Below are 230686 nucleotides of genomic sequence, written 5' to 3' on the forward strand. Positions count from 1 at the left end.
ATGCAGGAAATCCGCGCCTGGTTCGACGGACCGGTCGCGCTGTCGGGCTCGATCGCGCATGGTCGCTCGATCCTTGCGGCGCAGGCGATGGGCGCGGACTTCGCCTATATCGGCTCCGCCTTCATCGCCACGCGCGAAGCCAATGCGGCTGACGACTATAAACAGGGGATCGTCGACGGCGCCGCCGCCGATATCGTCTATTCCGATCTTTTCACGGGCGTGCATGGCAATTACCTGCGCTCATCGGTCGCCGCGTCGGGCCTCGATCCCGACAATCTGCCCAAGGGCGACCTGAAGACGATGGATTTCGGATCGGGCGGCAATCAGGCGAAGAAGGCATGGCGCGACATCTGGGGATCGGGCCAGGGCATCGGCGCGGTCAGCGCGGTCGAGTCGGTTGCCGATCGTGTCGATCGGCTCGAAGCCGAATATCGGGCTGCGAAGGCATCGCTCGACGCCGCTTACCGGGGATAGAGCTCAGTCGCCCGGAATCGATTTCGATCGAATCCGTTCCCGATTAGAACGCGGCCTCCAGCCGACGCATCAGGCTATGCGCGGGGCTCGATGGAATTTCGCTCGCGGTGAGCCCGCGATCGATCCGCTTCACCCGCTCATAAAGATCGACGCTCGCTTCGATCAATCCGCGCGCGTCGTCGGGCAGACGCGCGACAAGTTCGTCATCGCTCGCCGCCGCATGGCCGACGCGGCGCGAGGGATGGCGCCCCTGGATCGGGCTCAATTCGCCGGTGTCGATCGCGCGCTGGGTCAGCAGCCAGGCGATGACGTGCATCAGACGCGTCGTCACCTTCAGCGACTCGCATGAAAAACCGACCCGGAGCATGGGGTCGAGCGTCTCGCGATCGTCGCGGCCATTCTCGTCGAAATAAGCGCGCGCCTCGTCGGCGAGCAACATCGCCTCGGTGTAAAGCGCGTCGATCAGACGCGGCGTCAGGCGCGATTGGTTGTTCCCCCAGTCCATGTTCGAAGACTGACACAATCGGCGCGTTCGCGAAACGATAAATCGCCGGATCGTCACTCGAATCGTCGCGCTTCGCGAAGCTGTCCCGGAATGAATCAGGATGGCGCGGGGATCAGGCGATGATGTCGGGAATCAACTGATCCTCGAACAGAGCAATCTCGTCCTTCAAGCGCAGCTTGCGCTTCTTCAGCCGGGCCAGTTGGAGTTGATCGGGCGCCGCCGTCTCAGCGAGCGAGGCGATCGCGCTATCGAGGTCGCGATGCTCGATCCGCAGCATCTCTAGCCTTGCCCTGATCTCTTCCGGTTCCATGGCCAGCCCCCGATTTCCCAGCCCCGATTTGAGCGCCTCAGCGATAGGGCGAGCCGTCGTTCGGCTCAAGCGTGAAGCGTCATCGAATCGTCGCAATGCCAATTGCAACCATCGCGTTCACCGAGATTGGATGGAGACACGAAGGGAATTTGGTGCTTCAATCCATTCCGCGTTGACCACCAGAAGGAGACAGAAGGATGGAACAGGCACATTTCTCGGCACTCGAGACCAAGCATGCCGGTCTTGAAAATCGTATCGCCGAAGAAAACCGCCGCCCCAGTCCAGACCCCACCGTGATAGCGCAGCTCAAGAAAGAGAAATTGAAGATCAAGGACGCGCTTTCGTCACATTGACGCGCCCATGCTGAAGGGCGCGGAGATCACCGCGTCCTTCAGTCGATCTTCAGGCCGGGGCGCCGCACCTGCGATACCCTGATGTGCTGTGGCACATTCGATTCCGCCGTGCCGACCGGCTTGCGCGCGCGCTTCGGGTCAATCTGATTATCGAAGGTGATGCCGATCTTGTCGATCGATCGCCAGGCCACCCGGCCTCTCACCTCCCCGATACCACGCAGCGTGATCAAGATAGCCTCGTCGCGTGCGAAAACTTCCGTGCAATCGGCCATCATGCCGCCGGCGGAAAGGTTGCGCACGCGCACCGTGCGCTCGGATTGGTCCGAGACCCGTCTGACCATCGCGGTCAGAAAAAGGCTGTCGCGCGCCGCCTCGCGGTTCTGCGACTTGTCCGCTGCCTGGATCTTGATCGGCTGTTCCACCTGCCGGCCCTCCGGATGATCGCGGTTCCGGACGTGCGCGGAACCATGAGCGCCCGAATAGGCCAAAAAGGGTGTTTAAAGTTTTAAGCCGGATGGTTAGCGCGCATTCACTCGTCGCGCGAAATCTTCTCCTGGCGCTCGTGACGCTCCTGCGCCTCGACCGTCATCGTCGCGATCGGGCGGGCTTCGAGACGCGCCAGCGAGATCGGTTCACCCGTCACTTCGCAATAGCCATATTCGCCCTCGGCGATGCGGCGCAGCGCCGCATCGATCTTCGAGATCAACTTGCGCTGGCGATCGCGGGTGCGCAGTTCGATCGACCAGTCGGTCTCGCTCGACGCGCGATCGGTGACGTCGGGTTCGCGCAGCGAATCATTCTGGAGCTGGTTGAGCGTGTCGCGCGACTCGCGAAGGATATTCTCCTTCCACGCGTTGAGCTTCGCCTTGAAATAAGCAAGCTGGCGCTCGTTCATGAACTCTTCGTCGGGAGATGGCCGATAGTCGGTGTCCAGCACCGGCGGTTTCGACAAGGGATCTCGGTCTCCCTCGCTGGTCGTCAACGCCGTCGCCATGCCCGTCTCCAGTTACGATACCTGCTGGCCCCGCGCCCATTGACGCCCGTGCCAGACGCTCACTCCGGCGCGGCTATAGCCACGCCCAAAATGCCGCACAAGCCAACGAATCGATGAAGATGCGCATTCGGCGGCAATGCACGGAAAGCTTGTGCTCACATGCCCTTAGCGATGCGCCGATTGAGGGATGATGAACCGACATATGTCTTTCGATTCGGTCCGACTCGAAAGCGCGGTCACTGCCGCGTTAACCGTCTCTGCGCGGCGAAGGCTTAACCATCGGCCGTTAAAACGACCTGTAATGAGACATTAACCAATTCGTTTGCCGCCCCCACATCAAACAACCGGGTCGGCACGCGAAAAACATGGTTAATAAACTTGTTATTGGGCGGGCGATTGAGCCTTTTTAGGTGTGTGTCAGGTCGGGGGCGCGGTTCCGGAACATCATCCGGGCAGCCGCAACGGCCACAGAGGAAAGAGATTTGCGATGTCTGTTCGGATGGCCTTGGCGAAACTCTGCGCTTGCACCTGCGGCGGCGCAATCGTCGGTGGCGGCGCGATGCACATCGCCGATGCGCCCCGCCCCGCTCATGTAACCAGCGCGAAAAGCGCGAAGGCGGTGAAGCGGCCGGTGAAGCGCGTTCGTTACGCGAAGCGCCCCGTCAAGCGGATCAAGCGCGTGGTAACCACCACGACGCAGACTGCCTGCGCGATGCCCACGGTTGTAACGGTCGCACAAGCGCCGATGCCCCCCATTCCCTATGCAGGTGTCCCCTTCGAAGGCGGCGGCGGCGGTGGCGGCCCCGTGATGGTCGGCGGCAGTGGCGGCTTTGGCGGTGGCGGTTTCTTTGGCGGCGGCTTCTTCGGCGGCGGCAGTTCGGGCGGCAATATCGTCATCTCGTCAACGTCGAGCGGCGGGTCCACGTCCACCTCGAGCGGCGGTTCCGGCGGATCGAGCACCTCCACATCGAGCGGCGGTTCGAGCACGAGCACGTCCACAGGCGGGTCGAGCTCGTCCAGCAGCAGCTCAAGCTCGTCTTCGTCGAGCAGCTCCAGCTCGTCCAGCAGTTCCGGCGGATCGACGGGCGGCAAGCCACCCAAGCCGCCGCACGGATCGAGCGGACACCATGGCTCGAGCGGCCATCATGGTTCCAGCGGCAGCTCCGGCTCGTCCGGCAGCTCCGGTTCGTCCGGCAGCAGCGGATCCTCCGGCAGCAGCTCAAGCTCGTCCAGCACCAGCTCGGGCAGCAGCAGCACGAGCAGTTCCTCGGGCGGCAGCGGCGGATCCAGCAGCAGCACATCGACCGGCGGTTCCAGCACCAGCACCTCGACGGGTGGATCGAGCTCGTCGAGCTCGAGCAGCTCCAGTTCGTCTTCAAGCAGCTCCAGCTCGTCGAGCAGCTTCGGCGGGTCAAGCGGCTGGCACGGCTCCAGCAGCCACGGATCAAGCAGCCATGGCAGCTCGGGCAGCTCCGGATCGAGCGGCACGCCGGTCCCGGCACCGCCCGTCGTGCTGCTGTTCGGTGCGGCGGCAGCGGCGCTCGTCGCACGCAAGCGACTGGCCAAGCGCACGGCCTGAAGGAATTTGTAGAGCCCAACGCATGGGCGGCGCGTCCTCAACCCCGGACGCGCCGCCCCTTTTTTTCGCGGCTTCAGGCGGCGACGATGATCTTCTCGATCGCGTCCACCGGATGCCCGGTCAGATCCTTGGCGATTTCGCCGACCAGGCGGCTCTCCACCTCCTTGTGATAATGTTTACGCATCTCGCCCAACGTACGAGGTGGCGCGACGATGATCAGCGACTCGAAATCATTGGCCAAGGCGCGCTTGCGCAATAGCGCCGCAGCCTCGCTGGCGAAGCGATCTTCTTCCTGCTGGTGGAAATCGACTTCCGAATAGCTGTGACGGCTGAAGCCACCGCTTGAAAAGGACAGCCCCGGCGCATCGGACTTCTGATCGCGATCGGCGGGGTTTTCCTGTTCGCGGACGATGTCGACCGTCAGGTTTGGATGCAGGCCGTCACCCTCGTTGCGGAAGAACAGCATCTTCCGTCCATCGGCCACCACCACAAGACTCTTGTTCGCGATCCGCATCGACGCACTCCTTTCATCATGTCCTCTGGGGTAACGCGCGGCATCCGGCACGGTTGCGGCTTGCATGGCAGGAACGGCGCGGCCATAGCCGCCGCATGCACGACATACGCCTGATCCGCGAGGACGCCGCCGCCTTCGATACCGCGCTTGCCCGCCGGGGCGCAGCCGCCGCTTCGGCGGCGCTGATCGCGCTCGACGAGGAACGCCGTGCCGTCGTCACCGAAGCCCAGACCGCACAGGCCCGGCGCAACGAGGCATCGAAAGCCATCGGCGCGGCCAAGGCGCAAAAGCGCGACGAGGAAGCCGCGGCGCTGATGGCGGAAGTCGCGACGCTCAAGGAAAAGCTGCCCACGCTCGAAGCGCGCGAGCGCGAGTTGAACGACGCACTGCACGACGCGCTGGCCGCCCTTCCCAACCTGCCCGCCGGCGACGTCCCCGATGGCGCCGACGAGACCGAGAATGTCGAGGTCTCGCGTTGGGGCACGCCGCGCATCTTCGATTTCAAACCGCAGGAGCATGCCGATTTCGCGCCGGCGCTCGGCCTGGATTTCGAGGCCGCCGCGCGCATCTCCGGTTCGCGCTTCGCGGTGCTGCGCGGCGGCATCGCCCGGCTTCACCGTGCGCTCGGCCAGTTCATGCTCGATCGCCAGTCCGACGCCGGCTATGCGGAAACCGCGCCGCCGCTGCTGGTGCGCGACGACGCGGCATTCGGCACCGGCCAGCTTCCCAAATTCCACGACGACCTGTTCCAGACGACCGACGGCCGCTGGCTGATCCCGACCGCGGAAGTCAGCCTGACCAACCTCGTCCGCGAACAGATACTGGACGAAGCCGCGCTGCCGATCCGCCTGACCGCGCTCACCCCCTGCTTCCGTTCCGAGGCGGGCGCGGCGGGACGCGACACGCGCGGCATGATCCGCCAGCACCAGTTCGAAAAGGTCGAACTGGTGACCATCGCCACGCCCGAACAGTCCGAAGACGAACATCTCCGCATGACCGGCGCGGCGGAAGCGATCCTGCAGGCGCTGTCTCTGCCCTATCGCAAGATGCTGCTGTGTACCGGCGATATGGGCTTCGCCGCGCGCAAGACCTTCGACCTCGAAGTCTGGCTGCCCGGACAGAACAGCTATCGCGAGATCAGCAGCATCTCCAACTGCGGCGATTTCCAGGCGCGCCGCATGGCCGCGCGCTTCCGCGCCGCCGGCGATGCGAAGGGCACCCGCTTCCTCCACACGCTCAACGGATCGGGGTTGGCGGTCGGCCGCACGCTGGTCGCCGTGCTCGAAAACTACCAGGAAGCCGACGGCTCGGTCCGCGTGCCCAAGGCGCTGATCCCCTATATGGGCGGCATCGACACACTGGTGCCGGCCTGATGCGCATCCTCGTCACCAATGATGACGGCATTCACGCGCCGGGGCTGAAAGTGATGGAGAGCATCGCGCGCTCTCTCTCGGACGATGTGTGGGTTGTGGCGCCGTCGGAGGAACAGTCGGGCGCCGGCCATTCGCTGACGCTCAGCCGTCCGGTCCGCGTCCGCCGCCATGGCGAGCGCCGCTGGTCGGTCAGCGGTACGCCCACCGATTCCGTGCTGATGGCGCTGGGTCATCTGATCGAGGGCGAGAAGCCCGACCTTGTGCTTTCGGGCGTCAATCGCGGCGCCAATCTGGGCGAGGACGTCACCTATTCGGGCACGGTTTCGGCGGCGATGGAAGGCGCGCTCGCGGGTGTGCCGGCGATCGCGCTCAGCCAGGTCTATGCGCGCGAAGGCATGGGCGACAGCGTGCCCTTCGCCGTCGCGGAAGCCTGGGGAGAACGTGTGCTGCGTCCACTGATCGGCATGCAGATGCCGTTCCGCACGCTGATCAACGTCAATTTCCCCGCGACCACGCCCGATGCCGTGCGCGGCGTGAAGGCGGTGCGTCAGGGCTTCCACGATTATGGCCGCACCCGCATCGTCAAGGGCACCGATCCGCGCGGCTATCCCTATTACTGGTTCGGCCTTGGCACGACCGAGCATACGCCCGGCCATGCCACAGATCTGGAAGCGATCGCCGAAGACTGGATCACGGTGACGCCGCTGCATCTGGATCTGACGCACGACGAATCGATGGCCGCAGTCGAAGCGCTTTATCGATGAGGCTCCCTTCGAACGAGCGGGCCGGTGCCATCGGAAGGCGCTCCTTCACGCTTTGCCAAACAAGCATCACGGCGAATGCAAACCGCTGAAATCCATGCTAGTCTGAACCGCATGGGCGCGAAGGTGGGGACCAGAGGCATCATAGCGACGACGGCGCTGCTCGCGGCGGGCTGCGTTCCGCGCGCCGGCAACACGCCCCCCGCTCCGCCGCCACCTGTGCCGATGCTCGAAACCGAGATCGCCAATCTGCCTGAAACGCCGCCGGCCTGGGAGGCGAAACCCGCTTCCACCGGTGCGAAACAGATCGAAGGTTCGCTCTACCGCGTGCTCGACGGCGACACTCTGCGCGGCGTGGGCGACAAGACCGGCGCAGGATCCGAAGCGATCGCGCGCGCCAACAATCTGACCGCGCCCTACACCATCTTTCCCGGCCAGATGCTGCGCATTCCCGCCGGGCGCTATCACCGGGTCGGCCAGGGCGAGACCGGCATCGCCATCGCCCGCGCCTATGGCGTCGGCTGGTCGGACATCCTTGCACTCAACGGCCTGCAGGAACCGTTCGTGCTGCGCGTCGGCCAGCGCCTGGCGCTCCCCGATGCAGCGGCGCCGCCCGCACGCCAGACGATGGAGCAGCGCGCGGCCGCCTTCCGGCTCGATATCGCCTCGATCCTGAGCGGCGGCGAACCCGCCCTGCCCGAAGGCAAGCCGCCTGCCCGCCCCGCCGCCACCGCGGCACGCACCTTGCCGCCAAGCGCCGCAGTGGCGGCGCCGGCGAGTTTCCATGGCGGCTTCGGCTGGCCGGCAACCGGCAGGCTGCTTACGCGTTTCGGGCCGAGTGGAAAAGGCCAGGTCAATCAGGGCGTCAACATCGCACTGCCGCGCGGCACCGATATCAAGGCGGCGGCGGACGGCGTCGTCGCCTATGTCGGTGACGGCGTGAACGCCTATGGCGGGCTGATCCTGATCCGGCACGGCAGCGGCTGGGCGACGGCCTATGGCCATGCGCAGGAATTGCTGGTCTCGCGCGGGCAAGCCGTGAAGCGCGGCCAGGTGATCGGGCGCAGCGGCCAGTCGGGCTTCGCCGACCAGCCCCAGCTCCATTTCGAGATCCGGCAGGACAGCAAGCCGGTCGACCCGCTCAAGCACCTGCCGCCGGCCTGATGCCGATCCGGAAATCCCGTCTCGACCTGCGTTACGAGACGCTGCAGCGCAATTCGCGTACGCCGGTCTGGCTTTCGATCGGCTGGCGCGTGCTGTTCGTGCTCGCGCTGGTCGGCATCGCGGTGGGCGTCCATTGGATCGACCGGACCGGCCTGCGCGACAATTACGATGGGCATGTCAGCTTCATCGACGTGATCTATTTCACGATGATCTCGATCACGACGACCGGTTATGGCGATATCGCACCGGTTTCGGAGCGTGCACGCCTGTTCGACGCGCTGATCGTCACGCCGATCCGCGTGTTCGTCGTGCTCGTCTTCCTGGGCACGGCGTATAATTTCGTGTTCAAGCGAACCTGGGACAAATGGCGCATGAAGCTGATCCAGAAGAACCTCCACGATCACATCGTCGTCTGCGGCTTCGGCACCAGCGGATCCGAGTCGGTGCAGGAACTGCTCGCGCGCGGCACCGATGCGCGCGAGATCGTGGTGATCGACACTTCGCCCGTCGCGCTCGAACGCGCTGCCGCCTGCGGCTGCGCCGTGATCGAGGCGGATGCGACGCGCGACGAAACGCTGAAGGCGGTCAAGATCGACCGCGCCCGCAACGTCATCGTCTCGGCGGGACGCGACGATACCTCGATCCTGATCGTCCTCACCGTCCGCCACCTGGCCGATACGGTGCCGATCAGCGTGCTGGTCCGCGCCGAGGACAACGAAATCCTTGCGCGTCAGGCCGGCGCCACCACCGTGATCAATCCGGTGAGCTTCGCCGGGCTCCTGCTCGCCGGATCATGCCATGGGCCACATATCGCCGATTACATGGCCGATCTCGCGGCCACCGACGGCAGCGTGAAGCTGACCGAACGCCCGGTCTCGGCGGACGAGGTCGGCAAGCCCCTTGCCGCGATCGGCGATGGCATCGGCGTTCGCATCTATCGTGGCGGCGAACCGATCCCCTTCTGGCACCCCGACGCGCGGACCCTGCAGGCGGGCGACACGATCCTCGCGATCGTTCGTGGGGACGGCAGGCTAAAATAACCGGTCAGACGACGAATTTCGCTGCCTGATGACATTTGCGCCCATAACCACTATGTGGCGCGCTCCCATGGCACTCCAACTTCCCTCTCCGCCGAAGGTCGGCATGGTTTCGCTCGGCTGTCCCAAGAATCTTGTGGACAGCGAACGCATCCTGACCAAGCTGCGCTCCGACGGCTACAGCATGTCGCCCGACTATGCCGGTGCCGACGTCGTGCTCGTCAACACCTGCGGCTTCCTCGATTCGGCGAAGGAGGAAAGCCTGGAGGCGATCGGCGAAGCGATCGCGGAGAATGGCCGCGTCATCGTCACCGGCTGCATGGGCAAGGAAGCCGAGGCGATCCGCGCGCGCTTTCCCGGCGTGCTCGCGGTCACCGGCGCACATCAATATGAGGAGGTGGTCGGCGCGGTGCACGAAGCGGCGCCGATGCCGCCCTCCGCCTTCCTCAACCTGGTGCCCGAGCGCGACCTGAAGCTGACGCCGCGCCACTACAGCTATCTGAAGATCTCCGAGGGCTGCAATCACCGCTGCGCCTTCTGCATCATCCCGTCGCTGCGCGGCGATCTGGTCAGCCGGCGCCCCGATGCGATCCTGCGCGAAGCCGAGAAGCTGGTCGCCGCCGGCACCAGGGAATTGCTGGTGATCAGCCAGGACACCTCGGCTTACGGCGTCGATATCCGCCATCAGCCGCGCGAATGGCATGGCCGCGAGGTTCGCGCGCACATGACCGACCTGTCGCGCGAGCTGGGCAGCCTGGGCGCCTGGGTGCGGCTCCACTATGTCTATCCCTATCCGCATGTCGATCAGGTCATCCCGCTGATGGCCGAGGGATTGATCCTTCCCTATCTCGACATCCCGTTCCAGCATGCCAGCCGCAATGTACTGCGCGCGATGAAACGCCCGGCCAACGAAGCGAAGGTGCTCGAGCGCATCAAGAAGTGGCGCGACATCTGCCCGGACATCGCGGTCCGCTCGACCTTCGTCGTCGGCTTCCCCGGCGAGACCGAGGATGATTTCCGCTATCTGATGGACTGGCTGGAAGAAGCGCGACTCGACCGTGTCGGCGCATTCCGCTTCGAACCTGTAGAAGGTGCTGCCGCCAACGATCTGCCCGATCCGGTGCCCGAAGAGGTGAAGGAAGAGCGTTACGCCCGGCTGATGGAACTGACCGCGCGCATTTCGGCGGAGAAGCTGGAAGCCAAGATCGGCCGCACGCTCGACGTCATCATCGACGCAGCCGACGAAGAGGGCGGCGCCACCGGCCGGTCGAAGGCCGATGCGCCCGAGATCGACGGCGAAGTCCATCTACGCGATGCCAACGGCCTGAAACCCGGCGATATCGTTGCGGTCGAGATCGAGGATGCCGACGAGCACGACCTGTTCGGCGTGCCCGTCGCCCGCTGATCGCGTCTCAGCGCTTGCGATGCGTCCGGCCGGCTGCGATACGCACCGGGCGATGACCAAGTCCGTGGAAACAAACGCCGAAGCCGAAGCGAAACCCCGGCGACGCGTGCGCCGTCAGGCGCCGACCGTGCGTCGTCAGGATTTGCTTGCGGTCACCATCAGTTGTCTTGCCCGGCTGGGTGCGCGCGGCACCACGGGCCGCGAGATCTGCCGTCAGGCGGGCGTCTCGCACGGCCTGCTCCGCCATTATTTCAAGAATCCCGAAAACCTGCTCCTCGAGACCTATCAGGAGCTGTGCGACAGCGTGATCGTCCGTTTCGAGGCGGAGATGGCGTTGCCCCACGACGACCCCTGGGAAACGATCGACCGCTTCCTGGTCATGCTGTTCTCGGATGAATGGGCCAATCCCGACATATTGGGGGCCTGGATCGCCTTCTGGACGCTGGTACGCAGCAACGCGGAATTCGCGGCGGTCAGCGAGGATTACAACTACCGGCTGCGCGAGATGCTGGCTGAGGCGGTGCGACGCCTGCCACCCGGGCCGGTGCCGGCCGACGACCTCGCCGCGCTGCTTTCGGCGGTCACCGACGGACTCTGGATCGATTTCTGTCTGTCGCCCATGCGCATGCCGCGCGATCGCGCGCTTGAACTCTCGCGACTGACGCTGCGCCGGCTGGCGCCACGCCCCGGGGATTGACGATCAGGCGGGGACGCCCTGCGCCTCTTCGTCGATCCACGCCCTAAACCGTGCGAGCGGCGCATTCGCCGCAGCAGCCTCGGGATAGACGAGATAATAAGCCTCGTCGGTCGAAAGCGGGATCTCGATCGGACAGACCAGAGTGCCCGCCGACAGTTCGGGTTCAATCAGAAAGCTGGGGATCAGCGCCGCGCCCGCGCCCGCCGCCGCCGCCTGGGCGAGCATCAGGAAATGTTCGAACACCGTCCCGCCGGTCGCAAAGGCCTCAACCCCGGCTGCGCGGAACCAGCGATCCCATGCGGTACGGCGTGAGGTCTGGAACAACAGACTCTTGCCGATAAAGTCGGCGGGCTCACGGATCGGATTGGCTGCCAGCCAGTCGGGCGAGCACACCGGGATCGCGACTTCGCGGAACAGGAAATCATGCACGGCATCGGGCCAGTCAGTCCGGCCGAAATGAATCGCGGCATCGAACGGTTCATCGGCAAATGCGAAGGGGAAGGAACGCGCGGCGAAATTGACGACCAGTTCGGGGTGGCGCGCGGTCAGCCGCGGCAGCCTCGGCGCGAGCCAGCGCATGCCGAAGCTGGGCAACGTCGCGATGCTGAGCTCGTTGGTCGGCCGGCCGCCGGACAGTCGCGCCGTTGCCCGTCGGATGCGATCGAGCGCCGGCCCCACTTCCTCGGCATAAGCGCGCCCCTCCGCATTCAGGCTGACCCGGCGGCCCGCGCGCGTGAACAGGGGCGTCTGCAACCAGTCCTCGAGCAGCGCAACCTGCCGGCTGACCGCGCTCTGCGTCAGCCCCACTTCCTCACCGGCGCGCGAGAAGCTGCCGAGCCGAGCCGCCGCCGCGAAGCTGTTCAGTGCGCCCATGGGCGGCAGCAGTCTGCGCGCCCCTTCATTCCAATCTGTCATCAGCAGATGACCCCTTCGCGTTTGCGTCAACTTAGCATTTACACCAGAGGATCACCATATCGCGTTGGAGGTAATCATGCACAGCGGGAATGAAAGCACGATCGAACGGCTCGTTGTCGGAGTGCTGGGTGTAGCAGCAGGCAATACGGCGCTCGACGCGCTGGCGATCGATGCGCGCCTACGCGCCGAAACCGGCCCCAATGTCTCGCGCGCGGTCTTCGCGATGGCGCTGGGCGTGACATTGTTCGACGGGCTGCTGGCGCGCGTCCCGAGCGGAGCCGCCTATGGCGCCGAGCGCATGGCGCGCGGCGAGCGCATCCTGTTCGATCATGGCGCGCTGCGGACGATTCGCTTCCCCGTCGGCCCCACCGGCGGACTGCCCGCCGGCCATGAAGCCTTTGCGCGTATCCTCGCGCCGCTCGGCTATCATGTCGCGGGCGTCTATCCTCTGCCCGCGCTCAAGATGACCGGCCACGCCTATTGCCATCGCGACATGCCCGAGGCGATCCCGCAATATTTCGTGAGCGAACTGCATGTAGAACGCTTCGACGACGCCTTCGGCGCCGCGGCCCGGCGCGTGTTCGGCGGATCGCGCGATCCACTGGGGGCGGAAGAAGCCGCCCTGCTCCATGATTTCAGCCGGCACGGCTCCGTGCCGTTCGCGCAGGCGCTCGCCATGCTCCCCCGGATCGCCGCCGCATTCGAACGTCATCACGGCACTGTCCGCGTCTCCGACTATGAAACGCTGCTTGCCCGCTCCGCCGAGGCGGGCTGGATCGCGACCGAAGGCAATGCCTTCAACCATGCGACCGACCGGGTCGCGGATGTCGACGCGCTGGCCGATCGGCTGCGGGATGCCGAGTGGCCGATCAAGGATCGCGTCGAGGTGTCGGGCAGCGGCCGCGTCCGCCAGACCGCGTTCCGCGCCGATCCGGTCGAACGCGAGTTCCAGGGCGACGACGGCAAGCCGGTCCGCAGGATCGTGCCTGGATCCTTCTATGAATTCATCACGCGCGAAACCAATCCCGCCACGGGCACGCTCGACCTCGCGTTCGACAGCGGCAATGCGACGGGCATCTTCGCGATGACGCGGGCAGCGTGAGCGATCACGCCGCCCTGCTCCGCGCGCTGGCGGATGGTGTCGGCCCCGCCAATCTGCTGACCGAGGCCGGCGATCTGGCGGGCTATGCCAGCGATGGACGCGGCACGACCGGCGCTCCGCTCGCGGTGGTGCGCCCATCGAGCGCCGAGCAGATACTGGAGATCGTCCGCCGGACGACGGAAGCGAAAGTGCGGCTGGTGCCGCAAGGCGCGCGCACGGGCCTCGTCGCGGCGGGCATCGCCGGACCGGATGGCGACGCTGTCCTGCTCTCGCTCGAACGGCTTGCCCGTCCTCCGGTGATCGATCCGCTCAATCGCACCGCCGAAGTCGATGCCGGCGTACCCCTGTCGGCGATCAACGCGGCGGCGGCTGAGCACGGCCTGTTCTTCCCGATCGACCTGGGCGCCGACCCTTCGGTGGGCGGGATGATCGCCGCGAACACGGGCGGCGCGCGTTTTCTTCGTTATGGCGATGTGCGCCGCAACCTGCTGGGCATCGAACTGGTGACGGCCGACGCCCAGCCGCGTCTGATGACGCTCGGAGCCGCGCTGTGGAAGAATAATGTCGGGCTCGACCTGAAGCAGATTCTGGTCGGCAGTTCCGGTTCGCTCGGCATCGTGACGCGCGCGACGCTCGCGCTGTCGCCGAAACCGGTCGTGACGGTGACGGCGATGATCGCGCTCCACCGCGCGGAAACCGCGACCGAGCTGCTGACCGCGCTCGAAGGCGCGTTCGGCACTCTGCTGACCGCGTTCGAGGGGATTTCCGGCCCTGCGCTCGACGCCGCGCTGCACCATGTGCCACGATTGCGCGATCCCTTTGGCGGTGTCCGCCCCGATTATGCGGTGCTGGTCGAGCTTTCGGCCGGCGCGGCGTTCGATGTGGAATGGCTGGAAGACAAGCTCGGCGCGGCACTGATGCCCTGGTTCGAGCGCGGCGCGATCCGCGACACCGCCGTCGATCGCGGCGATGCGCTCTGGGCGATCCGCCATGCGGTTCCCGAGGGACTGCGCGCCGCCGGCAAGGTCGTCGCCTGCGATATCGCGCTCCGCCGGGGGGATGTTATGCGCTTTCGGCAGGATCTCGCGAAGCGGCTCTCGTCAATCGCGCCGCAGCTTCAGATCCTGGATTTCGGGCATATCGGCGACGGCGGACTGCACTTCAACATGGTCTGGCCAGCCGAAGCGGGACCGTTCGACCCGGAAATCGGCGAAGCGGCGCGCGCGGCGGTGTTCGTCGCGGTCGTCGAGGAGTATGGCGGCAGCTTCAGCGCGGAGCATGGCATCGGCCCCGGCAATGCGCACTGGTATCAGCGGCTGGTGCCGGAGGAGACGCGCAGGCTTTCGGGCGCGGTGCAGAGATTGATGGCCCCGGTGCCGATGGGGCGCGTGGAATTTGGACCTTTGGGAGCAACGACATGACCGATGCATTGATGGGAGTTTACAATCGGGCGCCGCTCGCGGTGTCGCACGGCAACGGCGCCTGGCTGCATGATGTCGAGGGCCGCGCCTATCTCGATTGCGTCGCCGGCATCGCGACCGACGCGCTGGGCCATGCCCATCCCGCGCTGATCGCCGCGCTGACCGAACAGGCCGGCAAGCTCTGGCACGTTTCCAACATCTTCCGCATTCCGGGCCAGGAAGAGCTCGCCAAGCGACTGACCAACGCCAGCTTCGCCGATGTCGTCTTCTTCGGCAATTCAGGATCCGAGGCGATCGAATGCGCGCTCAAGACCGCGCGCCGCTATCACTTCGTCAATGGCCAGCCCGAGCGGATCGATATCATCGGTTTCGCAGGATCCTTCCACGGCCGGACCTATGCCGCGATCAACGCAGCGGGCAATCCTTCCTATGTCGAGGGTTTCGGCCCCCGCCTGCCCGGCTATGTCCAGCTGACCATCGACGACGAAGCCGGCATCGCCGAAGCGATCGCGCGGCCGACCACGGCGGCGCTGATCGTCGAGCCAGTCCAGGGCGAAGGCGGTGCGCGCGCGCTGACCGGCGAATGGCTGAAGCGCGTTCGCGACCTGTGCACCGCGCATGGCGTGCTGCTGATCTATGACGAAGTGCAGAGCGGCATGGGCCGGACCGGCAAGCTGTTCGCGCACCAGTGGTTCGAAGGCGCCGAGCCGGACATCATGGGCATTGCCAAGGCGCTGGGCGGCGGATTCCCGGTCGGCGCGTGCCTTGCCACCAGCGAGGCGGCGAAGGGCATGACGGTCGGCGTGCACGGCTCCACCTTCGGCGGCAATCCACTGGCGATGGCGGTCGCGATCGCGGCATTCGACGAGATCGCCAAGGACGACACGCTGGCCCATGCCCGCGCGATCGCCGACGATCTCAAGACGCGGCTGACCGATCTGGCCGCCCGCTATCCCGACCTGATCGTCGATGTCCGCGGCAAGGGTCTGCTGATCGGCCTGAAGATGATCCCCAACAATCGCGAGTTCATGGCGCTGGCGCGTGATCATGGCGTGCTCGTCGCCGGTGGTGGCGAGAATTGCGTCCGCCTGCTGCCGCCGCTGATCCTGAGCCATGAGGAAGCAGCCGAAGCCGTGGCCCGGATCGAAGCCGCCTGCGAAGCCGCGCGCGCGCAGCTCGCAAAGGCCGCTTGATGCTGGTTGTGCGGCCCGCCGGACCGGCAGACCTGGATGCGTTGATGGAGCTTGCGGTCCTTTCGGGCCGCGGCTTCACCAGCCTGCCCGAGGATGAGGCCGTGCTGTCCGAACGGCTCTCGCTCTCGCAGCAGAGCTTCGCCGGCGCGATCGCACCGGCCGAGGCCTGGTATACGCTGATGCTGGAAGACGGCGAGACCGGCGTGGTCGCCGGCGTCGCGGGCGTACGCGCCGGGGTGGGCGTCGGCCGCCCCCATTTCTCGTTCCGGATCGTCACGCTGGCGCAGCATTCGCTGGCGACCAAGACGCGTTTCGATCATCAGGCGCTGGTGCTCGTCAACGAATGCGCGGGCTGGACCGAAGTCGGGTCGCTGTTCGTGCGCGCCGACCGGCGCAGCGGCGGCGCCGGCAGCCTGCTCGCGCGATCGCGCTATATGCTGATCGGCGCGGATCCGCTGCGCTTCTCCCACACCGTGATGTCGGAGCTGCGCGGCTGGTTCGACGAGGACGGCCGCTCCCCCTTCTGGGAAGGCGTGTCGCACAAATTCTACCGGATCCCGTTCGAGCAGGCCGACCATATGGTGACCGCCAGCGACGGACAATTCATTCTCGACCTGGCGCCGCGCCATCCCATTTATGTCGAGTTGATCGACCATAATGCCGCCGAGGCGATCGGTCGCGTCCATCGCGACGGAGAACCGGCGCTGGCATTGCTGGAACGCGAGGGTTTCGAGCGATCGGGCCTGGTCGATATCTTCGACGGCGGACCGACCATGACCTGCCAGCGCGACTCGTTGGCGACGGTACGCGGTAGCCGGACGTTGCGTCTGGCTATCGGGCACGACATCGAAGGCGCATCGCTGTTGCTTTCAAATACGACCATCCCCAGTTTCCGCGCGACCCATGCCGTCGCCGCGATCGGCGACGGCATACTGACCGTTGATCCGCAAACCGCAACCGCGCTAGGCCTCCGCGAAGGTGAGGCCGTTCGAGTGAATGGGTGATATCGATGCATGTGAACGGCCAATGGAAACAGGCGAGCGGTGAGAGCTTTCGCTCGATCGATCCCGCGACGGGAGAGATCGTGTGGGAAGGCGCGGCCGCGACGGCGGATGATATCGCACAAGCGGTCGCGGCGGCGCGCGCGGCGCTGCATGCATGGCGCGCGGCATCGCTCGACGATCGCATCGCGGCGGTGCGCCGCTTCGCCGCGGCACTCGAGGCCGATCGCGAAGGTTTCGCGGAACTGATTTCACGCGAGACCGGCAAGCTGCTATGGGAAACGCGCGCCGAGATCGGATCGATGATCGGCAAGGTTGCCGTCTCGATCGCCGCCAATGCCGAGCGGACGGGCGAGCGCGCGTCCGATACCGATTTCGGTCGCGCGGTGTTGCGCCATCGCGCACATGGTGTGATGGCGGTACTCGGGCCTTATAATTTCCCCGGCCATCTGCCCAACGGCCATATCGTGCCGGCGTTGCTGGCGGGCAACACGATCGTGTTCAAACCGTCCGAGATCACCCCCGCCACCGGCGAACGCATGGTCAAGACCTGGGAGCAGGCGGGCCTTCCCGCCGGCGTGCTCAATCTCGTTCAGGGCGCACGCGCGACGGGCGAAGCCTTGGTCGCCGCCGATATCGACGGTCTGCTCTTCACCGGTTCGGCCGGCGCCGGCGCCGCACTCAAGCGCGCGACGATCGACCGCCCGCACCTGATCCTGGCGCTCGAACTGGGCGGCAACAATCCGCTGATCGCCTGGGATTCACCGGAAGCCGCCGCGTCGATTATCGTCCAGTCCGCCTTCGTCACCACTGGCCAGCGCTGTTCGTGTGCCCGCCGGCTGATCGTTCCGCAGGGGCCGACGGGGGACGCGATCGTCGATGCCATCGATGCGATGGCCGGTCGGCTGCGCATCGGCGCCTGGAACGATTCCGAGGATGGCTTCATGGGTCCGCTGGTCTCCGATGCTGCGGCGGCTGGCTCACGTGCCGCCTTTGCCGGGCTGCAGGCGCGCGGCGCACGTACGATCCGCGATTTCGGCGGTATCGACGGCCGCTCGGCCGCTTTCGTGACGCCGGCAATCCTCGACGTGACGGGCATCGACGTGCCGGACTCGGAAATCTTCGCACCGGTGCTCCAGGTCACCCGGGCCTCTGATTTCGACGCCGCGATCGCAGCAGCCAACGCCACCGCCTTCGGCCTTTCCGCTGGCCTGATCAGCGCCGACGCCGCCTTGTGGGACCGTTTCCTGGAAGCAAGCCGCGCGGGCATCGTCAACCGCAATCGCCCGACCACCGGGGCGGCGGGCAACATGCCCTTTGGCGGGCTCGGCGCATCGGGCAATCATCGCCCCAGCGCCTATTATGCCGCGGATTATTGTGCCTATCCGATCGGCAGCTTCGAAGCTGATAATGTCAGTGCGGTCGCCGTGCCGGGGCTTGCCGCCTGATGAGTGAGCCGAGCTGGATCCTGACGCTGACCTGCAACGACCGGGTCGGCATTGTCGCGGGGGTCAGCGCGTTCCTGGCCGCGCGCAGCGGCTTCATCCTCGATAGCCAGCAATATGCCGATGTCGAGACGGCGCGCTTCTTCATGCGCGTCGTCTTCACCGCCGGCGGCCCCGACTTCCCGGGCGATACCGAGGAACTGCGCACCCAGTTCGCCCAAACGGCGACGTCCCTGGAACTCGACTGGTCGCTGACCGCCGCCGACGAACGCCCGCGCGCGCTGATAGCGGTCTCGAAGGGATCGCATTGCCTGAACGACCTGCTGCATCGTCGCCAGACCGGCGGACTTTCGGTCGATATCGTCGGTGTCGTCTCCAATCACGACGATCTGCGCGGACTCGTCGAATGGCATGGCCTGCCCTGGCATCATCTACCGGTGAACGCCGACAACCGCGACGCGCAGGAGCGCGCGATCGAAGCGCTGATGATCGATAGCGGCGCCGAACTACTGGTGCTAGCCCGCTATATGCAGGTGCTGACGCAGGATTTCTCGGCGCGGCTGAGCGGGCGCTGCATCAATATCCATCACAGCTTCCTGCCCGGTTTCAAGGGCGCGAAACCCTATCACCGCGCCCATGCGCGCGGCGTGAAGCTGATCGGCGCGACCGCCCATTTCGTGACCGCCGATCTCGACGAAGGTCCGATCGTCGAGCAGGCGGTGGAACGCGTCGATCACCGCGCATCGGTGGACGACATGATCCGCATCGGCCGCGATATCGAAGCGCAAGTGCTGGCCCGCGCCGTCAATGCGCTGGGGGAACGGCGGGTGTTCCTCAATGACGGGAAGAGCGTGGTTTTCCGGTAATGATGTTTGTCTCGCTGAGCCAATGACACCTCTTCGTCACGCTCAACTCGTTTCAGCGGCCATGTCGAATCCTGCACCATCGCGCCCGTTTTCACATCGACCCTGAAACGAGTTCAGGGTGATGCCAAGGCCGGCTCTGAAGCAATCCAGGGATGCTTCCGGCATTGGATTGCTTCGCTTCGCTCGCAATAATGAAGATGGACGGATCGAACGTAATCGGGAACTGAAACGATGGATTCATGCCGATCGATCTAGATCACCCCGCTCCCGCAAGCAGTGCTTTGCCCGATCTCCTGTCATGCATTATTTCCAGCTCGCCTCGAAACGCATCAAGAAGCACATATTCGGTCTCAAAACTGATCGCGAGACACTGCGATATATCGTTCAGGTCCGCGAGATTCACACGTGCTTCCAGTCGCCCGTTCGCCTTCGCCTGCATCACGTCGAGAGCCGCGACGAGGCCAGCGCCTCCGTCCATCCCCCATTGCCATCGGCAACTCGCCGTGCCGTCGAGCGGATATCGGCCAATCTGACCAATCAGGTCTGGCAACTCACCGAGGTTCGACCAGAAAAATGACGACCCCGAGAAAAGCGCCGTCCGGACGTCGAACCAGAGCCGGCCGACTTCATCGTCCGGATCGGGTTCGTAGCGGAGGATAAGATGGCTCATCGCGGTGTTTGTGCCCTATGCGCTCGCATCGGCACGCAGCGAACGTAGCTGTTCCATCGCCCAGTCGTACATGTCAGCCTCCGCCGCGCGCTGGGTGCGGTCGAGCCGTTTCATGCGCTGTTCCACTTCCTCCAGCACGCCACGGGCGCGGCGACGATCGCCGGCCTGGAGCAACAGGGCCGCATAGCGGCAGCGCGCTTCCTCGCCCGGATAGCGCGAGACCAGATCGGCATAGATTGCCATCGCCGGCGCGATCTTGCCCTGCGCCTCCAGAATGCGTGCGCGCAGCATCGCCAGCCGGTCCTGCTCGCCGATACCGGACGGCTGCGCGATCTCGTCGACCAGCCGTTCCGCTTCGGCGGCCTCGCCGATCTCGATCAACGCGCGGGCGAGCTTGGCCTTGACCCTGTCGTCACCGCCCGGTGAGCGCGCCAACGCCTCGCGATAATAGGATATCGCCTCTTCATGGCGGTCCAGCCCGGCAAGCGCATCGGCCATCGCGATCCTGTTGGCCACCGTATCCGCCAGCGACAGCGCCTCCTGCGCGGCGCGCAGGTCACGCTCGGGATCGAAATGCGCCACCGCCCTGGCATGCGCGGTGCGGACATGCCGATTGCCGCGCAGTCCCGGCAGAATCTCGAGGATGAAATAGGCGGCGGCGCCAGCCAACGGCAGGAACATGATCACCATGATCCAGGTCTGGTTACGCCCGTTGCGGATCACATGGATCGCGCAGGCGATCTGGATCAGAGCGGAGGCGATCAGCCAGGGCATCAGCTACCCGCCTCGGACTCCCTGGTTCCCGTACCCGGCTGCCGCACGGTTTCCACGACGAACCCCTTGCGCCACAATATCCACAACAGAACCATGCCCGGTATCGCCGCAACGATGGTGAACAGCCAGAAACCGGGCCACCCCAGCGTTTCCGCGAGATATCCCGACGGCGTGGACAGCCATGTCCGCCCCACGCCCGCCAGCGCGGACAACAGCGCGAATTGCGTCGCGGTATAGGCCACGCTCGACAGGCCGGAGAAATAGGTGACCATCACGGTCAGGCCGATGCCGCTGGTGATCTGCTCCACCGAGATCGCGATCGCGAGCCAGGTCACCGAATGCCCGGCCAGCGCCACGATCACGAAGAAGAAGTTGCTGACCATCATCATCAGGCCTGAGATGAACAGCGCCCGTCCCATGCCGAGCCACGCCATGAACGGTGCCGCGAGCGCGGTGCCGACGATCAGCCCCCAGAAACCGAGCACCTTGTTGATCGCGATGAACTCGGTGTCTGAAAAGCCGAGCTCGACGATCATCGGGTTGAGCATGCCCTGCCCCATCGCGTCGCCCACCTTGTAGAGCAGCACGAACAGCAGGATCAGCAGGGCGCCGCGCCGTTTCAGGAAATCGGCGAATGGCGAGACGACAGTGTCCTTGAGCCACTGCGTGCCGCTCGCGACCTGCTTCATGGCGCTGTCGTGCAATCCCGGCCCCGCCCAGAAGGCCGCGATGACGCCGGGGACGATGCACAGGCCCGTCAGCCCATAGGCCATCGCCCATCCCAGATTGAGCCCCTCCGCCGAGGCCAATGCGATCGTGCCGACACCCGCGATGAATGCGCCGATGCGATATCCGAGCTGGTTCGTCGCGGTGCCATGGGGCAGTTCGGCATCGGACAGGATCTCGATCCGATAGGCATCGATGACGATGTCCTGCGTCGCGCCAAGAAAGGCGGTCAGGATCGCCCAGAAGGCGAAGATCCCGAGATGTTTTTCCGGTTCGCTCGCGCCGAGCATCCAGACCGAGATGAAAAGCAACGCCTGGATGAAGAACAGCCAGGATCGCCGCTGGCCGAACAGCGGCGTCAGCACCGGCAGTTTGATCCGGTCGACCAGCGGCGCCCAGAGGAACTTGAGCGTATAGGGCGTCGTCAGGCCGATCGCGAAACCGATCGTCTTCTTGTCGATACCGACCTTGGACAACCAAAAGGTCATCGTGCCCAACAGCAGCGCGAGCGGAAATCCGCTCGATATGCCGAGCAGCAACGCGGCAATCGGACGCGGGCGCAGATAAGGCCGCATCGTTTCGAGGAAGCTCGCAACCCGCGATGCCGTAGCGTCAGCCATGAACCATATCCCGCCCCTGCAATTTCCGCGGGAAACTATAGAAATTCTGCGATATGCCTAGCCCCAGAACGACCGGAATACCGCGAACGGAGAGGAACGGCGGCATGAACGCGCTCACCCCCACACCGGGCCAGCTCGCGCTGGCGGACGCGATCGCGCATGGCTGCCCGCGCACCGGCGAAGCCATCACCAGCGTGCCCGCCTCCGCCTATACCGATCCCGTCCGCTTCGAGGCAGAGCAGGAGCATCTGTTCCGCAAGCTCCCCCAGGTGATCGCACCATCGGCGCTGCTGCCGCGCCCCAATATGGCGGTGCCGCATGACGGCTTCGGCACGCCTTTGCTGATCGCGCGCGATGGCAAGGGCGTGGCGCATGTGTTCCGCAATGTCTGCCGCCATCGCGGCACGCGGCTGGTGGAGGGCGGCGAAACCGTCTGCGCGCCACGGCTCGTCTGCCCCTATCATGCCTGGACCTATAAGCTCGACGGTTCGCTGGCCGGCATGCCCAGGCCAGACAGTTTCCCCGATCTCGACAAGCAGGATTTCGGCCTGATCGAACTCCCGACCTTCGAGGCGGGCGGGCTGATCTGGTTCTCCTTCGCCGAAGGGGCCGACTTCGCAGGCGCCGAAACGCTGTCGCACGATTTCGATGCCTTCGCGCTCGGCGGCCAGCACTTGTTCCGCAGGCGCACGCACGATGTGCCCGCCAACTGGAAGCTGATCATGGACGCATTCCTGGAAAGCTATCACGTCCAGCGGCTGCACGCGGACACGATCGGTCCCTTCTTTCAGGACGGCGTGACCAGCGGCGACACGATCGGGCCGCATCAGCGCTCCGCGGTCGGCCGCGAGGCGGCGGTCGCGGCACTCGACCTCGGCGACTGGCAATCGCTGCGCGCCAGCATCACCTTCGCCTATCAGCTCTTTCCCGCCACCGTCATCATCGTCAGCCCCGACTATGTGAACCTGATGGTGCTCATGCCGCGCGGCGTGGACCGCGTGCTGGTGGAGGATTTCATGCTGATCCCCGAGCCACCGGAGACCGACAAGGCGCTGGCGCATTGGGAGCGGAGTTGGACCTTGCTCGATGAAGGCGTTTTCGCAAACGAGGATTTCCGTGCGGCAGCACTGGGCCAGGAAGGGCTCACTTCCGGTGCGATCGATCGGCTGACGCTGGGCACGCTGGAAACCGGCATCCGGACCTTCCACGATACGGTGGACGCGCATCTGGGTTGATCCGACGCCTTCCTCTCCTGACGTCGCCCCAGCGAAAGCTGGGGCCCATGCGATCCATCGGCCACACAGAATCGGAAGGCATTGCATAGGCTCCAGCTTTCGCTGGAGCGACGGGTTGAAGGCCTGGAGTAAAGTCCCTTACACGGCGTAGAGGTTCAGCCCCGCCGGCAACCGCCTTGGCTTCTTCCCGCCGAGCCTCGCCTCGATCACCGAAAGCGCATCGAGCAGTTCGCGATGCCCATAGGGCTTGGCAAGACAACCGATCGACAGGTCCGGAGCATCGACGGGGCAGCTCGCGGTCACGAACATCAGCCTGATACCCCGCGGCTTCACGGCGCGGGCCAGATCGACGCCGTCGCGTTCGCCCGTCAGCCTTACATCGCTCAGGATCAGATCGAGCGGCTGCGCCTCGATCACCGCCATCGCATCGCGATAGCGATCGACCGTCGCGACCACATGATAATCGGCCTGAGTCAGCGCATGTTCCAGGTCGAACGCCACCAGCGGCTCATCCTCAACGATGAGCAGTCGATTGATCAGCCTTTGCTTGCGCCCAAACAGCATCTATGCGCTTGTCCTCTCGCGACACGCGTAGCGCATAGCCGCTCGCGCAAGAGCGCGCATTGATTCATTTTGTTCCGGAGTCCGCCTGTGCCCCCGCCGCCGCGCAATGCGAAGAACAGCCGCAAGGGCGGCCCGAAAACCGGATCCAGATCGGGTTTCAAGGGAGTCCCGCAGCCGGGCGCGAAGACCGGTGACGGGCGCAGCACCAAGCCGGGGCCGAAGCGCGATGTCGACGACGGCTCGAAGCTCTATTCGCGGGGTGAAGCGAAGCGCGGCGTGGCGCGAAATGCCAAGCCCCAGGCAAAAAGCGGTTCAGGGCGTGATGCCGAAGCTGGCGCGAAGCCATATGGCAAGACCGATGCGAGACGTGGCGCCGATGCAGGTGCGAAGGCCCATGGCCGGACCGATGCACGGCGAGACGCCGACGCAGGTACGAAGCGCAGCGGCAAACCGGATCCGCGGCGCAGCACCGGTGCCGATGCCCTACCCCATGGAACGTCGCATCGACGGCGCAGTATCAATATCGGCGCGAAACCCATTGGCAGATCCGAACCACGGCGAGATGCCGTCGCCCGGCCGAAACCATATCCCAAGCCCGTCGCGAGCGCGGGCCTGAATGCCGGTTCGCGCAGCGATTCCCAGGAAGCGTCAAAAGCCGGCCAGCGTATCGCCAAGCTGCTCGCCCGCGCGGGCGTCGCCTCGCGTCGCGAGATCGAGCGAATGATTGGCGAGGGCCGAATCGCCCTGAATGGCGTCCCGCTGGAAACCCCGGCGACGATACTGCCCAACCTGACCGGGATCACGGTGGACGGCACGCCGGTTCAGGCGGCCGCCCCGACGCGCTTGTTCCGTTATCACAAGCCCTCGGGCCTGCTGACCGCGGAACGCGATTTCACTGGCCGCCCGACGATCTATGACAAGCTGCCCGAGGGCTTGCCGCGCGTCATTCCCGTTGGCCGTCTCGATCTCAACACCGAAGGGCTGTTGCTGCTCACCACCGATGGCGAGCTCAAGCGTCAGCTCGAACTGCCGCGCACCGGCGTCGTCCGCAGCTATCGTGCCCGCGCCTATGGCCAGATCTCTCAGGCACAGCTTGAGGACCTGATCGAAGGCGTCGAGATCGAGGGCGTCCGCTACGGCTCGATCGACGCCAATCTCGAACGGCGGACCGGCGCCAATGTCTGGGTCGAGATGAGGTTGACCGAAGGCAAGAACCGAGAGGTTCGCCGCGTACTCGAGCATTTGGGCCTGCAGGTTTCGCGCCTGATCCGGACCTCCTATGGCACGCTGACGCTGGGCGACCTGCCGAGCGGCGCGGTCGACGAAGTGCCTCAGCACGAACTCGTCGCGTTCAGGAAGGCGCTGAAGTGATATGCGGATAATCGCAGGCGACTGGCGCGGACGGGTGTTGCGCGCGCCTGCCGGACAGGCAACCCGGCCGACCAGCGATCGCACGCGCGAGGCGCTGTTCTCGATGCTCGCGAGCCGGCTGGGCAGTTTCGAAGACCTGCGCGTCGCCGATCTGTTCGCGGGAACCGGCGCACTGGGCTTCGAAGCCCTGTCGCGCGGCGCCGCGCGCTGCACCTTCGTCGAGCAGGATCGCGCGGCGCTGGCGACGCTGCGCGCCAATGCCGATGTGCTGAAAGCCGGAGATCGTGCGGATATCCGTGCGCAATCGGCGCTGGCGCCGCTTGCCGGCCCCTTCGATCTCGTCATGCTCGATCCGCCCTATGAGACCGGGCTGGGCCAACAGGCGCTGGCGGGGCTTGCCGAGCGCGGCGCGATCGCGCCGGGCACGTGGGCCAGCCTGGAGACCGGCGTGCGCGAAACCGTCGGGATTCCCGGCTTCTCGATCGCGGTCGAACGCGTCCACGGCAAGGCGAAGCTGACGCTGCTGACGATGGATTGATGCATCGCTGGCTCGAGCGAGGAGCGCGATGACGAACAGCGATCGTCGGATGAGCACAGGCGACTGGATCATCCTGCAGGTGCTCACGATCCTGTGGAGCAACGCCTTCATCTTCATCGAGATCGCGCTATGCCGATTTCCGTCGATGACCCTGGCGTTTGTCCGCCTGACGCTCAGTCGCGGGCGCGCAGCACGAGCAGCGCAACCAGGCTGATCGTCGAAGCCCCCGCCAGATACAGGCCGACCCAGAGCAACCCGCCATATTCTGACAAGGCCTGTGCTGCGACCGGCGTCAGCCCGCCGCCGACGATGCCCGCCACGTTGAAGGCCAGCGACACGCCCGTATAGCGCACCCGCGCCGGGAACAGGCCGGGCAACCAGGCACCGAGCGGGCCATAGACGAAGCCCATGACGAGGAGCGCGACGCTGAGCCCGATGAAGATGACGACCAGCGATCCCGATTCGAGCGCCGGCGCGAGCAGCAAGCCGGTGATGATCGCCGCGACCGTGCCGTAGATCAGCACGCGCCCCGCGCCGATCCGATCGGACCACCAGCCGGCCAGGCAGATGCCGAGCCCCATGAACAGGATCGCCCCGATCTGCATCGACAGGAAGACCTGCCGGTCGATGCCGAGCGTCTTGGTCGCATAGCCGAGCGCGAAGGCGGTGGAGAGATAATAGACGGCGAAACAGGCGATCACGCCGAAGGTGCTGCCCAGCGTCACTTTCCAGTGATCACGCAGCAGTTCACCCAAGGGTACGGCGGGCGGCGGGCCTTCCTCCAGCACCGCCGCGAAGGCAGGTGTCTCTGTGATCTTCAGCCGCACCCACAGCCCCAGCCCGACCAGCACGATGCTGAGCAGGAACGGAAGCCGCCATCCCCAGGCCAGGAACTGATCGGTCGTCATCATCACGCCCAGGGCAAGGAACAGGCTGTTGGCGGCGATGAACCCCACCGGCGCCCCCAGTTGCGGCACCATGCCATAGCGCCCACGCCAGCCCGGCGGCGCATTCTCCACTGCGAGCAGCGCCGCTCCGCCCCATTCTCCGCCCAGTCCAAAGCCCTGGCCGAAACGCAGGATGTTGAGCATGATCGGCGCCCATATGCCCGCCGTCGCATAGGTCGGCAGGAAAGCGATCAGCAGCGTCGATCCGCCCATCAGCATCAGCGAGGCGACCAGCGTCGATTTTCGGCCGATACGGTCGCCATAATGGCCGAACACCCAGGCGCCGACGGGCCGCGCGATGAACGCGGTGCCCAGGCTGGCATAGGATAGCAGCATCTCCATGCCCGGATCGCTCGACGGGAAGAAGAGTTGGCCGAACACAAGCGCCGCCGCGGTCGCATAGATGTAGAAATCGTAGAATTCGACCGATGTACCGACCAGGCTCGCAAACAGGATGCGGCGATTGGACGGTGCGGATACGCTGTGTGTGGTCATGGCCCTCTCCCCGAAGGGGCCATAGCCGCATCCTCCACGACAGCGAAAGCGGGAATCAATCCGCTGGCGGAACCGGGTGCTCCCCGCCCCGTGCGGTCAGCGAAGCACCGACTGAAGCGGCGACGATCGCCCCGATCGCGAGCCATTGCAGCAGGGCAAGCTGTTCGCCGAGCAGGATCAGGCCGGACATCGCACCGATTGCCGGCTCAATGCTCATCAACGTGCCGAACAAATTGGTGGGCATGCGCGTCAAGGCCATCATCTCGAGCGTATAAGGCAATGCCGTCGACAGGACCGCGACGCCCAGCGCCATTGGCAGCACCGCGGGATTGAGCAATGCGGAACCGGCATCGGCCACGCCCACGGGCACCACCAGCAGCGCCGCGATGATCGTGCCCCAGGCGACACTGCCCGCGCCGAGATCGCCGCCCGCCTTCTTGCCGAACAGGATATAGCCGGCCCAGAAGGCGCCGGCCGCCAGGGCGAAGGCAGCGCCCACCGGATCGACGTCGCTGATCCCCGTCCCGATGGGCAGCAGCAGCAACAGGCCGGCAGCGGCAAGCGCCACCCAGAGGAAATCGATGGGCCGGCGCGATCCGAACAGCGCGACCGCCAGCGGCCCGACGAACTCCAGCGCCACCGCCACGCCGATAGGCACGGTTCGCAACGACATGTAGAAAAGCAGGTTCATGCAGCCCAGCGCCGTGCCATAGAGCAGCAACGCACGGCGTTCGCCGGGACGCGGCATGCTGCGCCACGGACGCATCGCCGCAATCAGGATCACCGCGCCCAGGCCAAGCCGCAGCGCACTCGCGCCCGGGGCTCCGACCAGCGGAAACATATGCTTGGCGATCGAGGCGCCGGTCTGGATCGACGCCATCGCGATGAGCAGCAACAGGATCGGATAAGCGAGGCCACGCCCGCCCGTTCCGGTCATGCTTCCGACCATGACTTGTCCCTTCGCAAATTGTGCAGCATAATGCACAACTCACTATGAGCAATATATTGCACAGTCAACCCCGCCCGCCCCTTCTCGCGCATGTCGCGAGCAATCTGCGCCGATATCGCGGTGCCCGCGCGATGAGCCAGGATGCGCTGGCGACCGCGTCTTCGGTCAGCCGCCGGATGATCGCCGCGATCGAGGCCGGAGACGCCAATGTCAGCCTGGCGACGCTCGACCGGCTTGCAGAGGCGCTCGATGTCCGCTTCTCCGATCTCGTTCAGGGGCCGGCGGGCGCCAATCCTGAACGGATCGAGGCGTTGGCCTGGGCCGGTGACGATCCAGCAAGCCAGGGGACGCTGTTGTCGAGTTTCACGGCCGCGAACGAGGTCGAGGTCTGGCGCTGGTCGCTCGGTGCGGGCCAGAGCTATCTGCCAGTCATCCACGGCCCCGCCTGGACCGAGACGGTATGCGTGACCGAAGGCGCACTGATCATTCATTTCATCGACGGCCCATTGACGATCGCCGCAGGCGATTTCCACGCCTATCGCTGCGACGACACGACCCGCCGGTACGAGAATCCGGGCCCGGAGATCGTCCGCTTCTTCCGCACGATCGCGCATTGATCGGCGCCCCTGACGATGCCGCAATCGACCGCGTCGCTGAATCTGGCGGCATTCGAACGCTTTGTCGCTGGATAAATGGAGAATTTCCGCAACTAAGGACTCGGCGGAAGGGCAAAGCGCCTTTAAGGGGGTGAGAGTTCGGACTTGAGTGGGGAGCGGTCCGGGTCGTCGCGGTGGGGACCGAAAGCGACGGCGCCCGGACCGATATCGGTATGAGCGAACATGAAAGCATAGCGAGGCGGATTGCCCGATGGGTCGGCGCCTCCGGTGAAAACGCAGAGGACGGGCAGCACGCCCAGGACGGATCGTTCACGCGCATCAGCGAGCAGCGCCGAAGGCTGTTCGACGAGATCGGCGACTTCCTGTTCGCGCACGACCTGGACCTGACGCCGCTCAATTTCAGCCTGGCGAGCGATTATCTGACCGGCAACAATCACCGGATCGCGACGGCTGTCGCGGCCCGGCTCGAATCCGCCGGCACGATCACCGACAGTTGGGCGGAGGCGCTGGTCGCTGCCGAGCAGAACACCGAACTGACGGCGGACGCGCTTCGCGCGATGATCGAACGCGTCGAGGGAAATCTGGGCGAAGCCGCTACAGTCATCGACCGTTCGCACATGTCGGCCAAGGACTATGGAAAGGCACTTGCCGGCGCGGCCGAGGACCTGAACGAGGACGGTGGCAATTCGGGCGTGTTCCTGAAATTGCTGAGCCTGACGGAATCGATGATCAAGGAAACCCGCGACATCGAAAAGGACCTGCGCGACCAGCAGAAGCAGGTTCAATTGCTGGAAAAGAGCCTGGCGAGCGCGCGCCACGCCGCCGAGCACGACCATCTGACCGGCCTGCCCAATCGCCGGGCCTTCGAGGCGCGGCTGACCGAGCAATCCAACGCCTCGCGCGCGGACGGCAAGCCGCTCACCATCGCCTTTTGCGACATCGACCATTTCAAGGCGGTCAACGATACGCATGGTCATGAAACCGGTGATCGCGTGCTGAAGCTGGTCGCCGACATCCTCTCGAACATCTCGGGAGAGGCCTGCCATGTCGCCCGCCATGGCGGCGAGGAATTTGTGATGCTGTTCCGCGACATGACCTGCGATCAGGCCTTCGACATCGTCGACGAAACACGCGCGAGCCTCGCCCAGCGTAGCCTTGTCAATCGAGATACGGGCAAGCGGTTGCCGACAGTGACTTTCTCTGCCGGAATCGCCGATGTGCTGCAGCACGAGGATCCGCGCAGCGCGCTCAAGGCGGCCGACCAGGCGCTGTATCTCGCCAAGAAATACGGCCGAAACCAGGTGAGGGTGGCGGAAGACCAGCAATAGTTTTTGCATCGGGTCACGTCGCAGGGCGCTTGCCCCCGCCGGCCATGTTCCCTAACTGTTCGCCGGTGACCGTTCCCGCCCCCTCCCCCGACGATCCGCCCTATCTGCGCGGACTGAACAGCCCGCAGCGCGAGGCCGTGCTGACCACCGAGGGTCCCGTGCTCGTCCTTGCCGGCGCCGGCACCGGCAAGACGGCGGCGCTGACCGCGCGGCTGGCGCACCTGCTCTACACGCGCAAGGCCTGGCCGTCGGAGATCCTGTCGGTCACCTTCACCAACAAGGCCGCGCGCGAGATGAAGGAGCGTGTCGGCCGGCTGGTGGGCGACGTGGTGGAGGGCATGCCCTGGCTCGGAACCTTCCACGCGATCGGCGCGAAGATGCTGCGCCGCCATGCCGAACTGGTGGGCCTGCAATCCAATTTCACCATTCTCGACACCGACGATCAGCTCCGTCTGCTCAAGCAGCTTATCGCCGCCGCCGATCTGGACGAGAAGCGCTGGCCCGCACGCCAACTCGCCGGGCTGATCGACGGGTGGAAGAACAAGGGGCTCACCCCCGACATGCTCGACGCAGGCGACAGCGAATTGTTCGCCAACGGCCGGGGCCAGGAGCTGTACCGCGCCTATCAGGACCGGCTGCGCGCGCTCAACGCCTGCGATTTCGGCGATCTGCTGCTCCACATGCTGACGATCCTGAAAGGGCATCGCGACGTGCTGGAACAATATCAGCAGCGCTTCAAATATATCATGGTGGACGAATATCAGGACACCAATTCCAGCCAGTATCTCTGGCTGCGCCTGCTCGCCCAGAGCCGCAAGAACATCTGCTGCGTCGGCGACGACGATCAGTCGATCTATTCGTGGCGCGGCGCACAGGTGGAGAATATCCTGAAGTTCGAAAAGGATTTTCCCGGCGCGGCGGTCATCCGGCTGGAACAGAATTACCGATCGACCTCGCATATCCTGGCCGCCGCTTCGGGCGTGATCGCCAACAATGCCGGGCGGCTGGGCAAGACGCTCTTCACCGACGCCGGCAGCGGTGAGAAGGTGGAAGTGATCGGCATATGGGACGGACCGGAGGAGGCCCGGCGTGTCGGCGACGAGATCGAGGCACATGTGCGCTCAGGCGGATCGCTCGACGACACCGCGATCCTCGTCCGCGCGCAGCACCAGACGCGCGAGTTCGAAGACCGGTTCATCGCGATCGGCCTCAATTACCGCATAGTCGGCGGCTTCCGCTTCTATGAACGGCAGGAAATCCGCGACGCGCTTGCCTATCTCCGTATCGTCCACCAGCCAGCCGACGATCTTGCCTTCGAACGCATCGTCAACGTGCCCAAGCGCGGCCTGGGCGACAAGGCGGTGATGAAGCTGCATATGCTCGCGCGCGCCGAAGGCATTCCGCTGACGCTCGCCGCGGCACGCATCCTCGACACTGACGAGATCACGCCCCAAGCGCGCCGCGCGCTCGGCAATTTCATCGGCGACGTCGCGCGCTGGCGCGACATGGCGAACACGCTGCCCCACCCCGAACTGGCGCGCCAGATCCTCGACGAAAGCGGTTATACCGCGATGTGGCAGGCCGAACGCTCGGTCGAGGCGTCGGGCCGGCTTGAGAACCTCAACGAACTCGTCCGCGCAATGGAGGAATATGAGACGCTGGGCGCGTTCCTCGAACATGTCAGCCTGGTAATGGACAATGAAGCCACGGCCGAGGATCCCAAGGTGACGGTGATGACGATCCACGCCGCCAAGGGGCTGGAATTCGACACCGTCTTCCTGGTCGGCTGGGAAGAAGGCGTCTTCCCGTCGCAGCGCGCGCTCGACGAAGGCGGGCTCGCCAGCCTGGAGGAGGAACGCCGGCTCGCCTATGTCGCGATCACACGGGCGCGCCGCCGCGCGGTGATCATGCACGCCGCCAATCGCCGCATCTACGGCCAATGGACCAGCAGCATCCCCAGCCGTTTCATCGGCGAGCTGCCTGGCGAGCATATCGTCGAGCAGAACAGCATGTCTGGCGGCGAAAGCCTGTGGCGCGCCAATTGGTCGGAACGAGCCGATCCCTTCGCCTCGATCGCGCGCGGCACGGGGCGAGGCCCCGGCTGGCAGCGCGCGGCCACCGCCGGCAGCTTTTCTGCCTCCCCAAAGCGCGTGACGGAGGCGCGCGCCAGCGCGGTCAGCCTGGGCAACAAGGGGCGTAGCGACATCAGCCTGGGCATGCGCGTGTTCCACCAGAAATTCGGCTATGGCACCGTCGCGGAGATCGAAGGCAACAAGCTGGAGATCGATTTCGAACAGGCGGGCCGAAAGCGGGTGATGGACAGCTTCGTGACGATCGGCTGAGCTTCGACGGAGAGATCAGCTGAAGAGTATCGCGGCAACGATGGTCGCGACAACACATTCGATCATCGCGAGCGATGCGTTCCACAATCCCAGCCAGCGCGAAACCTTCAGATTTCGCGCGAACCAGCCGATCTGAAGACCGCCATACCAGAGCAACGCCGCCGCCATCATCGCCAGGCCGAGCAGCGGCGCCCAGTGCCACCGAAGTTGGCAGACAATCGCCCCGATCCCGATCCCGAGCGCAAAGGGCGCCGCGATATAGCATTGGCTGTAAAAGGGCGCGCGCAAGGTCCTCCGTTCCAGCCCGATACGCTGCTTGCGAACGAGGCGCGTCGCCATGACCATGGGAAACAGGCTGAAGATCACGACGCGCAGCAGCACGAGATTGGTGTCGCTGTCGATCAGGCCGGCATTGTCCTTCACGATGCTGCTTTCGCCAACCACGGCCAGTTCGATCGCATGGCCAAGCATCAGGGTCAGCAATAGAAACAGGGGTGGGCTGAGCGTATCGGTATATTGCCGATCCTCCGAATCGCCGAGTTCGCTGTCCGAATAGTCCATCATCTCGCGGGGGTGCCGGAGCGTCCGCCACTACGTGACCGGATGGAACACCAGCCACGACATGACTTCGTAGAGCAGGTCATCAAGCGATTGCAGCAGGTTGAAGAAATTCATCGCCAGTATCGCCTCTGCATTTTCACCAGCATCGTCGTCAGAACCCTCGCCGTTTACCAGTTAACATCTTGGGACGGCTCCGTCCCGTCGCGGCACAGCGAAAATCCGCCCCTTCTTCTCGCCAGCCCTTTGGGTAAACAAAGCATGAATCAGGTTCCTGGAGATCGGCGGTGACGAGCAAGGCGGTGAAGAGCGCATTCGGCGCGGGCGTGAAGGCCTTTCTGGCAGTCGGCCTGCTTGGCGGCGCCGTCGCCGCCAGCGGATTGCCGACCAGGATGCTTCCGGCCAAGGCCACACCGGCAAAGACCGAGCCTGCCGCCAAGGCACCAGCCACTCCAAAGGCACAGGTCAAGCCGGTCGCGCAGGTCGCGCCCGCGAAACCGGCCGAGCCCGAACATTATGTCATCAAATCGGCGCTCCAGATCGATGGTCCACTGAAGCATGGCGACTATGTCTGGAACGACAAGGGCGTTCCGCAGGGGCCGATGCTGATCACCGTCGACCTCACCGCACAGACATTGTCGGTCTTTCGCGACGGCTATGAGATCGGCGTCGCCGTGATCCTCTACGGCGCCACTGACAAGCCCAGCCCGCTCGGCACTTTCCCGATCACCCAGAAGAAGAAGCACCATATCTCCAACCTCTACAACGCGCCGATGCCCTATATGCTGCGCCTCACCAATGACGGCGTCGCGATCCATGGCAGCGACGTGAAATGGGGTTCGGCCACGCATGGCTGCATCGGCGTGCCGACCGAATTCGCCAAGCTGCTGTTCGATCAGGTGAAGCTGGGCGATCGCGTGATCGTGACCGACGGACAGATGCTGCAGGTGGGCGCGAAACTGCCCGCGGCCTGACCCGGAAGAACCGGTCCTTCGCGTCGCCGACGATGCGCCCGGGACAAGCGCATTTTCCGTTGTGACAATTGCGTGACACTTACGCTACAGGCTTATGACAGAAGACCTTGATCGTTTCGGGCCGGACCGGCCCGAAATGCGAATCGGGGCCTCAACGATATGAAAAGAGCCTGACCATCCGGCAGATCGCCGCCCTTCCCTATTCGACCGACGAAACCGGCGCGATGCGCATCCTGCTGATCACATCGCGGGACACGCGGCGCTGGGTGATTCCCAAGGGAAATCGGATCAAGGGGCTCGCCGCGCACCGCGCCGCAGAGGTGGAGGCATTCGAGGAAGCGGGGATCGCCGGCGTCGCCTGCCCCGCGCCGCTCGGTCGTTATCGCTATCGCAAGAATCGGCGCGATGGTTCCGCGAAGACCGCCACGGTCGAGGTATTTCCGCTCGCCGTCACCGAACAATCGAGCCATTGGCCGGAGCGCGACGAGCGCGAAACGCGCTGGTTCTCCGTCACCGAAGCAGCCGAGGCGGTGGACGAACTCGATCTCAAGGCGATCATCGCGGCCTTCAGGGAGCCGCCACCGGCCCCCGGGCCGTTCTATCGCGCAATATTATGGCTCCGCGAACAGGGAGCGGAAAGGATACCCATGCTGCGCTGGTTCCAGGCGTTGATGCCCAAACAGGGCCGTTTCTTCGAACAGTTCGAGGATCATGCCGCGACGCTCGTCGCGGGCGCCGATGCGCTCGCCAGGCTGCTGAAGGGCGGCCCGGACATGGCGATCCATTGCCAGGAGATCATTGACCGCGAGCATGAAGCGGACGACATCATCCGCGACGTTCTGCAAGATGTACGGCGCACGTTCGTGACCCCGTTCGATCGCAGCGCCATCACCGACCTGATCGGCGTTATGGACGATGCCATCGACCAGATGAACCAGACCGCGAAGGCCGTTCAGCTTTTCGAGGTCACCGAATTCCCGCCACAGATGCAGGATATGAGCGCGATCATCGTCGAAGCCGCGCGGATCACCGCCGAGGCGATGCCGCTGCTGCGCTCGCTCAACATCAACGCGCCGCGCCTGCACGACCTGACCGAGCGTCTGGTGAAGCTGGAGGGTCATGCCGACGAGATCCACGAAGCCGGCCTCAAGGCGCTGTTCAAGGCTGGCAAGAAGGGCGACACCATGGCCTTCATCGTCGGGCGCGAACTCTACAGCCATCTGGAGAAGGTCACCGACCGGTTCGAAGACGTCGCGAACGAGATCCAGGGTCTCGTGATCGATCACGCCTGAGCCGCACGCCCACCATGGACGCCGCACAAATCGCCTTTCCCCTGCTGATCGCGCTGATCGGCGTCGCACTGGCATTCGATTTCCTCAACGGACTGCACGACGCCGCCAATTCGATCGCGACGATCGTCTCCACGCGCGTGCTGCGCCCGCAATATGCGGTCGCCTGGGCCGCTTTCTTCAACTTCATCGCCTTTCTGTTCTTCGGGCTGCATGTGGCGGAGACAGTCGGAAAGGGGATCGTCGAAGCCAATATCATCGATGCGCAGGTGATCTTCGGCGCACTGATGGGCGCGATAAGCTGGAATCTCATCACCTGGGCGCTCGGCATCCCGTCGAGCAGCAGCCACGCCTTGATCGGCGGCCTGCTGGGCGCCGGCACCGCCAAGGCCGGGCTATCGGCGGTCGTATGGAGCGGCGTGTTCAAGACCAGCGCGGCGATCGTGATGTCGCCGGCCGTGGGCCTGATCCTGGCGCTGCTGCTCGTGCTCATCATCTCCTGGCTGTTCGCGCGCTTCACGCCGCTTGCCGCCGATCGCTGGTTCCGCAAGATGCAGCTCGTCTCCGCATCGCTCTATTCGCTCGGCCATGGCGGCAATGACGCGCAAAAGACGATGGGGATCATCGCCGTGCTTCTCTATTCTCAGGGCATGCTGCAGGGTGATTTCCACGTGCCCTTCTGGGTCGTGATCTCGTGCCAGGCAGCGATGGGACTTGGCACGCTGTTCGGCGGCTGGAAGATCGTCCACACCATGGGATCGAAGATCACGCGATTGACGCCGGCCCAGGGTTTCTGCGCCGAAACGGGCGGCGCGATCACCTTGTTCGCCGCCACGCATTTCGGCATTCCGGTTTCGACGACGCACACCATCACCGGCGCGATCGTCGGCGTCGGCGCGTCACGGCGGCTGTCGGCGGTGCGCTGGAACATCGCGTCGAGCATCGTCGTCGCCTGGGTGGTCACCCTGCCGGCGGCAGCCGCGATCGGCGCTCTGTTCTACTGGTTGACGAGCTTCTTCGCCTGAACGGAACCGCTCGACCATACGGCTCGTTCGCGCTCCATCCTCGAGAATGGAGCGTATCATGCCAAATCCGCAGGAACTCGAAGCCCGTTTCTGGAAGGCCTTGAAATCCGATCGTACGATGATGCTCGGATTGGATGGCATTGCCGATGGCCACGCGCAGCCGATGACCGGGCTGACCGAAACGGATGCCGGACGCGGCCCGATCTGGTTCTTCACCACCAAGGATAACATGCTGGTCCGCGAGATGCGGCTGGGCCATCGCGCGATCGCGCATTTCACGTCCAAGGGTCATGACCTGTTCGCGACCCTGCACGGCGATCTCGTCGTCGAGGATGATCGGGGAATGATCGACAGATTGAGGAATCGCTGGGTGGCTGCCTGGTTTCCCAAAGGCAAGGATGATCCCCAACTCGAACTGATCCGGCTCGATCCGGAGCGTGCGCAGATCTGGCTCGATGAAAACAGCCTGTTCGCTGGCGCGAAGATGATGCTGGGCCTTGGCGATCCTAAGCAGGACTACAAGGACAAGGTAGCCGAGATCACATTGGGCTGACACCCGCCCCGATGCCGCTCGGAGCCTGATTCACGCTCCCGCCGGAATCGCAAAGCGCTTCCAACGGAACCGATCAGACCATTGGCTTCGAGCCTGATTCACGGTCCCGCCGGAATCGCAAAGCGCTTCCAACGGAACCGATCAGGCTCTAGGAGGCAAGCGTGGAGAAACCCGCGCATCCCTTCGCTTTCCGCGATTTCCGCGCCTATTTCGTGGCGCGGCTGACCTCTACGCTGGCGCAGATGGCGATGGTGATCGTCATCGGCTGGCAAGTCTATGATCTTTCGCGCAGCCAGTTGGGCATGACCACGAAGGAGGCCGCGCTCCAGCTCGGCCTGATCGGCGTCGCCCAGTTCCTGCCCCTGCTGATCCTGACCCCGGTGGTAGGCTGGGTCGCCGACAAGGTGGACCGGCGCTGGATCGCGCGCCTCTCGGTGGCACTGGAGGCATGCTGCGCGATCATGCTCGGCTGGCTGAGCTGGACGAATGCGATCGATCTGCCCGCGCTGTTCGCGGTCGCCGCACTGCTTGGCGTCGCCCGCGCCTTCGCCAGCCCGGCATTGCAGGCATTGGCGCCAAATCTCATTCCCCTCGCCTCGCTGCCCGCCGCGATCGCCATGAGTTCGCTCGCCTGGCAATCGGGCTCGGTCTTCGGCCCCGCCATCGGCGGCTATCTTTATGCCGGGCATCACGCGCTGCCCTATGCGGTGTGTGCCGGGCTGTTCGCGACGGCGCTCGTCGCGCTGATGACGATCCGCCCGATCCGTCGCAGCATGATCACAGGTGATGCACGCCCGTGGCAGCAGATGCTCGACGGGTTGCGCTATGTGCACCGCAATCGCCTGGTATTCGGCGCGATCTCGCTCGATCTCTTCGCCGTGCTGCTCGGTGGCGCGACCGCGATGCTGCCCGTCTATGCACGCGACATCCTGCATGTCGGCGCCGAAGGGCTCGGCCATCTGCGCGCCGCGCCGGCACTCGGCGCGGTCTTCGTCGCCTTGTGGTTCGCCTGGCGTCCGCTGCGCCAGGATGTGGGGACGAAATTGCTGATCGGCGTCGCCATATTCGGCGCGGCGACGATCGGATTCGGGGTCTCGCGCGACATGACCTTGTCGCTGGCGATGCTCGTCCTGCTCGGTGCCGCGGACATGCTGTCCGTCTATGTGCGGCAATCGCTGATACAGATCTACACGCCCGACGACATGCGCGGGCGCGTTGGCGCGGTTTCCACATTGTTCGTGTCCGGCTCCAACGAGCTGGGCGAAGCCGAGTCCGGATTCCTTGCCGCATTGATCGGGCCGGTCGCGGCGGTTGTCGCGGGCGGAATCGGTGCCATATTGGTGGCAGGGCTCTGGGCGCGCTGGTTTCCCGAACTGCGCGCCGCGCGGACCTTTGCCCCGCCTAAAACTCTCGAAGACATACCCCTGAAGGAGACTGCGACATGAAGGCCGCATCGATACTCGACACGATCGGAAACACCCCTCACATCCGTGCCAACCGGCTGTTCGGCGACGCCGAGGTGTGGATCAAGTCGGAGCGCGCGAATCCCGGCGGTTCGATCAAGGACCGGATCGCTCTGGCGATGATCGAGGCGGCGGAAGCCTCAGGAGACCTGACACCCGGCGGCACCATCGTCGAACCGACATCGGGCAATACCGGCGTGGGCCTGGCTATGGTCGCTGCGGTCAAGGGCTACAAGCTGATCCTGGTCATGCCGGAGAGCATGTCGCTTGAACGCCGCCGCCTGATGCTCGCCTATGGCGCCACCTTCGATCTGACCCCCAAGGAAAAGGGCATGAAGGGCGCGATCGAACGCGCGATGGAACTGGTCGACCAAACTCCGGGCGCGTGGATGCCGCAGCAGTTCGAGAATCCGGCCAATATCGACGTGCATGTCCGCACCACCGCGCGTGAGATCCTGCGCGATTTCGCCGATACGCCGATCGACGTGCTGGTCACCGGCGTCGGCACCGGCGGCCATATCACCGGCTGCGCCGAGGAACTGAAGCGGCATTGGCCGGCCCTCAAGGTCTATGCGGTCGAACCGACGCTCTCACCCGTGATTTCGGGTGGTCAGCCGGGTCCGCACCCGATCCAGGGCATCGGCGCGGGCTTCATTCCAGCCAATCTCCATACCCAGGCGATCGACGGCGTGATCCAGGTCGATCCTGCCGATGCCAAGGAGATGGCGCGCCGCGCCGCGCGTGACGAAGGCATGCTGGTCGGTATCTCTTCCGGTGCGACCCTCGCCGCGATCGCACAGAAGCTGGCGGAACTTCCCGCCGGAAGCCGCGTTCTGGGCTTCAACTACGACACCGGCGAGCGTTACCTCTCGGTGCCGGATTTCCTGCCCGAGAGCTGAGGCAAGGCGAAACCCCATATTGATGCAGACAACCATCGCTGACGCCCCGAAGCCCGTGGCGCCACCGGCCGATATTCTCGGCCGGGCGATGCTGCTCGTCATGTCGCTGGGCCTGCTGGCGGCTGCATGGATGGTGGCGCGAACCGATCCGGTCCTGCCACCACAGGCGATCGCCCAGCAGCGCCCGCCGACGCCACCGCCGGCGGTGGAACCGCTCGAACTCAAGGCCGTGGCGCCACAGGATGCGGTCGCGATCAACGCCGCCGTCCCCTTCTCCACCGCGCCTAATCCGGCGGCACGCCCATTCTTCCTGCCATCATCCTCTCCGGACTATGCGCGTTCGGCCGATTGCCTGGCTGCAGTGGGCCTCTATGAAGCCGGTTCCGGCGATGCCGATGGACAGCGCGCGGTGATCCAGGTGGTGCTCAACCGGCTGCGCCATCCCGCCTTCCCCAAGACGATCTGCGGCGTGGTGTTCCAGGGATCGGAACGCAGCACCGGCTGCCAGTTCACTTTCACATGCGATGGCGCGATGCGCCGCATCCCTTCCGCCGACGCCTGGGCCCGCGCCCGCGCCGTCGCGGAACAGATGCTCGGCGGCCATGTCTATACCGCCGTCGGCAACGCCACCCATTATCATACCGACTGGGTGGTCCCCTATTGGAGCGCGAGCCTCGACAAGGTGACGGCGGTCGGCACGCATCTGTTCTTCCGCTGGGCGGGCTGGTGGGGCACGCCGCCGGCGTTCCGGAACCATTATGCCGGCGGCGAACCCGCGATCGGAAAGCTCGCCGGCCTCTCCGAAGCACATCGCGGCGGCGCGGTGCAGTTGGCGGACGGCGCCGCGCCTCCCGTCGAGATGATCGCCAATCCGGTGCTGCTGGCGCGATACGACAAGACAATCGTGCGCGACGGCGACAGCTTCATCGTCCCCTTCGGTCGCAATGCCTCTCCCGACAGCTTCCCCAGCCTCGCGCTGGCGGCATGCGGCACGCTCGACCATTGCAAGGTGATGGGCTGGGCGGAAATCGCGGAGACCCCGCGCAGTTTTCCGATCGATCCCGGCGCGCTGGCGGGCATGTCGTTCAGCTATCTGCGCAACCGCAAGACCGGCTTCGAAAAGGCGCTGTGGAACTGTGACGAGTTCGATCGGGCCGACAAGCGCGACTGCATGAAGCCGCGGACGATCGCCGCGCAGGAAACGCGCACGCCGCGCACCGGCAAGGAACGTATCAGCCTCCAGGATCTACGCACCGCGCTGGTCAAGCCCGCACCGGAACCGGACACTCCGGTCGCGATGCCGCCGCGCCCGAAAGCGAAGCCGATCCCGATGGCGACCGACGAACCCTGACCCTTCCTATCTCAGGGTTTGCCGCCGCCAGCGCCTGAACAGGCCTCGCTTGGCGGGTGTTTCGAACATTTCTTCCGGCCGCTCGGGGTCGAGCAGTTCGTTTTCCGCGATGAAATCCTCCACCGCGTCCGGGTCCTCCAGGATCAAGGGAGCCAGCGTCTTGCCGCGCCCACGCAGCGCCTCGATCGTCTCGATGAGCGAGCCGGTTTCCTCCAGTTTCCCGGTCACCGCCGTCTCGGCGACACCCAGATGTTCGGCGAGCAGTCGGGTCCGCAATGCCGCGATCGTCGCGGTGCAGTCGGCATTGCCCGGCAGCCGGCAATCGAGCGCGAGATCGCATTCGCTGTCGAGACCCAGCGAACGATTGTTCATGTTCGAAGACCCGATACGCAATACGCGATCGTCCACGATCATCACCTTGGCGTGGACATAGATGTCGTCACCGCCGGTCGTCTTCGGGGTATAAATGCGGAAACGCTTGCTGCTGTCGATCGCCTCGATCGCGCGAACAAGCTTAACCCGCGCGCCATCCATCGCCTTCTGCTCCAGCCAGCCATCGGCGCGGATCGGATTGATCATCACGATTTCGGGTGGGTGAGGTTCCTGCATGCGCCGCGCTATGGCGGCCGCCAACTTGCCAGAGGTGAAATACTGGTTCTCAATATAAAGGAAGCGCTTGGCGTCGGCGATGAGGTCTAGCCACAGTGCCTCGATCTCCCGCACTTCGGCCACTTCCTGATAGGTGGCGCGTGTCCGTGCGACGGCGACCTCGACATCACGGAACTGCGGCTCGAGATCATCCGGCCAGGGATCATTATCCTGCGGGATCGGAGGAAGATCCTCACCGGTCGCGACCTGCCAGCGATCATGCCCCAATTGGGCGAGCGCCTTCGCCGCCGCGCCATCGACCACCATCGTCACATCGTGCCATGGCCCATAGGGCTGGCCCGCCGGCCTGCGGCGGCAGGGATCGTCGTCCTTATGCGCGCTGGTATCCCAGCGGTCGCCGGTCATATCGATACCGCCGCACACCGCGAAACTGTCGTCGATCACGACGATCTTCTGATGATGGCTGCACCCCGTCGGATGCGCGCTGTCGAACTTGAACGTGATCTGCCGGGTCATCGCCCACCGCCCGAGCATGAGCAGCGAAGCGCCCCGGCCAAGTTGCTTGAGCGCGCCGACATCCCATTTGAGGATATCGATCGCGATCTCCGGACGGCGGCGCGCGATATCGAGCAGGAAGGCGCCCAGTGTCTGCCCCTCCTTGCCCTTTTCGCGTTCAAGCTCGATGCGGGCGTCAAAATCCCATCCGATCAACAGGATACGGTGCCTGGCCTTTTCCATCGCTTGCCGCGCGACATGAAAATAATCACAGGCATCGACGATCACGGCCGCGCGATCCGCGCGCGCGACCTGCCAGCAATTCCTGCCGGGCTCGATGACCGACTGCTTTGGATCCCCGCCACTCATGCGCGTGAAACCCGTCCGTTACGGTTTCGTTCCGTCACGTCGAGAAGCAAGGTGCTCGCCAGATCGTTTCGCAGGTCGCGAATCTCAGCTCCGCCGCCGCTTGGGGCGCCCGCCGTATCGAAAACCAGCGTTGAGAGCCCCAGCCGGCGCTGCAGCCAGCTCTGCCGCGATGCCAGCGTCTGGATATTGGCGACCGGCAGGATCCAGAGCGCGCGCCGCCAAAAACCCATCTGAATAAACAGCAGGTCTCGATCGAGCGCATAGCGGTGGCTCCAGCGCTCGGCGAGCGTGAGCGCGAGAAGCGCCGGCACGGCCAGACCGGTGACAACCAGCCTGTGATCGAATGCCGTGGCAACCGCGACAAGGGCCGATGCGATGACTGCGGCGGGCAAAATCGCTTTCCACATATGTCGGCGGGACACTCGTGTGAGCGCGACATCGCCGGGCAAGCGCAGTCCGCCGGTCTCGGTGACGATCGTCGCGATCTCGTCCATGCGCGCAAAGGGGGCCGCATCCTGCAACCCGCCGCCTTCCTCTCTCTCGCTCACGCCCAAGGTCTGGAACGCCAATGCCTGAAAGCCGGCACCGCGCCGGATCGGGCCAGACCTGAGCAGGCCAAGCTGGATGCGCGCATACGGAATCAAGACGTCGCGGCGTGTCAGGAGACCGCGCTCGCAGCGGAAACCGGTCCGTTCGCGCGTCAACCGAAAGCCGAAATCGCGCATCAGTGTTTTCACGACACCACTTGCAAGCCCCAGCGCGATCGCGAGCAGCAGCACTCCGGCGATCGCACCAGGCGTCACCCGTCCCGCCAGATTGCGCTCGGCCAAGCCGATCCACACGCCGATGTCGCGCACGTCGATGGGCAGCCAATCGGAAAATGCCTGCAGGGCCGCAAAGATGCCCGCGATCCACAACAGCGAGAAATTGAACAATCCAGAGAGGATCACGCGAGAGGCCGGCATGAAGAAGAGCGGGGCCGCAGAAATATCGGGCTCGTCGGGATTCACCGAACATGGCGCGCCGCGCACCGCAGCGCGGATTCGCTCGGCTTCGGCAACCACCACACTGTCCAGAACGCCTTCATCTCGGCCCTGCCCGCCGGTCTCGAAACGCAGCCGGACCAAGCCGAAGACGCGGTGTAACGGCCCCTGCTCGAAATCGACATCCTGGATTCGATCGAAGGGAATTGTACGGCGGCTACGCTGGATCAGCCCCTGCTCAATGACGAGTTCGCCCGATCCGATGCCATAGCGGAAGCATCGCCAGGTGATCCAACGCAGCAGACCCGACACCGCAAGGCTGGCGACCGCGAGCGGCAGGAAATATCGCCACCCGATATCCGACGCCATGGTCAGGATCGCGGGAAAGACGAGCAATGTCTGCGGCAACGCCTTGAGCAGGCGCAGAAGCATCGTGCCTGGATGCAGTCGCCGGTCGGCTATAACGGGCTCGGTCACGCCGCGTCCGCGCGGATGCGGGCGCGGATATCGTCGCGCAGCCGTTCGGCAGTCTCGGTGCCCAGCCCGGGAAGAACCACCAGGCTGTGCGCCGTTCCCGCCGTATGCAGCATCAGCCGGCTGACGCCGAAAACACGCTCGATCGGCCCCTGCGCCACGTCGATATGCTGCACGCGGACGAAGGGCACGACGGTGGAGACGGTGGTCAGTACACCATGAGCAAGATGCAGTTCATCATCCTCCACGCGATAGCCCCAGGCACGATAACGGCGGCCGGGAGCGATCAGACAGGGATAGACGAGAGCGAGCACGACAAGGCTCGCGATCAGGCCGGATGGCGGCAGGCCTTCCGCCATCGTCGCGACGGCCAGTTCGGCGGCAAGGGCCAATATGATCAGAATGATCGCCGAAATGGCGCCATGGATGCGCATCACCCAGAGCTGGCCCGAATCCAAAGCTGTCACGAGTCACTCCCGGTCATGCGTTCCACCGGGATATCTACGCAAATGGTCGCGACGGGAATACGGGGGCGGCCGATACGCGCCGCCCCCGCCCCCTATTAAACCGACACGGCGGTGTCAGGCGCCGACCGGCTTGCCATCGGTGCGGCGGATGACGACGGTCGAGGAGCGCGGCTCCTTGCCCGCTTCCGGCCAGTTGCCCGTCGGATGCTGCACGTTGATGAAGAAGGTGGTGAGATCGGGCGAATAGGCGATGCCGGTGATCTCGTTGCCCGCCGGGCCGACCAGGAAGCGGCGCGAGCGCTTGCTGGTCTGATCGATGTAGAACATCGCATTATAGCCGAAGGTGCCGTCGATGGTCTTGCCCGCGACGCCCGAATTGCCGGGAACCGAGTGGTCGGTCTGCACCCAAAGGCGCCCCTGCGAGTCGACGCGGATGCCGTCCGGGCTGGAGAACGTGTCGCCGACGATGTTGCCGACCAGATTGTCTCCGCCGCTCGCCAGCGACGGATCGCCCGCCATCAGGAAAATGCTCCAGGTGAAGCTGGTCGCCAGCGGCGAATCCCCGTTTTCCTTCCACTTGACGATGTGGCCGTGGAGGTTGGTGACGCGCGGGTTGGCGGCGTCGACGACGCGGCGGCCCGAATTGTTGGTGAGCGTGCAGAAGATCGACTTGTCGGGCGCGACCGTAATCCACTCCGGACGGTCCATGACGGTGCCGCCGGCAACGCGCGCGGCCACCTTGGTGTTGATCAGCACGTCCGCCTGCGTGGCGAAATTCACGGTCGCCGGGGTCTGCGGCCCCTGCGACACGTTGCCCGGATCGACCGCGCCGACGACCAGGCCGTTCTTGCCCTGGGTCAGTTCGACCCAGTCACCGGTGCCATCCGCCTTGAAGCGCGCGACATAGAGCGTGCCGCTGTCGAGCAGATCGGTGTTGGCCGCGCGGTTGCTCGGCGAATAGGCGCGGCTCGGGATGAACTTGTAGATGCAGCCCGGCGTGCCGTCGTCACCCATGTAGAAGGCGACGCGATTGCCCGTATCGGTCAGATAGGCGACGTTCTCGTGATCGAAACGGCCCATCGCGGTGCGCTTGGTCGGTTCGGCCAGTTCGTTACGCGGATCGATCTCGACCACCCAGCCATAGCCGACGGCCGGACGGGTCGGATCGAGGTAATTATCCGTCGTTTCCTCGCAGGTGAGATAGGTGCCCCAGGGGGTTGCGCCGCTCGCGCAGTTGTTGAGCGTGCCGACGACGCTGGTGCCGACAATTCCAGCGGCCGGGCCGCCGACGCGGTAGATGCTGTTGCCGGTGTAGCGCTTGTTGTAGATCGAGCTCTTGTTGACCGACCATTTGCCGTCGCTGGCCTTGGTGACTTCGATCACCGAAACGCCGACCGCAGAAAGCGCGATCTTCTTCTGCTCGGCCGTCGCGGTCGATGCATTGTAGGACTTGCTGGCGAACAGGATGTTATAGTCGGGCAGTTCGTGATTGATCACGAGCAGGCCGCCCTGATTGGCCCCCAGCGTCGGGTGCTCGAAAAGATGCATGCCGTCGTGATTGCCGCCGGCAACCTTCTCGGCATCGGCAGAGGTGAGGAAAGTGCCCGGCGACCATGCCGTCGCGCCTGCGACGACAGCGTCGCCCGCCGAGAACAGCACTTCCGCGACATAGCCCGCCGGAACGGTGACCTTGTCGTCCTGATTGGCGGCGACCGCGGTGAAATCGACCGCGTAGCTGACCGGCGTCGGCGTGGGCGTCGGGGTCGGCGTGGGTGTCGGGGTTGGCGTGGGTGTCGGGGTATCGTCGTCCGAGCAGGCAGCAAGGCCACCGGCGAGGCCGAGCGCGGAGATCAGGCCGAAGCTCTTGAGGATGGAGCGGCGGGCGGGATTGGCGGCAACCAGTTCTTCGAGCGACTGGCCGGGAACGGTGATCGTGCCGTCAGCGTCGCGATAAGGCGCGCGCGCTTCGTCCGTGAGATGCGACATTTAGGATGTCCCCCTAATGTAAAGGCTATGAATCGAAAGCGCTGGGGCGCTGCGGCGTCGTTAGCGGCGGGGAATGACGGCGCGGCGTATCGTCCGTGACGGAAACGAGACAATCGCGTGACAATCCGGAAACATGACCGTCCGGCCTGTCCGATCTCGCGCCGTCACACCTTGTTCGCTAATCTTCGCCACCGACGAAATCACGAGGGAGAGCGATGTGACCGACCTGACATTCTACACCAACCCGATGTCGCGTGGGCGGATCGTTCGATGGATGCTGGAGGAGACCGGTGCGCCGTACGAGACGCAGGTGCTCGACTATGCGAGCACGATGAAGCAGCAGCCCTATCTGTCGATCAATCCGATGGGCAAGGTGCCGGCGATCCGGCACGGCGACAGGGTCGTCACCGAATGCGCGGCGATCTGCGCCTATCTGGCCGACGCTTTCCCCGATGCCGGGTTGGCGCCGGCGACCGACGATCGCGCCGATTATTATCGCTGGCTGTTCTACGCCGCAGGCCCGGTCGAGCAGGCGGTGACCAACAAGGCGATGGGCATGGCACCCACCGCCGAACAGGGCCGGATGGTCGGCTATGGCAGTTTCGACCAGATGGTCGATGTGCTGGAGAGGGCGGTATCGGATCGCGAATATGTCGCCGGGAGCAGCTTCAGCGCGGCCGACGTCTATGTCGGATCGCAGCTCGGCTGGGGCCTCCAGTTCGGCACCTTGCCCAAGCGCCCGGCTTTCGAGGCGTATGTCGGCCGGCTGTTCGCCCGTCCCGCCTATCGGCGCGGGAACGAAAAGGACGACGCATTGATGCCCAAGCAGGGTTGATCACCAGAGTCCGAAAAAGAAAGGGCCCGGCGGATCGCTCCGCCGGGCCCTTCTCCTTGGCCTGTGGCCGCCGCGATCAGTCGCGGCTGCCGAGCAGGTTGAGCAGGAAGGTAAACATGTTGACGAAGTCCAGATAGAGCGACAGCGCGCCCATGATCACGGTCTTGCCCATCATGTCCGTGCCCGCGACATAGGCATACATGCTCTTGATGCGCTGCGTGTCATAGGCGGTGAGGCCCGCGAACAGCAGCACGCCGACGACGCTGATCACCAACGACATCACGCTCGACTTCAGGAACAGGTTGATCAGCGATGCGACGAGGATACCCACGACGCCCATGATCAGGAAGGTGCCGAAGCCGCTCAGATCCTTCTTCGTCGTGTAACCGAACAGGCTAAGACCGGCGAAGGCGGCGGTGGTCGCGAAGAAGGTCGTCGCGATCGATTCACCCGTGAAGCGCAGGAAGATCGTGGACATCGAAAGGCCCATCACAACCGCGAACGCCCAGAACAGCGCCTGTGCCGCACCAGTCGAGAGGCGATTGATGCCGAAGCTCAGCACCATCACGAAGCCCAGAGGCGCAAGCATGATGATCCATGCCAGCAGACCGCCGGACATTATGATTGTCGCAGCCGGGGATTCGATACCACCGCGCGAAAACAGCAGCGCAACGATACCCGTCAGCAGGACGCCCGACGCCATATAGTTGTAAACGGAAAGCATGTACGACCGCAGACCCGCATCATATGCGGCATCGCGCGCACCCGCCTGTGCGGGGAAAGGCGCGGCGGTCGCCCGGGGATCAGACCAGTCAGCCATTGAAATACATCTCCTTTGACCGGCAATTTGCCGGATGGGAGGAATATCGTGGCAATCGGGGCGCGATTCAAGGAAAACCAGACAACCCAACCAATCCAGCAACATTTGGAAACAATTGACCGTGCACAGACTCTTCGCGGCACTTCGCCCACCCGCTGCGATCCGCGCTCAACTGCTTGGCGGCATGGGTGGCATTGCCGGCGCACGATGGCAGGACGACGACCAACTGCATTTGACATTGCGCTTCATCGGTGAGGTCGACCGCCACATTGCGGCCGATATCGCCGCCGCACTCGGCAGCGTGCGCCATCCACCGTTCGAACTCGCGATCTCGGGCATCGGCGCCTTCGATCGCAAAGGGCGGATCGACACGTTATGGGCCGATGTCCGTCCGCATGACGAGGTTTCAGCACTTCATCGTAAGATCGACCAGGCGGTGGTGCGCGCCGGGCTTCCCCCGGAGGGCCGTGCCTTTCAGCCGCATATCACACTGGCGCGCTTCACGCGTGGTGCCGGCGACCTGTCGGGCTTCGCAACCGCATATGGCGGTGTTTCGAGCGCGCCCTTCGCGGTCACGCATTTCGGGCTGTATGAATCGACATTGGGCAGCGAGGGCGCGCGCTACGATCTGGTCGAGCGTTATGCGTTGGGGTGAACTGGAGGCCCTTCTACTCCCCGTTCGGGCTGAGCCTGTCGAAGCCCTTGTCCTTTTCTTTCTGCATTGAAGTTGAAGAAAGGCAGGGCTTCGACAGGCTCAGCCCGAACGGTGGGAATTTACTCGCCCCGCACGACCTTCTCCGCCAGCCCCTTCGCGCCCGCCATCGCATCGGCCCAGGTGACATCGAACCCGGCATCGTCGCCATAATAGGGATCGGCCACCGCCTGCCCCTCGCGTCCCGGCACATGATCGAGCAACAGACTGAGCACGGCACGCGCGCCCGGCGGGCGCAGTCGCTCCAGATCGCGCAAATTCTGACCGTCAAGCGCGATCACATGATCGAAACGGTCGAAGTCGGCCGGATCGACCTGACGCGCGCGAAGGTGGGAGATATCGACACCGCCTCGCCGGGCGGCGGCCTGCGCACGCCGATCGGGCGGATGGCCGACATGCCAATCCCCCGTCCCCGCCGAATCAGCCTCGGCGTCGAGCCCGGTCCGCGCCACCTCGGCGCGAAAGGCGGCCTCGGCCAGCGGCGAACGGCAGATATTGCCGAGACAGACGAACAGCACGCGGACGGTCAAATGATTTCCCTTTCAATGTGGCTCTGCTAGCCCTCTGCAAAGACAAGAACAATCGGGGGATGGCCGTGACGGGGATCCAGGACGCGCAGGCCAACCAGCCCTCGCCGCCGAGCGAACGCTATGCCTGGTACATGCTCAGCGTCCTCGTTCTCGTCTACATGCTCAACTTCATCGATCGCCAGATCCTGAGCATCCTGGCCGAAGACATCAAGCGCGACCTCAATCTCACCGACGCCGATCTCGGTTTCCTTTACGGCACCGCGTTCGGCGTATTCTACTCGCTGTTCGGCATTCCGCTCGGGCGGCTCGCGGACAAATGGCATCGCGTCCGGTTGATGACCGCGGGGCTCGCATTATGGTCGACGATGACCGCGCTTTCGGGCTTCGCCCGCAACGGGCTCGAACTCGCCGCCGCCCGGATCGGCGTGGGCATCGGCGAAGCGACGGCCAGCCCGTCCGCCTATTCGCTGATCTCCGATTCCTTTCCACGCGAAAAGCGCGCGACCGCGCTCGCCATCTATTCAGCCGGCCTGTATCTGGGCGGCGGCCTGTCGCTGTTCATCGGCGGCCTCATCGTCAAGAACTGGAACCTGACCTATCCCGACGGCGGGCCGATGGGGCTCGTCGGCTGGCAGGCGGCCTTTCTGGCGGTGGGCCTGCCCGGTCTGCTCGTCGCACTGTGGGTTTCGACGCTGCGCGAGCCGGTGCGCGGCCTGATCGAAGGCGCGGCGACACCCGCCGCCGAACGCCCCTTCCGCGATTTTCTGATCGAATTGATGACAATCGTCCCGCCATTGACGATGGTTTACGCGGCTTCGCGCGGGATCAGGGCCTACGCGGTCAATCTGGCCGCCGCGATCCTGATCGGCGCGATTGCCTGGTGGCTGGCGGTGCTGACCGCCAGTTGGCAGCAATGGACAGCGATCGGGCTCGGCGTCTATGCCGTATTCAGTTGGGCGACGGCGCTTCGCGCCCGCGACTTGCCGACCTATCGTCTGATCATCGGCACGCCGGCCTTCGTGCTGACTGTTATCGCCTATGGTCTCAATGCATTCATCGCTTATGCGATGAGCTTCTGGGCAGCCCCCTACGCGATGCGCGTGCTCGGCGCCCCCGCCGACCAGGCCGGCTTCCTGATCGGCGGCTCCGGCGCGCTCGGTGGTTTCCTGGGCGTTGTCCTTGGCGGACGCATCGCTGACCGGCTGCGCCGGACCAATCCGGCCGGACGAATGGCCGTCGTGATCTTCAGCGCGGTCGCGCCCGTACCGTTGATGATCCTGGGGTTTACCGCCGAAAGCCTTCCGATCTTCTACGCGATCGTGCTGCCCACCCAGGCGCTTGCCAGCGCCGCGCTGGGTGCGGCGGCGGCAACCACGCAGGATCTGGTGCTGCCGCGCATGCGCGGCACCGCGACCGCGACTTTCTTCATCGGCACGACCTTGCTTGGCCTTGGGCTCGGCCCCTATCTTGCGGGCTATGTCTCGACGCTGACCGGCAACCTCGCGACGGGTATGCTTTCATTGATCGTCACTGTCCCGGTCGGACTGGGTGCCGCGATCGCGGCCTATCGCCTGCTGCCAGCCGCCGAAGCCAGCCGGACGGAGCGCGCACGTGCGGCGGGCGAGGTGATCTGAGGGAAGCTCGGCTCAGACCGAACGTGAATCAACGCCCGCTAACGGAACCGCGCTTAGGCAATCAGCCCATAGATCACGACGAATCCGGCGATGTAGGTCATGAGGAACAGCCGCAGATCGGCGCCGAGGCGCGACGGCGGGATGATCGCCGGCGGCGGAAAACCGCGGCGAACCGAGTGGCCGGCGGCATCATTGGCGAAGGCGATCGCAGGTTCCATGCGCCAAAAGTTAACGAAGTGTTTACCTTTGAAAAGCGCTAAAAAGGGTTAATCGGGCGACGTACCGCTTTGGGACGCAGACCCATGCCCAGGCGTCCATGGTCGAAGCGCTTGCCTTTCGTCGCGTATCGGCAAAGAACAGGGGCAAGATGCAGGGCGACACGCCCGCCTTGGGGGACAATTTCACCGCATGACCAGATTCCTGATCGGCCTTGCCGGCATTGCCGTCATTCTCGCCATCGCCGTCGCCCTGTCCTCGAACCGCCGCCATATCCGCCTGCGCGTCGTCGGCGCGGCGTTCGCGCTTCAGGCGACGATCGCGGTGCTCGTACTCTACGTGCCCGCCGGCCGTGCGCTGATCTCGGGCCTGTCGAACGGCGTCTCGCACCTGCTCGGCTATTCGAAGGAAGGCACCAATTTCATCTTCGGCCCGCTCGCCTCGCCAGACGTGGGCGGCAACAGCTTCGCGATCGCGGCGCTGCCGGTGATCATCTTCTTCGCGGCTTTGATCTCGATCCTCTATTATCTGAACGTCATGCAATTCGTCGTGAAGTGGATCGGCGGCGGCATCCGCAAGGTGATCGGCATCTCGAAGGTCGAATCGCTGTGCGCGGCGGCAAACATCTTCGTCGGCCAGAGCGAATCGCCACTCGTCATCCGGCCTTATCTGGCGAGCCTCACGCCCGCGCAGCTCTTCACCGTGATGGCGTCAGGCATGGCGGGCGTCGCGGGCACGATCCTGGCGGCCTATGCGGCGATGGGGATCAAGATCGACTATCTGCTCGCCGCCAGCTTCATGTCTGCGCCCGGCGGCATCCTGATGGCCAAGATCATCATGCCCGACAATCCGGCCGACGCCGATATCGAGCCGATCGACTTCGTCGATTCGATCCATGACGAGGAACGCCCCGCCAATATCATCATGGCGGCGGCCCAGGGCGCGCAGACCGGCGTGAAGCTGGCGGTCGCGGTCGGTGCGATGGTGCTCGCCTTCGTCGCGCTGGTCGCGCTCGCCAACGGCATATTGGGCGCCGTGGGCGGGCTGTTCGGCCATCCCGAGCTCAGCTTCCAGATGCTGCTCGGCTATATCTTCGCGCCCGTCATGTTCCTGCTCAACGTGCCGTGGCACGAAGCGCTGGCCGCCGGCGGGCTGTTCGGCGAGAAGATCGTGCTCAACGAATTCGTCTCGTTCATCCATCTCGGCGCGACTCAGTCCCAGCTTTCGCCCTTGACCGTCGCCATCGTCACATTTGCGCTCTGCGGCTTCGCCAATTTCAGCTCGATCGCGATCCAGATGGCGGTGACGGGCAATCTGGCGCCCAATCAGCGCCCTGTGATCGCGCGACTTGGCGTCAAGGCGCTGATCGCCGGCAGCCTCGCCAACCTCATGAGCGCGGCGCTGGCGGGCATGCTGATCACGCCGTGACCCGCAGGGCGCGGCCGTTCGACGCCGCCGCGGTCGCAGCGATCCAGATAGCGCCGGCCGATGTCGAAACAGCGGTCGCGGCGATCCGGCCCGTTCGCGAGGCCGATACCGATGCCGAGTTGCGCCTCGCCCTCGCCTGCATCGATCTCACCACATTGCGCGGCGACGACACCGAGCCGCGCGTGCGTGCCTTGTGCGAACGCGCCATCGCGACACGCGTCGCCGCCGTCTGCGTCCATCCTGTGATGGTGCCCACCGCCGTCGAAGCGCTTTCCGGCAGCGGTATCGCGGTGGCATCAGTCGCAGCGGGTTTTCCGCATGGCCTGTCGCCGCTGGCGACACGCATCGCCGAAATCGGGGCGGCGGTCGCGGCCGGCGCCACGGAAATCGATATTGTCATCCGGCGCGGTCACGCATTGTCCGGCGACTGGCAAGCGCTCCACGGAGAAGTCGCGGCGTTCCGCACGGCCTGTGGCCCGGCGCATCTGAAGGCGATCCTGGCGACCGGCGAACTCGCCGACGCGACGATGATCGCGCGCGCCGCCCATGTCTGCATCGCGGCGGGCGCAGACTTCATCAAGACCTCGACCGGCTTCGAAACGGTCAACGCCATGCTGCCGGCGGGCGCGGCGATGCTGCAGGTGATCCGCGACTGGCATCGCGAGACCGGCGAGCGGATCGGGTTCAAGGCCGCAGGCGGCATCGCCAGCGCATCCCAGGCGCTCGACTGGATCGCGCTCGTCCGTTTCATACTCGGCGAGGCGTGGCTCTCTCCCGCCCTGTTGCGCATCGGCGCCTCACGTCTGCTCGACGATATCACTGCCCGGCTCGGGGATTGACGCGGCCCGCGCGCCGACGGAGACTTCACGCCGGGCAGCAGGGAGATACGCGTGACGGTTGTCGAAACGGCCAGGCCGGGGGACGCCACGGCGCTCACCCTGCCAGCACGCCCCGAGGCGCTGCGCCTTTCGCCCACCGAAACCGCGGTCGTCGTCATCGACATGCAGAATGCCTATGCCTCGCCCGGCGGCTATGTCGACCTGGCGGGCTTCGACATTGCGGGCGCGGCCGGCGTGATCGGCAAGATCGCAACCGTGCTCGACACGGCCCGGAATGCCGGGGTGCAGGTGATCTTCCTCCAGAACGGCTGGGATCCCGATTATGCCGAGGCGGGTACGCCGGGTTCGCCCAACTGGCACAAATCCAACGCATTGAAGACGATGCGCGCGCGCCCCGAACTCGCCGGAAAGCTGCTTGCGCGCGGCGGCTGGGACTATGAACTCGTCGATGCGCTCAAGCCGCAGCCAGGCGACATCTCGCTGCAGAAGACGCGCTATTCCGCCTTTTTCAACTCGCAGCTCGATTCCACGCTACGCGCGCGCGGCATCCGCAACATCATATTCGTCGGAATCGCATCCAATGTCTGCGTCGAAAGCACGCTGCGCGACGGCTTCCACCTCGAATATTTCGGCGTGATGCTGGAGGATGCAACGCATCATCTCGGGCCGGAGGCGATGCACCAGGCCACTATCTACAATGTCGAGAAATTCTTCGGCTGGATCTCGACCGTCGCCGATTTCTGCGGCGCGTTCGGCCAAGCACCCAGCCAAGCACCCAGGGAGTAGAGCATGCCGTTCGAACCGATCAACCCGCCGCAATTCCCGAAGCCCATCGCGCCCTATTCGGCGGCGGCCAAGGCCGGAAACACCGTCTATGTCTCCGGCGTGCTTGCATTGGGCGAGGGCGGCACGGTGCTCCATGTCGGCGACGCGGCAGCACAGACGCGGCATGTGCTGGAAACGATCAAGACCACATTGGACGCCGCCGGCGCGACCATGGCGGATATCGCGATGAACCATATCTTCCTGAAGGATCTGGCCGATTATGCCGCCTTCAACACCGTCTATGCCGAGTATTTTCCAGGCGACAAGCCGGCGCGCTATTGTGTCAAATGCGAGCTGGTGAAACCTGATTGCCTGGTCGAGATCGCCAGCGTGGCGCATATCGGCCAATGACCGATGGCGTGACGGACACGCTGACGATCGCCGGCCTTCATGTCGAGCAGCATGGCCCGTCCGATGCGCCGCCGCTGCTGCTGTCACCGGGGCTGGGCGGATCGGGCGCCTATTGGGCGCCGCAACTCGACGCCTTCGCGAAGACGCGGCGCGTGATCCTCTACGACCATCGCGGCACAGGGCGGAGCGACCGTTTTTTGCCCGATGCGTCGGTGGAGGCGATGGCGGACGATATGGCGGCGGTGCTCGACGGGCTGGGCATCGCGCGCGCCGATGTGATCGGTCATGCCGCGGGCGGGATCGCCGGGCTGGCGATGGCGCTGAAGGCGCCCGAACGGATCGGCCGGCTGATCGTCGTCAATGGCTGGGCGAGCCCCAACCCGCATTTCCTGCGCTGCTTCGAAACCCGGCTGGCATTGCTCCGCGACAGCGGCGTCGCCGCCTATGTTCGCGCACAGCCGCTGTTCCTTTATCCCGCCCCTTGGATCAGCGCGCATCTTGCCCGGCTCGACGAAGAGGCCGCGCACCATATCGCGAGCTTTCCGGGGCGCGAGACAGTGGAGCGCCGCATCGCTGCGCTCGCCGCCTTCGATATCGCCGACCGGCTGGGCGCCATCCATGTGCCGCTGCTGGTGATCTCCGCCGAGGACGACATGCTGGTGCCGTTCCCCGCGGGTGCGCGGCTGGCTGCCGGCGTAAAAGGCGCCGCCTTCGCCGCGATGGCGCGCGGCGGCCATGCCTGCAATGTGACCGAACCGGATGCCTTTAACGATGTCGTGTCAGGCTTCCTCAATCAGATCATGGCGATATCGGCAGCCTGAACCTCGGGGGATGAGAAATGGAAATCGGCGTCTTCGTACCGATCAACAATAATGGCTGGCTGATCTCTGAAAACTCTCCACAATATATGCCGAGCTTCGATCTCAACAAAAAGATCGCGCTCAGCGCGGAGAAGCACGGGCTCGATTTCCTGCTGTCGATGATCAAGCTGCGCGGTTTCGGCGGCAAGACCGAATTCTGGGAATATGGGCTGGAAAGCTTCACCTTGATGGCGGGGCTCGCCGCCGTCACCGAGAAGATCAAGATCTATGCGACCTGCCCGACGCTGATCATCCCGCCCGCCTTCGCCGCGCGGATGTGCAACACCATCGATTCGATCAGCAACGGCCGCTTCGGGCTGAATCTGATCACCGGCTGGCAGCGCCCCGAATATAACCAGATGGGGCTGTGGCCAGGCGACGAGCATTTTCGCAATCGATACACGATGTTATCCGAATATGCGCGGATCCTGCGTGAACTTTGGGAAACCGGGCGGAGCGATTTCAAGGGCGATTATTACCAGATGGACGATTGCCTCGTGCGGCCGGTGCCGACGGGCGACATGAAGATCATCTGCGCCGGTTCGTCCGACGACGGCCTCGCCTTTTCGGCGCAATGGGCGGACTATGCCTTTTGCCTGGGCAAGGGCGTCAACACGCCGACCGCCTTCGCCTTCAACAATGATCGCCTTGCCGCCGCGACCGCGAAGACCGGACGCGACGTCAAGACCTTCGTGCTGATCATGATCATCGCCGACGAAACCGATGAAGCCGCGATGGAGAAGTGGATCCACTATCGCGAAGGCGTCGACGAGGATGCCGTCGCCTGGCTCGGCGAACAGGGCGCCGCCGACAAGACATCCTCCACCACCAATGTCCGCCAGCTCGCCGACCGCGAGTCTGCGGTCAATCTCAACATGGGAACGCTGGTCGGCTCCTATGCCAGCGTCGCGCGCATGCTCGACGAGATGGCGGCGGTGCCCAATACGGGCGGCGTGCTGCTGACCTTCGACGACTTTATCGAAGGGGTCGAGAATTTCGGTACGCGCATTCAGCCGCTGATGAAGAGTCGCGCGCATATCGGTTGAGATATAAGGAAAAATCCTCCCCATCGCAGATGGGGAGGATTGTAAAGTTCACCCCTTTTTCGGAATCTCCAAGCCGCGCTGGACCGCCGGCCGGGCAAGGCCGCGTTCGAGCCAGGCGGGGACCGCCTTGAGCGCCGCATAATCGACCAGTTCGCCCGCTTCGTAAAAGCCGATCAGGTTGCGCACCCAGCCCAGTGTCGTGACGTCCGCGATCGTATACTCATCGCCCATGATCCACGCCCGATCCCTGAGACGATCTTCAAGGACACCGAGTAAGCGCTTGGACTCATTCACATAACGCTCGAGCGGGCGTTTGTCGTCGATCGCACGGCCTGCGAATTTATGGAAGAAGCCGACCTGACCGAAGATCGGGCCGATCGCGGCATTCTGGAAAAATACCCACTGGATCGTCTCGTAACGCAAAGCCGGATCGGCCGGGATCAGTCGCCCGGTCTTTTCGGCGAGATAGACCAGGATCGCGCCGGATTCGAACAGCGCCAGCGGCTTTCCGCCCGGCCCGTTCGGATCGATGATCGCCGGGATCTTGCCGTTGGGATTGAGCGACAGGAATTCGGGCGTCCAGCTTTCGTTGGCGCCGATATCGACCAGATGCGCCTCATAGGGCAGTTCCAGTTCCTCGAGCGCGATCGAGACCTTCACGCCATTGGGCGTGTTGAGCGAATAAAGCTGGATCCGGTCGGGATGGCTGGCCGGCCAGCGGGTCGTGATCGGGAACTGCGACAGGTCTGACATCGGCGATCTCCGGTAGGAAGGGGTGCCGGAAAGATAGGATCGGCGCGACGCCCCGCAAGCATCATGCCGCCATGCAGAGATATTTGAGCTCCAGATACTCCTCCAGCCCCTGACGGCCCCCTTCCCGCCCCAGGCCCGATTGCTTGATGCCGCCGAACGGCGCCACCTCGGTCGAGATCAGCCCGGTGTTGATGCCGACCATGCCGGTCTCCATCGCCTCCGCCACGCGCCAAGCGCGCGCGAGATCGGTTGTGTAGAGATAGCCGGCCAGGCCGAAGACGCTGTCATTGGCGAGCGCCACCGCCTGTTCCTCGGTTTCGAACCGGGTGATCGCAGCGAGCGGACCGAAGGTCTCCTCCTCGCTCACCCGCATGTCGGCGGCCACTCCGGTCAGCAAGCTGGGTTCATAGGCATTGGCGATGGCGCCACGGCGCCCGCCAGTCACCAGGTGCGCGCCCTTGCCGAGCGCGTCGGCGACATGTCCCTCGACCTTCGCCAGTGCCGATGCATCGATCAGCGGCCCGATATCACTCAGCGGGTCCAGCCCATGGCCCAGTCGCAGCGCGCGGATGCGCGCGGCGAACCGATCGACGAACGCTTCATGGATGCCCGCCTGGACGTAGAAGCGGTTGGTGCAGACGCAGGTCTGCCCGGCATTGCGGAACTTGGACAGCATCGCGCCCTCCACCGCCGCGTCGAGATCGGCATCCTCGAAGACCAGGAACGGCGCATTGCCGCCCAGTTCGAGCGAGAGCTTCTTCACCGTATCCGCCGATTGACGCATCAGCAGCCGCCCCGTCGCGGTCGAGCCGGTGAAGCTCAGCTTGCGCACTACCGGGCTGGCGGTGAGTTCGCCGCCGATCGCGGGCGCATCGCCGACCACGATGTTGAACACGCCCGGCGGGACCCCGGCTTCCTCGCCCAGCGCGGCAAGCCCCAGCGCCGAAAGCGGCGTCTGCTCGGCGGGCTTGAGGACGATCGTGCAGCCCGCCGCCAGCGCGGGCGCGACCTTGCGCGTGACCATGGCCGCAGGGAAATTCCAAGGCGTGATCGCGCCGACCACGCCGATCGGCTGCCGGAGCACCAGCAATCGCCGATCCGCCGCATGCGCTGGGATCACCTCACCATAGGGCCGCTTCGCTTCCTCGGCGAACCATTCGAGAAACGCCGCCGCGTGAAGGATCTCCGCCCTCGCCTCGCGAAGCGGCTTGCCCTGCTCGCGGGTCAGCAATGTGGCCAGCGCCTCCTGTTCTTCCAGCATCAGATCGTGCCAGCGGCGCAGGATGCGTGCGCGTTCGGCGGCGGTCCGCGCCGACCAGCCCGGCCCGGCCCGGCGGGCGGCGTCGATCGCCCGGCGCGCTTCCGCCGCCCCCATCCACGGCACCCGGGCGATGGTTTCTCCCGTCGCCGGATCGTCGACCGCGATTGTCCCACTGTCGTCCGCCGTCACCCATCGGCCATCGATGAAGCCCAGGGGCTTCAGCAATTCCCGCCCCATCGGGCTCTCCTCCACCCCGGCTGTCAGAAGCGCTTGCGGATGCTCAGCGAGAATTGCCGCCCGCGATTGAGCACCAGTTCGGTAAGCCCGAGATTGGCGTCGTCGGAAAAGGCGCTGTCGATATAGCGCTTGTCGCCGATATTCTGGACGCGGCCGATGATCGTGACGCCCGCCACTGCATTTTCGATGGCAATGCCGAGATCGAACAGGCTGAAACCGGGCTGATAGGCCTGGGGCGAATTGATCGCATTGTTGTGCACGCCGCCGCGATAGGCATAGTCGAAGCGCGGCGTGACCGTCCAATCGCCGCCCGCCTCGAATTTATAGGCGATCGCGCCGCTCAGCGACCATTTCGGCGCCTTGATCAGCTTGTCGGTCACCGTCACCTGCGCGCCCGGCGCGGTTTCGATATATTTGGCATCGAGCCAGCCGAGCCCGCCTTCCAGCGTCAGGCCATCGACTGGCACCGCGACTGCCTCCAGCTCGGCGCCCCAGATCCGCGCTTCCGCCGCGTTGAGGATGATCGGCGCGACGCTGACATTCTGCACCGTGATCTGCACATTCTGGTAGGATGTGCGGAACAGCGCGCCGTTGAGGCGCAGCCGGCGATCGAACAGATCGGATTTGAAGCCGCCTTCGATCACCTTCACCGTCTCCGGCTCGAACGAGGGGATCACATCGGCCGGATTCTGGCCGGGCGCAGGAAAGATCGGCGGAAACACGCTCTGCGTGAAACCACCCGATTTGAAGCCCTCCGAATAGGTCACATAAGCCAGCAATTCGGGGCTGAAACGATAGGAGAGATTCGCCATCGGCGTCCATTTCTCGAACCGCCGCGTCGCCTCGACATTGGGCAGGATCAAGGTTCCGGGCGGGAACGGCAGCACGGTCGACAGGATCGGCTGGCGCGGCAGGAAACGCTTGGTATCGCGCGTGTAGCGGATGCCCAGGGTGAGATCGAGCGCGGGCAGAATCGCGTATGTGCCCTGCGCGAAGGCGGCCAGGCTGTCATTGTCGTTGTCGCCGCCCGAATTGAAATCGGCGACCGGGAAGGTGACGCGCTGCTGGTCGTTCGCCTTTTCCTTGAAATAATAGCCGCCGACGACCCAATCCAGCCGATCGTCGAATAATTTGCCGAGCAGCTGGATTTCCTGGCTGAACTGCCATTGGGTGTAGCTGGTGACGACGCTCGCGACATCGACGGGCGAGTGATCCTGGTCGAGGCTGAAGCGCGACTTGAGATCGCGATAGGCGGTGATCGACTTGAGTTCGACGCCGCCGAGATCGATCGTCACGACGCCTGAAACGCCCCAGAGATCGAGATTGGAATAGGCCGGCAGGTCGCTGTAATCGCGGTTGCGCCCCGGCGATATCCAGTGCGGCCCGAAGCAGGCGGCAAGCGCGGGTGGCTTGTTGAGCGGATCCGCCCCCACCGCGCAGGTGCCGGCATTGAGGACGAGGTTGGAGAAGCTCGGGAAAGCCGCACCGGGTACCGCGTCAGTCAGCACATAGGCGGCGCCGTTGGTCCGTTCGCGCGTGCCGTCGAATGCCAGATCGACCGTCACCGCGTCCGCAGGCTGCCAGCGTAGCGCGAGGCGGCCCGACAGGCGGTTCTTGTCGCCGGTATGATGGCCGTCGGGACGGCGGACATAACCGTCCTGCATCTCGTAGCTGACGGTGCCCTTGACGAAGAGGTTGGCGGCCAGCGGCACGTTGATCATCCCGCGCGTAACGACGTGATTGTCGGTGCCGTAGAGCAGCGACGCCTCGCCGCGCAGCCGGTCGTCGGGCTTGGCGGTGGTGATGCTGATCGCGCCGCCGATCGTGTTGCGGCCGAACAGGGTGCCCTGCGGCCCGCGCAGCACTTCGATCCGCTCGACATCGAGCAGATCGACCAGCCCGCCGACCGAGCGCGCGACATAGACGCCGTCGATATAGAGGCCGACGCCGAGATCGACGGTCGGCACCGAATTGGCCTGGCCGACGCCGCGGATGAACATGGTGGCGGCCGCCGAGCTGCCCGCGATCGGCGATGTCGTGTCGAAGATCAGGTTGGGGGTCAGTTGCGCGATGCCCGAAACCTGCTGGACCTGTCGCGCCTCCAGCCCCTGTTCGGTGAAGGCCGAGATCGAGATCGGCGTATCCTGCAGGCTCTCGGCGCGCTTGCGCGCGGTGACCACGATCTCCTCGACGCCGCTTTCGACCGTGTCGCCATCGTCAGCCGACTGGGCGCGCGCCTGACCGGCGCCAACGACCAATGACAGCGCCAGAATGGGAAGCGCCACGCTCCGCGACAGGCTGGCCATGCGCCGCGTCGTGCGGCCGGTCTTGCCGATATCCCTTTTCATGATTCGCCCCTCCCTATCTTTAAAACATAGGTAGAATAGCTTTGTTACAACGGTAGTCAACAGAGATAAATTTGAGCGAGCCGTGATGAGGGCAACGGCGTTTCGGATGAATTGCGTGGAAGCAGGATCAACCCCTGGCTGTCATTCCCGCGAACGCGGGAATCCAGTGTCGTAGGGCTTTATGATCAACATCATGTGGATTCCCGCGTTCGCGGGAATGACAATGTGAGAGGCAGCGGACCGGATCGAGCCTGGCGGCAAGCCGTCAGGCGACCGGCGTCAGATCTCGCCTTCGGCCATGGTCAGATGGCGGAGCAGCGACAGTGCCTGATCGGTGCTGGCGACGAGTTCGGGCATGATCGTGCCGATCGCGTCGAACTGTTCGCGGCTGAGGCTGCCGAAATGGACGTTGTTCACCTGCTGCTGGATGCTGGTGAGCCGCGCCAGCCGGTCGCGGCCGGCATCCGATATCTCGAGTTTCACCTTGCGCGCATCGACCTTGTCGCGCGTCTTTTTCACAAGCCCCTGGGCCACCAGCTTGTTGACCTCCGTGGTGACGAAGGTGCCGCTGAGGCTCAGATGGTCGGCGATCGTCTTCACATTGACGTCGCCGCTCTTCTGGAGATGCCCGATCGAGATCAGGATCGTATATTGCGGCCCGGCGACGCCGATCAGCCGCGCATAGCCGTCGCGGATCGCGTTGAGCCGGGAGCTGAACGCGAGCGAGGCGTGGACGAGCGCACGGAAGCGATCGTCACTGCCATCGTCGAGCAGTTCGGGACGCGTGACCGTCAGCAGAGACTCCTCCGCCCCACCCTTGCGCGCCGACCGCTTAGCCACCATCCCGACCGCCCATTCCTTCGTCGTCCGCGAACGCCTCTCGCGCAAGCTTCATAGTCTCGATCGCCGCCGGAATGCCACAATAAGCGGCGACCTGCAGTATGATTTCCGCGATCTCCTCCCGCGTGCAGCCATTGCGCAATGCGCCGCGCAGATGCAGCGCGGTTTCGTGCGGCCGGTTGAGGGCGCTCAACATCGCGATGCTGACGAGACTCCGCGTGCGCCGGTCGATCGCCTCGTTCGTCCAGACAGTACCCCAGCAGAATTCGGTGATCAGGTGCTGGAGCGGATCGAAAAGCGTATCGGGCGCCGCGAGCATGCGATCGACATAGGCATCGCCCAGCACCGCGCGACGCACCGCCATGCCGCCCGCATGCCGATCGCTCACGCCCGCTCCGCCACGAGCGATCCCGCCAGATCGTAGCCGTCGAGCAGTCCGTCGACGAGACGCCCCGCCCCGGCCCAGTCATAGGTGCGGAAACTGTGACCGCGCGTCACGAACTGCGCGCCGGCATAGAACATCTCATACTGGCCATGCCGCCCCGCGAATTCGGAACCCAGCGCATCCCAGGCGAGCTTCAGGAACTTCACCCGTTCGCGCGGCGTGCCGCCGGGCGATTGCTGGAGCAGATCGTGGATGTTCGCGATATCGGGATTGCCGTAATCGCGCGCCGACGAGGGCAGCATGATCAGCGAACCGCCCGCCAGTTCGCGCACGGCGTTCACGAAGCCCGCATAAAGCTCCTGCGTGAAGACCTGCGCGGCATAGACGAGGTGCCGGTTGGGCATATAGGCGGTGCCGTGCATCTCGCCCGATGCCTCCATGCCTTGCACCAGCGCCTCGACCACCGCGGCGTCGGACGCCAGCTTGCCGAGCATGGTCTGGACAGGAGGCATCTGGATGGTGCCGATCGTCTCCGCGATGCGCCGCGCGACCCCGGCCAGGAAGCGCAATTTCACCATCAGGCGGATCTGCGCCTGGTAGTTCTGCGCGACATGGCCGGCGGTCTCGTGGAACTGGGCGCGCGCCATCGCGACATTGCGGTTCACGAAGACGCGCTCCCACGGCACCTTCACATCGTCGAAATAGACCACCGCGTCATTCTCGTCGAAACGGGCGGCCAGCGGATTGTCGAACAGGCTGACGGCGCTCGCCTCGAACGACTTGCGCGAGACGATCTTGAGCCCCTTCGCATTCATCGGCAGCGCGAAGGAGACCGCATAATCCTCCTCGCCGGGACGCAGCGGCTGGAGATTGGCGACGAACACCTCGTTGGCGACGATCGTGCTCGTCCCCAGCATCTTGGCGCCGCGCACCGTGATGCCTTCGCCATCCTCGTCGACGACGCGCATGATCACATCGTCGGCCACCTGCTCAGATGTCGAAAGCCCGCGATTCACCTGCGGATTGATGATGACATAGGTCAGGAACAGGTCGTTATCGCGTGCATATTCGAAATAGTCGGCGAGATTGCGCGCACCGCCCTCGTCATAGGCCTGCAACCGCGCAAGCCCTGCATATTGCCCCGCCAGCGCCGATGCGACATGATCGGGCGAGCGGCCGAGAAAGCCGCCGTGCAGCTCCGCCCAGCGCGTCAGCGCGTGGCGGCGAACGACCATTTCCTCATAATCGGCGGGCAATTGCCACGACCGCCCCACCCGCCGGCCCGAACTGGGCGAAACAAAGGTCATCGCCTCCAGATTGGCGGGATCGGCCTGATAATCGTAAAGCGCCGCCGCCGAGCGCACGATGTTGCGAAAGGCGGGATGGACGGTGACATCCTCCACCCGTTCGCCGTCGAGATAGACTGCGCGACCGTCCCTCAGGCTCGCGATATGGTCCGCCCCGGTCTTTACGCCCCTGTTCATATGCTCTCCTGAAGAATCCTGATGCGTGTGATGGCGGTCAGGCCGATGCCGGCGCGGAAAGCGCGCCATATCCGCCGCCGAAGAAGATCAGCGGATGCGCATCGGCGCGGTATCCGCAGGCGACGAGCCGGGCGACGAACAGCGTGTGCGTGCCCGCTTGATGCTCAGCCTCGGTATCGAGGATCATCCATGCCAGCGCATCGGACAGCAGCCCGACGCCGCAGCGCTCCTCGAAAGCGGGCAGATAGCCGTCGACGGGCCGGCCGGCGAAATGATTGGAGACATGGCGGTGCCCCTCCGCCAGCACGCTGACGCCGAACCGCCGCGCCGCGACCAGCCGGTCGTGCATCCGGCAGCCGCGCGCCAGCGAGACCAGGCCGAGCGCGGGCTCGAGCGAGACCGAAGTGAAGGAATTGGCGGTCATGCCGTGGACCGCATCCCCCGCGCCGCACGTCACCACGGTGACGCCGCTGGCGAAGCGGCCGAACATCGCGCGCAGGAAATGCTGATCGGGCAGCGCCCCCCCCTGCTCCATCGACTCGCTCATCTTCCGCTCCCCAATGATTTTAAACTTTGTAGAATATCTTTGTTACAAAGTAAATATCATTCTTCAATGCGCCGCACCGCTGAAATCGGCGGGAATGCGGCATGCGGCGACGCGCGGCATGCGTGTGGGTGCGGGCGTGTTGCGGCTGCGCCCGACGAAACGGGCGACGCCGGCGGAGATCACCGCCCCGATCGCGGCGGGATCGCCATTGGCGAGCGCATCGAGCGCGGTGTTGCTGGTCGCGCCCAGCGGTGCATCGAGGATCAGCAGATCGGCCGCACGGCCGGGCTTGAGATGCCCGCAATCGAGCCCGTAGACATCGGCGACATTGCCTGTGGCCGCGGCGATGAACCATTCGGGCGGCATGTCGGTCAGCGCCGCCAGGTTCATGATCGTGTACATCATGCCCAGGGGCATCACCCCGGTGCCCGTCGGCGTGTCGGTCGCGATCAGGAAGCGCGCGAACGCGTCATGCGCCTTCACCGTCTGCGCGCAGAGGATGGCGGTGCGCAGATTGCCGGCGGTGCAGACCTGCAGCGCGATGTCGCTTTCCAGCGTCAGCCGCTCATATTCGGCATCGGGCAGCGCCACCGGCCCGCCATTGACGTGGAAGGAGACGTGCGGGCGCATCGCCAACAGGTGATCGGCGCGGATCGGCGAGGATCCGGGAATCGACGCGCCGCCGGTGTGGACGGTGGTGATCATGCCCGCCTCGCGCGCCCAGGCCACCATCGGCGCATAATCGAACGGCGTCGCGAAACCGCCGAAACCGGCCTTGGCGAGCCAGACACCCTTGGCGCGCAACTCGATAAAATCCTCGCGCGTCAGGTCCGGCTCCAGGATCACCGAGCCGGCATGGACGCGCATCCCGCCGGGACGATAATTCTCGAAACATTTGAACGCGGCCACCGCGAGCGCCTTCACGCCCTCCGGATCCTTCGGCCGACCGGGTACATGGACCTCGCTCGCCGAAATACTCGTCGTCGTGCCGCCGTGCAGATAGCTTTCGAGGAAACCGACGGACTTCTGGCGTGGCGTATAGTCGCCAAAGGTGTTGTGGACCTGGCTGTCGATGAAGCCCGGGCAGACGGTGCCGCCCATCGCATCGATCACCAGATCCGCCGCCTCGACCTCCGCCGCCGTGGCGGTGCCGATCCGTGCGATCCGATCCCCTTCGGTCAGGATCACGTCGCCCGCCGCGAAAGGATCGCGCCAGCAGCCCGTCACGATCGTGCCGATATTGACGACGACGATGCGGGTGGCCGCCGCGCTCACCTCAGCCCGTCCCGGCCCTCGGCCTGATCGCGCGAGATGCCGCCGACGCGGTGATTGAGCCGCCCGCGGCTGGCGAAGCAACAGATGATCGCCATTTCGTCGGGGCGTGGCGCCGAATGCAGCGTGACCGTCATCGCATCATAATGCGACCGCACGAACAGCGCGTCCTTATAGGCCAGCGGGATGTCGATCGAACTGCCCATGCCGCCGACCTTGGTGGCCGAGGATATCCAGGCGGTGCCGCCGCCCACCGCCTGGCGCAGCACGTCGCCATAAACGGTGGTCAGCATGGCGACGCCATGTTCCTGTTCGCCGGCGACGCCGACGATCGCGCCCTTGCCATAGCTTTCGATCGGCAGCCCGCCCATCAGCGAGACGCCGGTCGCGGCGATCTCCGCCCCCACCGCAGTGCTCGCCGCGATCAGATCGGACAGGTCGTCCTGATAGGGGCGCCCGGCGAACGGGTTGTGGACGACGGCAGCGACGGCGACCTTGCGCAGCGGCGCATCCGCTCGGCACCCGGCCTCGAAACGCGCTTCGTCGATGAAGCTGAGAATTCTGACGACGTCCATGTGAATCACCCTTTCCAACCGGTCTCCCTGCTTATTTAGCTCTGTTACAAAGCTAGTCAATAAACCTTTCTTGGAACTTGAAACCGAACGCGATCGCGCAGCCGCTGACGCAATCCCGAAAGAGAGTCCGCCATGCCGGGCGATTGCGGGCGATTCCGGTTGCGCGCCCCTGGGGTGCGTGCCCCATGTGCCCGCATTCAGGCATCACAGTCGGAGAAGGCGCATGCAGGTCGCGCGGCTAGGCTATCTCGGAATCGCAACCAACAGGCTCGACGCGTGGCGGACGCTGGCGACCGACATATTGGGCGCGGAGATCGACGAGCGCACGGAGCGCGGCGCGCGAACGCTGGCGCTCAGGCTCGATACGCATCCCTATCGCTATCTGCTGATCGAGAGCGATGACGAGACCCCGCCTTTCGCGGGCTGGGAAGTCGACGATGCCGCCAGCTTCGATGCGCTGGCCGAAAGGCTGCACGCGGCCGGCGCCGAGCCGGAGGCTGCCGGCCCCGCCGAATGCGCCGCGCGCGGCGTCGCCGGGCTGCTGCGCTTCCGCGATCCGGACGGCTATCCCAACGAACTTTATCACGGCGCGATCCCGGGCACCGCGCCGGCGCTGCCGCATGGCGGCTTCGTCACCGGCGAACTCGGCATCGGCCATGTCATGCGCCACTGCGCGCATTATCCCGAAGCCGTCGCCTTCTACCGCGACGTGCTGGGCCTGCGCACATCGGACAAGATCGTGTGGGACGGCGCCGATGCCACCTTCATGCGCTGCAATCCCCGCCATCACAGCCTGGCGCTGATCAACGAGTGCCTGGGCATGGCATCGGGCGACACCAACCACATCATGTTCGAGATGCGGGTGCTGGAGGATGTCGTCACCGCATACGACCGTGTCCTCGCGCGCGGCGATCCGCTGATCATGACATTGGGCCGCCACAGCAATTGCCGGACCATATCCTTCTATTTCGTCGGCCCGTCGGGCTTCGGCATCGAGATCGGCCACGGCAGCACGCTGGTCGAGGACGAAGGCGCATGGGCCGTCCGCGAATACGACACCACCAAGATCTGGGGACACTTGCTGCCCCATGAACGCCTGAAGGAGTTGATTTGATGGAGACCATTGCAACGATCGACCGCGCCGGCCGCATCGTCGAGATGCCCGCCGGAAACGCGATCGAGCGCAGCCGGCCCGAAAGCCGCTATCTCGATGCCGGCGGCATCATGACCCATTATGTCGAGATGGGCGAAGGCATGCCCACCATCTTGATTCATGGCGGCGGCGCGGGCGCGGACTGCTGGGGCAATTGGCGGATATCGATGCCGCTGTTCGCGGAGCGCTGCCGCGCGATCGCGATCGATCTGGTCGGCTTCGGCCGCAGCGACGTGCCCGATCCCGCGCGCTTCGCCTATTCGCAGGACGATCGCGACCGCCAGCTTGCCGAATTCATCGTCGCCCTTGGCGCCGGCCCGGTGAACCTGGTCGGCAATTCGACCGGCGGCCTTACCTCGATCGGCGCGGCGCAACTCGTGCCCGAACTGGTCAACAAGGTGATCCTGATGGGCAGCGCCGGGATCGAGACCGGCATCATCACCCCGCTCAAGGCGCTGACCGAATATGACTTCACCGAACAGGGCATCAGGCGGATCATCGGTTCGCTCGCCAACCCCGCTTTCACGGTCAGCGACGATCTCGTCGAATATCGCCATCGCCTGTCGGTCGATCCGGAGACGCGCAAGGGCTATTCGGCATTCATGGGCTGGATCGGTTCGCAGGGCGGCCTGCACCGGCCGGAGGAATTCATCGCGGCGCTGAAGCATGAAACGCTGGTCTTCCACGGCAAGGACGATGCGGTCGTACCGGTGGAAAGCGCCTATCGCCTGCTCGAACTGATCGAGAACAGCGCGGGCTACATCATGCCGCATTGCGGGCATTGGGCCATGATGGAATATCCGGAAGCCTTTGCACGCCACTCGCTGCGCTTCCTGTTCGACGATTGATCCCATCTGCCGGTTCCCGGACCGGCCGCCTTCCGCTATCGGACGGCGATCACCGGACCGGGAACCGCGAACGACGCATGGACATGACCATCCCCGACACGGCCGAGGCGCTGCGCGCCCGGCTGACCGAACAGGGCGTCGCCCTGCCTTGCGAAGACGCCGAAGCGGTCTGGCGCGACTGGCAGGTGATCCTGACCTTCCGCGACGCGATGCGCGAACAGGACGCGGCGGAGCGCCGGCCATGACCAATGCCGCCGTCGAAGCCGCGATCGCCCGGCTGCCGGAGGCGGCTGCCAATGGCTGGCTCGCGCGTCCGATCGCGCCGGTCGAGGCCAAGACGTCCGGCACCGGACCGCTTGCCGGGCTGCCCTGGTTCTCCAAGGACCTCTTCGCGGTCGAGGGGCTGACGACGGTCGCCGCATCGAAGGCGCTGGCCGACGATCCGCCGGCCGAGCGAGATTCCTTCGCGGTCGCGCGGCTGCGCGAAACCGGCGCGGCGCTGATTGGCACCACCAACATGGATTCGCTTGCCTATGGCTTCGTCTCGCGGACCGAGCTTTACGGCACCGCGCTCAATCCGCATGACCCGACCCGGTTGTGCGGCGGATCGTCGGGCGGATCGGCAGCGGTCGTGGCCGCAGGCATCGTGCCCTTCGCGCTCGGCACCGATACCAGCGGTTCGGTCCGCGTTCCCGCCGCCTTGTGCGGCGTCATCGGCGTCAAGCCCAGCCTGGGACGCTTCAGCAAATCGGGCGTGCAGACGCTTTCACCCAGCCTGGACCATGTCGGTTTCTTCGCCGACACGCTCGATCGCGCCCGCCAGGTCTATGACGTGCTCGACGCACCCGACCCGGACGATGCCGAACAGCGCCGGTTCGCCGACAGTGATCCGGCGGCGCCGCGCAAGATCGGGCTGCTCGGCGGGCATTTCGCGGACAATATGGAGCCGGTGATCGCCGAAGCGATCGGCGAAGCCGCGCATGCGTTCGACGCAGAACCCGTCGAAGCCCCGCTCAGCAGGCGCGCCCGCGCGGCGGCCTATACGATCGTCGCGGCGGAAGCCGCGCGGACGCATGCCGAACGGCTGCGCACGCGGCGCCACCTGTTCGATACCGCGATCCGCGACCGGCTGACCGCCGCCCTGCTGATCCCCGACGCCTGGATCGCCGAAGCGCGTGCCGTCGGCGCTGCGTACACCGCCGAGTTCGATGCCTTGTTCGAACGCTTCGACATGCTGATCGCGCCGACCGTGCCCTGCCTGGCGCCCCCGGCCGAGGACGCGCTGGCGATGCTGCCGGGAACCAATATTCCCCTGCGTGCCGCGCTTGGCCTCTACACCCAGCCGATCTCGCTGCTGGGGCTGCCGGTGATCACCGTGCCGCTGGCGACCTCGACCGGATTGCCGACGGGCATCCAGTTGATCGGGCCGATGGGCGGCGAAGCGCGGCTGTTCGCCGCCGCCGCGCGGCTGATCGAAGGATGCCGGATCGCGGCAGCGGCTGCCGGAACCCGTTAGCGCTGCCAAAAGCCATCGCGCTAAATCCCGGGCATTGCCCAAGGGAGCAGCGCCATGACAGAGCCAGAGCATCGTGCGGAAAAGTGGGAACCGGTTTTCCGCGAAGACGATGCGACCACAAACATCCAGAACGGGTTGCGCCATCCAAAGATCGCGCAACCCGTTCTGGCCGCGATCAATAGCTATCGGCCGGGCACGATCCCGCCCAATTTCGACGGGCCGTCCGACCATACAGATTTGCGCGAAGCCGTTCTCGAACGCGTGCTCGATCGGTTCGGCTTCTCGACCCGCCCGGATCCGACGCGCGAGACGCTCGACGCGATCGTCAAGCAATGGTCGCGGCAGATCGGCTACGACAATGTGCTGAAGCGCATTTATATCGTCGAGCGCCAGACCGGCGCGTTTCCGTCGCAGGATCCGAACGAATTCTTCTCAGCCTGGCTGGAGCACGGCGTGGCCGCCGGCTGCTGGCCATCCGCCGAGGCGATGTACGGCCTGCTCGCATTGCTCGGCTTCCGCGTCTCACGGCTGGCGGGCACCATGCCCGAAGTCCCCGATCCGCTGCTGCCCGCGCATGGCGGGCTCAACGTCACCATCGACGGGCGTATCTATCGCGCCGACCCCAGCTTGGGAGCCGAAGCCGCGCTGCCGCTGATCCCTGGCGAACGCACCGCGCAGAAAAGCCAGGCGCACGGCATCTGGTGCGAGGGCGATGGCGTGGTCTGGTGGCGACCCGGTCATATGCGCAACCCGCTGTCGACAGTGATGTGGCTGGAGGATCTGAGCCCCGCATTCTATGCCTATCGCAACGAGGCGACCAAGGCCTTCAGCATCTTCAATCACTCGCTGTATGTCCGCAAGAATCGCGACGATGGCGTGCTCACCTTCGGGCGTGGCGCGCTGATCACGGTCGATCCACTGGGCAATCTCTCCGCAACGCCGGTCGATCCCACGGACGCGCCGTCGATCCTGGTCGAACGACTCGGCCTGTCCGAAGCGATCGCCGCGCGCGTGCCGATCGCCGACGATGACGGGGCCGGCTTCGCATGAGTGCGCCGTGCAAGGTCGAAGAGGTGCGCATCACGCTCGCCCCCCGCGTCGAGCGCGACTGGAGCCATCTCGTCCAGCCCGATCGTATCCATCAATCACTCTACACCGATCCGGCGCTGTTCCCGCACGAGATGACCAAGCTGTTCGGAGGGCTGTGGACCTATCTCTGCCACGAAAGCGAGCTGCCCGCAGCCAACGCGTTCAAACGCGTCCGCCTGGGCCTGCGCCCCGTGGTGATGACGCGAGACAAGGGCGGCACCATCCATGGCCTGTTCAACCGCTGCGCGCACCGCGCCGCCACCATCTGCCAGGAGGATACTGGCGCCGCCGCGCGCTTCACCTGCCCCTATCATGGCTGGACCTATGCCAATGACGGGCGGCTGATCGGCGTGCCGTTCGACGAAGGCTATGGCGATGCGTTCGACAAGTCGCTGCACGGCCTGCGCCGGATTCCGCGTATCGAGGCCTATCGCGGCTTCGTCTTCGGTACGCTCAACCCCGACATGCCTTCGCTCGCCGATCATCTCGGCACCGCGACCGAACTGATCGACGAGTTCATCGGCCGCGCGCCGGGCGGCGAGATCGTGCTGGGCGCCGGATCGTTCCGCGGTGTCTTCGGCGGCAACTGGAAGCTCGTCTTCGACAATGCCGCCGACGGCTATCATCCAGCCTTTTCGCACCGTTCGATCATGGACATGACGCGGATCCGCAACGGCGGCGACAAGGGCGGACGCCATTTCGCGACCAATCCCGACACTTCGCCGATGTATTGCAAGGCCTATCCCAACGGCCACGGCCTGCTGCACCAGCGACCGGGCATGGGCAATTCCTTATGGGATCGCGTCCGCCCAACACCGGGATCGGAAGCGCAGGTGACGAGCCTGGTCGCGCGGCTGGGTGAGGACGGCGCCCGCGCCGCGCTGGAGGGCGTGCCAGGCGGTGGGATCAATCTCAACATCTTCCCCAATCTGCTGCTGATCGGCAATCAGGTGCAGGTGGTCGAGCCGCTGGCGCATGATCGCACCCAGCTCACCTGGTATGCGACGACGCTGAAAGGCGCCGAGCCCGAGGTCAACCAGTTGCGCATGCGCGTCGCCGAGGATTTCCCGGTCCTGGGCGAGACCGATGATCTGGAGATGTTCGAGCGCTGCTGGGAAGGCATGCGCGCCGAGGAAGCCGAATGGGTGCTGTGCGGGCGCGGCAGCCACCGCGCCGATGCCGACACGCTCGATCCGGTGACCGGCGTGCGCACCGTACCGCCCACCGACGAAGCGCCGATGCGCAATTTCTATCGGCACTATGCCAATGTCATGTCCGGGGAGACCAAGCTTGTCGTCGCTTGAAAAGGGCCCGCAATTCGCGCGCTATCTCGATGATGCGCTCTACGACAGACTCGCGGGGATGCATGGAGAACTGGCGGGCCGTCCGCCCATGGACGATGCCACGCTACGCTTCGAGGCGGAGTCGTTCCTGAACCATGAGGCGCGGCTGCTCGACACGCGCGATTTCAGCGCCTGGCTCAGCCTGTTCGCGGAGGAACTGGTCTACTGGCTGCCGCAGGACGAGGCTTCCGATCCGCGCGGATCGGTCAGCCTGTGGCTCGACGACCGACGCCGGCTGGAGGATCGGCTCGTGCGCTTCGGCACCGGCTTCGTCTACAACCAGATCCCGCATCGCCGGCTGCGCCGCTGCATATCGAATATCGAGGCCTGGCAGGACGGCCTGGAACGGCGCATCCTCAGCAACCAGATCGTCTTTGAACATCGCAAGGGGCATGGTGTTCAGCAGCATGTCGCGCTGGTCGATCATGTGCTGCGCCGTGAGGATGGTCGGTGGAAGATCGCGATCAAGCGTGCGCTGCTGATCAACGGGCTGGATGGCTATGACATCCCCACCTTGTTGTGACGCTTCCTGACCACCCAAATCTTCTTATCATTCCCGCGAACTCGGGAATGACAAAGGGAGGACCCCTACCCCCGCCGCAACGTCTCCGCCGGCGACGCGCCGAAACGGCGGCGGTAGAGGCTGGCGAAGCTGCTCAGGTGATGGAAGCCCCAGTGATTGGCGACCGAGGTCACGGTCGCGCCCGGTGCGCGTTGCGCCAGATCCTGGCGGGCGCGCTCCAGCCGCAAATTGCTGAAATAGGCCATCGGGCTCGCGCCCCTGAAATCGCGGAAACCGTTGGTGAGCGATCGCCCGCTGACCCCAGCATGCGCCGCGATCTCGTCGAGCGTCAGAGGACGTTGCAGATTGGCGTGCATATAGGCTTCGGCGCGCCGCACATAATGGGGCGCCGCCGGCGAAACCGGCGGGTTGACCAGCGCATGATGACTGCCCGACTGGCCGATCAGCAAGGTCGTCATCACCAGCCGCGAAAGCTGGCCGATCCCGGCCGAAGTGGTGCACAGCCCCGCCGGCGAAAGCGCGTCGGCATCGATATAGCGCAGCAGCGACACCAGCCGCTGGCCGGCGGGCGTGGACAGATCGAGTTCCGCGTCGAAATCGATCTGGCGCTGGAGCGGCAGCCCGGTCAGTTCCTGATAATGGCTCTCCAGCGCCGCCTTGGCGATCTTGATGCCGAGCACTTCGCTGTCCTCGCGCCAGCGGAAACGCGCCGGCCGATCGGGCAGGCAGATCGCGGCGCGGTGGCCGCCCACCGACAGGGCGCGATCCTTGAAGGCGATGTCGCAGGCGCCGCCGATATTGATGTGGACAATATAGAAGGTTCCGAACGGGCCCGGATCGATCAGCACATCGGCGCCGTAGCGCAGATAGAAGATCGAGACCTCGCCCAGCGCGATCTGGTTCATCCGGCTGTCAACCTGACGCTGCCCGCCGGTGAAGCGGAGCGCGTGGCTTTTCAATTGCCGGCCGATCAGTTCGCGCGCCTCGCCCGGATCGCGGGTGGCGAGTACCGGCCGGGTCTCCAGTGGCAAGTGGCCCTGCGGAAACATCTTCCCCTCCTTGCTGGCCGCCTGACGGCCGCGTGAAATGTGAACCAGGAAGCGTCGAACTTAAACAGCCAAATTTAACTTTGCAAGAAAGCTATTTTAGATATGAATATCGATGCCGCGATCACCTTCATGCAGCGCGACATGCCGGGGGAGAATGCGGGGCTGGATGATCTCCGGCGATGGGTCGACGGACTCGGCGCGGGATCGATCGCGCCCGACCATGTGCATCACGAGGCCGTTATCGGCGGCGTACCGGTCGCGCATTTCCGTCCCCCGAACAGCACGGCGGCCGACGCCGTGCTTTATCTGCATGGCGGCGCCTATATGGCGGGGTCGGCGGCGTCGCATGGTGCCCTTGCCGCCTCGCTGGCCGTGGCGACCGGCGCCGAAGTGCTGCTGCCGCTATACCGGTTGGCGCCGGAGCACCCCTTCCCCGCCGCGCTCGACGATGTGACCGCCGTCTATCGAGATCTGGTCGCGGCCGATCGCCGGGTCAGCCTGGCCGGAGATTCCGCGGGCGGCGGGCTCGCGCTGGCACTCGCGCTCGATATCAGGGACCGGGACGAAACGATGCCCGCCAGCCTGTCACTGATCTCGCCATGGACGGATATGACGTTGAGCGGAGGATCGATGACCCAGCGTGCCGCGATCGACCCGATGGTCACCGAAGACGCACTGCGGGCCGCCATCGTCAGCTATGCGGCGGGTCGGCCGCCAACAGACCCCTGCCTTTCCCCGCTTTTCGCCGGTCTCGATGGCTTGCCGCCGATGCTGATCCAGGTGGGCGAACGCGAGCGACTGCGCGACGATGCCGCGCGTCTGGTCGAAAAGGCGTGCGCCGCCGGATGCGCAGCCGATTATCGAGAATGGCCGGACATGATCCATGTCTGGCACCTGTTCGGTCGCTACCTTCCCGAAAGCGGGCAGGCGATCGCCGAACTGGCCACGCATATCCGCCGCCACGCGCCGGCCTGACCGGCCATTCCACGCTTCAAAGCGCGAAGCGGGAGGTCATGTCCGCAAAGCACGCGATCCGATCTTCGCTCTAACCCTCCCGCCGCAGCGCGCAGGCAGGAGAAGCAGCGATGGACATGGAGATCGGCATCGAGAATTGGCCGATGCACACCCCGTTCCGCATTTCTGGCATGACCTTCACCGATGCCGAACTGCTCGTCGTCCGGCTGCGCGACGGCGCAGCGGTCGGGCGCGGCGAGGCATGCGGCGCCTATTATCGCGGCGACGGCCCCGATCGGATGCGCGACATGGCGGAATCAGTGCGGGCGGTGATCGAGGCGGGCGCGAACCGGCATGACCTTCAATCGCTGCTGCCCGCATGCGGCGCCCGCAACGCGCTCGACTGCGCCATGTGGGAACTGGAAGCGCGACGGGTCGGCCGCCCGGTCTGGGCTCTGGCCGGCCTTTCGGAAGCAAGGCCGCTGCCCACCGTCTTCACCATCGGCGTCGACACGCCGAATGCCATGGCGCTGCGCGCGAAGGCGATGACCCATGCGACCGCGATCAAGCTCAAGCTTTCGGGCGATGGCGAGGACGCCGCCCGTATCCGCGCGGTGCGCGCGGAACGGCCCGACGCGTGGCTGGCCGTCGACGGCAATCGCGGCTTTTCGATCGACACCATCAATGCGCTGATGCCAGAACTCGACGCGGCGTGTGTCGCGCTGATCGAGCAGCCGCTGGCGATCGGCGCCGAAGCAGACATGGCCGGCCTCGACGGATCGATCGCCACCGCAGCGGACGAAAGCGTTCAGGACATCGAGAATCTCGAGGGGCTGATCGGCCTGTTCAACATCGTCAACATCAAGCTCGACAAATGCGGGGGCCTCACGCACGCGCTGGCGATGGAGCGGCGTGCCCGCGCCCTCGGTTTCGGCGTGATGGTGGGAAATATGACGGGCACCTCCTGGTCGCAGGCCCCGGCCTTCATCCTCGGCCAACGCTGCGACTATCGCGATCTCGACGGCCCCACCTTTCTGGCGGCGGACCGCGATCCGGCGCTCTGGTATGCGGAGGGCATGGTCCATTGTCCCGAAACCGTCTGGGGCGGGCCGCACTGATCGCGGATGTACCGATATGAGAAGCCATTGATCCCGATTGTAAAGATCGACGCGGCTGCCGGTTTATCGCAGACGAGGAATCCGAACGATGGAGATGAAGACAATCATGGATGCGCACACCGTTTCCGTCAGCGATGCGGACGCCTTTTCGATCGGCCGATTCGATGCGCATGGGCAGGCCGCGCTCGCGGCGTCGGGTGACGTTTCCACCCGCGAACTCGTAGAGGCCGCGATCCTGCGGATCGAAAAGCTCGATCCCATCCTCAACGCGATCACCTTTCGCGACTATGACCGCGCGCGCCAACGCTCCGCCATGGCGGAAGGGCCGATGGCCGGCGTTCCCTGGTTGATCAAGGAGGGCCTGGACTATCCAGGCATGCCGAGCCGCGCCGGTTCGCGCTCGAGGCGCGATGCCGGGCCGGGCACGATCGCCTTCGATTACAGCAAGGCGTTCGACGCGCAGGGCATCGTCGCGCTCGGCAAGACCAGCGCGCCCGAATTCGGCCTGTTGCCGACCACCGAACCGCTCCTGTACGGCCCGACGCGCAATCCCTGGGCGCTGGACCGTTCGCCGGGCGGATCATCGGGCGGTGCGGCCGCGGCGGTAGCATCGGGCATGGTGCCGCTGGCCCATGCCGCCGATGGCGGCGGATCGATCCGCATTCCGGCAAGCTGTTGCGGGCTGGTCGGCATGAAACCGGGACGCGGCGGCAACCTGCGCGCGCGCGACCAGCATATCATCGACGACCTGCTCGCCTGCGATACGCTGCTTTCCCGATCGGTGCGCGACGTCGCCTGGGCGACTGCCATCGGCGCCGGGCGGCCCCAAGGCGTCACCGGCCCCGACAAGCGCCGACTGACCATCGCCGTGATCGCTGAATCGCTCGACGGCACGGCGCCATCGCCTGACGTGGCCGATGTGCTGGAACGCGCGGCGGCGCTGTGCGGCGCACTTGGCCACACCATCGTCGTCCGCGCGATGCCGGTCGACGGCGCCGCGATTGCCGCCGCGTTCAGGACGATCTGGGGTTTCCTGGCGCGCGACGTCGCCGCGACCACGATCGCGCGCATCGGCGCGGATGAAGCCGAAAGCCTGCTCGAACCCTGGACGCTCGACCTCGCCCGCTGGAGCGCCGGAATCACGCTCGACGACGTCGACGCGATGTACCGTCAGGTCGGCGCGGCGGCGGCGGCCATGGCCGAATTCTTCATGCAGCACGACGTCATCCTCTCCCCCGTGCTCCGTCATCCGGCGGTCCGCATCGGTGATCTGGCGCCGAGCTGCGCATTCGAAGCGCTGATGCCACGGATGTTCGATTACGTGTCCTACACGCCACTGCACAATCTCAGCGGCAATCCGGCGATCTCGCTGCCGCTTTTCACACCGGCGGACGGCGTGCCGATCGGCAGCATGTTCGCCGCCGCGCGCGGACAGGAAGACCTGCTGCTCGCCCTTGCCTATGAACTGGAAGCGGCGGCCCCCTGGGCGGATCGATGGCCGACGCATTCGATCGCTGGGCTGGCGCCTTCATCCGGCGCGTCATAGAGCATTGGCGGTATGGGCATGGACGATCTACGCGCGCTTCACGAGCGCAACGGCCCCGATTTCGATCCTGGGAAAATGATCGATGCGCGCGAACGGACGCGCGCCGCGATCGATGCGATCGCGCAAGGCGTCGCACCGGGCATGGCGGAGGAGCATGCACAGGCGCATGCGCGCGCTGTCCTCAAGGCGATGGGGCTGCTGCGCGGCTGGCACGGCATAAAGCTCCGCTTCGGGCGGAACACGCTGAAGACCTTCAGCGAAGCCTCCGAGCCCGCGACGGTGCTGAGCGCGAACGACATCTTCTTCATCGATATCGGCCCGGTCTGGCAGGGTTATGAAGGCGATGGCGGCGACACCTTCGTCATCGGCGACGATCCTGACATGCGGCGCGCGGCGATCGATGTGCGCGCGATCTTCGACACGTCGCGCGAACGCTGGCTTGCCGACGGGTTGAGCGGCGCCGATCTCTACCGCTTCGCATCGACCGAAGCCGAGCGGCGCGGCTGGCGCCTCAATCTCGACATGTCCGGCCACAGGCTGTCGGATTTCCCGCATGCCGTGAAGCATGACGGCGCATTGATCGACAGCGGCTTCTCCCCCTCGCCCGGTCTTTGGGTGCTCGAAATCCAGATCCGCCATCCCGAGCGCCCGTTCGGCGCCTTTTTCGAGGACTTGCTGCTCGGCTGAGGTCGCGGCGATCGACTGTGGCCAAAGCGACACGGCGGGCGCGCATCGTTCGCCGTGCTGACACCGGGCGCATCTTAACGATTGCACTTCGCCCTGAAATCCCGAACAATTCGGCATCCTCCTCAAGGAGAATGCCGCTTATGGCGCCAGTCAAGGTCGACCCCGAAAAGCTTTTCGAATTCGCGGACGAACAACGCTTCAACGACTGGCTGAGCAAGCATCACGACACCGCCGACGAGGTCTGGATCCGGATCTACAAGGCCGATTCCGGCCTGGCGACGATCACTCCGAAACAGGCGATCGACGTGGCCTTGTGCTGGGGCTGGATCGACGGGCTGCGCAAAGGGCTCGACGACACCAGCTTTCTGCAACGCTATACGCGGCGCCGGCCGCGCAGCATCTGGAGCAGGATCAACGTCGACAATGTCGCGCGGCTGATCGAAGAAGGCCGGATGACCGAGCATGGCCTGGCGCAGGTCGAGGCAGCGAAGGCCGATGGCCGCTGGGATCGCGCCTATGAAAGCGGCCAAGCGATGACGATCCCGGAGGATCTGCAGGCGGCGATCGATGCCGATCCCGCCGCCAGGGAGATGTTCGCCCGGCTGAACGCACAGAACCGGTTCGCGCTGGCCTTCCGAACGCGCAATATGAAGACCGCTACGGGCCGTGCCAAGAAGATCGAGACGTTTGTGCAGATGCTCCGGCGCGGCGAAACCATCTATCCACAGAAGAAGAACTGACGCGGAGGCTGCGCGACCGCAGGCATGGTGACGCCCGGCGATCGCGCAGCAAATCCAGTCAGGCGGCAGCCATGGCCGGCGGCGTTCCGTCCTTCTCGGTCGCCCGGCCGTTCCCCGGCCGCTCGCCCACGCGCGCCAGATAGGCATCGAGCTTCTCGCTCACCGGCACATGCTGCCGCGCCCAGCCCAGGCTGCTACCGACCATCACATCCACCGCCGTAAAGCGATCGCCCATCAGATAGGCTCCCTGCTCCAGCGCACCGAACAATCGAGCGATCGCAGCGTCATAGCGCGCTTTCGCCATCGCATCGCTTGCGATCTCGCCGCTGATGGCGCTCCACAGCACGGGCTCCAGCTCGCCCGCGACCCATGCCAGCCAGGTCAGATAGGCGCCACGCTCCGCGGAGCCGATCGGCGCGCCGAGCCCGGCCTCGGGAAACAGATCGGTCAGATAAAGCGCGATGGCGAGCGACTCGGTGACAAGCACATCGTCGTGTCTGAGCGCCGGAACCTTGCCGTCGGGGTGCGGATTGCCCGGATCACGTGCGCCCGATCCGTCGCGGCGGAGAATGTCGCAATAGCGGATCTCATAATCGACACCCAGTTCCTCGAGCAGCCAGACCAGCCGGCCCGAGCGCGACCAGGGAGCGTGGAACAATGTCAGCATGGCGATTCTCCGTGTTCAGCCGGCGGCGGGATGCGGCGGCCATGGGGATTGACTACTGACATACTGCTGACAGCATGATGTCAGCAGCGGTGAGATAAGAGGAAAAGATGAGGCGTGCCGACCGACTGTTCCAGATCATCCAGATCCTTCGCCGGACGACGCGGCCGATCACCGCGGAAACAATCGCCACCGAACTCGAGGTCACGAAGCGCACCGTCTATCGCGACATCGCGACACTGATGGGCCAGCGCGTGCCGATCCGTGGAGAAGCGGGATTGGGCTATGTGCTCGACGGCGGCTTCGACATGCCGCCGCTGATGCTGACCTCCGACGAGATCGAGGCGGCGGTGCTCGGCGCGCAGTGGGTTGTGGCGCGGGGCGATCCGGCGCTGGCGCGCGCGGCGCGCGACCTGATCGCCAAGATCGCCGCGACCGTGCCCGAGCAATTGCGACCGGTCATACTCGAGCCCGCCGTTGTCGTCCCACCGGTCTGGGACCGGGTGGCGGAGTCGATCGACATGGCCGCGATCCGCGCATCGATCCATGCCGGCCGCAAGCTCGGCATCGCCTATCGCGACCGCGACGACCAGGAGAGCCAGCGGACGATCTGGCCCTTCCTGATCGGCTATCGCGAAACCACGCGCATGCTTGTCGCCTGGTGTGAGTTGCGCGAGGATTTCCGAATGTTCAGGACCGACCGGGTGTCGACGCTGGAGTTTCTGGACGAACGCTATCCAACACGTCCGGCGCAGCTTCGTGCGCGCTGGTACGCGTTCATGCAGGCTCGTCGCCAGGAGTTGGACGAAACGGCCTGATCGCGGCCGAGGCCAGGTTGAATTCGTCCTATTTTGGACAAACAATATCCGCTCAGGACGGTTTCAACTTTAGACCCAATTGCGAAACCGAACGCGCCTGATAGAGATTGGATGGGGCAAAGAGGCGACACAGATGAAATCGGACGAACCCACGCTCGGCGACCTTCTGCGCGGATTGCGCAAGCGCAACGGCTGGACGGTGAAGGAAATGAGCGACAAGAGCGGCATTCCGCTCTCGACGTTGTCGAAGGTCGAGAATGGACGGCTGACGCTCAGCTACGACAAGCTGCAGCAGTTGAGCCGGCGCCTCAAGATCCGCATGTCGGAACTCTTTGCCGAGGGCGATGTCGAAACCGGCGCCCAACCCGCCTTCACCGCGCGCCGCAGCGTCGGCAAGCTCGATCGCGCGATCCGTGTGAACACCAGCAATTACGATTATCGCTATCTCTGCACCGAACTGCGCCAGAAGCGGATGATCCCGATCGTCATCCGCGTCCGCGCCAAATCGATGGTCGAGTTCGACGGCCTCGTCCGCCATCCTGGCGAGGAATTCACCTATGTCCTCAAGGGCCGGGTGGTCGTTCACACCCAGTTCTACGATCCCGTCGTGCTTGAGGAAGGCGAATCCATCTATCTCGATTCGAGCATGGGCCATGCCTATCTCGCCGCCGAAGATTGCGACGAGGCGATCGTGCTCGGCGTCTGCTCCAGCGCTGACGAGGATCTGCTCGATTCGCTGCTTGGCCAGCACGACGAGTCCGACATTACCCGGTGACGACGGTGCCGGCACGCTACGGCGCCAAATCAGGGAAGTTTTGAACGCTATTCACCCCGTATCGGGTCGGCGCGTTGATGTCTCGTCGACCGAAGCTCAGGTCAGTCCATGTTCCGGCGGAATATCGGACATCGGCCCTTCGGGCCGCTGCACCAGCAGGTCCGCGCTCACGCCGCTCTCATATCGCGCCAGCAACTGATCCGGATCATAGTCGATGCCGATCGGATTCGCGTCGAACGCCTCACTGGACATGAACGCGTTCGCTTCCTCGACCGTGCCGCAATCAACCTGGAATTCCATCCTGTTGCCATCGGGATCGCGATAATAGAGCGACAGGGTGATGCCGTGATGGACCGGCCAATAAGGCAGGATCCCGACGGCCTTGAGCCGGGCATAGGTCTTCATCAGGTCGCCGGCGTCCGCATAGGTATAGGCGACATGATTGACGCCGATATCGCCCCGCTCGCCGACATTCTCCGCCTCCGGCTTCAGCAGCGAGAGATTCGCGAAGGCGAAGCGATGATGCTCGTCATCATAGGTCAGGAAGGCGAGCGCGGGATTGCGGTGGACGATGTCCGCCTCGAACACCGTTTGATACCATTGGATCATCTCGTCGAAACGGCGCGTCTGGTACACGACATGCGCGAACTTGACCGGCTTTGTCATGCGAACTCCCCCTCGAATTGAGCGGGCTCCAACACCGCTCAGTCCTCGCGGCAGTCAATAGCATGGCAACGCGCTGAAGGCAGTGCCCGCGACACATTCCCTTTCGGGGCAATCGATTTTCCGTGGATGAATCGCCCCAGATCGGGCCGATGGAAAAATGGTGGAGCCGAGGGGGATCGAACCCCTGACCTCTACAATGCCATTGTAGCGCTCTCCCAGCTGAGCTACGGCCCCGTCCATTTTTCGCGCCGTGCCCTGGGGGGCTGCGGCGGTGAGGCGCTGCCTTTATGTCGGCTTCGCGCGCTTTGCAACTATCTTATTCTACCTTTTTCGACGTTCCGATGCAGGCGCCGACCGGATCGGCAAAATGCATCGGAACATCGCCTGTCCGATCAATTGTTGCCGTCGTCGTCGTCATCCGACGTGACCACGCCGAGATCGTCGTCACCACCCAGATCGACCTCGTCATCGGGCGAATCGCTATCCTCTTCGACGTCCAGATCCAGATCGTCATCGCCCAGATCGCCATCGACGGCCTTCTTGGTGTCGATTTCCTTCTTGGGGGCGTCGTAAGGCAGAGGCTGCTTCGACTTCAGGATAGGATCGGGCTCCCAGACGTTACCGCATTCGATGCAGGTGACGGGGTCGTCCTTGGTCAGATCGTAGAAGCGCGTCGCGCATTTCGGGCAAGTCCGCTTCGTGCCCCATTCAGGCTTCACCATGTGCCGCCTCTAACCTCCAGTAAAATGAAAGAAGCGGGCCCGCCGAAGCCGGCCGCCCGCCAATCGTCGGGCGCCTTGCCATAGCGGGACGCCGCTGTCAAAAGCCGCGACGATTTCCCTATCCCCCACCCTGGAAAAACCATGCACGCCGCCGCGCCTTCGCCTTCGTCCTTCTCCACATCAGGCGCGCTTCGTGGCCGCGTCCGCGTGCCCGGCGACAAGTCCATTTCGCACCGCTCGCTGATGCTGTCCGCGCTGGCCGTCGGCGAAAGCCGCGTCAGCGGCCTGCTGGAGGGCGAGGACGTGCTCGCCACTGCCGCCGCGATGCGGGCGATGGGCGCGGACATCGTGCGCGGCGATGACGGGCTGTGGCGCATCCATGGCGTCGGCGTCGGCGGGCTGCTCCAGCCCGGACAGGCGCTCGACATGGGCAATAGCGGCACCTCGACTCGCCTGCTGATGGGGCTCGTCGCCAGCCATCCGATCACCGCCACCTTCATCGGCGACGCATCATTATCGAAGCGCCCGATGGGCCGCGTGATCGAACCGCTCGGCCTGATGGGCGCGGACTTCACGTCCAGCCCCGGCGGGCGGCTGCCGCTGATGGTGCGCGGCCTGTGCCCCGCCGTGCCGCTGGAATATCGCCTGCCTGTCGCCTCGGCGCAGGTGAAGTCGGCGATCCTGCTGGCCGGGCTCAACACGCCGGGCATCACCCGGGTGATCGAGCCCGTGCCGACGCGCGACCATAGCGAACGCATGCTGCGCGGATTCGGCGCCACGCTCGACGTGACCGAAGGTGCTGACGGCGCCCGCATCATCTCGCTGGCCGGCGAAGCCGAGCTCAAGCCGCAGGCGATCACCGTGCCCGGAGACCCCTCCTCCGCCGCCTTCCCGCTGGTCGCGGCGTTGCTGGTGCCCGGATCCGACGTGGTGATCGAGAATGTCGGCATCAATGAGACGCGCGCCGGGCTGATCGGCGTGCTGCGCGAGATGGGCGCCGATATCGCGTTGCTGCACGAACGCATCGTCGGCGGCGAACCCGTCGCCGATCTGCACGTCCGTCATTCTTCCCTGAGCGGGATCGAGGTTCCGCCCGCGGTGGCGCCGTCGATGATCGACGAATTCCCGATCCTGTTCGTCGCGGCCGCGCTGGCATCCGGCCGCACCGTCATGCGCGGGCTGGACGAATTGCGCGTCAAGGAATCGGACCGGATCGCGGTGATGGCCGAGGGACTGTCCGCCATCGGCGCGCGCGTCGAGGAGTTGCCGGACGGCATGGTGATCGAGGGCACCGGCGGCGATCCGCTCGCTGGCGGTGCGACGATCGCCGCAAATCTGGATCATCGCATCGCAATGAGCTTCGCGGTCGCTGGACTTGTTTCGCGCCAGCCCGTCATTATCGACGACATGGCACCCGTCGCAACCAGCTTCCCCCAATTCACCGCGCTCATGACCTCACTCGGCGCGGAGGCCGCATGATCATCGCCGTCGATGGCCCGGCCGCGTCGGGCAAGGGCACCATCGCCCGTGCCCTCGCCAAACATTACCGCCTGCCGCATCTCGATACCGGCCTGCTCTATCGCGCGGTCGCGCACACGCTGATGTCGGCGCATGGCGATCCGGAGAATGAACAGGACGCGCTTGCCGCCTGCTCGTTCGAGGATCGGCTGCTCGACGAGCCGGTACTCAAGGGGGAGGAGACCGGGCGTGTCGCCTCGATCGTTTCCGCCCATCCGCTCGTCCGCGCCGCGCTGATTCAGCGCCAGCGCAATTTCGCGCGTCAGGCCGGCGGCGCGGTGCTCGACGGCCGCGATATCGGCACTGTGATCGCGCCCGAGGCCGACGCAAAATTGTTCGTCACCGCAACGCCGCAAACACGCGCGCGCCGCCGCCATGCAGAGATGCAGAAGGCCGGCAGCCACAAGAGCCTCGATTCGGTGCTGGCCGATATCCGCGCGCGAGACCGGCGCGATGCCGGACGCGAGATCGCCCCCATGCAGACCGCCCCTGACGCGGACTTGCTCGATACCAGCTATCTCTCTATAGACGCCGCCGTCCAGCGCGCGATCGCGCTCGTGGACGCCCGGATCGGCAGACGCCTGGCGAGCTGATCACGAGAGAATAAGAAGACGGCGCGAAGACTGGTTCGGCCAAGGCCGAACTCGTCCCCCGCGCCCTTTTCGCTTTTCCCTCAAGGGCGTCGACGTGCCGTTCGTTCGAAGGATGCCGCACCGGCATGGGGCCTGTGCGGCGGTTCTGGTCAAGACCGCCGGATACAACCGGCTGGCCGGAAAAATGGAAGACAGGAAGCACATATGGCCTCTACGGCATTTCCGAGCCGCGACGATTTCGCGGCCCTCCTCAATGAATCGCTCGGCGGCGAAGGCGAAAGCTTCGAAGGCCGCGTCGTCAAGGGCACCGTCACCGCGATCGAGAACGATCTCGCGGTCATCGACGTGGGCCTCAAGTCCGAAGGCCGCGTGCCGCTGCGCGAATTCGCGGCGCCGGGCCAGAAGGCTGATCTGAAGGTCGGCGACGAAGTCGAGGTCTATGTCGACCGCGTCGAGAACGTCCATGGCGAAGCGATGCTGTCGCGCGACCGCGCACGCCGCGAAGCCGCCTGGGACAAGCTGGAAGCCGAATTCTCCGAAACCGCGCGCGTCGAAGGCGTCATCTTCGGTCGCGTCAAGGGCGGCTTCACCGTCGATCTCGGCGGCGCCGTGGCGTTCCTGCCCGGCTCGCAGGTCGATATCCGCCCCGTCCGCGACGTCACGCCGCTGATGGACATCCCTCAGCCCTTCCAGATCCTCAAGATGGATCGCCGCCGCGGCAACATCGTCGTCTCGCGCCGCGCCATCCTGGAAGAGACCCGCGCCGAGCAGCGTTCGGGCCTGATCCAGACGCTGGCCGAAGGCCAAGTGATCGAAGGTGTCGTCAAGAACATCACCGATTACGGTGCGTTCGTCGACCTGGGCGGCATCGACGGCCTGCTCCACGTCACCGACCTGAGCTACAAGCGCATCAACCACCCGTCCGAGATGATCAACATCGGCGACACGGTGAAGGTGCAGATCATCCGCATCAACCGCGAGACGCAGCGCATCTCGCTGGGCATGAAGCAGCTCGAGAGCGATCCGTGGGATGGCGCATCGGCCAAGTATCCGGTTGGCGCCAAGCTGTCGGGCCGCGTGACCAACATCACCGAATATGGTGCGTTCGTCGAGCTGGAGCCGGGCATCGAAGGCCTTGTCCACGTCTCCGAAATGAGCTGGACCAAGAAGAACGTCCACCCCGGCAAGATCGTCTCGACCAGCCAGGAAGTCGAAGTCATCATCCTCGAGGTCGACGAAGACAAGCGCCGCATCTCGCTGGGCCTCAAGCAGGCGATCACCAATCCGTGGGAAGCGTTCGCCGCTGCTCACCCGATCGGTTCGGTCGTCGAGGGCGAAGTCAAGAACGCCACCGAGTTCGGCCTGTTCATCGGCCTGGACGGCGATGTGGATGGCATGGTTCACATGTCCGACATCGCATGGGGCATCTCGGGCGAGGACGCGCTCAACCTGCACCGCAAGGGTGAGGCCGTTCAGGCGATCGTGCTCGACGTCGACGCCGAGAAGGAGCGCATCTCGCTGGGCATGAAGCAGCTCGAAAAGGGCGCGCCCGCCATCGGCGGCGCTTCGGCCACCTCGGGTTCGAACCTCAACAAGAACGCGGTCGTCACCGTCACCGTTCTCGAGATCCGCGATGGCGGCCTCGAGGTTCAGGCGGGCGACGACGGCGCGACCGGCTTCATCAAGCGCACCGATCTCGGCCGCGACCGCGACGAGCAGCGTCCGGAGCGTTACCAGGTCGGCCAGAAGTTCGACGCGATGGTGACCGGCTTCGATCGTTCGAAGAAGCCCACCTTCTCGGTCAAGGCGATGCAGATCGCCGAAGAGAAGCAGGCGGTTGCGCAGTATGGCTCGTCCGATTCGGGCGCGTCGCTGGGCGACATCCTGGGCGAGGCCCTGAAGGCCCGCACCGAAGAGAAGAAGTAAGAAATATCGGAATGTCCCGGCGACGGCCGGGGCAGTTCGATGAGGGGCGGGGAAACTTCGGTTTCCCCGCCCCTTTTCTTTGTGTTCGCGCCCACCGAACCCGGTGTTGCACACATGCCGCAAATCGAGCGTGGACGCCGCGCCGCACCTCGGATCAGCTTGCCTAGCCGCCGGCAAGCGCACATAAACACTCGGAAAAGGGGTCGCATCGCTGATGAGGGCACTCCGGCCATCGCGCCGGCAGCGGAGGTGCGTTGCGGAATGGGTGACAGGGGGTTCACTGAAAACCGGGCGGCGGCGTTGGCCACGCTGTTGCTGCTTGCGGCGATGGCGGCATTCGCGCTCGTACTCGGCCTGTGGCCGGCGACGCCGCCCGCCACGGCGGCGGCGCCCGGCAACGGCACGTTCCTGGGCGTGGCATCGTGCAGCGGCTCGACCTGCCATGGCCGGCAGGAAGCCGACGGCAAGATCGTCCGCCAGGACGAACTGATGCGCTGGCAGGAACCCTCCACGCCCGGCGGCGCGCATAGCCGCGCGTTCAGCATCCTTTCGAACGCACGAAGCCGGGCCATCGCCGGCCGGCTCGGCATCGGCGACGCGACCGCATCGGGAACCTGCCTCGGCTGCCATTCGGCTCCCGCCGCGTCGCGCGGCCCGCGCTTCCAGGCGGCCGACGGCGTCGGCTGCGAAAGCTGCCATGGCGCCGCATCCGGCTGGATCTCGGCCCATTATGCGGTCGGCGCCAGCCACAGGCGCAATGTCGCATTGGGCATGACCGCGCTCGACGATCCCCGCACCCGCGCCTCGGTCTGCCTCGACTGCCATTTCGGCAGCGCGGACCAGGGGCAGTTCGTCAATCATCGGATCATGGCCGCCGGCCATCCGCGCATCTCGTTCGAGCTCGACCTGTTCTCGACCTTGCAGCAGCATCATGACGAGGACGCGGACTATGCGCTGCGCAAGGGACGGACCAACAATGTGCGCATCTGGGCGGTCGGCCAGGCGATGGCGCTCGAACGCGCGCTGAGCCTCTACGCGAATCCCCGTCTCGGCCAGGAGGGCGTGTTCCCCGAATTCTATTTCTTCGATTGTCACACCTGCCATCGCCGCATCCAGGACGGCGACGATGCGATCCGCACCGGCGTGCGCAATCCCGGCCGCCCGATCCCCGAAGGCATGCCCGCCTTCAACGACGAAAGCATGATCATGCTCTCCGCCGCCGTGCGCGTCGCCGCTCCCGGCATGTCCAGTCGCTTCGATGCGGACAGCCGGGCCTTCCACGCCGGTCTCGCTCAGGATCGCGGGACGGCTGTGGCGGCGGCGGCGAAACTGCGTGCCAGCGCGACCGCGCTGGCTGCGGCCTTCTCCTCCGCCGGTTTCGGCCGTGACCAGACCTTCGCCATCATCGAGACGATCGCGAGCGAAGCGATCAGCCCACGCTTCACCGATTATGAAGGGAGCGTCCAGGCGGTGATGGCGGTGGACACATTGCTCAACGCGCTGGTCAATGCGGGCCAGGTGAATGGCGGCGCGGCGGGCAGCATCCGTGCCGACATCAATCGCGCCTATGCGGCGGTGCGCGACCCCAACGACTATCGTCCGCTCGAATTCCGCCGCGCGCTGGGCGGTGCGGTGCGAACGATCCGGACGCTCAGATGATGCGCCGCCATTTCCTGCCGTCGTTGCTCGCGGGCACCGCCCTCATCCTGTCGTCCTGCGGCGGTGGCGGCGGCACGCCGACGCCAACTCCGACTCCGACCCCCACCCCCACACCGACCGCACTCTATTCCGTACCGGCCCAGGAAGCCCTGACGGTTGCCGAAGTGGAGCGTATCGTCGCGCAAGGAGTCGGCGAAGCCCAGGCGCGCGGCAAGCCCGCCGTGATCGCGGTGGTCGATCGGGTCGGCAATGTGCTGACGGTGTTCCGCATGACCGGCGCATTCGCCGATGCGGTGACGCCGCGTACGCCCAGCAACGAACAGATCGATGTCGCCGGCATCCGGTTTCCGCAGGAAGGCGGCGCCATCGCCAAGGCGATCACCGGCGCCTATCTGTCGAGCGGCGGCAACGCCTTTTCGACGCGCACCGCCAGCCAGATCGTCCAGCAGCATTTCCCGCCCGCCCCCAATGCCGTGGGGCTCGAAAGCGGACCGCTGTTCGGCGTGCAGTTCAGCCAACTCCCCTGTTCGGACCTGGCCCGTACCTTCATCGCGTCGGGCGGCCCCGCCGCGCTGATCGGCCCTAAACGCTCGCCACTCGGGCTGGCCGCCGATGCCGGCGGCTTTCCGCTCTACAAGAACGGCGTTCTTGTCGGCGGCGTCGGGGTGATGGCCGACGGCGTCTATGATTTTGACACCAATATCCTCGATCTCGACGCCAATCTGGACGACGAAGCGATCGCGCTCGCCGCGACGACGGGTTTCGAGGCACCCGAGGAGATCAAGGCGCCGCGCATCACCCTGGACGGCACGACACTGCGCTTCAGTGACGCGGTGCGCGCCGACCTCAAGAGCAATCCGGCCAGCCCCCCCAGCTTCGCCTCACTCATCGGCGGCGTCGGCCAGATCGGGCCGGTGCGTGACTATTCGACGATCGCGGTCGTCGCCGGCACCGCCTATGGAACCGAGGCATCGGGAATCCGCAAGGCCACAACGAGCGAGTTCACCAATCCCGACGCTTTCGTGCTGACCGATGGATCGGGAGCCAATCGCTACCCAATCCGTGCCGGCACCGACGGCAGCGCCGTGGCCCAGCCGCTGACCGCCGCCGAAGTGCGGGCGGTGATGGAAGAAGCCTTCACCGTCATGAGCCGCGCACGCGGCCAGATCCGCCGCCCGCTCGACAGCCGCGCGCAGGTCTCGATTTCGGTCGTGGACAGCTTCGGCACGCCGCTCGGCATCGTCCGCGCGCCCGACGCGCCGATCTTCGGCATCGACGTTTCGTTGCAGAAGGCGCGCACCGCCGCGTTCTTTTCGAACGGCGCGGCCGCAGCCGAGCTTGCCGCCAATGCCAGCCCGGACGTGCGCGATGTCGTTCCCCGCGCGCGCGGTTTCTTCAACGATCCCACGGCGCTGACCGGTAAATTCGCCTTTTCGGACCGGGCGAACGGCAATGTCGCCCGCCCCTATTTTCCCGACGGCGAGGTCGGGCGCGGCCCCGGCCCCTTCTCCCGTCCGATTGAACAATTCAGCCCCTTCTCCACCGGGCTGCAATCGGCGATCGTCTTCCAGAACCTGTTGACCCATGTCGCGTTCCTGGTGCTCGCCATCCCGACCGATACGCCGCGCCGCTGCACCTTCCTTCCCGATGTGGTCCCAGGCCAGAACCGGTTGCAGAACGGTATCCAGATCTTTCCCGGATCGGTGCCGATCTATCGCGGCAGCCAATTGGTGGGCGCGATAGGCATCTCCGGCGACGGCATCGACCAGGACGACATGATCAGCTTCCTCGGGCTCAACAATGCCGGTTTGCGGGTGGGATCGATCGGCAATGCGCCAAAGGCGGTGCGGGCGGACATGATCACGGTCAATGTCGGCAACGCCAATGTCCGGCTGCGCTATGTGAGCTGCCCCTTCGCCCCGTTCCTCGACACCGCGCAGCAGAATGTGTGCGAGGGGCTGTGATGCCGGCCGTCGCCGCCTCCATCATGCCGATGCTGGCGCTGATCGGCGCCGAGGCCGACGCACAGGAGGTTCGGCAGCCGCCCGCACCGCCCCAGGCCGAACCGGAAATCGATGCCGATGACGCGCTGATCGACGGTCGCAAGCGCCCCGGCCGACGCCCCACCCTGCCCGACCGCGTGACACAGGAGAATCCGGGCGCGGTGCGCGCGCCGCCGCCCGAGGCCTTTCCGACCGACGAGTTCCCGATGCCCGATCGCTGGCGGCTGATCGAAACGCTCGGGCTCGTCAAGGAACGCTGGTTCGACCCCTATCACCAGAACACGCTGAAGGGAGATCGGCCGATCGATCCGGCGCGGCACAAATGGCTGCCGATCAAGGGGGATGACTGGTTCTTCGTCCTGAATGCGGTTTCGGACACGGTAATCGAACCGCGCAGTTTCCCGATCCCCGTCGGCGTCCAGACCACCGATCGGCCCGGCAGCCTGGACGTGTTCGGCCGATCGAACAGCCTGGTGGCGGCGCAGACCTTCATCATCGGCGCAGCGCTGATCAAGGGATCGACGGCGTTCATGCCCCCGCATGTCGAATATCGGCTGACGCTTGCCTATCAGGTCAATCACGCCGATGTCGCCGAACGGCGGATCCTGCATGTCCAGCCTTCGAAGCCGACGCATCGCACCGACGATTTCCTGGGCGTGCAGGAAGCCTTTGTCGACTATCACCTGCGCAACACCTCCGATCGGTACGACTTCGAATCGATCCGCGTCGGCATCCAGCCTTTCCAGGCCGATTTCCGGGGCTTCCTGTTCCAGGACAACCAGCTCGGCGTCCGCTTCTTCGGCAATCGCGACAACAATCGTTTCCAGTTCAATCTCGCCGCCTTCTGGCGGCTGGAGAAGGACACCAATTCGGGCCTGAACGACGTTACCCAACGGCCGCGCAACGACCTGGTCTTCTTCGCCAATCTCTATCGACAGGATTTTCCGTTCGCCGGTTTCACCAGCCAGGTCTCCGCCACGTACAACTGGAACCGCGAGGCCAATCGGCTGGCGATCGACGACAATGGCTTTCCCGTGCGCCCCGCGTTGCTCGGCGACCTGCGCGGTCGCGAATATGACGTGGTCTATCTCGGCTATTCGGGCGACGGCCGGATTGGGCGCATCAACCTGACCGCCTCGCTCTACGCCGCGCTGGGCGAAGACCGGAACAGCTTCTTCACCAGCCGCCCCGCCAAGGTCCGCGCGGGCTTCGCCGCAGCGGAGGCGAGCTACGACCATGACTGGATGCGTTTCCGCCTGTCCGGCCTCTACGCCACCGGCGATGGCGATCCTTATGACAACACCGAAGGCGGCTTCGACGCGATCTTCGAGAATCCGATCTTCGCGGGCGCCGACACCAGCTACTGGATCCGCCAGTCGATCCCCTTTGCCGGGGGCGGACGCGCCATCGGCATCAACGGACGCAATGGCGTGCTCAATTCGCTTCGCTCGTCCAAGGAACAGGGGCAGAGCAATTTCAACAATCCCGGCACCATGCTGCTCGGCGCAGGCGCCGATTTCGACCTGACCCCGACATTCCGCCTGTCCGCCAATGCCAACCATCTCTGGTTCGAGAACACCGCCCCGCTCCAGGCGCTGCGCAACGAAGGCAGCATCCCCAAGGCGATCGGCTGGGATCTGTCGACGGCGGCGATCTGGCGGCCCAAGGCGACTCAGAACATTGTGTTCAGGCTGTCTGCCGCGGTCTTCGATCCCGGCAAGGGCTTTGCCGACCTGTTCACCAACCGGCGCGGGGATGATCGTTTCTATTCGATCCTCGCCAATGCGATCCTGGCCTTCTGATGGGCTGGTTGCTCACCCTCCTCGGCACAAAGCCCATCACATCCGTTCGGGCTGAGCCTGTCGAAGCGCTGTCCTTTTCTTCCGGTCCCAAAGAAAGACAAGGCTTCGACAGGCTCAGCCTGAGCGGGTTGAGGGGATTGGCGCAGAAGCTGCCAGCGCTTGCAGTCCTCCTCCTCATCCCCGCTGTCGTCTCGATCGCGGCGGAAGGCGAGAAGCCGGTCAAGCGTACCTATGCCTTCACCGCCCCCGCTCCGCAGACGCAGGAGCCCGCCGAAGCAGCCGCCAAATCGGCGGGCTGCATCACCTGCCATACCGCGTCCGAAGCGCCGACCATGCATGTCAGCCCCGCCGTCCAGCTCGGCTGCGTCGATTGTCATGGTGGAGACTCGAAGGTGGCGGGCGATTCCGCACTTCAGCACGATGATCCCCGCTATGTCTCCGCGCGCGATCGGGCGCATGTGCTGCCGCGCTATCCCGAAAGCTGGCACTGGCCATCCTCGGCAAACCCGAAACGCAGCTACACATTGCTCAATCGCGAAGCGCCGGAGTTCGTCCGCTTCGTCAATCCGTCCGACTATCGCGTCGCGCGCGAGGCGTGCGGCGCCTGCCATATCGAGGTGATCGAGGCGGCGGAGCGCTCGCTGATGGCGTCGGGCGCGATGCTTTGGGGCGGAGCCGCCTATAATAACGGCATCGTACCCTATAAGAACTATGTCTTCGGCGAGGCCTATACGCGCACAGGCGAGCCCGCGAAGATCGTCTCGCCCGGCGATCCGCACGGCAGCGTCACCCCCGAACAAAAGGCACGCGGCGCGCTTGCCGCGCTTTATCCGCTGCCAACCTGGCATGTGATCCCGCCGGGCGACATCTTCCGCGTCTTCGAACGCGGCGGCCGCAATATCGCGACACAATTCCCGGAGATCGGCCTGCCCAACCCGGCGGGCATCATCCAGCGGCTGGAAGAACCCGGCCGGCCGGATCTGAAGCAATCGAGCCGCGGCCCCGCCACCGGCCTGCGCGTCGCCATTCCCGTGCTCAACATCCACAAGACCCGGCTCAACGATCCCTTCATGTGGTTCATGGGCACCAACGACCAGCCCGGCGACTATCGCCATTCGGGCTGTGCGGGCTGCCATGTGATCTATGCGAACGACCGCGAGCCGCGCCACAGCCTGACCTATGCCAAATTCGGCCGCGACGGGCAGAGCGCGACCGTCGACCCGACGATCGCCGGCAAGCTGGAGCATGCGGCCAAGCATGGTGCGGTCAAGCAGCCGGGCGATACGCATGCCAAAGGTGAGAAGGAGAAAGGCCACCCGATCGGTCATGTCTTCACCCGCGCGATCCCGACCGCGCAGTGCATGAACTGCCACATGCACCAGCCCAATATCTTCCTGAACTCCTATCTCGGCTACACCATGTGGGACTATGAGTCCGACGCGCCGCTGATGTGGCCGGAAAAGCAGAAATATCCGACGGCCACCGAGGTCCGCGAGGTCAACGAACGCAACCCGGAAGCCGCCGCCGCGCGCGGTCGTTGGGCCGATATCGAATTCCTCCGCCGCGTCTATGACGACGTCAATCCCAAGGCGAAGGATACGCAATTCGCCGACTATCACGGCCATGGCTGGAATTTCCGCGCCATCTACAAGCGCGACCGCGAGGGCAATCTGCTCGATGCGGACGGAAAGATCGTCGCGCCCGACGATCCGGAGAAATTCCGGAAGAAGGATGCGCCCGATTTCGTCCAGCCGGGCGAACAGAAGGGCAAGGCCGTCCATATGATGGACATCCATGCCGAAAAGGGCCTGCAATGCGCCGACTGCCACTTCAGCCAGGACAGCCACGGCAATGGCCTGATCTACGGCGAGGTCGCCAATGCGATCGAGATCGGCTGCAAGGATTGCCACGGTACCGCCGACGCCTACCCGACGCTGTTGACCTCTGGCCCCGCCGCGCGGCCGCAGGGCAGCAATCTGGCGCTGTTGCGCAACGCCGACGGCCGGCGCCGTTTCGAATGGCAACAGGACGCCGCCGGGAACCGTGTGCTCATCCAGCGCTCGATCGTCGATCCAAAGCTGGAATGGCAGGTGTCGCTGGTCAAGGATGCCGTGACCCGGGGCAATCCGCACTTCAACGCCAAGGCGGCGCGCGCCAAGCTGATGGGCCGCACAGGCGCGGACGACGGCAGGTTCGGCTTCGGCCCCGGCATCGCCAAGGCGGATCGCGCGCATGGCGACGACACCATGGCCTGCTTCACCTGCCATCTGTCATGGACCACCTCCTGCGGCGGCTGCCACCTGCCGATCGAGGCGAACTGGAAGACCACCGAACATAAATATGAAGGCAAGGAAACGCGCAATTTCGCGACCTATAATCCCCAGGTCGCGCGCGACGAGATGTTCCAGCTCGGCCGCCACCAGACGACCAAGGGCAATATCGTCGCGCCCGTGCGCTCGACATCCGCGCTGGTGCTGTCCTCCACCAACATCAATCGCGAGCGCATCTATATCCAGCAACCGCCGATCTCCTCGGCCGGCTTCTCGTCCCAGGCGTTCGCCCCGCACTTCCCGCACACGGTGCGCAAGACAGAGACGAAGACGTGCAGCGACTGCCATCTGAGCGCGGATGACGACAACAACGCGATCATGTCGCAACTGCTGCTGCTCGGCACCAATTTCGTCAATTTCGTCGGACTTCACGCCTGGACGGGGCTCGACAACGGCTTCGAGGCGGTGCGGGTCACCGAATGGGAGGAGCCCCAGGCCGTCATCGGATCCTATCTGCAGCGCTACGCCTATCCCGACTGGTGGCGGATGCATGTCGAGCGAAACGGCCGCGAACTGAAGGACTGGACGCGCGGCAAGACCTTCGACAAGCGCCTGTCGGGCGAAACCCAAGCGCTGGAGGAATTCCGCAACGTCACCCAGGGAACGGCGGGCGCGGTCGGCTGCCTGCAGTTGCGCGGCGAATATATGTTCGTGGCGGAAGGGCGCGGGGGCTTGCGCGTCTATGACGTCGCCTCGATCGGCAACAAGGGTTTCTCCGAACGGATCGTCACTGCGCCCTTCTCCGCGCTGGGCCAGGACACACAGGTCAAATCGACCAACGCCACCTGCATGGCGCTCGCCACCAACCAGCCGATCAATCCGCTGCGCAACACCGCCGAGATGCGCGCGATGAACGAGGAGCAGCCCTTCCATCCCATCTACAATTACGCGGTCGTCACGGACAGCGTGGAAGGGTTGATCCTGGTCGACGTCACCACGCTTGCGGACGGCGAATTCCGCAACAATTTCCTGAAGCGCGCCGTCACCTGGAATCCGGGCAATATACTGAAGGGCGCACGCCATATCACGCTGGCGGGGCATATCGCCTATGTCGCCACCGATGCCGGGCTGGTGGTCGTGAACCTCAATGATCCCTTGAATCCGCGCCTCACCGCGACGCTCCCCCTGAGCGACGCCCGCGCCTCCGCCATCCAGTTCCGCTATCTCTGGGTAACCGATGCGGAGGGCGTGAAGCTGTTCGACGTCACCCGGCTCGATGCCCCCGTCGCGATCCCGTCGGGCACCATCCGGCTCGCCGATGCCCGCCGCCTCTATCTCGCACGCACCTACGCCTATATTGCGGCGGGCCGCGACGGGCTGGCGATCGTGAATGTGAAGACCCCCACCCGCCCCCGCGTCTATCGCATGGAAAGTTTCGGCGGGGCGATGAACGACGCGCAGGACGTGATCGTCGGCACCACCAACGCATCGCTCTTCGCCTATGTCGCCGACGGGCGGAACGGACTGAAGGTAATCCAGCTCACCTCACCCGACAGCCAGCCCAATTTCTACGGCTTCTCGCCCGCCCCCAAACCCGAATTGATCGCCTGGGCGCGCACGCCCTCACCCGCGCGCGCGCTTTCAAAGGGGCTCGACCGCGATCGCGCCGTCGACGAGACCGGCGGCCAGATCGCGGTGTTCGGGCGGCTCGGCTCGCGTCCCTTCACACGGGCCGAGATGGAACGCCTGTTCCTCAACCGCCGGGGCATTCCCTACAAGGTGCGCGATACGGTGACGATCGAAGACTGGATTCCGGCGCTCAATCCCGGCGATTGATCGCTATCGCGGATACCTGACGCCGCTTGCGGCGTTTCTCGATCATGGACGGCGCTCCGGGGAGCCGCCCGGATGGAGATCGTCATGAAGAAGCTCATTCTCTCTTTCGCCCTGATCGGCAGCTTCGCGCTTGCCGCATGCAACACAGTGGAAGGCGCCGGCAAGGATCTGAAATCGGCCGGAGATGCGGTCGAAGACACCGCGCACGACGCCAAATAAGGAGGCCACTATGACCGACAAGGTACATGGCGAAGGCAATTACAAGGCCGCGCGCGACTATGACGAAGCGACCAGTGCTTTCGCGAAGGACAAGGATCGGGTGAAACGCGCGGCTGAAGACGCCGAAGAGGCGCTGGATGGCGACGCAGCCGGCGAACTGGAACGCGCCGAGGCGGAAGGCAAGAGCCACGCCAAGGGCTGAGTTGGCCAGTCCATAACCGTCATTCCGGCGAGAGCCGGAATGACGGTGCTTTGAGATCGGGTCTGCCCTCAGCCGCGCTCACCCATCAGTTCGCGCACCAGCGCCTGCATCGACGGATCGAACTTGGCGAGCATGACGTGCTCCCCCGACGTGTCGAAATGGCTGACGAGTTCCCGGCCATTCCATCGATGCAGGGCATAAGCGGGCGGATCGGCGATGATCATCGGACGATTGTCCGGTCTCTCCGGATCCATCGGGGACAGGTCTAGCGCCAGTTGCGGAGCGGTCGAGGAGCAGACGGTCACCGTGACCCCGTTCCACGCTGCCGAGATCGATCGGTGAAGGTGCCCGCAGATGAGGGCGCGGACCTGCGCGTGCGGCGCGATCGTCGCGGCGAAGAGCATGGCCCAGGGCTCGCTGGGTCCGCCGTCCATCCAGTCTATGCCCATCTCCAGTGGCGGATGGTGCATGACGATGATGGTGGGTCGGCCGGGTGCCTCGGCCAGCCGCGCCGAAAGCCAGGCGGCGCGGCGCTCGCAGAATGAGCCACCATGACGGCCCTCCTCGAGCGTGTCGATCACGAGGATGCGCAGATCGCCGGTATCCGGCACCTCATATTGCACGAAGCCATCGGTGAGGGGGATTTCGGGGAAATACTGCACGAAATTCGCGCGGATGTCGTGATTGCCGACGCATGGCCAGACCGGGAACGGGCATAGGCTTAGCGCATTGCGCAACCGGCGATAGCTATCGCCATCGCCGCGATCGACGAGATCGCCCGTCGCCAGCAGCATGTCCGGAGCGTGCCCCGGCCGCGCGAGATAGGCGATCACCTGATCGAGACGCTTGCGATTGAATTCGGCCGGATTGTCCGGCTCGAATCCCAGATGGACGTCGGTGATCTGACCGATCAGCATGGACTGCGCCCCTGCTCGCTCAACGGCGTCCTCCCCGCGCGGCTCCAGCATTCGTTCCATCCTTGATCCGCGCGACTCGTTGCCGGGTGGACCATGGTGCGCCGTCATCGGCGTGATAGCTGTGACACAGCGCACAGCCCGACGCCACTGGCTCGGCAACGCGCTGCAACGCGGCACCTCCTTCACCGACATGGCAGGTGCGGCACGAGGCCAGATCCGGGATCAGCAGGTCGCCGGCCGAACTGGAGGTCGGCGCGGCATGACAGCTTTCGCAAGTCTCGGTGCGATGCGCGTCATGATCGAACCAGCCCTTGCGGAAATAACGGGCATTCTGGCTGACCGGTTGAATGCGGAAGCCCGCGCTTGCAGCATTGCCCTGTCGATCGACCGTGTGACAGTCGAAACAGGCACCGCCGGGCGAGAAGACCGCGCGCACCGCCTGTTCCGCCTGTCCGCCGCGCGCCGCGATCGCACCGAAATAGGCATAATAGGTCCGGCCCTGCGCGTAATCGCCCGGTCGCCGCCGCGCCATGCCCCCCAGGCTTGGCGGCCGTTCGGGGCCGGTTCCGCGATAATAGGCGCGCAGATCGGCGACAACCTGCGCGGGATCACCGTGACGCAATGTCCGGATCGTCCCGCCGATCTGATCGAAAGCGAGACTGTGGCACATGGCGCAATCGCGCTCCATGTCGACCGGCTGGAAGCGCGTGCCCGTTGCATCGGGCGTGTGGCAATCCTTGCAGACCAGGCTCTGACCGAAGCCCTGTTCGGCCGCCATGGTCTGCGCCATCCGCGCCACCCCGTTGGTGGTGGAGAGATGCAGCTTGTGCGGAAATTTCAGGCCATTCTCCTCGCGCGGATGCGCGGTGAAGGAAATGCGCCGCACCATCGGACGGTCGCCGCCGGGCCGCACGATCACCGCCGGGCGGAACTCGGGATGCGCCGTTCCGAAATCGCTGGCGTCGAGCAATTGCGTGTCGCCGAGCCGCTCCTTCATTCCGCCATGGCAATCGGCGCAGAAACGCTGCGCCGCCGGCTGCATCCGCCCCGCCCCTTCATGTTCGCCATGGCATTCCACGCAGCGCCCCTGCGGCCGGTTGAACGCGGCGGCGAACATCAGCCCGACGCGCGCGCCCGGCCCCGGCGGCGCCTTGGCCGCGGCCAGGCGCATGGGATCGGCATGGTCATGCGTATCCTTGTGGCAGGTCAGGCACGCTTCGTCGGTCACCGCGACGAACGCGTCCTTGTGGCACGCCTGGCAATTGTCCTTCAGCCCCTGATGCGCCTGGCTTAGCGCGCCGCTCGACCACATGCTGTCGGCATGAAAACCGGCGGGGCGTTGCGGCGCGGCGCGATAGGTTGCCCAGGTCATGATCGGCGCGACGAGGAAGGCGGCGAGGATCAGGCCGGCAAAGGCCCATGCACTCAGCCGCTTGCCCGGCAGTAGCCCGCGCAGCGAAAAGACGCGCTGCTCGTCCTTGTCGCCCGTCGCGTCCGACAGCGCCTGCACCCGCTCGACCGCGATCGTCACCGCATCGCCATCCAGCCCGATCGTCAGCCGGTGCGCCCCGAATTTCAGTTCCGCGCCTTCCGCCGCATCGATTTCCACCGACATGACGGTGCGGCCATCGACATCGAAGCCAAGCGTATCGAGCGCGCGCACCACGATTCCGCGCGTGCCGAGCCGCGCGATCTCGGCATGACGCGGCGTCACCGCGAGGTCGGCGAGATGGATATCGTTGTCGGCAAGCCGGCCGACCGTGATCACCGGCTGTTCCAGCGTGACGGGCCGCACGATCTCCCGCCCATCGGCGGTGCGCGAGATTTGGCGGATCAGGAAACGCATGCCCCGCCCCTCACCAGTAGAAGAACACGGAGACGATATGCGCGGAGAGCGCGGCGATCAGCGCAAAGGTGACAGGGACATGGACGTAGAGCCAGACCTCCAGCATGGCCTTCAGTTTCAGATGTCGCCGCACGCGACCGAGGATCGCTTCCTTGCGCACCAGTAGCGCATCGACCTTCTCGATCGGATCCTCGCCCACCCTGGGCTTATAGGCGGTCTCCCGCCGGATCGCCGCTTGTGCCGCGCGCGTCGCGCAGCCGGGATAATGCCCCGACAGCCGCCGCACGAGCCCGCCACCGAATGGATCCTGCTCCAGCGATCCGCGCACCAGCGCCGCCAGATGATGATCGAGCGGCTGCGCTGCGTCATGAAGCTGGCGATCGATCGAACGCAATGCATCGATCATCTGCGGTTGCGTCATCTCCTCGCGATTGCTGCTGAGCGCAGCGGGCAGCGTGGCATAGAAGCCGATGCCGACCATGCCGGAGACGATGACGATCATCATCAGCACATAGGCGAGGGTATGGACATTCAGCCCGAACTGGAACCCGGTGTGCAGCGTCGCGATCACGATCAGGCTGAGCCCGATATAGACATGCGCCGACGTCCAGGCCTTCAGCGACCAGCGCCCGCGCGTCATCGCCCGCTTGCGCAGGCCCAAAGCGGTCAGCCACAGGATCTGGAGCGCGCCGACCGTGCCCAGCGTATAACCCAGCCAGCTTCCGCCATTGTGACGCGGCGTGACATCGACCAGGCAATAAGCGACGATCGCGACCAGCGAGAAGATCGTGCAGATCTTGAGCCAGCGGAACCCGCGATGGCGCAGGAAGCCGTCGTGCAGGGTTTCGCCCTTCACCCGGCGCGATGCGGCGCGCGTGGCCATCAGGCAGCTATTGCGGGGATCACACACCCGCTCATCGGTCGTCGCGCTCCAGCCGAGACACGCTCAGGAAATCCTCGGGCGCGACGCGGATCGCGGCGCCGGTCGGGCAGGCGCGCACGCAGGCGGGGCCGCCGTCGATCCCCGAGCACATGTCGCACTTGATCGCCTTTTTGGGCCGCTCGACGCCCGGCTCGGCATTGGCATAGGACCAGGCCTTGCCCGGCTCTCCCGGCCCCGGCCCCCGGCCGAAGAACAGCCAGCTCAATAGGCCTGGCTTCCTCGGCGGCACCGCGTCCATGCGGATCACGCCATAGGGGCAATTGCGCTGGCAGTTTCCGCAGCCGATGCAGGTCTCGTCGATGAACACTTCGCCATCGGGCCCACGGTGAATGGCGTTGGGCGGGCAATCGGCCATGCAGTGCGGATGCTCGCAATGCCGGCAGCTCGTCGGCACGTGGAGATGCGCATAGGTGCGCCCCGCCTCGCGATCGAGGCGCGACAGGCCGTCATGGCTGTCGGCGCACGCCTTCTCGCAATTGTCGCAACCGACGCAGAGATGCTCGTCGATCAGCAGCACGTCAGTCGCCTCGCCCACCCCCTGTTCGACCAGGAAGTTCGAGACCGACGAATAGAGATCGACCACCCCCGAGAAACTGTCCTTCTTGGCTTCGATGAAGGCATTGAGATCCTGGCGCGACGCCATGTCGCGGCGCACCTTTTCGAGCAGGGCCGGCTTCTTCGCCATCACCGCCCGGATCGCATCGCCCTTGAGCCTGATCACTTCGGACTTGATCGCGGCCTTGACCGTGGCGGTGCGCCGGCCGCCCGCGATCAGCGACATTTCCCCGACATAGGAGCCGGCGGGTAGATAGGAGAGGAAGACCGGCTTGCCACCGACCTGCTTCTCCACCACCATCGATCCCGAGCGGATGACGAAGATATCCTCGCCTTCCTCACCCTCGGTGATGACGGGCTTGCCCGCGCTGACCGCGATGATCTCCGCGCTGTCGAGCACCTCGCCCAGATCCTCGCTCGCCAACCCCGATCCGAACATCTGGAGCAATTGCCGCTCGATCGAGATGCGCGTGATCGCCGCGCGCGCCGCCGGCACCTGGCTTTGCAACTTGAGCGCGGCCTGGCGCGACACCTCGACCAGGATCGAATCCTCCGCCGCGCGGATCGTGGCGCCACGCCTGCGGCCGGAGATCAGCCCGACCTCGCCGAAGATCGAACCGCAGGCGATCGGCACCGTCACCGATGGATCGTCGGGATTCACCTGAACCAGCACCGACCCGTCGGCGATCGCGAACAGCGACGATCCCGGCGCGTTGCGTTCGAAGACCACTTCGCCACGCCGATAGAAGCGCACTTCGCTGTCGAGCATGAACTCGCGCATCTGGAGCGGGCTCATCGCCTCGAGGATGGTGATGCGCGTGCGCAGGAATTCCAGCCATTCGTCGACGCCACGCGCGCCCGGCAGGCCCCGGAAGCGGCTCTCCAGGATCGGTTCGTCGGCGGGTTTCAGCGTCGTGTTGCCATTGATGAACTCGACCACGTCATAGCCCTGGTTCATGCAATGCTTGATCAGGGGATAGCCGGCGAGCGCCCCGATCACGAAAATGCCGGGTGTGGTCGTTTCGAATGTCGGCGACAGCACGGGATAGGAAATCCTGTCGGGGCTGCTGAATTCGACGCCGGTTCCGGCCACGCGCACGCGCTTGCCGTCCACCTCCTCGAACCGGGCAGCACAGTTCTCGACAAAGGCGCGGGGCGGCGCGGAACCCATGCGCGCGATGACCCGGTCGCAGCGCATCGAGACTTCGCCGTCGCGCGTGTCGAAACGGATCATGCCCTTTTCGATGGCCGCGGTGGTGGTTTCGCGCCTCACCTGCAAGCGGCCAGCAGCCTCAGCCGCGAGCAACGCCTTCACGTTCGCGTCCTTGGCGGTCGCGAATTCGGCGGACCGGTTGACGATGGTAACGCTGTTGCGCTGTTCGGGATCGGCGGCGAGCCCCAGCGCATTCTCGATGCCGGCATCGCCGGTGCCGAGTACGACGATGTGCTCGTCGATATATTCGCCGGGATCGTCGAGCTGATATTGAACGGACGCGCCTTCGCCAACCGGGCAGCGCACGAGATTGGGATTGCCCTGGGTGCCTATGGCGAGCACCACAGTCTCGGCAAGGATCGTCTCGCCGTTCGTCGTCACGATCGTGAAATCGCCCACCGTGCCAGTGATCGCCTTCACCTCCGCATTATAGCGGACCTCGATCGCGCCGGCCGTCGCCTGTTCGCGCCAAACGTCCAGGATGCGTTCGCGTTTGCCCGCCTCAAAAGCCATGTCCGAGCGCAGCACGAGCTGGCTCGGCGTCGCCATCACATGCTTGCCCTTCTGATATTTGAAGATGGTGTCGCTGAGATGGTCTGTCTTTTCGAGCAGGACATGGCTCATGCCCAGCGCCGCCGCACGCGCGGCGGCGCTCAGGCCCGCAGGCCCCGAACCGACAATGGCGATACGATACCGCCCGGCCACGCGACTGTCCCCCTGTAGTGGACCGCGACGGCCTTTTCGGCGCGTTGCGCGGACCTTACGGCGCGAACCCGATAATCCACTCTATCATGTCGGTTGCGGACGGCTAGAGTGACGAACGCAAAAAGGGGGCGGTACGATGGATAGCACGCAGATGGGTCGATGGGCGCTGGGCGCGGCGGGCGCTATCACGCTCGCCGCGATCGGCATCGCCATCATGCGCGGGGACGATATCCCGGCTCCAGCGCCCGCACAGCAGGCGCAGACGAGCGAAACGCCGGATCAGGCGATCGCCAAGCTTGAAGCGCGACTGAAAAGCAACCCGAACGATGTTCAAGGCTGGCAGTTGCTCGGCTGGGCCTTTTTCGAAACCAGCCGTTTCCCGGAGGCGGCCACCGCCTATCGCCGCGCGACCGCACTGTCGCCGGACAAGCCCGAGCTCTGGTCGGCGCTGGGCGAGGCGCTGGCCCTCTCCACTGACAAGCGCGAACTGCCCAAGGACGCGGCCGATGCCTTCGCCAAGGCAATCGCACTCGACCCCAAGGACGCTCGCGCACGTTATTTCCTGGCGGTCGGCAAGGATTTCGCGGGCGATCACAAGGGCGCGCTCGACGCATGGTTCGCGTTGCTCGCGGACACGCCGGCCGGAGCGCCCTGGGAAGCCGATCTGCGCCGCACGATCGAAGAGGTTGCCGCGCGCGAGAAGATCGACGTCGCCGCGCGGATCGCCGCCGTGAAGCCCGTCCCGGCGGCATCTCCATCGGTCGCGACCGCCGCTATCCCCGGCCCGACACGCGAGCAGATGCAGGCCGCCTCGGCGCTCCCCAAGGGGCAGCAGGAGATGATGGTCCAGTCGATGGTCGATGGACTGGAAGCGAAGCTCAAGGCCAATCCCGCCAATCCCAATGGCTGGATCATGCTGATGCGCAGCCGGATGACACTGGGCGAAACCGCTCGCGCATCCGCAGCCTGGCAATCAGCCGTCGCGGCCAATCCGGGCGCGAAGGTGCAGATCGATGAAGCCGCGCGTGCACTGGGAATACCGGGGGGCTGAGCGCTCCGTTTCAGCCATTCACACCGTTCGGGCTGAGCCTGTCGAAGCCTTGCCTTCTTTTTGGCCGGAGTTGAGGAAGTACAGGGCTTCGACAGGCTCAGCCCGAACGGGATTAAATAACCTCAACACCCCACCTTGCGGACATCGATCACGCGATCGATCAGCGATTCATCCACCGCCACCATTCCGTCGAGCATCAGCACCGCCAAACCGTGAACGAGCGCCCAGGAGTGTAGAGCGAAGAGCCTCGCCTCCTCCGCGCCGCGCTCCTTGGCGACCAGTTGTACCGCATTGTCGCGCAGCAGCCGCATCGCGTCGTCGGGGGCATTATCCCAATCGAGCGGATCGCCCTTTGCGGTCGAGAAGATCAGCCGGAACAAGCCGGGATTGGCAAGCGCGAAGCGGACATAGGCCCGGCCCGTCGCATTGAAGCCCGCCGCGCCGCCGCCAGCCGCATCCGATGCCGTGATCTGCGCGGCCGCCAGCCGCGCCAGACCGGCCTCTGCCAGCGCATGCAGAAACGCGCCCTTGTCGGGAAAATGCCGATAAATCGCGGTCGCGCTCACCCCCACCGCGCGCGCGACCTCACGCAGGCCGATATCGTCGGCGCCGCGTTCCTCGACCAGTTTCAGCCCTGCCTCGATCAACGCGGCCCGCAGATCGCCATGGTGATAGGTTTGGCGCTTCGATGTTGACACTGTTATCATCAACCTTTATGTGAACATCATCAACATTGGACGAGGAGGTCTGTCATGGCAAGCACCGTCGAAACCGCGATCCGATCCATGGTGACCAAGGGCATCACCGCACTCGCCGGTTACAACCGCAAGCGCATGCCGGCCCTCGACACGCCCAATCCCTATCTAACCGGCATCCACGCGCCGATGACCGGGGAGCTGACGATCGAGGACCTGTCCGTCACCGGCACGATCCCGGCCGCGCTCGACGGCCGCTATCTGCGGATCGGACCCAATCCGATCGCGGCCGATCCGGCCTCGCATCACTGGTTCATCGGCGACGGCATGGTCCATGGCCTGCGCATCGAGGGCGGCCATGCCCGCTGGTATCGCAATCGCTGGATCCGCTCGACGCCCGTCGCCGAAGCGCTGGGCGAACCCGCCACGCCGGGCCCCCGCCACGGCCATGGCGATACGGTGAACACCAATATTCTCGGTTTCGCGGGCTCCACCTGGGCGCTCGTCGAGGCCGGCAGCTATCCGGTTCGGCTTGGCGAAACGCTCGACAGCCTGGCCTATGACGATTTCGGCGGCACGCTCGCCGGATCGTTCAGCGCGCATCCGCATCTCGATCCGCTGACCGGCGAGATGCACGCCATCTGCTACGAAGGCGCCGATCAGAATATCGTGCGCCATGTGGTCGTCGGCGCGGACGGCAAGGTCATCCGCGAGGAGCCGATCGCGGTGCGCGACGGCCCGTCGATCCACGACTGTGCGATCACCGCGCGCTATGCGATCATCCTCGATCTGCCCGTCACCTTCTCGATGAAGGCGCTGATCGGCGGCCACCCCTTCCCCTATCGCTGGAATCCCGACCATCAGGCACGTGTCGGACTGCTACCGCGCGACGGCGGCAGCGACGACGTGATCTGGTGCGATGTCGATCCCTGCTATGTCTTCCATCCCGCCAATGCCTATGACCTGCCTGACGGCCGCGTGGTGCTCGACGTCGTCGCGCATGAGACGATGTTCGCCGAGAGCGTGCACGGCCCCGATTCCCCGCGCAGCGCGTTCGAGCGCTGGACGATCGATCCCGCGACGCGGACCGTCGAGCGCCGGGTCGTGGACGCCCACCCACAGGAATTCCCGCGCCCCGACGAACGTCGCCTCGGCCAGCGCTATCGTTACGCCTATACGATGGCGCTACCCGAGGATCCGGCGATCAATTTCTCCGGCGGCACGCATCTGCTCAAGCACGATCTGGACGCTGTCACACGCCAGACCCATGATTTCGGCGAAGGCCGCTTCCCAGGCGAGTTCGTCTTCGTGCCCGCCCATGCCGACAGCGGCGAAGACGAGGGCTGGCTGATCGGGCTGGTGATCGATCTGCCCCATGAGACCACCGATCTCGTCATCCTCGACGCACAGGATTTCGAGGGTGCGCCGGTCGCGAGCATCCGCCTGCCCCACCGCGTGCCGCCTGGCTTCCACGGCAACTGGGTGCCGACCCAAGACTGAGCCTACTCCGTTCGGTTCGAGCGCAGGTTCGAGCTTGTCGAGAACCGCAATCGAGAAGAGCCCCCCTCCGAGCTTCTCGACGATCGCGCCTCGACGGGCTCGACGCGGCTCCAAGCGAACGGCGATATGGGAACTTCAACGCCTGGCCTTATGCTATCCCACCCCCAAGCTTTTCACCCATTGCTTTCCGCACCATATTTCCGCAAGGGAACGCCGCTCTTTCCACCATTCGGACTCGACGATCATGGCCGCCAAATGGGCCCCAGAAAGCTGGACGAAATACGAAGCCCGCCAGCTACCGACCTATCCTGACGCGACGGCGCTGACCGACGCGACAAAGGCACTGGGAAGCTATCCCCCGCTCGTTTTCGCGGGTGAGGCGCGCAACCTGACCGCCGAGCTGGGCAAGGTCGCCGAAGGCAAGGCGTTCCTGCTCCAGGGTGGCGACTGCGCCGAGAGCTTTGTCGAGTTCCAGGCCAACAATATCCGCGATACCTTCCGCGTGATCCTGCAGATGGCGGTGGTGCTCACCTATGCCAGCAAGCTGCCGGTGGTGAAGGTGGGGCGCATGGCCGGCCAGTTCGCCAAACCGCGTTCCGCCGACATGGAGGATATCGGCGGCGTCTCGCTGCCCAGCTATCGCGGCGACATCATCAACGACATCGCGTTCGATCCCGCCGGCCGCGTGCCCGATCCGCAGCGCATGATCCGCGCCTACAGCCAGTCGGCCGCGACGCTCAACCTGCTGCGCGCCTTCGCGCAGGGCGGCTATGCCAATCTCCATCAGGTCCATCGCTGGACGCATGACTTCATGGGCCGCAGCCCCTGGGCGAAGAAGTTCGCTGATGTCGCGGACCGGATCAGCGAAGCGCTCGACTTCATGGAAGCGTGCGGCATCAGCCCCGAAACGGTTCCCCAACTGGCGGGCACGCAGTTCTACACCAGCCACGAAGCGCTGCTGCTGCAATATGAGCAGGCGCTGACCCGGCAGGATTCGCTGACCGGCGACTGGTACGACACCAGCGCGCACATGCTGTGGATCGGCGACCGCACCCGGTTCGAGGGCAGCGCCCATGTCGAGTTCCTGCGCGGCATCGGCAATCCGATCGGCATGAAGTGCGGCCCGAGCCTGGAGCCGGACGCGTTGCTCCGCCTGCTCGACACGCTCAATCCGGCGCGCGAGCCCGGCCGCATCACGCTGATCACGCGTTACGGCCATGACAAGATCGAGGCCGGCCTGCCGAAGCTGGTCCGCGCGGTGATGCGCGAGGGCCATCCGGTGGTGTGGAGCTGCGATCCGATGCACGGCAACGTCATCAAGGCGGCCAATGGCTACAAAACGCGCCCGTTCGAGCGCATCCTGGCCGAAGTCCGCGGCTTCTTCGCGGTGCATCGCGCCGAAGGCAGCTTCGCGGGCGGCATCCATGCCGAGATGACCGGACAGAACGTCACCGAATGCACCGGCGGCGCCGTCGACGTGACGGAGCAGAGCCTGGCCGATCGCTACCATACCCATTGCGACCCGCGCCTCAACGCCGGCCAGTCGCTGGAAATGGCGTTCCTGCTGGCCGAAATGCTCAATCAGGAACTGAAGGAGCGCCGCAAGGTCGCGGCCTGAGCCGTTGACGATGGCAATCTAGCCACCCCGCAGCCTCATGGGTTTGCGGGGTGGAGCCATGCCATTCGCTTCGCTATGATCGATCCGGGCGCGTTACAATGCCCCGAAAGGACCGTCATGCCGCAGATCCACCGCTACACCGAAACCGTCGTCAAGACCGGCATCAGCTTTGGTTCGGCACTGGCCATCGCGATCTCGTGGAGCACCCACAAATCGATCATCTGGGCGATCATCCACGGCTTCTTTTCGTGGTTCTACGTCGCCTGGTACGCACTGACGCGTTGACGCAGCTGAAAGGGCAAGCGCTGTTTCCCGCCGATAATCGGGAAACAGCGCACGATTCATATCGCTGACGGATCAAATCGACCGGTCCTGCGTCTAGTCTTCAAACCCGTCGAAAGGGCAGCGAAGCATGACATCGGACAATCAAGGCGGTTTTTCGAGACGCGCGGTGCTTGGCGGCGGGGCGGTTGCCTGCGCGGCTCCAGCTATCCCGGTGCCCGCCGCGCAAAACGACAAGCGCCGGCCAGCCGGCAATTCACTCCTGCCCGTCACCTTCAAGGTCAACGGCAAGGATATGCATCTCAATCTCGATCCGCGCACCACGCTGCTCGATGCGCTGCGCGAACATCTGCGGCTGACGGGCACCAAGAAGGGTTGCGATCATGGGCAATGCGGCGCCTGCACAGTCATCGTCGATGGGCGGCGGATCAACAGTTGCCTGACACTGGCGGTGATGCACGAGGGCGCTGCGGTGACGACGATCGAAGGACTGGGCACGCCGGACCGACTACACCCTATGCAGCGCGCCTTCGTCGTCCACGACGGCTATCAATGCGGTTATTGCACGCCGGGCCAGATCTGCTCGGCAGTCGCGATGCTCGACGAGATCGAGGCGGGGATCCCCAGCCACGTCACGGAGGATCTCGGCCGAGTCTCCTTCTCGGACGCCGAGGTGCGTGAACGGATGAGCGGCAACATCTGCCGCTGCGCCGCCTATTCCAACATCGTCGCCGCTATCCGCGACGTCGCGGGAGAAAAGGCATGAGGCCGTTCACGTATCAGCGTGCGACATCCCCGGCAGACGCGGCGCGCGCGGCGGCCGCGCACCAGGGCGCCCGCTTCATCGCGGGCGGCACCAACCTGCTCGACCTGATGAAGCTGCAGATCGAAACGCCGACGCATCTGATCGACGTCAATCCGCTCGGTCTCGATCGGATCGAGGAGACTGATCAGGGTGGGCTGCGCATCGGTGCGCTGGTCCGCAACACCGATCTCGCCGCGAACAAGCACGTGCGCCGCGATTATCCGGTGCTCAGTCGCGCCTTGCTCGCGGGCGCCTCGGCGCAATTGCGCAACAAGGCGACAACCGCCGGCAACCTGCTTCAGCGCACGCGTTGCCCCTATTTCTACGACACCAGCAAGCCCTGCAACAAACGCCGGCCCGGCAGCGGCTGCGCCGCGATCAAGGGCTTCAATCGCAACCTGGCGATCCTGGGGGCGAGTAAGGCCTGCATCGCGACGCATCCGTCAGACATGGCGGTCGCGATGCGCCTGCTCGACGCGGCGGTGGAAACCGTGGCGCCCGATGGCAGCACCCGCGCCATCCCGATCGCCAGTTTCCATCGCCTGCCCGGCGATACGCCACATATCGAAACCGCCCTCGCCCCCGGTGAATTGATCACTGCCGTCACCCTGCCCCGCCCGATCGCCGGCACGCATATCTATCGCAAGGTGCGCGACCGTGCCTCCTACGCGTTCGCGCTGGTGTCGGTGGCGGCGGTGTTCGGCAAGGACGGCAGTGCACGTTTCGCGTTCGGCGGCCTAGCGCCGCACCCCTGGCGGATCGATGCGGCGGATGCGGCCGCGCGAAACGGCCCCGATGCCGTTGCCGATATCGTGCTCGCGGGCGCGGCAACCACGCCGCTCAATGGCTTCAAGACTGATCTGACGCGGCGAACCCTGGCGGCGCTCTATGCAGAGCGGGAGGCACGGTCATGAAGTTCGATCAGCCGGCAACCGCCAATCCCATCGATCGCGGCCGCGTCGTAGGCGTCCCGCACGATCGCATCGATGGCCCCGCCAAGGTAACGGGCAGCGCCCCCTATGCCTATGAACGCCATGATGTCGCCCCCAACGCCGCCTATGGCTGGATGGTCGGCTCCGCGATCGCCAGGGGCAGCATCCGTTCGATCGATGCGCGCGATGCAGAGACCGCGCCCGGCGTGCTCGCCGTCATCACCCACAAAAATGCCGGTCCGCTCGGCAAGGGCCGTATGAACACCGCGCATCTGCTCGGCGGCCCGAAAATCGAGCATTATGACCAGGCACTCGCGGTGGTCGTCGCCGAAACACTTGAACAGGCGCGCGATGCCGCGAAGCTGGTCAGGATCGATTATATCCGCGAGGATGGCCGCTTCGACCTCAAGGCTGAAAAAGGCAAGGCGGTTACGCCCAAGAGCGATCCCGATACCGCCGCAGGCGATTTTGCCGCTGCCTTTCCCAAGGCGGCGGTCCGGATCGACCAGACCTATACCACACCTGATCACAGCCATGCGATGATGGAGCCGCATGCGACGACGGCGGCGTGGACGGGTGGAAAACTGACGCTGTGGACAGCGAACCAGATGATCGCCTGGGCGGTCAGGGAACTGGCCCTCACCTTTGGAATGAAGGCCGAGGATATTCATGTGATGTCCCCCTATATCGGCGGTGGCTTCGGGGCGAAGCTGTTCCTGCGCGCCGATGCGGTGCTGGCGGCGCTCGGCTCGCGCGCCGTCGGCCGGCCGGTGAAGGTCGCGCTCGCGCGGCCACAGATTCCCAACAACACCACGCATCGCCCCGCCACCATCCAGCGCATCCGGATCGGAGCAAACAAGGACGGCGTGATCGACGCGATCGGCCATGAAGTCTGGTCCGGCGATCTGCCCGGCGGCGGCCCCGAAGTCGCGGCGCAACAGACCCGGTTGCTCTATCGCGGCGCCAACCGGATGACCGCGCATCGGCTGGCGACGCTCGACCTGCCCGAGGGCAATGCGATGCGCGCGCCCGGTGAGGCCGTCGGCCTGCTCGCGCTGGAAGTCGCGATGGACGAATTGGCCGAGGCCTGTGGCGTCGATCCCGTCGAACTGCGCATCCGCAACGATGTGCAATATGATCCAGAGAAGGGCCCGGAACGCCCCTTTTCCAGCCGAAAGTTCGTCGAATGCCTGCGTCAGGGTGCCGATCGCTTCGGCTGGTCGCGGCGCAAGACAATGCCGGGCCAGGTGCGAGACGGCCGCTGGCTGATCGGGATGGGCATGGCATCGGCCTTTCGCAACAACCTGGTGCAGGCGTCGGGCGCGCGGGTGAGCGTCGATGGCCAGGGCCGCGTCGTGGTCGAGACCGACATGACCGATATCGGCACCGGCAGCTATACCGTGATCGCACAGACCGCCGCCGAGATGCTCGGGGTGCCACTGTCCGACGTCACGGTCCGGCTGGGCGACAGCCATTATCCGGAATCGGCGGGATCAGGCGGACAATGGGGCGCGAACAGCGCCACCGCCGGCGTCTATGCCGCCTGCGCCGCGCTACGTGGCAAACTGGCGCAACAGGCCGGATTCAATGCCAAGGACGCCGTGTTCGAAGGGCGGGCGATCCGATCGGCCAGCCGGACGATCCCGCTCAAGGACGCCGCTGGCCGGCAGGGCACCAGCGCCGAGGACAAGATCGAATTCGGCGACCTGACCGAACGCTATGCGCAGGGCACGTTCGGCGCGCATTTCTGCGAGGTCGGCGTCGATATGTTCACAGGCGAGACGCGGGTGCGGCGCATGGGCGGCGCCTTCGCGGCGGGCCGCATCCTCAACCCCAAATCGGCGCGCAACCAGGTGATCGGAGCCATGGCGATGGGCGTCGGCGCAGCGCTGATGGAGGAGCTGACGGTCGACACTCGCTTCGGTTATTTCGTCAATCACGACATGGCGGAATATCATGTGCCCGTGCATGCCGATATTCCCGAACAGGACGTGCTGTTCATCGACGAACTCGACGACAAATCCTCTCCCATGAAGGCCAAGGGCGTCGGCGAACTCGGCATATGCGGCGCGGGCGCGGCGGTCGCCAACGCGATCTACAATGCCTGCGGCGTGCGCATCCGAGACTATCCACTGACGCTGGACAAGATCATCGGCGGCATGGCGCAACAAAAAACCTGAGCAGATCCGTGCTTTGTGGTCCGCGTATATGCGCGGACCCAAATCATTGCCCGTGCGTTCGAACCAGGCCGCCAAGGAAACGGAACCGATATGATCGGTGCCTTTCGTGGCATGCAGAGGAGCAGGATATGAAGCCAATCGCATTGCTTGCCACGATCATGTTTCTCGGCGGCACCGGCATCGCCACGGCGCAGCAGCCTCAGCACCACCGCCCCCCACCGCGCCCGCCCCTTCCCGGCCCCGGCCATGGCCCGGGCGGCAATTGGACAACCATCGGCTACACCACCGTCGGCGCTGGCCGCGATCGCGACGTAATCCGCGTGCGCGGCGATGATCGACATCGTCAGATCCGGGTCTGCGCGCTCAATCGCTCGATCGAAATGCGTGACCTCGACGTGCGCTTCGCGAATGGCGGACGGCAGGACATCCGCGTGCGGCAGGTGATCCGGGCGGGAACCTGCACCGCGGCCAAGGATCTGAACGGCCGGCGACGCAACATGCAGAGTGTCCAGATCGTCTATTCGCGGATTCGCGGCATCCTGCCCGTCGTTCGCATTCAGGCGCGCTGAACATAGTCATTCATAAGCGAAAACAGCCGCAGAATATTCCAGCCTGATCGCTGCGATGCGATCTCTTCCGGTGCCTGTTCGCCACGGGCGCCGCGAGGCGACCGCGCCGCCACGGTTACCGATGACCTGACCACCGGTGACGGTCTCATCGATGTCAGCCCATTCGAGCTCCGCGAAGCGCAGATAGACAGGCGGCCGCAGCGGATAGTCGGTCACGGACACCATGCTGCCGAGCGCGGTCATGTCGAACAATGCCCGCGCGAAGGCGAAGGGCAGCCTGATGCAACCGTGAGAAGCCGGATAGCCAGGATTCCAGCCGGCATGAAGCGCGATTCCGTCCCAGGTGAGCCGCTGCATGAAGGGCATCGGAGCATTGCTGTAGAGATTGGAGCGGTGCCATTTGGCCTTTTGCAGGATACGAAAATCGCCCAGCGGCGTTTCCTTGCCCGGCTTTCCCGTGGAGATTGCGGATACACCGATCAGCGTATCTCCTCGATAGACGTAGATGCGCTGGAGCGCGATGCTGATACCAATCGTCAGCGGCGCGTCGCTTTCAGCCGGCGCGCTCCATAGAAATTCGCCGGGCTGTAATGTGGCGACCGCGCGATGAAGCCTCACCTCCTCATGGGCCGACTGCGCATGCGTGACAGACGCGGCGCAGAACAGCCCCACAAGCGCGAGCCAGAGGGCCGAACAACGATACCGAAAGAGCGGGACTCGCGCCATTACCGCAGCATTTCATTGCCAGAAGTCGCTCGCAAGACATGGTTAATAGAATCCTCAACGCCTCGTCGCATTCATCGGCGGGCGATAAACAATCCGGTGCGATGTCCAGCGCCTCTTGACGGAATCACCCGCCGGGCATAGGGACGCCGCTCGCGCACCGCGGCCCCTTCGTCTAGCGGTCTAGGACGTCGCCCTCTCACGGCGAAAACACGGGTTCGAGTCCCGTAGGGGTCACCACCGCACCGGCTGCAATCCAGGAAAACCGGCTGCGGATTTCGGGCTGTGAAGGCGTCGCGCCATCGGCCGCTCGCTCAACTTCCACCGGCCCGTTGCCACGCCCAGACATGCCCCCATTCGCTGGGCCTGCAATGCGCGGTCGGTACCCAGGTCGCCGGATCGATCACCAGCGGATCGCAGCCGATCTCGAGGTCGAAACCCGCCGGGGTCTGCATGTAGAAGCCAAAGGTCCTGTCGTTGACATGGCAGCCGAGCGTCGCGCTTTCCGGCACCTTCGCCTGGCGCATGCGATCGTGACAGCGGCCGACATCGAGCTGGCTCTTCATCTCCAGCATCACATGGACGCAGCCCGAGGGCGGCTGCGGGATCTCGCCGAGCGCCACCGAATGATGCCGGCCGTTATCGGCATGCATGAACGTGAAGCCCATGCCCGGATCGACGGGATCATCGCTGAAACGGAAACGCGCGACATCGGTGTCGCTGAATCCGATGCCCTCGTAGAATTCATGGGTCTCGTCAAAGGCGGGCGCCGCGAACACCACATGGCCCATGCCCATGTCGCCGGTGACGAAGCCGCTGACCCCGGCCGGCGAAACGAACTTCACCGTATCCCGCCGGTCGCCGTGGAAGAATTCGAGCCCATTGCCTGACGGATCGCTCGTGCGGAAAAACGCGGAGACACCGCGCGCCCGCGCCTCCTCCACCGTGCCGTCGACGACATGCCGGCCTGCGGCCGTTACCTTGCCGCGCAACGCCGCGAGTTCGTCCGCATCGCCCACTTCATAGCCCGCCAGCACCAGCCGATCGGCCGATCCCGCCTCTATCCAGAAACGGAATGGGCGATCGTCGACGCGATAAAGCGCAACGCCCGCAGGGCCATCCGCGCCGCGCATCGCGCCGACGATCCCGGTCAGATAATCGTCCCATGCATCGCCCCTGGTCGTTTCGATGACGACATATCCCAGCGCCTTGATCCCCATCCTCATGCTCTCCTTGCCGATCGACCCTGGGGCGGCGCCCGCCCCTCCCTGCCCGCCGGGACGGCATGCCGACGCGACGGTGAGCGGATACGCCACCCGGCTCGCCTGATCCGACAAACGCGGAATCACAGCAGCCACGAACAACACATATCCAAAAACACACTCTTTCAAAATCAAAATATGCGTAATATTGATTTCTTGAATTACGAATCATTCGACGGACGACACCCGTCTTGGGAGGATCGCGCAAATGGCCACAGCAGTTTCGACGCAACCGGATCTCCACACCCCGCCCTCCGCGGAAGAGCTGATCGAAAGAGCGCGCGCGATGGCGCCGGCGATCAGGGCACGTGCCCGCCATGCGGTCGCCGAAGGAGACGTGCCGGCCGAGACCATCGCGGACATGCGCGAGGCGGGATTGTTCCGCATCCTCCAGCCCCGTCGCTGGGGCGGTTATGAAATGCATCCCAACGTCTTCTACGCGGTTCAGAAAATCCTGGCCGAAGCCTGCATGTCGACGGGCTGGGTCTATGGCGTGCTCGGCTGCCATCCCTATCAGCTGGCGCTGTTCGCCGACAAAGCCCAGCGCGAGGTGTGGGCGGACGATCCCGACATGCTCGTCTCCTCCACCTATCAGCCGGTCGGCAAGGTCGAGAAGGTCGAGGGCGGCTTCCGCCTGTCGGGCCGCTGGGGTTTTTCCTCCGGATCCTCACATTGCGGATGGGTGCTGCTCGGCTCGCTCCATTTTCCCGAGAACGGCCCGCCCGACCTGCGGACCTTCCTGCTGCCGGGTTCGGACTATCGCGTGATCAAGGGCACATGGGACGTGTTCGGCCTGCAGGGCACCGGCAGTTTCGACATCGTGGTGGAGGACGCCTTTGTCCCCGAATATCGCACGCATCGGTCGATCGACGGATTCACCTGCACGAATCCGGGGCAGATCGAGAATGACAGCCCGCTCTATCGCCTGCCCTGGGCGCAGATATTCGTGCGCGCGGTCTCGACCGCCGCGATGGGCAGCGCCCGCGCGGCGATCAATGCCGGCATCGAGATCATGAACAGCCGGATCTCGACCAATACCGGCAAGGCGGCGAAGGCCGATCCGCTGCTCCACGCCGCGCTTGCCCGCGCCGTCGCCGAACTGGAGGAGATGGAACTGGCGCACGAAGCGAGCTTCGACGAAATGATGAACCGGGCCGCTTGCGGCGAGGCGATCCCGATGGAACGGCGCGCACTCTTCGCCTATCGATCCGCGACCGTCGTTCGGCGACTGGCCGACCTGGTCGAGGATATCGTCAAGCTGCTCGGCAGCCGCGCGGTCTATATGTCCAGCCCGATCGTCCAGCCCTGGCTCGATCTGAAGGCCGCGCGCGCGCATGTCGCCAACGACCCCGGCAATCGCACCGCCGACGTGCTCGCCACCATGGCGGGCGACATGCCGGCCTTCAATTATCTCTGATCGGCCGGGAGACTGCATAATGATCGAAACGACCCATCGCGTCGCCGGCGGCCACGATATCCATATCCGGGAGACCGGCGCCGGCCCCGCCGTCATCTTCATCCATGGCAGCGGCCCCGGAGCCTCCGGCATCTCCAATTTCCGTGCCAATGCCGATGCCTTCGCGTCGGCTGGCTACCGCGTCATCCTGCCCGACATGATCGGCTATGGCGCATCGTCCAAGCCCGAGGGTGTGGATTACACGCTGGCGCTGTTCGCCGGCACGCTGCGCGCGGCGCTGGCCGCCCATGGCGTGGAGCGCGCGACCCTGGTCGGCAATTCGCTGGGCGGCGGCGTCGCGCTCCAGATCGCACTCGACGATCCAGGCTTTGTCGAGCGGCTGATCCTGATGGCGCCCGGCTGCATCGCCCCCTTCGACGCCTATGCCGCGATGCCGGGCATAGCGAAGATGCGATCGGGTTTCGGCGGCCCGGATTTCGACCTGGCCGAACAGAAAAGGCTGGTTTCCAACCTCGTCCATCCCGATTTCGCATCGCGCATATCCGACGCACTCGTCGCCGAACGCTTCGCCGTCTCGCGCACCCAGCCCAAGGATGTGCTGACGCGGATGCGCACGCCCGATCTCAGCCCAAGGCTGGGCGAAGTCAGCCATCCGATGCTGGTGCTCTGGGGCCTGAACGACGAATTTTGCCCGGAAGCGCATAGCCGACTGTTCCTGGAGCGCTGCCCGAATGTCCGCGCGATCAGCTTCGCGCGCACCGGCCATTGGGTGCAACTGGAACGCGCGGAGGAGTTCAACAGCTATTCCCTCGCCTTTCTCAGAAACATCTGAGGCGCTTTCACCTCTCCGGGAATATGGTATCGCGACGTCGCGCGGATGAAGGGCAGGCAAATTGAGCATCAGTTTCGACGCGACCGATCATGCCATCGTCGAACAGCTGCGCAGCAACGGCCGTGCGACCAACCAGCAGATCGCGGAGGCGCTGGGGCTGACCGCCACCACCGTATCGACGCGTATCCGGCGGATGGAGGACGCGAACCAGTTGCGCGTCGTCGCCGAATCCGACTTTTCGGCGCATGGCTATGACCTGCTGTTGCGCGTGACCATCGAGGTGGAGGGCCGGCCGGCGTCGGATGTGGCGCGCGCGCTCGCGGCGTTGCCCGAGGTCTTCGCGGCGCATCTGGTGACGGGCAGCTACGACATCGACATGCTGGTCGCGCTGCACGAGGTCGACGAACTCGGGCCATTCCTGCTCGACAGGATCGGCGCCATCCCGGGCATCCGCACCGTCACCCCGTCCACCATCGTCGACATCGTCAAATATCAGTTCGACGTCGTCCCGATCGAGCCGGAGGCCTGACCGTGGCGACAGCGAAACTCGACGAACTCGACCGGCGGCTGATCGACCTGCTCTCGCAGGATGCACGCGTGTCGAACCGCGCCATCGCCGGCCAGCTCGGCGTCACCGAAGGCACGGTGCGGGGCCGCATCAAAAGGCTGCAGAGTGAAAGGCTGATCGCCTTCACCGCGATCACCGGGCTGGCGATGGCGAGGAAGTCGCGCCTGGCCTTCATCAATATCGAGGCCGAAACCGGAACGGTCCGCGCCGTGATGCGGGCGCTTTCGCTGATCGCGGAGATCGACGGCGTGATGGCGACGACCGGCCGGTTCAACATCCTGGCATTGTGCCTGTTCGACGAACTGGAAATGCTCGCCGACATCGCATCCGAACGCATCAGGGTGTTACCCGGCGTCCGCCATGTCGAGACCGCGATCGCGGTCAAGACCTTCAAATATAATGCGCGGCTGGTGAAGATCACCCAGCCGCCCGAACCTCAGGACCAGACCGATTTGAACTTCGATGAAAGCATCGAACGGCTCGCAAATCGCGGTACAACAAAAACCTAGAGCGTGTGGCCCGCTTCTAGCGGATCACCCGCTCTAGAGCGGTTTCCGATCTGATCGAATCAGATCGACCGCTCTAAGCTTTTGTTTCACCGCGATTTCCGAGTCGTCAGATGAGGCCATCTGACTGGAAATCGCTCTAGGAAGCCTGACCGGCATCCTGCCAGGTTCGGACAAAATCGACCGAACCCATGTCCGCCGCCAGCCGCAGCGCGCCGAGCCGGCGATTCCAAAAGGTCTCCGCACCATCGGCCAGCCGCCATTCGTGCAGGCGGCGCGTGAAGAGCTGGAGATCATGCTCCTCGCTGATACCGATCGCGCCGAACACGGCATGGGCGGTGGCGGCGATCCGGGCGGCGGCGGCGCTCGCGACCGACTTGGCGGTGGCGACCGCCGCCGGTGAAGGCGGCAAGCCCCCCGCGCAGCCGAGCTGCGACGCAATGCGCGCGGCGACCATATCCTCCGCCATCACCGCCAGAGTCTGCTGAAGCGCCTGCTGGCGCCCGATCGGCTTGCCGAACTGGATACGTTCATTGGCATAGGCCGTCGCCATCCCGGTCAGCCGCGCGGCCGCTCCGGCGATCAGGGTGGCGCGAAGGATAGCGCCAGGCGCGCGCAGGCCGCCGGCAGGCACGGCACCGACAACCAGACCGGTGGAAGGCGACCATCGCGAACGCGCGGCAAGGCTGGCGTTCACCCCCGTCGGCGACAACGTCATCGACGCCGCCTCGACCAAATGGAGCGCGCCATCGGCTTCGACCAGCGCGTGGGCCGCGAGCAGGCCGCCGGATATGACGCTCTCGGCGTCCGTACCCGCCTCGGCAAGAACGATCGGCCCTTCGGGCAGATCGGCCCCCGCCATCGCCAGCAGATAACGGGCAATCATCGTCTCGCCGACCGGCAACGGCACCGCATGGCGGCCGAGCGCCAGCCAGAGCGGATGGACCTGCGCCGGGGAGAGCCCCGCCCCGCCCCGATCCTCCGGCACCAGCGCATCGAGGAAGCCCGAGGCGGAGACCACATCCCAGAGCGACCCGGCGCCCATCCCGTGTTCGACCGCGCGAACCAGCGCCGGCGTCGCGATCGCCTCGATCATGCGTTCAAAGGGTTCGAGAAACTCGTTCATGCCTATCTCAGCCCCATGCCGCGCGCGATGATGCCGCGCAGGATCTCACGCGTACCGCCGCGCAGCGAAAAGCTCGGCGCGATATGGGTCACGTACAGCAACGTCCGATAAAGTTCGGCGTCGATCGGCGCGTCCGGATGCGCGGCGAGATCATCGCCGATCGCGATGGGCAATTGCTGTTCGAAGCTCGTGCCCAGGTCCTTGACCAGCGCCGCCTCCGTCGCCGGGCTCTCGCCCGCCGCGAGCAGCGCGGTGCAGGCGATCGACATGGCGCGCAGCACCCCCAGCCGGGCCGTGAAATCGCCGACCAGCGCCGTCGTCGCCCGATCGGCCCGCCCCGTCGCCCGGAGGTGCCGTATCCAGGCGTCGAGCAGCACGACGCTGGAATAGATGCGTTCGGGGCCGCTGCGCTCGAACGCCAGTTCGGCGGTCACCTGTTTCCAGCCCTCGCCCTCGCGCCCGATCAGCGCGTCGGCGGGCAGTTCGACATCCTCGAAAAAGACCTCGCAGAAATGCGCTCCGCCCGTCAGATCGACGATCGGGCGGACGGTGACGCCCGGCGCCTTCAGATCGATGATCATCTGCGACAGGCCGGCATGCCTGTCCTCCACGCTGCCCGATGTACGCAGCAGCGCGATCATGTGATCGCTGTGCTGGGCATTGGTGGTCCAGATCTTCTGGCCGTGGATGCGCCAGCCGCCATGGGTGCGCTCCGCCCGGGTCCGCACGCTCGCAAGGTCCGATCCCGATCCCGGCTCGCTCATGCCGATGCAGAAGATCAGCTCGCCGCGGCAGATGCCCGGCAGATACAGGCTGCGCTGCGCTTCGGTGCCGAAGTTCAGGATCAGCGGCGCGGTCTGGCGTTCGGTGATCCAGTGCGCGGCGACCGGCGCGCCCGCCGACAGCAGTTCCTCGACGACGATGAAACGCGCGAATGCGCCGCGTTCGCCGCCGCCATAGCGTTTGGGCAGGGTCAGCCCCAGGAAACCGGCGGCGCCGAGTTCGCGGCTGAATGCCGCATCGAAGCCGAGCCAGGATCGCGCGCGGATATCGGCAGGGGTGCCGGCGATCGCACGCTCGATCAGCGCACGAATGGCCGGGCGGATCGCCTCGTCCTCTGCCGGCAGCGCCGCAAGGGTCAATGTCTCGAACAGCGCTCCGCCTCCCCTTTGTCCGTCTGCCTGCCGACATGCAGCGCAATGACGGGTGCGATCAAATATTTGTTTGATCGGATCCGATACCGATCATGTATCGCCCGCCGCGCAGGCCGTCGCGACGAAGTTGCGCGCCAGCCCCCCGGCATCGCGCCGCGCCGCGACCCCCATTTCGACATGGATCGGATCGGTGAGCGGCATCAGTCGCACGCCTTCGGGCACGGTGCCCGCCATCGCCGAGGGCACGAGCGCGATGCCCAGTCCCGACTGGACAAGGCTGAGGATCGTCTGCACCTGCGTCGCTTCCTGCGCGATCCGCGGCGTGAAACCCGCTTGCTGACAGGCCAGCAGCACCACCGAGCGCAGCACGCTGACAGCGCCGTGAAGCACCAGCGGCTCGCCCGCCAGATCGGCAAGCGCCAGGTCTTGGCCGCCCGCCAGCCGGTGGGTGGCGGGCAGCGCGACGACCAGCCGGTCGCGCTCGATTACCGCCACCTCGAAATCGCCCGGATCCAACAGTGGCAGCCGCACCAGCCCGACATCGAGTTGCCGCGCCGCGAGCGCCGCGCAGATCGAGACGCTCGTCATCTCCTCCAGCCGCAGATCCACGTCGGGATAACGGGCCCGAAATGCGGGAAGGATGCGCGGCAGCGCGGCGTTGATCGCCGAACCGACAAAGCCGACCGAGATCGCCCCGCGCTCGCCTTGATGCCCCTGCTCGACGATGCTGCGGAACAAGGCCGCCTGTTCCAGTGTCGCGCGCGCGGCGGGCAAGGCGGCGCGCCCCGCATCGGTCAGGCGCACGCCACGGCTTTCGCGATCGAACAGCCGCGCGCCCAGTTCTTCCTCCAGCCGGCGGATGGCGACGGTCAGCGGCGGCTGCGAGATATGAAGCCGTTCGGCCGCGCGGTGGAAATTGAGCGTTTCGGCGAGCGTCGCGAAATAGCGCAACTGGCGAAGGTCCATCGATAGTCACCGCGTATCGCGTGTCGGGAAATCAATATTGGTCAAGGCGCACCGACGCATTTAGGGATTGGATCCTCTTCGTTCCGGAGCCTGCCCGCCTATGAATCCCTTCCTTCTCGTCGAACGCGATGGCCCGGTGGTGATCGCCACGCTCAACCGCCCCGAGGAGCGCAACGCGATTTCCGAAACCGCGCATAGCGATGAAATCGCCGCCTTCTGCGCGGAGATGACGCGTGATCAGGGCGTGTGCGCCATCATCCTCACCGGCAGCGGCAAGGCCTTTTGCGCGGGCGGAAACGTCAAGCATATGCGCGAGAAGATCGGGATGTTCGGCGGTTCGCCCTATACGATCCGCAACAATTACCGCACCGGCATCCAGACGATCCCGGCGGCGCTTTACGAACTGGAAGTGCCGGTGATCGCGGCGATCAACGGGCCGGCGATCGGCGCCGGGCTCGACCTTGCCTGTATGTGCGATATCCGCATCGCGGCGGACACCGCATTGTTCGCCGAAAGCTTCGTGAAGCTCGGCCTGATCCCCGGCGATGGGGGGGCCTGGCTGCTGCCGCGCGTGATCGGCATGCCGCGCGCGACGCAGATGACGCTGACCGGCGAGACGATCGATGCCGCGAAGGCGCTCGAATACGGCCTCGTCACCGAAACGCTCGCACCGGAAAGGCTGATGGACCGCGCGCGCGCGATCGCCGCGAGCATCGCCACCAATCCGGGCCATTCCACCCGCATGGCCAAGCGGCTGCTGCGCGAGGGGCAGGACATGAAGCTTGGCCCGCTGCTGGAACTGTCGGCCGCCTATCAGGCGCTGGCGCACCACACGCCCGAGCATGAGGAGATGATCGCCGCCTTCGTCGAGAAGCGCGCGCCGAAGCCGTCCTGATCCAAGCGACCGGGCGGCCGTCACCCGGCGGCGGCCCGGCCGGCGATGCGGCCCGAATAGACGCAGTCGGCGAGCGAGATGCCGCTGACATAGCGATGCGACGAGATGCCCTTCGCGGTCTTGCCCGCGGCGAACAGTTTCGGGATCGGCTTGCCAGCTTCATCCAGCGCCTGCCCCGTGGCCTCGTCGACGACGAGGCCGCCCAGCGAGATCGAGGGACAGAGATAGCGCTTGTTGTGGATCGAGATATCGATCGCGTAAAATGGCGGCTCGACGATCTGCGCGGTGAAATCGCCATGCTTGCGGAATCTGGGGGCCTCCAGTCCGGTCGATGCGCGATTGTAATGATCGACCTCCGCGCGCAACGTGGCGGGATCCATGCCGCATTTGCCGGCAAGCGCCTCGATCGATCCGGCCTTTGTCGAGCTGAGCAGCAGCCCCATCAAGGCCGGCGCTCCCTGGAGGCGGAACAGCTTCCGCCGGCCCGGCATCGCTTCGCGAAACGCCTGGCGCCGCAAGCGGCTGTCGAGGATGATATAGGCGACGCCGCCATGATCCTCCGCGATATGGTGGCCGATCTTGCCGCCATAGCAATCCTCGGACACGAAGCGTTCGCCGCGACCGCTGACAACGATCCCTCGTGAAAGCGAGGCCGGTGGATTGAACTGCCGCCACGCGGAAATATTCTCCAGCCCGTCCACCCTGGCGCCAACCGACTGGCCGAGCCGGATGCCCGATCCGTCGCAGCCGATGCTGCCCAGCGGAATGGCGCCCAGATATCCGGGCGCGTAATGGGCGACCATCTTGCGGTTATGGATATAACCGCCGGTCGAGAGGATCACGGCCTTGCCAATGCCGATCGATGTCGCCCGCCCTTCCGCATCCGATATCGCGTTGGCGTTTCGAACGAGCCGTTCCGCGATCTGTGGGAACAGCAATGTCGATGCCTTGCCGAAATTCTTGCTGATCTTCCGCAACGCCGAAGCCGCCCGAGACCGTTTGTCGACATGCTGGATTTCCAGCCCGGCGATCTCGCCATCGGTGGACAGGATGAAGCGCCGGGCTTCGCTGTAGCTGTAGAGTTTCAGGCCCATGGCAAGCGCCGATCGCAGCAGCGGATCGAACAGGCGGTGCCCGGTCAGCCCGTCCCCCACCGCACGATGGCCGCGCGGCGCGGGCCGGGCATGATCGGCATAGTCGGCCTGCGCCTCGTTCCCCGAATAATAGAGGAAATAGCCCTTGCCGGGATAGGATGTCTTCACCGGAGAGACGGTGCTGCCGAACCGGACGCCATGCGCCGACAGCCATTCGATGTTCGCGCTGCTGGTGCGGCAGAAATCGAGCAAGGTTTCGTCCCGAACGGCGTCGGCCACTTCGAGCTTCAGATAGTCGTACATGGCCTGCACCGTGTCTTCGATGCTGGCTTCCTGCTGATAGCGTGTCCCGCCACCGCCATAATAGACGCCGCCGGACATGCGCGTGGCGCCACCGCCATCGAACCTGTCGATGGCGATGACGCTTGCCCCCCGATGCAGGGCTTCGAGCGCCGCGCAGATCCCCGCGCCCCCCAGGCCGACGATCACGACATCGGCGGCATCGTCCCACCGCGCGTCATCGGGCGTGGCGAGGTTGACGGGCGCCCCTACGCGGGAATTCCAGTCGGGATCATCCACATTCATGGCGCGCCCCGCCTCAGAAATTGTAGCGCGCCTGCACGCCCAGTTGGCGCCCGCGCATGATCACGCGCGTATAGGATCCCGACGAAGCGACCACGTCGGTGGCCGATCCCATGACCTTCGTGTTCGTAACATTCTTGCCAACAAAGGCGATTTCCCATTTCTCGTCGATCTCGCCGATGCCCAGGCGCAGGTCGAGTTGCTGCCAGGCGCGCTGGCGGGTCGCGGGATCCTTGTCGGCCGCGACGTCGTAGGAGCTGGAGAAGGCGAGGATCGCATCGGCGCGGACCCGCAGCGTGCTGCCGATCGGCTGGTTATAGCCGGCCCGGACATTGCCCGACCATTTGGGCGCGAACGGCGGCGCGCGGCCGGTCAGGTTCTGCACGCAGGGCAAGGCGCCGCTGGCTTGGGCGATCGCGGCCTGTGCGGCGGTGCAGCCGGCGCCCGCATATTCCTTGTAGGCGGCGTCGAGATAGGCGAGATCCACCCCGAAATCGAAATACTGGCTGGGCTGCCAGCGCAGCTCGGCCTCCGCGCCCTGGGTCTTCAGGCCGCCGACATTGGTGACCTGGATAAAGGCTGATGTCGGCGTGATCTGCGTCACGCTCTGCTGCAGATCCTTGTAGTCGCTTCTGAACAGCGACAGGTTCACCGCCAGCTTGCGATCGAGCAGCAGCGATTTGACGCCGACTTCATACGCCTTGACGGTTTCAGGGAAGAAGGTCAGGCGATTGGGCACACCGGTCAACTCCACCGCATCGAACCCGCCGGCTTTGAAGCCTTCGCTGAACTTCGCATAGAAGGTCAGATCCCGATCCACCTTGTATTGCAGGGTGGCGGACGGCAGGAATGCGCCGTCCTTCACCGTCGCCCTCGTCGTATGATCGGCAAAGCCCGTCAGGAAGAAGGCGACCGGCTGCAGCGCCGTGGGCAGCCGCGTCGTCGTCAGGCCGAGCGGATCGTTGCCGGTGGCGTTGGTCGCCGACTGGATGCCCTGCTTCTTCGAATGGGTGTAGCGCATGCCCAGGGTCACCGAGAATTGATCGGTGAAGGGATAGGTCACGGCGCCGAAGGCGGAGAGCGCGGTTTCCTTCTGGTTGAGATCGATCACCCCGGCGAGCGGCGCATAGGGGGCGAGCGGCGCCAGCGGCCCCGTCAGCAGGACATTGGCGAACGGGAAATTGAGCGTCGTATGGACGTTCGATTCCGAATCCAGGAAATAGCCGCCGAAGATATATTGCAGCTTCGATTGCGCGGGCGAGGTGACGCGCAGTTCGAGCGTCGTCTGCTTCAGGTCCTCGGGCGAATTATAGCTGAAGAAATTGGCGGGCACGCCATCGGTGTCGGCCGCGACCAGGAAATCATATTTGGAGAAGGAGCCGAGCGCGACGATGCCGGGGCCGTCGCTATTGTCGCGCTCGATCTTGAGCAGATATTCCGACGCCTCGATTTCACCGCGTTCGCCGGGACCGGAGGCGCGCCGGAAATCGAAATCGGCCTCCTGCCCGGTCGCGATGGCATAAGCGCAGGAGAAGGTCGTCGCCGGATTGAAAGGCGCGGGCGGCGGGCAATTGGTGAGTTGCGCGGCGAAGGGCGCCTTGGAATCCTGCTTGCCATATTCGGCCTTGAACGTGGCAGCCCAGTCCGGCGCCATCTGCCAGAGCGCGGAGAAGCGGACGAACTTGTCCTCCACCTTGGGATCGCGCTTGCCGGTGCCCAGATTTTTGACGAAGCCGTTCAGATCGGAATATCGGCCGGCGACGCGCACCGCCAGCGTGCCGGGGATGATCGGCCCGCCTGCCGCCGCCTCCACCACCGGTTCGTTGGCGACGAATTCGTACGAAGCCAGGGCATAGCCCTTCCATTCGTCCAGACTGGGCTTGGTCGTGGTGACGCTGAAGGCGCCGCCGATGGCGTTGTTGCCGAAATAGATGGTCTGGGGGCCGCGCAGCACCTCGATCCGCTCCAGATCGACCACCGTCGACTGCGAATAGCGCGACCGCCCGTGATAGACGCCATCGACGAAGGTGGCGACCGCCTGTTCGAAGCCGGCATTCGATCCCGAACCGACGCCGCGGACATAGATATTGTTCGAGACGGTATCCTTCGAGACGAAGACGTTGGGCAGCCCCTTCGCCAGATCCTCGACGCCTGAAATCTGGCGGTCACGCAGTTCGTCGCCCTGCACCGCGATGATCGAGATGGGAACGTCGCGGATCGACTCCTCGCGCTTCTGCGCGGTCACCACGATCTCTTCGACCTGCGCGAATGCCGGCATGGACACGCATGTCACCGCCCCCAGCGCCACGGACCGCAAAAGATGCTTCTTCGCCGACTTCATGCCTCTCTCCCCTCGCACCAGGCCGGCCGTCATCACGGTCCACCCTGGTTCCTGTTCTGGTTGATGAAGAAAAGCTAGATTGGGAGGCACTGAATTTCAGCTCGCGTTCCGCTCGCTTCTAACGCACGCGAAAGCCCGGTCTCCGGCTGGGGGCAACTCCTAACATCTTTGAGTTACGGGAACAATTGGCAGCCGCGCCGGGCCGTCAGCGGCGCCGGACATTGCTCGTTCGAGGCGCCGAAAACCGGCGCGACACCACGATTTTCGCGGGAGAAGCTCGTCTTCCACGCGCCGACGCCAGAGCGCCGAATCCATGCATTCGATGGTCGAACACGAGTTCAAGATGAGTGATAGCGAGCGTTAGATTCGCGCACGGATGCAGGATCCCAAGGGGAGGATGATGATCAAGCAGATCGCGTTTCTGAAAGCCAGGCCGGAACTGGAGGCCAGGGCGTTCATCGACCTGTACGAGCGCGAGCACGCGCCGCTGGTCGCATCGCTGCTGCCCTCGCTTTCCGCCTATCGCAGAAGCTATGTGGTGCCCGGCCTGATGGTATCCAACGCGCATCCCGGCGACGATGGCTGGCGGCCCGATTACGACGTGGTCACCCAGCTCTGGTTCGAGGATGCGCAGGCGCTCGACGCCTGCAACGCGGTGCTCGCGGACAAGGCGACCGCCGGCGCGATCCGGAGGAGCGAAGCGCGGCTTTTCCCGCAAGGGGAAACCACCATCACCACATGCGAGGCGTTCGTCACCCCCGCCGATACGCTTCAGCCCCGCCCCGCCGGCCATCACGGCCCGCCCGCGATCAAGCTGCTCGGCACGATCCGGAAACGAAGCGGCATGTCGCGCGCGGCCTTTGTCGATCGCTATGAACATGGCCATTGCGCGCTGGCGCTTCGTGTCCTGGCGAAGGACGGCGTGCCGATGTTCGCGCGATATCAGCGCAGCTTTCCCATCGGCGAGCAGCCGGATTTCGACGTGCTGACCGAGGTCTGGTTCTGGACGCAGGATCATTATCACCAGTTCCTGGAGATCCATGCCGACAAAAGCGTCGGCGCGGCGATCGCGGAAGACGAGGCGCAATTGTTCGACCGCGCTTCGATCACGATGGTGAGCGTCGAGGAGCATGGCTCGCCGATCAACAGCTAAACGAGTTTTACCTGAGGCCTCCCCTTCTTAGGCACGAGATCGCCGCCGCCGGGCATCTGACGGAGGTGGCGGAATCGTAACGGAGGGAAGATTGGGCAACACCGGTATCGCGTCGATCGCGGCCTATCTGCCGCGACTGCGCCTCGCCCGAAAGGCGATCGCGGATGCGAACAAATGGGCGAATCCGGCGCTTGCCGCGCTGGGCAAGGGCCATCGTACCATCTGCGCGCATGACGAGGACAGCCTGACCATGGCGGTGGAAGCGTGCCGGCGCTGCCTGGGTGACGTGCCCGAGCCCTCTGTCGAGATCGTCCAGTTCGCGAGCACCACGCCGCCCTTCGCCGATCGCGCGAATTCGGTGATCCTGGCCGAGGCGCTGGCGCTGCCGTCCGATCTGCGCTGCGCCGATGTGACGGGCTTCCTGGGATGCGGCGTCACCGCGCTGATCGGCGCGTTGGAGAATGGCCGGCCGGCGCTGACCGTCGCATCGGAAAAGCGCATGGCGCGGATCGCATCGGCGCAGGAACTCGCGCTCGGCCACGCCGCGGCGGCGGTCGTCACCGGCACCGAAAACCTGATCGCGCGGCTGGTCGCGACACATTCGACCGCGGTGGATTTCGTCGATCACTACCGGAACGCGAAGGCGCCGACCGACTATCTGCTGGAGGAACGCTGGGTGCGTGACGAGGGCGACATGAAGATCGCGCCGCCCGCGATCGAGACGCTGCTGCGCAAGGCGGGTCGCAACGCCGACGCCATCGATCATGTCGTGATCGCGGGCGTCGGCCGTGCCGCCGCCCGGCAGATCGCCGGCAAATGCGGCTTCGCAGAGGGCCGGCTGATCGATCCGCTCGACGCGGCGTGCGGCGACACCGGATCCGCCCATGCCCTGATCATGCTGTGCCATGCGCTGGAACAGGCGGCACCGGGCGAGACCATCCTGCTCGCCAATGTCGCGCAGGGTTGCCAGACATTGCTGTTCGAGACGACCGACGCGATCGCCGATCGGCGCGATATCGACACCGTCCGGGATCAATTGGAAAGCGGCGTCGAAGACCTGAACTATCTGCGCTTCCTGTCGTTCAACGAACAGATCGAAGTGGATTGGGGCATCCGCGCGGAACGCGACAACCGCACCGCGCTTTCCGCCTTCAACCGCCATCGCAAGACCGCGACGAGTTTCATCGGCGGCCGGTGCGAGGCGTGCGGGACACGGCAATTCCCGAAGGGGCGATGCTGCGTCAATCCGGACTGCCGGCAATTCGACACGCTGGTCGACGAACCGTTCAGCCACAAGATCGGCCGCGTCAAATCCTATACCGAGGATTGGCTGGCCGTCTCCGCCAATCCGCCCTTCATCTACGGCAATGTCGCCTTCGACGATGGCGGCGTGATCATGATGGAATTCACCGATTGCGAGCCTGGCGAACTGAGCGTCGGCACCCCTGTCCGCTTCGTGTTCCGCATCAAGGAGAAGGATCCGAAGCGGCACTTCCACCGCTATTTCTGGAAAGCCGCCCCGGTCGGCATGGCAAAGGCGCGATAAATGGCTGAAGGCATTCGGGACAAGGTCGTCATCCTGGGCATGGGCTGCTCGCGCTTCGGCGAGCGCTGGGATTGCAGCGCCGAGGATCTGATCGCGGAATCCTTTCAGGAAGCCGTGGCGGATGCCGGCATCGATCGCGACCTGATCGAGGCGGCATGGTTCGGCCTGTCGATGGACGAGCAGAATCTCGGCAAATCGGCGCTGTCGCTGTCGCAGGCGCTGCGTCTGCCGAACATCGCGGCGACGCGGGTCGAAAATCTGTGCGCGACGGGATCCGAGGCGTTGCGCGGCGCGGTCTATGCGGTGGCGGCGGGCGCCGTCGACATCGCGATGGCGCTGGGCGTCGAGAAGCTGAAGGACACCGGCTATGGCGGCCTGCCCGAACGCAGCCGTGGCACGTTCAACGACCTGTGGCAGCCCGGCGTCACCGCGCCGGGATCCTTCGCGCAATTCGCCAGCGCCTATGCCGCGCGCCATGACCTGAAGATGGACACGCTGAAGGAAGCGATGGCCCATATATCGTGGAAAAGCCATGAGAACGGATCGCGCAATCCCAAGGCGCATCTGCGCAAGCGGATCTCCAAGGATGCGATCCTGAACGCGCCCATGATCGCCTATCCGCTGGGCCTGTTCGATTGCTGCGGCGTCAGCGACGGTTCGGCCTGCGCGATCGTCACCACCCCGGACATGGCGAAGCGCCTGGGGCGGACGGGCGAACTCGTCAGCATCAAATCGATGCAATTGTCGCTCAGCAACGGATCGGAGATGTCGCACAACGACTGGGACGGCAGCTATGCGCATACGACGCGGATCGCCGCCCGCAAGGCCTATCGCGAGGCCGGTATCGTCGATCCGGTGCGCGAGCTCGACCTGGTCGAGGTGCACGACTGTTTCTCGATCACCGAACTCGTCACCATGGAGGATCTGGGGCTGTCCCAGCCCGGCGCCGGCTATCGCGACGTGCTCGCCGGCAAATTCGACGCCGATGGCGAGGTAGCGAGCAATATCGATGGCGGGCTGAAATGCTTCGGCCACCCGATCGGCGCCTCCGGGCTGCGCATGGCGTACGAGGCCTATGGCCAGTTGCTCGGGCGCGCCGGCGATCGCCAGCTCGTCCGGCCGCGCCGGGCGCTGACTCATAATCTCGGCGGTTTTCCGAACAACAATGTGTGCAGCATCTCGATCTTCGGACGGCTGGACAGCTGACGCACGCGCCGCTCCTCCCTCATCGAAACCGGAACAGCTTCGACATGAACCATCCCGCATCGCTCGAAAACAAGGTCATCATCGTCACCGGCGCCGCCCAGGGCATCGGCAAGGCGCTGACCGATCATGCCGTCGCCATGGGTGCGCGCGTCGCGGCGGTCGATATCAACCGCACGGCGCTGGAAGAGGGGCTGTCCGCCCATGATGCCGGATCGGTGCGATGCTTCGCCGGCGACGTGACCGACGAGGAATTCGTCGCGGACGTCGTGCAGCAGACCGTCGCGGCGTTCGGCGATCTCAACGGCCTGCTCAACAATGCCGGCATCGTCCGCGCCGCGATGATCACCGACATGAACCGCGCGCAATGGCAATCGGTGATCGACGTGAACCTGACCGGCGCCTTTGTGTGCCTGCAGGCCGTCGGCCGCCATCTGGTGGGCAAGGCGAAGCAGGGCGATCCCAACCCCGGATCGATCGTGAACGTCTCTTCGGACGCCGGGCGGCGCGGCACGTTCGGGCAGATCAACTACGGCGCCGCGAAATCGGGGGTCATGGGCCTGACGATGAGCGCCGCGCGCGAATGGGGGCGCTTCAACATCAACGTCAACAGCGTCTGCTATGGGCTGGTGGAGACCGCGATGACGGAGACGATCCGCCAGGAGCGCTTCCGCGACCGCTATCTGGAAACCATTCCGCTCGGCCGGTTCTCGACGCCCGAGGAGATCGCGCCCGCCACCTGCTTCTTCCTGTCCGATGCCGCCGCCTATATCACCGGTCAGCATATCGGCATCGATGGCGGTTTCCACATCACGTCCTAGCACCAATCGACATTCGGCCCATACCGGCCTGCAAATGGCGATTGGTCCTGATCACTCGGGCGGCAGCCAGCGCTCTGCCCGCCTTTCCCACGGATTGTCGCCGGGGGCGGCCGGCAGCGCATAAAGCGCCTCACACGTGGTCATCACCCGCTCCGCAACCGTCATGCGAAGCGTCACCGCCACCGCCGCGCCGCACGGCCCGTCCGCGAACACCGTGTCGACGGCTCCGCCGATCGTCACGCGATCGCCCGCGAAGATCGAGGATGTCATGCTGAACCGCATGCGCGCGATCCGCCCGCGCGGCCCCGACCAGTCATTGAGGAAGCGTTCGAACAGCGACGCCTGGAACTGGGTGTTCGCGAAGATATCGCGCTGGCCGACGGTGCCGACGACATAGCCATGATCGTGATGCAGCGGCGAATAATCGCGGCTGGCAAGCGCCCCGGCGATAATGCGCGTCGCCGTCGCATCGAAGGCGAGTTCGGGAATGGCCTGTCCGGGCGCGAGATCGCCGATCAGCAGCGTGTTCATGCCTGTGCCTTCTCGAAGCCGAAAAATTCGTAGCGTTCGACGCCGACAAGGCCGCCGTCATCGTCGAGATACTGCATCTCGATCGTCCAGAAACGTCCGAGCCCGAGCCTGGTCCGCTTGGGATCGCCGACCTCCCGCACCACCTGCCTGGTGTGCAGGCGATCGCCGATCCGCACCGGCGCATGGAAGCTGATCGCGTAGGAAACGACGATCGACGCCGGATAGCCGAGCAGATCCTTGAGATCGAAATGCGCCTGGAGGGCCTTGAGCGGCGCCCCCTGCCCCGGCTCCCAATATTCGGGCCGCCCCCAGGTGGGCAGCATCGTCGCCGGGCAATAGGCCTCGCCGAGCAGGCCGGAGGCCGCCTGATCGTCCCAATGGACCGGATTTCCATTCTCCACCGCGGCACACATCGCCCGCACATTCACCGGATTTGCGGCGATGCCCGGGCCGGCCGCATATTGCGGCACGCCGATCAGGCGCAGAACCCGATCGTCCAGAGCGGTCGCCATGCCGTCGCTCATGCGAAGACGTGATCGGAGATGCGCGCCTTCAGATCGTCGGCCGTGCCGTACATCAGTTCATGATGCTTGGCGCGCCGGTAGAAAAGCTGGGGTTCGCCATCGACCGAATAGCCGATGCCGCCATGGATCTGCACGCTGACCGTCGCCAGCCGCCGCAACAACGAGGCCGCCTGGAGCTTGGCCATCTGCGCCAGATGGCGATAGGGCATGTTGCCGTCCCTGGCCCAGGCGGCCTGATAGACGAGATATCTGATCCCCTCCAATTCGGTCGCGCAGTCCGCCAGCGGGTGCGAGACCGCCTGGAAATTCGCGATCGGCCGCCCGAACTGATTGCGCTGATTGGCGTAGTCGACGGTCAGCGCCAGCAGCCGGTCCGCCGCGCCGACCGCCTCCGCCGCGACCGCGATCAGAACATCGCCGAACGCTTCGCTGCCCGGATCCGGCGCTTCGGTCGCCGCGAACATGGCGGCATCGCCGATCCGGACATCGTCGAAGCGGACCGCGAACAATGGCTGCGACGCGTGGTTGGGTTGCGCCACGATCGAGACGCCCGGCGCATCCGCCGGCACCAGCGCCCATGCGCCGCCGTCCGGTCCCGTGCCATGGACAAGGAAGATGTCGGCGACGCTGGCGAAGGGCACCAGCGACTTCTCGCCGTTGACGACGCCGCGCACGGGATCGATCGCCATTGCCGGCGCATCGCCGATCAGGTCGTTCTCCTGCCAGGCAGGGATCGCGATGACCTCTCCACGCGCGATGCCGGGCAGCCATTCCCGCCTTGCCGGTTCCGAGCCGATCCTCGACAGCAGCGACGCGGAAAGCACGCAGCTCGACAGAAAGGGCGAGGATGCCAGCGAGCGGCCGAATTCCTCGCACACCAGCGTCAGATCGAGCGCCCCCATGCCGGCGCCGCCATGATCCTCGTCGATGCGCAGCGCGCAGATGCCGCTTGCGCCGAGTTCGCCCCAGAAGGCGCGATCGAACTTGTCGTCCTCGCCTTCCAGTCGGCGGACGGTCTGCGGATCGAACAGGGTTTCGCACATCCGCCGCACCGTGCCGCGCAGCATGTCCTGTTCTTCGGTGAGATCGAGATCCATGATTATGCTCCGACCGACAGACCGAGCCCACGCCGGGCGACGATGTTCTTCTGGATCTCCGACGATCCGCCGCCGATCGTGTCCACCACGGTCGCGCGGTCCGACATCTCCCAGCGTCCGTCGAAGGGGGCATGGGGCGCACCCGATCGCAACAGGCCCAGCGGCCCCAGGCAATCGAGCCCGTAATTGGCGATGCGTCGGCCGAGCTGGGTGCTGTAGAGCTTGTACATCGCCGCCTCGACCGTCGGCACGTCGCCCTTGATCGCGCGCGCGATCACGCGCCGTTGCAGCATGATCGCGGTCTCGGTTTCGCAGGCCAGTTCGGCGACGCGTGCGCGGATCACCGGATCGGCCGCCAGCGGCGCCCCGCCCCGCCGCACCAGTTTCAGCAGTTCGACCAGCGACTGGAATTTGAGCAGCAGCGGCCCGACCGTGTAGAGCGCGAAACGCTCGTAATCGAGCGCCTCGCACACATAGCGCCAGCCCGCATTCTCATCCCCCACCAGATAGTCGCCCGGCACGTCGACATTGTCGAAGAAGACCTGGTTGGTGCGATGATCGCCCATCGTCTTCACTTCGGTGATCGTCAGCCCCGGATGATCCATCGGCACCAGGAACACACTGATGCCCTTGTGCTTGGGTGCGTCCGGATCGGTTCGCGCCGCGACCCAGTACCAGTCGGCGAAATGGGCCGAGGTCGTCCACATCTTCTGGCCGTTCAGCACCCAGTCGTCGCCCTTGCGCTCCGCGCGCAGCCTCAGCGAGGCGAGATCGGATCCCGCACCGGGCTCCGAATAGCCGAGCGCGAACTCGATGTCGGCGGTGAGGATGCGCGGCAGGAATTCCCGCTTCAGCCGGTCCGACCCATGCGCGATGATCGTCTTCCCGATACAGCCCACGCCCTTGCCGATGATGGGCGCGCCCTGGCTCGAAAGCTCCTCGTTGAGCAGATAGTCATAGACACCCGGCTTTTCCCGGCCGCCATAGTCGCGCGCCCAGGACATGCCGATATAGCCGGCGTCCGCAAGCCGCTTCATGAAGGCGCGCCGTTCCGGGCCATCGACCAGCCAGGAATCGGTCTCGCGGTGCGGCGCGAAGATCACGGCGGCGTCCGCGCGTTGCCGCTCGCCCGCCAGATGATCCTGGAAATCCTTCAGGAACCCCATCTCGTCGTCGGAAAAGGCGAAGTTCATGCGGCGACTTCCTCCATCAATTCGATCGTGTTGCCATCGCCATCCTCGACCAGCGCGACGCGCACATCCTGCCGCAGGCTTCGGACCGGCACCGGGACGGCGAAGCCCGCCGCGGCGATGCGATCGACCAACTCGGAGAGATTGGCGATGCGGAGCGCCAGGTAACGGATGCCGACAATGCCCTGGAAACCGCCCTGGCTTGCCGGCTCCGCCGCCGGCTCGGCGGGCACGAGGACGCGGATCACGCTGTCCCCGGCCTGGAAACGCGTGACCCGCCCCATGCCCGGAATGTCGATGCTGCCCGCCAGCTGGAAGCCCATCAGGTCGCGATAGAAGCGGATCGGCGTATCGATACCGTTCGACACCAGCCCGATCTCGACATGCTGCTGCGCAAGTTTCGCTGCCATGATCGGCCCCTATCCTCTTGGCGCCGAAGCGAGATTCTTCTCGATCGTTTCCGGATCCAGGCCGCGATGGCCCCAGATATCGCCCTCGACGAACTCGTTCGCGCTCCAGTCCGCATCGATCATCCGCCCGCCGAAGCCGATCTCGACTTCGAAACCGAAGGGCGAACGCATGTAGAAGGAGAGCATATTGTCGTTGACGTGCCGGCCGAGCGTGGAGGTCACATGGATGCCGGCATCGTTCACCCGCTCCAGGCACTGGAGCACCATGTCGACCTCGGTCACTTCCAGCATCATGTGATGGATGCCGACGACATTGCCGACCTTGAGCAGCCCGATCGAGTGATGCCGGGCGTTGCAGCCATAGAAATTGGCGGAATTGCCGCCGCCGAAACGGATATAGTCGATCAGGTCGAAACCCAGGATCCGGGTATAGAAATCCTGCGCCGCCTCCAGCTTGCTCGACGTGATCAGGTTGATGTGCCCGAGCCCGAGCGGCCCAGCCAGGAAGTCCATGCCCAGCGGCGACTTGAACTTGCGGTCGATCGTGGGACCAAAGAACAGTTCGATCGCATTGCCGCACGGATCCTGGACATAGGCGATCCCGGTCACCGCCCGCCGACGCGCCTGCTCCGCAGTTCCGAGTTCGGCCGGAAAGCCGGCATCGCTGAGGGTACGGACATAGGCTTCCAGATCGGCCTGGTCCTCGACCTCGAGCCCGATATATTTGACGCCGCGATCATGCTCGTCCGGATGCACGGCGATACGCCATTGCCACTCGTCCATCTTCAGATAGACGCTGCCATCCTCCGCCACGCCGCTGCCGGCGCTCTTCGGGCCGGATCCCGGAATCGCCGGAATGCCCCAATCCTCCCCGGCGCAGGCACGCGCCGGCATCAGCCCCAGGATGTTGGTGGCATAGTCCAGCCAGACCGACGGATCGGGTGCGCCGAACCCGACATAGCCAAGGCTTCGTATCGACATAGATTGCTCCTGATTTCTATGCACCGAGTTCCACCGGCACATGGTCGAAGCCGGACAGGAACTCGCCATAGGCGCGCGTGCAGCGAGCGCTGTCGACGCGGTAACGCCCGGATATGCTGAAGAATTCGTCCAGCGCGATCGTGCCCGCCATCGTCGCGAGATGCATGCCCAGGCATTTGTGCCCGCCGATCCCATAGGTCAGGTCGCGCGGATAGGATCGGAAGATGTCGAACTCGCCGGCGCGCTCGAACTCGGCCTCATCGCGGTTGGCGGAGGCATAGACCATCAGGATATTCTGGCCGGCGCGGATGGTTTCGCCGCCGACCGGGATGTCCCTGATCGCGCGGCGGCATAATATGTTGGTCGGCTGATCATAGCGCGCGGCTTCGAAGAAGGCGCGCGGCGTCAGCGATCGATCGTCCAGAACCGCGCGCTGCTGATCGGGATGCTGCGCCAGATAATAGACCGCGCCCGCGCAGACATTGGGCGTGGTGCCCGATCCCACCGTCAGGAAGATCACCAGCAGGCTCACGATATCCTGGTTCTCGAGCCGGCGGCCATCGACCTCCGCCTCCAGATATTTCCGGATATGCCCGCCCGCGCGTTCGGGATTGCGCCGCAGCCCTTCGACATAGGCGTGGAGCTGGCCAAAGAGTGCCATCGCGGCCGCCTGGTTGCGCGGCGAGGAGGTTCCCACCTGCCCGGTCTCGCGATGCATGGTCTCGTCGATCAGCCGCCGCCATTCGACGGACTCGTCACGGTCGAGACCGAGATTATGGCCGGCGTTGATCGCGAACAGCCGGTTCACATAGTCGGTATAGAAATCGAAACGGCCGCGTTCGGCCAGCGGCGCCAGCAATTCCCGCGCCAGCGCCTCGATGCGCGGACGGTCCGCCTCGACATTGGATTTCGTGTAATCGGCATGAACGATCCGCCGCCATTTGCGGTGTTCGCTCAAATCCATGCTCGGAAAGGCATGGGGAACGGGTTCGTTCAGCAGCACATTGGTGAGCGGCTGGCCGGCGGTGAAGGTCATGTCCGCTTCGTGTTCGACGCTGACTTTCCAGATATCGTCGAAATGGGCGAGCGCCCAGGCATTGTATTTCTCGATGAAATACGGCCCGGTCTTCTTGCGAAGTTTCCGATACTCCGCGTGCGGATCGCGCATCGCCGCATCCGAAAAAGGATCATAGTCCAGCAACGCGCGCCACTCCACGGATATTCTGTGTCTTCTCAGCTTTCCTGCAGCTTATTGAGAGAGGGTGTTCAGAAGAAACTCGCGTTACGGACGCCCGAAAAGCGCCACACTGCGGAAAGCGAGTTCAACCTAAGATCCTCGCCGCTCTAGCTTCATACCGAACGCGAAAGGGAGCCGGCGATGCGGGATGACGAAGCGGATATTTCGGGATCGGCCGATCTCCTGTCGGATATCAGCGACCATGTGATGACCATCAGGTTCAACCGGCCGACCAAGCGCAACGCCATCACCTATGCGATGTACGAACGGATCATCGGCCTGATCGAGCAGGCCGAGCGCGACGATGCGGTACGCTGCCTGTTGTTCGCCGGATCGGGATCGATCTTCACCGCCGGCCATGACGTCAGCGGCTTCGCCCAGGGTCTTGCCCTCGCCTATGACGAGAAGCCGTCCTATATCTTCATGAGAAAGCTGACCGATTTCCCGAAGCCGGTCGCCGCCGCGCTGAACGGCGATGCCGTCGGCATCGGCGCGACGATGCTGTTCCACTGCGATTTTGTCTATGCCGCGCCCGATTGCCGGCTGGTCTTTCCCTTCGCCGACATGGGACTCATCCCCGAATTCGCATCCAGCGCCTACCTTCCCCAGATGATCGGCCAGCGCAGGGCGATGGCGCTGCTGCTGAAGGATCGGGGCTGTTCCGCGGAGGAAGCGATCGCGCTGGGCATCGTCAACGAGACGGTTGCGCACGAAAACCTCGCCGCCCATGTCGCCAACAGGCTGGCAGGCATCACCGCGCTGTCATACGATGCCGTGGTGGAGACGAAGCGCCTGCTGAAAGCCGGCACCCGGCAGCTCGTCGAGACCGCGATCGCCGAGGAAGCGCGGAGCTTTCACGACCTGCTGCACTCGCCTTTCGTTCGCGACCGGCTTGCCGCCATCCAGCAGAGGATTTCCGGCGGCTGATCTCCAAACTCACTTGGTCAGATAATTGACCGCCATCCGCGTGATCTCGTCAAGAAACTGTTGCTCGGTGAGGTTGGTCGGGTTGTCCGTGATGAAATATTCCATGTTGTGGATCGTCGCCCGCTCGATCAGCAACAATGCGGTGCGCAGATCGGCAACCCTGATCTCGGCATGATGCTGCTCGAGAAACGCCAGGTTGGTGGAATGCGTATAGGTCTCGACCGCCAGGCTCTTGGTATATTGGCGAAGCTCTGGAACATCATCGAGGATCCGGAACAGGATGAAGTGGTTTTCCCGATAGATTTCCAGCAACAGCGCCATGATCCGGCGCAGCGCCGGTTCGAGCGGTTCGTCCATCAGGTTGCGCAGATCTTCCCTGATGCGCGCCGCCGCCCGTGACACCGTCTCTTCGATCAGCGCCCGGACGATGGCCTGCTTGTTCGGAAAATATTGATAGAGCGATCCGACGCTGACGCCGGCGACCTCGGCGATCCGGTTGGTCGTCGCGTTCTTGAAGCCTTCACGGACGATGATCTGTTCGGCGGCCTGGAGCAGCGCTTCGGCGGTGATCACCGCGCGCTGCTGCTTGGGGCTCTTGCGGCGATCGATATCCGACACCTCCGCCATGCGCGCATCGCCCTTCGGCGCGGCACCCGGAGCGTTCGGGATACGAGATTTCATCGGCGACCCGCTTTTCTGAATTTTCTCCGCGAGACGCGCCATATCGCCAAACCTCTTCCGCTGTCGACAGCCGCGCGCCGGATGGCGGCGGCGATATACGAGTTCATCCTGAACCCCCGCCTCGATAGGCTGGCCCAGAAAGCGAAGGTGTCCAATGCCGGCCTATATTTTCGGAAAACTGACCGTCGATCACTGGGACTGGTACCGCGAATACCGGTCGGTGACCGAACCCCTCGTCGAACGTCATGGCGGCCGCTACCTCGTCAAGGGCGGCAACGGCCAGAGGCTGGAGGGGAGCGAACCGCTGGGCCATGCGCTGGTGCTGATCGAGTTCCCGGACCGCCAGGCGGCGGAGAACTGGTATCGCGACCCCGAATATTCCCGGATGATCGCGCTGCGCCAGAGCAGCGGCGTGGCGACCGAACTCGCGCTGATCGAGGGCTGCGCCCCGCCAGTCTGATCCCCTCCGCGCCTGCCCCGCCGCCGGCACGGCGTCAGCCCTGCCGGCTGGGCAGCCGGACGACCAGATCGTCCAGCGCGTCCGTCACGATGATCTGGCAGGAAAGCCGCGAATTCTCCTCCGGCTCGGACACGAATTCGAGCATCGCCTGCTCCATCTCGTCGACGGAGCCGGCCCGCTTCGTCCATGCCGCATCGATATAGACATGGCATGTCGCGCAGGCGCAGGCGCCGCCGCAATCGGCATCGATGCCCGGCACCATATTGTTGACCGCCGCCTTCATCACCGAGATTCCGGCTTCGGCCTGGACGACATGTTCGGCGCCGTCATGCCCGACAAAGGTGATCTTCGGCATTATCCCATGTCTCCGTTCGATATCGCCGACGCGTGCGCCCCGCCGCGCATCATTTCGCCAGCTTCAGCATGTTGCAGATATTGTTCTTCTGGATCGCGGACGAACCACCCAGGATCGGCATGACAAGGATGTCGCGAACGTGCCGTTCCATGTCGAATTCCCGGATATAGCCATAGGCGCCCAGGACCTGCTGGCAGGTGAGAACGATCTCCTGCGCGGCTTGGCAGACGAACAGTTTCGCCATCGACGTTTCCACCGGCGCCTTGCCCGAAGCGTCGAGCACGTCGGCCGTATGATAGGTGAGGACGCGGCAGGCGTGGAGCTTCGTCTTCGCTTCAGCCAGCATGTGGCGGACCGACTGGAAGGCCGAGACCGGCTTGCCGAACTGCTGGCGCTCCTGCGCATAGGTCCAGGCCTCGTCGACGGCAGCCGCCGCGATGCCCAGCGCCATCGCCGCCACTTCCATCTTCTCGATATCGAGCCCCGGCCCGACCAGCATCGACCAGGCATTGTTCCACCCGGCCTTTTCCCCCACGACATTTTCGATCGGCACCGAGACATCGGCGAAGCTGACATCGTAGGTGCCCGTGCCCTTCAGGCCGAGCGCGTCCTGCGCCTCGAACGTGAGGCCCGGGGCCTGCGACGGCACCAGGACGAGCGAAAGGTTCCGGTGACGCTCCTCCTTCGGCCCCGTGCGCACCAGCGTGTAGATATAGTCGGAGATGCTGGCGCCTGAGCAGAAGCGCTTCGCGCCGTTGATCACCAGCCGATCGCCGACGATCGTGCCCGTGCTGCGCACCGCCGCGACGTCCGCCCCCACATCGGGCTCGCTGATGCCATAGGCGAAGATCAGCCCTTCGCCGACCACCCTTGGCAATATCTCCCGCTTCTGGCGTTCGCTGCCGACTTCCGCGATGTTGAGGCCGGCATAGCAGGCCGACTGGATGAAGGGGCCGCCCACCGCCATGCTGCGGCCGCAGAGCATTTCGATGGCGATCATCGTCGCGCGGATATCGCGGCCCCCGCCGCCATAGTCCTCCGCGACGGTCAAGCCCATCAACCCCAGCGCCGCCAGCTTTTCATGGACGTCGCGCGGGAAGTGGTTTTCCCGATCCCATTTCCGTACCAGTTCGAGCGGCATTTCCCTTTCGATGAAACGCGACAGCGTTTCCCGCAGCATGTGGATATGCTCCGGCTCGGCGAAACTGTTCATGTGCTTCCCATGATCCTGCGTCCCCTGCCCCTTGCGGGGCGAATACCCGGCTTGGGTAAGGTCCAAAGCCATTCAAATTGAACTCGCATCCGGAGGCGCGGCGCGTGAACCGTCGGCGAAAACGAGTTTTAGCTGAGCCTTTCGCGAGCCTAGTCCGATGGCTGGACGCCGCCGCGATGCCGTGTCGCCAACGCAGCAACTCAAAAGCACCGCATGACAACTTCCAATCCCCTTTTGTCCGAATGGATCGCGCCGCCTGCGGAACCGCTGCCCCCGGGACAGCGCCTGCCCCTGGGCGCCGCGCTTGCCGCCGCCGCATCGCGCTGGGGCGACAAGGAAGCCGTGGTCTATCGCCATCAACCGGCGATCACGGATATCGCCTGGACCTATGCGGCGCTTGATCGGGATGCGACGCGCCTGGCAGCGGCGCTGATCGCGCTTGGCCATGCGCCCGGCGAGAGGATCGCGATCTGGGGCCCCAACCATGCCGAATGGGTGCTGCTGGAATATGCGATCGCCAAGGCGGGGCTGGTGCTGGTCGCGCTCAATCCATTGTACAAGCTGAACGAGCTGAGCTTCGCGCTGCGGGATTCGGACGCTGCCGGCATATTCCACGCCGACCTGATCGGAGGAGTCGAGGCTGCCGGGATCGTCGAGGCGGCACGGCGCGACGCGCCCGGCCTTCGCCATGCCCACCGCTTCTCGAGCATCTGGAGCACGCTGCTGTCCGGCGCGCCCGACACGCCGGTCGCCATCGATGTCGCACCCGACTCGCTCTTCATGATCCAGTATACGTCGGGCACGACGGGCGTGCCCAAGGCCGTCCGGCTTTCGCACGACGCGATCGCCACCACCGCCCGCAACGCCTATCGGATATGGGGCTTGGGCGAGGACAGCCGGGTCTGCCCGGGATTTCCGCTGTTCCATGTCGGCGGGTCAGGCAATTCCATCCCCGGCGCGATGCTCGTCGGGGCGACGACATTGCCGCTCCATATCTTCAAGCCGGCTGTCACGCTCGACATATTGGAGCGCGAGCGCTGCACCGCCTTTATCGGCGTGCCGACGATGCTGATCGCGATGCTCGACGATCCCTCGATCGCTGGCCGGTCGCTCGATGCGCTGGAGACGATCGTCGTCGGCGGCGCACCGGTGACGCGCGATCTGCTGGGGCGCTGCCAGGATGTTTTCGGCGCCGACGTCATCAACTGCTATGGCCAGACCGAGACCTGCGGGGTCACCACGACGACGGTTCCGGCCGACAGCGCGGACAAGAAGACGCAGACCAGCGGCATGCCGCTGATCGGCGTCAGCGTCGCCATCCGCGACGGACAAGGCCGCTCGGTGCCGATCGGCGAGGTCGGAGAACTCCATTATAGCGGGCCTGGCGGCATGATGGGCTATGGCAGCCGGCCGGGCGGTGCCGACGAGCATGACGGCGAATGCTGGATCCCATCCGGCGATCTCGCGCGGATGGATGGCGACGGTTTCGTCGCGATCGTCGGGCGCAGGAAGGAGATGATCATCCGCGGCGGCGAGAACCTCTCTCCGCTCGAGATCGAAACCTATATGAAGGAGCATCGCGCGATCCGCGATGTCGCGGTGATCGGCGTACCCGACGCGCGCTATGGCGAGGTCGCCTGCGCCGTCGTCTGTCTGCGCGACGGGATCGAGGCGGACGGCGACGAGATCCGCGCCTGGTGCGGCGAGCGGATATCGCGCTGGAAAGTGCCCGAGCATGTCATGTTCGTCGACGCATTCCCGCTCACCCCGTCGGGCAAGATCCAGAAATTCATCCTGAGGCAAATGGCCTGCGAGCGGCTTGGCCTCGTCGACGAACCCATCCCCTGAAGCATTTCACATCAAAGGACAGACAGGCATGGACTATGATCGATACCGGGCGCTTCTCGTCGAGCAGGACGGCAATATCCTGACGATAACGGTGAACCGGCCGCAAGCGAAGAACGCGATCAATCATGACCTGCATGAGGAATTTTCGCGCATCTTCGACGAAATCGATCGCGACGAAAGCGTCGACGTCGTGATCCTGGCGGGATCAGGCGGCGCCTTCTGCGCGGGCGGCGACCTGAAATGGCTGTTGTCGCTACATGGCGACGCCGCCGCCACCAGCGTCGGCATCCGCCGCGACCGCAAGATCCAGAATTCGATGCTCGATCTCGAAAAGCCGATCATCGCCAAGGTGGACGGCCCCGCCATCGGCCTGGGCTGCTCGCTCGCGCTCTATTGCGACTTCATCTACGCCTCCGAACAGTCGGTGTTCGCCGATCCGCATGTCTCGGTGGGGCTCGTCGCCGGCGATGGCGGCGCGGTGATGTGGCCGCAATTGATCGGCTATGCCCGCGCGCGTCGTTATCTGTTGACGGGCGATCCCATCACCGCCCCCGACGCCGCCGCGATCGGCCTGATCACCGAGGCGGTGCCGGCGGACATGCTCGACGAGACCGTGGCGACAATGGCGAAAAGGCTGGCCAGGGGCGCGACCCATTCGATCAAATGGACCAAGGCATCGATCAATGCCGGACTGAAGGTGACCGCCAATGCGATCATCGACCGCGCCGCCGCCTATGAGAATGTGACCCAGCTTCTGGACGATCACCGCATCGCGCTGGAGGCGTTCCAGAACCGGCAAAAGCCGCAATTCACCGGCCGCTGATCGGCCATCGCACATCGCGAAAAAAGCCCCGGCTGGTCTCAGGACCGGCCGGGGCTTTTTGCTTCGGACACGTGCGTGACGATCAGCCTTCCAGTTCCAGCGACATCTCATAGGGCGGCAGCTTGTGGATCGGCACATGCCGGCCGTCGGTCGCTCGATGGAGATCGCCGGCGCGATCGCGTGGATTGTAGAATTGCCTGTACCAGTTGCGCCCGAGCTTGAAATTGCGCTCGGTCGGCACGCTCATGATCTGCAGTGCCGGCACCTTGCTCGTCCAGATCGCGAAATCCTGCCTGAACGCCGCGAGCACCTCGTTCTGGATCGCCTTGGCGCGCTCGCGATCCTCGGCGGTCGGCACAGGGTTGGCGACCATCAGCAGGTTGTTGTGCCAGACCTGCACCACGCCATCCTCGACGGGCGTATGGAAGATGAACTCGATCGACCGGATATCCCCGATCGCCTGCCGGGAGATGAGCAGGCCCGGCCCGGTGTACCAGGTATAGGTCATCAGATAGGCGTCATATTCGCGGCGGAATCCGCCCTGGCGCTGATAATAGAGATGCCCCTTGAACTCATTCTCGAAATATTCGCACGGGGAGCCATGTGTCGGCCCCAAGTGATTTGAATCGGCCATGTTGTCGAGGATCTCCTGGGGATGGATCTCCAGCCGGCCCAGATGATCGTAAGCGCCGTTCACCCAATCGGGCAGATCCCATTCGGCCAGCGCCGGCGGATCGAAATCGGGTTCTCCGCCTTCGGGATCATGCCACATCATGATCGCGCCCATCACGTCGCGGACACGATAGGATACGAGCTTCGCCGCCTTGGGGCATGGCCCGTCGAAACCGGGAATATCGTCGGCCTGGCCTTCGTGATTGTAGCGCCAGCCGTGATAGGGGCAGCGGATCGAATCCCCCTCTATCTGTTCGCCATGCACGACGATCGAGGCATCGGCCGATCCCGCGAGATGCGCGCCCATATGGCTGCAATGCGCGTCGAGCAGCACCAGCCGCCCGCTCTGCCCGCGGAACAGCGCGAAATCCTTGCCGAAGAAACGCAGCGGCAGCGGCCTCCCCCCCAGTTCGGACGCTTCGGCGATCATGAACCAGCCGCGCGGAAAGTCGAAATCGCCCAGATTGTAATCTTTACTTTTGGCCACAGCACAGTCCCGTCATGTGTTGAATTCGCGGTCGCCGAAAGGCGTCAGTCTTCGTTGGCACCCATGATCCTGCCCGCCGCGCGATAGGCGATGGTGAGCGCCGGCCCCAAGGTGCAGCCGGCGCCGGGATATTTATCGCCCATGATCGATGCGGAGCTGTTGCCGGCGGCGTAGAGCCCCGCGATCGGCTTGCCGGCCTCGTCCAGCACCTGGCCGTCATCGTTGATGGCAAGGCCACCCTTGGTGCCGATATCGCCGGGATAGAGCGGCGCGCCGTAGAAAGGCGGCGCGTCGATCGGCCCCAGGCAGGGATTGGGGGTGACGCGTTCGTCGCCATACATGCGGTCGTGCGCGTCGGCGCCGCGGCCGAACCGTTCATCGATGCCGCTTTGCGCGAAGCGCGCCATTTCCACGGCACTCGCCTGCAGCCCATCGGCGTCGATGCCGAGCTTCGCCGCGAGTTCGCCGAGCGTCGACGCCTTGGTGAGCATACCCTTCGGACCGAAGGCCCCGGGATTCATCCAGTCCGGCGACATGCTCGATTGCAGCAGCCCGCCGAACATGTAGCGCGACCGATAGCGGCTGTCGAAGATTACATAGGCGGGCACGCGATCCTTCAGATCGTAATCCTCGCCGTACATGCACTTGCCGTAGGAATTATAGGTGATCGATTCATTCATGAACCGCCGGCCGGTGCGATCGACGATCATCAATCCCGGCTTCGATTTTTCGAAGAACAGGATGACGGTGCGATCGCCCCAGCGCACGGACGGCGCCCACCAGGCCTCGTTCATCAATCCGGTGGCGGCACCGATCCGTTGCCCCGCGGCGATCATGTCGCCGGTATTGCCCGCGCTGCCCGCCGACCAGTCGGGCGAGGTCGGGTTGGGCAGATGGCGATGGCGCATCTCCCTGCTGCGCTCGAAGCCGCCCGCCGCGACGATGACGGCTTTCCGCGCTTCATAGACCTGCCTTTTGCCGCCATCCTCCCGCACGACGACACCGCAGACGCGATCGCCGTCATAATCGAGGCCCGAGACCGGCACGCCCAGCTTGAAGACGACCTGCCGTTTGCGGATCGCCAGGAACAGCCGGCCGACCAGCGCCTCCCCCATGCACAGCCGTCGATCGCGCCTGCCGCGCAGCCGCGCGCCGATATCCACGGCATAGCGCGCCAGCGCGCCCGCCGCGATCCTCTGCCAGCCCGGCGCGACCGCCTGGATCCTAGAGGCCTCGGTGATCGACAGGTTGATCGTGCCGAACGCCTTGGACGCGGCGGGCATCTGGCCGAGGCGATCGAAATATTCGCCGAGTTCGCGCCCGTCGAGCGGTGCGCAATCCATGGTGCGGCCGCCCTCCCGCCAGCCCGGGACACCGGGATAATAATCGGGATATTTCGCGACCGGGCGATAGGGTACGCCGATGCTCTCGAGATAATCGATCATCCTGGGCGCGGAGCGGATATAGGTCCGGATGGTGTCGTCACCGATCTGGTCGGCGGGGATGACCGCGCGCAGATAGGAAAAGGCATCCTCGTCGCTGTCGGCGATGCCGACCGATCCGATCCGGCTGTTGTTCGGCACCCAGATGCCACCGCCCGACATCGCGGAATTGCCGCCGAACCGCGCCTGTTTTTCCAGGACGAGCACGCGCGCGCCAAGATCCGACGCACGCGCCGCCGCCAGCAGCGCGGCCGCGCCCGAGCCGACGACGATGACGTCGAAACTGTCCTCCGAAGCGGCGCCTTCGGGCGCCGGCTGTTCACGATGCGCGCTTGCTCTCTGCATCGGGCAATCAGACCTCAGCTCGCCCTCAAATAAAACTCGCTTATCCGATCGCGCGGCCAGGAAAACAGGCGGCCGTCGGCGCCAAAAGCGAGTTTTTCGTGAGCGCGATCGGCGAACATAGATCGGCCCATGGTTCAGGGCGGACAGCGATCCGCCCAGGGCCGAACGCGCACGATCCGGGGAGGCCAGACAATTCGCTTCGATACCTTGAACTATCGGGTCGATGACGGTGTCGCGCTGATCGAGCTCAACCGCCCGGCGCGCCTCAACGCCGTCAACAGCATCATGAGCCGCGAATTGCCCGAGGCATGGCGCCTGTTCGACAGCGACCCGGCGGTCATCGTCGCGATCCTCACCGGCGCGGACGGCAAGGCTTTTTGCACGGGCGCCGACCTGACCGACCTGCCCGAGATGATCCTGGACGAAACCGGCGCGCCGAGCATCGGCTCGATCCGCTGGACGCCGCGCCAGAACAATGTGTGGAAGCCGGTGATCTGTGCGGTCAACGCGATGGTGCTGGGCGGGGGCCTGCATTTCGTCGCCGAATGCGACGTGATCCTGGCGAGTGAGGACGCGACATTCGCGGATCCGCATGTCAGTGTCGGGCTCGTCTCCGCGCTGGAGCCGATCGCGCTCGCGCGGCGCATGCCGATGGGCGCCGTATTGCGGCTGGCGCTGGCCGGCAATGGCGAGAAGATGAGCGCGCAGGACGCCCGCAGGCTGGGCATGGTCGACGAGATCTGCCCCGGCGGCGAACTGATCGAACGCGCGCGCCGACTGGCCGATCGCATCAAGCGCAACTCGCCGAGCGCGATGGCCGCCACCAAGAAGGCGATCTGGGGTGCGAAGGAGCGCGGCCTTCACGACGCCTGTGCCGACGGCTGGAACGCGATCGTCGCGCACAACCAGGGGCATGACTTCGCCGAAGGGATCAGGGCGTTCGGCGAGCGCCGTCCGCCGCGCTGGGCGCCCTATGCCGGGACGGACGAGCGATCATGATCGAGAACGCGCCCCTGCCCTTCACCGACGATTCGATCGATCGGGAATTCTGGATCGCCGCGCGGCAGCGCCGCCTGGTCGTGCAGAGCTGCGCGGCCTGCGGCGAAATGCGTTTTCCGCCGCGCCCGATGTGCCCGCATTGCCAATCCGAGGATGTCGCGTGGCAGCGCGTCTCGGGAGAGGCGGCGGTCTGGTCGTTCGCGGTTCCCGCTCCGCCCCTGCTGCCGGCATTCGAGGCACTGGCCCCCTATGTCACCATCATCGGCGCGCTGGCGGAGAATCCCGGGATCAGGATGGCCGGGCTGGCGGTGAACGCCGACGGTGATGCCACCGGCATCACCGCAGCGGACATCGCGATCGGCCAGCCCATCCATATCGATTTCCTCGACGCCTCCGAAGACTGCACCCTGCCCTGCTGGCGGCTCGGCCCCAAGGCTTCGGCGGCATGATGTCCTCGCCCGACGCCCGCAAGACCATGGAGTGCCTGGCATGATGCAAGCCGATTATGCGCTGGAGGATCGCTATCGGAAGACGACGGGGCGCGTCTATCTCTCCGGATCGCAGGCGCTGGTCCGCCTGCCGATGATGCAGCGCGTCCGCGATCTGGCCAATGGGCTGAACAGCGCGGGCTTCATCTCCGGCTATACCGGTTCTCCGCTCGGCGGCTACGACACCGCGCTCAAGGCCGCGCGCAAGGATCTGGACGAACACCACATCGTCTTCCGGCCGGGCATCAACGAGGAACTCGGCGCGACCGCCGTCTGGGGATCGCAGCAGACCGACCTGTTCGGCGAGGCACGCTATGACGGCGTGTTCGCGCTCTGGTACGGCAAGGGCCCCGGGCTCGACCGCGCCGGCGACGCGCTGAAACATGGCAGCTATGCCGGATCGTCGCGGCATGGCGGCGTGCTCGTCCTCGCCGGCGACGATCATGGCGCAAAATCCTCGACCATCGCGCACCAGAGCGACCATGCCTTCATCCATTACGGCATGCCCTATCTCAACCCGTCGAGCGTGCAGGACTATCTGGACTACGGGCTTTACGGCATCGCGCTGTCGCGCTTTTCCGGCTGCTGGATCGGCATGAAATGCGTGACCGACACGATCGAGAGCAGCGCGTCGGTCGACATATCGCAGGACCGGCTGACGATCGCGCTGCCCGGCGGCGGCGCGACCGGCGAAGGCGCGCTGAATGCACGCTGGGGCATTCACCCGGTGATGGTCGAGCGACGCCATTATCAGGAGCGCATGCCCGCCGTGCATGCGTTCGTCCGCGCGAACGGGCTCAACCGCGCCGTCATCCATGGCGAGACCGGCCTGTTGGGCATCGTCACCACGGGCAAGGCGCATCTCGACCTGATGCAGGCGCTCGATCAGCTCGGGCTCGATCGCACGCAATGCCTGAAGCTCGGCATCGGCGTGTTCAAGGTGGCGATGCCCTGGCCGCTCGAACCCGAGGCGATCGCCGATTTCGCGCGCGCCTATGCCAATATCCTGGTCGTCGAGGAAAAACGGCCGGTGATCGAGCTGCAACTGGCCGGCATGTTCGTCAACGATCGATCGGCCCCGAACCTGCTCGGTAAGCTCGATGCGGAGCGCCGTCCGCTGGTGCCGGCGGAGGGCGAGTTGAACGCGCCCGATCTCGCGGCGATGCTGGCGGCGCTGCTCACCGGGCTCGGCGCGGACTCCACATTGCTGAGGGATGCGCCGCGATCGGCCCCGACGGTTGCAGGCGGATCACTGGTCAGGCTGCCCAGCTTCTGTGCGGGATGCCCGCACAACAGCTCGACCAGGGTGCCGCAGGGCAGCATCGCCTTCGGCGGGATCGGCTGCCACGGCATGGCAACCTTCCTGCCCGAACGGAACACGCCCACCCTTTTCCAGATGGGCGGCGAAGGCGCGCCCTGGATCGGATTGTCCCCCTTCACGAACCGCAAGCATATCTTCCAGAATCTGGGCGACGGCACCTATTATCATTCCGGCCTGCTGGCGATCCGCGCCGCCGTCGCGGCGGGCATCAACATCACCTACAAGATCCTGGTGAACGATGCGATCGCCATGACGGGCGGCCAGAGCATCGAAGGCAATGTCCGCGTCGACGCACTGACCCGGCAGGTTCATGCCGAAGGCGCGCGACGGATCGCCGTCGTCAGCGACGATATCGCCAAATATGACGGCCGCTATGATTTCGCGCCGGGCGTCACCATCCATCATCGCGACGATCTGGACCTGCTTCAGAAGGAGCTGCGCGAGACCGAGGGCGTCTCGATCCTGGTCTATGAGCAATATTGCGCTACCGAATTGCGCCGCCGCCGCAAGCGCGGGCGCGCCGAGGATCCCGATCGCCGGATCTTCATCAATCCCCGGATATGCGAAGGGTGCGGCGATTGCGGCGTGCAATCCAACTGCATCGCGATCGAGCCCGTCGAAACCCCGTTCGGGCGCAAGCGGCGCATCAACCAGTCCGCCTGCAACAAGGATTTCTCGTGCACCAAGGGCTATTGCCCGAGCTTCGTGACGGTGCACGGCGGCACGCCGAAGACGCGTAGCGCCGGCCGTGGCGCCGACATGCCCGCACAGGCCCTGGCATTGCTCGCCGACCTCCCCGAGCCCGTGCCGGCGCCGGTCGATACGCCCTTCAGCCTGCTGATCACCGGGATCGGCGGCGCCGGGGTCGTCACCATCGGCGCATTGCTCGGCATGGCCGCGCATCTCGAAGGCAAGGGATGCTCGGTGCTCGACGTCGCGGGGCTTGCCCAGCGCAACGGCCCCGTCACCAGCCATGTCCGCATCGCCGCACAGCCGGACCAGCTTCACGCAACGCGCATCACTATCGCCGACCTTGTGCTGGGCTGCGACATCGTGGTGACCACGGGTCAGGACGTGATGTCGAAACTGGCGGCGGGCGCCAGCCGCGCCGTGGTGAATACGCGCGTCGCGCCGACCTCGGCCTTTGCCGGCAATCCCGATCTCGATCTGGGCGCGGACCGGATGATGGACCTGATCCGCGCGGCGATCGGAACGGAACGCGCCGAATTCGTCGATGCCGGAAGGCTTGCCTATGCGCTGCTCGGCAACGAGATCGCCGCCAACCTGTTCCTGGTCGGCTACGCGCTGCAAAGGGGCTGGATGCCGCTTTCGCTCGGCGCGATCCTCAAGGCGATCGAGCTGAACGACGTCGGCGTCGCGATGAACAAGGCCGCGCTGGCCTGGGGCCGGATCGCGGCGGCGGATCCTGCCGCGGTCCAAAGCCTTGCATCCGACGGCGCGCAGGAGACGCGGGCGAGCGCGATCGAGACGGCCGAGGGCCTGATCGACCGCTTCGCCGACGAACTGGTCGCCTATCAGGACCGCGCCTATGCCGCGCGATACCGGGCGCTCGCCGAGCGCGTCCGCACCGCCGACCGGCGTTTTCCCGACCGGGATGACGCGCTCTCCAAGGCCGTCGCCCGCTATCTCTACAAGCTGATGGCCTTCAAGGACGAATATGAAGTCGCCCGGCTCTATAGCGACGGCAGCTTCATGAAGGCGCTCAGAGCCGAATTCGATGGCGATCTGCGCCTGGAATTCCATATGGCGCCGCCGATCCTGCAACGGCGCGATCCGGTGACCGGGCGATATCGCAAGCGTCGCTTCGGGCGGGGCACCATGTTTCTCTACAGGGTTCTCGCGAAGCTGAAATTCCTGCGCGGTTCCGTTTTCGACATCTTAGGACATGGTAGCCACCGCAAGGCCGAGCGCGCGCTGATCGCCGATTATGAGGCGATGATCGCCTCGCTGCTCGAACGGCTCGACAGCGACAATTACGATCTCGCCGTCCAGATCGCATCCTATCCCGAGCAGATCCGCGGCTATGACACGGTGAAGGACGCGCATCTCGAAAAGGCGCGCGCGCGGCTGGCCGAACAGCGCGAACGCTTCTTCACCCCCGCCCCTGTGGCGACCGTTCCCGCCAAATAGCCATCCATCCGATCGGAAACAGGCCGTGCTCAAGGACAGGACCGCAATCGTCGGGATCGGGGAAACCCCCTTCTCGAAAAACCTGGAAGCCTCCGAATTCCAGCTCGCCTGCCGCGCGATCAAGGCCGCGCTCGACGATGCCGGCATCCATCCTTCCGAAGTCGATGCGCTCTCCTGCTACACCTATGAGGAAACGCCCGAGTTCGAGATCGCGCGCAGCCTGGGCATGGGCGACGTCCATTATCTGTCGCAATCCCCGCATGGCGGCGGCGCGGGCTGCGGCGCCGTCGGGCATCTCGCGCTCGCCATCGCCGCCGGCATCGCCAAAGTCGGCGTCGTCTGGCGATCGCGAAAGCGCGGCGCGCGTTCGAAACGGCTCTGGGCCGGGGTGCAGGGCACCGTCACCGATCACTGGAAATGGTCGCGGCCGCAGGGGCTGCTCCGCCCCGTCGACGAGGTGGCGGTGCTCACGCGGCGCTATATGCACGATTACGGGCTGACGCGCGCTGAACTGGCCGAAGTCGCGCTGACGATGCGGGCCTATGCGCAGGACAATCCCAGGGCGCTGATGGGCGGACGCGCACTTTCGCTCGACGATTATCTGGGCGCACGGATGATTTCCGATCCGCTGTGCCTGTTCGACAATTGCCTGGAAAGCGACGGCGCGATCGCGCTTGTCCTCACGACGAGCGAGCGAGCCGCGGACGGACCGCGACGGCCGGTCCATATCCATGCCTTTTCGCAAGGCATGAAGGCGCAGCACCAGTTGATGACGGATTATCACGGCGCCGATCCGCTGTGCAGTTCCTCATGGAGCTGCGCCGCCAATCTGTGGCGCCAGTCCGATATCCAGCCAGTCGATATCGACGTCGCCCAATTCTACGACGCCTTTTCGCCCTTGGTGCTGTTCAGCCTGGAAGCCTATGGTTTCTGCGGGCGCGGCGAGGCCGGCCAGTTCGTTGCACGCGGCGGATTGCGCCCCGATGGCAAGCTGCCAGCCAACACATCGGGCGGCAGCCTGTCCGAAGTCTATCTCCACGGCATGAACCTGATGACGGAAGCGGTGAGGCAGCTTCGCGGCGACGCGCATACGCAGATTGCGGGCGCACAAACCTGCCTGGTCACCTCGTGCGACACGACCCCCAATGGCGCGCTGGTTCTTCGCAATTGAAAGCGCCGCGAACCCGAAAACGAGTTCAAAATGAGCCGGACCGAGGGTTACGAACACCTTGATACACTCTTCCGGCAAGCGACTTTCCGAACAGAGCAGACGATCGTTCCTGAACGACGAATATTCAGAGGACCATATTGTGACGCCACCGCAATTCTTGCCGATTGAAAGAACGATCTTCTCGAGCGAGCACGATCTCTTCCGCACCAATGTCCGCCGCTTCATGCAGGATTTCGTGATCCCGAACCTCGACAAGTGGAACAGGCAATGCCACCCGGACAGGGAGGTCTGGCTGGAAGCGGGCAAGCACGGCTTCCTCTGCGTCACCACGCCCGAGCAATATGGCGGCGCGGGCGCCGACCGGAAATATAGCGCGGTGCTGATCGAGGAGCAGCAACGCGCGAACGCCGCCGGCCCCGGCTTCGTCATGCATTCCGAAATCGTCGCGGGATATATCGAGCGCTTCGGGAACGAGGCACAGAAACAGGCATGGCTTCCCAGGATGGCGCGCGGCGAGGTCATCGGTTCGCTTGCGATGACCGAACCGCGCGGCGGTTCGGATCTGCGGGCGATCTCGACGCGCGCCGTGGTCGACGGCGACGATTATCTGATCAACGGATCGAAGACCTTCATCACCAACGGCTATATCACCGACCTGATCATCCTGGCCGCCAAGACCGAGCAGGATGACGGTTCCAGCGGCCTCTCGCTGTTCCTGGTGGAAGCCGACCGGGCCGGCGTCAGCAAGAGCCTGCCGCTCGACAAGGTCGGGCAAAAGGCACAGGACGCGGCGGAACTGTTCTTCGACAGCGTGCGCGTCCCCCGAAGCAACCTGCTGGGGCGCCAGGGCGAAGGGCTGCGCTACCTGATGCAGGAACTGGCATGGGAACGGCTGATGATCGCCATCCGCGCCACCGCGGGCTGCGAGGTCGCGCTTGAATCGACGGTGGATTACGTCAAGTCGCGCAACGCGTTCGGGCAGAAGCTGATCGATTTCCAGAATACCCGGTTCAAGCTGGCCGAATGCAAGACCAAGACGCAGATCGCGCGCGTCTATATCGACCAGTGCATCGAACTCGCATCGGCCGGCCGGCTCGACGCCGAAGCATCGGCCATGGCGAAATGGTGGTGCACCGAATTGCAGAACCGCGTGCTCGACGAGTGCGTCCAGTTGCATGGCGGCTACGGTTACATGCTCGAATATCCGGTGGCCCGGGCCTGGACCGATGCGCGCGCGCAGATGATCTATGGCGGCACCAACGAGATCATGAAGGAAATCATCGCGAGGAGCTTTTGACCATGGCCGCATCCCCCGATTTTCCCGATGGCGACGGCGTCGCGCTCGTCATCGGCGGCAGCGGCGGCATCGGCCGGGCGATCTGCGAGACGCTCGCCGCTGCAGGCGCCGATATCGTCCTGACCTATCGCACCAACCAGGCAGCGGCGGATGCGGTGGCGGAAACGGTTCGCGGCCATGGCCGTAGCGCCGATTGCCTGCCGCTCGCACTTGAGGACGAGGCTGCGGTCGCCAGCACCTGCACGCAGATCGTCGCGAAGCACCGGCGCATCCATACGGTGGTGAACGCCGCCGGATCGCATATCTCCATGAAGTTCGTCGGCGATATCGACCCCGGCGAATTCAGGCGGGTGATGGACGCCGACACCAACGGCTTCTTCAACCTGGCCCATGCGCTGCTGCCCCATATGCGCCAGCGCGGCGGCAGCTTCGTGACCATCAGCACCACCGGCCTGTCGAGATGGCCGGCAAAGGATGCGCTGTCGGTGGTGCCCAAGGCGGCGATCGACGCGCTGATGACGGGCATCGCGCGCGAGGAGGGCCGCAGCGGCATCCGCGCCAATACCGTCGCGCTGGGCCTGATCGACGCGGGGCTGTTCCGCAAGCTGATCGGCACCGCCTATGACGAGCGCTATATCGAGGCGGCGATCCGCAATTCGGCGCTGAAGCGGCTTGGAACGGCCGAAGAAGTCGCCGAAGCCGTGCTGTTCTTCGCATCGCATCGCGCGCGCTTCGTCACCGGACAGACGCTCACGCTGGACGGCGGCTACAGCCTCTAGGATCGAGGACAGCCGTATGAACACGGATTTCGACGTCGTCATATGCGGATCCGGCGCGGGCGGCCTGCTCGCCGCCGTCCGCCTGCACGATCTGGGCCTGCGCCCCATCGTCATCGAGAAGGCGCACCGCTATGGCGGCACCTCCGCCACGTCGGGCGGCGGCATCTGGATCCCCGATCATGGCATCGGCGACGGAAACGACAGCCGCGAACAAGCGCTCACCTATCTTCACGCGGTCAGCGGGAACGGCTTCCGCGCCGACAAGCTCGCCGCCTATGTCGATCGGGGCCGGGAGATGATCGGGTATCTTGCCCGGATCGGCGTGCCGATGATGCCGGTTCCCGGCTTTCCCGATTACATCGCGGGCGCGCCTGGCGCTTCGACGGGACGATCGCTGTTTCCGACCGAGATGGACGGCGCGGACCTTGGCGAGGCGTTCTTCAATCTGCGGGAGTCGCCGCTGGGCTACAGGCTGTTCGGCCGCTATGCGCTCAATCTCCAGCAATCCTTCGCGCTCTCCGCCCGGCGCACCGGCTGGCAATGGGTCGCCGCCCGGCTGATCCTGAAATATTGGCTGGACCTGTCCTGGCGCCGCAGGACGCATCATGATCGGCGGCTCACGATGGGCCGGGCATTGATCGGCGGCTTGCGCAAGGCCATGCTCGATCGGGATATTCCGCTGCTGCTCGATTGCGGCGCGACCGGCCTGTCCGTCGATCAGGGGCGCGTGACCGGCGTCGAGGCGATCCTCAAGGGAAATGCCGTGCGCTTCGACGCGCGTGCCGGGGTGATCCTGGCTGCGGGCGGCTTCGAACAGAACCAGGCGCTTCGCGACGAGTTGCTGCCCGTCACCACCGACGCCCGATGGAGCCTGACCCCCAAAGGCATGAATGTCGGCGATGCGCTGCTGATGGGAAGCCGGATCGGCGCCGATACCGAATGCCTCGATGCCAATTGGTGGGCGCCGAGCATGCAATTGCCCTCGCGCGCCGTGCCCAATCTCGACGTCGCACAGCCGATGTTCTTCGACCATCGCCACCCCTTCAGCCTGTGCGTCAACCGGCTCGGCCGCCGTTTCGTGAACGAAAGCTGTTCCTATGACGAGTTCGGCCAGGCGATGATCGCAGACCAGCAGCGGACCGGCGCCAACATCCCGTGCTGGATGGTCTTCGACGCCAAGTTCCGCGCGCGCTATCCATGCGGCGCGATCCTGCCCAGCTTCGTGATGCCCGATCGCAGCCTTCCCGTCGAATGGTGGGACAGCTACATCTTCAAGGCAGACAGCATCGAGGCGCTCGCGGTGAAGATGGGCGTCGATGCGGTAACATTGGCCGACACGGTCGGAACGATGAATCTCTACGCCCGGAACGGCAAGGACGAGGCGTTCGGCCGCGGCGAAAATGGTTTCGATCGCTATTTCGGCAAGGGCGATGTCGGCCCCAATCCGTGCATGGGGCCGGTCGATACGCCGCCTTATTATGCGGTCAGGATCGATCTCGGCGATCTGGGGAGCAAGGGCGGCCTCAAGACCGACGCAGACGGGCGGGTGATGCCACGGGAGGGAAAGGCCCTCTCCAACCTTTATGCGATCGGGAACAGCGCGGGCTCCCCCTTCGGCGATTGCTATCCGGGCGGCGGCGGCACCTTGGGGCCCGCGACCGTCTTCGCCTATATCGCCGCCGACCATATCGCCGGCAGCATCCGATAAATGCGCGTCAGGCCGGGACCGCGTCTTCCGGGACGCTCGGCCGATACAGCGCCTCCTCGGCCCTCATATAACCCATGGACAGCCTCACCATCTCGTCGATGAAGACCTCATCGGTCAGGTCGGCAGGCTCTTCCAATATGTAGCGCCTGATGTTCGACAGCACCGCGATCTCGAGGATGTTCAGCGACCGATCGAGATTCGTCACGGTGATCTCGTCGGCGTGACGCTCGAACAGCGCCCTGCTGGTGGCGTGGGTGAATTTCTCCACCGACAGGTTCCGCGTCAGTTCGACAAGCTCGGGCGTCTGCTTGGACAGCGAATAGAGAAGCACCTTATGCTCGCGGAAATTCTCAAGCAGATAGGTCAATATCCTGCGGCTTGCGTCCGCCAGCGGCAAATCCATCGATTCCTGCAGGATGATCCGCACGCCATTCGCGAGCCGCGAAACCTTGAGTTCGATCAATGCGGAGAGCAGCGAATCCTTGTTCGGAAAATATTGATACAGTGACCCGATGCTGACGCCGGCACGCTCGGCAATGTAATTGGTCGTGGCCTTGTCATACCCATCCTTCAGGATGATGATCTCCGCCGCCTCCAGGATCGCTTCCGATGTGACCTTGGCCCGGCTCTGTATCGGTGTTTTCCGTCGCAATGTTCAAGCCTTTGAATTTTTGATCTTGTTGACGAAGACTGCGGGATACGCGCCAGAACGGTCACCTCTCCCGAATATTCCGCATCCTCCCAAATCGCGACATGGCGATCCCTCCACAGGCGGTTTCCGACTATCAGTCATCGACCGGCTTCGCCATTGGAAAATGGGCCGGATTTACCAGGGCAAGACGTCCAACCCATCCCCAAAGGTCGAGCAACAGCGTCACCTGTCCGGGACTCAAATCGTCGCACAAGAAACCGCTTGACCTCAACATTGGTTGAGGAATTATCCACGCGCTCCCAAGACAGGAGCGCCCCCCATGACTTTCACTGAATCGCTGACAATCGCGGGCCTTCCCGGCCCCCGTATCCTTGCCGTGGGCGGCCGGACCGAGGTGCTGGAAACGATCATCGACGAACTGGCGGCGGCCGGCCTCACCGCCAGGGGCGAGACCATCGGGCGTGCGCTTGCCGGCATCGACGGCGCGTTCGACCTGATCTCGTTCGGCGCTGGCGTCTCGGTGGAAATCGCGGAGGCTCTCGAGCGGCAACTCCGCCAAAACTCACCCGATGCCCGCTTCATCCGCACCTATGCGCCCTATGCGGCACACCAGATCACTGCCGCCGCGCGGGGAATAGCAACACCGACGGTCGACCTGCCCGCCTATTGCGATCGCATCGGCCATGCGGGACCGCTCGAGCCAACGATCGAGACGCTTCGCGCACTCCAGCGACATCATCTCGCATCGATCAGCTTCGAGGCGATCGACGTGCTGCTCGGTCGCGGGATAGACCTGTCCCCGGACGCGATCGATGCGAAACTGATCGGTGCGCGCAGGGGCGGTTATTGCTACGAACAGAACGGCCTGTTCAAGCGCGTGCTCACCGCGATCGGCTTCGAGGTGGACGGACTCGTCGCCGGTGTGCGCTGGATGAAGGCGCCCGGCGCCGCCCCGCCGCCGCGCACCCATATGGCCTTGCGCGTCACGATCGACGGCATCCCCTGGCTCGCCGATGTCGGTTTCGGATCGAGCGTTCCGCCCACTCCGCTGCGGCTCGACATCGAGGACGAACAGCCGACGGGCCATGAGGTTTTCCGGTTCGTGGGCGTGGGAACCGGCCTGTACCTCCAGGCCCATATCCAGGATGGATGGCAGACGCTCTACGATCTGTCGCCCGAACCGATGCTCGACAGCCATTATGCGCTGTTCAACTGGTACACTTCCACCAGCCCGGCCTCGATCTTCCGCCAGCAGTTGATCGTCGCCCGGATCACTGCCGAAGCGCGCCACACGCTGCTCGGCAATCGCCTGACCATCCGTGCGGCCGGAGGCGAGGTTGAACGCCGCCAACTCGATACCGACGGCATCACGCATGCGCTCGGCGATATCTTCCTGCTCGATGCCGACGAAGCATGGCGCCCGGTGATCGATCGCGCAGCCGCCGGATGACATGCCACGCTCCGCGCCCCGGCTTACATGAAGTTCATGTGCCGGTCAGTTTGCCAACGGGCGGGACATGGCAGGATCACCACATCGATGGAGTGAGTCCGATGGAAGCCGCAGCCAGCACCGCATCCGCTGCCTTGCCGCACGATTGCGCGGCGGGGCGGCACGTGGTTTCGAACCATGTGTGGACCGACACATCCGGCGTCCGCCATGGACATTGCCGTTATTGCGGCTGCGAGCTGCGGCGCTTGCCCGCGATCGGACGCTGGTATCGTTCCGGCCTGATGGGATAGCGGCTCTTCCCCGTCCGATCAGGATTCGACCGGCCGGCCACCCTTCCACACCGCATTGATCGCGGTCGAATCCTCGTAGAGCAGCGCGATATCGTCGAGCGGGTTGCCGTCGATGACGAGGAAGTCGGCGAAGGCGCCGGGCGCGATCGTGCCGAGTTCCCCTTCCCTGCCCAGGATCGCGGCGTTGACCGAGGTTGCCGATTCCAGGATCTGGAAAGGCGTTTCAGCCTGCGCGCGCAGGCGGAACTCGTCGCGCTGATGGCGGTGGAGCGTGCCCAGCAGATCGGTGCCGAACCCCAGCCGGACGCCCGCGCGCCGGCAGATGCGGATCGCCTCTAGCCCCTGCCCCGCCACATCCTCCAGCTTGGCGAGCAGATGCGGCGCGGCGCCTTCGGCGACGCCGTTGCGGCGGAACGCCTCATAGGTGGCGAGCGTCGGGACGACAAAGGCGCCGTGCTCCGCGACCGCCCGTGCCGCCGCCTCGTCGATCAGATTGCCATGCTCGATCGTGCGCACGCCCAACCGGACGGCGCGCGCGATCGTTTCGGCGGTATAGGCGTGCGCCGCGACATAGGCGCGGCGGCGGCGCGCCTCATCGACCACAGCCGCGATCTCGTCCTCCGAGAATTGCAGCATCCAGATCGGATCGCTGGGCGAGGCGATGCCGCCCGAGACGAAGATCTTCAAGTGATGCGCGCCCTGGCGCAGCGCCTCGCGCGCCGCCTTGCGCATCGCATCGACACCGTCGACGCGCTCGGCCAGGATGCCGCGCCCGGCGCATCCGCAGACATCATCATGCTCGTGCGGCGCGCGGATATCGCCATGCCCGCCGCTCTGGCTGAAGGCGCGGCCGCAGTAGAACAGGCGCGGGCCGGCGATCCAGCCTTCCTCGATCGCGCGCCACAGCCCGTAATCGCCGCCGCCCACGTCGCGCACCGTCGTGAAACCGCGCTTCAGCGCATCCTCCATCAGGTGCCGCGCGCGCTGCGCCAGATAGGTGGGCGGCAGGCTTTCGAGCCGGACAAAGTCGATGTCCGACGCATAGGCGTGGAAATGCGCGTCGATCAGGCCCGGGATCACGCAGCGCCCATCCATGTCGATGACGGTATCCGCCGCTTCGGCGGTATCGACGGGCAGGATCGAGGCGAAGCGATCGCCCTCGATCAGGATCGCGGCGCGATCGGTCAGTTCGGGGCTGACGCCGTCGAAAACGGCTATGTTACGAAGAAGCGTGCGCTGCATCATGTTTCCCGATCCTGAGAGAGGCGAACGAAAGCGTGAAGGCGATGACGAAACCGTCGAGCGCCGAGACACCGCTTAACCCGATGCCATGATATTCGCTGAGCGCGGCGGCGAGGCTGCCCAGCGCCCAGATCGCCAGATTGGCGAAGCGGAATCCGGCCGGCCCTTCGGGGCCGTCGTGCGGCGCGAACAGCGCCTCATTCGCCAGGATGGCGGCGGCAGGCGGAAAAACGAAAGCCAGCAATACAAGAAAGCCGACAAAGCCGGCCTGGACGCCGGCGAGCGCCAGCCCCATGCCGAGGATCGTCGTCGCCAGGACGATCGCCGGAAACCACAGGCCGCGCAGCCAGGTCGAGGTCGCGAGCGCCGAGGAATAGAGGCACATGATGCCGTTCTGCATCAGCCCGAGCGGCAGCATCAAGGTCAGCATCACCGGCATGCCGAGCGCAAGCAGGATGGCGATCGGCGCATCGCTGCGCGTCACCGCGCCCGCCGCCGCATAACAGCCGAGCACCACCGCCCAGACCGGACCGAGCGCCACGCCCGCCGCGATCGCGGCATCGCGCGCCTTGGCGACGAACCGGCTGTAATCGGGCATGATCAGGCAACCGACGACATAAGCGCCGACAATCGCGGAAATGCCGGTACCGATCGAGACGGCGCCGATGCTCGCCGGGGCTTCGCCCAGCCGGGGGATGGCGGCGATGGCGACGAAACCGACCAGCAGGGTCAGCAACGGCGCGAAGATCAGGGGTGCTCGGGCGATCACGGCGATGCCGAACATCGCGATCACGCCGATGACGATCGACGCGCCGATGATGCCCGGCACCGGCGATATCCCGATGCCCAGCGCCAGCCGCATCGCGCTTGCAAGCAAATCGCCGATAAACCCCATTTCGACCGCGAACCAGCCAAGCAAAGCGGCGCCCAGCGCGACGTTGAGAACCAGCGCGCCGTGGAGACCGAAGCTCCGTTCGGCCAGCAATGCCGTGGAACGGCGCGAGCGGACACCCGCCCAGGCCATCAGCATCGCGAGCGCCGCAGTCAGCGCACAGCCGATCGCGATGATCAGCCCGCCTTGCGCCATGCCGTGATCGCGCCCGATCGATCCGCCCAGGAAGATGATGGGCACGCCGATCACCGCATTGGCGACGATCAGCGCGATCGCCGCCGCCGGGCGCGTCGCCCGATCCTCGGGAACGGGCTCGCGCGGGAAATCGCCGCTCACGCGATGCCGACCAGGATCTTGCCGATCTGCTGCTGGCTGTCGAGCCGGCGGTAGGCCTGGATCGCATCGTCGAAGGGCACCACTATATCGATCACCGGGCGCAGGCCGGCGGCGATCTCGGTTTCGATCCAGGCGATGGCGCGGGCGAGTTGTTCCGGATGCCGGACATGGTTGAACATCGAATAGGGATGGATCACCGCCGCGCGGCGAACGAGGCGGACAATGTCGAGCTCGGTCGCCCCGCCGGACAAGAGGCCGTAGATGAAGATTCGCGCATCGTCGGCCAGCGCATCGAGATAGGCATCGACGAACGGGCCGCTGACAGGATCGAAAACCACGCGGACGCCCTTCCCCGCCGTTTCGGCCATGATGCGCGCCGCGAGGTCGTCACCCTTGCTCACCACCAGCACCGCGTCCGCGCCGAACGAGCGGATCATCTCCGCCTTGTTCGGTGATCGCGTGGTCGCGACGACACCGGCGCCGCAGCGCTTGGCAAGCTGGATCGCGGCGATGCCGGCACTGCTGCTCGCAGCGGGGATCAGCACATGATCGCCCGGGCCGATGTCGGCGACGCCGATCAGCGCGAACCAGGCGGTCAGATACTGCATCCAGCTTGCCGCCGCCTGTTCGGCGGTGAGCGCTTCCGGCCAGGGGGCGAGATAGGCCTGGGGCACGGTCGCGAACTCGCCCTGCACACCATAATCGGCATTGTGGAAGGGCACGGTGCAGACGCGGCGGCCAACCAGCGCCGGATCGACATCCGCGCCCACCGCGACCACGATGCCCGCGCATTCCGATCCGATGCGCGACGGCAATCGGGGCAGCGAATAATGCTCACCGCGCGAGAAGAGCCAGTCGGCGCGGTTGAGCGCGAAGGCGGCGACCTGGATCCGCACCTCGCCGGGCCCCAGCGGCGCGTGCCCGATCCGGTCGATCGCCAGCACATCGACCGGATCGCCCAGCGCATGGAAGCGGAGCGCGCGGAAATCGCTCACCGCGCAGCCCCGGCGACATCGACGCCATAATCGCGCGCGGCCTGTTCGGCGGTGACATAGCCGTTGCGGATATCGCGCAGCAGCGCATCGCGATCGCGCTGACGCGGATCGCCATGGCCGCCGCCGCTGGCGGTGTAGATGCGGATCACCTCGTCGCGGCGCACCGGCACGGTGGTGCACATGGTGTGGCGCTCGACGCTGCCGTCATGCCGATGGATCTCGGCATAGTTGGTCGATCCCTGCTGGCCACCGTCGAGCGCCCAGGGCCGCGCCTCGCTGCGCGACGTGGCATAGGTGAGATAGGCCTCGTCAGCGGTTACGCGATAGTCGAGCACGACGCCCTTGCCGCCGCGCTGGCGGCCGGCGCCGCCATCGGCATTGTGGAAGGCATATTGATCGACCTGGAGCGCGTAGCGGCTTTCGAACAGTTCGCAGGGGATGTTGTAGGTCTCGCCATTGGCGCAGCAGAACTGGCCATTGTCGCCATCGAGATCGGACGATGCGCCCCAGCCGCCGACCAGCGGCTCGCCCATCACGAACAGTTCGCCATTTTCCGGCCGAAGTCCCGAGATGAAGGTCGCGCCCACGGTGCGCTGGTGCCCGGCCGACAGGCGACGCGGCAGCACCGGCGCCAGCGCTTTCCAGAACACGTCGATCGCGGCGATCAGCGGTTCGTAATAAAGCGACACCGGCGCCGGCGCCTGCGCGCTGATGATGGTGCCGGGCGGGCAGACGATCCTGAGCGGGCGGAAGCAGCCGCCATTGGCGGGGATGTCGGGATTGGTGACCGCCTTGAACAGGCAGCGCGCGCCCGTCACCAGCCCGGTATAGGAGCAGTTGATCGGCCCGGTGGTCTGCAATGCCGTGCCGCTGTAATCGACGATCATCTCGTCATCGGTGATCGTCACCTTCACGCGGATCGGGAACGGCCCGTTGCCCAGGCCATCCTCCTCCACCAGATCCTCGGCCTCGAACACGCCCTTGGGCAGCTTGACGAGTTCGGCGCGCGTCATCCGCTCGCCATAATCGAGCAGTTCGCGCATCGCTTCGAGCAACTGATCGCGGCCATAGCGATCGAGCAGTTCGCCGATCCGCCGCGCACCGACGCGCGCGGCGGCGACGCCGGCATGCATGTCGCCGATCGTCGAATCGGGCAGGCGGACATTGTCGCGGATGAGTTGCACCAGCGCCGCATTGACCTCTCCGCGATCATAGAGCTTGAGGAAGGTGAAGCGCAGCCCTTCCTGGTAGATCTCGGTGGCGTTGGTCGAGACGCTGCCCGGCTGGGCCCCGCCCACTTCGGTCCAGTGCGCCTTGTTCACCGTCCACGCGATCAGTTCCTCGCCGTCGAAGACGGGAACGAGGATCACGACGTCGGACAAATGGGTGCCGCCGCCCTCATAGGGGGTATTGGACATGAAGACGTCGCCCGGCCGGATCGATGCCGGATCGGGATAATGCTGGAGCAGCGAGACCACGGCGGTGTCGAGTGTCGCGAGGAAGGCGGTGACGCCATTGCCCTGCGCCAGCAGGTTGCCGGTCGCGTCGGTCGCGCCCACCGCGAAATCGGTGGTCTCGTAGATGATCGGGCTCATGCTCGTGCGGATCATCGCGTTGAACATCTCGTCGCCCAGCGCGACGATCGCGTCCTTGATGATCTCGATCGTGAAGATGTCGTGCTGCATCGGATCGCTCCTCAGGCTGCCAGATGGATGTGGTAATTGCCGTATTTGTCGATCGTCACGCGGTGCGGCGGCGGCACGACGCAGGTGACCGAAGGCTCCTGGATGATCGCCGGCCCCTGGAAGGCCATGCCCGGTTCCAGGCGCAGCCCGTCGTAGATCGTCGCATCGTGGATGCCGTGCTGGTCGAAATCGACGCTGCGCGTGGCGATCACCGCATCGCCGAGCGCGCAGCCGGTGACAGGCTTTTCGGCAAGTTCGGGCTTGTTGACCGCGATCGTCGCGACGAGGTGGAAGTTCACCACCTCGATCGCATTGCCGAGGCGATAGGTGAAGCGCTTCTCGTGCGCGGCGTGGAAGGCGTCGGCGGTCGCGGCGATATCGACATCGCCGTCGGCGGAGCGCACCGCCGCGATCTTCACCGTATGCTCCTGCCCGATATAGCGCATGTCGAGGAAATGCTCGAAGCCGACATCGTCGCGGCCGTAATCGTCCATCGCCTGAAGCCGCATCGCCGCGAAGCCGCTTGCGAGTTCCGCCACCTGGGCGGGTTCGAGCCGGGTCAGGTGGGTCTGGAGATAATCGCGCCTGAGATCCGTGAGCAACATGCCCCAGGCCGAGAAGACCGAGGAATTGACAGGCACGATCACGTGCGGGACGCGCAGTTCTTCCGCCAGCGCCACCGCGTGCATCGCCCCACCCCCGCCAAAGGCCATCAGCGCGAAATCACGCGGGTCATAACCCTTGTTGGTCGAGACCAGCCGGAGCGCTGCGGTCATATTGGCATTGGCGATGCGGACAATGCCGCGCGCCACTTCCTCGCGCGAGAGATTGAGCCGCGCCTGGAGCGGCGCAAAGGCGGCATCGACCGCCGCCCAATCGGGCTCGCGTTCACCGCCGACGAAGCTTGCCGGATCGATGCGGCCGAGCACCAGATTGGCGTCGGTCGTCGTCGCATTGGTGCCGCCATGGCCATAGGCCGCCGGCCCCGGCCTGGCGCCCGCCGAACGTGGGCCGACATGCAGCTTGTCGCCTTCGTCGATCCAGGCGATCGAGCCGCCGCCATTGCCGATCTCGACGATCTCAGACACGGCTGTCTGGATCGGATAGCCGGGATTCCGGGCGTCGCGCTCGATATGATATTCCGTGGTGACCTTGACTTCGCCATCCTCGACCAAGGTGCATTTGGCGGTGGTGCCGCCGATATCGAGCACGATCAGATTGGGCTCGTCGATGCGTCGCCCCATATAGGCGGCGGCGAAGATGCCGCTGGCGGGGCCGGATTCGACCATCGCGATCGGATTGGCCTTGGCCGCCTCCGCCGTCGCGATGCCGCCATTGGACTGCATCATGTAGAGCGGATGCGCATAGCCGCCATCTTTCAGCCGATCCTCGAGCCGCTCGACGTAGCGCTGGGTGATCGGGTGGACATAGGCCGACAGCACGGTGGTGTTGGTGCGTTCATATTCGCGCCATTCGCGGCTCACCTCATGCGAGGCGAGCACCGAGACCTCGGGCCAGAGCCGGCGGATCTCCGCGACCACCGCGCGCTCATTGGCGGGCTCGACATAGGCATGAAGGAACGCCACCGCGATCGCCTCGACGCCATCGGCGCGAAACGCGTCGATCATCGCCGGCAATGGCGACAGATCGACCGTCCGTTCGATCGTGCCGCGATAGGTGACGCGCTCGTCAAGTTCGCCGCGCAGATAGCGTTCGACAAAGGGTTTGGGCTTGCGGAAATTGAAGTTGAACAGATCGGGGCGGTTGCCGCGCGCGATCTCGATGACGTCGCGGAAGCCCTTGGTCGTGATCAAGGCGGTCTTCACGCCCTTGCGCTCGGTCAGCGCGTTGATCACCACGGTCGAGCCATGCGCGAAGAAATCGAGTTCGCCGATCGGCACGCCCGACTTGGCGAGCGTATCGAGCACGCCCTGCTCGAAGTTCGGCGGCGTGGTGTCCGCCTTGGCGGTGCGAACCTCGCCGCATTGGCCGGTCTGGGGATCGACCTGATAATAGACGAGGTCCGTGAAGGTCCCGCCGACATCGCTGGATGCGCGCACCCTGATTACTCCTGTTCTTCGGCCACGAGGAAATAGGCGACACGGCCGGCGGCCCGGGTCAGCGTCGCATGCGGTTCGCCGGCCGGGATCACGACGAGATGGTCGCGCGTCACCCGCGTCACGCCGCCGGGCGTCTCGACATCGAACTCGCCGTCGAGGATGAACGAGATCTCGGTGCCGGCATGGATCGAATAGCCTTCGGCCGGGTGCCGCACGCCTTCGGGAAAGCTCGCCATGCCGTATGTGGTGGCGGTCGGCCGCTGCCAGCTTCGCTCACCCAGATTTTCGATCTGCACGCCGGCATCGGCCCAGCGCATCGGGATGATCTGCATCGTGTTTTCCTTCAATAGCTGACGCGGTTGCCGATCGGCGGCGGTGCGGAGAAGACGCCGAAGCTGGCCAGTTCGGCCTCGGGCGGCGGCGCGCAGCTCCAGGCCCGGCTCGGCGTCCAGCCGAAGCCGCGGCGCAACCCGCCCAGGAACTCGGCCATCTTGAACGCCGCGAGGATCGGATCGATCACGGGAACGCCCAGTTCCTTCTGGACAGCCTCGGCCATGCCGAACGAGCAGGTGCAGCCGAGGATCAGCGCCTCCGCCTTGTCCTCCTCGACCGCGCGGCGCCCCGCTTCCAGGATGCGCGCGGTGGTGAAGTCGCAATCCTTCTGGAGATCGGGCACGCCGATCCCGATCGCGCGCGTCGACGCCAGATTATGCGCATAGCCATAGGTGGTGATGCGCTCGCGCATCTGCACCGCCCATTTCTCCTGCCCGATGATGATCGAGAAGCGGTTGGCGAGATTGGCGGCGATCTGGACCGATGCCTGGCACGGAGCGACCACGACGGTGCCGCCCGAAATCTCGCGCGCATCCTCCAGCCCCGGATCGTAGAAGCAGCCGATGACCATCGCGTCATAGCCCTCACCATCGGCCATGCGCGCCAGCCGGACCATGTCCGCCACGATCAAGGCCTCATAGGTCCGGTATTCGAGGTGATCGGGCAGCAGTTTCGTGTTGAGCGAAACCACATCGACCCGGGTGCCGGGCTGCTTGATCCCGCCCATCAGCGCGCCCATCGGATCGTCATAAGCGGGCTTGCCGATCGGGTTCACCCAGAGCACCCGTGTCGTGTCGGTCATGTCAAAACTCTCCCTGCGCGCCGGCACAGGGCCGGCGCGGGATTGATGCGATTTGCGTTTGGGGCGTCCCCGCCCCCGAGGCGTCAGAACTTGATCGAGAAATCGATCGACCAGGTGCGCGGCAGGCCGGGCTGGGCAAAGCCACCCAGCACCCATTCCGCATTATATTTCTTGTCGAACAGGTTATCGACCGAGGCGATCAGCGACCAGCGTCCGTCGGGCTGCTCGACGCCGAGGCGGAGATTGGCAAGCTCATAGCCGCTGCGCGCCGTCGAATTCTCCGGATCCCAGAACTGCCGGCCATGATGCTCGACATCGGCGCGCGCGAACAGGCCGAAATCGTCGGTGATCGCGGTGCGATATTGCAGCCCCGCCGCCCAGCTGTCCTTGGGCACATAGGGGGTCTGGTTGCCGACCAGGCTGGGATCGACCGCATATGCGCGGATACGGCTGCGGGTATAGCCGTAATTGGCGAAGGCATCGAGGCCGTCGGCAAGCTTGGCCTGCGCTTCCAGCTCGAAGCCGGTCGAGCGCACGCGATCGATATTGACCAGCACCTGCCCGCCGATCGCCCCCAGGAACACGAAATAGAGCGGGTTCTTGTCCTTGGTCGTGTAGAATGTGCCGTTGAGGCGCAGGCGGCGATCGAACAGGTCGCTCTTGAAACCCAGTTCGAAGGTTTCGGCCTCTTCCTGCCGGACGACGTCCGAGACGCCGTTGACACCCGCCGCCTGCGCGACCGCGGCGACGCCGCTCTGGTTGAACTGGCCGGAGCGGAAACCCACACCCCAGGATCCGAACAGGTTCAGATTGTCGCTGACCCGGTATTTGGCGGAAACCTTGGGCTGGAACAGATCGTAGCTGTTGCGCTTGACGCAATTGTCGAGCGCCGCCGCCGAACAGCCGGCGGGCAAGGATCCGGTCTGGTCCGGACGCACCGCCTGGCGGCGGCGATCCTTGTCGTAGCGCCCGGCAACCGACAGCTCGAACCGGTCGGTGACGTCATAGGCAAGGTTGCCGAAGACCGCCCAGGCGCGATTGTGATTGTCGTCGGCGAAGAAGGACAAGGTCGGGTTCACCGGGTTGGTGAATTGCGGCACGCGTCGCACGGGCAAGATACCCTGCAGATTATCGTCGCCCGTCGTCGTCGAGATGAAGCGCTTCGTATCGAGATAATAAGCGCCGACCATCCAGCGGAACGACTGGTCGGAGCGCGAGGCGATGCGCAGTTCGTTCGACCACGCCTTCATGTCCTCGAACTGGGTCTGGGTGCCGTCGGTGCCGAAGACGTCGACGCTCGCGGTATAGGCAAACTGGTCGCCGGCGACATATTCCTGCACCCGATCATAGGCGGTGACGTTGGTGATCGTCGCGAAACCGGCATCATATTCGAGCTTGAGCGAAACCTGTCCGGTCTTGCGAACATTCTGGCCGAGATTGGTCGCGCAGAAGCTGCGGACGACGCGATTGGCGTCGGGCGCCGGCCCGCCGAATGGATTGGCGGGATCGAGGAAACAGGGCTTCGCCGGATCGAACTTGGCCGACTGATACTGAAAATTGACGCCGCCGCCTTCGGTGCGGCCATATTGGGCCTTGAGGTCGGCGGTGAAATTCTCGCCCAACTGCGCGAAGAGCTGGCCGCGCAGGTTGAGATCCTCGATCCCGTCGACCTTACGGTTCAGATAAGTGTTGCGGTAATAGCCGTCGAGATTGCGATAGCTGGCCGCGACGCGGAAGCGCAGCGCGTCGCCGGCGATCGGCCCAGAGACAGATCCGCGCGCCCGGTAATCCTGGCCGCGACCATAGCCGAGCGTTGCCGAACCCTCGAACGTGTCGCTCGGCTTCTTGGTGGTGATGACGATCGCGCCGCCGATCGCGTTGCGCCCGTAAAGCGCGCCCTGCGGGCCGCGCAGCACCTCGATCCGCTCCAGATCGAACAGATCCTGGGTGAGCTGGCGCGACGAGACCTGCTGGACGCCGTCGATGACGACCGCAACCGGGCTTTCGCCGTTGCGAACCTGCGAAACGCCGCGCACGGTGATGAAGGAAACGCCCGCGCTCTGCGACTGGTTGATCGAGATATTGGGCGTCGCCGACAGGAAGTCGCTGACCCCCTCGATCTTGCGGTCGGCGATCGACTGTTCGGAGAAGGCGGTGACCGCGAGCGGAATGTCCTGGAGATTTTCATTGCGGAGGCGCGCGGTGACGACGATGTCCTCGACGCCCATATTGTCAGCCTGGTTCTCCTGCGCCCAGGCGGATTGCGCGATCGCCGCACATGCCAGAGCCGCGCCTGTCGTCAGTTTCCGTTTGACCGAAATCGTCATCTCGTCCCCCCTTGGGCTGTCGCGCCGTCTTCGGGGCATTTGCTCCGGACGGGTCGAATGTTCTTGACCTCTTCGGTGTCGAACAGGCGGTGCCGGGAAACAATCGTCGCGAAGCATAGCCACGGGCGGGATTCGGTTAGGCTGGACGGCGTTGCCCCACAAAACCTACTCGAACGGGTAGGCTTTGGCTGGCTGACCTCGCCCCCGTGTCCGTTCGCTTCGAGCAGCGTCGAGCCTGTCGAGACGCGTCCGTCGAGAAGGGTTCGACGCCTGAGGCCTTCTCGACTTCGGTTCTCGGCAAGCTCGAACCTGCTCTCGAAACCAACTGCCGAGGTGTCAGATCAGGCCGAGTTCCCTCGCACGGGCGACCGCCTGGGTGCGGCGGGCAACGTCGAGTTTGGCGAACAGGTTCTTCAGGTGGAATTTCACCGTATGCTCGGTCATGTCGAGCAGCCGGGCGATCTCCTTGTTCGAACGCCCCTGCGCCAGTTCCTCGAGCACTTCGCGTTCGCGCAAGGAAAGCCCCGCCTCGCCGCGATCCTCATTGGCCCGCGCCAGCCGGGCGACGATGTTGGAGGTGAAATCGACGACCAATATGTCGACATAGGAGTCCTGCGCGTGGCGAACGACCGCGCGGAGCAGCGGCAGCGCGCCACGGCTTTCGAGAAAAGCACCGTAGGTGTTGTCATAGGCCGCGAGCGTCAGCGCCTCGATCATATCCTCGACCGCGCGCGGACGATCGCCGGACAGGTCGAGAAGCTGGGCCCGCGCGACCAGCATGCGCAGCACATGAAGCAGCGCGCCGGTGCCGCGCGCGCAACGCAACCCATCGCCCAGCATCGCGATCGCGCGGGCGCGATCGATCGCCGCGAAATGCGCCGCCAGCGCCAGCCGGCTCTCCACATAGACGAGCCAGCGGAACCGATCCTGATCCCAGCATCCGTCGGGCAGGTCCTGCCTCAGTCGCATCGCGACCGACATCCTGTCCGCATGGCCCGCTTGCATCAGCACCAGCGCGTCGGCCAGCCGGTCAAGCCGCTCCAGCCCGCGCACCTGCGCGATCCGCCGCGCCCGTTCGATCGCGGCATCATGATCGCGCAATTGGAAATATTCGACGGTCAGCGCGATATAATAAATGTCCACCCAGCCGTCATAGCGCTCCACCTGATCGAGATCGGCGCGCAGTTGCTCGACGGGAATGTCGGACTCCTCGCCTGCCCAGAAGCGCTGGCAACTGGCGAGTAGCCGCGACAGCGCGCGCAGACCCGGATCGAAGGCGAAATTCTCCTCCGCCATCCGGCGCGCGACGCTGAAATGCGCCTCTGCCGCCTTCAGCCGCCCCTGGTACATCGCAGCCAGGCCGGCATGGAGGAAACAATAATTGAGGCCGAGCACGGTGCGCGCCTGGCGCATCAGCCGCATCGTCTGCTGGGCGCGGCGATCCGCGGCGTCGAAGCGGCCCAGCGCGAGCTCGTAGACGATGAGCTGGCTCGACAAGATCGAGCGCGTGACCGGATCGTTCGCCCCCACCCCGGCCAGCCCCGCTTCGAGCCGGGCTATGCCCTCGCCATCGATCTGGTGATCCTCATAGACAGTGAGCAGCGCGCCGACATTGAGCAGATCGCGCTCGAGCGCCACGTCGCTCGAATGGGCGGCCTCGTACATGTGCGCGGCGATGTCGAAAAAGGCGCGCGCCTGCTGGAGCAGCCCGTCCTTCAGGCAGGAATAGGCCTTGGCGACCGAGATGCGCGGATAAGACTGGACGACATCCTCGGGCAATTGCTGCAAAAGGCCGCGCAGATAGCCGATACCGCCGAACAGGATCAGTTCCCAGCCGCCGGCTGCCTCGATCAGCCTCGCGCAGCGGTCGTAATCGTCGGCGAGCCGCGCATGGCGCACCGCATCGGACATATAGCCGTTGCGCTCGTACCAGCGAGAGGCGCTGCGATGGACGTCGAGCACGACCGCCTCGCCATGGCGGCGGCGCAGTTCGTTGCGCAGATATTCGGCGAAGAGATGATGGTAGCGATAGCCGGCGCCTCCTTCGTCCAGCGGCACGATCAACGCGCCCAGGGGTTCGAGCCGTGCGATCGTCGCCACGCTGTCGTCGCGGCCGGTGACGGCGGCGGCGAGCCCTTCGTTGAAATGCTCGAGCGGAGCGGTCAGCAGCAGGAAGGACTGGAGATCGGGATCGAGATCGCCGACGATCTGATCGGCCAGATAGGTGGCGATATGGCCCGAACCGCCGTTGAAGCGTGCGATGCGGCTGTTGTCGAGATCGTCGCCGACAAGCAGCTTGGCGAGTTGGACCGCCACCGGCCAGCCCTCGGTGCGCTCAAGCAGGATTTCCAGCGTCTCCGATCCGATCGGCCGTTCGAAGACCGCAGCCAGTTCGTCCGCGGTGAAGCGCAGGGCTTCGCTGGTCAGTTCGTCGGCCCGGCCCGCCGCCAGCAGATGCGCGACATCGAAGGGAAGCGCGGTCCGCGATGCCGCGACGATGGTCATGTTGCGCGGCATGGCGTGCAGCATAGCCTTCATCACCGCATCGACCGCAGGCGAACCGAGACGATGATAGTCGTCTAGCACCAGCAGCACCGGGCGATCGAAACGCGCGACCGCGTCGAGCATCGCCGACATGACGGAGGGGATGCCGCTGGCGACGAACCCCTCCTCCGCCCCGGTCTCCAGCCATTCAAGGTCGAGCCCGGCGGAAGAAAGCGAGGCGATCACATAGGACAGGAATTGCGAGGGTTCCGCATCCGCCTCGTCGAGCGTCAGCCAGGCGACCGCGGCGCCACGATCGCGCGCGGACCGGCACCATTCGGCGACCGTGGTCGACTTGGCATAGCCCGCCGGCGCGACGACGGTGGCAAGATCCAGATCGAGCCACCCGTCCATCCGCGCGAACAAGCGCGGCCGGCCGACCAGCCAGACATTGTTGCGCGGCAGATCGAGCTTGGACCGGAGCAGCCAGCGCCGCGCGACTTCGGTGTCGATGGGATCCGACATGACGTTCCTATCTTCGCAATCGCGCCGCTCCGCAACTCGGCCCCACGCGCCATTTGCGGGATGGAGCGCAAAGTGCTGGAATCTTGACAGATTATTCATCGCCTTTCGGGCTGTTCGGCATGCTCATTCGGGTTATGCTGCTGCCGAAACGATCGAAGGGGATCGTTTTCGAGCAAGAGAGGACGCGACATGAAGCGGATCTTCGGCACACTCATTCTTTCGACGGCACTCACGGCACAAAGCATCGCACCGTTGATGGCGCAGACGCGGCCATCGCAGAACCGGCCAGTGCCCCTGCCCCAGCCGGTTCCCGATCGGCCCGTACCGCTGCCGCATCCCGTTCCCGGCCGCCCCGAAATCCAGCCGCCACGACCCAATCCCGGCTATCCCGGTTATGATCGCGATCGCGGCTATGCGGGACGGCTCGTCTGCGAGTCGCGCAACAACCGCACCAAGCGCTGTGATGCGCGGACCGAGAACCGCGTCGTGCTGCTGACGCGCGGCAGCGGGAACTGTGTGCAGGGCCGGACCTGGGGCTATGACCGCCGCTCGATCTGGGTATCGCGCAATTGCCGGGGCACTTTCGCTTACGGCTATGGCAACAACTGGGGCGGCGGCTGGGACGATGGCCGCCCGGACCGGGATAAGGGCCCCAGCACCGGGCTGATCATCGGCGGCGTCGCCGTGGCGGCCGGGCTGGTCGCGCTGCTCGCCAGCAAGAACAAGAAGGCCGACAAGCCGGCCGAAACAACCGCGCCCGAAACGCCACCCAGCTATCCGCCGGGCCCGCCCGCCGCGATCTCCGCCGATCTCTCCTCGCTTCCCGCCGAGGCCAAACCGTCGATGCAGACCTGCCTGTTCGAAGCCTCTCGCCAGATCGGCGCAACAGGCGGCACGCGCCTGCGCTTCGATCGGCTGAGAAGCATCGAGCCCGGCAATGGCGGCTGGCGCTTCGCGGCCGAGCTGGTCGCGACCTATCCCGATGGCGACCGCAATGTGCCGATCTATTGCCGCGCGACGCCGAGCAAGGTGGTTCAGCTCGATTTCACGAGCTGACGCACGGCTGGGCATTGCTGCCGCGCCACAGCCGATTGGCGCGGCGGCGATTTGCCGGTAGGAGCCGCGCATGCTTCGCCTTTCCGGACTGTCCCTGCCGCTCGACCACGAAGCGGATGCGATACCCCTCGCCATCTGCCGGCGGTTGGGCATCGCGCCCCAAGACCTGCTGGGTTTCGAACTCGTTCGGCGCGGCAATGACGCGCGCCGCCGCAGCGAAATCCAGCTCGTCTATACGCTCGACCTCACGCTGGCCGACGAGGCTGCCGTGCTCGCGCGCTTCGCCAACGATCATAACTTGCGACCGACGCCGGACACGCGCTATCGCGCGCCCGTCATCGCCCCCGCCGGCTGGTCCGGCCTGCGCCCGGTGGTGGTGGGCGCCGGCCCCTGCGGGCTGTTCGCCGGGCTGATCCTGGCGCAGGCGGGGTTCCGCCCGATCATCCTCGATCGTGGCAAGGTGGTGCGCGAACGCACGCGCGACACCTGGGGCCTGTGGCGCCGGGCCGAACTCAATCCGGACTCCAACGTACAGTTCGGCGAGGGTGGCGCCGGCACCTTCTCCGACGGCAAGCTCTATTGCCGGATCAAGGATCCGCGCTTCCTGGGGCGCAAGGTGCTCGAGGAATTCGTGAAGGCCGGCGCCCCGGAGGATATCCTGACCGAGGCGCATCCGCATATCGGCACCTTCCGCCTCGTCTCCATGGTCGAAAGCATCCGCAATACGATCGAGGAATTGGGCGGCGAATATCGCTGGCAGACACGCGTTGACGACATCGAACTCGACCGGGGACCGGACGGCAAGGCCCGGCTGCGCGGCCTGCATCTCGCGGGCGGCGATTTCCTGGAGGCCGACCATGTCGTGCTCGCGGTCGGCCACAGCGCGCGGCCAACCTTCGAGATGCTGCACGCACGCGGCGTTCACATCGAAGCAAAGCCCTTCTCGATCGGCGTGCGAATCGAACATCCGCAATCCTGGATCGACCAGGCCCGCTATGGCCGCTGCGCGGGCCATCCCGATCTTGGCGCCGCAGCCTACAGCCTGTCGCACCATTGCGCCAACGGCCGAACGGTCTACAGCTTCTGCATGTGCCCCGGCGGACGCGTGGTCGCCGCGACGTCCGAGCCCGGCCGCGTCGTCACCAACGGCATGAGCCAATATTCGCGCGCCGAATTCAACGCCAATTCCGGGCTGGTCGTGGCGATCGATCCCGCGCGCGACTATCCCGATGGTCCATTGGCCGGCATCGCGCTCCAGCGTCATTGGGAATCGCTCGCCTATGTCGCGGGCGGCTCGTCCTATCACGCGCCCGGTCAGCGCGTCGGCGATTTCCTGGCGGGACGCGCATCGACTGAACTGGGCGAAGTGATCCCCTCCTACAAGCCGGGGGTCACCATGACAGACCTGTCGCAATGCCTGCCCGATTTCGCGGTCGACGCGATCCGAGAGGCATTGCCGGCATTTGGACGCCAAATTCCACGCTATGACCATCCAGATGCGGTGATGACCGGTGTGGAAACCCGAACGTCCTCGCCGATCCGCATCACACGCGGAAAGGATTTCCAGAGCCTCAATGTCGAAAGGCTATTCCCCGCAGGCGAAGGCGCCGGCTATGCGGGCGGCATCCTCTCCGCCGCGATCGACGGCATCAAGGTGGCGGAAGCGGTCGCGGCAAGCATCGCGGGAACACTGCGCTAGAACACCACATCGACAAGGACGATATCGGTGTAGCGACCAGCCGTTGGCGTCGCCTGCCCGGGATCGATGATCGCGCGATAGGTGAAGCCCTGAAGCGTGCTGCCGTCATAGAGGCCCGGATTGGTATCCGCCGCACCGCTGCTCCGCCGCTCGCCGCCGCTTGGGCCCCAGCGCGTCGAGCCACTGGTGCCCTGATAAAGCTCGTAGCGAAGATAATTGCTGCCCAATTTCATGCGCCGCGAACCGCCGGCATAATTGTCGCCATTGCTCAGGCCCACGGTATAGCTCGCGTCCGCGCTGCACCGGATCGAGATGGTGCGGGTTTTCGGCGTGAATTGCGAGACCAGCGCCACCGTACCGAAATCGACATCGGGCGCGGTGATCGCACAATCCTTGTCGACGGTGAGCGAGACGTTGATGGTCACCGGTACGCCCGTTCCCCAGGCCAAAGTGGTGAACAGACCCGGACGTACGAAACCCGGACTCTCGGAAAGCGCCAGACAGACCGCCACGCCCAGCGTACAGACCGAAAAATACCAGCGCAGATTGACGCTGCCTTGATAGGTTCCCGACGCCAGCCCGCTGGTCGGCGTGGTGCGAAAATAGAGCGGCACCGTTCCGCCCGGCCCGGTAAACAGGTGAAGCAGATCGAAGCTCGAGAAATCGGCCTCGGCTCCCGTCGTGATGGCCGTGCCGTTCGGCGCCGCGGAAACGATGAAGGGAACGGTCCGCCCGCCCGGCCCGACCAGGGTGAAGGTGGAGCTTTCGAGCTTCACCTTCAGATAGGAATTGGTCGCCACCGAAATCGCGCTGCAGCCAAGCCCGCTCGATCCGCTGCCCTGCTGGGCCGTGGTCGCGACCGTAAACGACCCCGCCGGCCCCAGCGTCGAGCTTGCGGTCGCAACTGTGCAAGATCCGAACGTCTGTGCATGCGCGCGTCCCGCCATCAATGCAAAGACGCAGGCCAGCATGGCCAATAGCGCGCGGATCAGCGGCATGAGACCGGCCCGATCATCGCATCTTCGGCACCTGGCGGCGGCGCCGCGAATTCGGCGGTACAGCGTGATCCGTCCGGCAAGGTGACGATAGCGGCGTTGATATCCTCCAGCGCCTCGACGAACAGGAAACCGTCCCAGCCGATCGCCTGCGCTGAGCCGCCGTTGATCGACGCGATCGTGCCGACAGGCAATGGAACGCCCTTGGCATCGACCAGCGTGACCCGGCCGGATCGCATCTCCCTGAGATCGAAATTCAGCACCAGGCCGCTGCCGCGCGCCACCGCGACGCTCTGCTCGACAACCGGCACGGCGACGTTGGTGGGCAGATCGAACGGGTCGATCGAGTAGCGCCCGGCATAATAGGCAGGCACCCACGGCACCAGCACATGCCCGTCGCCGCCACTACGGCCGACCAATTGGTTCTCATAACGCACCGGCACACCCGCCCGCCCGCCCGTATTCACCAGCACGAAGGAATCGGCGATGCGATTGGCAAGCAGCACGTCGTTCCCGATCGCGACGACCGATCCGCTGACGCCCGCCCAGCGTGTGATGTCGTTGCGGCGGCCATAGACACCCCCGCGCATTTCCATCGCAGATGTGCGCCATGCCAGTTCGCCCGAACCATAGAGCCCGGTATCCGACGCGCGTGCGAACATGACATTGCCGCCCAGCCCGCCGCTGGCCGGTATGGCGCGCCCATAATCGGCGCGAAGGGTGGTGGCGCCGCGCGCCTCACGCGAGAAGCTTGCCGCTGCCGTCCCTCTGCTGCCGCCCAGCGGCAGGATCAGGTTGAGCGCCCCCGACCATTGGCGGCGCCGCACCTCATAGGTGCCCGAAGTGAACAGGGTGACGCCACGGGCGAGAGACATCGACCATGAGCCGCTGGCCAGGCCGAGATCCTGCCCGCGCCGATCGCTGGTCGCGATATAGCTGGCCCCGAAATTGCCGAGCGCATCGCTCGACAGGCTGGTGGCGATGGTAGTCGTCGTGCGCGCGGCATGGCGATCGCCGATACTGGAAAGGTCCGAGAACCCTTCACTTTCTCGGACATGGCTCGCCGCGAAACCGAAGCGTCGTGCACGATATTGATAGCCGAATGTCAGCCTGTCCCCGGTTTCACCATCATCGTCGCTCATCGCATAGCCGGCATTGACGACACCGGCATTGCCGAGTTGGACGAGGGCTCCCAGATTTGCCGAAGCGAAGCCGCTGCTGGCCTCGGCCGATCCTTCCACCGTGATCAGCCGCGAAACACCGTAGCGCAGCGCTCCGGTCACCGCTGCGCGACCGTAATCGAAATTCCTGCGTCCGTAATTCCGGCGCAGCACACCAATTGATCCCGAAAAATCGAGCAAGCCGGGGCGAAGCAGGTCGTTGCTGACATAAAAGGGAATGGTGGTGGTGACCCGCCGGCCGAGCATGTCGGTGACGGCCAGCGTCGCCTGTCCGGCTCCGTTCAGCCCCGGCATCGCGCCGATCGCGAACGCGCCCGGCGCGACCTGTCCGCCGGCCGCGCGATAGCCGTCGATGAGCAGATCCACCGCCGACGGCAATCGCGCATCACCCGCGAATTCCGGCAAGGGATAGGTGATCACGTCGGGCCGCACCGAGAAGTCGCGCGAAATCTGGATTCCCGCCATCCGCACCGGACGATTGCCGGGCAGGCTGCGCGTCACGAAATCGCCGGCTTCGTAGGTGATCATGCGTTCGTCGTCGGAATAGCTCCAGTTGAGATCGTAGCGGATCACGTGACCACCCTGCACCGCTCCAGTCAGCGACACTTGCCCGAAGTCGCCGAACATCCGGGCCTCGCCCCATGCCACGGCACGCGGCGCGCGATCGGCGGCATCGACGAAATTGAGATCATAGTTGAGTACGACCCCGAAGCTGCTTTGCGGCCGCACCCGCGCCGTACCGCCGCCGCCGACCGACTGATGCGGCAGCCATGCGCTGGGCACGTCGAGCCTGAGGCGCTGATTGGGCTGATCATAATCGACCGCGACGCCATCGAGAGATCCCAGTTCGATCGCGCCCGACAGGCCGGTGGGAAGCATGACGCCTGCCGCGACCAGATCCGACGCCGCCATTTCACACCGCCCCTGGCCGAGCGTGACCGGCACGATCAATCCCGAGGAGACGCCGTTCACGACCAGTTCGAGCTGAAGCGTCTGCGCGGCGGGCATGCGATCATCCGCCGCGGGAATGCCGCCCAACCGGCCCGACGAGGCGAGGAGCGGCGATGCCGTCAGCGCGAAGAATGCGGCCAGACAGCCGGACAGCATCCGCATCCTGCGCGTCCACGCTGTGGGAACGGATCGCACGACGCATCACCGGCCGGCGCCGGCCCCGTCTGGGCATGGTGGAGGACATCGCGAGGGCATCCGGTCAGTCACCCGAGGCCGCGCCCATGGTGACGGCTTCGCCGTTCACGCTCAATCTGAGCACGCCATTGCCCGCGCCTTCGGGCAGCGGCCAGCGCATGGTTGCGCCGGCCAGCACATAGCCGAGCAGGCCCGGCGCGAACGGCTTCTTGTCCGCTTCGAAGCTGACATTGACCAGGCGGACATGCGTTTGCCCGGCATTGTGCATCTCCAGGAACCGCTTTCCGCTTTCGGAGACGATGCGCCAACCAAGCGCCTGTGCCGGCGCTGCCGCCGGCGCGCCGCCCGCCAGCTTGGGCCGCGACCGTCCATCGCCATAGGAAAAGAGCGGGATGGCGTAGCGCATCCGGAACTGGATTCGCGCGGCATCCGCCTGATCAGCGACCGCCGCCGGCAAGGGAATCTCATCCACGATGACGCGATAGGCGAGTTCCGCGCCGGCGGGCGCCGGTTGGGTGCGGGTCAGGCGGACAAGCTGGCGCTGCCCCGGTTCGATCCGCACCATGGGCGGCGTGCCGACCACCTCGTTCTGCGCGCCATAGTGATCACCCGCGTCGGATTGCTGCCAGCCGAATACCCGCACCTGAAGCTGGATCGGCGCTTTTCCCGGATTCTCCAGCCAGAGCGCGGTCGCGCGCTGCGTGGCCTCTATCGCAGGATCGACTGGCCAGATCAGGACCGCACCCGCCTGGGCGATCGCCGCACCCGGTAGCATCGCACCAAATGATGCCAGCAACCGTGCGACCGGAATGATGCAATGCCGCATGATGGTCCCCTCCCACAAAATCTCACCAGCTCAGCGTGACAGTCAGTATGTCTCCGTAAACGCCCGCCGGCCGCAGGCCCGAAAGCGTCAACCGCCCGAAGATCGGCAGCCGAATGTCGGTATAGTTAGTCGCGTCGACGGTGATGCCGATCGATGCTCCTGGCGCGATCACATCGGTGTAGCCCGCATTGGAATAGAGCGTGTACCCGATGCTATTGGCGACATCGGCGCCGCGCTGCAGGTTCCGTACGCCACCTGCGAGATGCGTTCCGGCATCCACGGACATATGCAGATTGGTCTCCGGCGTGCAGCGCAGCGTGATTGTCTGGTTGGACGTCACGCTTGCCGAACGCATTCCGCTCGTGAATGCAGAGACCGTGCCGAAATCGAGATGTCCGAAAGCCCCCGCTCCCGCCCCCGGTCCTTCGATCAGGCACCCCCGCTGGATCGTCGCGGCCACTTCGAAGGACTTGCTTGTCTCAGCCCGGGCCGGCCCGGACGGGATCGTCGCCGCGGCCGCCAGCATGGCATAGACACCGGCAGCGACGATCCGCGCCACAGCCCCCGCCCTTCGTCAAAGCTCGAGCGTGACGAGCACCGTATCGGAATAGGTGCCGGCAACGAGCCCCGCCGCACCATAGGCGCGGCCATAGACACGGATGACCTGCGCGCTGCCGTCACTGGCCAGCGCCAGGCTGCCGTCGATCGCGATCAGCGTATTGCGGCCTGCATCGGAATAGAGGCCATATTTCACATACTGGCCCGATGCGGAGGAATGCGCCATCGCGCGATTGCCCGATCCAGTGCCCTGGCCGTCATGTTGCCCGGCGCCAAAGGTAAGCGAAGGCGTGATGCCGGGTGTGCACTGGATCGCGATCCCCGTACCGCTGCCGACGGTCTCGCCATCGGCCGAAACGAACAGGCTGTTGCGCGATCCGAAATCGATCGTTCCGAAATCGCTGTTACTCGCACCGTCATTGGTCAATTGCCCGTTGATGATGCAGCCGCTCGTCAGCGTAATCGTGGCATCGACAGTGCCGGTGACATCGGCTTGCGCCGCCGTACCGGTTGCGATCGCGAACATTGCGCACGCCACGGATATGCATTTCACGTTCATAAAGCTCTCCACCGAAACGACGCCCCGTACTTGGCAGCAAGTACTGAACGCCGAACCCAAAGAGTTCGACAAGATGAATACTTCATTCGAACACTCTGCATTCGATAGACAACAACGGTTAAATATTCATTATTAGTCCAAATTGATCCTGATTGATTACTTGAGAGATACATCCAAAGTATTATTCAAAACGGTTGGATTTTCGGTTATATTTACAGTTCATTTTGGATGGTAGTTTTGGCGGATTCTCGGCATTTCCGCCGTTGGACACTGAAATGCAGGTCTCCCCCGCCTGAGTATCCGGTGCATCGCGCCACGACTTCATGCCTGCTATGGCGCTGCGAGCATGGCGAAGGACAGGCAATGAAGGTTGGAATCGTGGGTGCCGGCGCAATCGGCGGGTGGATCGGCGCAACCCTGGCGACGGCCGGCTCGCCGGTATCGGTACTGGCGCGCGGCGCGACACTCGACAATATCCACGCGAACGGTCTTGTGCTCGATCAGGAAGGTGGGCGGATCGCGCCAAGGGTGACGGTCTCCGCCGACGCCGCCGAACTCGGCGTGCAGGATCTGGTGGTGATCGCGGTCAAGGCCCCCGCGCTTCGCGAAGCAGCACAGGCGGCACGCCCGCTAATCGGCCATGATACCGTGATCGTGCCGATGCTCAACGGCGTGCCCTGGTGGTTCCTGGGCGACCGGCCCGAACTGAGCCCCGCCTCGCTCGATTCCGACGGCACGATCGGCGCCGTGCTGCCTGCCGACCAGGTGATAGGCTGCGTCGTCCACGCTTCCTGTTCGACCGTCGAACCGGGCGTTATCCGCAGGCATTTCGGCAAGGGCCTGATCCTGGGCGAGCCGTCGCACGCCATGACCGACCGGCTCGACCGCGTCGCGGCATTGTTCCGCGACGCATCGCTGGATGTCACCGTCAGCCAACGGATCCAGCAGGATATCTGGTACAAATTGTGGGGAAACATGACGATGAACCCCATTTCGGCGCTTACCCGCGCCACGGCGGACCGCATTCTCGACGACGAACTGGTCGCGACCTTCACATTGCGGATCATGGCCGAGGCCGCGGCGATAGGCGCCGCGATCGGCTGCCCGATCGCGGAGAGCGGTGAGGACCGCATACAGGTGACGCGCAAGCTTGGCGCCTTCAAGACCTCGATGCTCCAGGATGTCGAGGCCGGACGCGCGATCGAGGTGGACGCGCTGCTTGGCGCACCGCGCGCGATCGGCGCTCAGGCAGGCATTCCCACGCCCTATATGGATGCTTTGCTCGGTATGACGCGCCTGTTCGACGCCGGACGCGACCTTTAGGCGAGCAGATCCCGGATGCGTCGCCATCTTCGAGATCGCGTATAAGGCCGATCGCGGACAGCGATTGAACCATCGACTATTTCGATCTTGGCGCTTGTTCAGCGATCGCGGCACGGTGAGGAGATGCGGCCGTCCACGAACCGAGGGGCCAAATCTTGAATCGTCATCTCGCCGCCATCGCTGGTTTCGCGATCCTGACCTGCACGAGCGCCGCCACGGCGCAGGACCTGCTCTATACGCTCGAACGGAACGCGACCCTGCCAAGCACCAACACCGGCTGGGACTATGCGAAGATGGAGCCGGGCACGAACAGGCTGCACATCGCGCCGGATCCATGCCATTGTCGGCACGCGGCCGCAGCAATCGACCTGGTTCACACTCGATGCCGCCACGGGTGCATTGCGCGGCAAGACGGTCTTCCCGTTCCGCAAGATGGATGATCCAGCCAATGACGGCAAAGGCCGGTTGTTCGCGCCGGTGCGATACGACAACATCATCCTGGCGCTGGACTCCCGGACACTGGCTGAAACCGGACGATGGCAGGTGCCGTGCAACGTTTCCAAGGTGCGCTTCCAGGCCAACACCAACCTCGTGCTCGCAGCCTGTCTGGGGGACGCCCCCCGCTTCCTGGCGCTCGACGCCGCGACCGGCGCGGTCGTGGCCAGCCTGCCGATCGGTAGGGGCATCGACGGCTTTGCCGTGGACGAGATGCGCGGGCGCATCATCACATCCAACGGCGCCGATGGCACGCTGAGCGTCATCGGCCAGAACGGGCGCGATTTCCGCCCGCTCGGCACGGTTTCGACCCGGCCGGGCGCGCGCATGATGACGATCGACGAACGTACCGGGAAATTGCTGGTGGTGACGGCGGATTATACGCTGCCCCCGCCGGCGGCCGATGGCACGCCGGCCACCAAGATCTATCACCCGAACAGCTTTACCGTGCTCACCTACGCACCACGCTGAGCGGGATACCCCCCGAGCGAGCGCGAGATGCCGTCCAGGCCGGCGACAAGCTCGTCGGCCGAGGTCCAGCCATAGCCCAGGCGGAAATGGCGATCGGACATCTCGAACCAATGGCCGGGGCCGACATAGGTGCCGTGATCGCGTAACAGCCGTTCGTAGAAGGCGGCGGTGCCGCCCGGCGGATCGGCGCGCATGCGCGGGAAACAAACGACACCACCTGCCGGGCGCACCCATTCGAGCCTGTCCTCGCCCGCGATCCAGTCCGCCACCACATCGAGCCGCCGGCGCATCTCGGCGAGGGTCGGCAGCAGCAAGTCCCGGCGCTTCTCCAATACCTGCTCGGCGATCCATTCGTCGACGACGCTGCCGCAGATCGCGATCTGCTCCTTGGCGGCGAGGAAGAGTTCCTGGAGATGCGGGTCACGCGTGATCAGCCAGCCGATGCGGATGCCGGGGATGCCATAGGCCTTCGAGAGCGATGACACACTTATCACATGCCGCCCCAATGTCGCCGCCAGCGGCAGCGGTTCACCATAGCAGAGGTCGCGATAGGTTTCGTCGACGAGCAGATAGCAGCCGTGCGCCGCCGCCAGCGCGACAAGACGGTTGAGGTCATCCGCGCTCATGGCCACGCCGGTCGGGTTATGCGGACAAGTGACGCTGATGATCCGCGTGTTCGGCGTGATCGCAGCCGCGATCGCATCGGGATCGACCGCGAAGCCCCGTTCGAACGACAGGTCGACAAAGCTGATATCGCAGCCGATCGCGCGCGGCGTCTCCAGATTGGTCGCATAGTTGGGACGGACGATGACAAGATGATCGCCGGCGCCCAGCAGCGAGGTCGCGATGACGAACAAGGCGGTCGCGGCGCCGCCAGTGACAAGCACATCGTCGGCATGGAGCCCCTCGCCCTGCTCCGCAATCAGCGCGCGCAGCCGCTGGCCGCCGCGATGCTCGCCATAGAGCAAGGTCAGGTCAGGGATCGTCAACCCAAGGCCCGCGATCGTCTGATCGGTGATCGAACTTTCCGACAGATTGTAGCGGATGTTGGAATACCCGTATTCCTCGGGAGATTCGACCTCGATCGGCATCCGGACATAGCGCATCTGATTCAGCTTCCCATTGATGTGAGATGCGGATGATGCCCCGCCCTGCCCCCTCCGGACCATCCCTCCAGGGAGGGGGTTCAGTGCCTGAGCGCGAACAGCTCGGCGAGCGTTCCGATATCGAGCTTGCGGAAGATGCTCTTGCGGTGATCCTTGACGGTGTGACGGCTGATACCCAGCCGGAGCGCGATCGCTTCGGTCGAGCATCCGTCAAGCAGTAGCGCGCAGACCTCGCGCTCGCGCGGCGACAAGGCCGGCGCGTCGATGGCCACCGCCTGAGGTTCCAATGCGGCGTTCCGTTCGAAAGCAGCGCGGATCGGCGCACCGAACGCGCCAAGCATCTCCAGCCGGTCCGCCGATACCGGGCGGGACGAACGCTCGCGATAAAAGCCCAGTTCTACCCTTCCGCCGCATCCGCTGAAATAAAGGCCAACCTCCTCGAGCATCGGTGGCCAACCCGTCGTCCTGAAACCGAGTTCCTCGTCGCCCTCGGGAATGAGGAGCGCCTGGAAGGGCTGCCCGAGGTCGCCGCCGCGGATCGCGAAGTCGCGTGCGCGGCAAACGGCGATGTCACCACGGGCGGCAAGCATCGGATTGGCGCGGTGGGTGAAGCGGACATAGTTATCGAGGCCGAGGCGCGATCCCGTGCGATCGAAATTATCGTAGATCACGCGCGAACCGGATCGGGCACCATGCACGATCATCGCGCTCAGCTCGAAATCGAGGAAGCCGCATATGGCATGGGCTGCGCGCGCGGCGAAGTCGGGTTCTCCGATCGCGAAAATCATGTCGGTGAGCGGGTCCTGCCCGGTCTGTGGTGAATACGGCATGGCCTCATCCTCTCACGCAATCCTGACATTCGATGCTTTCACATCACTGTCACGGGCGCTCGTCTTTTCGGCAAGACAGGTTGATGACAGCTTCGGACGATCAACGTCGTTGCCAGAAAATGGGAGGGCAAGGCACGATGCGACCAGGGACAAGGCTGATAGCGGCGGTGGCATTGATGATCGTGCCGATGAATGGCGCGATCGGCCAGCAGCCCGGCGCCACGCCCGCGCCGGCATCGCCCCCAGCGGAATGCGAGGCGCCGGTCCATTACGACCGCGACCGAAAGATGTCCGGCTATATCCTCTCCACCGCCGCCGGCCCGCGCACCTGCATTCCTTTTTCGAGCGTCGCGGCGGTTCCGCCGGCGGACTACAAGGGCGATTTCTATGTCGACGAATATAGCGACGCGCGGCTGCGTGGGCGTTGGACAGAATGCAAGGCCGACGAGAAATGCCGAAAGCGCGTGTTCAAGGCGGTGATGAACCGCCATCCGCCCAACAAGGAATTTCACAATCGCGACGAACGCGACCGTTACCTGCTCGGCAAGGCGACCGAAACGGTGGGCGATATCGACCTGGCCAGCATCCGCCGTCCCGCATTCTTCGCGCAGGCGCCCTATAACGAACCCTTCGCCGCGCTCGATGCCCGCACCTCCACCGTCGAATTCACCGCACCGCGCGATCCCTATGAGCGGATCCATATGCAGATGTACGATCAGGTGAAGATCCGCGGCTGGTATGTGCGCGGCGACGGCGTCGATGATGGCAAGGGCGGCAAGACGCGCGCGCTTGTGATCATGACCGCGGGCGGCGGCGGGCGGATCGCCGCGATCACCCATCCCGACGACCGGCTCTACCGGATCGAGGAGGATGGCGAGACCGAGATCAACGATTTCCCGAGCGAGCGGAGCGGCGCGACCGGCCAGGATCTGTGGCGCGAGACCGCGTTGCTTTTCAGTCGCGCGGGCTTCGACGTGCTGCTTTACGACCGACGCGGCGTCGGCATTTCAAGCGGCTATAGCGACACCAACACCTTGCAGCAGGGCCGCGACCTGCTCGCGATCGTCGCCAGCCTCAGGACCGGTGACGGGCTGCGCGCGATGGCGTCGTCGGGCACGGTGACCAGGGGACTCGCCGCCGCCGATGCGGTGCGCGGCGCGAAGGCACCGGGCGGGCTGCCGGTGCTGCTGTTCGGCAATTCGCGCGGCACCATGGCCAGCGGCTGGGCGATGACGATGAATTTCGACAAGAGCTGCACCTACGACCTGCCCGAGATCACATGCGCCCCGGCCGTCGGCGACAGGACGATCAAGGGCGCGATGCTGCTCGCCGAATTCAGCAGCGGCCCCGGCTATGTGATGGACAAGCCGAGCGAGGAGGATGAGGAACGCGGCCTGGGCCGGGATCGCCCCCTGTTCATCGCGGGCAGCCAGGTCGAGCATAACATCGTCTTCTTCCCGAGTTCAGCGATCCTGGCGGGCACGAGCAAATGGCCCGCCGCCTTTTTCGCACGCGGCCTGTGGGATTACGCAGCGTCGCTCCAGGGCACGATGGACAGCTATCGCCGGGTCAAGGGACTGAAGGAACTCGTCGTCGTTCGCGCCCCACATCCCTATGAGGTCTGGCCGGCGGACGAGCAGAAACGCGTGCAGGATCGACTGATCGCGTTCGCCAAGGGCACCATCCAGGGAGCGACCGCGATTGAAGGCGGACGCCCTTGGCGCGATATGAAGGAACTGGTCGCGACGACATCGGACGTGTGGGAGAAATCGACGCACCCGACGCAAGTGCCGTAAATCCGTCGGTACTCAGTCCCTGCCGTAAACATCCGGGCGGAAGGCGATACCATTATCGGTGGCGGTAGCGGTGATATAGGTCAGATAGACCGGCACGGGCACGGGCAGCGGCACCGCCTGTTCGGGCTTTTTCGATGCGGCGGCGCCGAGCGGCTTCCGAAGCAGCCATTTGCCCAATTCGGCGGCATTTTCCAACCGGATGCAGCCATTGCTGAAATGGCGATCGTCCTTTTTCAGCAAATCCCGAGCGGGCGTATCATGCAGATAGATGCCCTCGTCATTAGGGAACATGAATTTGACGCGCCCCATCGAATTGGCGCCGCCCGGCAGTTCGCGCAGGCGGACCTCACGCTTGCCCGAAGCCACGGCGTCCCAATCGATCTCCGACGCCGGAAGCGGGCGCGCCGTCGTGCTCCAGTCCGACAAAGCCTCGATACGCTGCGCCGCGAGCGAGCGGCCGGCAAGCACCTTGGGTGCTATGCTGTTGCGCGCAAGATAGGTGGGGATATTCCAATAGGGATTGAGCACCGCCCATTGCAGTGTGCCCACCAGCATCGGCGTCTGCGTCTCCTTCGCGCCGACGACGACGCGCATCGTGCCGACCTGTTTGCCCAGCTCATAATACCAGAGCCGTCCCGACGAGGCATCGACGAGAATATGACGCGTATAGGGTCCAGGCAGCAGCCGGGCGCGGTCGAGATTGAGATGGAGGCGCGCCAGCCTGCCGTCCGCCAAGCCCTGTTTTTCGGCGCGTGCAGCCAGGGCGCGCAACCGCACATATTGCTCGCTCATCCAGCCCATATTGGCGACATAATCGTCCAGCGACTTGGGGAAGCTCGCCGCGCGCAGCACGGTTTCGGCGCGAAGCCGCTTCGGCTTGAGTCTGCGATCCGCATAGATCATCCGAACGTCCGAACGGCGCTGATCCTGGACATAGCGGGCAAAGATCGTGGACAATTCGAGTTCGGCACGCGCAATGGCGCGCGCATCGCCGCCGCGCGCAGCCGCGACGGCCTCGCTCAATTCGTCGATATCATAAGATGACGGCCTCAAGCCGTCAGCATGGGCCGATTTGAGATAGCCGATGAACATATCGGCGGACCGGCCGATCATGCCGCGCGCTGCCCAGAGCGGCCGAAAGCCACGATCAGCATAGAAGTTCTTCACCCCACCACCTGCCTGCGCCCGGATTGCGAGCGCGATGGCCTCGGTGGCTGGTCCGGCAGGTGCAGCCTTGGCTGGCGCCTTTCTCGCTGGCGCGGCTGCGACCGGGCTGGCGCAGATCGCCGCGCCAAGGAGCAGATAATGGGGAATGCGGCTTACCCGCATTCCCCGGAGGGAAGCGATCAGCCCCGTTCCCCCTTGCGCGTCGGGGTGGGCGGCGGATTGTAAGCCGGCACGACATTGGGATGGTAGATTCCGTCGGCGGTATAATAACCGTCGATGATGCCGTCGCCGTCACGGTCGGCGGCGGTGCTACCGGGAACAGCGCCCGGCGGTGGCGGCGGTGCATAAGCGACGTCTTGCTGCTTGGCGCAGGCGCCGAGCGCGAGGGTGCCGAGGCCTGCCAACATCACGGTTTGAAAACGCATAGACTTGCTCCCTTTCAAGGGCGCCGGGGGAACCCGTGCGCACATACGCACAGACCCAACGTCCGGACGCGCGGTTCGTTACGCAGCGTTCACCATTCGCGCGACGGATCGTGCGCCGGGTGCGGCGATCGGCGGATCCGATGGGGAAACTTGATCTCGGCAATCGGTCAGCGCACAATTGCGAACGACTCGCAAATAGGATCGTCATGACCAGCCTTGCCGATGCCCCCATTGAAGTGGAGCGCCCCGCCTTCAGCATGAAACCACTCATGTTCGAAAGCTTTGTCTGCTCGATGGCGATGATGGCGTTCGTGGCGCTCGCCGGCCCGATCGCACGGGTGATCGGGCTCGCCCCCTGGCAGGTGGGCGCGGCGATGACAGTTGCCGGCGTCGCCTGGATGTTGATGGCGCGGGTGTGGGGCGCGGCGAGCGACCGACGCGGACGGCGGCCGGTGATCCTGTTCGGCCTGACCGGCTTCGCGATCAGCTATTTCCTGCTTGCCCTGTTCATCGATCTGGCGCTGCGCACCGCGATGCTGCCCGCCATCGCCTTTGCCGGACTGCTCATCGGGCGGGGCGTCGCCGGCATGTTCTATGCGGCGGTGCCGGCAACGAGCGCCGCACTGGTCGCCGATCATGTCACGCCCGAGAAGCGCGCGGGCGCGATGGCCACGATCGGCGCGGCGAGCGCGGCGGGCATGGTGATCGGCCCCGGCGCCGCCGGACTGATCGGCCCGCTGAGCCTGAGCCTGCCACTGTACCTGACGGCCAGCTTGCCGGCGATCGCCTTGCTGGTGTTGTGGCGGGTGCTGCCCCGGCATGAACATCATTCATCGCCCAATGCCGCACCGCTGCGATTGACCGACAAGCGCCTGCGTCGGCCGATGGCGGTCGCCTTCGTCGCGATGTTCAGCGTCGCCATCGCGCAGATCACCGTGGGCTTCTATGCGCTCGACCGGCTGGACCTCGATCCCGCCCGTGCGGCGAATGCGGCTGGCATCGCGCTGGCGACCGTCGGTGTGGCCCTGGTGCTTGCGCAACTTCTACTGCGCCGGCTGGGCTGGCCGCCCGCACGGCTGATCCGTTTCGGCGGAATCATCGGGGGGCTGGGTTTCGCTTCGGTCACGCTGGCGACCGCCGCGCCGATGCTCTGGACCTGTTACGGCATCGCCGCTTTCGGCATGGGATGGGTCTATCCTTCGGTTTCGGCATTGGCCGCCAATTCGGTGGAGCGCCACGAACAGGGCGCAGCCGCGGGTACCATCGCGGCGGCACAGGGGCTGGGGGTGATCCTGGGGCCGATCGCGGGCACCGCCATCTATACGATAGACATTGGCGCGCCCTATGCGCTGGTCGGCGCGATGCTGCTGGTGACAGCGCTATGGCAGGACAAGAGCTGCGCCGATTGTTGAGCACGGACGGGCATGATTGACCGCATATCGGGTTATCCGGCAATGAGGCGACCATGCCAGCGCCAAAGCCGCCACAGACGAACCCAAGTGCAAGGTCGGGGAAGCCGGGTCGTACCTGGCGCCGGACGCCACCGCCCGAACATACGCCATCGACGCAGGAATGGGTCGACATCGCACGACGCGCCTTGATCGAGGACGGCATCGTCGGCGTGAAGATCGACCGGCTCGCCAAGATCGCGGGTGTCACGCGCGGCGGCTTCTACTGGCGCTTCAAGAGCCATGCCGAATTGCTCGACGCACTGCTCGAAGACTGGCGCGCGCGCAACACCCAGCCCATGCTGGACGTGATCGCGCAGCCGGGAACCATGGACGAACGGCTGACGCGGCTGGCCAATCTCTACATTCTGGAGCAGGGATTCAGCGCCGCCTATGACCGGGCGGTCCGGGCCTGGGCGAACATGTCGCCCGATGTGGAACAGGCAGTGCAGGAGGCCGATGCCGTTCGCATCGAGGCGATCCGGCAGGCCTTTGTCGAAGGCGGATATGAGGCTCATGATGCGCTGATCCGCGCCAGGATCGTCTATTTTCACCAGGTCGGCTATTATGCGACGGGCCTCAAGGAATCGCTCGAACAGCGCCAGACGCTGACCAGCAGCTATATCCGCGTGTTCACCGGGCACGACTGATCCCCACGAGCTTGCCTAGTCGAAGCCCGGCATAAGCCTGCCCACCCACAGGCTCGCCCCATTTTTCCGGACCGTATCGCGGGCGACGCCCTTCGACGGCTGGGCTTGACAGCCTCAAAACCGCAATGCGATAACAATACAGAACTGTATTTCTAGTGTCAGACGAAGCGCGGATCCGCTTCGGCGACACCGGCTGGAGACCGCGATGCTTCCGTTTCGATCGCCCGGCATCATGGCCGCACATCCGCCCGGCGGTTCGCGCATATGGAGCGCGCAATGACGGTAGCGCCGCCCTTTCCGGCACAGGCCGCCGACGGTGGCCGCCGGTTCGCCGGCCACCCCATGGGACTCGCCTATCTCGCCTTCACCGAAGCCTGGGAGCGCTTTTCCTTCTACGGCATGTCGGCATTGCTGCTGCTTTACATGATCCAGCACCTGCTGACGCCGGTGGCGGCCGGCGAGGTGCTGGGGCTCGCATCCTTCCGCTCCGGACTGGAAGCGATGACCGGGCCGCTCTCCACCCAGGCTTTTGCGAGCCAGTTGTTCAGCCTCTATTCCGGCCTCGTCTATTTCACGCCGATTTTCGGCGGCCTGCTGGCCGATCGCCTGCTCGGTCAACGCCGTACAGTTGTGCTTGGTGCATTACTGATGACGGCGGGACATGCGCTGATGATGGTGGAAACGGCTTTCCTGATCGCGCTGTCTCTGCTGATCCTCGGCACGGGCTGCCTCAAGGGCAATATCTCGGTTCAGGTCGGCCATCTCTACGCGCCCGGCGACGAAGGGCGGCGCACGCGCGCCTTCGCCATATTCTCAGGCGCGATCAATGCCGGGGCGCTGCTCGGGCCGCTGCTGTGCGGCCTGCTCGCGCAGCGCTTCGGCTGGCATATCGGCTTCGGCGCCGCCGGCGCGCTGATGCTGGCCGCGCTGGCCGTCTATCTTGCCGGATGGAAGCATCTTCCCGCCGACCGCAAGCGATCGCACGGCACGCACGACCGAATGCCACTGACCGCGAGGGATGGGCGGACAATCGCCGCGCTGCTGCTGCTGAGCATGATCGCGATCCTGCCCTGCGCCGCCTATTATCAGGAAATGAATGCAGGCCTGTTGTTCATCGAGGCATCGGTGGACCGCCGGCTGTTCGGCTGGATCGTGCCCACCGCATCGTTCAACGCGTTCGACGGGCTGTTCTGCATCCTGGCAGTGCCTCTGCTGATCGCGCTTTGGCGCCGGCAGGCGAAACGCGGGCGCGAACCGGGCGAGATGAGCAGGATCGCCACCGGCTATCTGATCATCGCCGCCGCCAATCTGATGATGACCCTTCCCGCCGGACGGGCGGATAGTGGCGAGACCGTCGGCGCGATCTGGCCGATCCTCCTCTACGCGCTGAATGCGCTGGGCTTCACCTTCTACTGGCCGACATTGCTGGCGCTGTTCTCGCGTGCAGCGCCGACGCAGCTCAATGCCACGATGACCGGCATCCTGTTCCTGTCCATCTTCCTGGGCAACCTGCTCGTCGGCGCGCTCGCCGGATCATGGCAGGCGATGAGCCATGCCGGCTTCTTCGCGCTCCATGCCATGCTCGCCTTCGTCGCCTTCGCGATCATGCTGCTCGTCGCCCGCCCATTGAAACGGCTGCTCGCGCCGCCCCCCGCCCCCGCCGCGAGGCAACAGTCGCAACGCCCCACGGCCGCTCGGGCGCAAAGGCGATGGGCGTGAAGACGTCGCGCATGGAATTGCCCGGTGCCTCGTAATGCAGACCGCCCGTTTTTCAGCACTTTCGCAACATCGTTACACAATCGCGACCTTTACAATACAGTTCTGTATTACTACACAGGGACATCATGACGAAACAGTGATTCGGATCGCCCCGCCCGGGCACGCGGGGCAGCCGAATCCCTGACTTCCGGAACGACTTCACGCCCGGCCCGGCCTGAAGATCCGATCCATACAATCCTGTCCGGAAGAGGCAGGACTGACGAAATCCGCGGCGATCTTCCACAGACGCATCGCCGCGACGAAGCATGGGCAATCCGCTTCGAACGCACAGCAATCACATCAACGCATGGCCGGTCAGGCCATGCCATCAGAGGAGGTATGAATGTCACACAGGGGGAAGAAGGCCTGGTTCCTGACCGGCATGTCTATGCTCGTTTTCGGCGCGGCCGAAGCGTCGGCGCAAACCGCCAACGAAGGTGACAATCCCGAGGAGATCGTGGTCACCGCCCGCTTCCGCCAGGAATCGGTGCAGGATATCGGCGGCAGCATCACCGCGCTCGACAGCCGCGAGCTCAGCCGATCGGGCATCGTCGATTTCGAGGATCTTTCGAACCGCGTCGCGGGCGTAGAGATGCTCGACCGTGGCCCCAATTCGAACGAGATCAACATCCGCGGCGTCACCAACAGCACGCAGGTTTCGGGCAACGCGCTGCAGCCGCTGGTTTCGATCCTGGTCGACGACATCTCCGTCGCGTCCGCGTCCGCCTCGCAGCGCGACTTCAACTTCTTCGATTTCGACCGGATCGAGGTGCTGCGCGGGCCGCAGCCCACCTATTTCGGCGAAGGCGCGATGGGCGGCGTGATCCGCTACTTCTCCGCCGATCCCGACCTGAGCAGCGGCAAGATGGTGGAAGGCACGTGGAGCGGCGGCATCGGCACCACCAAGAGCGGCGGCTTCAACCATCGTTTCGAGAATGCGACCAGCTTCGTGATCGTGCCCGACAAGCTGGGCATCCGCCTGGTCGGCTATTACCGCAACGACGACGGCTATATCGACAATATCGGCCTCAACAAGAAGAACATGAACTCCTTCGAATCCTGGGGCGGACGGGCAGTGCTGCTCTACAAGCCGACGGACGAATTGAGCATCCGGCTGGCCGCGCATGTCGGCCGCGACAATATCGGCGAACTCAATTTCATCAATCCGGGCACGATCGGGGATTCGGTGGGCAGCGAGGATCTGATCGCACCCGAACTGAGCCTGATCGACGGTTCGAACACCGATGACTTCGAACTCTATAGCGGCAAAATCTCTTACAAATCGGATCGCTTCACGATCGAATCGATCACCGGCCTTTATAATCGCAAGCGCCAGGCCGAGACCTTCAGCTCCGCCTATACCTATGGGTTCGAAGGATTTTTCAACGCGTTCCCGCCGTTCAACACTGCCAGCAACCTGTTGTCGTCCGATCTGACGGCGATCGCGCGCACACGCGGCAAGGAACGGAGCATCTCGCAGGAATTCCGCTTCATCACCGATTTCGATTCACCGCTGAACCTGGTGGCCGGCGCCTATTATCAGGACACCAAGGCGATCAGTACGGCGCTGGTGACGGGTGACGGCTATGCCAACATCACCGATACCGGCACGACCGAGATCGAACGCACCACCAACCGGGTCGACACGCGCCAGTTCTCGGGCTTCGTCGAGCTGAACTACAAGGTATCGGACCGGTTCCGGCTGTTCGCGGGCACCCGCTACGTCAACGAGAAGGTTCGCTCGACGCTGGTCGAATCCTATGTGATCGGCATCTTCTCGCCGATCTTCAGCAACCCGGCGGATATCTACGCGCCGGTCTATTTCCCGGTGCCCAACGATGTCGAAAGCCTGACCGCGCCGGGCGGGCCGGGCGTGAGCTTCGATTTCAAGCTCAACACCTTCCTGCCGCGGCTGGGCTTCGAATTCGACGTTGCGGAAACCGCGATGCTCTACGGCACCGTTGCGCGCGGCGTGCGCAACGGCGGGCTCAACAGCCCCTTCTCCGCCCTGGGTTTCGGCCCGGTCGGCTCGGCCGCGTTCGAGGATGCGCTGACCTATGATTCCGACGATATCGTGACCGGCGAGATCGGCCTGAAGACGCGGCTGCTCGACGGCAAGCTGACCTTCAATATCGCCGGCTTCTATTCGGACTTCGACAATCCGCAGATCGGCATCAGCAATCCGGGCGCCCTGACCGCCAATGGCCCGCAATTGCGGATCTACGGCGTCGAGGTTGAAAGCCACTACAAGGTGAACCGCAATCTCTCGCTGTTCTTCAGCGGCAATCTGACCGAGGCGGAATATACCCGGGGCATGTCGGTCTTCGCGATCGCGGGGGCACCGGCCGATTACCAGGATCTCGCCAAGGGCAACCGCCCGCCCAACGTGCCGAAGCTGTCCTTCTCGACCGGCGCCGACATCAGCTATCCGCTGGGCGACGGCGGCACCAGCCTGACCGGACAGATCGCCTTCCAATATGTCGGCGAGCGCGAGACCTTCCCGCAGAATTTCCGGACGGGCAAGCTCGGCAGCATGGAAATGCTGAACATCCGCCTGGGGATAGAGCGCGAAAGCTGGTCGCTCACCGCCTATGTCAACAACCTGCTCAACGATCTGGAACTGCAGGCGACGACGATCCCGACCAGTTCGGCGCGACTGGTCAACGGCGTGCTCGACGGGCCACTGTCCTCCGCGTTCATCAACCGGCCGCGCACCGCTGGCCTTACCGTGACCGTTCGTTATTGATCCGTTCTGAAATGGTGGCGGCACATCCCGGCGATGTGCCGCCATTGCCCTTTGACATCGCCGAAGGAGCCTCATGATGCAGCGCATGTTTTCGAGGGCGGTGATCGTGCTGTCGTGCGCGGCAGGCGTGATCGCCGCCCCCGCCGGCGCGCAGGATGCGGGCCTGACCGAAGCGGACATCGAACGGGCCGCGCGCTTCTATCCCGACGCCGCGCGCGCGCTGGTGCGCAACGCGGCGCCGGTTCCCAACTGGATCGCCGGCACCGACCGTTTCTGGTATCGGCACGAGATCGACGGCGGATATCGCTTCATGACCGTCGATGCCGTGACCGGCGCCACCGAGGCATCGTTCGACCATGACGCGATGGCGCGCACGCTCTCGTCACGGCTCGGCAAGCCCGTCACCCCGGCGCAATTGCCCATTGCAAGCTTTCGATATTCCGACAATCTGCAAAGCGTGATCTTCGCAAGCGGGGACACGCGTTTCACATGCGTCCGCGCGGCCACCCGCTGCGACGTCGCGCCCGCGCTTGCGGCCGATCCCGCGGCGATCCCCTCTCCCGACGGCAGGCGCGCGGTATTCCGGCGCGACCATAATCTGTGGGTCCGCGACCTGGCGAGCGGCGCGGAACGGGCGCTCACGACCGATGGCAGCGCCGATTTCCCCTATGACTACACCGCCTTCCGGACCAGCTATGTGGAGGAACGGCGTGGCACCGCGAAGCCGACATCTCCCGGCGTGAGCTGGTCGCCCGATGGTCGCTACCTCCTTGCCGTGCGTTCGGACCGGCGCGGCGTGAAGACCGCCCCCTATGTCGTCGAATATCTCGCGCCCGATGCGCCGAGGCCGATCGCGCACCAGATCGCGATGCCCATCCCCGCCGACGCGCCGGAAACGCCCTACCGCCTGGCCCTGATCGACATGGCCGATGGCGGCATCGTGCCGGTGGACGGCGGCAAGCTGGGGTTTCACGATTATGCGCCCTATTGGGCGATCGTCGGCGAACCCGGCTGGAACATGCGCGACGGCGAGCTTTACCTGGTAACCGCCACCCGGGATTCGCGCGCGATCGGCGTCATCGCCGTCAATGCCGAGACGGGCGCCAGCCGGACCGTGCTGGAGGAGCGCGGCGATCCCTATCTGAACCTCAACCCCTTCGACTATCATGTGCCCAATGTGCGGCTGCTGGCGGCGCGCGGCGAACTGCTCTGGTGGTCCGAACGCAGCGGCTGGGGGCATCTTTACCGCTACGACGCGAAGACCGGCGCGCTGAAGAACGCGGTGACGCGCGGCGAATGGACGGTTTTCGATATCGTGCGCGTCGACGAGCGCGCGGGCGCCGTCTATTTCACCGCCGGCGGAAAGGAAGCCGGGCGCAATCCCTATTATCGTCATCTCTATCGCGCAAAACTGGACGGGAGCGAACCGCGACTACTGACGCCCGAGGACGCCGATCACGTCTATGCGAATTTTCCGGCGCGCGGGCTCAATGGGCATGACGACGTACCGGTGCGGCGCTTCTCGCCGAGCGGACGCTATTTCGTCGACAGCTTCTCCACCGTTTCCCAGCCGCCGCGCACCGTGCTGCGCAAGGCCGACGGCGCGATGGTCGCGCCGCTGGTCGATGCCGATGCCGGTGCGCTGCTGGCGACGGGCTGGAAAGCGCCGGAGCGGCTGGTCGCGAAAAGCGCCGACGGCAAGCACGATATCCACGGGATCATGCTGAAGCCGAGCAATTTCGATGCCGATCGGCGATATCCGGTGATCGAGCAGATCTACGGTGGACCACAGGTTTCCTTCGCGCCGCAGGGCTTCACCGACACGCTGGGCGGGCGCGCGGCCTATATGCAGGCGCTGGCCGAACTGGGGTTCCTGATCGTCGTACAGGATGGCCGCGGCACGCCCCGGCGATCGCGGGACTTTCATGTCGCGCCGATGAAGGACGAGGATTCGTTCGCGCTCGCCGATCATGTCGCGGGCATCAAGGCGGCGGCGCGAACCCGCCCCTATATGGATCTCGATCGCGTCGGCATCACCGGCATTTCCTTTGGCGGCTATGCCTCAGCGCGATCGATCCTGCTGTTTCCGGATTTCTACAAGGCGGCGGTGTCGATCGCGGGCCCGCACGATTACAGCACGATGATCTCGTCGATATCGGTGGAGAGATTCTTCGGCATCCCGGGCAAGGATGGCGACGCCTATGCGCGCGTGGACAATCTGCATCTGGCCAATCGCCTGCGGGGCAAGCTGATGCTGATCGCGGGCGAGATCGACCAGAATGTACCCTTCAACCAGACGATCGCGCTGTCCGATGCGCTGATCAGGGCGGGCAAGGAATTCGATCTCGTGCTGGTGCCAAACGCCGCGCACGATGTCGGCTATCATCCCTACGCCGTCCGCAGGCTGGCCGGATTCTTCCTGCGCCACCTGAAGCGACAGGATCCGCCCATGCCCTTCGCGCAGATCGTGAAATGATGACCTTCCGGGAGATTGGCCGATGACGTCCGAGATAAGCCGCCGCAGCCTGATGCAATTCGCCGGGGGAGGCATGGTTGCCGCTGCTGCGGGAACCGGCCTGGCGGGGCATGCATCCGCCGCCGCGCCGACAGTGCCGATCGTCGTGGACGGGTGCAGCCCGGCCGCGCCGACCGCCAAGTATCTGGCGCTGATGCGCAAGGGGGGCGTCGATTGCTGGAGCGTCAGCATGTTGCCGACGCTGCTGCAGATGTCGCAGTTGCTCGAGTTCGTCGCGCGCAATTCAAAGCATGTCGAGATCGCGAAGAGCGCTGCCGATATCCGGCGGATCAAGCGTGAGGGCAGGCTTTCGATGACGATCGGCTGGCAGGAAGCCGATCTGTTCGCGGCGAAGGGCGACAGCGACTGGTGGTCGAAACCGCCGAAGACGACGATGCGGCTCTTCTACGAACTGGGCGTGCGTGTCGTCGGCCTGATCTACAATCTCACCAATGCCTTTGCCGGCGGCTGCCTCGATCCGGCCACCGGCCTGTCCCGCGCCGGACGGGCGATCGTGGCGGAGATGCAATCGCTCGGCATGCTCGTCGATGTCGGCGGCCATATGGGCGAGCGATCGAGCCTGGACGTCATCGCGATGGCCGAACGCCCGGTGGTGTGCACCCATTCGAACGTCGCCGCGCTCAATCCCAATCCGCGCAACACCTCCGATCGCGTCATCGAAGGGATCGCGCGTACCGGCGGACTGTTCGGCGTCAGCGCCATCGAACCGTTCATGAGCTGGAGCGGCCAGGATGTCGGCAAGCGCGACCGGCCGAAAAAGCGCGCCGATGTCGGCCGTTATGTGGACGAACTCGATTATCTGAAGAAGCTGGTCGGGGTCGATCATATCGGCGTCGGCGGCGACTTCACCACCGGCGCGACCTCGGTCATCCGCCCGGAAGAGTCCTTCGCCTTTCCGCCGGACATGACCTATCTTCAGGATCCCATCCAATATGCGACCGGTTTCGAGGATATATCGCGTCTTCCGGCGGTGCGCGCCGAGATGGCGCGCCGTGGCTGGACCGGCACCGAGATCGACAAGGTGATGGGGGAAAACTGGATGCGCGTCTATGAGGCGAGCCTGGGTTCCTGACGCCGGCCCCCCGCCATCGCCGCACACCGGCGAGCGCCCAGGAATCGATAATATTTGCCTGTACAGGGAATAGACTGCCTCGCGGCTGCATATTCCCGATATGGCTTTTCGCAGCAAACAGGATCCGCTGGAGCATGTGCCGACGATGCGGCGCTATGCGCGCTCGCTGTGCCGCGACGCGGACGCCGCCGACGATCTGGTGCATGACGCGCTGGTCCGCGCCTATGGCGGCGCCGACGGTTTCCGGCCGGGCGGATCGCTACGCAACTGGCTGCTCGGCATCGTCCGCAACAGTTTTCTGGGTGATCTTCGCCGCCGCCGCGCCGAAGATGCTCGCCATGACGCACTGGCATCGCTGCTGACCGACCGGATCGAGCCGGTGCAGGAGAAGCGCGCCTATCTTCAGCAGACGCTCGATCGCTTCATGCAATTGCCTGACGCGCAACGCGAGGTGATCCACCTGATCAGCATCGAAGGGCTTGGTTATCAGGAGGCCGCGGCGCTGCTCGATATTCCCGTGGGCACCGTGATGTCACGCCTCAGCCGGGCCCGCGCGGCGCTGCGCGCGCTCGACGCAGAAGCCGAAACCCGCGCGATCACCAGCCTGCGCATCGTGGGAGGCAAGGATGCCGATTGATCCGGTCACCGATTTCGAGATCGAAGCCTATATCGACGGCGAACTCGATACCGAGCGGCGCATGGCGGTGGAAGATCATCTGTCGCGCCATGCCGATGTCGCCGCGCGCGTCATGGCCGATCTGAAGGTCCGCAGCGCGCTGCGCCTGGTGCTGCAACAGCGCGAACCCCTGCCCGCCCAACTGGCCGACCGGGCAGAAACGCTGCGCCAGCGCCTGGGCAAGCGGCGGTGGAGATTGTCGGCGCTCATGGGATTTTCGACGATGGGCATGGCGGCGGCGGCTGCGGCGCTGATGCTGGTCTGGCCCACGCTTCATGGCGACGTGCCGTCCTATGTCGGCGATGCCGTGATGTCGCATCGCGTCGGCCTGATGCGCGCGGCGATGACCTCGCAGGTCGAGACTCCGCATTTCGACGCACATGAGATGCTGCAATCGGCGCGGATCCGGATGCCGGTGCCCTTGACCGGATGGCGGGTGACCGACGTCCAGCTTTTCCCCTCCGATGGCGGCCCCGCGCTCCAGTTCATGATCCACACCAACAATGGCCAGATCATGTCGATGTTCGCGACGCCGACCAAGAACCGGGCGACGACCCAGCCCGTCGCCGTGCAGCGCGGCGACACCGCCGCCGCCTATTGGAACCGTGACGGCGTCTCCTACGCATTGATCGGAACACTCCCGGCCAATGAACTCGACCGCGCAGCCGACGACGTCGCCGACAACGCCTATTTCTGAGCCGCCCCATGCTGCCTGATATGATCTTCGCCGCCGCGGCAACGCGGCGCAACCCGGCGCCCGCATACTCCAAAGCCAGCTCTGGCGGGTATTGCTGAAATGGACCAGTTCGTCGCCCAACTGGCCTTGTTCCTCGAACAGCACGGCGTATGGGCCGGGCCGCTGCTCGGCCTGATCGCTTTCGGGGAGTCGCTGGCGATCATCGGCCTGTTCGTGCCGGCGACCGCGCTGATGCTGATGATCGGCGGCCTGATCGGCAGCGGCGTGATCGATCCGCTTCCGGTTTTCCTCTGGTCGGTCGCGGGATCGGTGCTGGGCGATGCCCTGTCCTATGCGATCGGCCGCGGGCTGGGATCGCGTATCTATTATCGCGCCCCGCTCAACCGACACCTGTCGCTGGTGGCGCGGACACGGCTGTTCTTCCGCCGCTACGGTTTCTGGTCGGTGCTGATCGGGCGCTTCCTGGGGCCGATCCGATCGACCATCCCGCTGGTGGCGGGCGTGATGCGGATGCCGCAACGTCCGTTCCAGATCGCAAATCTGCTTTCGGCGATACTCTGGGTGCCCGCCATGCTGACGCCCGGATTCCTGGCCGCCCGGAGCATGGGCGGAATCGACGGGCTGAACGGGACCCAATGGACCTTCGCGACGCTGGGTATCGCGCTCATCTGCATCATCGGCCCGCTTGCCGGCGCACGCATCCTGACTGGCCGCCTCGAACGCGATCCACGACGAACCATGGGTAGGAGTATCAAATGAGCGGATATGCCATGCGGCGTCCCTCTCCGGTCGCGCGCGTATTGCGCGACCGGCGCCCCGATCTGCGAAACGTGCCGAGCAGGCCGCTGCGGATCGCGCTGTTCTCGGGCAACTACAATTGCGTGCGCGACGGCGCCAATCAGGCGCTGAACCGGCTGGTCGGGCATCTGCTGAACGAGGCGGGCGCACAGGTGCGCGTCTATTCGCCGACCGCGCGCGAAGCCGCCTTTCCCCCAACGGGAGAGCTGGTATCGGTGCCATCGATCGGCATCCCCGGTCGTCCGGAATATCGCCTCGCCCTCGGCCTGCCAAAAACGATCCGCCACGACGTGCGTCGTTTCGCGCCCGATATCGTTCATCTTTCAGCCCCCGACCTGCTCGGGCGCAGCGCGCAGCATTTTGCCCGTACGCTCGGCATTCCCGTCGTCGCCAGCCTTCACACGCGCTTCGAGACCTATCTCGACTATTACGGGCTTCGGATGCTGCGCGAGGGTATCGAGCGCTATCTGCACCGTTTCTACACCGGCAGCGATCGCGTGCTCGCTCCCAATGCGCCCATCGCGGAAGAGTTGCGCGCGGCGGGGCTCGGCGAGCGCGTCGGTATATGGGGCCGCGGCGTCGATCGGACCATCTTCACGCCCGATCGGCGGGATCCCGAATGGCGGCGTTCGCTGGGCTATGCGGATGACGATGTGATCATCCTCTTCTTCGGTCGCGCCGTCCGGGAAAAGGGTCTCGACATATTCGCGCGGACGATTGAGGCGGCTCGGTCCGGCGGGCATCGCATCCGCCCACTGATCGTGGGCGACGGGCCGGGCCGAGACGGTTTTGCCCGTCAGCTCGGCAACGCCACCTTCCTGGGGCATCTTTCCGGGGCGGCACTGGGACGCGCCGTGGCGAGCGCCGACGTCATGCTCAATCCCAGCACCACGGAAGCATTCGGCAACGTCACGCTGGAGGCGATGGCCGCCGGATTGGCGATCGTCTCCGCCGATGCGCCAAGTGCGCGCGCACTGATCGATCACGGCCGCACCGGATTATTGGTATCGCCCAACATCGATGAAGCCTATGCGGCCGAACTCGACCGGATGATCCGCATGCCCGATCGGCGCACGGCCTTGGGCTGTGCCGCCGCCGCCGAAGCCGCGCGCTATGAATGGGCCGACATCCTCGATCAGGTCGTCGATATATATCGCGACTGTCTTTCACGCCCGCTCGACCAAAAGCCGTCAGCCGTCTGAACAACGGTTGACGATCGCCGCCGAACTTTCGATGGCGGCGAAACCATGACGGCGCGGACCGGAAACATTGCCACGATGCGGCCATGGCGCTGACCGCGCTCAGCCTGGCCATTGCCGGTATCGATTATCCGAACAAGCGCGGCCCCACGCGTGCGTTCGAACTGCGCCTGTGCGTGGCGGGCGAACCCGTCGAATTGCGGCTGGAGCCCAATAATCCCGCCGATCCGCTTGCCGTCGCCGTCTATAGCGCGCGTGGCATCCAGCTCGGGTATCTGACCGCCGAGCGCGCCCCATGGATCGGCGCGATGATCCGAAACGGGCGCGAGATCCAGGCGATCTTCCAGGGCATGACACGGCGGAGCGCGTTCATCCGTGTGGCGTTCGATGGCGAAGCACCCTTGCTGCCACAGCGCCCCGATCTGGAAAAGGTGACCGACCCCGAACAGGGAGCCACGGCCGACGGCTTCTGGCCCGACGAGATTCCGCCAGAGGAAAGCTGGGATGACGGATGGAGCGGTGACGGGCCGAACTGAGCGGTACGTTCCGTGGCGATGGAACCGAACTGGACACGGCACGTTGGAGCCCGGCTTGGTGGCGGACTCCGCCAGCGGGCACGTGACCTGAAAAAGGGGAGATCCAGTTTGATGCGTACCTATCTTGCCGCTTGCACAGCGGCCGGCGCCCTCATGCTCAGCGCATGCTCCGGCGGCGAAAAGGCGAATGACGGCGCGGCCGCGAACGACACGGCGGCTGCAGGTGACACCGCAACGGCGTCCGTCGATGCGCCGCCCGCCCCCAAGGCCGGGCTTTGGGAAATGAAGATCACTGCCGCCGGCATGCCCGCGCCGCAAGCAACCAAGGTCTGCGTCGGCGAACCAGCCCCGGGCACCAACGCCTTCACGCCGCCGCCGGGCGCCGGCCAGACCTGCGCCAAGAACAGCGTCACGAAGGTGGCAGCCGGCTACGAGATCGATTCGGAGTGCACGATCCAGGGCATGACCACCACGAGCAAGGGCAGCCTGACCGGCGACTTCTCCTCTGCCTACAAGATCGAGATGGCGACCAAGATGAGCGGCCCGAATCTCCCCGCCGCCGCGCAGCAGGAAGTGAAGACCGTCATCGACGCGAAATATCTCGGCGATTGTCCGGCCGACATGAAGCCCGGCCAGTCGCAGACAGGCTGATCGACGAAAGGGGGGGGGCATCGCTCCCCCTTCTTTTCAGCTAGCCACATTCCTGCCCGTAAGTGTGCTGAAGCACATAGCTTTCCGAGCCCGAATTGGTGAAGGTGCCATAGGGTGAGGTCGCGCTCCCCGCCCCGCTCGCATTGATCCCGACCGGCCGGTCCCCGTCGTACCGCACGGTGTAGGTGCCCTTCCCGAACAGCCGTGATCCGGCGATCTGACCGGTATAGGAATAGCTGCCGCCGCGCTCGGACGCGGGCGTGAACGTCACCACGATATTCGCATTGCCCTTTACGGTGAACGGCCTTGTGAGATCGCAGATGACGCCCGTACCGTGAAACTCCCCGCCGCCGCCCTCGATCTGATATTGTTCGGGATTCGTGGTGACGCGCAGCAGTTCCGATGCGGCACCGCGCCGCGACGTTGCCCTCAACCCAATGCGCATCGTCCTGTCGCGCTCGTTCACGGCCACATGGGTGACCTTGCTCGGCGATGTGAAATGCGTCGGTTCAACCGACGCGCCACCTTCCAGCGTGACCGCGATCTTCGCGCGGATTTCGGCGGAATCGCCTTTCTTCACGGTCTTGACGTCGATGGCAGACACCGCCCCTGGGGCAACATTGCCGGGCGATCGCGCGTCGAGACGAATGCAATTGCCACTTTGCCAATGGAGCCTGGCGCCGACAACGGCGGTGCGTGCAAGCGCAAGCGTATCCCGCAAGCTCTCATCGCGCAGCGCGTCATAGTCGCCAGTGGCCTTGGTGATCCTGTAATCCTCGATCTTGCTGTCGCCGTTGCCGTCGACAAGATAATGGGCAGTGGCGGCGACCCTGGCCGTCCCCTTCGGGCCGGATGTGCTGCTGTCATAGCTGGCGCGGATATCGATGCTGGCAATCTCGGCATTATCGTCCACGACCAGCGCGACATGCGCTTCCTTGGTCGAACTATGTCCGGCCGAACCGGCGGCACCGCCGTTGCGCAGGCGGATCGTGAATTCCACCCGCCCCTCGGCGTCGGGGCACAGCGTTCTGGTCGATATACCGGTCTGGCCGCCGGCCTGGGCACCGAGTTGCGGGATATCGACATTACTGCTGATCGAGGCATCGACCACACCGTTCTTCGCGACATCGACGGCAAGCGAGACCTTCTCGCCACCCTTGCCGTTGAACTCCTTCGCCAGCCTGCCGCCTTCCCCCTTCCTCGCGCCGGTGCCGGCCATGCCCCCAAGTAGAAAGCCGGCGGAAAAACCGGTCATTCCTGTACCAGTGCCTGCGGATTGCGCGCGAGCGGCCGGGATAATCCATGAAAGGATGCTCCCCGCTCCGGGGGTCGCGAACCTGGGTTGCGGCAATGCCACGCTGGTTTCGGCATCGGCCGGGCGCTCCATTGCCACCTTGCCGCTAGCCGCGGCCAGTGCGCCGGTGGCCTGGGTCAGCAATGCCCGTTCGCGTGACACGAATTCAGCCCTGTTCGCCGCCAACTCTGGGACCTGACGCGCGAGCGCATCGATGACCGCGCCGGCCATGGGCTGCAACTCGGCTTTGTCGGTCACGCGCAGATCCGCAAGCATTGCCTCGACCTCTCGCGCCACTTTCTCCTCCGGTGACTCCGCACAGGAAGACAGGGTGACGAGCAGGGCTATGGTCGCGAACGCACGCCGAACTCCGCCAATCTCACCGCTCGGCTCCCTTTGCCGCCCTTGCATGAACAGGTACCGGAACATCGCCCACATCTCCTCGACACGCGCTGATTTCTCAGGAGAAATCCCGCCGCGAGTTAACCTGTTGCCACCCCCTTCGTCTTGGGGTGAGGCTCAGGGTTCTGCGCTAGAGCGTGGCCTGACAGGAACCGCGCGCGCGCAAGCGCACGGCGCCGTTCGAAGCAGTTATCGATGATTGGAAAATCTTCCCCGCCACACGATGGTGGACGGGGGAAAATTGGCGCGCCCGGAACGATTCGAACGTCCGACCCTCAGATTCGTAGTCTGATGCTCTATCCAGCTGAGCTACGGGCGCGCGTTGGAGGCGGTCCAATAGGCGGGTCGTGAGAGATGTGCAACCCCGTTGCGATGCTTTTCTTCACGGGATAGGAAAACGGCCGATGCAACGCCCTTTCCTCCCCCTTCTTGCCGTGTTGGCGCTTGCCGCTTGCACCGCCCCCAACGGCGATTTTCCGTCGCTCGCGCCCCGCCCCGTCGAGCAGCGCAGCGACGCGGAACCGGTACAGCCGCCAGCCGCGGCCGTGCCGGCGGACTCCGCCCTGACCGCCCAACTCGCCAAGATCCTTGCCGATGCGCGCAAGGGTGAAGCGGACTTCGCGGCGGCGCTGCCCGCCGCCGAACGCGCGGTTTCCGCGGCGCGTGGAGCCTCTCCGGCAAGCGAGGCATGGATCGCCGCCCAAACACAGCTTTCAGGGCTGGATGCGACACGCGCGCCAACCGCGAGCGCGATGACCGAAATCGATTCGCTTTATGTGTCACTCGCCGATCGCGCATCGAAGGATGCGACGATGGGTGGTGTCGCCGATGCGGCGACGGCGCAGACCGAGGTGGAGGGACTCTATAATCGCCAAGTGGAGCGGCTGACCGCGCTCCGAAACGGCCTCAGCCAGCCCTGACCGCAGCCGCATGGGCCTTGGCGAGTTGGCGGTAATGCGCCACGCCCATCAGATTGCCAGCCACCTGTTCCTCCGTCAGCGTGCGCATCAGTCGCGCGGGACGGCCGCCCCACATCTCGTTGGCGGCGATGGCCTTGCCGGGCGTCAGCATGCCGCCCGCCGCCAGCATACCGCCCGATTCGATCACGGTGCCATCCATGGTGATCGCGCCGAGCCCGATAAACCCCCGATCCTTGAGCAAGGTGCCGTGGACCATCGCCATATGGCCGATCAGACAATCTTCGCCGATGATCGTCGGATGCCCGCCCTTGCCGTCATGCCCCGAATCGCAATGGATCACCGTGCCATCCTGGACGTTGGAGCGGGCGCCGACACGAATGAAATTCACATCACCGCGCAGCACGCAATTATACCAGATGCTCGCTTCCGGCCCGATCTCGACATCGCCGATGATACGACAGCCCGGTGCGATGAAGGCGCTCGGATCGATACGCGGCGTCTTGCCGTTGAACTCGATGATGCTCACGCCGTCCATTGGTTTCTCTCCGTCATATAGACGATGGTGGGATTGAGATCCGGGCCATAGGCCGGATCTATGAAGTCGAGATCCGCGCGACGTACCATGCCCAGCCGTTCCATCAAGCCCCAGGACGCACGGTTGCCCTGTACGGTGAAGGCGACGACGCGCTCGGCGCCGTGCACAAGAAAAGCACGCCGTATCGATGCGATCGCGGCTTCCCTCGCATAGCCCTGCCCCCACGCGTCCTCACGCAGACGCCAGCCGACCTCGAACTCGCCGGCAAGCTCGGTTCCCGCCGCATTGACGCGCTTGAGCCCGCAAAAGCCCAACAGCGCCCCGTCCGCCCTGCGCTCGATCAGCCAGAAACAATGCCCATGTTCGGCCTGCGACGCATTGACGCGCACGACCACAGCGGCCACGTCTTCGCGTGTCTGCAACGGCCCCAGCCAGCGCAACACCGCCGGCGTGTCGAGATGTTCAAGATAGGGATCGATATCCGTATCGTCCCAGGTTCTCAGGCGCAGCCGATCAGTTTCCAGGATCGTCTCGGCCATTCCACCCTTTACCTCAACGACGTCACGGCGCCCATGCCCGCACCAATGGCAATATGCTCGAAAAATCATCGGTCCAGCCCGAGAATCCCGGTTTTGCCTTCAGCGGCCGCCAGGTGCCGGACGGATCCTCGCCTCCCCCCCTCGTCAAACGCTCGATCTGGCCTGCATCAGGCGACAGCGCGATCCAGACCGAACTGGCGCCCTGTGGGACCGGATGCGGGTCTCGGCTGATGAAATAGGGCAATATCGCGCCATGCCACCCGCCTTCGCGGGCCGCCGCCGCGATCACCGGTTCGAGATCGAGATAGCGGTTTGAGATATGGACCAGCAACAAGCCGCGCGGAGAAAGCGTCCGCCGATAAATGCCGAACGCCTCACGCGTCAGCAGGTGCATCGGCACAGCGTCCGACGAAAATGCGTCAAGAGCCAGGAAATCGAGGCTTGCGGGTGCTTCGGACTGCAAGGTCAGCCGTGCGTCGCCGATCGCGATCGGTGCGTCGGGCGCGCAGCGGGACAGGAAGCTGAACTGGCCGGTGTCACGCGCAATCCGGACCACGGCAGGATCGATCTCGTAGAAGCGCCAGGATTGCCCGGGGCGGGCGTAACAGGCCAGCGTTCCCGCGCCCAATCCGACAATGCCGATCCGGGGATGTGGCCCGACGAGATCGGGCAAGGCCGTCAAGGCACGCCCCACCCCCGCCCGGCGGATATAGTAGCTTGTCGGCTCGGCCTCCTCTCCGGGCGTCAAGCGCTGCGTACCATGGACCGTGGTGCCATGAACCAGCCGCCGGACATGCTCGCGATCATCGGTCGTCACCGTGTAGATGCCGAAATAGCTGCGCGTGCGCGCATCCTTGGCGAGCGATACCGCCAGCGATTCCCAGCCGCCGAATATCATCAGCAGGCCGGCGACCGATGCCGCGAAAGGAATCGCCCGACCGACGCTCACGATGCCAAGCGCCAGCACCACCGCGCCCGCGATCGCCTTTCCACCCGAAGCGCTCATGACCAGCGCGAGCATGACCAGCAGCACGACCGCGAGCGAGAGGATCCGTGCCCGCTGTCCGGTGCCCCATGCCCGTTCTATCGCGGCGAGCCAGTAATGATGCGGCACCAGCAGCGCCGCCGCGACGATCAGGAGCGGATGCTCATAGGTCCAATCGAACGTGACGGGCGCCAGCAAGGCCGCGAACAGACCACCGATCACGCCACCGATCGACATTGCCAGGTAAAAGCCCGTCAAACGATCGGGCTCCGGCCGCAACCGGTACATGCGAGTGTGGAGAGCGACCGCCACGACGAACAGCAACAACAGGCTGAGGGCCGCGCGCAACCAGGGCTGATCCTGATCGTCGAGCAGCGCGAAACCGCCAAGCACAAGGATGAGCAGCGGTGCTACACGGGTTATCGCATCGGCGATCGTGCGTTGCGCGGCAAAGGCGGCGCTGAAACTCAACAGGTAGAGCGCGAGCGGAATCACCCAGAGCAGGGGCATGGCGACGATATCAGTCGTCAGGTGCGTGGTCGTCGACAACATCAGCGCCGACGGGATCGCCGCGAGGATGATCCAGTGAAGCTGGCGGGAAAGCGCCGGCCGCTCGCTGCTTTTCACCTCGGTATCGGCAACGTTTGCCCGGCCCCTTGGCAGGGTGAGCGCGCAGATGATGACGAGCAGCGCGAGCAGCGCATAACCACCGGTCCACAAGCCGCTCTGCCCAGCAATCGACATTCGGGGTTCGACGACGAGCGGGTAGCCGATCAGGCCCACAAAGCTGCCCAGGTTGGACGCGGCATAAAGCGCATAGGGATCGCGGCCGCCGCTGGCGATGCCGTACCAGCGCTGCATCAGGGGCGCCTGTGCGGCCACCGCGAAGAAGAGCGGTCCGATCGACAGGATCAGCAGCCACGGGACCCAGACCACCGGCTCGGCGTCGGGCGGCGGATTGCTGGCGACCAGCCCGATGGGCAACCATAGCGCGGCAACCGCGAAGACCACGAGGTGTATCAATGCCTGTCGCGAAGGCGCGAGCCGGCCGATCGCATGTGCATAGGCATAGCCAGCCAGCAGAAGCGCCTGATAAACCAGCATGGCGCTGTTCCAGACGGCCGGCGCGCCGCCCAACCGCGGCAGAGCCATGCGCGCGACCATGGGCTGGACTAGGAATAGCAGGAACGATCCGGTGAGGATCGTGATGACGAACAGCGGTCCTCGCCCGATCCGGCTCATGCCCGGCTGCCCAACGATCGTCGCCATGTTTGCATTTCCCCCACCATCATCCGATCAGCTAGGGGAGACATGGTTAAAGCCGCGTTTACGCGAGCAATCTCGCCGCATGCGCGGCATGATAGGTCAATACGCCTGAACATCCGGCGCGCTTGAAGGCCATGAGCGTTTCGATCACCAGGGCATCACGATCACCGGCCCCCGCCGCCGCAGACGCCTCGATCATCGCATATTCGCCCGAAACCTGATAAGCGAATACAGGAACTTCGAACCGCTCCTTCACTCGTCGTATGATATCGAGATAGGGCAGCCCGGGCTTCACCATCACGCTGTCTGCCCCCTCGGCGAGATCGGCGGCAACCTCGCGCAGCGCCTCCTCCGAATTGGCATGGTCCATTTGATAGGTCTTCTTGTCGCCCTTCAGCAGGCCGCGCGAACCGACCGCGTCGCGGAACGGGCCATAGAACGCGCTCGCATATTTCGCCGAATAAGCCATGATCTGCGCGTTGACGAAGCCTTCGCCCTCCAGCGCCGCACGGATCGCGCCGACGCGACCGTCCATCATGTCCGAAGGCGCGATGATATCGGCGCCCGCGCGCGCCTGATTGAGCGCCTGACCGACAAGCACTTCCGAGGTCGCGTCGTTGATCACATAGCCTGCCACGTCGAGCAGTCCGTCATGGCCATGCGCTGTATAAGGATCGAGCGCGACGTCGGTCAGCACGCCGACTTCAGGCACCGCATTCTTGAGCGCGCGGATCGCCTGGCACATCAGATTGTCCGGATTGAGCGCCTCCGCCCCGTCATCGGTCCGCCGCTCATGCGGCGTATTGGGGAACAACGCGATGCAGGGAACGCCCAGATCGCGCGCCTCCCGGCCGCGCGCGACGATATTGTCGACCGACCAGCGCGAAACGCCGGGCAGGCTCGCCACTGGTTCCTCAATGCCCTGCCCCTCGCAGATGAACAGCGGCCAGATCAGGTCGGCGGGGGTCAACACGGTTTCCGCATGGAGCGACCGGCTCCACGGCGCGGAACGGGTGCGGCGAAGGCGAAGGGCAGGAAAAGCGGCGGTCATGGCCGCTGCTTTCAACCTTTGCCGCCGTCGCCGCAACCCCTTTCCCCCGTAGCCTGCGCGATCATCGGAAAGATTCGCTTGCGCCACGGCATGCGCCCGTGCGTTGTACCGCCATGCGAACCGTCCGCTCCGCCGCGCTGATCGTCAACGCCCAGTCGCGGAAAGGGCGCAAGCTGTTCCGCAAGGCCAAGGCCGCGACGGCCGACCTGCCCTTCCCCGTCAAGGCGCATGAGGTGCGCAAGCCCAGCCTGCTGGAGGCGACGGTGCGGCGCGCCCTGGCCGACAAGCCCGATCTGGTGATCCTGGGCGGCGGCGACGGCACGATCAGCGGGCTTGTCGACCTGCTCGTCGGCGAGGATGTCGCACTGGGCGTGCTGCCGCTGGGCACCGCCAACAGCTTCGCGCGAACCCTGGGTATTCCGCTCGACCTGCAGGGTGCGATGGACGTGATCGGCGCCGGCCATTTCCGCCGCATCGACCTGGGCATGGTCGATGGCGATTATTTCGCCAATTGCGCGGCGATCGGCATCTCTCCTCTAATCGCCGAAACGGTGCCGCATGGATTGAAGGGGGCGCTGGGGAGAGTCGGCTATCTCATCTGGGCGACCTGGAAATTCTTCCGCTTCAAGCCCTTCACGCTGATCGTCGAGCAGGATGGCCATGAGAAGCGGCTGAAAGTGGTCGAAGTTCGCATTTCCAACGGCGCTTTCCATGGCGGCACAGAACTGGTCGACGAGGCCGAGCCGGACAGCGGCGAGATCGTTGTCCAGGCCGTGACCGGTCATGTGAAACGCCGGCTGGTCTGGAACTGGTTCACCAGCTTTTTCCGCCTCGATGCGCGCAAGGAAACCGTGGAGAGCTTCGTGGGTCGAGAAATCAAGGTCAGCACCGAACCGCCGCTCGCCATCTCGATCGACGGCGAAGTGCTCGCCAAGACCCCGGTGATGGCGCGGGTGGCCGCAGGGATCATCGAAGTCGCGGCTCCGCAGGGACGATAAGCTCATCGACAACGCGCGATCGAACCTGTCGATCTTGCTTCGGAGATTGTCGACTTAACACTCCGGCAACCGCTCGACGGCGATAAGGCCGCCGTGGGGGGAGAAACAATGTCCAGCATCCGGAATCACGTTGGCGCGACCATCGCTTGCTCACTTGCCGTTGGCATGTGCACGATGCTTGCGGCCCAGCTCGATGCACGCGCGGGCGGCGAAACGCCATGGTCGCTCGATCAGGTCGCCCTGACCGTGCTCCCGGTGGCGGCGCTCTATGGCGGATTGTTCTGGCTTGGGCATCGCGAACTTCGCAAGCGCGGTCATCTGGCCGCCACGGCCTATGCGATGCTCGGCGCAGTATCCGCGATCCTCCCCTTTGTCCTGGGAACCGGCCCCGGATTTTTTCGTGACGCGGCAACAGACGGAAGTCTGACGGCCGCACTCATCGCACCTTTGATCATCGGATCGATCCTCGGCACCCTTTATCGCCGATACGCCGGTTTCGAAACGGCGGATGAAGATCCCGACGCACTCGCAATGGCGGTATCGGCGGATCCATCGGCGGCTGGCGGATTGATCACCACGGCAACCGCCGAATATTATGACGGTCCCTTGCAGGTTCGGCTGACGCTGCCCGCGATGCTGGCCGGCGCCATCGCCGGCGCGGCATTCCACGCAATGTGCGGGGCACTGATATTCTACAATGCCCCCGCAGACATGCTGGGTCCATTCCTGCGAAGGCCCGCTTTCGTTTTCGTTGCCGGCACCATCGCTCTCAGCATACCCTATTTCGCGTTCGTGGTACTGGCCGCCACCTTCCTGCGCGCGCGAAACAAGCAGAAGATGAGCTCCCATATTTCGATCGGGTTCCTAACCCCGATACTCATCGGCATCGCTTTTGGCGTGGTCGGCATGGGGCCGGCAGGCCTCCTCGTGAGCGCGGCGTTCATCGTCCCGTCGGCAATCGCGATGGGTGTGTTTCGCAAGGTCGCCGGACTGGAGCCGGTCAGCCTGCCCGACGACATCGAGGTGACTGACCGGACCGCGCTGGTGCCCGCCGACCATGTTCGTCGACGGGTCGTCAGGGTCATCGACGTTTCACGGTGACCCTGCACCCAAGCGTCACTTCTTCCCCGCGATCCATGCCTCGACATTGTTGCGCAGCAGCGCCAGCGGCACGACGCCATCGCCCAGCACGACGGCGTTGAATTCCTTGATGTCGAAGCGCTTGCCCAACGCCTTTCGGGCCTGCTCGCGCAGCGCCACGATTTCCAGGCCGCCTGAATCATAGGCGGTGAGCTGCCCCGGCAGTGAGGCGATGCGATCGATCATCCCCTTCGCCACCTCGGGCGGGAAACGGCCAGTTTCTGTCAGATAGGCGACGATGCGTTCCCGGCTCCACTTGCCGATATGCAGGCCGGGATCGGCGACCATGCCGCGCGCGGGCCATGCCCGGCGGGAGATCTTCATCTGCGGCGTATCGAGCAACCCGATCTCCTCGGACAGGCGCTCCGAATAGCGCGCCCAGCCCTCGATATAGGCGGAGTTGAAACCGATCTTCGAAAGCTTGCTGTTGGGCTGGCCCGCAGCATAGGCGAATTGCAGGTGATGTCCCGGATAGCCTTCGTGCACTGCGGTGATCGCCATGTCGGCGCGACGGGCATCCTCGACCTTGCCGACCTGCAGCATGTAGAGCGCGGGCTTCGACGGATCGGCGGCGGGCGTATAGTTGGAACTGACGCCTGCCGCCTCCATCGCATCCGTCATCGGCCGCACTTCCAGCGGCTGTTGTGGCACATGGTCGATGATCGCCGCCACCGCGGTGCGTGCGCGCTCCACGACATCGCGATTATAGGCGACGATTTCGTCCTTCGATGTGAAGCGCTCTTCCGGATCCGCCTTCACCCGCGCGACGATCTGCGAGAAATCATCGATGCCGTAGAGCTTCTTGCCGATGGCGCGTACGTCGGCAACATTCGCGGCGACAGTGCGTTCGCCAAGCGCCGCCACATCCTCGCCGGACCGGTCGAGGGTGGTATAGGATCGCAGCATCGCATTGTAGCAGGCCCGGCCATCGGGGAGATCGAGCACCGACAGGCTTTCGCGCGCGGCGGGGATGTAGGTATCGCGCAGGAAGTCGCGATAACCACGGATCGCCGGTGTGATCCTGTCGCGGACCAGCGCCGCGAACGCCGCCTTGAACGCTGCATCGTCAGCGGCCTTGGCAGGTGCGAAGAACGGCGATTGCTCGGGCGTCTCGGAGATTAGCCCCTCAACCTGCGCCAGCGCGCGCACCGCCACCGAACGCGGCACGACATAGCCCTTGGCGATCCCCTGTTTCAGATTGGCGATATCCGCCGCGATAAATTCGGGCACGCCTCCCCAGCGCGCGAGCGCATCCGCACGATCCTTGGCCGTCGCGACAGGCTGGCGTTCGGCCAGATTCGGAAAATTGCCGGGCCAGCCATCCATATGGGAGACCGTCCAGAGCTCGCTATGGCAGACGCGCAGGCCGCGCTCGGCCTCCAGCATCTCGCGCGCAATCGCATAGTCGCGCACCATCGCCCGATCGGTCAGCGTCTTCCGGTCCAGCGCGTCGAGACGGGCGAGCAGCGCGTCGACCTCGGCATTGTTGCGCGCGATGGCCGCTGGGCTGATGTCGTTCAATATGTCGTTCCGGCCGCCACCAATGTCCGTGTAAAGCGGCAGGAAGGGATTGGCGGCCAGCCGGTTGGCGACGATGTCGTCGGCGATCTTGGCCATGGTATCGCCGGAGGTTCCCTGCGCGATCGCCGGCAGCGACACCGCTGCATACAGCACCACACCCGCCCGCATCATCTTCGACCAGCAACGCATCACGCGACCTCCCCGTTATCTTCGTAACGTCGGCGGATTAGCGAAACTGGTAATATATGAAAAGCTGGCTCAGTTCAGGAATTGAGATTCCCCGCCGGAAAACAGAATGGGCGCATCGCCGGCCTGCCATGGCCGCAGGCGGATCATCGCCGCCACGAACAATGGGTCGGCAAGCTGGCGCTCCAGCCAGGCCTGTACGCACGGCAGCGGCTGCGCATCGAACCATGCACGATCGGTCTGCGCGAACTGCCGGACAAAGGGCATGATGGCAGCGTCGGCCAGCCCGCGCACGTTACCGCAAAGCCAGGCGCATGAAGCCAGCCGAGCTTCCAGCACCCGGAGCAGTTCCAGCCCCAAGTCGCGATGCGCCGCCGGATCGGAGGCGTGGCGATCGGGATATTTGTATCGATCGAGGTGATGCTTGAAGGGGCCGTCATTGGCCGCGATCAATGCCTCGTCCCCTCGGTCACCCCAATGCTCCGGATCGTTGCAGCCAAGCGACCAGCGCATGATATCCAGGCTCTCGTCGATCACCTGACCATCCGGCAGCACGAGAACGGGAACCGTGGCCTTGGGCGATGCCGCAATCATCTCCGCCGGCTTGGCCGCCAGCTTCACTTCGCGGATCTCGCAGATGGTGCCGCTGACCAGCAGGGCCAGGCGCGCCCGCATGGCATAGGGACAACGGCGGAAACTGTAGAGGATCGGCCTAGTCGTCATCGGATGGTGGCGGCTGCGCGCCGATATGCGCCTGCCCTCTCGCCTCCGCCAAACGCTCCTGGCGGTGCCGCTCGGCATAGCCGGCACGCTGTTCCTGGCTACGCTCGTCGTGGCAGGCAGGGCAGCTCACGCCCTCGACATAAAGCGGCGAAGCGAGATCAGCCGCCCCGACGGGCCGGCGGCAGCCGTGGCAGAGTGCATAGCTGCCCGGCGCAAGCCCGTGGCCGACCGATACGCGCTGATCGAACACGAAGCATTCGCCCTGCCACAGGCTCTGCTCTGCCGGCACAGTCTCCAGATATTTCAGTATGCCACCCTGCAAATGATAGACATCGTCGACGCCCTCCGCCTTCAGGAACGCGGTCGATTTCTCGCAGCGTATCCCCCCGGTGCAGAACATCGCGACCCTGGGTGGCGTACCCGCGCCCAACAATCGTTCGCGCTCGGCGCGAAACCAGGCGGGAAAATCCCGGAAGCTCGGCGTCTTCGGATCGATCGCGCCCGCGAAGCTGCCGACCGCCACTTCATAATCGTTGCGCGTGTCGATGACGATCGTGCCCGGATCGGAGATCAGCGCGTTCCAATCCTCCGGCGCGACATAGCGGCCGACACTGGCAAGCGGATCGATATCGGGCTGCCCCATCGTCACGATCTCACGCTTCAGACGCACTTTCATGCGGTGAAACGGCATGGACGCCGCGCGCGAGAATTTGACGTCGAGATCGGCGCACCCCGGCAGGGCGCGGATCGCCGCCAGCACATGCCCGATCGCTTCGTCCGATCCCGCGATCGTACCATTGATGCCTTCGCGGGCGATCAGCAAAGTCCCCCTGATCGCATGCACGCGGCACGCTTCGGCCAGACCGGCACGGATCGCCCCGCAATCGTCGAAACGCGTAAACCTGTAGAGCGCCGCGACGCGAATGGGGAGATCTTCGGTCATGCAGGTCTCAAGCCGTGGGCGTCAGGCGCCCGGCCGGCTCGGCCTCGGCATTGATCGCCTCGCGGCATTCCTCCGAATCGGGCGGCACCATCAGGGTCGTCCTGCGCCAACTGTTCGAGCGATAGAAGGCGACAGCGAGCAGGACGGTGACGAGCGAGCCGACCGGGAAGCTGAGCCAGAGCGCATCCGGCCCCAGCGTATCGCGCATCAGCAGGATGAATCCCAGGCGCACGGGATAGAGCGCGATGATCAGCGTGATCAGCGGGCCATAGACCGCGCCGTTCGCGCGCATCACGCCGAACAGGATCAGCGTGACCCCGAACAGGATGAAGCTCCAGCCCGCCATCAAATGGATATGCGCCGCCAGCGGAATCGCTGGACTGTCGCCGCCCACGAACAATGCGAGGGCGTAGCGATCGAACAGCACCAGAACCAGAACCAGCGCGCCCGTCATCGCGAGATTTGCGATGACGCCGGATCGGGTGATCTGCGCGATCCGGTCCCAGCGTCCAGCCCCGATATTCTGTGCAGCCATCGCGCTCACCGCCGCGCCGATCGCCATCGCCGGCATCTGTACATAGGTCCAGAGCTGCTGGATCACGCCGAAGGCGGCGGCGTAGAGCAGCCCTTCGCGATTGACGAGCCCGGTCATGGCGAGGCCCGCCGTCGACATCACGATCATCTGCAGCCCCATCGGAAAACCTTTGCCCAGGATCATCCTGAGCAAGGCTGGGTCAGGCTTCAGATAGGCCAGTTCGGGGCCACGCAGCCTGATCGGCAGATCCTTCGCATAGATATAGATGAGCATCGCAATCGCGCTGACATAGCCGGCGATCACGTTGGACAGCGCTGATCCGGCGATACCGAGTTCGGGAAATGGGCCGACGCCCAGGATCAGCAGCGGATTGAGGATCATGTCGAGCAATACGCTCAGCACCATGAACCACAGCGGCGTCATCGAATCGCCCGCGCCACGCAGGCCCATCATCAGCAACACCGTCAGGAAGGATGCGGGCATGACCAGGAAGATGATACGCAGATAGGCGAGCGCCATCACCTCCGCCTCGGGCGGGGTCGCGAGCAGATGCAGGATCTGGGGCGAGAAGATCCAGCCGGCCAGCGCGATCACGATCGCCAGCACAACGAACATGCCCAGCGCGCTGCCGATCGCACGGCGCGCGGCATCGACGTCGCGACGGCCAAACGCCTGACCGACCAGGATCGTCGCCGCCATGCCGAAACCGAAGACCAGCGCGAACATCAGGAACATGATGATATTGGCGTTGGCGGTCGCCGCGATCGCATTCTCGCCCAGGAAACGTCCCACCCAGATCGCATTGACCGATCCGTTGAGCGACTGGAGGATGTTCGATCCCAGCGTCGGGAGCGCGAAGATCAGCAGCGTGCGTGTGATCGGCCCTTGGGTGAGATCGCGGATGCCGGTCTTGTTTTCCGTCTTGGCCATCCGGCTTCTCCCTGCCCCTCGTCCCACCCACCCGTCATTCCAGCGAAAACGGAATCTCCATGGCACGGTGCACTGGATTCGGGATTTCGCCGGAATGACGGACGAGCAGGACCGGTCAGCTCCCTAAAGGGCTTTCCCGCCGGATGGAATGACCAGTTAGCCCAATCGCGCCAGCGCCGCCTGCAGCCGCTCCGCCTCCGCAGCCTTTTCGGCATGGTCGGCACGCGCCTTCTCCACCGCCTCGGGTTTCGCGCGTTCGACGAAGCTGGGATTGGACAGGCGCCCGGCCAGCGAGTCGCGCTCCTGCGCTGCCGCCTCGATCGCCTTGGCGATGCGCGCCCGTTCCGCGTCGAGATCGATCGCGCCGGCGAGCGGCAGCATATAGGTCGCCTCATCCACCACGATCTGGATCGCGCCGCCTTCGGGCGCCGGATCGTGGCTGATGCCGGACACGCGCGCCAGCCGGCCGAGCGCAGCCGATTGCCCCGCCAGCCTTTCGGTTGTGGCGGCACCCGCCTCGCGGACATGAAGCGGCAGCCGCGCGCCGGGCGGCACGTTGAGCTCCGACCGCGCGGCGCGAACCTCCGACACCAGACGGATCAGCCAGTCGATCTCCTGGGCGGCACCTGCATCGAGCGCATGGGCATCGGCCAATGGCCATTTCGCGACGATGATATCGTATTGGCGCTCACCCATGGCGTGCCACAGCTCTTCGGTGATGAAGGGCATGAAGGGATGGAGCATGACGAGGATCTGATCGATCACCCAACCGGCGACCGACTTGGTCTCGTCGTCGATCTGGCCCCGTTCGTCACCGACCGAAACAGGCTTGATCAGTTCCAGATACCAGTCGCAGAAGCGGCTCCAGGTGAACTGATAGATCGCGTTCGCTGCCTCGTCGAAGCGGAAATCGGCAAAGGCGAGATCAAGCTTCTGCACGGTTTCGATGGTCTCGGCGATGATCCAGCGATTGACCGGCAGCAACGCGTCCGGCGCACGCAACGTGGTCGACGCGCCGATGCCGTTGGACTGGGCGAAGCGCGTCGCGTTCCACAATTTGGTCGCGAAATTGCGATATCCCTCGACGCGCTTCTCATCCAGCTTGATGTCGCGGCCCTGGCTTTCCATCGCGGTAAGCGTGAAGCGCAGCGCGTCGGCGCCATAGCGATCGACCAGGCCGAGCGGATCGACGGTATTGCCCTTGGACTTGGACATTTTCGAGCCATCGGCGGCGCGGACCAGGCCGTGGAGATACAAGGTCTTCCACGGCGCTTCCTTGAGGAAATGCAGCCCCTGCATCGCCATGCGCGCGTCCCAGAAAAACAGGATGTCGAAGCCTGAAATCAACACGTCATTGGGATAATGACGCTTGAGCAGTTCGGTCTGTTCCGGCCAGCCCAGCGTGCCGAACGGCCAGAGCGCGGAAGAGAACCAGGTATCGAGCACGTCGCTGTCGCGCGTGAGCGTGACGCCCTCGCCCGCCAGCGCCTGCGCCGTCGCCTCATCCTCGGCGACATAGCATTTGCCGTCATCGCCATACCAGGCCGGGATCTGGTGCCCCCACCAGAGCTGGCGGCTGACGCACCAGGGCTGGATATTCTCAAGCCAGTTGAACCAGGTCTTTTCCCAGCTCTTGGGCACGACGCGGATATCGCCATTGCGCACCGCCGCGATCGCGGGCTGGGCCAGCGTCTCGGCATCGACATACCATTGGTCCGTCAGCCAGGGTTCGATCACCACGCCCGAACGGTCGCCATAGGGCGTCTGGATCGTGCGATCCTCCACTTTTTCCAGCAAGCCGGCGGCATCGATCGCGGCGACGACCTGCTTGCGCGCCTCGAACCGGTCGAGCCCGATCAGTTCGGCCGGCACCAGCCCGTCGGCGGTCTGCATGACCCTGGCTTCGGCATCGAGCATGTTGAGCATGTCCGCAGGCTTGATGCCCGCGCGCCGCCCAACCTCGAAATCGTTGAAGTCATGACCCGGTGTGACCTTGACCGCGCCCGAGCCCAGTTCAGGATCGGCATGTTCGTCGGCGACGATCGGAATCAACCGACCGGTGATCGGCAAGCGGACATTCTTGCCTATCAGCGCGTTGTAGCGATCATCCTCTGGATTCACCGCCACAGCCATGTCGGCCAGCATGGTTTCAGGTCGCGTCGTCGCGACCGAGATGAAACCACTGCCATCCGCAAGCGGATAACGCAGATGCCAGAACTTGCCGGCGACCTCCTTCGTCTCGACCTCGAGATCCGAGATCGCGGTCTTGAAACCCGGATCCCAGTTCACCAGGCGCTTGTCGCGGTAGAGCAGGCCCTGATTGTAGAGATCGACGAACACCTTGATGACCGCACGGCTGAAATGCGGATCCATGGTGAACTGCTCGCGGCTCCAGTCCATGGAGCAGCCGAGCCGGCGAAGCTGGCGGGTGATCTGTCCGCCCGACTGCGCCTTCCATTCCCAGACATGTTCGACGAACGCTTCGCGGCTCATGTCGGTGCGCTTCACGCCCTGTGAGTTCAGGTTGCGCTCAACCACCATCTGCGTGGCGATACCGGCATGGTCGGTGCCGACTACCCACAGAGCATCCTTGCCCTGAAGGCGCGCATGGCGAACCAAGACATCCTGCAATGTGTTGTCCAGCGCATGGCCGATATGCAGGCTGCCCGTCACGTTGGGCGGCGGATTGACGATGGTGAAGGGTACGGCATCAGGCCGCGCCGGGCGGAACAGCCCGCCCTTTTCCCAATGGTCGTACCACCGCGCCTCGATGGCGGCCGGATCGAAGGTCTTTGCGAGTTCGGTCATGATGCGCGGGCCTTAGAGCGATTTAGAGTTCGATGAAATCATCGAACGACTCGAAAATCGCGGCAAAACAAAAAATCCGGGCCAAGCGCACCAGATTCCAACTGCTCATTGTGATTTTGGGTGCGGTGCATATCGGAATGCCGCGTCGCTCTCCCCCATGGGGCGGTCAGCGCGGCGTCACGCTTCCGTCCCCCTTGGTCCACTGATCGAGCCAGGCGAACACCTCATGATACCATTGCATGGAGTTGCGAGGCTTGAGCACCCAGTGATTCTCGTCCGGGAAATGCAGCAGGCGCGACGGCACGCCACGGCGCTGGAGCGCGGTGAAGGCCGCCAACCCCTGGGTATCGGGAATGCGGAAGTCGTTGGCGCCGTGGATCACCAGCATCGGCGTCTTCCACTTTGAAACATGGTTGACCGGGTTCCATTTCTCGAACTCTTCGGGCTTCTCGTAATAGGGGCCGCCATGCTCCCATTCGTCGAACCAGAGTTCCTCGGTCTCGTACGCCATCGCTCGGGCATCGAAGACGCCATCATGCTGGACCAGGCATTTGAACCGGTCGGGCCACTGGCCGGCGATCCAGTTCATCATATAGCCGCCATAGGATCCGCCGAGCGCGCAGGCATTGGTGATGTCGATCCCGGCATCCTTCGCGCCCGCCGCGACGATGCCGAGCTTCAGATCCTCAAGCGGCTTGCCGCCCCAATCGCGGTTGATACTGTCAGTGAAAGCCTGGCCGTAACCCGTTGATCCATGGAAATCGATGGTGACGGCAGCATAGCCCGGCGCCGAGAACAGCCGGGGGTTCCAGCGATAGGACCAGCCATTTCCGAAACTGCCCTGCGGCCCACCATGAACGAGCAAAGCCACCGGCAGCTTGCCGACCGCGCCCTGCGGCTTGACGATCTGGCCCCAGACCGTGTCGCCGCCGGCGCCGGCAAAGCTGAAGCGTTCGATGCTGACCGGATCGATCTGCGCCAGCTTTCCGGCATTGACGCGAGTGAGTTGGGTGAGCTTGCCCGCCTTGTTCATCCGATAGAGATCATCGGGCGCCTGGAGCGAATTGATCGTCAGGATCGCCCCGCCATCGGCCAGTGGCATGATGTTGCCGGCGGTGCCGGCCTGGGTGAGCCGCGTCACCTTGCCCGTCGCGACATCGATGCGGAAGGCGGGGTCGTCGAGCACGTCACCCGCCGTCACGATCAGGCTCTTGCCGTCCTTCGCCCAGGCGAGCGAACCGACCGAACGATCCCAGCCCTCGGTCAGCGCGCGGACTTGGCCGGTCGCGAGATTGCGGAGCTGGACGACCTGGCGATCGGCCTCGTAACCCGGCCTCTTCATCGCGACATAGGCGAGCCATTTGCCGTCGGGCGAGACGGCCGGCAACGTATCGGTCGCGTCGTTTGCATCGGTCAGATTGACGGGCGGTGCGCCGCCATCCGAGGGACTCGCGAAAATGTCGAGATTGGTCGAGGTCGCCTCGATCCGCCCGGCTTCGCGCAAGGTGAAATAGATCGTCCGCCCATCGGGTGCCCAGGCGATCTCTTCCCCGCCGCCAAAGGGCTTGGAGGGCGTATCCCCCACCAGTTCACCGACCACCGAAACGCCGGTGCCCACCGCCTTGCCGTTTTCGAGCGGGAAGACATAGAGGCGCGAACGTTCGGTGGGATTCTCCCATTCATCCCAATGGCGGACGAAGAGCTGGTCATAGGTCCGGCCCGTGCCGATCGCGGTGTTCGCCAGCCGGACAGTGGAGCAGGAGAAATCGCGGCAGCCGAGATTGCGCTCTCCCCAGATCGCGATGCGGTCGCCGCTGGGCGCGAGTGCATAGCCCGAGACGTCGGCGGAAATGCTCGTCACCTGCTCGGGGGCGCCGCCGGGCAAGGCGACACGCCAGACCTGCTCGTTTTCGGCGGCGTTGCTCAGATAATAAAGATATTTGCCGTCGGCGGAGAATTTTGGATCATGCTCGTTCTTGTCGGCGGCGGAAGCGATCTTCACGGGCGTGGCGTTCTTCGCCGAAAGATCGAGCAGCCACAGATCCGTGCGGCGCCTGTTGGCGGGCAGATCGGTCTCGCTCAGCGAATAAGCCAGCCATCGGCCGTCGGGCGAAACCGCCGGCGCGCCGATGCGATGCATCGTCGCCAGATCCTCGGCAGTCATGGGGCGGGCAATGGCGGCGCCGGGCGCCTGGGCGATGGCGAGCACGGCAAGGCTCGCGAGCAGCAACGTCTTCATGGGCGCTCAATAGACCCATTTTCCGGGCGCCGCCATGTTTGAGAATGGGTGCGGGAGCCTCCCGGAGCCCCAACGTCCTTTTCGGACGTCACTCCGGCGAAGGCCGGAGTCTTTCAACCAGATCGCGCTTCACTCGTCAGGAGATGCCAGCCTCCGCTGGCATGACGGTAGAAAGTGAATCAATATATCAGAAAACCCAGACAAATACCTGGAAACGATACCGGTTTTACAGGTCCTTGCCGGTGATCCGACGAATTTCCCGTGAAACCATGCGCTCCACCACGGCGGGCAGATTGGCGTCCAGCCATTCGCTGAGCATCGGGCGGAGCATCTCGCGCACCAGCCCTTCCAGCGTGTTCGATCCCGCTTCCGGCTTCACGATCAGTGACGAAAGCGACTCGAGCGATTGCCGGCTGGCCTTGGCCACGCGCTCGGAAACCAGTTCGGGATCTTCCGCGATGTCCTTCATGGGCTCGGGCTCTTCCTCTGCATATGCATCGGCTTCCGCAACGGTCTCCGTCAATTCGAGAACTTCGTCCTCGTCCTCCGGTTCCTCGGAAATCACGGGGGCCGGCGCCGCCTTTCGCCGCGCGGCGGCGCGTGCGCGCGCGGTCGCTGCCGAGGTATCGGCGTCTTCGGCGATGATCCGCTTGATGGAAGATAATATGTCTTCCATCGACGGCTCGTTGGCGATGTCCCCCATCTTCACAGCCTTACTGCTTCGGTAACGGTGTTACTGACGGATTCTGGGCCGGCGTGTCAACGGTGCGCGTCGCGACCGGTTCCGGCTTCGGATCACTGTCCCAATCCCAGATGATATTCCGAACCCGCTTATAATTGGTTACCGGGTCGTAAAGCGGGCCGCCGTCGAGACCGAGATCCCGCGCCTCGGCCTGCCCCATCGCCGCCAGCATGGTGAAACCGGCGACATAGGCATCGCGGCGCGCGGTGACGAGCTGAACCTGCGAATTGAGCAGTTCCTGCTCCGCATTCAGGATATCCAGGATGGTGCGCGTGCCAACGCTATTCTCCGCACGGACACCTTCAAGCGACAACCGGTTCGCCGAAACTGCGGTCTCGGAGCTCTTGATCACCTCATTCGCCGCTTGCCAACTCGCATAGGCTGAGCGCGTTTGCGAAATCACGCCCCGCTCGACTTCGATTTGCCCCTCGATCGCCTGCCCCTCGCGAGCCTGCGCCTGACGGACCTGCGCCGAAGGCCCACCACCCTGATAAATCGGGATCGTGGCCTGAAGACCAAGTGAAGCCGATTTCTGGGTCTGGGCGATCGAGACGCCTGGGATGCTGGTGCCGAAGGTACCAAGATAATTCTGATACTGGCCGTTGGTGATCGCCGACAGGCGTGGCAGCCGCGTCGCATTGGCGACACCGACATCGTAGCGCGCGGCTTCGCGCCGCTGCTGCGCGGCGAGCAGGTCGGGATTGTCCGCCAGCGCGGTCTCGACCGCCGCATCGGGGGACGCAGGCAGATTCGGCAGCGGCGGCGGCGGCGCGAGCGTCCCCGGCGGCGTACCAACGACTTGAATGTAGCGCTCGCGGCTGGCGATCAGTCGCGCCTCGGCGCTCTGGAGCTGGCTGCGCGCGATCGCGAGGCGCGCTTCCGACTGGGCGACGTCGGTACGCGTGAGATCGCCCACCTCGAACCGGTCGTTGGTCGCCTGCAGGTTCACGTCAAGCACGCCGACATTGGCCTGATTGAGCTGGACGATGGCTTCGTCGCGGATAACATCCATATAGGCGGCAACAACCGAGCTGAAAACACTCGACTCGGTACCGCGCAGGACAGAGCGCCCCGCATCGACGCGGCGATCTGCGGCGCGCAGCCCATTGCGCACCGAACCGCCCTGATAGATCGGCACCTCGATCTGCCCCTGCAAGGAGATCGAGCGCTCCGGCGCGTTGAAGGCGTTGGCCGGCTGCAGGACATTCTCGGTATAGTTCGCCTGCGCGTTCGCGTTGGGAAGCGAGCGTGCGCGCTGGATCGGCACATTCTCGTCCTCCGCACGCTGGCGCGCCCGGTCGCCGGTCAAGGTCGGGTTGCTATTGTAGGCGCGGGTCAGCGCCTCACGCAGCGTTTCCGCCGAAGCGGGTGCGCCGCCGAGAGCGAGGCCGAGTCCCGTGATCGCCGCAACGCCCGCAAGGGACCTGAATTTCGTTCTCAGCACACCCGCAACCTTCTTCAGAATACGAACCCCGCCGGCACCGCGAAGCCCGGAAGCGGCACAGCTTCCGAATCCACGAAATCCGCCAGCAACAGCGAATCACCAACCTTCCGGCCAAATGCCAGGCGCGTCACGCCGCGCTCCACCAGAGCGCCGGCCATGCGACCGCCATCAACAAGCTGCGCCTTCAGTACATCGGGGACCTGCTCCACGGCGCCGTCGATCAGGATCACGTCATAAGGCGCATCCTCGGCGGCGCCCTGCGCGAGCGGCCCGCTCACCACCTTGACCCCGGCGAAGTTCGCCAGCGCGCCCATCGCGAAAGCGGCGAGCGTCGCATTCTCCTCAAGCGCGGTCACGTTCAGGCCAAGCTCGGCAAGCACCGCGGCCGCATAGCCGGTGGCGGCACCGACCACGAGCGCACGCTCGCCGGCGCGAGGCGCAAGCGCGGTCAGCAATCGGCCGGTAACCAGCGGTGGATTGATCGAGCGCCCCTCGCCCACCGCGACCGGCGTATCGATATAGGCCAGATCGGTCCGATCCGCGGGCATGAACGCCTCACGCGGAACGGCGCGCATCGCCTCCACCACCTGCGCATCCGACACGGCCGACGTCCTCAACTGATTGGACACCATCGCCGCACGCATCGTTTCGAAATTCGTTTCGCTCATCATCGGCTTCCAGATCGCACAACTGTCTTACATGCGCAATACACCATATTGCGCCAACGCGGCTTCTATCCCCTGGAGTCGGCATCGCCAAGCGAAAGAGCAGCCACCATCCACTAATGATCGAAAGCCGATTGCGCGAGGGGTGATCATCCGCTTTCCCGGCACACCCGGCACTGGACTGTCGCCGCCGTCGAAAATCGCTGAAATCGGGTGTTCGGCCTCGCGAAATCGCGCATTGAGCGATGGCCGGGAGCCGAATGCCTGAAAGGCCTCGGCTCGCCGGCCATCCACGGGCAGCGCTACCCGCCACGGCTTAAGGGACCGTGCGGCGCACATGCCGTGCGCGCGGTTCGCCGCCTGTGCCCATTCGACAAACGACGCTGGGCGTTCGACGAGCGTCTCGAAAGCAAGCGTCAGCGCGCCGAAACGGCGGCCTGCTTCACCACGCGCGCCTCGAACAAGGCGGTCAGCACATCCTCATCCGTGCGCGGATCGATAAGGTCCTTCGGCGCCTTCCCCGTTTCCTGCGCAAGCGCGGCGAGGCGACCGCCATTGGTGAACCAGCCGTCCGGTTCACGTGCCGCGATGGGATCACGATAGGCCTCGTCGATCGTCACGATCTCCCATCCATCGCGCCTCAGCGCGGCGGCGAGATCGTCGACAAACATTGCATTGAGATCGGTTTCATGGAGCAGGATCACCTGCACGGGCTGTCTACCGAGCGCAGAGCGAGCGATATCGTCGTAAAAGTTCGCCGCACCGACCAGCGTCTCGACGTAGAGATCGCGTAGCGCCGCCATATCGATAGGCCGCCCGGCCGCTTTCGCGCGCGTCGTTAGACCGTCCAGATGCCAGTCGTAATTGTCGATGGTGACATAGCCGTTCGAAAGCCCACGTTCGGCGAGCGCCGCACGCACCTCCGCTCGCTTGGCGAGATCGCGGCGGCCCTCGTCCAGAAAGGGATAGCGATACCAGGGGCGCAGGCCGGGCCGTCCCTTCAACCAGGCCGCCGCACGATCGATATCGGCGATATAATCGACCGCCGGCGTCTTGGAGAGCCAGAGATGGCTGTAACTGTGATTGGCGATGACATGCCCGGCACGAACATAGGCAGCGATCCGCGCTTCCCCACCCTTGCCGTCCGGAGCGTTCAGATTGCCCGGTGTCACGAAGAACGCGGCCTGACGGATCCGCGCGCGCTTCAACGCCGCGATGAACTTGCGCGTACGCATATCGGGCGAGAAGAAACCGCCGGCCTTGCGCGGGACGTCGTCGAAGCTGAACGCGATACGCTTTTGCGCCAATACCGGCTGTGGCTGACCGATCAACAACGCGACGATCAGCCCAGCGATGATCCAGGACAGGATGGACCGCATCAGACCGGCACCGCCATGCCGGCCTTCACCCGGTCCATGGCCACGAAGGTACGGAACTTGCGGACATTTTCGTCGGAGAAGAACAAGCGTCGCGTCATGTCCTCATAATCGGCCATGGTCGGCACGGTCACGACGAGCATGAAATCGACTTCGCCGGTCACATAATAGCATTGCTGCACCTCGGGCGCATCGAGGAAGCGGCGCTTGAGCGCGTCGATATCGCCGCTGCGTTCACTCACGAGTTCGACTTCCACGAGGATGGTGAGTGGCCGCCCCAGCGCGGCCGGATCGACGATCGCGACATTGGCGGAAATCACGCCGCTCGATTCCAGTCGCTGGATGCGACGCTGCACCGCCGGTGCCGACAGCCCCACCTGCTCCGCGATCAGTCGCTGCGGCACGCGATTGTCCTTCTGCAATAGCTTGAGAATGGCGAGGTCGAAGGAATCAGGTGTCATGACCACTTTCTGATAGCGGTTTGGGGAACAGCACGATGAGCGAAACTTGCAAATACCGCCCCTAATTTCAGCACACCGCTCGCAGGTTTTGAACTAATCACTCGTCGAACCGTCGCAAGGACAAGGCACGCCGAATGACCGACCCGATACAGGAGACGCTCGCCGCTGACATGGTCGCTTGGCGCCATGCGCTGCACGCACATCCGGAGATGGGTTTCGAGGAACGGCGGACCGCCGCGTTCGTCGCGGAAACACTTCGCGGATTCGGCATCACGGAGGTGGTGGAAAATGTCGGTGGCACCGGTGTGGTAGCCACTTTGCGGGCGGGCGGTAGCAATCGCGCAATCGCGCTCCGCGCGGATATGGACGCATTGAGGATCACCGAGCGCACCGGTCACCCCTATGCGTCTGGCAATCAGGGCATCATGCACGCCTGCGGCCATGACGGGCATAGCGCCATGCTGCTTGGCGCCGCGCGAATGCTGGTCGGCGCAGGCGACTTCGACGGCGTGGTGCGGCTGATCTTCCAGCCTGCCGAAGAATGGGGGCGCGGCGCGCTCGCCATGCTCGACGACGGCCTGCTCGAACGATTCCCCTTCGACGAGATATACGGCCTGCACAACATGCCAGGCATCGCAGCCGGCCGGTTCGAGACGACCGCGGGGCCAGCCATGTCCGCCGAGGACAATTTCGAGATCGTCTTGAACGGCGTGGGCGGCCACGCCTCACGGCCGCAGGCCGGGCGCGAAGTGATGGTCGCAGCCTGCGCCACTGTGCTTGCCCTCCAGACCATCGTCTCCCGCCGATTGAGCCCCACGGATATCGCTGTCGTCTCCGCCACCGAGATCGTGACCGACGGCACCCGCAACGTATTGCCCGGTCAGGCGCGCATCCTGGGTGATGCGCGCAGCTTCCGATCGGAAGTGAGCGAGAAGATCGAGCAGGAAATGCGCCGCATCGTCGAGGGCATCGCAGCCGCGCACGGCTGCACCGCCGAAGTCGGCTATAGCCGTGAATTCGTCGCGCTCATCAACGACCCCACCGCCACCGCCGCCGCAGTCCGCGCCGCCGAAGCCGTGTTCGGCGCGGACAATGTGTCCGGTGCATGCGCGCCCATCACCGCCTCGGAAGATTTCGCGCGTTTCCTGGAGCGCGTACCCGGTTGTTTCGGCTTTATCGGCAATGGCGTGGATTCATTGCCGCTCCACAATGCCGGCTACGATTTCAATGACGCGATCCTGACGAACGGCGCCCGCTGGTTGGCGACCATCGCTCGCCAACGCCTGCCGCTCGCCTGACCCCAACGCCCAATTCCTGCGAAAGTCCTTCCCGATGCTTATCCTGAACAGCCATCCCGATCACGGCGCGGCGCTCGACCCGCGCGACTCCGCCATGCTGGACGGCGCGGCCGCCGCCGAGGTCGCCGATCACCTGAGGCACCGGCCCGACCATCGGCCGACACCGCTTCACAACTTGCTCGCCCTCGCCGCCGAACTCGGCGTCGCTGCGGTCCATATCAAGGACGAGGGGCCCCGGCTTGGGCTCGGCAGCTTCAAGGCGCTGGGCGGCGCCTATGCAGTGATACGACTGGTGCTGGAAGAAGCCAGCCGCGTCTTCGGCCGGCCCGTCGGCTATGAACAAATTGGCTCCGGCCCGGTCCGTGCCGTCGCGGCCAAGTTCACCATCGCCTGTGCAACCGACGGCAATCATGGACGCTCGGTGGCACAGGGCGCGGAATTGATCGGCGCACGCTGCGTGATCTTCGTCCACGAACGGGTCAGTGATGCCCGCGTCGCCGCCATCACCCGCTTCGGCGCGGAGATCGTTCGCGTGCCAGGCACCTACGACGATTCGGTCACCGAGGCGGCACGCGTCGCGGCGGAGCGCGGCTGGATCACCGTTTCCGACACGTCCTGGCCCGGTTACGAACGCGTTCCCGCCCTGGTGATGCAGGGCTACACCGCGCTGGTGCGCGAAGCCATCGAAGTGCTGGCCGCGCCACCCACACATGTCTTCGTCCAGGCGGGTGTCGGCGGCCTCGCCGCCGCGGTCGCGGGCCATTTCGCGCTTGTGCTTGGCGAGGCACGCCCGACCGTGATCGTCGTCGAACCCGAGCGCGCGGCGTGTCTCTACGAAAGCGCGCGCGCCGGCCACCCCGTGAAGATCGCCCATGGCGAGCCCACGGTGATGGCGATGCTCGAATGCTACGACCCTTCACCGCTGGCGTGGCGCGTACTTTCGCGCGTGGCCGATGCGTTCATGACGGTCGGAGAAGAGGATGCCGTGTCGGTGATGAACCGGCTGGCCCGCCCGGCGGGCAACGATCCAGTCATCGTCGCGGGCGAAAGCGGCGGCGCGGGGCTCGCGGGCTTCATCCGCATCGCCGGCGATGCGACGCTTCGCGCGGGGCTGAATCTTGGCCCCGACGCCCGTATCCTCGCGATCAACAGCGAGGGCGCCACCGATCCACAACGCTATCGTGAACTGACCGGCCTGGACGCCCCCGTCCCGGTCGACGCGATCAAGGAATCATGATCTCCGCGACGCTCTTCACACGATCGAGCGCGATCAGGCTGCGGAAGCTTCGCACCACCTCATTGCTGGAGAAGAGGCGCCGGGTGGTCGCTTCATAGGCTGGCATGTCCGGAGAGACGATCACCAGTACAAAACTGATCCCGCCCGTCACATAGTAGCATTGCTGCACTTCGGGCGCGGCGGTGAAGAGTGCCTTCGCGCTGTCCACGGTGTTTGTCCATTCGTTCACAAGCTGCACCTCGACGATCGCGGTGATCGACATCGCCAGCGCTTCGGTATCCACGATCGCGACGTTGCGCGCGATGATGCCGGCATCCTCCATCGCCGCGATACGGCGCTGCACAGCGGCGGCGGAAAGGTTCACCGCCTCCGCTATCGTGCGTTGCGGCGTCTTGTTGTCCCGCTGGACGATGCGCAGGATCGCGCGATCGAAACTGTCGAGTGCGGCTTTCCGCGATGTGCTTGCCCGGGCCATGAGCGGGTTTTTGTTGCATCCGGGCCCTGAATCAAGAGCGCAATACCCGCCGCCCGGGTGATATCTGCGATGGCCCAACAGCAAGGGCCAGGACCATGAACTTGAGTATCGCCAGCACATATGGCGCCAACCGGACGCTTTCGGGCATCGCATGCGGCATCGGCGCGGGCGCATTGTGGGGGTTGGTGTTCCTGGCGCCGGAACTGGCGCGCGACTACGCCCCGCTCGAACTCGCGATCGGGCGATATCTGGCCTATGGCGCGATTTCGGCAATGCTGATCGGACCGCGCTGGAGCGTCCTGGCGGCCGGGCTTTCGCGACGGGACTGGCTGTCGCTCGCCTGGCTCGCACTGGCGGGCAACACGCTTTACTATATCCTGCTGTCGACGGCTGTGCAGACGGGTGGGATCGCGATGACCTCGCTCGTCATCGGCTTCCTGCCCGTTGCCGTCACCATCATCGGCAGTCGCGATCATGGCGCAGTGCCGCTGCACCTGCTCGCGCCGTCGCTCGCGCTATGCGCGGCAGGGGTCCTGTGCATCGGCTGGCAGGCCGTCGCGATGCCCGGCGCGGGCGGGTCGCAACTCACCGGGCTGCTCTGCGCGATCGGCGCGCTTGCATCGTGGACGGCGTTCGCGGTGGGCAACAGCCGATGCCTTGCCCGGCTAGGCCAGGTCTCGGCCCATGACTGGAATCTGCTGACCGGCATCGTGACCGGCGCGCAGGCGATCGCGCTGATCCCGATCGCAGCCGCCCTCGCACCGGCGGGGCATGATACAGCAGCATGGCTGCGTTTCGTGGGACTCTCAATCGGCGTGGCGCTGTTCGCATCAATCCTTGGCAATGCTTTATGGAATCGGATGAGTCGGCTTTTGCCGCTGACGATGGTCGGCCAGATGATCCTGTTCGAAACACTCTTCGCGCTGATCTATGGCTTCATATGGGAAGGCCGCCTGCCCCGGTTTCTGGAGATCGCGGCCTTCGCATTGGTCGTGGCGAGCGTGTTTTCCTGCATCTCCGTCCATCGCCGTCACGGATCGGTGAGCGGCGGCCATTAACGACCGGATAATCCGTTAAAAATTGTCGCGGTCGATCATGCGCCTCTTCGAGATATCGGGAGGCGCGGGTTCGGAAAACTTCCTGGCCACCGCCATCTCCTGTTGCATCGCCACCGTATTGACCAATTCGATCGTGGCGCGGCCGGCGCAATATGAGCCGATGACGGTGGAATCCGAATTCGCCAGACTCTCCCAGAAGCGATGGACGCATTTGCCATCCTTGGCCGGAACGCGCATCGAATCGCCGTACTTTCCCTCCATCGCGGCAATGAGCGCTTCATAGGCGGGTATATCCCTGACGACATAGGTGACGCTGAAGATGTGCCGTCCGCCTGCCTCGATCTCGACCGACAACACGCCGTCCAGGCCGGTCGGCGCCGTCAGTTCGATCTGGCGATACCAGCCCCCACCTGGAGAGTCTTCACGGACGAATTCGCTGCCGCGCTGCTTCAGGGCCTGAACGACCTCGTCGACCGGCGTTGAAATGATATTCTTGCCCGCGACCTCCACCCTGCCCGAAGCACTGCCAGGCCGCTCGATTTGGAAGAAGGCACTTTCGACGATCTTCAAGCCTTCGTCGCTAAGCGAGTTGGAGCCGGCAATATAGTGCAGCGATCCATGGGTCAGCCGCGTGAACACTTTCCGATCGGGCGAAACGACCGTTACCTGGTCAGCTTCGACCAGGCTGACCGGGTTGAAATGGGGTTGATCCGGTGTCTGCAAATGCAGGCACCGCCGGATATCGTGCAGGGAAAGCGCGTCATCCTGAACAACCAGGTTCACATATTCGCCCAGCACGCCTTTCTCCCGAGCGAGCAGGAGTTCGGATGGCGCGTTTTCGGGTCCGCAGATCCATGATTTGACATGCGCGGTCTCGCTCTTTTCCTTCGCGCATCCCAGTTCGTCGATCTGCGCCTCGACCGACTCCAACGTCGATCCCCGGACAGGCCAGATCGCCGCCAATCGGCACGGGTCGACCGCCGCGCACGCCTCTCCCGCAAAAAAGAGGCCAAACGAAACGCAAACCGCCAGACGTGCTGCCGATAGTGACACGATTCCCCCTGAGCAACAGAATCGAAAACCAGACCGCCCGCCGCGCCACCGACATCGAAATAGCCGGTGGGCGGGCGGCAGGTTCGCGATTCCAGGAGGGAGAAGCGAAGCCCGGCAAGCCCGCCTTGTTCCAAATAGCGTGAGTTATGTCCGAAACGGTGCATGTTCTCGCCGAAGTCCCGATACGGGCCGGCCGGCCGTCCAATCTAGAGCATCGTCATCGCCGTCGTGATCGACTGGATCTGCAACGCCACCGCCTGTTCCATCGGCACCGGACGCAGCGGCGCCCTTGCCTTTTGCGCGGCGATCCGGCGCGCGAGCAGTGCGCGGACGGCGGCAGCGGTGGCGCAATCTCCATGCAACTTGGCCAGTCGCGCCAGCATCGCGGGCGCGCGCATCAGCGTGGCGCCGGGTTCGAGCTGAACGAGATCGGCC

General features: G+C 64.9%; 211 protein-coding genes and 3 tRNA genes (2 of these 214 only partly in view). 116 read left to right on the top strand and 98 right to left on the bottom strand.

What is annotated here, in order from left to right:
- Positions 1 to 474, top strand: the 3' end of a protein-coding gene (locus ACODTA_RS05415; RefSeq protein WP_489064775.1) for an NAD(P)H-dependent flavin oxidoreductase. Its footprint begins 501 nt before the window's first position; only the last 474 of its 975 coding nucleotides appear in the window; the start codon falls outside the window, past its left edge; its stop codon occupies positions 472 to 474.
- A gap of 43 nt (positions 475 to 517) precedes the next feature.
- On the opposite strand, the gene ACODTA_RS05420 is transcribed toward ACODTA_RS05415, so the two are convergent.
- Complete coding sequence (locus ACODTA_RS05420) at positions 518 to 979, bottom strand: DUF1465 family protein (protein WP_489064776.1); 462 nt, start codon at positions 977 to 979, stop codon at positions 518 to 520.
- 112 nt (positions 980 to 1091) lie between these two features.
- On the bottom strand, positions 1092 to 1289 hold the full coding sequence (locus ACODTA_RS05425) for a YdcH family protein (RefSeq protein ID WP_489065392.1): 198 nt from the start codon (positions 1287 to 1289) through the stop codon (positions 1092 to 1094).
- Between the two features lie 197 nt (positions 1290 to 1486).
- Between ACODTA_RS05425 and ACODTA_RS05430 the strand changes: the two genes are divergently transcribed.
- A complete protein-coding gene (locus ACODTA_RS05430) occupies positions 1487 to 1642 on the top strand; it encodes a YdcH family protein (protein WP_489064777.1) in 156 nt (51 codons plus the stop codon).
- Positions 1643 to 1680: 38 nt separating this feature from the next.
- On the opposite strand, the gene ACODTA_RS05435 is transcribed toward ACODTA_RS05430, so the two are convergent.
- From ACODTA_RS05435 to ACODTA_RS05455, 5 genes are all read right to left on the bottom strand, one after another.
- The gene (locus ACODTA_RS05435; protein WP_489064778.1) at positions 1681 to 2064 is read right to left on the bottom strand and encodes a PilZ domain-containing protein; all 384 of its coding nucleotides are present in this window, start codon (positions 2062 to 2064) and stop codon (positions 1681 to 1683) included.
- A gap of 107 nt (positions 2065 to 2171) precedes the next feature.
- Positions 2172 to 2636: an RNA polymerase-binding protein DksA gene (dksA, locus tag ACODTA_RS05440; protein ID WP_222988053.1), complete on the bottom strand. Its 465-nt coding sequence runs from the start codon at positions 2634 to 2636 to the stop codon at positions 2172 to 2174.
- A gap of 759 nt (positions 2637 to 3395) precedes the next feature.
- Positions 3396 to 3737 (bottom strand): hypothetical protein, encoded by a 342-nt coding sequence (locus ACODTA_RS05445; RefSeq protein WP_489064779.1) that lies wholly within the window; start codon positions 3735 to 3737, stop codon positions 3396 to 3398.
- A gap of 42 nt (positions 3738 to 3779) precedes the next feature.
- On the bottom strand, positions 3780 to 4190 hold the full coding sequence (locus tag ACODTA_RS05450; RefSeq protein ID WP_489064780.1) for a hypothetical protein: 411 nt from the start codon (positions 4188 to 4190) through the stop codon (positions 3780 to 3782).
- Positions 4191 to 4288: 98 nt separating this feature from the next.
- On the bottom strand, positions 4289 to 4729 hold the full coding sequence (locus ACODTA_RS05455; RefSeq protein ID WP_489064781.1) for a host attachment family protein: 441 nt from the start codon (positions 4727 to 4729) through the stop codon (positions 4289 to 4291).
- Positions 4730 to 4824: 95 nt separating this feature from the next.
- On the opposite strand from ACODTA_RS05455, the gene serS reads away from it, so the two are divergent.
- From serS to ACODTA_RS05485, 6 genes are all read left to right on the top strand, one after another.
- Positions 4825 to 6102, top strand: a complete 1278-nt coding sequence (gene serS, locus ACODTA_RS05460; RefSeq protein ID WP_489064782.1) for a serine--tRNA ligase — start codon at positions 4825 to 4827, stop codon at positions 6100 to 6102.
- On the top strand, positions 6102 to 6866 hold the full coding sequence (surE, locus tag ACODTA_RS05465) for a 5'/3'-nucleotidase SurE (protein ID WP_489064783.1): 765 nt from the start codon (positions 6102 to 6104) through the stop codon (positions 6864 to 6866). The genes serS and surE overlap by 1 nt, the downstream gene beginning before the upstream one ends.
- A gap of 111 nt (positions 6867 to 6977) precedes the next feature.
- A complete protein-coding gene (locus ACODTA_RS05470) occupies positions 6978 to 8027 on the top strand; it encodes a peptidoglycan DD-metalloendopeptidase family protein (protein WP_489064784.1) in 1050 nt (349 codons plus the stop codon).
- Positions 8027 to 9067 (top strand): potassium channel family protein, encoded by a 1041-nt coding sequence (locus ACODTA_RS05475; protein ID WP_489064785.1) that lies wholly within the window; start codon positions 8027 to 8029, stop codon positions 9065 to 9067. The genes ACODTA_RS05470 and ACODTA_RS05475 overlap by 1 nt, the downstream gene beginning before the upstream one ends.
- Before the next feature lie 67 nt (positions 9068 to 9134).
- Positions 9135 to 10469 carry a 30S ribosomal protein S12 methylthiotransferase RimO gene (rimO, locus tag ACODTA_RS05480; RefSeq protein WP_489064786.1) on the top strand — a complete coding sequence of 445 codons (1335 nt, stop codon included), beginning with the start codon at positions 9135 to 9137 and terminating at the stop codon, positions 10467 to 10469.
- Between the two features lie 52 nt (positions 10470 to 10521).
- Complete coding sequence (locus ACODTA_RS05485) at positions 10522 to 11166, top strand: TetR/AcrR family transcriptional regulator (protein WP_489064787.1); 645 nt, start codon at positions 10522 to 10524, stop codon at positions 11164 to 11166.
- A 3-nt stretch (positions 11167 to 11169) separates the two neighbouring features.
- On the opposite strand, the gene ACODTA_RS05490 is transcribed toward ACODTA_RS05485, so the two are convergent.
- Complete coding sequence (locus tag ACODTA_RS05490) at positions 11170 to 12081, bottom strand: LysR substrate-binding domain-containing protein (protein ID WP_489064788.1); 912 nt, start codon at positions 12079 to 12081, stop codon at positions 11170 to 11172.
- Between the two features lie 76 nt (positions 12082 to 12157).
- Between ACODTA_RS05490 and ACODTA_RS05495 the strand changes: the two genes are divergently transcribed.
- From ACODTA_RS05495 to ACODTA_RS05525, 7 genes are all read left to right on the top strand, one after another.
- A complete protein-coding gene (locus ACODTA_RS05495) occupies positions 12158 to 13183 on the top strand; it encodes a 2-oxoadipate dioxygenase/decarboxylase family protein (protein ID WP_489064789.1) in 1026 nt (341 codons plus the stop codon).
- On the top strand, positions 13180 to 14604 hold the full coding sequence (locus ACODTA_RS05500) for an FAD-binding oxidoreductase (RefSeq protein WP_489064790.1): 1425 nt from the start codon (positions 13180 to 13182) through the stop codon (positions 14602 to 14604). The genes ACODTA_RS05495 and ACODTA_RS05500 overlap by 4 nt, the downstream gene beginning before the upstream one ends.
- Positions 14601 to 15797, top strand: coding sequence for an aspartate aminotransferase family protein (locus ACODTA_RS05505; RefSeq protein WP_489064791.1), 1197 nt, complete (start codon positions 14601 to 14603; stop codon positions 15795 to 15797). The genes ACODTA_RS05500 and ACODTA_RS05505 overlap by 4 nt, the downstream gene beginning before the upstream one ends.
- On the top strand, positions 15797 to 16801 hold the full coding sequence (locus tag ACODTA_RS05510; RefSeq protein WP_489064792.1) for an arginine N-succinyltransferase: 1005 nt from the start codon (positions 15797 to 15799) through the stop codon (positions 16799 to 16801). The genes ACODTA_RS05505 and ACODTA_RS05510 overlap by 1 nt, the downstream gene beginning before the upstream one ends.
- 5 nt (positions 16802 to 16806) lie before the next feature.
- Positions 16807 to 18246, top strand: coding sequence for a succinylglutamate-semialdehyde dehydrogenase (astD, locus tag ACODTA_RS05515; protein ID WP_489064793.1), 1440 nt, complete (start codon positions 16807 to 16809; stop codon positions 18244 to 18246).
- Positions 18246 to 19109, top strand: coding sequence for a formyltetrahydrofolate deformylase (purU, locus tag ACODTA_RS05520; RefSeq protein WP_489064794.1), 864 nt, complete (start codon positions 18246 to 18248; stop codon positions 19107 to 19109). Before astD ends, purU begins: the two co-directional genes overlap by 1 nt.
- 298 nt (positions 19110 to 19407) lie before the next feature.
- Entirely contained in the window at positions 19408 to 19686 is a 279-nt protein-coding gene (locus tag ACODTA_RS05525) for a hypothetical protein (RefSeq protein ID WP_489064795.1), read from the top strand.
- A gap of 108 nt (positions 19687 to 19794) precedes the next feature.
- Here the strand turns inward: ACODTA_RS05525 and ACODTA_RS05530 are convergent, their stop codons facing one another.
- Both ACODTA_RS05530 and ACODTA_RS05535 read right to left on the bottom strand, forming a co-directional pair.
- Positions 19795 to 20553 (bottom strand): tetratricopeptide repeat protein, encoded by a 759-nt coding sequence (locus tag ACODTA_RS05530; protein WP_489064796.1) that lies wholly within the window; start codon positions 20551 to 20553, stop codon positions 19795 to 19797.
- Entirely contained in the window at positions 20553 to 21899 is a 1347-nt protein-coding gene (locus ACODTA_RS05535; protein ID WP_489064797.1) for an AmpG family muropeptide MFS transporter, read from the bottom strand. The genes ACODTA_RS05530 and ACODTA_RS05535 overlap by 1 nt, the downstream gene beginning before the upstream one ends.
- A 104-nt stretch (positions 21900 to 22003) precedes the next feature.
- On the opposite strand from ACODTA_RS05535, the gene ACODTA_RS05540 reads away from it, so the two are divergent.
- On the top strand, positions 22004 to 23134 hold the full coding sequence (locus ACODTA_RS05540; RefSeq protein WP_489064798.1) for an aromatic ring-hydroxylating oxygenase subunit alpha: 1131 nt from the start codon (positions 22004 to 22006) through the stop codon (positions 23132 to 23134).
- 138 nt (positions 23135 to 23272) lie between these two features.
- On the opposite strand, the gene ACODTA_RS05545 is transcribed toward ACODTA_RS05540, so the two are convergent.
- A complete protein-coding gene (locus ACODTA_RS05545) occupies positions 23273 to 23698 on the bottom strand; it encodes a response regulator (RefSeq protein WP_489064799.1) in 426 nt (141 codons plus the stop codon).
- Between the two features lie 87 nt (positions 23699 to 23785).
- Between ACODTA_RS05545 and ACODTA_RS05550 the strand changes: the two genes are divergently transcribed.
- The 3 genes from ACODTA_RS05550 to ACODTA_RS05560 are packed head-to-tail and all read left to right on the top strand — an operon-like array spanning position 23786 to position 25821.
- The gene (locus ACODTA_RS05550) at positions 23786 to 25069 is read left to right on the top strand and encodes a pseudouridine synthase (RefSeq protein ID WP_489064800.1); all 1284 of its coding nucleotides are present in this window, start codon (positions 23786 to 23788) and stop codon (positions 25067 to 25069) included.
- Between the two features lies 1 nt (position 25070).
- Positions 25071 to 25607 carry a 16S rRNA (guanine(966)-N(2))-methyltransferase RsmD gene (rsmD, locus tag ACODTA_RS05555; protein ID WP_489064801.1) on the top strand — a complete coding sequence of 179 codons (537 nt, stop codon included), beginning with the start codon at positions 25071 to 25073 and terminating at the stop codon, positions 25605 to 25607.
- 28 nt (positions 25608 to 25635) lie between these two features.
- Positions 25636 to 25821, top strand: coding sequence for a hypothetical protein (locus ACODTA_RS05560; RefSeq protein WP_489064802.1), 186 nt, complete (start codon positions 25636 to 25638; stop codon positions 25819 to 25821).
- Here the strand turns inward: ACODTA_RS05560 and ACODTA_RS05565 are convergent.
- Together ACODTA_RS05565 and rhtA are read right to left on the bottom strand one after the other, a co-directional pair.
- Positions 25781 to 27049, bottom strand: a complete 1269-nt coding sequence (locus ACODTA_RS05565) for an MFS transporter (protein ID WP_489064803.1) — start codon at positions 27047 to 27049, stop codon at positions 25781 to 25783. The genes ACODTA_RS05560 and ACODTA_RS05565 overlap by 41 nt on opposite strands.
- Before the next feature lie 55 nt (positions 27050 to 27104).
- Positions 27105 to 27998, bottom strand: coding sequence for a threonine/homoserine exporter RhtA (gene rhtA, locus ACODTA_RS05570; protein WP_489064804.1), 894 nt, complete (start codon positions 27996 to 27998; stop codon positions 27105 to 27107).
- A gap of 44 nt (positions 27999 to 28042) precedes the next feature.
- On the opposite strand from rhtA, the gene ACODTA_RS05575 reads away from it, so the two are divergent.
- The 3 genes from ACODTA_RS05575 to ACODTA_RS05585 all read left to right on the top strand — a co-directional run bounded on the left by ACODTA_RS05575 (position 28043) and on the right by ACODTA_RS05585 (position 32285).
- Entirely contained in the window at positions 28043 to 28615 is a 573-nt protein-coding gene (locus tag ACODTA_RS05575; protein ID WP_489064805.1) for a helix-turn-helix domain-containing protein, read from the top strand.
- Between the two features lie 173 nt (positions 28616 to 28788).
- Positions 28789 to 29943 carry a GGDEF domain-containing protein gene (locus ACODTA_RS05580; RefSeq protein ID WP_489064806.1) on the top strand — a complete coding sequence of 385 codons (1155 nt, stop codon included), beginning with the start codon at positions 28789 to 28791 and terminating at the stop codon, positions 29941 to 29943.
- Positions 29944 to 30008: 65 nt separating this feature from the next.
- Positions 30009 to 32285, top strand: coding sequence for an ATP-dependent helicase (locus tag ACODTA_RS05585; protein WP_489064807.1), 2277 nt, complete (start codon positions 30009 to 30011; stop codon positions 32283 to 32285).
- Between the two features lie 15 nt (positions 32286 to 32300).
- Here the strand turns inward: ACODTA_RS05585 and ACODTA_RS05590 are convergent, their stop codons facing one another.
- On the bottom strand, positions 32301 to 32849 hold the full coding sequence (locus tag ACODTA_RS05590; protein WP_489064808.1) for a hypothetical protein: 549 nt from the start codon (positions 32847 to 32849) through the stop codon (positions 32301 to 32303).
- 39 nt (positions 32850 to 32888) lie between these two features.
- Between ACODTA_RS05590 and ACODTA_RS05595 the strand changes: the two genes are divergently transcribed.
- The 8 genes from ACODTA_RS05595 (at position 32889) to ACODTA_RS05630 (ending at position 40397) form a co-directional block, all read left to right on the top strand.
- A complete protein-coding gene (locus ACODTA_RS05595) occupies positions 32889 to 33134 on the top strand; it encodes a hypothetical protein (RefSeq protein ID WP_489064809.1) in 246 nt (81 codons plus the stop codon).
- Positions 33131 to 33817, top strand: coding sequence for a L,D-transpeptidase family protein (locus ACODTA_RS05600; RefSeq protein ID WP_489064810.1), 687 nt, complete (start codon positions 33131 to 33133; stop codon positions 33815 to 33817). Before ACODTA_RS05595 ends, ACODTA_RS05600 begins: the two co-directional genes overlap by 4 nt.
- A gap of 176 nt (positions 33818 to 33993) precedes the next feature.
- Entirely contained in the window at positions 33994 to 35109 is a 1116-nt protein-coding gene (locus ACODTA_RS05605) for a DUF47 family protein (RefSeq protein ID WP_489065393.1), read from the top strand.
- A gap of 14 nt (positions 35110 to 35123) precedes the next feature.
- Complete coding sequence (locus tag ACODTA_RS05610) at positions 35124 to 36131, top strand: inorganic phosphate transporter (protein WP_489064812.1); 1008 nt, start codon at positions 35124 to 35126, stop codon at positions 36129 to 36131.
- Positions 36132 to 36189: 58 nt separating this feature from the next.
- On the top strand, positions 36190 to 36684 hold the full coding sequence (locus ACODTA_RS05615; RefSeq protein ID WP_489064814.1) for a pyridoxamine 5'-phosphate oxidase family protein: 495 nt from the start codon (positions 36190 to 36192) through the stop codon (positions 36682 to 36684).
- Between the two features lie 161 nt (positions 36685 to 36845).
- On the top strand, positions 36846 to 38129 hold the full coding sequence (locus tag ACODTA_RS05620; RefSeq protein WP_489064816.1) for an MFS transporter: 1284 nt from the start codon (positions 36846 to 36848) through the stop codon (positions 38127 to 38129).
- A complete protein-coding gene (gene cysK / locus ACODTA_RS05625) occupies positions 38126 to 39046 on the top strand; it encodes a cysteine synthase A (protein ID WP_489064818.1) in 921 nt (306 codons plus the stop codon). Before ACODTA_RS05620 ends, cysK begins: the two co-directional genes overlap by 4 nt.
- 55 nt (positions 39047 to 39101) lie before the next feature.
- A complete protein-coding gene (locus tag ACODTA_RS05630) occupies positions 39102 to 40397 on the top strand; it encodes a cell wall hydrolase (RefSeq protein ID WP_489064820.1) in 1296 nt (431 codons plus the stop codon).
- A 6-nt stretch (positions 40398 to 40403) separates the two neighbouring features.
- Here the strand turns inward: ACODTA_RS05630 and ACODTA_RS05635 are convergent, their stop codons facing one another.
- From ACODTA_RS05635 to ACODTA_RS05650, 4 genes are all read right to left on the bottom strand, one after another.
- Entirely contained in the window at positions 40404 to 41870 is a 1467-nt protein-coding gene (locus ACODTA_RS05635; RefSeq protein WP_489064822.1) for a phospholipase D-like domain-containing protein, read from the bottom strand.
- Positions 41867 to 43330, bottom strand: coding sequence for a PH domain-containing protein (locus ACODTA_RS05640; protein ID WP_489064824.1), 1464 nt, complete (start codon positions 43328 to 43330; stop codon positions 41867 to 41869). Before ACODTA_RS05640 ends, ACODTA_RS05635 begins: the two co-directional genes overlap by 4 nt.
- Positions 43327 to 43794, bottom strand: coding sequence for a PH domain-containing protein (locus ACODTA_RS05645; protein WP_489064826.1), 468 nt, complete (start codon positions 43792 to 43794; stop codon positions 43327 to 43329). Before ACODTA_RS05645 ends, ACODTA_RS05640 begins: the two co-directional genes overlap by 4 nt.
- Before the next feature lie 114 nt (positions 43795 to 43908).
- Complete coding sequence (locus tag ACODTA_RS05650; protein WP_489064828.1) at positions 43909 to 45780, bottom strand: PhoX family protein; 1872 nt, start codon at positions 45778 to 45780, stop codon at positions 43909 to 43911.
- Between the two features lie 217 nt (positions 45781 to 45997).
- Here ACODTA_RS05650 and ACODTA_RS05655 point away from each other — a divergent pair, with 217 nt between their 5' ends.
- Positions 45998 to 46615 (top strand): glutathione S-transferase family protein, encoded by a 618-nt coding sequence (locus tag ACODTA_RS05655; protein WP_489064830.1) that lies wholly within the window; start codon positions 45998 to 46000, stop codon positions 46613 to 46615.
- 76 nt (positions 46616 to 46691) lie between these two features.
- Here ACODTA_RS05655 and ACODTA_RS05660 read toward each other — a convergent pair whose 3' ends face one another.
- Positions 46692 to 47435, bottom strand: coding sequence for a Bax inhibitor-1/YccA family protein (locus ACODTA_RS05660; RefSeq protein ID WP_489064832.1), 744 nt, complete (start codon positions 47433 to 47435; stop codon positions 46692 to 46694).
- 121 nt (positions 47436 to 47556) lie between these two features.
- Here ACODTA_RS05660 and thpR point away from each other — a divergent pair, with 121 nt between their 5' ends.
- Positions 47557 to 48090, top strand: coding sequence for an RNA 2',3'-cyclic phosphodiesterase (thpR, locus tag ACODTA_RS05665; protein WP_489064833.1), 534 nt, complete (start codon positions 47557 to 47559; stop codon positions 48088 to 48090).
- Between the two features lie 119 nt (positions 48091 to 48209).
- Here the strand turns inward: thpR and ACODTA_RS05670 are convergent, their stop codons facing one another.
- On the bottom strand, positions 48210 to 48677 hold the full coding sequence (locus ACODTA_RS05670; protein WP_489064834.1) for a low molecular weight protein-tyrosine-phosphatase: 468 nt from the start codon (positions 48675 to 48677) through the stop codon (positions 48210 to 48212).
- 59 nt (positions 48678 to 48736) lie between these two features.
- Between ACODTA_RS05670 and ACODTA_RS05675 the strand changes: the two genes are divergently transcribed.
- On the top strand, positions 48737 to 50311 hold the full coding sequence (locus ACODTA_RS05675) for an MFS transporter (protein WP_489064835.1): 1575 nt from the start codon (positions 48737 to 48739) through the stop codon (positions 50309 to 50311).
- Between the two features lie 53 nt (positions 50312 to 50364).
- Here ACODTA_RS05675 and ACODTA_RS05680 read toward each other — a convergent pair whose 3' ends face one another.
- Positions 50365 to 50529, bottom strand: coding sequence for a hypothetical protein (locus ACODTA_RS05680; protein ID WP_489064836.1), 165 nt, complete (start codon positions 50527 to 50529; stop codon positions 50365 to 50367).
- 190 nt (positions 50530 to 50719) lie between these two features.
- Between ACODTA_RS05680 and ACODTA_RS05685 the strand changes: the two genes are divergently transcribed.
- Genes ACODTA_RS05685 through rutA form a run of 6 tightly spaced genes read left to right on the top strand, consistent with a single transcriptional unit; the run spans position 50720 to position 55876 of the window.
- The gene (locus ACODTA_RS05685; RefSeq protein WP_489064837.1) at positions 50720 to 51955 is read left to right on the top strand and encodes a NupC/NupG family nucleoside CNT transporter; all 1236 of its coding nucleotides are present in this window, start codon (positions 50720 to 50722) and stop codon (positions 51953 to 51955) included.
- Entirely contained in the window at positions 51952 to 52794 is an 843-nt protein-coding gene (gene deoC / locus ACODTA_RS05690; protein ID WP_489064838.1) for a deoxyribose-phosphate aldolase, read from the top strand. The genes ACODTA_RS05685 and deoC overlap by 4 nt, the downstream gene beginning before the upstream one ends.
- Positions 52795 to 52839: 45 nt before the next feature.
- A complete protein-coding gene (gene rutB / locus ACODTA_RS05695; RefSeq protein WP_489065394.1) occupies positions 52840 to 53580 on the top strand; it encodes a pyrimidine utilization protein B in 741 nt (246 codons plus the stop codon).
- Positions 53581 to 53583: 3 nt separating this feature from the next.
- Complete coding sequence (gene rutC, locus ACODTA_RS05700; protein WP_489064839.1) at positions 53584 to 53970, top strand: pyrimidine utilization protein C; 387 nt, start codon at positions 53584 to 53586, stop codon at positions 53968 to 53970.
- Positions 53967 to 54791, top strand: a complete 825-nt coding sequence (rutD, locus tag ACODTA_RS05705) for a pyrimidine utilization protein D (RefSeq protein ID WP_489064840.1) — start codon at positions 53967 to 53969, stop codon at positions 54789 to 54791. Before rutC ends, rutD begins: the two co-directional genes overlap by 4 nt.
- A gap of 17 nt (positions 54792 to 54808) precedes the next feature.
- Positions 54809 to 55876 (top strand): pyrimidine utilization protein A, encoded by a 1068-nt coding sequence (gene rutA, locus ACODTA_RS05710; protein ID WP_489064841.1) that lies wholly within the window; start codon positions 54809 to 54811, stop codon positions 55874 to 55876.
- 48 nt (positions 55877 to 55924) lie between these two features.
- Here rutA and ACODTA_RS05715 read toward each other — a convergent pair whose 3' ends face one another.
- The 9 genes from ACODTA_RS05715 to ACODTA_RS05755 form a co-directional block, all read right to left on the bottom strand.
- On the bottom strand, positions 55925 to 56629 hold the full coding sequence (locus tag ACODTA_RS05715) for a glutathione S-transferase N-terminal domain-containing protein (protein WP_489064842.1): 705 nt from the start codon (positions 56627 to 56629) through the stop codon (positions 55925 to 55927).
- 61 nt (positions 56630 to 56690) lie between these two features.
- Entirely contained in the window at positions 56691 to 58127 is a 1437-nt protein-coding gene (locus ACODTA_RS05720) for an NAD-dependent succinate-semialdehyde dehydrogenase (protein WP_489064843.1), read from the bottom strand.
- A gap of 23 nt (positions 58128 to 58150) precedes the next feature.
- The gene (locus ACODTA_RS05725) at positions 58151 to 60475 is read right to left on the bottom strand and encodes a TonB-dependent receptor (protein WP_489064844.1); all 2325 of its coding nucleotides are present in this window, start codon (positions 60473 to 60475) and stop codon (positions 58151 to 58153) included.
- Positions 60476 to 60754: 279 nt separating this feature from the next.
- Positions 60755 to 61315: a MarR family winged helix-turn-helix transcriptional regulator gene (locus ACODTA_RS05730; protein WP_489064845.1), complete on the bottom strand. Its 561-nt coding sequence runs from the start codon at positions 61313 to 61315 to the stop codon at positions 60755 to 60757.
- A complete protein-coding gene (locus tag ACODTA_RS05735; RefSeq protein ID WP_489064846.1) occupies positions 61308 to 61703 on the bottom strand; it encodes a carboxymuconolactone decarboxylase family protein in 396 nt (131 codons plus the stop codon). The genes ACODTA_RS05730 and ACODTA_RS05735 overlap by 8 nt, the downstream gene beginning before the upstream one ends.
- On the bottom strand, positions 61700 to 63184 hold the full coding sequence (locus ACODTA_RS05740) for a 4-hydroxyphenylacetate 3-hydroxylase family protein (protein ID WP_489064847.1): 1485 nt from the start codon (positions 63182 to 63184) through the stop codon (positions 61700 to 61702). Before ACODTA_RS05740 ends, ACODTA_RS05735 begins: the two co-directional genes overlap by 4 nt.
- A 37-nt stretch (positions 63185 to 63221) precedes the next feature.
- Complete coding sequence (locus tag ACODTA_RS05745) at positions 63222 to 63731, bottom strand: flavin reductase family protein (protein WP_489064848.1); 510 nt, start codon at positions 63729 to 63731, stop codon at positions 63222 to 63224.
- Between the two features lie 63 nt (positions 63732 to 63794).
- Positions 63795 to 65006 carry an amidohydrolase family protein gene (locus tag ACODTA_RS05750; protein ID WP_489064849.1) on the bottom strand — a complete coding sequence of 404 codons (1212 nt, stop codon included), beginning with the start codon at positions 65004 to 65006 and terminating at the stop codon, positions 63795 to 63797.
- On the bottom strand, positions 65003 to 65578 hold the full coding sequence (locus tag ACODTA_RS05755) for an amino acid synthesis family protein (RefSeq protein ID WP_489064850.1): 576 nt from the start codon (positions 65576 to 65578) through the stop codon (positions 65003 to 65005). The genes ACODTA_RS05750 and ACODTA_RS05755 overlap by 4 nt, the downstream gene beginning before the upstream one ends.
- Positions 65579 to 65801: 223 nt before the next feature.
- On the opposite strand from ACODTA_RS05755, the gene ACODTA_RS05760 reads away from it, so the two are divergent.
- From ACODTA_RS05760 to ACODTA_RS05790, 7 genes are all read left to right on the top strand, one after another.
- Positions 65802 to 66692 (top strand): VOC family protein, encoded by an 891-nt coding sequence (locus ACODTA_RS05760; RefSeq protein WP_489064851.1) that lies wholly within the window; start codon positions 65802 to 65804, stop codon positions 66690 to 66692.
- Positions 66692 to 67579, top strand: coding sequence for an alpha/beta fold hydrolase (locus ACODTA_RS05765; RefSeq protein ID WP_489064852.1), 888 nt, complete (start codon positions 66692 to 66694; stop codon positions 67577 to 67579). The genes ACODTA_RS05760 and ACODTA_RS05765 overlap by 1 nt, the downstream gene beginning before the upstream one ends.
- Positions 67580 to 67662: 83 nt before the next feature.
- Positions 67663 to 67824 carry a hypothetical protein gene (locus ACODTA_RS05770; RefSeq protein WP_489064853.1) on the top strand — a complete coding sequence of 54 codons (162 nt, stop codon included), beginning with the start codon at positions 67663 to 67665 and terminating at the stop codon, positions 67822 to 67824.
- A complete protein-coding gene (locus ACODTA_RS05775) occupies positions 67821 to 69095 on the top strand; it encodes an amidase family protein (protein ID WP_489064854.1) in 1275 nt (424 codons plus the stop codon). The genes ACODTA_RS05770 and ACODTA_RS05775 overlap by 4 nt, the downstream gene beginning before the upstream one ends.
- Positions 69096 to 69149: 54 nt before the next feature.
- Positions 69150 to 70145 (top strand): arylamine N-acetyltransferase family protein, encoded by a 996-nt coding sequence (locus tag ACODTA_RS05780; protein WP_489064855.1) that lies wholly within the window; start codon positions 69150 to 69152, stop codon positions 70143 to 70145.
- Positions 70142 to 71488 (top strand): aromatic ring-hydroxylating oxygenase subunit alpha, encoded by a 1347-nt coding sequence (locus tag ACODTA_RS05785; protein ID WP_489064856.1) that lies wholly within the window; start codon positions 70142 to 70144, stop codon positions 71486 to 71488. Before ACODTA_RS05780 ends, ACODTA_RS05785 begins: the two co-directional genes overlap by 4 nt.
- The gene (locus ACODTA_RS05790; RefSeq protein ID WP_489064857.1) at positions 71475 to 72050 is read left to right on the top strand and encodes an aromatic-ring-hydroxylating dioxygenase subunit beta; all 576 of its coding nucleotides are present in this window, start codon (positions 71475 to 71477) and stop codon (positions 72048 to 72050) included. The genes ACODTA_RS05785 and ACODTA_RS05790 overlap by 14 nt, the downstream gene beginning before the upstream one ends.
- Before the next feature lie 65 nt (positions 72051 to 72115).
- Here ACODTA_RS05790 and ACODTA_RS05795 read toward each other — a convergent pair whose 3' ends face one another.
- Positions 72116 to 73099 (bottom strand): AraC family transcriptional regulator, encoded by a 984-nt coding sequence (locus tag ACODTA_RS05795; protein ID WP_489064858.1) that lies wholly within the window; start codon positions 73097 to 73099, stop codon positions 72116 to 72118.
- Positions 73100 to 73201: 102 nt separating this feature from the next.
- On the opposite strand from ACODTA_RS05795, the gene ACODTA_RS05800 reads away from it, so the two are divergent.
- The 5 genes from ACODTA_RS05800 to ACODTA_RS05820 all read left to right on the top strand — a co-directional run bounded on the left by ACODTA_RS05800 (position 73202) and on the right by ACODTA_RS05820 (position 78144).
- On the top strand, positions 73202 to 74074 hold the full coding sequence (locus ACODTA_RS05800) for an alpha/beta hydrolase (RefSeq protein ID WP_489064859.1): 873 nt from the start codon (positions 73202 to 73204) through the stop codon (positions 74072 to 74074).
- Positions 74075 to 74184: 110 nt separating this feature from the next.
- Entirely contained in the window at positions 74185 to 75171 is a 987-nt protein-coding gene (locus tag ACODTA_RS05805; RefSeq protein WP_489064860.1) for a dipeptide epimerase, read from the top strand.
- A gap of 88 nt (positions 75172 to 75259) precedes the next feature.
- A complete protein-coding gene (locus ACODTA_RS05810) occupies positions 75260 to 76717 on the top strand; it encodes an amidase family protein (RefSeq protein ID WP_489064861.1) in 1458 nt (485 codons plus the stop codon).
- A gap of 18 nt (positions 76718 to 76735) precedes the next feature.
- Complete coding sequence (locus ACODTA_RS05815) at positions 76736 to 77404, top strand: M24 family metallopeptidase (protein WP_489064862.1); 669 nt, start codon at positions 76736 to 76738, stop codon at positions 77402 to 77404.
- Between the two features lie 140 nt (positions 77405 to 77544).
- On the top strand, positions 77545 to 78144 hold the full coding sequence (locus tag ACODTA_RS05820; protein ID WP_489064863.1) for a YdeI/OmpD-associated family protein: 600 nt from the start codon (positions 77545 to 77547) through the stop codon (positions 78142 to 78144).
- A 58-nt stretch (positions 78145 to 78202) separates the two neighbouring features.
- Here ACODTA_RS05820 and ACODTA_RS05825 read toward each other — a convergent pair whose 3' ends face one another.
- The gene (locus ACODTA_RS05825; RefSeq protein ID WP_489064864.1) at positions 78203 to 78811 is read right to left on the bottom strand and encodes a glutathione S-transferase family protein; all 609 of its coding nucleotides are present in this window, start codon (positions 78809 to 78811) and stop codon (positions 78203 to 78205) included.
- Between the two features lie 107 nt (positions 78812 to 78918).
- On the opposite strand from ACODTA_RS05825, the gene ACODTA_RS05830 reads away from it, so the two are divergent.
- Entirely contained in the window at positions 78919 to 79626 is a 708-nt protein-coding gene (locus ACODTA_RS05830) for a helix-turn-helix transcriptional regulator (protein ID WP_489064865.1), read from the top strand.
- A gap of 133 nt (positions 79627 to 79759) precedes the next feature.
- Entirely contained in the window at positions 79760 to 80401 is a 642-nt protein-coding gene (locus ACODTA_RS05835) for a helix-turn-helix domain-containing protein (protein WP_489064866.1), read from the top strand.
- 96 nt (positions 80402 to 80497) lie between these two features.
- Here the strand turns inward: ACODTA_RS05835 and ACODTA_RS05840 are convergent, their stop codons facing one another.
- The 3 genes from ACODTA_RS05840 to ACODTA_RS05850 form a co-directional block, all read right to left on the bottom strand.
- The gene (locus tag ACODTA_RS05840; RefSeq protein ID WP_489064867.1) at positions 80498 to 81067 is read right to left on the bottom strand and encodes a VOC family protein; all 570 of its coding nucleotides are present in this window, start codon (positions 81065 to 81067) and stop codon (positions 80498 to 80500) included.
- A gap of 158 nt (positions 81068 to 81225) precedes the next feature.
- Positions 81226 to 81301, bottom strand: a tRNA-Ala gene (locus tag ACODTA_RS05845).
- Between the two features lie 158 nt (positions 81302 to 81459).
- On the bottom strand, positions 81460 to 81789 hold the full coding sequence (locus ACODTA_RS05850) for an FYDLN acid domain-containing protein (protein WP_489064868.1): 330 nt from the start codon (positions 81787 to 81789) through the stop codon (positions 81460 to 81462).
- Positions 81790 to 81930: 141 nt separating this feature from the next.
- Between ACODTA_RS05850 and aroA the strand changes: the two genes are divergently transcribed.
- From aroA to ACODTA_RS05895, 9 genes are all read left to right on the top strand, one after another.
- The gene (gene aroA, locus ACODTA_RS05855; protein WP_489064869.1) at positions 81931 to 83268 is read left to right on the top strand and encodes a 3-phosphoshikimate 1-carboxyvinyltransferase; all 1338 of its coding nucleotides are present in this window, start codon (positions 81931 to 81933) and stop codon (positions 83266 to 83268) included.
- Positions 83265 to 83900: a (d)CMP kinase gene (cmk, locus tag ACODTA_RS05860; protein WP_489064870.1), complete on the top strand. Its 636-nt coding sequence runs from the start codon at positions 83265 to 83267 to the stop codon at positions 83898 to 83900. Before aroA ends, cmk begins: the two co-directional genes overlap by 4 nt.
- 204 nt (positions 83901 to 84104) lie before the next feature.
- Positions 84105 to 85826: a 30S ribosomal protein S1 gene (gene rpsA, locus ACODTA_RS05865; protein ID WP_222988804.1), complete on the top strand. Its 1722-nt coding sequence runs from the start codon at positions 84105 to 84107 to the stop codon at positions 85824 to 85826.
- A gap of 261 nt (positions 85827 to 86087) precedes the next feature.
- Entirely contained in the window at positions 86088 to 87485 is a 1398-nt protein-coding gene (locus ACODTA_RS05870) for a multiheme c-type cytochrome (RefSeq protein ID WP_489064871.1), read from the top strand.
- The gene (locus ACODTA_RS05875) at positions 87482 to 89449 is read left to right on the top strand and encodes a heme-binding protein (protein ID WP_489064872.1); all 1968 of its coding nucleotides are present in this window, start codon (positions 87482 to 87484) and stop codon (positions 89447 to 89449) included. The genes ACODTA_RS05870 and ACODTA_RS05875 overlap by 4 nt, the downstream gene beginning before the upstream one ends.
- Entirely contained in the window at positions 89449 to 91290 is a 1842-nt protein-coding gene (locus tag ACODTA_RS05880; RefSeq protein WP_489064873.1) for a hypothetical protein, read from the top strand. The genes ACODTA_RS05875 and ACODTA_RS05880 overlap by 1 nt, the downstream gene beginning before the upstream one ends.
- A gap of 149 nt (positions 91291 to 91439) precedes the next feature.
- The gene (locus ACODTA_RS05885; protein WP_489065396.1) at positions 91440 to 95396 is read left to right on the top strand and encodes an LVIVD repeat-containing protein; all 3957 of its coding nucleotides are present in this window, start codon (positions 91440 to 91442) and stop codon (positions 95394 to 95396) included.
- 72 nt (positions 95397 to 95468) lie between these two features.
- Positions 95469 to 95615, top strand: a complete 147-nt coding sequence (locus ACODTA_RS05890; protein ID WP_489064874.1) for an entericidin A/B family lipoprotein — start codon at positions 95469 to 95471, stop codon at positions 95613 to 95615.
- A gap of 10 nt (positions 95616 to 95625) precedes the next feature.
- Positions 95626 to 95817, top strand: coding sequence for a hypothetical protein (locus tag ACODTA_RS05895; RefSeq protein WP_489064875.1), 192 nt, complete (start codon positions 95626 to 95628; stop codon positions 95815 to 95817).
- A gap of 68 nt (positions 95818 to 95885) precedes the next feature.
- On the opposite strand, the gene ACODTA_RS05900 is transcribed toward ACODTA_RS05895, so the two are convergent.
- From ACODTA_RS05900 to ACODTA_RS05915, 4 genes are read right to left on the bottom strand one after another with little or no spacing between them, the layout of a single operon-like run.
- Positions 95886 to 96734, bottom strand: coding sequence for a phosphodiesterase (locus ACODTA_RS05900; RefSeq protein ID WP_489064876.1), 849 nt, complete (start codon positions 96732 to 96734; stop codon positions 95886 to 95888).
- Positions 96735 to 96753: 19 nt separating this feature from the next.
- Entirely contained in the window at positions 96754 to 98580 is a 1827-nt protein-coding gene (locus tag ACODTA_RS05905; protein ID WP_489064877.1) for a cytochrome c3 family protein, read from the bottom strand.
- A gap of 10 nt (positions 98581 to 98590) precedes the next feature.
- Positions 98591 to 99463, bottom strand: coding sequence for a hypothetical protein (locus ACODTA_RS05910; RefSeq protein WP_489064878.1), 873 nt, complete (start codon positions 99461 to 99463; stop codon positions 98591 to 98593).
- 31 nt (positions 99464 to 99494) lie between these two features.
- Positions 99495 to 101996 carry a cyclic nucleotide-binding domain-containing protein gene (locus ACODTA_RS05915; RefSeq protein WP_489064879.1) on the bottom strand — a complete coding sequence of 834 codons (2502 nt, stop codon included), beginning with the start codon at positions 101994 to 101996 and terminating at the stop codon, positions 99495 to 99497.
- A 136-nt stretch (positions 101997 to 102132) separates the two neighbouring features.
- Here ACODTA_RS05915 and ACODTA_RS05920 point away from each other — a divergent pair, with 136 nt between their 5' ends.
- Entirely contained in the window at positions 102133 to 103047 is a 915-nt protein-coding gene (locus tag ACODTA_RS05920) for a tetratricopeptide repeat protein (RefSeq protein WP_489064880.1), read from the top strand.
- A 122-nt stretch (positions 103048 to 103169) separates the two neighbouring features.
- On the opposite strand, the gene ACODTA_RS05925 is transcribed toward ACODTA_RS05920, so the two are convergent.
- Positions 103170 to 103754, bottom strand: a complete 585-nt coding sequence (locus ACODTA_RS05925; RefSeq protein ID WP_489064881.1) for a TetR/AcrR family transcriptional regulator — start codon at positions 103752 to 103754, stop codon at positions 103170 to 103172.
- A gap of 45 nt (positions 103755 to 103799) precedes the next feature.
- Here ACODTA_RS05925 and ACODTA_RS05930 point away from each other — a divergent pair, with 45 nt between their 5' ends.
- The 7 genes from ACODTA_RS05930 (at position 103800) to ACODTA_RS05960 (ending at position 111628) form a co-directional block, all read left to right on the top strand.
- Positions 103800 to 105242, top strand: coding sequence for an 8'-apo-carotenoid 13,14-cleaving dioxygenase (locus tag ACODTA_RS05930; protein ID WP_489064882.1), 1443 nt, complete (start codon positions 103800 to 103802; stop codon positions 105240 to 105242).
- A 244-nt stretch (positions 105243 to 105486) separates the two neighbouring features.
- On the top strand, positions 105487 to 106860 hold the full coding sequence (locus ACODTA_RS05935; protein ID WP_489064883.1) for a class II 3-deoxy-7-phosphoheptulonate synthase: 1374 nt from the start codon (positions 105487 to 105489) through the stop codon (positions 106858 to 106860).
- A gap of 75 nt (positions 106861 to 106935) precedes the next feature.
- Complete coding sequence (locus ACODTA_RS05940; RefSeq protein ID WP_489064884.1) at positions 106936 to 107145, top strand: hypothetical protein; 210 nt, start codon at positions 106936 to 106938, stop codon at positions 107143 to 107145.
- 127 nt (positions 107146 to 107272) lie between these two features.
- Complete coding sequence (gene paoA, locus ACODTA_RS05945; RefSeq protein WP_489064885.1) at positions 107273 to 107908, top strand: aldehyde dehydrogenase iron-sulfur subunit PaoA; 636 nt, start codon at positions 107273 to 107275, stop codon at positions 107906 to 107908.
- Positions 107905 to 108861, top strand: coding sequence for an FAD binding domain-containing protein (locus ACODTA_RS05950; protein ID WP_489064886.1), 957 nt, complete (start codon positions 107905 to 107907; stop codon positions 108859 to 108861). Before paoA ends, ACODTA_RS05950 begins: the two co-directional genes overlap by 4 nt.
- Positions 108858 to 111059, top strand: a complete 2202-nt coding sequence (gene paoC, locus ACODTA_RS05955) for an aldehyde oxidoreductase molybdenum-binding subunit PaoC (protein ID WP_489064887.1) — start codon at positions 108858 to 108860, stop codon at positions 111057 to 111059. Before ACODTA_RS05950 ends, paoC begins: the two co-directional genes overlap by 4 nt.
- 158 nt (positions 111060 to 111217) lie before the next feature.
- Complete coding sequence (locus ACODTA_RS05960; RefSeq protein ID WP_489064888.1) at positions 111218 to 111628, top strand: DUF2541 family protein; 411 nt, start codon at positions 111218 to 111220, stop codon at positions 111626 to 111628.
- A 6-nt stretch (positions 111629 to 111634) separates the two neighbouring features.
- On the opposite strand, the gene ACODTA_RS05965 is transcribed toward ACODTA_RS05960, so the two are convergent.
- Positions 111635 to 112354 (bottom strand): L,D-transpeptidase family protein, encoded by a 720-nt coding sequence (locus ACODTA_RS05965; protein ID WP_489064889.1) that lies wholly within the window; start codon positions 112352 to 112354, stop codon positions 111635 to 111637.
- A gap of 161 nt (positions 112355 to 112515) precedes the next feature.
- Between ACODTA_RS05965 and ACODTA_RS05970 the strand changes: the two genes are divergently transcribed.
- A tRNA-Glu gene (locus tag ACODTA_RS05970) sits at positions 112516 to 112591 on the top strand.
- A gap of 74 nt (positions 112592 to 112665) precedes the next feature.
- Here the strand turns inward: ACODTA_RS05970 and ACODTA_RS05975 are convergent.
- Complete coding sequence (locus ACODTA_RS05975) at positions 112666 to 113571, bottom strand: VOC family protein (protein ID WP_489064890.1); 906 nt, start codon at positions 113569 to 113571, stop codon at positions 112666 to 112668.
- Between the two features lie 250 nt (positions 113572 to 113821).
- Here ACODTA_RS05975 and ACODTA_RS05980 point away from each other — a divergent pair, with 250 nt between their 5' ends.
- The 4 genes from ACODTA_RS05980 (at position 113822) to ACODTA_RS05995 (ending at position 116939) form a co-directional block, all read left to right on the top strand.
- On the top strand, positions 113822 to 115030 hold the full coding sequence (locus ACODTA_RS05980) for an acyl-CoA dehydrogenase family protein (protein WP_489064891.1): 1209 nt from the start codon (positions 113822 to 113824) through the stop codon (positions 115028 to 115030).
- Between the two features lie 19 nt (positions 115031 to 115049).
- Positions 115050 to 115862 (top strand): alpha/beta fold hydrolase, encoded by an 813-nt coding sequence (locus ACODTA_RS05985; protein ID WP_489064892.1) that lies wholly within the window; start codon positions 115050 to 115052, stop codon positions 115860 to 115862.
- Between the two features lie 61 nt (positions 115863 to 115923).
- Positions 115924 to 116391 carry an Lrp/AsnC family transcriptional regulator gene (locus ACODTA_RS05990; RefSeq protein ID WP_489064893.1) on the top strand — a complete coding sequence of 156 codons (468 nt, stop codon included), beginning with the start codon at positions 115924 to 115926 and terminating at the stop codon, positions 116389 to 116391.
- Positions 116392 to 116393: 2 nt separating this feature from the next.
- Positions 116394 to 116939 carry an Lrp/AsnC family transcriptional regulator gene (locus ACODTA_RS05995; protein ID WP_489064894.1) on the top strand — a complete coding sequence of 182 codons (546 nt, stop codon included), beginning with the start codon at positions 116394 to 116396 and terminating at the stop codon, positions 116937 to 116939.
- A gap of 136 nt (positions 116940 to 117075) precedes the next feature.
- On the opposite strand, the gene ACODTA_RS06000 is transcribed toward ACODTA_RS05995, so the two are convergent.
- The 3 genes from ACODTA_RS06000 to ACODTA_RS06010 form a co-directional block, all read right to left on the bottom strand.
- Positions 117076 to 118062, bottom strand: a complete 987-nt coding sequence (locus tag ACODTA_RS06000) for an acyl-CoA dehydrogenase family protein (protein ID WP_489064895.1) — start codon at positions 118060 to 118062, stop codon at positions 117076 to 117078.
- 2 nt (positions 118063 to 118064) lie between these two features.
- On the bottom strand, positions 118065 to 119204 hold the full coding sequence (locus ACODTA_RS06005) for an acyl-CoA dehydrogenase family protein (protein WP_489064896.1): 1140 nt from the start codon (positions 119202 to 119204) through the stop codon (positions 118065 to 118067).
- 102 nt (positions 119205 to 119306) lie between these two features.
- Entirely contained in the window at positions 119307 to 120182 is an 876-nt protein-coding gene (locus ACODTA_RS06010; protein ID WP_489064897.1) for a LysR substrate-binding domain-containing protein, read from the bottom strand.
- A 100-nt stretch (positions 120183 to 120282) separates the two neighbouring features.
- On the opposite strand from ACODTA_RS06010, the gene ACODTA_RS06015 reads away from it, so the two are divergent.
- Positions 120283 to 121077, top strand: a complete 795-nt coding sequence (locus tag ACODTA_RS06015; RefSeq protein ID WP_489064898.1) for a crotonase/enoyl-CoA hydratase family protein — start codon at positions 120283 to 120285, stop codon at positions 121075 to 121077.
- A gap of 20 nt (positions 121078 to 121097) precedes the next feature.
- Here ACODTA_RS06015 and ACODTA_RS06020 read toward each other — a convergent pair whose 3' ends face one another.
- Together ACODTA_RS06020 and ACODTA_RS06025 are read right to left on the bottom strand one after the other, a co-directional pair.
- Positions 121098 to 122756 (bottom strand): FAD-binding protein, encoded by a 1659-nt coding sequence (locus ACODTA_RS06020; protein WP_489064899.1) that lies wholly within the window; start codon positions 122754 to 122756, stop codon positions 121098 to 121100.
- 13 nt (positions 122757 to 122769) lie between these two features.
- Entirely contained in the window at positions 122770 to 125094 is a 2325-nt protein-coding gene (locus ACODTA_RS06025) for a TonB-dependent receptor (RefSeq protein WP_489064900.1), read from the bottom strand.
- A 400-nt stretch (positions 125095 to 125494) separates the two neighbouring features.
- Between ACODTA_RS06025 and ACODTA_RS06030 the strand changes: the two genes are divergently transcribed.
- From ACODTA_RS06030 to ACODTA_RS06045, 4 genes are all read left to right on the top strand, one after another.
- A complete protein-coding gene (locus ACODTA_RS06030) occupies positions 125495 to 126247 on the top strand; it encodes an EthD domain-containing protein (RefSeq protein WP_489064901.1) in 753 nt (250 codons plus the stop codon).
- A 91-nt stretch (positions 126248 to 126338) separates the two neighbouring features.
- On the top strand, positions 126339 to 127793 hold the full coding sequence (locus ACODTA_RS06035; protein WP_489064902.1) for an OB-fold domain-containing protein: 1455 nt from the start codon (positions 126339 to 126341) through the stop codon (positions 127791 to 127793).
- The gene (locus ACODTA_RS06040) at positions 127794 to 128999 is read left to right on the top strand and encodes an acetyl-CoA acetyltransferase (protein WP_489064903.1); all 1206 of its coding nucleotides are present in this window, start codon (positions 127794 to 127796) and stop codon (positions 128997 to 128999) included.
- Between the two features lie 44 nt (positions 129000 to 129043).
- Positions 129044 to 129817: an SDR family NAD(P)-dependent oxidoreductase gene (locus ACODTA_RS06045; RefSeq protein WP_489064904.1), complete on the top strand. Its 774-nt coding sequence runs from the start codon at positions 129044 to 129046 to the stop codon at positions 129815 to 129817.
- Between the two features lie 51 nt (positions 129818 to 129868).
- On the opposite strand, the gene ACODTA_RS06050 is transcribed toward ACODTA_RS06045, so the two are convergent.
- The 7 genes from ACODTA_RS06050 to ACODTA_RS06080 are packed head-to-tail and all read right to left on the bottom strand — an operon-like array spanning position 129869 to position 135718.
- Complete coding sequence (locus ACODTA_RS06050) at positions 129869 to 130348, bottom strand: hotdog family protein (RefSeq protein ID WP_489064905.1); 480 nt, start codon at positions 130346 to 130348, stop codon at positions 129869 to 129871.
- The gene (locus ACODTA_RS06055; RefSeq protein WP_489064906.1) at positions 130345 to 130860 is read right to left on the bottom strand and encodes a MaoC family dehydratase; all 516 of its coding nucleotides are present in this window, start codon (positions 130858 to 130860) and stop codon (positions 130345 to 130347) included. Before ACODTA_RS06055 ends, ACODTA_RS06050 begins: the two co-directional genes overlap by 4 nt.
- Positions 130861 to 130868: 8 nt before the next feature.
- Positions 130869 to 131969, bottom strand: coding sequence for an acyl-CoA dehydrogenase family protein (locus tag ACODTA_RS06060; protein WP_489064907.1), 1101 nt, complete (start codon positions 131967 to 131969; stop codon positions 130869 to 130871).
- Between the two features lie 2 nt (positions 131970 to 131971).
- Complete coding sequence (locus ACODTA_RS06065; protein ID WP_489064908.1) at positions 131972 to 133162, bottom strand: acyl-CoA dehydrogenase family protein; 1191 nt, start codon at positions 133160 to 133162, stop codon at positions 131972 to 131974.
- Positions 133159 to 133569 carry a VOC family protein gene (locus tag ACODTA_RS06070; RefSeq protein WP_489064909.1) on the bottom strand — a complete coding sequence of 137 codons (411 nt, stop codon included), beginning with the start codon at positions 133567 to 133569 and terminating at the stop codon, positions 133159 to 133161. Before ACODTA_RS06070 ends, ACODTA_RS06065 begins: the two co-directional genes overlap by 4 nt.
- A gap of 9 nt (positions 133570 to 133578) precedes the next feature.
- Positions 133579 to 134550, bottom strand: coding sequence for a VOC family protein (locus tag ACODTA_RS06075; protein WP_489064910.1), 972 nt, complete (start codon positions 134548 to 134550; stop codon positions 133579 to 133581).
- Positions 134551 to 134566: 16 nt separating this feature from the next.
- On the bottom strand, positions 134567 to 135718 hold the full coding sequence (locus ACODTA_RS06080) for a cytochrome P450 (protein WP_489064911.1): 1152 nt from the start codon (positions 135716 to 135718) through the stop codon (positions 134567 to 134569).
- Between the two features lie 210 nt (positions 135719 to 135928).
- On the opposite strand from ACODTA_RS06080, the gene ACODTA_RS06085 reads away from it, so the two are divergent.
- A complete protein-coding gene (locus ACODTA_RS06085; RefSeq protein ID WP_489064912.1) occupies positions 135929 to 136714 on the top strand; it encodes an enoyl-CoA hydratase-related protein in 786 nt (261 codons plus the stop codon).
- 9 nt (positions 136715 to 136723) lie between these two features.
- Here ACODTA_RS06085 and ACODTA_RS06090 read toward each other — a convergent pair whose 3' ends face one another.
- Positions 136724 to 137395 carry a TetR/AcrR family transcriptional regulator gene (locus ACODTA_RS06090; RefSeq protein WP_489064913.1) on the bottom strand — a complete coding sequence of 224 codons (672 nt, stop codon included), beginning with the start codon at positions 137393 to 137395 and terminating at the stop codon, positions 136724 to 136726.
- Positions 137396 to 137549: 154 nt separating this feature from the next.
- Between ACODTA_RS06090 and ACODTA_RS06095 the strand changes: the two genes are divergently transcribed.
- Positions 137550 to 137855 (top strand): DUF1330 domain-containing protein, encoded by a 306-nt coding sequence (locus ACODTA_RS06095; protein WP_489064914.1) that lies wholly within the window; start codon positions 137550 to 137552, stop codon positions 137853 to 137855.
- 34 nt (positions 137856 to 137889) lie between these two features.
- Here the strand turns inward: ACODTA_RS06095 and ACODTA_RS06100 are convergent, their stop codons facing one another.
- Both ACODTA_RS06100 and ACODTA_RS06105 read right to left on the bottom strand, forming a co-directional pair.
- Entirely contained in the window at positions 137890 to 138210 is a 321-nt protein-coding gene (locus ACODTA_RS06100; protein WP_489064915.1) for a 2Fe-2S iron-sulfur cluster-binding protein, read from the bottom strand.
- Between the two features lie 49 nt (positions 138211 to 138259).
- Entirely contained in the window at positions 138260 to 139423 is a 1164-nt protein-coding gene (locus ACODTA_RS06105; RefSeq protein ID WP_489064916.1) for an acyl-CoA dehydrogenase family protein, read from the bottom strand.
- A gap of 213 nt (positions 139424 to 139636) precedes the next feature.
- Between ACODTA_RS06105 and ACODTA_RS06110 the strand changes: the two genes are divergently transcribed.
- Both ACODTA_RS06110 and ACODTA_RS06115 read left to right on the top strand, forming a co-directional pair.
- A complete protein-coding gene (locus tag ACODTA_RS06110) occupies positions 139637 to 141271 on the top strand; it encodes a class I adenylate-forming enzyme family protein (RefSeq protein ID WP_489064917.1) in 1635 nt (544 codons plus the stop codon).
- 28 nt (positions 141272 to 141299) lie between these two features.
- Positions 141300 to 142094: an enoyl-CoA hydratase/isomerase family protein gene (locus ACODTA_RS06115; RefSeq protein ID WP_489064918.1), complete on the top strand. Its 795-nt coding sequence runs from the start codon at positions 141300 to 141302 to the stop codon at positions 142092 to 142094.
- Positions 142095 to 142176: 82 nt separating this feature from the next.
- On the opposite strand, the gene ACODTA_RS06120 is transcribed toward ACODTA_RS06115, so the two are convergent.
- Together ACODTA_RS06120 and ACODTA_RS06125 are read right to left on the bottom strand one after the other, a co-directional pair.
- Positions 142177 to 143253 (bottom strand): aromatic ring-hydroxylating dioxygenase subunit alpha, encoded by a 1077-nt coding sequence (locus tag ACODTA_RS06120; protein ID WP_489064919.1) that lies wholly within the window; start codon positions 143251 to 143253, stop codon positions 142177 to 142179.
- 44 nt (positions 143254 to 143297) lie between these two features.
- Entirely contained in the window at positions 143298 to 145040 is a 1743-nt protein-coding gene (locus ACODTA_RS06125) for an FAD-dependent oxidoreductase (RefSeq protein WP_489064920.1), read from the bottom strand.
- 207 nt (positions 145041 to 145247) lie between these two features.
- On the opposite strand from ACODTA_RS06125, the gene ACODTA_RS06130 reads away from it, so the two are divergent.
- From ACODTA_RS06130 to ACODTA_RS06160, 7 genes are all read left to right on the top strand, one after another.
- Positions 145248 to 146039, top strand: coding sequence for an enoyl-CoA hydratase/isomerase family protein (locus ACODTA_RS06130; RefSeq protein ID WP_489064921.1), 792 nt, complete (start codon positions 145248 to 145250; stop codon positions 146037 to 146039).
- Positions 146036 to 146488 carry a Zn-ribbon domain-containing OB-fold protein gene (locus tag ACODTA_RS06135; protein WP_489064922.1) on the top strand — a complete coding sequence of 151 codons (453 nt, stop codon included), beginning with the start codon at positions 146036 to 146038 and terminating at the stop codon, positions 146486 to 146488. Before ACODTA_RS06130 ends, ACODTA_RS06135 begins: the two co-directional genes overlap by 4 nt.
- A gap of 40 nt (positions 146489 to 146528) precedes the next feature.
- A complete protein-coding gene (locus ACODTA_RS06140) occupies positions 146529 to 149999 on the top strand; it encodes an indolepyruvate ferredoxin oxidoreductase family protein (protein ID WP_489064923.1) in 3471 nt (1156 codons plus the stop codon).
- Positions 150000 to 150024: 25 nt separating this feature from the next.
- Complete coding sequence (locus ACODTA_RS06145) at positions 150025 to 151170, top strand: thiolase C-terminal domain-containing protein (protein ID WP_489064924.1); 1146 nt, start codon at positions 150025 to 150027, stop codon at positions 151168 to 151170.
- A 157-nt stretch (positions 151171 to 151327) separates the two neighbouring features.
- Positions 151328 to 152467 carry an acyl-CoA dehydrogenase family protein gene (locus ACODTA_RS06150; RefSeq protein ID WP_489064925.1) on the top strand — a complete coding sequence of 380 codons (1140 nt, stop codon included), beginning with the start codon at positions 151328 to 151330 and terminating at the stop codon, positions 152465 to 152467.
- Positions 152468 to 152469: 2 nt separating this feature from the next.
- A complete protein-coding gene (locus tag ACODTA_RS06155; RefSeq protein WP_489064926.1) occupies positions 152470 to 153246 on the top strand; it encodes an SDR family NAD(P)-dependent oxidoreductase in 777 nt (258 codons plus the stop codon).
- A gap of 16 nt (positions 153247 to 153262) precedes the next feature.
- Complete coding sequence (locus ACODTA_RS06160) at positions 153263 to 154954, top strand: FAD-binding protein (RefSeq protein WP_489064927.1); 1692 nt, start codon at positions 153263 to 153265, stop codon at positions 154952 to 154954.
- A gap of 7 nt (positions 154955 to 154961) precedes the next feature.
- Here ACODTA_RS06160 and ACODTA_RS06165 read toward each other — a convergent pair whose 3' ends face one another.
- Positions 154962 to 155606, bottom strand: a complete 645-nt coding sequence (locus tag ACODTA_RS06165; protein WP_489064928.1) for a TetR/AcrR family transcriptional regulator — start codon at positions 155604 to 155606, stop codon at positions 154962 to 154964.
- A gap of 319 nt (positions 155607 to 155925) precedes the next feature.
- On the opposite strand from ACODTA_RS06165, the gene ACODTA_RS06170 reads away from it, so the two are divergent.
- The gene (locus ACODTA_RS06170; RefSeq protein ID WP_489064929.1) at positions 155926 to 157056 is read left to right on the top strand and encodes an arylamine N-acetyltransferase family protein; all 1131 of its coding nucleotides are present in this window, start codon (positions 155926 to 155928) and stop codon (positions 157054 to 157056) included.
- A 101-nt stretch (positions 157057 to 157157) separates the two neighbouring features.
- Complete coding sequence (locus tag ACODTA_RS06175) at positions 157158 to 157346, top strand: hypothetical protein (protein ID WP_489064930.1); 189 nt, start codon at positions 157158 to 157160, stop codon at positions 157344 to 157346.
- An 18-nt stretch (positions 157347 to 157364) separates the two neighbouring features.
- Here ACODTA_RS06175 and ACODTA_RS06180 read toward each other — a convergent pair whose 3' ends face one another.
- From ACODTA_RS06180 to ACODTA_RS06220, 9 genes are all read right to left on the bottom strand, one after another.
- Positions 157365 to 158588, bottom strand: a complete 1224-nt coding sequence (locus ACODTA_RS06180) for a metal-dependent hydrolase family protein (protein WP_489064931.1) — start codon at positions 158586 to 158588, stop codon at positions 157365 to 157367.
- On the bottom strand, positions 158566 to 159816 hold the full coding sequence (locus ACODTA_RS06185) for a purine-cytosine permease family protein (RefSeq protein ID WP_489064932.1): 1251 nt from the start codon (positions 159814 to 159816) through the stop codon (positions 158566 to 158568). Before ACODTA_RS06185 ends, ACODTA_RS06180 begins: the two co-directional genes overlap by 23 nt.
- Entirely contained in the window at positions 159813 to 160811 is a 999-nt protein-coding gene (locus ACODTA_RS06190) for a zinc-dependent alcohol dehydrogenase family protein (RefSeq protein WP_489064933.1), read from the bottom strand. The genes ACODTA_RS06185 and ACODTA_RS06190 overlap by 4 nt, the downstream gene beginning before the upstream one ends.
- A complete protein-coding gene (locus ACODTA_RS06195; protein WP_489064934.1) occupies positions 160808 to 162496 on the bottom strand; it encodes a hydantoinase B/oxoprolinase family protein in 1689 nt (562 codons plus the stop codon). The genes ACODTA_RS06190 and ACODTA_RS06195 overlap by 4 nt, the downstream gene beginning before the upstream one ends.
- An 11-nt stretch (positions 162497 to 162507) precedes the next feature.
- Positions 162508 to 164556: a hydantoinase/oxoprolinase family protein gene (locus tag ACODTA_RS06200; RefSeq protein WP_489064935.1), complete on the bottom strand. Its 2049-nt coding sequence runs from the start codon at positions 164554 to 164556 to the stop codon at positions 162508 to 162510.
- A gap of 5 nt (positions 164557 to 164561) precedes the next feature.
- Positions 164562 to 164888, bottom strand: a complete 327-nt coding sequence (locus tag ACODTA_RS06205) for a cupin domain-containing protein (protein ID WP_489064936.1) — start codon at positions 164886 to 164888, stop codon at positions 164562 to 164564.
- Positions 164889 to 164899: 11 nt separating this feature from the next.
- Entirely contained in the window at positions 164900 to 165691 is a 792-nt protein-coding gene (locus ACODTA_RS06210; protein WP_489064937.1) for an aspartate/glutamate racemase family protein, read from the bottom strand.
- An 83-nt stretch (positions 165692 to 165774) separates the two neighbouring features.
- Positions 165775 to 168018, bottom strand: coding sequence for a TonB-dependent receptor (locus ACODTA_RS06215; RefSeq protein WP_489064938.1), 2244 nt, complete (start codon positions 168016 to 168018; stop codon positions 165775 to 165777).
- Positions 168019 to 168354: 336 nt separating this feature from the next.
- Complete coding sequence (locus ACODTA_RS06220; RefSeq protein ID WP_489064939.1) at positions 168355 to 171027, bottom strand: winged helix-turn-helix domain-containing protein; 2673 nt, start codon at positions 171025 to 171027, stop codon at positions 168355 to 168357.
- Between the two features lie 189 nt (positions 171028 to 171216).
- Between ACODTA_RS06220 and ACODTA_RS06225 the strand changes: the two genes are divergently transcribed.
- Positions 171217 to 172083: a DUF3011 domain-containing protein gene (locus tag ACODTA_RS06225; RefSeq protein ID WP_489064940.1), complete on the top strand. Its 867-nt coding sequence runs from the start codon at positions 171217 to 171219 to the stop codon at positions 172081 to 172083.
- A 70-nt stretch (positions 172084 to 172153) separates the two neighbouring features.
- Positions 172154 to 173782: an NAD(P)/FAD-dependent oxidoreductase gene (locus tag ACODTA_RS06230; protein ID WP_489064941.1), complete on the top strand. Its 1629-nt coding sequence runs from the start codon at positions 172154 to 172156 to the stop codon at positions 173780 to 173782.
- Here ACODTA_RS06230 and ACODTA_RS06235 read toward each other — a convergent pair.
- The 5 genes from ACODTA_RS06235 to ACODTA_RS06255 form a co-directional block, all read right to left on the bottom strand.
- Positions 173779 to 174780: a Csu type fimbrial protein gene (locus tag ACODTA_RS06235; protein ID WP_489064942.1), complete on the bottom strand. Its 1002-nt coding sequence runs from the start codon at positions 174778 to 174780 to the stop codon at positions 173779 to 173781. The genes ACODTA_RS06230 and ACODTA_RS06235 overlap by 4 nt on opposite strands.
- A complete protein-coding gene (locus ACODTA_RS06240; protein WP_489064943.1) occupies positions 174771 to 177071 on the bottom strand; it encodes a fimbria/pilus outer membrane usher protein in 2301 nt (766 codons plus the stop codon). The genes ACODTA_RS06235 and ACODTA_RS06240 overlap by 10 nt, the downstream gene beginning before the upstream one ends.
- A 97-nt stretch (positions 177072 to 177168) precedes the next feature.
- Positions 177169 to 177930, bottom strand: a complete 762-nt coding sequence (locus ACODTA_RS06245) for a fimbrial biogenesis chaperone (RefSeq protein WP_489064944.1) — start codon at positions 177928 to 177930, stop codon at positions 177169 to 177171.
- A 22-nt stretch (positions 177931 to 177952) separates the two neighbouring features.
- Complete coding sequence (locus ACODTA_RS06250; RefSeq protein WP_489064945.1) at positions 177953 to 178489, bottom strand: Csu type fimbrial protein; 537 nt, start codon at positions 178487 to 178489, stop codon at positions 177953 to 177955.
- 15 nt (positions 178490 to 178504) lie between these two features.
- Positions 178505 to 179014, bottom strand: coding sequence for a Csu type fimbrial protein (locus ACODTA_RS06255; protein ID WP_489064946.1), 510 nt, complete (start codon positions 179012 to 179014; stop codon positions 178505 to 178507).
- A gap of 396 nt (positions 179015 to 179410) precedes the next feature.
- On the opposite strand from ACODTA_RS06255, the gene ACODTA_RS06260 reads away from it, so the two are divergent.
- Positions 179411 to 180370 carry a ketopantoate reductase family protein gene (locus ACODTA_RS06260; RefSeq protein ID WP_489064947.1) on the top strand — a complete coding sequence of 320 codons (960 nt, stop codon included), beginning with the start codon at positions 179411 to 179413 and terminating at the stop codon, positions 180368 to 180370.
- A 285-nt stretch (positions 180371 to 180655) separates the two neighbouring features.
- Complete coding sequence (locus ACODTA_RS06265) at positions 180656 to 181336, top strand: YncE family protein (RefSeq protein WP_489064948.1); 681 nt, start codon at positions 180656 to 180658, stop codon at positions 181334 to 181336.
- On the opposite strand, the gene ACODTA_RS06270 is transcribed toward ACODTA_RS06265, so the two are convergent.
- Positions 181321 to 182442, bottom strand: a complete 1122-nt coding sequence (locus tag ACODTA_RS06270; protein ID WP_489064949.1) for a pyridoxal phosphate-dependent aminotransferase — start codon at positions 182440 to 182442, stop codon at positions 181321 to 181323. The two genes, ACODTA_RS06265 and ACODTA_RS06270, sit on opposite strands and share 16 nt — an antisense overlap.
- 80 nt (positions 182443 to 182522) lie before the next feature.
- The gene (locus ACODTA_RS06275; protein ID WP_489064950.1) at positions 182523 to 183272 is read right to left on the bottom strand and encodes a helix-turn-helix transcriptional regulator; all 750 of its coding nucleotides are present in this window, start codon (positions 183270 to 183272) and stop codon (positions 182523 to 182525) included.
- 137 nt (positions 183273 to 183409) lie between these two features.
- Here ACODTA_RS06275 and ACODTA_RS06280 point away from each other — a divergent pair, with 137 nt between their 5' ends.
- Positions 183410 to 185068, top strand: a complete 1659-nt coding sequence (locus ACODTA_RS06280) for a hypothetical protein (RefSeq protein ID WP_489064951.1) — start codon at positions 183410 to 183412, stop codon at positions 185066 to 185068.
- Between the two features lie 12 nt (positions 185069 to 185080).
- Here the strand turns inward: ACODTA_RS06280 and ACODTA_RS06285 are convergent, their stop codons facing one another.
- Together ACODTA_RS06285 and ACODTA_RS06290 are read right to left on the bottom strand one after the other, a co-directional pair.
- A complete protein-coding gene (locus ACODTA_RS06285) occupies positions 185081 to 186397 on the bottom strand; it encodes a L,D-transpeptidase family protein (RefSeq protein ID WP_489064952.1) in 1317 nt (438 codons plus the stop codon).
- A 17-nt stretch (positions 186398 to 186414) separates the two neighbouring features.
- Complete coding sequence (locus tag ACODTA_RS06290) at positions 186415 to 186660, bottom strand: hypothetical protein (protein ID WP_489064953.1); 246 nt, start codon at positions 186658 to 186660, stop codon at positions 186415 to 186417.
- 257 nt (positions 186661 to 186917) lie between these two features.
- On the opposite strand from ACODTA_RS06290, the gene ACODTA_RS06295 reads away from it, so the two are divergent.
- The 12 genes from ACODTA_RS06295 to ACODTA_RS06350 all read left to right on the top strand — a co-directional run bounded on the left by ACODTA_RS06295 (position 186918) and on the right by ACODTA_RS06350 (position 201427).
- Positions 186918 to 188072: an MFS transporter gene (locus ACODTA_RS06295; protein ID WP_489064954.1), complete on the top strand. Its 1155-nt coding sequence runs from the start codon at positions 186918 to 186920 to the stop codon at positions 188070 to 188072.
- Positions 188073 to 188125: 53 nt separating this feature from the next.
- Entirely contained in the window at positions 188126 to 188758 is a 633-nt protein-coding gene (locus ACODTA_RS06300; protein ID WP_489064955.1) for a TetR/AcrR family transcriptional regulator, read from the top strand.
- Between the two features lie 276 nt (positions 188759 to 189034).
- Positions 189035 to 190477, top strand: a complete 1443-nt coding sequence (locus tag ACODTA_RS06305; protein WP_489064956.1) for a peptide MFS transporter — start codon at positions 189035 to 189037, stop codon at positions 190475 to 190477.
- 382 nt (positions 190478 to 190859) lie between these two features.
- Complete coding sequence (locus ACODTA_RS06310; RefSeq protein WP_489064957.1) at positions 190860 to 193262, top strand: TonB-dependent receptor; 2403 nt, start codon at positions 190860 to 190862, stop codon at positions 193260 to 193262.
- A gap of 76 nt (positions 193263 to 193338) precedes the next feature.
- The gene (locus ACODTA_RS06315; RefSeq protein WP_489064958.1) at positions 193339 to 195738 is read left to right on the top strand and encodes a S9 family peptidase; all 2400 of its coding nucleotides are present in this window, start codon (positions 193339 to 193341) and stop codon (positions 195736 to 195738) included.
- Positions 195739 to 195760: 22 nt separating this feature from the next.
- On the top strand, positions 195761 to 196870 hold the full coding sequence (locus ACODTA_RS06320) for a membrane dipeptidase (RefSeq protein WP_489064959.1): 1110 nt from the start codon (positions 195761 to 195763) through the stop codon (positions 196868 to 196870).
- 100 nt (positions 196871 to 196970) lie between these two features.
- Positions 196971 to 197507, top strand: coding sequence for a sigma-70 family RNA polymerase sigma factor (locus tag ACODTA_RS06325; protein WP_489064960.1), 537 nt, complete (start codon positions 196971 to 196973; stop codon positions 197505 to 197507).
- Entirely contained in the window at positions 197497 to 198243 is a 747-nt protein-coding gene (locus tag ACODTA_RS06330; protein ID WP_489064961.1) for an anti-sigma factor family protein, read from the top strand. The genes ACODTA_RS06325 and ACODTA_RS06330 overlap by 11 nt, the downstream gene beginning before the upstream one ends.
- Positions 198244 to 198342: 99 nt before the next feature.
- Positions 198343 to 199002, top strand: a complete 660-nt coding sequence (locus tag ACODTA_RS06335; RefSeq protein ID WP_489064962.1) for a DedA family protein — start codon at positions 198343 to 198345, stop codon at positions 199000 to 199002.
- The gene (locus ACODTA_RS06340; protein ID WP_489064963.1) at positions 198999 to 200243 is read left to right on the top strand and encodes a glycosyltransferase family 4 protein; all 1245 of its coding nucleotides are present in this window, start codon (positions 198999 to 199001) and stop codon (positions 200241 to 200243) included. The genes ACODTA_RS06335 and ACODTA_RS06340 overlap by 4 nt, the downstream gene beginning before the upstream one ends.
- Positions 200244 to 200326: 83 nt before the next feature.
- On the top strand, positions 200327 to 200776 hold the full coding sequence (locus ACODTA_RS06345; RefSeq protein WP_489064964.1) for an HIRAN domain-containing protein: 450 nt from the start codon (positions 200327 to 200329) through the stop codon (positions 200774 to 200776).
- Between the two features lie 18 nt (positions 200777 to 200794).
- On the top strand, positions 200795 to 201427 hold the full coding sequence (locus tag ACODTA_RS06350; protein WP_489065397.1) for a DUF3617 domain-containing protein: 633 nt from the start codon (positions 200795 to 200797) through the stop codon (positions 201425 to 201427).
- Between the two features lie 40 nt (positions 201428 to 201467).
- Here the strand turns inward: ACODTA_RS06350 and ACODTA_RS06355 are convergent, their stop codons facing one another.
- A complete protein-coding gene (locus ACODTA_RS06355) occupies positions 201468 to 203150 on the bottom strand; it encodes a hypothetical protein (RefSeq protein ID WP_489064965.1) in 1683 nt (560 codons plus the stop codon).
- Between the two features lie 215 nt (positions 203151 to 203365).
- Positions 203366 to 203442: transfer RNA gene (locus ACODTA_RS06360), tRNA-Arg, on the bottom strand.
- An 85-nt stretch (positions 203443 to 203527) separates the two neighbouring features.
- Between ACODTA_RS06360 and ACODTA_RS06365 the strand changes: the two genes are divergently transcribed.
- Positions 203528 to 204043 (top strand): hypothetical protein, encoded by a 516-nt coding sequence (locus ACODTA_RS06365; RefSeq protein ID WP_489064966.1) that lies wholly within the window; start codon positions 203528 to 203530, stop codon positions 204041 to 204043.
- Here the strand turns inward: ACODTA_RS06365 and ACODTA_RS06370 are convergent.
- The 4 genes from ACODTA_RS06370 to hemB are packed head-to-tail and all read right to left on the bottom strand — an operon-like array spanning position 204030 to position 208419.
- Positions 204030 to 204578, bottom strand: coding sequence for a gamma carbonic anhydrase family protein (locus tag ACODTA_RS06370; protein WP_489064967.1), 549 nt, complete (start codon positions 204576 to 204578; stop codon positions 204030 to 204032). The genes ACODTA_RS06365 and ACODTA_RS06370 overlap by 14 nt on opposite strands.
- Positions 204566 to 205117, bottom strand: coding sequence for a GNAT family N-acetyltransferase (locus ACODTA_RS06375; protein ID WP_489064968.1), 552 nt, complete (start codon positions 205115 to 205117; stop codon positions 204566 to 204568). Before ACODTA_RS06375 ends, ACODTA_RS06370 begins: the two co-directional genes overlap by 13 nt.
- 22 nt (positions 205118 to 205139) lie before the next feature.
- Positions 205140 to 207371 carry a fused MFS/spermidine synthase gene (locus ACODTA_RS06380; RefSeq protein ID WP_489064969.1) on the bottom strand — a complete coding sequence of 744 codons (2232 nt, stop codon included), beginning with the start codon at positions 207369 to 207371 and terminating at the stop codon, positions 205140 to 205142.
- A gap of 58 nt (positions 207372 to 207429) precedes the next feature.
- Positions 207430 to 208419, bottom strand: a complete 990-nt coding sequence (gene hemB / locus ACODTA_RS06385; protein WP_489064970.1) for a porphobilinogen synthase — start codon at positions 208417 to 208419, stop codon at positions 207430 to 207432.
- Between the two features lie 113 nt (positions 208420 to 208532).
- On the opposite strand from hemB, the gene ACODTA_RS06390 reads away from it, so the two are divergent.
- On the top strand, positions 208533 to 209417 hold the full coding sequence (locus ACODTA_RS06390; RefSeq protein WP_489064971.1) for a diacylglycerol/lipid kinase family protein: 885 nt from the start codon (positions 208533 to 208535) through the stop codon (positions 209415 to 209417).
- 165 nt (positions 209418 to 209582) lie between these two features.
- Positions 209583 to 210518 (top strand): hypothetical protein, encoded by a 936-nt coding sequence (locus tag ACODTA_RS06395; RefSeq protein WP_489064972.1) that lies wholly within the window; start codon positions 209583 to 209585, stop codon positions 210516 to 210518.
- Between the two features lie 15 nt (positions 210519 to 210533).
- Here ACODTA_RS06395 and ACODTA_RS06400 read toward each other — a convergent pair whose 3' ends face one another.
- The 11 genes from ACODTA_RS06400 to ACODTA_RS06450 form a co-directional block, all read right to left on the bottom strand.
- Positions 210534 to 212267 carry a DUF885 domain-containing protein gene (locus tag ACODTA_RS06400; RefSeq protein WP_489064973.1) on the bottom strand — a complete coding sequence of 578 codons (1734 nt, stop codon included), beginning with the start codon at positions 212265 to 212267 and terminating at the stop codon, positions 210534 to 210536.
- A gap of 69 nt (positions 212268 to 212336) precedes the next feature.
- Complete coding sequence (locus ACODTA_RS06405) at positions 212337 to 212987, bottom strand: glutathione S-transferase (RefSeq protein ID WP_489064974.1); 651 nt, start codon at positions 212985 to 212987, stop codon at positions 212337 to 212339.
- Entirely contained in the window at positions 212977 to 213930 is a 954-nt protein-coding gene (gene trhO / locus ACODTA_RS06410; RefSeq protein WP_489064975.1) for an oxygen-dependent tRNA uridine(34) hydroxylase TrhO, read from the bottom strand. The genes ACODTA_RS06405 and trhO overlap by 11 nt, the downstream gene beginning before the upstream one ends.
- Positions 213931 to 213937: 7 nt before the next feature.
- The gene (locus ACODTA_RS06415; RefSeq protein ID WP_489064976.1) at positions 213938 to 215395 is read right to left on the bottom strand and encodes an MATE family efflux transporter; all 1458 of its coding nucleotides are present in this window, start codon (positions 215393 to 215395) and stop codon (positions 213938 to 213940) included.
- 156 nt (positions 215396 to 215551) lie between these two features.
- Positions 215552 to 218203, bottom strand: a complete 2652-nt coding sequence (locus tag ACODTA_RS06420) for a valine--tRNA ligase (RefSeq protein WP_489064977.1) — start codon at positions 218201 to 218203, stop codon at positions 215552 to 215554.
- Positions 218204 to 218369: 166 nt separating this feature from the next.
- Complete coding sequence (locus ACODTA_RS06425; RefSeq protein ID WP_489064978.1) at positions 218370 to 220442, bottom strand: S9 family peptidase; 2073 nt, start codon at positions 220440 to 220442, stop codon at positions 218370 to 218372.
- Between the two features lie 226 nt (positions 220443 to 220668).
- Positions 220669 to 221145 carry a DUF2497 domain-containing protein gene (locus ACODTA_RS06430; RefSeq protein WP_489064979.1) on the bottom strand — a complete coding sequence of 159 codons (477 nt, stop codon included), beginning with the start codon at positions 221143 to 221145 and terminating at the stop codon, positions 220669 to 220671.
- A 10-nt stretch (positions 221146 to 221155) separates the two neighbouring features.
- Positions 221156 to 222625: a TolC family outer membrane protein gene (locus ACODTA_RS06435; RefSeq protein ID WP_489065398.1), complete on the bottom strand. Its 1470-nt coding sequence runs from the start codon at positions 222623 to 222625 to the stop codon at positions 221156 to 221158.
- A gap of 17 nt (positions 222626 to 222642) precedes the next feature.
- Complete coding sequence (locus tag ACODTA_RS06440; RefSeq protein ID WP_489065399.1) at positions 222643 to 223296, bottom strand: protein-L-isoaspartate O-methyltransferase family protein; 654 nt, start codon at positions 223294 to 223296, stop codon at positions 222643 to 222645.
- Positions 223297 to 223709: 413 nt separating this feature from the next.
- Positions 223710 to 224672, bottom strand: coding sequence for a polysaccharide deacetylase family protein (locus ACODTA_RS06445; RefSeq protein ID WP_489064980.1), 963 nt, complete (start codon positions 224670 to 224672; stop codon positions 223710 to 223712).
- Positions 224672 to 225130 (bottom strand): Lrp/AsnC family transcriptional regulator, encoded by a 459-nt coding sequence (locus ACODTA_RS06450; RefSeq protein ID WP_489064981.1) that lies wholly within the window; start codon positions 225128 to 225130, stop codon positions 224672 to 224674. The genes ACODTA_RS06445 and ACODTA_RS06450 overlap by 1 nt, the downstream gene beginning before the upstream one ends.
- Positions 225131 to 225264: 134 nt before the next feature.
- Here ACODTA_RS06450 and ACODTA_RS06455 point away from each other — a divergent pair, with 134 nt between their 5' ends.
- Together ACODTA_RS06455 and ACODTA_RS06460 are read left to right on the top strand one after the other, a co-directional pair.
- On the top strand, positions 225265 to 226428 hold the full coding sequence (locus ACODTA_RS06455; RefSeq protein ID WP_489064982.1) for a M20 aminoacylase family protein: 1164 nt from the start codon (positions 225265 to 225267) through the stop codon (positions 226426 to 226428).
- A 34-nt stretch (positions 226429 to 226462) separates the two neighbouring features.
- Positions 226463 to 227665 carry a diaminopropionate ammonia-lyase gene (locus ACODTA_RS06460; protein ID WP_489064984.1) on the top strand — a complete coding sequence of 401 codons (1203 nt, stop codon included), beginning with the start codon at positions 226463 to 226465 and terminating at the stop codon, positions 227663 to 227665.
- On the opposite strand, the gene ACODTA_RS06465 is transcribed toward ACODTA_RS06460, so the two are convergent.
- A complete protein-coding gene (locus ACODTA_RS06465) occupies positions 227652 to 228140 on the bottom strand; it encodes an Lrp/AsnC family transcriptional regulator (protein ID WP_489064985.1) in 489 nt (162 codons plus the stop codon). The two genes, ACODTA_RS06460 and ACODTA_RS06465, sit on opposite strands and share 14 nt — an antisense overlap.
- A 95-nt stretch (positions 228141 to 228235) precedes the next feature.
- Between ACODTA_RS06465 and ACODTA_RS06470 the strand changes: the two genes are divergently transcribed.
- A complete protein-coding gene (locus ACODTA_RS06470; protein ID WP_489064986.1) occupies positions 228236 to 229198 on the top strand; it encodes a DMT family transporter in 963 nt (320 codons plus the stop codon).
- Between the two features lie 15 nt (positions 229199 to 229213).
- On the opposite strand, the gene ACODTA_RS06475 is transcribed toward ACODTA_RS06470, so the two are convergent.
- Entirely contained in the window at positions 229214 to 230161 is a 948-nt protein-coding gene (locus tag ACODTA_RS06475; RefSeq protein ID WP_489064987.1) for a hypothetical protein, read from the bottom strand.
- 296 nt (positions 230162 to 230457) lie between these two features.
- On the bottom strand, positions 230458 to 230686 hold the end of the coding sequence (locus ACODTA_RS06480) for a M14 family zinc carboxypeptidase (protein WP_489064988.1). The gene runs 1181 nt beyond the window's last position; only the last 229 of its 1410 coding nucleotides appear in the window; the start codon falls outside the window, past its right edge; the stop codon is at positions 230458 to 230460.

The organism is Sphingomonas sp. FG14, from assembly GCF_057809675.1.

Excerpts from the sequence above, each read along its gene's own strand:
- ACODTA_RS05420 (WP_489064776.1), bottom strand. The coding sequence starts at position 979 with ATGGACTGGGGGAACAACCAATCGCGCCTGACGCCGCGTCTGATCGAC.
- ACODTA_RS05425 (WP_489065392.1), bottom strand. The coding sequence starts at position 1,289 with ATGGAACCGGAAGAGATCAGGGCAAGGCTAGAGATGCTGCGGATCGAG.
- ACODTA_RS05430 (WP_489064777.1), top strand. The coding sequence starts at position 1,487 with ATGGAACAGGCACATTTCTCGGCACTCGAGACCAAGCATGCCGGTCTT.
- dksA (WP_222988053.1), bottom strand. The coding sequence starts at position 2,636 with ATGGCGACGGCGTTGACGACCAGCGAGGGAGACCGAGATCCCTTGTCG.
- ACODTA_RS05455 (WP_489064781.1), bottom strand. The coding sequence starts at position 4,729 with ATGCGGATCGCGAACAAGAGTCTTGTGGTGGTGGCCGATGGACGGAAG.
- serS (WP_489064782.1), top strand. The coding sequence starts at position 4,825 with ATGCACGACATACGCCTGATCCGCGAGGACGCCGCCGCCTTCGATACC.
- surE (WP_489064783.1), top strand. The coding sequence starts at position 6,102 with ATGCGCATCCTCGTCACCAATGATGACGGCATTCACGCGCCGGGGCTG.
- ACODTA_RS05470 (WP_489064784.1), top strand. The coding sequence starts at position 6,978 with ATGGGCGCGAAGGTGGGGACCAGAGGCATCATAGCGACGACGGCGCTG.
- ACODTA_RS05475 (WP_489064785.1), top strand. The coding sequence starts at position 8,027 with ATGCCGATCCGGAAATCCCGTCTCGACCTGCGTTACGAGACGCTGCAG.
- rimO (WP_489064786.1), top strand. The coding sequence starts at position 9,135 with ATGGCACTCCAACTTCCCTCTCCGCCGAAGGTCGGCATGGTTTCGCTC.
- ACODTA_RS05485 (WP_489064787.1), top strand. The coding sequence starts at position 10,522 with ATGACCAAGTCCGTGGAAACAAACGCCGAAGCCGAAGCGAAACCCCGG.
- ACODTA_RS05490 (WP_489064788.1), bottom strand. The coding sequence starts at position 12,081 with ATGACAGATTGGAATGAAGGGGCGCGCAGACTGCTGCCGCCCATGGGC.
- ACODTA_RS05495 (WP_489064789.1), top strand. The coding sequence starts at position 12,158 with ATGCACAGCGGGAATGAAAGCACGATCGAACGGCTCGTTGTCGGAGTG.
- ACODTA_RS05505 (WP_489064791.1), top strand. The coding sequence starts at position 14,601 with ATGACCGATGCATTGATGGGAGTTTACAATCGGGCGCCGCTCGCGGTG.
- ACODTA_RS05510 (WP_489064792.1), top strand. The coding sequence starts at position 15,797 with ATGCTGGTTGTGCGGCCCGCCGGACCGGCAGACCTGGATGCGTTGATG.
- astD (WP_489064793.1), top strand. The coding sequence starts at position 16,807 with ATGCATGTGAACGGCCAATGGAAACAGGCGAGCGGTGAGAGCTTTCGC.
- purU (WP_489064794.1), top strand. The coding sequence starts at position 18,246 with ATGAGTGAGCCGAGCTGGATCCTGACGCTGACCTGCAACGACCGGGTC.
- ACODTA_RS05525 (WP_489064795.1), top strand. The coding sequence starts at position 19,408 with ATGCATTATTTCCAGCTCGCCTCGAAACGCATCAAGAAGCACATATTC.
- ACODTA_RS05530 (WP_489064796.1), bottom strand. The coding sequence starts at position 20,553 with ATGCCCTGGCTGATCGCCTCCGCTCTGATCCAGATCGCCTGCGCGATC.
- ACODTA_RS05535 (WP_489064797.1), bottom strand. The coding sequence starts at position 21,899 with ATGGCTGACGCTACGGCATCGCGGGTTGCGAGCTTCCTCGAAACGATG.
- ACODTA_RS05540 (WP_489064798.1), top strand. The coding sequence starts at position 22,004 with ATGAACGCGCTCACCCCCACACCGGGCCAGCTCGCGCTGGCGGACGCG.
- ACODTA_RS05545 (WP_489064799.1), bottom strand. The coding sequence starts at position 23,698 with ATGCTGTTTGGGCGCAAGCAAAGGCTGATCAATCGACTGCTCATCGTT.
- rsmD (WP_489064801.1), top strand. The coding sequence starts at position 25,071 with ATGCGGATAATCGCAGGCGACTGGCGCGGACGGGTGTTGCGCGCGCCT.
- ACODTA_RS05560 (WP_489064802.1), top strand. The coding sequence starts at position 25,636 with ATGACGAACAGCGATCGTCGGATGAGCACAGGCGACTGGATCATCCTG.
- ACODTA_RS05565 (WP_489064803.1), bottom strand. The coding sequence starts at position 27,049 with ATGACCACACACAGCGTATCCGCACCGTCCAATCGCCGCATCCTGTTT.
- rhtA (WP_489064804.1), bottom strand. The coding sequence starts at position 27,998 with ATGGTCGGAAGCATGACCGGAACGGGCGGGCGTGGCCTCGCTTATCCG.
- ACODTA_RS05575 (WP_489064805.1), top strand. The coding sequence starts at position 28,043 with ATGAGCAATATATTGCACAGTCAACCCCGCCCGCCCCTTCTCGCGCAT.
- ACODTA_RS05590 (WP_489064808.1), bottom strand. The coding sequence starts at position 32,849 with ATGATGGACTATTCGGACAGCGAACTCGGCGATTCGGAGGATCGGCAA.
- ACODTA_RS05595 (WP_489064809.1), top strand. The coding sequence starts at position 32,889 with ATGGAACACCAGCCACGACATGACTTCGTAGAGCAGGTCATCAAGCGA.
- ACODTA_RS05610 (WP_489064812.1), top strand. The coding sequence starts at position 35,124 with ATGGACGCCGCACAAATCGCCTTTCCCCTGCTGATCGCGCTGATCGGC.
- ACODTA_RS05615 (WP_489064814.1), top strand. The coding sequence starts at position 36,190 with ATGCCAAATCCGCAGGAACTCGAAGCCCGTTTCTGGAAGGCCTTGAAA.
- cysK (WP_489064818.1), top strand. The coding sequence starts at position 38,126 with ATGAAGGCCGCATCGATACTCGACACGATCGGAAACACCCCTCACATC.
- ACODTA_RS05635 (WP_489064822.1), bottom strand. The coding sequence starts at position 41,870 with ATGAGTGGCGGGGATCCAAAGCAGTCGGTCATCGAGCCCGGCAGGAAT.
- ACODTA_RS05650 (WP_489064828.1), bottom strand. The coding sequence starts at position 45,780 with ATGTCGCATCTCACGGACGAAGCGCGCGCGCCTTATCGCGACGCTGAC.
- ACODTA_RS05660 (WP_489064832.1), bottom strand. The coding sequence starts at position 47,435 with ATGGCTGACTGGTCTGATCCCCGGGCGACCGCCGCGCCTTTCCCCGCA.
- ACODTA_RS05675 (WP_489064835.1), top strand. The coding sequence starts at position 48,737 with ATGGCCGTGACGGGGATCCAGGACGCGCAGGCCAACCAGCCCTCGCCG.
- ACODTA_RS05680 (WP_489064836.1), bottom strand. The coding sequence starts at position 50,529 with ATGGAACCTGCGATCGCCTTCGCCAATGATGCCGCCGGCCACTCGGTT.
- ACODTA_RS05685 (WP_489064837.1), top strand. The coding sequence starts at position 50,720 with ATGACCAGATTCCTGATCGGCCTTGCCGGCATTGCCGTCATTCTCGCC.
- rutC (WP_489064839.1), top strand. The coding sequence starts at position 53,584 with ATGCCGTTCGAACCGATCAACCCGCCGCAATTCCCGAAGCCCATCGCG.
- rutD (WP_489064840.1), top strand. The coding sequence starts at position 53,967 with ATGACCGATGGCGTGACGGACACGCTGACGATCGCCGGCCTTCATGTC.
- rutA (WP_489064841.1), top strand. The coding sequence starts at position 54,809 with ATGGAAATCGGCGTCTTCGTACCGATCAACAATAATGGCTGGCTGATC.
- ACODTA_RS05715 (WP_489064842.1), bottom strand. The coding sequence starts at position 56,629 with ATGTCAGACCTGTCGCAGTTCCCGATCACGACCCGCTGGCCGGCCAGC.
- ACODTA_RS05720 (WP_489064843.1), bottom strand. The coding sequence starts at position 58,127 with ATGGGGCGGGAATTGCTGAAGCCCCTGGGCTTCATCGATGGCCGATGG.
- ACODTA_RS05725 (WP_489064844.1), bottom strand. The coding sequence starts at position 60,475 with ATGAAAAGGGATATCGGCAAGACCGGCCGCACGACGCGGCGCATGGCC.
- ACODTA_RS05740 (WP_489064847.1), bottom strand. The coding sequence starts at position 63,184 with ATGAACAGGGGCGTAAAGACCGGGGCGGACCATATCGCGAGCCTGAGG.
- ACODTA_RS05745 (WP_489064848.1), bottom strand. The coding sequence starts at position 63,731 with ATGAGCGAGTCGATGGAGCAGGGGGGGGCGCTGCCCGATCAGCATTTC.
- ACODTA_RS05755 (WP_489064850.1), bottom strand. The coding sequence starts at position 65,578 with ATGGACGTCGTCAGAATTCTCAGCTTCATCGACGAAGCGCGTTTCGAG.
- ACODTA_RS05760 (WP_489064851.1), top strand. The coding sequence starts at position 65,802 with ATGCAGGTCGCGCGGCTAGGCTATCTCGGAATCGCAACCAACAGGCTC.
- ACODTA_RS05765 (WP_489064852.1), top strand. The coding sequence starts at position 66,692 with ATGGAGACCATTGCAACGATCGACCGCGCCGGCCGCATCGTCGAGATG.
- ACODTA_RS05770 (WP_489064853.1), top strand. The coding sequence starts at position 67,663 with ATGACCATCCCCGACACGGCCGAGGCGCTGCGCGCCCGGCTGACCGAA.
- ACODTA_RS05775 (WP_489064854.1), top strand. The coding sequence starts at position 67,821 with ATGACCAATGCCGCCGTCGAAGCCGCGATCGCCCGGCTGCCGGAGGCG.
- ACODTA_RS05780 (WP_489064855.1), top strand. The coding sequence starts at position 69,150 with ATGACAGAGCCAGAGCATCGTGCGGAAAAGTGGGAACCGGTTTTCCGC.
- ACODTA_RS05785 (WP_489064856.1), top strand. The coding sequence starts at position 70,142 with ATGAGTGCGCCGTGCAAGGTCGAAGAGGTGCGCATCACGCTCGCCCCC.
- ACODTA_RS05795 (WP_489064858.1), bottom strand. The coding sequence starts at position 73,099 with ATGTTTCCGCAGGGCCACTTGCCACTGGAGACCCGGCCGGTACTCGCC.
- ACODTA_RS05800 (WP_489064859.1), top strand. The coding sequence starts at position 73,202 with ATGAATATCGATGCCGCGATCACCTTCATGCAGCGCGACATGCCGGGG.
- ACODTA_RS05805 (WP_489064860.1), top strand. The coding sequence starts at position 74,185 with ATGGACATGGAGATCGGCATCGAGAATTGGCCGATGCACACCCCGTTC.
- ACODTA_RS05810 (WP_489064861.1), top strand. The coding sequence starts at position 75,260 with ATGGAGATGAAGACAATCATGGATGCGCACACCGTTTCCGTCAGCGAT.
- ACODTA_RS05815 (WP_489064862.1), top strand. The coding sequence starts at position 76,736 with ATGGACGATCTACGCGCGCTTCACGAGCGCAACGGCCCCGATTTCGAT.
- ACODTA_RS05820 (WP_489064863.1), top strand. The coding sequence starts at position 77,545 with ATGGCGCCAGTCAAGGTCGACCCCGAAAAGCTTTTCGAATTCGCGGAC.
- ACODTA_RS05825 (WP_489064864.1), bottom strand. The coding sequence starts at position 78,811 with ATGCTGACATTGTTCCACGCTCCCTGGTCGCGCTCGGGCCGGCTGGTC.
- ACODTA_RS05830 (WP_489064865.1), top strand. The coding sequence starts at position 78,919 with ATGAGGCGTGCCGACCGACTGTTCCAGATCATCCAGATCCTTCGCCGG.
- ACODTA_RS05835 (WP_489064866.1), top strand. The coding sequence starts at position 79,760 with ATGAAATCGGACGAACCCACGCTCGGCGACCTTCTGCGCGGATTGCGC.
- ACODTA_RS05840 (WP_489064867.1), bottom strand. The coding sequence starts at position 81,067 with ATGACAAAGCCGGTCAAGTTCGCGCATGTCGTGTACCAGACGCGCCGT.
- ACODTA_RS05850 (WP_489064868.1), bottom strand. The coding sequence starts at position 81,789 with ATGGTGAAGCCTGAATGGGGCACGAAGCGGACTTGCCCGAAATGCGCG.
- aroA (WP_489064869.1), top strand. The coding sequence starts at position 81,931 with ATGCACGCCGCCGCGCCTTCGCCTTCGTCCTTCTCCACATCAGGCGCG.
- cmk (WP_489064870.1), top strand. The coding sequence starts at position 83,265 with ATGATCATCGCCGTCGATGGCCCGGCCGCGTCGGGCAAGGGCACCATC.
- rpsA (WP_222988804.1), top strand. The coding sequence starts at position 84,105 with ATGGCCTCTACGGCATTTCCGAGCCGCGACGATTTCGCGGCCCTCCTC.
- ACODTA_RS05870 (WP_489064871.1), top strand. The coding sequence starts at position 86,088 with ATGGGTGACAGGGGGTTCACTGAAAACCGGGCGGCGGCGTTGGCCACG.
- ACODTA_RS05875 (WP_489064872.1), top strand. The coding sequence starts at position 87,482 with ATGATGCGCCGCCATTTCCTGCCGTCGTTGCTCGCGGGCACCGCCCTC.
- ACODTA_RS05880 (WP_489064873.1), top strand. The coding sequence starts at position 89,449 with ATGCCGGCCGTCGCCGCCTCCATCATGCCGATGCTGGCGCTGATCGGC.
- ACODTA_RS05890 (WP_489064874.1), top strand. The coding sequence starts at position 95,469 with ATGGAGATCGTCATGAAGAAGCTCATTCTCTCTTTCGCCCTGATCGGC.
- ACODTA_RS05895 (WP_489064875.1), top strand. The coding sequence starts at position 95,626 with ATGACCGACAAGGTACATGGCGAAGGCAATTACAAGGCCGCGCGCGAC.
- ACODTA_RS05900 (WP_489064876.1), bottom strand. The coding sequence starts at position 96,734 with ATGCTGATCGGTCAGATCACCGACGTCCATCTGGGATTCGAGCCGGAC.
- ACODTA_RS05905 (WP_489064877.1), bottom strand. The coding sequence starts at position 98,580 with ATGCGTTTCCTGATCCGCCAAATCTCGCGCACCGCCGATGGGCGGGAG.
- ACODTA_RS05910 (WP_489064878.1), bottom strand. The coding sequence starts at position 99,463 with ATGGCCACGCGCGCCGCATCGCGCCGGGTGAAGGGCGAAACCCTGCAC.
- ACODTA_RS05920 (WP_489064880.1), top strand. The coding sequence starts at position 102,133 with ATGGATAGCACGCAGATGGGTCGATGGGCGCTGGGCGCGGCGGGCGCT.
- ACODTA_RS05925 (WP_489064881.1), bottom strand. The coding sequence starts at position 103,754 with ATGATAACAGTGTCAACATCGAAGCGCCAAACCTATCACCATGGCGAT.
- ACODTA_RS05930 (WP_489064882.1), top strand. The coding sequence starts at position 103,800 with ATGGCAAGCACCGTCGAAACCGCGATCCGATCCATGGTGACCAAGGGC.
- ACODTA_RS05935 (WP_489064883.1), top strand. The coding sequence starts at position 105,487 with ATGGCCGCCAAATGGGCCCCAGAAAGCTGGACGAAATACGAAGCCCGC.
- ACODTA_RS05940 (WP_489064884.1), top strand. The coding sequence starts at position 106,936 with ATGATCGATCCGGGCGCGTTACAATGCCCCGAAAGGACCGTCATGCCG.
- paoA (WP_489064885.1), top strand. The coding sequence starts at position 107,273 with ATGACATCGGACAATCAAGGCGGTTTTTCGAGACGCGCGGTGCTTGGC.
- ACODTA_RS05950 (WP_489064886.1), top strand. The coding sequence starts at position 107,905 with ATGAGGCCGTTCACGTATCAGCGTGCGACATCCCCGGCAGACGCGGCG.
- paoC (WP_489064887.1), top strand. The coding sequence starts at position 108,858 with ATGAAGTTCGATCAGCCGGCAACCGCCAATCCCATCGATCGCGGCCGC.
- ACODTA_RS05960 (WP_489064888.1), top strand. The coding sequence starts at position 111,218 with ATGTTTCTCGGCGGCACCGGCATCGCCACGGCGCAGCAGCCTCAGCAC.
- ACODTA_RS05965 (WP_489064889.1), bottom strand. The coding sequence starts at position 112,354 with ATGGCGCGAGTCCCGCTCTTTCGGTATCGTTGTTCGGCCCTCTGGCTC.
- ACODTA_RS05975 (WP_489064890.1), bottom strand. The coding sequence starts at position 113,571 with ATGGGGATCAAGGCGCTGGGATATGTCGTCATCGAAACGACCAGGGGC.
- ACODTA_RS05980 (WP_489064891.1), top strand. The coding sequence starts at position 113,822 with ATGGCCACAGCAGTTTCGACGCAACCGGATCTCCACACCCCGCCCTCC.
- ACODTA_RS05985 (WP_489064892.1), top strand. The coding sequence starts at position 115,050 with ATGATCGAAACGACCCATCGCGTCGCCGGCGGCCACGATATCCATATC.
- ACODTA_RS06000 (WP_489064895.1), bottom strand. The coding sequence starts at position 118,062 with ATGAACGAGTTTCTCGAACCCTTTGAACGCATGATCGAGGCGATCGCG.
- ACODTA_RS06010 (WP_489064897.1), bottom strand. The coding sequence starts at position 120,182 with ATGGACCTTCGCCAGTTGCGCTATTTCGCGACGCTCGCCGAAACGCTC.
- ACODTA_RS06015 (WP_489064898.1), top strand. The coding sequence starts at position 120,283 with ATGAATCCCTTCCTTCTCGTCGAACGCGATGGCCCGGTGGTGATCGCC.
- ACODTA_RS06020 (WP_489064899.1), bottom strand. The coding sequence starts at position 122,756 with ATGAATGTGGATGATCCCGACTGGAATTCCCGCGTAGGGGCGCCCGTC.
- ACODTA_RS06025 (WP_489064900.1), bottom strand. The coding sequence starts at position 125,094 with ATGAAGTCGGCGAAGAAGCATCTTTTGCGGTCCGTGGCGCTGGGGGCG.
- ACODTA_RS06030 (WP_489064901.1), top strand. The coding sequence starts at position 125,495 with ATGATCAAGCAGATCGCGTTTCTGAAAGCCAGGCCGGAACTGGAGGCC.
- ACODTA_RS06040 (WP_489064903.1), top strand. The coding sequence starts at position 127,794 with ATGGCTGAAGGCATTCGGGACAAGGTCGTCATCCTGGGCATGGGCTGC.
- ACODTA_RS06045 (WP_489064904.1), top strand. The coding sequence starts at position 129,044 with ATGAACCATCCCGCATCGCTCGAAAACAAGGTCATCATCGTCACCGGC.
- ACODTA_RS06050 (WP_489064905.1), bottom strand. The coding sequence starts at position 130,348 with ATGAACACGCTGCTGATCGGCGATCTCGCGCCCGGACAGGCCATTCCC.
- ACODTA_RS06055 (WP_489064906.1), bottom strand. The coding sequence starts at position 130,860 with ATGGCGACCGCTCTGGACGATCGGGTTCTGCGCCTGATCGGCGTGCCG.
- ACODTA_RS06060 (WP_489064907.1), bottom strand. The coding sequence starts at position 131,969 with ATGGATCTCGATCTCACCGAAGAACAGGACATGCTGCGCGGCACGGTG.
- ACODTA_RS06065 (WP_489064908.1), bottom strand. The coding sequence starts at position 133,162 with ATGAACTTCGCCTTTTCCGACGACGAGATGGGGTTCCTGAAGGATTTC.
- ACODTA_RS06070 (WP_489064909.1), bottom strand. The coding sequence starts at position 133,569 with ATGGCAGCGAAACTTGCGCAGCAGCATGTCGAGATCGGGCTGGTGTCG.
- ACODTA_RS06075 (WP_489064910.1), bottom strand. The coding sequence starts at position 134,550 with ATGTCGATACGAAGCCTTGGCTATGTCGGGTTCGGCGCACCCGATCCG.
- ACODTA_RS06080 (WP_489064911.1), bottom strand. The coding sequence starts at position 135,718 with ATGCGCGATCCGCACGCGGAGTATCGGAAACTTCGCAAGAAGACCGGG.
- ACODTA_RS06085 (WP_489064912.1), top strand. The coding sequence starts at position 135,929 with ATGCGGGATGACGAAGCGGATATTTCGGGATCGGCCGATCTCCTGTCG.
- ACODTA_RS06090 (WP_489064913.1), bottom strand. The coding sequence starts at position 137,395 with ATGAAATCTCGTATCCCGAACGCTCCGGGTGCCGCGCCGAAGGGCGAT.
- ACODTA_RS06095 (WP_489064914.1), top strand. The coding sequence starts at position 137,550 with ATGCCGGCCTATATTTTCGGAAAACTGACCGTCGATCACTGGGACTGG.
- ACODTA_RS06100 (WP_489064915.1), bottom strand. The coding sequence starts at position 138,210 with ATGCCGAAGATCACCTTTGTCGGGCATGACGGCGCCGAACATGTCGTC.
- ACODTA_RS06105 (WP_489064916.1), bottom strand. The coding sequence starts at position 139,423 with ATGAACAGTTTCGCCGAGCCGGAGCATATCCACATGCTGCGGGAAACG.
- ACODTA_RS06110 (WP_489064917.1), top strand. The coding sequence starts at position 139,637 with ATGACAACTTCCAATCCCCTTTTGTCCGAATGGATCGCGCCGCCTGCG.
- ACODTA_RS06115 (WP_489064918.1), top strand. The coding sequence starts at position 141,300 with ATGGACTATGATCGATACCGGGCGCTTCTCGTCGAGCAGGACGGCAAT.
- ACODTA_RS06125 (WP_489064920.1), bottom strand. The coding sequence starts at position 145,040 with ATGCAGAGAGCAAGCGCGCATCGTGAACAGCCGGCGCCCGAAGGCGCC.
- ACODTA_RS06135 (WP_489064922.1), top strand. The coding sequence starts at position 146,036 with ATGATCGAGAACGCGCCCCTGCCCTTCACCGACGATTCGATCGATCGG.
- ACODTA_RS06140 (WP_489064923.1), top strand. The coding sequence starts at position 146,529 with ATGATGCAAGCCGATTATGCGCTGGAGGATCGCTATCGGAAGACGACG.
- ACODTA_RS06155 (WP_489064926.1), top strand. The coding sequence starts at position 152,470 with ATGGCCGCATCCCCCGATTTTCCCGATGGCGACGGCGTCGCGCTCGTC.
- ACODTA_RS06160 (WP_489064927.1), top strand. The coding sequence starts at position 153,263 with ATGAACACGGATTTCGACGTCGTCATATGCGGATCCGGCGCGGGCGGC.
- ACODTA_RS06170 (WP_489064929.1), top strand. The coding sequence starts at position 155,926 with ATGACTTTCACTGAATCGCTGACAATCGCGGGCCTTCCCGGCCCCCGT.
- ACODTA_RS06175 (WP_489064930.1), top strand. The coding sequence starts at position 157,158 with ATGGAAGCCGCAGCCAGCACCGCATCCGCTGCCTTGCCGCACGATTGC.
- ACODTA_RS06180 (WP_489064931.1), bottom strand. The coding sequence starts at position 158,588 with ATGCAGCGCACGCTTCTTCGTAACATAGCCGTTTTCGACGGCGTCAGC.
- ACODTA_RS06195 (WP_489064934.1), bottom strand. The coding sequence starts at position 162,496 with ATGCAGCACGACATCTTCACGATCGAGATCATCAAGGACGCGATCGTC.
- ACODTA_RS06205 (WP_489064936.1), bottom strand. The coding sequence starts at position 164,888 with ATGCAGATCATCCCGATGCGCTGGGCCGATGCCGGCGTGCAGATCGAA.
- ACODTA_RS06210 (WP_489064937.1), bottom strand. The coding sequence starts at position 165,691 with ATGACCGACACGACACGGGTGCTCTGGGTGAACCCGATCGGCAAGCCC.
- ACODTA_RS06215 (WP_489064938.1), bottom strand. The coding sequence starts at position 168,018 with ATGACGATTTCGGTCAAACGGAAACTGACGACAGGCGCGGCTCTGGCA.
- ACODTA_RS06220 (WP_489064939.1), bottom strand. The coding sequence starts at position 171,027 with ATGTCGGATCCCATCGACACCGAAGTCGCGCGGCGCTGGCTGCTCCGG.
- ACODTA_RS06225 (WP_489064940.1), top strand. The coding sequence starts at position 171,217 with ATGAAGCGGATCTTCGGCACACTCATTCTTTCGACGGCACTCACGGCA.
- ACODTA_RS06230 (WP_489064941.1), top strand. The coding sequence starts at position 172,154 with ATGCTTCGCCTTTCCGGACTGTCCCTGCCGCTCGACCACGAAGCGGAT.
- ACODTA_RS06235 (WP_489064942.1), bottom strand. The coding sequence starts at position 174,780 with ATGCCGCTGATCCGCGCGCTATTGGCCATGCTGGCCTGCGTCTTTGCA.
- ACODTA_RS06240 (WP_489064943.1), bottom strand. The coding sequence starts at position 177,071 with ATGCGGATGCTGTCCGGCTGTCTGGCCGCATTCTTCGCGCTGACGGCA.
- ACODTA_RS06245 (WP_489064944.1), bottom strand. The coding sequence starts at position 177,930 with ATGCGGCATTGCATCATTCCGGTCGCACGGTTGCTGGCATCATTTGGT.
- ACODTA_RS06255 (WP_489064946.1), bottom strand. The coding sequence starts at position 179,014 with ATGTTCGCGATCGCAACCGGTACGGCGGCGCAAGCCGATGTCACCGGC.
- ACODTA_RS06260 (WP_489064947.1), top strand. The coding sequence starts at position 179,411 with ATGAAGGTTGGAATCGTGGGTGCCGGCGCAATCGGCGGGTGGATCGGC.
- ACODTA_RS06265 (WP_489064948.1), top strand. The coding sequence starts at position 180,656 with ATGCGAAGATGGAGCCGGGCACGAACAGGCTGCACATCGCGCCGGATC.
- ACODTA_RS06270 (WP_489064949.1), bottom strand. The coding sequence starts at position 182,442 with ATGCGCTATGTCCGGATGCCGATCGAGGTCGAATCTCCCGAGGAATAC.
- ACODTA_RS06275 (WP_489064950.1), bottom strand. The coding sequence starts at position 183,272 with ATGCCGTATTCACCACAGACCGGGCAGGACCCGCTCACCGACATGATT.
- ACODTA_RS06280 (WP_489064951.1), top strand. The coding sequence starts at position 183,410 with ATGCGACCAGGGACAAGGCTGATAGCGGCGGTGGCATTGATGATCGTG.
- ACODTA_RS06285 (WP_489064952.1), bottom strand. The coding sequence starts at position 186,397 with ATGCGGGTAAGCCGCATTCCCCATTATCTGCTCCTTGGCGCGGCGATC.
- ACODTA_RS06290 (WP_489064953.1), bottom strand. The coding sequence starts at position 186,660 with ATGCGTTTTCAAACCGTGATGTTGGCAGGCCTCGGCACCCTCGCGCTC.
- ACODTA_RS06295 (WP_489064954.1), top strand. The coding sequence starts at position 186,918 with ATGAAACCACTCATGTTCGAAAGCTTTGTCTGCTCGATGGCGATGATG.
- ACODTA_RS06300 (WP_489064955.1), top strand. The coding sequence starts at position 188,126 with ATGCCAGCGCCAAAGCCGCCACAGACGAACCCAAGTGCAAGGTCGGGG.
- ACODTA_RS06305 (WP_489064956.1), top strand. The coding sequence starts at position 189,035 with ATGACGGTAGCGCCGCCCTTTCCGGCACAGGCCGCCGACGGTGGCCGC.
- ACODTA_RS06310 (WP_489064957.1), top strand. The coding sequence starts at position 190,860 with ATGTCACACAGGGGGAAGAAGGCCTGGTTCCTGACCGGCATGTCTATG.
- ACODTA_RS06315 (WP_489064958.1), top strand. The coding sequence starts at position 193,339 with ATGCAGCGCATGTTTTCGAGGGCGGTGATCGTGCTGTCGTGCGCGGCA.
- ACODTA_RS06320 (WP_489064959.1), top strand. The coding sequence starts at position 195,761 with ATGACGTCCGAGATAAGCCGCCGCAGCCTGATGCAATTCGCCGGGGGA.
- ACODTA_RS06325 (WP_489064960.1), top strand. The coding sequence starts at position 196,971 with ATGGCTTTTCGCAGCAAACAGGATCCGCTGGAGCATGTGCCGACGATG.
- ACODTA_RS06330 (WP_489064961.1), top strand. The coding sequence starts at position 197,497 with ATGCCGATTGATCCGGTCACCGATTTCGAGATCGAAGCCTATATCGAC.
- ACODTA_RS06335 (WP_489064962.1), top strand. The coding sequence starts at position 198,343 with ATGGACCAGTTCGTCGCCCAACTGGCCTTGTTCCTCGAACAGCACGGC.
- ACODTA_RS06340 (WP_489064963.1), top strand. The coding sequence starts at position 198,999 with ATGAGCGGATATGCCATGCGGCGTCCCTCTCCGGTCGCGCGCGTATTG.
- ACODTA_RS06345 (WP_489064964.1), top strand. The coding sequence starts at position 200,327 with ATGGCGCTGACCGCGCTCAGCCTGGCCATTGCCGGTATCGATTATCCG.
- ACODTA_RS06350 (WP_489065397.1), top strand. The coding sequence starts at position 200,795 with ATGGAACCGAACTGGACACGGCACGTTGGAGCCCGGCTTGGTGGCGGA.
- ACODTA_RS06355 (WP_489064965.1), bottom strand. The coding sequence starts at position 203,150 with ATGTTCCGGTACCTGTTCATGCAAGGGCGGCAAAGGGAGCCGAGCGGT.
- ACODTA_RS06365 (WP_489064966.1), top strand. The coding sequence starts at position 203,528 with ATGCAACGCCCTTTCCTCCCCCTTCTTGCCGTGTTGGCGCTTGCCGCT.
- ACODTA_RS06370 (WP_489064967.1), bottom strand. The coding sequence starts at position 204,578 with ATGGACGGCGTGAGCATCATCGAGTTCAACGGCAAGACGCCGCGTATC.
- ACODTA_RS06375 (WP_489064968.1), bottom strand. The coding sequence starts at position 205,117 with ATGGCCGAGACGATCCTGGAAACTGATCGGCTGCGCCTGAGAACCTGG.
- ACODTA_RS06380 (WP_489064969.1), bottom strand. The coding sequence starts at position 207,371 with ATGGCGACGATCGTTGGGCAGCCGGGCATGAGCCGGATCGGGCGAGGA.
- hemB (WP_489064970.1), bottom strand. The coding sequence starts at position 208,419 with ATGACCGCCGCTTTTCCTGCCCTTCGCCTTCGCCGCACCCGTTCCGCG.
- ACODTA_RS06390 (WP_489064971.1), top strand. The coding sequence starts at position 208,533 with ATGCGAACCGTCCGCTCCGCCGCGCTGATCGTCAACGCCCAGTCGCGG.
- ACODTA_RS06395 (WP_489064972.1), top strand. The coding sequence starts at position 209,583 with ATGTGCACGATGCTTGCGGCCCAGCTCGATGCACGCGCGGGCGGCGAA.
- ACODTA_RS06400 (WP_489064973.1), bottom strand. The coding sequence starts at position 212,267 with ATGCGTTGCTGGTCGAAGATGATGCGGGCGGGTGTGGTGCTGTATGCA.
- ACODTA_RS06405 (WP_489064974.1), bottom strand. The coding sequence starts at position 212,987 with ATGACGACTAGGCCGATCCTCTACAGTTTCCGCCGTTGTCCCTATGCC.
- trhO (WP_489064975.1), bottom strand. The coding sequence starts at position 213,930 with ATGACCGAAGATCTCCCCATTCGCGTCGCGGCGCTCTACAGGTTTACG.
- ACODTA_RS06415 (WP_489064976.1), bottom strand. The coding sequence starts at position 215,395 with ATGGCCAAGACGGAAAACAAGACCGGCATCCGCGATCTCACCCAAGGG.
- ACODTA_RS06420 (WP_489064977.1), bottom strand. The coding sequence starts at position 218,203 with ATGACCGAACTCGCAAAGACCTTCGATCCGGCCGCCATCGAGGCGCGG.
- ACODTA_RS06425 (WP_489064978.1), bottom strand. The coding sequence starts at position 220,442 with ATGAAGACGTTGCTGCTCGCGAGCCTTGCCGTGCTCGCCATCGCCCAG.
- ACODTA_RS06430 (WP_489064979.1), bottom strand. The coding sequence starts at position 221,145 with ATGGGGGACATCGCCAACGAGCCGTCGATGGAAGACATATTATCTTCC.
- ACODTA_RS06440 (WP_489065399.1), bottom strand. The coding sequence starts at position 223,296 with ATGAGCGAAACGAATTTCGAAACGATGCGTGCGGCGATGGTGTCCAAT.
- ACODTA_RS06445 (WP_489064980.1), bottom strand. The coding sequence starts at position 224,672 with ATGCGGTCCATCCTGTCCTGGATCATCGCTGGGCTGATCGTCGCGTTG.
- ACODTA_RS06450 (WP_489064981.1), bottom strand. The coding sequence starts at position 225,130 with ATGACACCTGATTCCTTCGACCTCGCCATTCTCAAGCTATTGCAGAAG.
- ACODTA_RS06455 (WP_489064982.1), top strand. The coding sequence starts at position 225,265 with ATGACCGACCCGATACAGGAGACGCTCGCCGCTGACATGGTCGCTTGG.
- ACODTA_RS06460 (WP_489064984.1), top strand. The coding sequence starts at position 226,463 with ATGCTTATCCTGAACAGCCATCCCGATCACGGCGCGGCGCTCGACCCG.
- ACODTA_RS06465 (WP_489064985.1), bottom strand. The coding sequence starts at position 228,140 with ATGGCCCGGGCAAGCACATCGCGGAAAGCCGCACTCGACAGTTTCGAT.
- ACODTA_RS06470 (WP_489064986.1), top strand. The coding sequence starts at position 228,236 with ATGAACTTGAGTATCGCCAGCACATATGGCGCCAACCGGACGCTTTCG.